Origin of the sequence: Nocardia nepalensis (assembly GCF_048910785.1) — a bacterium.
Taxonomy (GTDB): Bacteria; Actinomycetota; Actinomycetes; order Mycobacteriales; family Mycobacteriaceae; genus Nocardia; species Nocardia nepalensis.
This window is the reverse complement of the sequence record NZ_JBKBET010000003.1, coordinates 53,696-284,381: the sequence shown is the minus strand read 5'-3', so window position 1 is coordinate 284,381 and position 230,686 is coordinate 53,696. Positions and strand designations below refer to the sequence as shown.

Here is a 230,686-nt window from a genome sequence, read left to right as displayed (position 1 = left end):
CACCGCCAGAGCCTCTGTAGTCAAAGGATGCCGTGGGACAAGGGCGATTTACCGACGTCGGCGCCTAGACACCGTGGCGATCTGCTCCGTACTCCGCGGCCGCTGCGTTCCGTCCGAGATGCGCTACTGGACAGTTGATCACGTGGAACTAGTGGCGGAGGCTTCTCGGCCGATGCCGCCACCAGTTCCACCTGATCGGCCGACCCCCTCAGGCGGAGTGGAGGTGGCGGGCGGTGGGGGAGGTTTCGGTGGTCGAGGGGTCCGGATAGGTGCGGAGGAGGCGGTCGGCGGTGCCGGAGGTGGTGACGGTGAACCAGTAGTGCTCGTTCTTGTAGTGGTGGTGGCGGTGGTTGCGCCAAACTGCCCGGTAGAGCGAGCCTTTCGGCTTGTAGTCGGTGTGGATGAGGTAGTGGGTCCACTCGTAGCCGAGGCCGAGCAGGGTGATCATCAGCAGGAAGGTCAGGCCGAGGCCGAGGCGGGGGAAGGCCAGGGTCGCCAGGGCGATCAGGACGACGACAAGTACCGAGAGCGTCTTGGTCGGGATGAAGATCAGCGGGATATTGCGCGGATCCACGTGGTGCTCACGGTGTTTGCGGGCGAGCTCGCTATCGATCGGGATCGGGCCGAGTTGCCGCGGGCGCCAGTGCAACACCGTGACGTGCACGATCCACTCGAAGACCGGGAAGAACGCGAGCATCACCGCGGGCACCAGCGCATCGGTCAATTGCCAGTCGCCAACGATGATTCGGGCGACCAGCGCCGCCACCAGGGTGGTGCCGATCAGCCAGGGCGAGGGGTGCCGAATGAATTCGCGAAAGGCGCCGCCGAGGGTGAGGCCGCGGCGCAGGGGCCGTTCGTCCTGACGGACGCGGGCGCTCGCCGAATCCTTGCTGGATGACTGGGATTTCGTCATGATCGTTCCTTGGTGGAGCTGGTCGGTGCCGTGGCGCACCGGGCGAAAGTTGTTCCGGAACCGCTGCGGGTGATCCGGATTGCCGACGCCGAGCGGCGGCGGCGATGGATGCGGTCAGTGCCCTCCCAATACTTCGATCAGGGCGGTGGTCGCCGGTTCGAGTAGTGCCCGGGCCGTGGTTGCGGCCTGCTTCGGCCGACCCGCCACAACGGCGGCGGCCAGCTCGCGGTAGGCCTCGACATTGCCCACCTCGGCGGACATGATCGGGGCCAGCGCCGCGAGCGCGGGTTCGTAGGCGCCGCGCAGCATGTTGAACATCAGCCGGAAGACGATGGAGTCGGCCGCGTCGACGATGTGATCCCAGAACTCCATCGCATGGCGCTGCTGTGCGATCGGATCCTGTTCGGCGGCAAGCGCTTCGACGGTGCGATCCAAGACCGCGCGCACGGTAGCGGAGTCGGTCTGCCCGAGCCGGATCGCCGCGAGTTCGGCCACCTTGGGTCCGTTGTGCAGCCGTGCCTCCAGAATGCTGCGCGCGACCTTCGGCTCCAGCTCACCGGCCTGGACCAGCAACCGCGGCAGCACCTCCAGCCCGGCCCCGCGCCGATAATCCAGCACGGTCGTCGCATCCCCCTGTCGCACCGCCACCAGCCCGGCCGCCGCCAACCGCTGCAGCGCCTCCCGCACCGCGGGCCGCGAAACTCCCAACGCCTCCGCCAACTGCCGCTCGCTGGGCAGCGTCGCGCCGGGAGCCAACTCCCCACTGAGCACGTCCGCCGCGATCTGCTCGAACACGTCCCCGGACACCGACCGCTTGACCACTGGTTGCAACGCCATGCCCTCACTGTCCTCCAGAAAGGTAAGGAGGTCAAGTGGTCAGACCAGTTCGAACCATGAAATCGCGAGGTCAGTTGCGTCGGACCCGGCGTATGGCGGCTTACAGGGATCAACCGCATCCCGACAGGGGCGCGGGCGGCGGAGGGCGAACTCGATGCCGCCGGACTGCCGCCGGGATTCCGCCTGTCGCGAGGGACTGTGCGAGCGTGAGGTCAGCTGGGCCGGACCCGCGTATGGCGGCAGGGATCAACCGCACTTTGGCAAGGGCGTGGGTGGCCTGTCGCGCGGGACTATGTGAGCGCGAGGTCAGCTGGCTCGAAAACGCGTATGGCGGCAGGGATCAACCGCACTCTGGCAAGGGCGTGCGTGGCCTGTCGCGAGGGACCATGGGATCGCGAGGTCAACTAGGGTCGGACCCGCGTATGGCGGCCAGCCAGATGGTGGTGGCAGCGGCTACCGAAGTTGCCGCCAGGAAGGCGGTGAAACCGCCTGCGGCTACGTAGACCCACATCAGGGCCACGAAGGGGGCGGCGACGGTGGACTGGGCGTCGAGCAGGAGGCGACGACGAAAACGGGCCGAATCCGTTGCGAGGACCAGGGCATCGGGGTCGGGGCGCGAGGGGTTGTCGATCAGGCGGCCCGGCGGTTCGGAGTTGCGAGCCTTCCCGGATGGATAGAAGTGCAGGCTGGCGGTGTCGACGGATCGAGCGGTCACCTCGGCTTCGGTCTCGGTCATGCCGAGCAGTGCGGGATCGAAAAACACCGGCAGCCAGCGGGTTCGGTAGTTCTCGGTGATCTCGAGCCAGCTGCGGCTGACGAGTCGATGCTGTTGCCGGACCCGTTTGATCTCCACGGTGCGTGGTACTTCGCCGTTGGCCCTGCCGGTGCTGCTCGGCTGGTCGCCGCTATCGGCGGCTTCGGCGCGGCGGCTGCTCTGTTGCCCGCTGCCGTCCGCGCGAGGCGGGCGCGCTGGATTGTCGACAGTGCTCGCCAATCCATTCGGCAGGTGGCCCAGCGCCATTGCGAGCTGAAAACCCGTATAGCCCACAATGCCCAGCGCCACCGTCGCCAGGGCCGCGACTTGGTCCAGATTGCCGAACGGCGCCCAGACCAGGCAGACAGCCAGGGCGCCGATCGTCACGGTGACCGGGTAGGCCAGCGGGTGGCCCGGTCCGAATTTCACTTCAGGAAGCCGACTTTGGTGTAGTCGGGGGAGGCGAGGCCGAAGGCGCCGTAGTTGGCGAGGTTATCGCGGACGGCATAGGTGCCCGAGGCCTGCTGCAGCGGCACCGAATAGCCCTCGGCGAAGATCATTTGATCGCATTTGTTCGCCAGTTCGATGGCCTTCGCCGGATCCAGTTCGGCAATGGTCTGCTCGATCAGCGCATTCAGTTCCGCGGATCCGATGCGGGCCTTATTGCTCCCCTGACTGTTCGGGTTGTTCGGGTCATATGCGTAGACCTGAGGCAGCACCCCGAGCGGCAAAACGCCACCACCCCAGCTGAATTGGGCGATGTCGAAGTTCCCCGGATCGATCACATCCTTGAACAAGCCTTGGCCGGGTACGGTTTGGATGGTCAGCTTCACCCCGATCTTCGCCAGGTTCTGCTGCACGATCTGCGCGGTCTGCACCCAGGCCTCCTGCTGGTACATCACATCGCGCAGTTCCAGCTTTCGGCCATCCTTTTCGCGGACATCGCCATTGAGCTTCCACCCGAGCGCGTCGAGCATCCGCGCCGCCTCGGCGGGGTCGTAGGCGATGGGCGCCGAATTGTCCTGGTAGCCCTTCTGGCCCTTCATGTAGATGTGGTTGTTCAGCGGCGTCGGATTTTCGACGACACCGTTCTGGGCGGCGGTCACCAGTGCCTGCCGATCGATTGCCTTCGAAATGGCAATGCGCAGTTGCGGATCCTCGAGCAGGGCGCCCTTGCCGCCATTGAAGGTCAGATGCGACCAACTGGGCTCGGGCGTGCGCCGCACCACCACGTTCTTCGAGTTCCGCGCGCCGGTCACATTCTCGATGCCGGACATATAGGCATAGTCGATCTCGTTGTTCTGGATCCCGGGCAGCACTGCGGAATCGTCGAGCACGCTGAGCGTGATCGTGTCCAGCTTCGGAGTATCGCCCCACCATTTCGGATTGCGGCCCAGCGTGATCCGGTTCTGCGCGCGATCGATGTTGGTGAGCATGAACGGACCCGAGCTGACCGGGAGTGTGTCGTGGTCGGCGTTGCTGAACGCATCCGGGGTGGCGGTGACAGACTTCGGATACAGCGGACTGAATTGACCCTGCCATTCGGCATACGGCTTATTGAAGGTGACGATAGCCTGCCGGTCGTCCTCGCCTCGTTCGACCTTCTCGACCCGGTCGAAGCCGCTGGGTGAGGAGATGAGGAAGCCGGGATCCTTGGTGCTCAGCGCGGCCGCCTCCGATCGCAGGTCCTCCCAGGTGATCGGGGTGCCGTCGGACCATACGGCCTTCGGGTTGATCGTGTAGGTGACCTGCTGGGGGCTGGTATTCGTCAGCTTGATGTCGGTGAAGTAATTGTGATCGACGGTGAGTTCGCCCGCCGCATTGCTCACCCAAGGGGACGGCATCGTCGGATTGATCACCGTGGCCGTGGTGTCGGTGGTGCCGTCGATATGCAGATAGTTGAAGTTCTCCGGGAAGTTGGTGATCGCCAGGCGCAGATTCCCGCCGTCGCGCAACTCGCTGCGATCCTTCTGGTTGATGTCGTTTGTGCTACCGATATCGACCGTGCCCGGGGTGATGCTGTTATCGGAGCAACCGGTCGCGATCAGGCCCAGCGCGACAACAGGGACGGCGAACCGGGCAAAGCGTGCGGAAGTCATTGCGGGAACCCTCACTTCACGAATCCGATCGTGGTGTAGTCCGGCGAAGCCAGACCGAACGCACCGTAGTTGGCCAGCCCCTCACGCACGGCGATGGTGCCGGGCGATTGCGTGATGGGCAGGGAGAAGCCCTCGTCGAAGATCATCTTGTCGCACTGGTTCGCCAGTTGGATGGCCTTCTCGGGATCCAGTTCGGCAATGGTCTGTTCGATCAGCGCGTTCAGTTCCGGCGAACCGATCTTGCCCTTGTTGCTGAGCGGGTGGGCCGGGTTGTAGGCGTAGATCTGCGGCAGTGCGCCGAGCGGGAGAATGCCACCGGTCCAGCTGAACTGGACGATATCGAAGTTGCCCGGGTCGACCACATCCGTGAAAAGACCATTGCCCGGGTAGGTCTGGATGATCAGCTTGACGCCGATCTTCGCCAGATTCTGCTGCGCGATCTGGGCGACCTGGATCCAGAGTTCCTGCTGGTACATCACGTCGCGGATTTCGAGCTTGCGGCCGTCCTTTTCGCGGACGTCGCCGTTGAGCTTCCACCCGAGGTCATCGAGTTCCTTGGCGGCCTGTTCGGGGTTGTAGGCGACCGATGCCGCGTTGTCCTGGTAGCCCTTCTGACCCGCCACGAATATGTGGTTGTTCAGCGGCTTGGGATCGGTCACCACCCCCTGCTGGCTGGCGGTCGCGATGGCCTGCCGATCAATGCCCTTCGAAATGGCCACGCGCAGTTTCGGATCCTCGAGGATCGAGCCGGGGGCACCGTTGAAGGTGAAGTGCGAGAAGCGCGGGGCCGGGGCCCGGCGCACCTTGATCCCGGGTGCGTTCGAGGCCGTCTTCACCTCATCCAGACCGGATACGGTCGCGGCATCCAGTTCGTTGTTCTGCAGGGCGTTGAGCCGGGCCGAATAGTCGAGCACGCTGTAGGTGACCGTATCCAGCTTCGGGGTTTCACCCCACCACTTCGGGTTGCGGCCGAGCACGATTCGCTGCTGTGCCTTGTCGATCGAGGTGATCACGAATGGTCCGGCCGACACCGCGAGACCATTGCGGTCGACGGCATCGAAGGCCTGCGGGGTCGCCGTCGACGCCTTCGGATAGATGATGTCGAACAGTCCCTGCCATTCCGCGTAGTGCTGGCCGAAGGTGACGATCGCCTGCCGATCGTCCGCGCCGCGCTCGACCCGGTCCACCTGGGCATAACCCTGGGTCGCCTTCACCTGGAATGCGTTGTCGCGCCCGCTGAGTGCGTACCACTGCGACCGCAGGTCTTCCCAGGTGATGGGGGTTCCGTCGGTCCAGACGGCCTTGGGGTTGATGGTGTAGACGATCGTCTGGGGGCTGGTATCGGTGAGTTTGACTTCGGTGAAGAAGTTGGTGTCGGTGGTGATCTCGCCCGCCGCATTCGATTTGATGGTTCCGGGCAGCGTCCACGCGACCAGATCGGAGACCTCACCATCGGAGTCGATATGCGACGAATTGAAGGTCGCCGGGAAATTCGTCAGTGCCAGACGCAGATTCCCGCCCTCGCGCAGCTCGCCCCTTTCCTTCGGATTGATGTCATTGGAGCTGGTCAGCGAACTGCTGCTGGTCTCGAGGTCGTTCGACCCACACCCGGACAAGATCAGCGCGATGGCGACGGCGGGTGCCGCGACCCGAATTCCCACCCGGCGCCGCCGGGCGATACGTGCTGTTGTCATTTCACGAATCCGATCTTGGTGTAGTCGTAGGACGCGAGGCCGGGCGAACCGATATTGGCGAGATCGGCGCGGACGCCGAAGCTGCCGTCGCTCTGCATGAGTGGCAGTGAATGACCCTCCTCGAAGACCTTGCGGTCCACCTCATTGGCCAATTCGAGCGCCTTCTTCGGATCCAGCTCCGAGAGGGTGCGATCGATCAGGGCATTGAGCTCCGGTGAGCCGACGCGGGCGTAATTGCCCTGCAGGTCGTTCGGGTCGTAGTAGTACGCCTGTCGAATACTGGCGAACGCGAACGCATCACCCACCCAGATGAACTGGGCGGCGTCGAAATCGCCGGGCTGGATGACATCGGTGAAGTACCCGGCGCCGGGCTTGGTGTCGATGGTCAGCCCAACGCCGATCTTGGCGAGGTTCTGCTGAATGATCTGCGCGATCTGCACCCAGATCGGATCGTTGTACATGACATCGCGGATGACGAGCTTGCGCCCGTCCTTCTCCCGGACGTCGCCGTTGAGTTTCCACCCAGCCGCGTCGAGTTCGCGCGCGGCCGCCGTCGGGTCGAAGCCGAGACTGTTGTCCTGGTAGCCCGCCTGACCCTGCAGGAAAATGTGATTGTTCAGCGGTTTCGGATGCTCGACGAGTCCGTTCTGGATCGCGGTGACGATCGCCTGCCGATCGATGGCCTTCGAAATGGCCACGCGCACCTTGGGATCGGAAAGGATGGACCCCGGTGCGCCGTTGAAGGTGATGTGCCGCCACCGATTACCCGGCGCGCGGCGAACCGCCAGCCCTCCGGTATTTCGCACCGTCTGTACGTCGTCGACGGTGGTCAGCTGCACCAAGTCGAGTTCGTTGTTCTGCAGCGCCGTCGTCCAGGCGGAGTGATCGAGCACGCTGTAGGTGATGGTGTCGAGCTTGGGCTTATTACCCCACCATTTCGGATTGTGGCCCAATACGATTCGGCCCTGCGCTCGGTCCGTGGCGACGACCTGGAACGGTCCGGCGCTGGGTCCCATCGCATTGGCGAGGCTGTTATTGAACGAATCGGGGTCGGCGGTAACCGATTTCGGGAACAGCGAGGCATTGCCCGCGAATTGGCCGCGCCATTCGGCATAGGGACGGCTGAAGGTCAGGACGGCTTGGCGGTCGTCCACACCGCGCTCGACCTTGTCCACGAATTCGAAGCCGTTGGTGATGGCGATCAGGAAGCGCTTGTCCTTGCCGCTGAGCGCGTTCGCCTCGGATCTGATGTCTTCCCAGGTGATCGGATTGCCGTCGGACCACACCGCCTTCGGGTTGATCGTGTAGGTGACCACCTGGGGGTCGGTGCTGGTCAGCGCGATATCGGTGAAGTAGTCCTTATTGATCGACAATTCGCCGGCGGCGTCGGTGGCGAACGAGCGCGGCATCATCGGTCGTTCGATATCGGCTATCTCGCCGTCATTGCCGTCATTGGACAGGGTGTTCCAGTTGGCCGGGTACGACGTTGTCGCGAGGCGCAGATTTCCACCCTCGCGCACGTCGTCCACGCTCTTCGGGTTGATGTCGTTGGTTGTGCCCAGTGTGTCCGACAGCCCCGTCGTCGAATCGGCGCCCGAACCACAGCCCGCCGCGATCAGCCCGAGCGCGACCACCGGTACCGCCCACCGCATCCGGCCGGTTCGGGTTCTCGATGGCATCGCGCTCTCCCTCTATCGGCTGACGATCGGCACCGGGACCGCATCGATCAACGCCCGGGTGTAGTCGTTGGTCGGACGGTCGAAGATCTGCTCGGCGGGCCCGGCCTCGACGATCTTCCCGCGATACATCACCGCGATATCGTGGGCCAGATTGCGGACCACCGAAAGATCGTGCGAGACGAACAGATAGGACAGACCGTGTTCGATCTGCAGGTTGCGCAGCAGGTTCAGCACACCGGCCTGGATCGACACATCCAGCGACGACACCGGTTCGTCGAGGACGAGAATCTCCGGATCCAGCGCCAGCGCGCGGGCGATGCTGATGCGCTGCTTCTGGCCGCCGGAAAAGTCGGCGGGATAGCGGTCGGCGTGTTCGGGCCGCAGACCGACCTGTTCGAGCAGTGCCGGTATCCGCTTGGCGATTTCGGCCCGGGGTCGGCCGTCGATGCGCATGGGTTCGGCGAGCACGTCGAAGATCGGCAGCCGCGGGTCCAGTGCGGCCGTCGGATCTTGGAAGACGATCTGCATCTTCCGGCGGATCTCGCGTTTGCGCGCCGAGTTCAGGGTCGCGATATCGCTGCCCATGATCTCGATGGTGCCCTCTTGCGGCTCGACCAGCTCGAGAATCTGGGTGAGTGTGGTCGATTTTCCCGAACCCGACTCGCCGACCAGCGCCAATGTGCGCCCGGCGCGCACCTCGAAGCTGATGCCGTCGACCGCGCGGACCTCGCCCTTGCGGCGCTTGAACACCACCCCCGAGGTGATCGGATAGGTCTTCACCAGGTCCGAGACCCGCAGCACCACCCGCTCATCGGTCTCGGCCTCGGCGCTCGGCTCCGCAATCTCCTGGCGGTAGGCCGCGAACAGATCGGCGGAGGTGACCTCCGCGGTGCGGATGCAGGCGGCCGAATGGCCGGGGCCGGTCTTCTCCAAGGGCGGTTCGGCGGCGCGGCAGTCATCGATCGAGATCGGGCAGCGCGGCGCGAAGGAGCAGCCCGGCGGCAGCGCGTGCATGGCCGGTGGCGCGCCGACGATCGGGATCAGCGGGCTGCGCGGGGGCCCGTCCATGCGTGGAATGGAGCCGAGCAGACCGACCGTGTACGGCATCCGCGGTGCGGCGAAAAGCTCTGCCGCGGGGGCGGTTTCGACGATCTTCCCGGCGTACATCACCGCCACCCGGTCGGCGAGCGTGGCGGCTATGCCCATGTCGTGGGTGATCATGATGACGCCGGCGCCGGTGATGTCGCGCGCCTTGCGCAGCAGATTCAGGATCTGCTTCTGCACCGTCACGTCGAGTGCGGTGGTCGGCTCGTCACAGATGATCAGCGCGGGATCGTTCGCGATGGCCATGGCGATGACCACACGCTGGCGCATGCCGCCGGAGAATTCGTGCGGAAATGCCTTGGCGCGCAACGCCGGATCCGGAATGCCCACCAGATCCAGCAGCTCCACCGCCCGTGCCGAGGCCTGCTTGCTGGTCATATCGGTATGTGCGAGCAGGGCTTCGGCGACCTGATCGCCGACCCGATACACCGGGGTCAGCGCGGAGAGCGGGTCCTGGAACACCATGCTGATGGAACGTCCACGCAGCTTGGACAATTGGCGATCGCCGAGCCCGAGCAGTTCGCGACCGCGCAACCGGATGGAGCCGTTGATCCGCGCCTGCTCCGGCAGCAGTCCGATCACCGCGAGCGAGGAAACCGATTTACCGGAACCGGATTCGCCGACGATGGCGAGTACTTCACCATCGGAGACGGTGTAGTTCACCCCGCGCACCGCGTCGATGCGGCCCTCCTCGCTGGGGAAGGAGACCCGCAGATCGGTGACCTCCAACAGCGGTGCGGTGGAGCTCTTTTCGATGGCGGCCTTATCCGCTGGGCCCGTCATGCCCCTACCTTCTTTTCCGACCCAGGCTTCTTCCGTGCGCGAGCCCGTTTGGCACTGGGATCGAACGCGTCACGCAATCCGTCACCGACCAGATTCGCCGACAGCACGATGACGATCAGCAGCCCACCGGCGAACATGAACAGCCAGGGGAAGGTGAGCGCCGACGCGGTACCCGAGGCGATGAGCGTGCCGAGCGAGACATCCGGCGACTGCACGCCGAATCCGAGGTAGCTCAAACCGGTTTCGGCCATGATCGACGCACCCACCGACAGCGTGGTGTCGATGATCAGGATCGATGCGATATTCGGCAGGATATGGCTCATGATCACCGTCCTGGTCGGCGCGCCCATATACCGTGCGGCCTTGACGAATTCGCGTTCACGCAGGCTCATGGTCAGACCGCGCACGATGCGCGCGCTGATCATCCAGCCGAAGACGCTCAGCAGCAGGATCAGCAGCAGGATGGAGCCGCTGCCCTTCGTCTTCGGTGCGAACAGCGCGACGATGATGAAGCTCGGCACCACCAGCAGCAGGTCGACCAGCCACATGATGGCCCTATCGGTGAAACCGCCGATGAGTCCGGCGATCGAACCGGTCAGCGCCGCGATGGTGGTGCTGATAATGGCGACGCAGAAGCCGATGATCAGTGACTTCTGCATGCCGCGCAGGGTCTGGGCGAATACGTCGTGGCCGATGGCGTCGGTGCCGAACGGATGCTCGGCCGACGGCGGTTTGCGCAGCGCCGTGCCGTCGAGTTGCTGATAGTCCCAGCTCCAGAAGTACGGCACCACATAGGCGGCCACCACCAGCGTCAGCAGCACGAGCACACCCGCGACGGCGGCCTTATTGCGCAGGAAGCGCCGCAGCACGAGCCTGCGCCGACCCGCGGCGGCGGCGACCTCCGGCGCGCCCTGGACAATGATTTCGGCTTCCGTCATCCCACACGCACCCTGGGGTCGAGGATCGCGTACACGACATCGGACAGCAGGCCCGACACCAGCACCACCAGACCGGCGAATGCCGTCACCGTGACGACAACGTAGAGGTCCTGGGCATTGATCGAGTTGACCAGCCATTCCCCGACGCCGTGCCAGCCGAAGATCTTCTCGGTGAAGGTCGCGCCGGTGATCAAACTGCCGAGGCCGTAGGCGAACAGCGTCGCCATCGGGATCAGCGCGGTCCGCAGGCCGTGCTTGTACAGCGCTTTGTTGCGGGTCAGGCCCTTGGCGCGGGCGGTGCGGATGAAATCGCTTTGCAGCACGTCGAGCATGGCGTTGCGCTGATAGCGGCTGTAACCGGCCATCGCGCCGAGTGCGAGAGTGGCGGTGGGCAGCACCAGATGCTGCAGGCGGTCGACCAATTGCGGGAAGAAGCCGTTGACCTTGTTCGCCGACGTCTCGCCGGTATAGAGGAAGATCTGCGATCCGGTCATCGTATTCACTTCCAGCGCACCGTATTTCAACAAGGTGGCGAGCAGGAACACCGGCGTGCTGAGCACCAGCAGCGAGACGACCGTGGTGAAGTAATCACTGAATTTGTATTGCCGGATCGCCCCGGCCGCGCCGATCAATACCCCGAGCACCGTGCCGACGATCGAACCGATGATCAGCAGCCGCAGACTCACCAGGACCCGGCGCGGCAGCTCCTCGCTGACCGGCTGACCGGCCAGCGTCTCGCCGAAATCACCCTTCGGGATGCCCTTCAGCCAGCTGATATAGCGTTGCGGAATCGGTTCGTTGAGATGCAGCTGTTCGGCCTTGGCATCGATCACCGCCTGCGGCGGACGTGGATTGCGCTGTTCGAGACTGTCCAGCGGCGTGAACGTCAGCGACGCCAGACTGAACGTCAGGAACGAAGCCAGCAGCAACAGCACGACATAATTGAACGCGCGTCGTAGCAGGAAGCCGGTCATCAGTCCTCTGGTCCTACGGCTGGTCCGGGCCAGCATCGAGTATTAGCCCCTGATCATAAGGACGTGCGTGCGACCGTGCGTGACACGCGTGAGATCGGCATGTCCTCTATTCTGTCGAGGCAGGTGCGTCCAGGCTTTTCCGGAGCTCTAAGGGGGTCCGATGAGTTATCCGCAATATGAGCCTTATCCGCCGGTCGCTGTACCGGCGCCCGCGCCCGGCGGCGGCACCGCGATCACCGCCGGAGTGTTGGCCAGCCTCGGCAGTGTGAGCCAATTGCTCGGCGGGGGTATGAGCATCGTGCTCGGCGTCACCGATGTGGTTACCGATCTCGCCGACTACGACTCGACCGGCCTGTTCGCGCAGCACTGGTTCAAGCCCTATTCGGTGGTGACCGGTGTGATCGCGGTGATCGCGGCGATTCTGCTCGGTGTCGGCGCGGTCATGATGTTCGTCAGGAAGCCGCTCGGCAGGGTGCTGGTCGTGGCGGGGTGTGCGGTCGTCGTGATAGCCGGGATCGCGGGGTCCGTGGTGACCCTGCGCTACACCACCTCGGGCGGTGGCGCGGCAACGATCGGCGGTGGTATCAGCGGTCTGATCGGGCTGGTCTTCCCGATCGCCACCGCGATCCTCGCCCTCGTACCGTCGACGACGCGCTGGTTGAACTACGACCCGGCGGCCGCGTACGTACCACCGGTGGCCAGGTACCCGTACCCCGCCGCACCTCCGCCCGGACCAGGGTATTCGCCGGGATCGGCGGTCCAGCAAGGCCCGACGCCCTACCCGCCCGCGCCGCCGGCCTATCCGCAGTACGGTCCCTCGGCTGGGGCACCGGCACCGTATCCGCAGCACGGTCCGTCAGGTGGTGCGCCGGCGCCGTACCCGCAGGCAGGTTCTGCCTATCCGGGAAGTGATCAGGCACCGACGCAGGTCGTGCGCCCGGCGGGCGCACCACCGGACTGGTCGGCAAGTCCCCAGGCAGCGCCGGCATCTCAGCGGCCCGATCTGGTAAAGCCACAGGACGATCTGCGGAAGCCGCAACCCGATCTGGCACAGGCGCAACCCGATGTGTCGAGGCCGCAGCCCGATCTGTCGAAGCCGCAGGAGGGTCCGGCGAAGCCGCAGGAGGGTCCGGCGAAACCACAGGAGGGTCCGGCGAAGCCGCAGGAGGGTCCGGCGAAACCACAGGACGATCCGGCGAAACCGCAGGAGGGTCCGGCGAAACCGCAGGACGATCCGACGGTGCGGATCGAGGACTCCCCATGGCGGCGACCGCCCTCCGAATAATGCGCTGGCGATAGCCGCGACCTGGTCGAGATGGTCTTCCGGCAGGATGGAATGGGTGACGCGCCTGCACCTGCCCAAACCAAAAATGGTTGCCTCCGATGTGGACGGCACCCTCATCGATCGCGAAGAGCGGGTGACCGCGCGAACCAAGGCGGCGGTGGGCGCCCTGATCACCGATGGCGTGCCGTTCGTCCTGGCCACCGGCAGGCCGCCACGCTGGATCGATCCGGTGGTCGAGGGCCTCGGCTATGCGCCGCTGTGCGTCTGCGGCAACGGTGCGGTGATCTACGACAGCGCCGCCGATCGGGTGCTCGCGAGCCGGACCTTGGACGTGGACACCCTGTCCTGGATCGCCGACCTGGCCGAACGCGCGCTACCCGGCTGCGGTCTCGCCGCCGAACGCGTCGGCGCCAGCGCGCACGACGCGGTGACGCCGCAATTCGTGAGCTCGCCGGAATACGAGCACGCCTGGCTCAATCCCGATGACACCGAGGTCTCGCGCATGGAGGTCATCGACGCACCCGCGATCAAGATGCTGGTCCGACTGCGCGGCACCCGCAGCGCCGAGATGCGCGCGGTCCTGACACCGCTGATCGGCGACCGCGCCGATATCACCTACTCGACCGACCACGGCCTGATCGAACTGTCCGCACCCGGCGTCACCAAGGCCTCTGGCCTGGCCATCGTGGCCCAACGCCTCGGCGTCCAACATTCGGCGATCATCGCGTTCGGCGATATGCCCAACGATGTCCCGATGCTGACCATGGTCGGCCACGGCGTCGCGATGGCCAACGCGCATCCGGAAGCGCTCGCCGCCGCGGATGAGGTCACCGCCGCGAACTCCGAAGACGGTGTGGCGCAAGTGCTCGAGCGTTGGTGGGTCTGAGCGCGCCCCATTCGCGGACTGCGCTGTGCACTTTCGCTCGAATGTGGCAGAAAATCGCCAGACTTGGCGGAGAAAGTGCATGCTCAGCGTGGTTCGTACGGAAGTGGGCTCAGCGAGGGCCGTCAGGGCGCAGGCCGAATTCCGGGTCGGCGGCGGGATTCCAGCGCGCGACGATCTCCCGGAGTGCGAGTCCGGCCCAATGCCGTCGGAGCTCGACGCGCGCTGGGCTGATCGAATCCCGGTGAGTAGAAACCGAATCCGGCCGACGGGGCGCGGATGTCGAAGCGGCCCTGGTGGTTCGAGCGTAGGAATGCGCCGAGCCCAGCTGGCCGACGCGATCGTCGGTGCTGGGCTCGGCGTGGGTGGTTTTGGTCAGCCAGCCGGGGCGGGGGCCGGTCCCGGTGCGGTGACCTGGCCGACCGAGTTGCGGCCGACCTGCTGCTGGTAGGTGTCGTTGTAGGTCTTCCAGACGGTGGTGACGATGCCGGTCAGTTGGTTGAGAACCAATGAGCCGTACTGGAAGTCGGAACGCAGTCCGTTCGGCACCGCGTAGCTGTTGCTCAGCGGGAGACCGAGGATGCCAGCGTCGGCGCCGAGGGCCAGGAAGCGGTCCAGGATCGCGCCCATCACCTCGAACACCTGACCATTCGAGCCGGTGTAGACGTATCCGTTGACGAATTTGGCATACTGCTGGCCCTGGGTGGCGGGCAGCGGCTCCGATATCGCCGCGCCGAGCGGACCGTCCGGACCGCCCTTATCGGCCCAGTGCTTCGCGATCGCGTTCTGATTCACCATGCCGAGCAGCTTGGCCGTGAGCGCGGCGAGTGTGGCGATATCGGTCTGCACCGATGGCGCTGTCTGCGACTGCGGCTGTTGCTGCGGTACCGGTGCCTGCGCCAGCTGTTGTTGCGGTTTGCTCGTGGTGCCGGACGAGGCCGATATGCCCGCGGCGATATCGCGGATGCGGTCCATATCGGCGTAGGCGGCGTCACCGGGGCAGCTGGTCTTGCCGACGTCGCGGTGCGCGAACACCACCGGCAGCCGAACCGCCTCACCCTCGGCGTATGAGGTGAATTCGGTGCCCTCGGAGTACATCGTGGTGTAGCCCTTGGGATCGAGACCCGCGATCTTGGACCGCCAGCCGACGAACCGGCCGATCGCGTTCAGCGCCTCCTCCGAGGGCTCCTCGGACTCGTAGTTGCCCATCAGCGCGACGCCCGAGGTGTTCTCGTTGAACCCACCCGCGTGCGCGCCCTGCACCGGACGATCCATTCCGCCGAAGCGGCCCTCGAAGATCTGGCCGTACTTGTCGACCAGCGCGTTGTAGCCGATATCGCACCAGCCCAACGTCTTTGCGTGATACGTGTAGATCGCGCGGACGATGCCAGCGGATTCGGCCGGGGTGTAGTCGTTGCGGCCAGCGGTGTGGTGCACCGTGATGCCGCCGACCTGGTCGTCGTAGGTGGGTTCCTCGCAGCGGATGGATTCGTCAGCGCCCCACTGGGATCGGGTGATGACATTGGGTCCGCCGCCGGGCAGTGCCGCGCCGACATCGTGGAGCGCGCCGTCGATGGCTCCTCGGCCCGGATCGATGAGCACGGCCGTCAGTGCGGTAGGGGTCTGGGCCGGATCATCCGAGCGTGCCGCGGCCGGGGTCGGCTGCATCGGCGCGGCGCCCGCCGCGTCATCCGCGACCGGCGCATGCGGTGCGGCGGCCACGGACGGCTTGCGGGTCACCAGGACCTGCACCGCCTTCGTGCTGCCCACGTAGATCGGTTCGGTGCCGGTGGTGCCGCCCGTCGCCCGATCGTTGCGGCGGGTATCGACGGCTTCGGTGTCGTACCAGGGACCCCAGGTGCCGTCGGACTGGCGGGCCCGGATCATCGCCTTGGTGTTCACCAGATCGCGCGCGGTCAGCGCGACGACGCTGAACGGGGTATCGCGGCTGAGCTCCTTGACCTGCGCGCCGACCTGGCTGAGCAGTTCCGGCGGGACGGCGCCGGGCGCCAATGCGGGTGTGTCCGGGGTGATTCCGGGTTCCAGTTGGCTCGGGTCGGCGATGAAGGCGGCGGCCGCCGAACGACCTCGGGCGGGCTGGGTGGGAGTTGTCTGGCCGGGCGTGGTGTCCTCAGGCAGCGTGGTGCCTTGACCGAGTGTGGCGCCTTGGCTAGGTGTGAAGCCCTGGCCGGGCGTGGTGCCCTGAGTTGTATAAGGGCTCTGACCTGCCGCTATTTGACCGGGAGCTGATTGACTCGGCGTCGTTTGACCCGGGACGGATTGACCCGGGAGGGATTGACCTGGAACCGATTGGCCAGGTGCGCCCTGTCCGGAATTCAGCTTGGGTAGCGGAATTTCCTTCGGTAGCTCTACGCCCGGCGGAAGCGGCAATCCCTGCGGCACCGGAACGGATTCCGGAATCGGCAGCATGCGTAGATCCGAAAGATGCAGATCGGGCAGGTCGAGCCCGGTGAGTTCGCGCAGCGGCAGGGTGAGGTCGGGCACCGTGGTGAGGGCCACCTCGGCCAACTGTGCGGGTATTGCGGCGAGCTCGCTACCGGTGGTCGAACGGTAATCGGTCGAGTCGCTCAGCGTGAAAGTCGCGAGCGGCGCCGCTACCGCAAGTGTGGTGACAACCGGGAGCACGTAGGAACGTTTCGGTTTGCGGTACGGCACGAGCATCTCCAATCAGGTCGAACCGAGCGATCACTCTGCATGAATGTCAGGGTTGCTTCCTGATGCATCAACGATCACACTAGTTCACAACTGTCACATATCTAAACCTCTGGTTGAGGATTATGTGATTGCTCGAATGTAGCTCTCGGATTGCGGCTGGATGGAACGACATGCCGAGCGGTATCGAACCGATCAGGTCCCGGAAAACCGTGGGAGTGAACGGATGCGACGCGAACAGCTGGAATGGCGGATCGCGGGGGGAGAAGAAATGCGGGTGAAAAAGCCGGCGGCACGCATGCGAATTGGCCGCGGACGGATATCGCGAAGCCGGATTTCGATCGGTCCGGTGCTGGTCAGCGGTGGTGCAGCCGTGTTGGCGGGCACCGTGCTCGCGTTCTGGGTCTGGCCGACCGACACCCCGTATCGGCCGCTGGCCGGCTCGGGCCACGGGCGCGGCATGAGTCAGGTCGGCGCGTTCGACAGCGCCCTGGAGGGCTGGGCCGCGGAGCGCATCCTCGACCACTACTACCCGGGGGCGACGCTGGGCAAGGTTTCGGCAACCACCGTCGGTGTGCGACTACTGGCACAGGACAACTCCACGCTGGACGCCTACGCGGACGCCGGGTTACGCGTCGCGGGCCAGTTGCTGGCGCCCGGCCAGGTCGCCCACCTCACCGCCCTACCCGACGGCGGCGCGAACGTGGTCGTCACGGTCGGCTGTGACGGGGAGGTGCTGTGGCAGCGGGCGACCACCGACCCGTGGATCTATCCGGTCAACCCGCGGCCGAACCGTCCCGCCGCCGAGCACCTGACTCTGTGCGGCGGTTCGCGCTATCGCGGTTCGCTCGGCGTCGCGATGGAGAACGGCGAGACGCGCACGGTGAATCGCGTCGATGTGGAGGACTATCTGCTCGGCGTCGTCCCGGCCGAGGTGCAGGCCAACTGGGCCGATAAGGGTGCGACGGAAGCCCTTCGCGCACAAGCGATCGCCGCGCGTTCGTACGCACTGGCCGAACACCGCTACCCCTACGCGCAGACCTGCGACAGCATCGACTGTCAGACCTACCCCGGCACCGCCAAGGAGGATCCGCGCGCGACCCAGGCCATCGCGGCAACCATCGGAACAGTGCTGCTGCGCGACGGGCGAATTCTGCGTTCGGAGTATTCCTCCGCGCCCGACGGCGGGCAACCCGCCGACATCTACGCCTTCGATGTCGGACCGACACCCGCCGAACTCGGCACCCCGGTTGTCGGCGCGGGCACGCCGCCCGTGGACCCGCGCAGGCAGTCCCTCATGGCCGAATCGCCGATCGAGGCCGAATACCGCCGAATCGGCGGCGCGAACAGCGCGGTCGGCCAGCCACTCGGCCCGGAAATGGCCCTTCCCCAAAACGCCGGCACCTACCGCCTTTTCACCAACGGCGTCATCATCGCGACCCCAACCCTCGGCGCCCAGGTCGTCGACTTCACCACCCTCATGCAATTGGTCCCGGATCCACACGGCACCACACCCCACGAGAGCAAGCCGGGCAACTCATTGCCACCCGCGAGCACGATGCCACCAGGCAACGCAGCGCCACCCAAGACCAACGCCTCGCCCGAGAGCGCGGCGCCTCCCGGCAGCAACGTTTCGCCGGACAGTGCCGTCCCCGGAGGCGTGCTCGGACCTCAGGATGCGGTGCCGTCTGCCGGTAGTGCCTTGCCCGAAGGTGCGGTGCCTGAAGGAGCGTCCGAACCGCAAAGTGCGGTGCTGCCCGGCAGCAGTGTCTCGCCGGAGGGGGCGGTGCCCGCAAGTGTGGTCGGACCTCAGGGGGCGGTGCTGCCCGGTAGCAGTGTGTCGTCCGAGGGTGCGGTGCCCGCCGAAGCGTCCGAACCGCAGAGTGCGGTGCTGCCCGGCAGCAGTGTCTCGCCGGAGGGTGCCGTGCCCGCGCGTGTGCCCGGACCTCAGGGTGTGGTGCCGTCTGTCAGCAATGCCTTGCCCGAAGGTGCGGTGCCCGAAGGAGCGTCCGAACCGCAAAGTGCGGTGCTGCGCGGCAGCGGTGTCTCGCTGGAAGGCGCGGTGCCCGCAAGTGTGCTCGGACCTCAGTGTGCGGTGCCGCCCGCCAGCAGTGTCTCGTCAGAAGGTGTGGTGCCCGGCGGAGCGTCCGAACCGCAGAGTGCGGTGCTGCCCGGTAGCAGTGTCTCGCCGGAGGGGGCGGTGCCCGCAAGTGTGGTCGGACCTCAGGGGGCGGTGCTGCTCGGTAGCAGTGTGTCGTCCGAGGGTGTGGGGCCCGGAGGCGCGTTCGAAACCCAGAGTGCGGCGGCCGGAGCTGCGCCCGGTACCGAGAGTGCCACGTCCCCAGGAGGTTTCGGCGTGCCCGGCAATACCCTCGCGCCGACCACCGCGTCGACCCCGACCCCGCCGCCTCGGCCGAACCCCTCCGGTTGACCGACGAGCGAGGAGCTGCCGCCGTACTGAGTTACGTGAGGCTCGAAGGCGTAGCTGCCGCTGAGGGATTGGCGCGTCACTGAATTGGGCTCGGTCGGCCGATCAGGTGGAACTGGTGGCGGCATCGGCCGAGAGAGTGCCGCCGTCAGTTCCACGTGATCACTTGTCCAGTAGTGCATCTCGGGCGGACCGCAGCGGCCGACGATGAAGTTGAACTGCGCCAACGACTTCCGGGGCGCACGTAGGCGCCCCTCACCGTAATGGGCTACATGTGGCGGATGGGTAGCGACAGCGGGTCGAGCGCGCGCTAGGTGCGGGTAGGTAGCCCGAGGACGTGGTGAGCGATGTGGTTGAGGGCGAATTCGTTGCTGACCGGGCCGGAGCGGGACAATCGCGCGTCGAGGTAGATATCGATCAAGCCCTCTCGTTCGTCCCAGGCGGTGGCGCCGAGTACCTGCATGGCATGGTCGGCGGAGTCGAACGCGAGGTCGGCCGCGAGCAGTTTGACGATATCGCTGTCCCCGGCCACGGTGTCGGGGTCGAGGCCAGCGTCGATACGGGCGGCGGTGCGATAGATAACCAGCTGTACCGCCGTGAGCCGCGCGTGCAGGGCGGCGAGGGGATGTGCGATCGCCTGCTCGGCGCCGATGGGGGCCTTGCCGGAAATCGTGCGGTCTTTTGCGTGTGCGATGGCGCGGTTGAGGCCGTAGCTCGCTGTTCCGGCACAGATGGCCGCGGTGAGCACCCGCTCGGCGTGCGTGAACGGCCACATGGTGCGCAGCCCTTGCCCCTCGCCGCCGACGAGCGCATCGGCGGGCACCGTGACGTTGTCGAACTCGAGCTGGAACTGGCGCACACCTTCGCGAAACCGCATCGGGATCTCGGTCACTGTCACACCCGGCGCGTGCGGGTCGACCAGCACCGTCGTGTAACCCGCGCCGGGGTCGCCGAGGTCGGTGCGCCCGAATACGAGCACGCGATCTACGACGTCCAGGCCGGAGGTGATTCGCTTGAGACCGTTGACGACGAAATGATCATCTGCACGACGAATCTCGGTCTCGACGGCGAACATGTTGTGTCCAGCCTGAGGTTCGGTCGCCGCCATGCCCAGATGTGACGATCCGGCGGACACCGCGGCCGTCCAGGCATCGCTCGTCGCCGGTGGGCCTACGGTCTCGATCGCCTGGGCGATCGCGGTGGACAGCACCGGCATCCACAGCACGATGCCTTGTTCGGCGAAGGCCTCGAGGACGATAGCCATCCCGAGCAAGCCGCCGCCGGCCCGTCCCGGCTCGAGGCCGAGACCTGCCCAGCCGTTGTCGCGGAAGACTGCCCACAACTCGGGATGCATTTCGCTGTGATCGATCAGGTGCCGACGGATTTCCACCGCTCGCGAAGCGAACTCGGCCGCTGCGCGACGAGCATCGTCGCGCAGCCGGGCGTGTTCGGGCGCGAGCTCGAAGGGGGCGTGGGCGGTGACAGCAGCGTTCATCGATGGTCCTGGTGCTCTCTGAGTAGGCCGAACATTAGGAGAGTAACACTCTGGAGTAATGCTCGGTAGACGCTGTGCAATCCGGTTGCGGCAGCTCCCGAGCTCGAAGTAGCGGTCAAATCGGTGTCAATCTCGGCAGAGCACTACTCTGTGCACCATGGGAGTTCGCGACCGGGTTCTGCAAGCCGCGCTGGAATGCTTCAGCGAGGAGGGGTACGAACACACGACGATCGCTCGGATTCGGGAGCGTAGCGGCGTATCCAACGGAGCGTTGTTCCATCATTTCTCCAGCAAGGACGCCATCGCGGGCGCGCTGTACGCCGACACCATTCGATCGATCCACGACGGCTACCGGCAGGTACTCGCCACCGGTCCCGGCACGCTGGTGGATGTCGTCGGCGGCTTTATCCGGCATCAATTGCGTTGGATCGAGGCCAATCCCGTTCGTGCGCGATTCCTGTATTCGCAAGGCCGGCTCGACTGGTCGACCGATGACGGCCGACGAGTGCGGTCGATGAACAGCGATGTCGCCGAGGCCTATCGGGAATGGCTGGCTCCGCTCATCGCTCGCGGCGAGGTGCGTGATCTGCCGATGACGGTGATGGTCGCCGTCGTCACCGGCCCCGCGCACGCCCTCGCCGCCCAGTGGCTGGCGGGCCAGCTTCCGGGCTCTGTTGTCGACTATGCCGATGATCTGATCGATGCCGCCGTCGCTGGTCTCGGCGGCACTCCCGCAGCGCCCGGGGAGCGAACCCCCCGTCGCATCGAAGGCCGAGTTCGGGTGCAGTTGCTCGATCCCAACGGCGCCGTCCTTGCCGAGACCGAGGTCGGCACCACACTGAACCCGCTGACCTGATCACACGCGCGGACCGCGGACACATCGAGGCACAAGTGGACATCCGCACTTGCCTTCGTGCGTGCTTCGCCAAACCCGCAGGTCGGCCTCGAACTCCGCGACCGGCTGCGCGGCATGGGCTGCCGACGCAGGCGCCGGATCAGGATGTTGCGGTATCGCCCAGGGATTCGGCTAGCGTCCGGAGCAGGCCGGCGAGCTGAGCTCGGTTCTGCTGGTTCAGTGCGGCCAGGAGGCGCTGCTCGTTTTCCATGTGCAGGGGCAGCAGGTCGTCGATCAGGGTGCGGCCGGTTGGGGTGAGTTGGACTCGGATGGCCCTGCGGTCCTCGGGGCATGGCGCGCGCTCGACCAGGCCCTTGGCGGCCAAGCGGTCGATGCGGTTGGTGATGGCGCCCGAGGTGAGCATGGCGACCTGATTCAGCGCGCCGGCGGTGAGTCCGTTCGCGCCGCCGGAGCGCCGCAGCGTCGCGAGCATGTCGAACTCCCAGAACTCGAGTCCGTGTCCGGCGAAGAACTTCTTCAGGTCCTGTTCCAGCAGGCGGGATAGCCGCTGGATGCGCCCGATCACCGCCATCGGTGACACGTCGACATCCGGCCGCTCCTGGTTCCAGTGCTCGGTGAACAGATCAATCGCGTCGGCCACGGCACTCCTCTCGATAGTGATTATCTTAACATTCATCTACTTGACGGTAAGGCATCCCAGCGAGTAGATATTTCAACGTTGAGATTATCAATGAGGAGCGACCGACATGACAACAACCACCGCCGCGCGTAACTCGTACGCGGGCACCCTGGCGCTCGCCGCACTTGCCCCGATCGCCTGGGGCTCCACCTACGCCGTCACCACGGAATTCCTGCCGCCGGACCGCCCGCTCTTCACCGCGCTGATGCGCGCGCTGCCCGCCGGGCTCGCGCTGCTCGCCATCACCCGGGTCCTGCCGCGCGGAGTCTGGGTCGGGCGTGCCGCCGCACTGGGCGTCCTCAATATCGGCGCGTTCTTCCCGCTGTTGTTCCTGGCCGCGTACCGACTGCCCGGCGGTGTGGCCGGAGTGCTCGGCGCCGTCGCCCCGATGTTCGCACTGGCCTTCGCGACCGTTGTACTCGCCGAAAAGCCCAACGGACGCAAGGTGATCGCGGGTCTGATCGGTGTCTTCGGGGTCGCGCTCGTGGTGTTGCGGGCCAATGCCCAGCTCGACACCGTCGGCATCATCGCCGGACTCGCTGGTGCGGCGTCCATGGCGATGGGAACCGTGCTAACCCAGCGCTGGGGCAGGCCCGAAGGCGTCGGCCCGCTCGCGATCACCGGATGGCAGCTCACCGCGGGCGGCCTGTTCATCGCACCGCTCGCCTTCCTGATCGAGGGTGCGCCGCCCGCGCTCGACGGCTCGGCCATCGGCGGCTACCTGTACCTCGGCGTAATCGGCACCGCGATGGCGTACTTCCTCTGGTTCCGCGGCATCTCCCGGGTGCCCGCCACCTCGGTCGCATTCCTCGGACTGCTCAGCCCGGTCTCGGCGGCGGTGATCGGATGGATCGCACTCGGCCAGGCTTTGAACCCGCTGCAAGTGCTCGGACTCGTCATCGCGCTCGGCGGCACCCTGCTCGGCCAGATGGCCGGCAAGCCGCCGGTCGTTGTGGAGCGGCGCGTGCCGGTGGCGGCTCGTTCGAAAGTCGACGTCGAAATGGGTTGACCTTGACGTAACGTCAACTTGCAAGCTGGTTGCACCGACGAGAAAGAAGGGAGAACAGGTCATGAGAATCGGTAATGGCGAATGGTCCATCCAGGATCTGGCCAAGGCGGCCGGTACCACCAGCCGGACACTGCGCCACTACGGGCAGCTCGGGCTGCTGCCGCCGAGCCGGATCGGCGCCAACGGCTACCGCTTCTACGACCAGGGCTCCCTGGTTCGGCTGCAACGCATCCTGCTGCTCCGCGAACTCGGCCTCGGCCTTCCGGTCATCGCCGAAGTCCTCGCGGGCGAACAGGACACCGCCGCCGCGCTGCGCACGCACCTGGAACTGCTTCGGCAGGAACAGGATCGGATCCGGCGCCAGATCGAGTCGGTGACCATCACGCTGCACAAGACGGAACGAGGTGAACAACTCATGGCAGCAGAGGTTTTCGACGGTTTCGACCACACTCGGTACAAGGATGAGGTGATCGAACGGTGGGGTAAGGACGCCTACGAAAGCGGCGACCGCTGGTGGCGTTCGCTCAGCGAGGCGGATAAGAAGGCGCACTTCCAGGCCCACCTGGATATCGCCGCCGACTACGGCCGGGCGCGCGCGGCCGGTCTCGCCCCCGATAGCGACGAGGTCCAGGCCATCGTCGCGCGGCACTGCGACTACGTGGGTGTCGGTTCCCAGCGCCGCCCATCCTTCGAGTACTTCACCGGACTCGGCGAAATGTACGTCGCCGACCCGCGTTTCGCGGCCAACTACGACGTACACGGCGAAGGCACAACCGAATTCGTGCGCGACGCGATGCGGGCCTACGCCGAGGCCAACCTCCGATAACAACGAGGCAGGGCGTCCGCACCGGCGGGCGCCCTGCCCGCAGTTCGCGGGGCAGCCGAACTGGTTGCACCGCTGGCTCCGCTCATCCTGGCCGCGGCGCCGTCGACCGGGCGCTGGATCGCCGCTGAATCGACATCTCGGCCGAATCCGGTCGGGCGGCCTTAGGATCGAATCGTCCGCAACCAGTGGGAAGGAGCGTCGACGATGCTCTACCGCAGTGGCGATCGGAGGCCGAGCGGTGTGGTCGCGCAGATCGGCGCGGTGCTGGCGGTGCTCTGCGGGTTGGCGAATCTGTTCGGGGGCACGCGGCTCGTGGTCGACTTCGTCGGCGATAGAAGCCGTTTCGACAATTCGCTCGTCATTTTCACGACGCTCGGGGCGGCGCTGCTGGCCTTCGCCCTGATCTTCGGCGGTATCCAGCTCTGGCGTCAGCAGGAGACCGGTCGATACATGTTGATCGTCGCGTCCGGCGTCTCGATCGCGATCGGCATTGTCGGACTTGTTGTTTCGCTGACCGACTATGAATTCGGCCTCGGCGTCCTCTGGTGGTCCACCGCCGAGCAGCCCGCCTGGCTGTCACCGTTGTTCGGCTCGGTCGGCCAGATGAGCGCCCTGATCCAGGAAAACCTGCGGCGCAGCGCGATAGATATCGCCCCGCCCCTGCTCATCTTCCTCTTGGCCGCCAACAGGTACGCCGCCCGCTGGACCGCAGCTCGCCCATCTCGCCGCGCCTGGACCTTCTGACCGCGCTAGTGTCGAGCGAAACCCCCACAGCGCGGTACAGTTTCGCGATCGAAGTGGGAGGGAGATCTCGATGAGTTATCCGTATGGCCAACCGGGCTATGGCTATCCACAACCCGCATACGGCTATCAGCGAGCCAGCGGTGGCACCGCGATCACCGCCGCGGTCATCGCGGTGATCGTCGGACTGCTCGGCCTTGTCGGCGTGGTCATCGGACTGTTCGTCGCGATCGACGAAAACAAAACTGCGCACACACTTCAAAGCCAGGCTCTGGACACGCCGGGGGTACCCGGCTACGTCTTCGGCCTGATCGGACTCGGCGGACTCATCGCATTCCTCTGGCTGCTCGGCGCGATCCTTCTGTTCCGCCGCAGCACGGCGGGCCGGGTGATTCTGATCATCATGTCCTCGCTCAGCCTGATCGGCCCCGTTCTGGGCATTGTCAGCGGCAATCCCATCCCTGCCATTCTGGGCGTCGTCCCGCTGACCATCCTCATCTGCGCCTCGGTCGGTTCCACCGGCCGCTGGATTGCGGAAGGTCGCCAAACGCAGCCGCCGGGACCGCTATACGGCCAGCCCGCGCCATACGGCCAGCCGGTCCAGCCGTATGGGCAACCCGCACCGTATGGTCAGCCCGCGCAGCCATCCGCAACGCCGTACGCGCAACCCGCGCCCTACGGTCAGCCCCCGCAATACCCCCATTACTGACGATCACCTCGCGGTCGAGCAACCGCGGTCGGCCCGGCAACGGCGCGCGCTTGCCCAGCGGCCGAGCACCGCTTCCACGGCTCAATCGCCGTACCCGTTTCAGTGATCCTGGCCCACCGGCTGTTCAGGGGCCTAACCCCGGAGTGCTTGCATCAGTTGGTCTTCGGTGATGGGGGGTACCGGGAGGGGGTGGGCGGCGGCGGCTCGGAGGCCGTCCAAGACCAGGGCCAGATGGCGGCGCCAGGCCTCGGGGGCGATTTTGGCAGTGGCTTCGATGATGCGGGTGTGGGACCAGGTGATGAAGGCGATGTCTTCGAGGACCCAGTCGGGGCGCAGGGCACCGGATTCTTGTGCGCGGGTGACGATTCGACGCATGAGGTCGTGCCCGTATTCCTGGGCGCGGGCGATGGCGGGGCTCGGGGCCCCGCGCAGTGCGAGGTCGCTGAGTAGGCGATCGGCGGCCTGGAGTTCGCAGACCTTTTCGACCAGGTAGGCGAAAGAGTCCCAGGGGTCCTGGATTTCGAGCGCCTCGTTGGCGATGCGGGCGCCGGATTCGATGCGATCTTCGACGGCGGCGGCGATGAGGTCGTCGCGGGTGGGGAAGCGGTTGTAGAGCGTGCCGATGGCGACCCCGGCGCGGGCGGCGATTTCCTTGAGCGGCGCGTCGAGGCCGCGTTCCTCGAAGACCTCGCGGGCGGCGGTGACGAGCGCGTCCCGGTTGCGTTGGGCGTCGCTGCGTAACGGCTTGTCCACGGGCATTCGCCGATCCTACAAATCCGATGCCGGATTTATCTTGAGCATAGGTTCAAGTTAATGCTACCGTCGAAGCTAACTTGAACCACTGCTCAACTTAGTGAGGAAGTATGACAAAGACCATCGCGATATTCGGATTCGGGCCAGGACTCGGCATGGGGACCGGGCGGCGGTTCGGCCGGGAAGGGTTCCGGGTGGCGGTCATCGGCCGGAACCCGGACAAGGCCCGGGGGCATGTCGAGCAGTTGGCGGCCGAGGGTATCGAGGCCGCGGCCTTTCCCGCCGATATCACCGATGAGAAGCAGCTGTACGGCGTGGTCGACGAGATCACCCACAGGTTCGGTCGGATCGACGTCGCGATGCACGGCGCTGCGGGCGATGCGGTCGATCGCATCCCGACCACTCTGGATGTCGACGCCGCCGCCCTGCGCACCCCGCTGGAATTGAAGGTCTACTCACCGATCTGGATGACCCGCGCACTCGCGCCCGCGATGATCGAGCGCGGGGAAGGGGCACTGCTGTTCTCGTCCGGATACTCCGACAGGTATCCGGTCCCGTACCTGTCCAATTTCGGCGTCGCACTCGGCGCGCAGCGCACCTACATTCGCCAGCTCGCGATCGAACTGCAAGGCACCGGCGTCTACGTCGGCCTGCTCAATATCGGCGCGCTTATCGGCAACAGCAAGGCCGAGCGCATGGTGGACGAGCAGCCAGAACTGTTCCCGGCCGGGCTCGAGATCGTCCGCATGACCAATGACGAACTGGGCGAACACTATTGGCGCATGTACACCGCCCGCGACGCCGTCGAATCGGATATCGGCTTTCCGGAGTAGCTCAGAGTCGCCTGTTCGAAGGCCATATCGATCAGGCGCTCGAAGCGGCGACGAGCGCGATCTTCATAGTCTGGACAGACTTATGACGATCGCTCTGGTTAGGAATCGCATGCAACTCCTACATCTCGACCGGTCCGACGACGCCGTCGTCACGCTCACGCTGAATTGGCCGGAGAAGAAGAACGCGCTCTCCATCGCAATGCGCGACGAGGTCAGCGACGCATTGGACGCCCTCGCCACCGACGAGTCGGTGAAGGTCGTCGTCGTCACCGGCGCGGACGGCGTCTTCTCCGCCGGTTTCGACCTGCGCGAATTCGGCTCGACGGATCCGGCTGTGCAGCAGGCACTCTGGCCGTCCAGCGACCGGTTCCACCACACCGTGCTGCGCTTCCCGCTGCCGACCATCGCCGCGGTCGACGGACCCGCGCTCGCCGGCGGATTCGATCTGGCGACGCTCTGCGATATCCGCATCGCCTCGGAGACAGCGGTTTTCGCGCATCCGGAACAGGCCTTCGCCGAGGTGCTCTACCGCCCGCTTGCCGAGCTGGTCGGCGGCGCGGCGGCGCGCTACCTCACCCTCTCGGGTCGTCGCATCGATGCCGTGGAGGCGCTGCGCATCGGCCTGGTCAGCCAGGTCGTCCCCACGGACCAGCTGTCGTCGACGGTCGCGGAACTGGCTCGCGACATCGCCCGCGCACCCCGCGAAGCCCTCATCCGAACCAAGGCGAAGGCTGTCCACCGCACCGCCATCGCCCCCGGAACTCCAACCGTCGCCATGTAAACCGGGCATTCCATGCCGCGGTCGGGCACCTCATGTGCGGGGTGCCCGGCTGCAACAAGCGCCGAGCCGCATCCCGCCGCAGCGCTGTGGTCCCGGTGGATGATTTGCTACACCGCGCACATCGACTGCATGACGCCCGGCCCGGTCCAGCGCTCGTTCACCGTCGACGGCGCGACCGGCAGAGCGTCCCGATGCACCCGCACCGCGGCGATGGTGCCGCGGAAATCGGCGACCCGACGGTCGAAGGCGGCGACCTGTTCGCCCGGAACCGCCGTCCGCAGCGCGGTCGCGGCCGCGGTGACGATGTCGTCGAAGGTCGGCGCACCGGTGACGCACAGCCCGCCCGCATCCTCGACGGCCGTCGTCGCCAGCGAATGCGCGGGGGTCGGGACGACTACCGCCGCGCCGAGTACGGCGAACAGCGCGAGGGCGCCCACCAGCGGGGTGTGGAGATTGCGCATCATCAGGTCTTCCAGGTCGGGCCGCTCGCGCCTGTTGCGGTCGCTCGAAAAGGTCAGCGTTGATGCAGTCGACGAACCATCGCGAGGCCACGAACTGGACGGTCGATCAGTTCGCGTGCATATGCAATAGTCGCTGCATTGCCGCCGCGTATCCGTTTCGGCGAACTTCAGGAGAAATTCGGATGGCATCGCCTCCACTTCGGCCCACCTCGCGACTCCACCCGGACCTCGCGCGGACTTCCGATACGCTGGGCTCCCGTGACCGTCGCATCGTCCCCGGGTAACTCCGCAAACTCCGCCTCACAGTTCGATTTGATCGTCGTCGGCTCCGGATTCTTCGGGCTGACCGTCGCCGAGCGCGCCGCCAATCTGCTCGGCAAACGGGTGTTGGTGATTGATCGTCGCTACCACCTCGGCGGCAACGCCTATTCGGAGCCGGAGCCGCAGACCGGGATCGAGGTGCACAAGTACGGCGCGCACCTGTTCCACACCTCGAACAAGCGCGTGTGGGACTACGTGACCCAGTTCACCGAATTCACCGGCTACCAGCACCGGGTCTTCGCGATGCACAAGGGACAGGCCTACCAGTTCCCGATGGGCCTCGGCCTGATCTCCCAGTTCTTCGGCCGCTACTTCACGCCCGAGGAGGCGCGCAAGCTGATCGCCGAACAGGCCTCGGAGGTCGAGACCAAGGACGCGCAGAACCTCGAGGAGAAGGCGATCTCGCTGATCGGCCGCCCGCTGTACGAGGCGTTCGTCCGCGATTACACCGCCAAGCAGTGGCAGACCGATCCCAAGGAACTGCCCGCGGGCAATATCACCCGGCTGCCCGTGCGCTACAACTTCGACAACCGCTACTTCAACGACACCTACGAGGGTCTGCCGAAAGAGGGCTATACGAAGTGGCTGGAGAATATGGCCGCCTCGGAGCTGATCGAGGTCCGGCTGAACACCGACTGGTTCGACGTGCGCGAGCAGATCCGCGCGGAGAGTCCCGACGCACCGGTCGTCTACACCGGCCCGGTGGATCGCTACTTCGACTACAGCGAGGGTGAACTCGGCTGGCGCACCATCGATTTCGAGACCGAGGTGCTCGAGACCGGTGACTACCAGGGCACCTCGGTGATGAACTACAACGATTCGGACGTGCCGTACACCCGCATTATCGAACCGCGGCACTTCCACCCGGAGCGCGACAGCTACCCGAACGACAAGACGGTCATCATGCGCGAGTACTCCCGCTTCGCGCAGACCGGTGACGAGCCGTACTACCCGATCAACACACCGGAGGACCGGGCGAAACTGCAGGCGTACCGCAGCCTCGCGAAGCAGGAAACCGCAACGGCGAAGGTGGTTTTCGGTGGTCGCCTGGGTACCTACCAGTACCTGGATATGCATATGGCCATCGGCAGCGCGCTGAGCATGTTCGACAATGTCCTCCGGCCGCACCTGGAGTCGGGCGAGCCTCTTTCGGATGAAAGCAACGAATGACCTCCCAATCGATTTTGGAAGACATGACCACCGAAACTCGCGCGAAGTCGCTGCTGCAGCGCATCATCCTGCCCCGGCCGGGTGAACCGCTGGACGTGCGCACCCTCTACGTCGAGGAGTCGCCGACCAACGCCCGGCGCGCGCACGCCACCACCCGCACCTCGCTGTCGATCGGCGCGGAGTCGGAGGTGTCGTTCTGCACCTACTTCAACGCGCTGCCCGCGAGCTACTGGCGGCGCTGGAGCATCCTGAATTCGGTGGTGCTGCGTCTGGAGTTGGCCGGGCACGGCCGCGTGGACGTCTACCGCTCCAAGGCGGACGGCTCGCGAATCCACGTGCAGGGCAAGGAGTTCGCGGTCGCGCCGGGCACCGAATCGGTGCACGTCGAATTCGAGACCGACCTCGGCCCGTTCGAGGACGGCGGCTGGATCTGGTTCGACATCACCACCGACACCGCCGTCACCCTGCTGTCGGGCGGCTGGTACGCGCCGGTCGAGGCGCCCGGTGCGGGCAGCATCGCGGTCGGCATGCCGACCTTCAACCGGCCGACCGATCTGGTGAAGACGCTGGCCGCGCTCGGCTCGGATCCGCTGGTGCTGGAGAAGATCGCCGCCGTCATCGTCGCCGACCAGGGCAATCGCAAGGTGGTCGACGAGCCCGGCTTCACCGAGGCCGCCGCGGTGCTCGGCGACCGGCTCGCCATCCGCGACCAGCCCAACCTCGGCGGCTCCGGCGGCTACAGCCGGGTCATGTACGAGGCGCTGAAGACCACCGACGCCCAGTACATCGTCTACATGGACGACGATATCGAGATCGAACCCGATTCGATCCTGCGCGCGCTGGCCTTCGCCCGCTTCGCCAAGTCGCCCATGCTCGTCGGCGGCCAGATGCTCAACCTGCAGGAGCGCTCACACCTGCACAGCATGGGTGAGGTCGTGGACCGCGGCATCTTCATGTGGACCTCCGCGCCGAATGTCGAATACGACCACGACTTTTCGAAGTACCCGCTCAAGGACCGCGACAACTCCAAGCTGCTGCACCGGCGCATCGACGTCGACTTCAACGGCTGGTGGACCTGTGTGATCCCGCGCCAGGTCGCCGAGGAGATCGGTCAGCCGCTGCCGCTGTTCCTGAAGTGGGACGACGTCGAATACGGCCTGCGCGCCCGCGATCACGGCTACCCGACCGTCACCCTGCCCGGCGCCGCGGTCTGGCATATGGCCTGGAGCGATAAGGACGACGCGATCGACTGGCAGGCGTACTTCCACCTGCGCAACCGCCTGGTGGTCGCATCGCTGCATATGCCGGGCAATGGGCGCGGCATGGTCGTCAACACCGTCAAGGCGACCCTGAAACACCTGCTCTGCCTGGAGTATTCGACGGTCGCCATCCAGAATCTGGCGATCAAGGACTTCCTCGCCGGTCCGGAGCGGCTGTTCCAGCTGCTGCCGAGCGCACTCGGCGCTGTGCACGAAATGCGCAAGCAGTACCCGGATGCGGTCATCCTGCCCTCCTCCACCGAACTGCCGCTGGCCAGCCACATCGGCGTCGGCGCGGTCGGCGAGCCAGCGAATCCGATCGCCAAGGTGGTCCGCCTTGCCAAGGGCGTGGTGCACAACTTCCGTCCGGCGCATGCCGAACACCACGAGCGTCCGCAGCTGAATGTGCCGACGCTGGACGCGCGTTGGTTCCTGCTCTCACAGGTCGACGGCGTCACCGTCACCACTGCGGACGGCCGCGGCGTGGTCTACCGTAAGCGCGATCCGCGCCAGGCCCTCGGCCTGTTCAAGGAGGCCATGCGGCTGCGCAAGGAATTGGCCGCGCGTTTCCCGGAGATGCAGCAGCGCTACCGTGCGGCCCACCCGCGGCTGACGAGCACGGCGGCGTGGGAGAACGTCTTCGGTATCGACACGAAGGATGAGCAGTGAGTCTGGAAGCCCCGGCCGCGGATGACAACACCGCGGTGCACGCACCGAGCGCGAACGGCCACGGCGGCCCGGTATCGGCGATCTCTTCGAGACAGCAGCCGCCCGAGGTCAAGATCATCAACGCCGTCCAGGCCGCCATCGGCACCAAGCCCGAGGTGATCAAGGCCGCCCGCGGCATGTCGCACTTCGGTGAGCACGCGCTCGGCTGGGTCGGCATCGCCGCCGCGGGCTGGCTGGTCGACAAGCCGCGGCGTCGGCAGTGGGCCGGGGTCGCGGTCGGCGCGGTCGGCGCGCACGCCGCATCGATCGTGATCAAGCGCATTGTCCGGCGTCCGCGCCCGAACGATCCATCGGTGCAGGTCAACGTCTCGACGCCGAGCAAGCTGAGCTTTCCGTCCTCACACGCCACTTCCACCACGGCGGCGGCGGTGTTGCTCGGAAGATTGACCGGGCTACCCTTGCCTGCGGTGCTCGTCCCACCGATGTTGCTCTCCCGGGTTGTGCTCGGGGTGCACTATCCCTCCGACGTGCTCGCCGGTTCCGCGCTCGGCGCCGCGTCCGCCGCTGTTGTGCTTGCCGCCGAAAAGAGACTCGATAGTGACCGCACAAGAAAAGACCTTGGTTGACATGAGTGAAGAGCCGACCAGCACCGACCTAGCCGAAGCTGTTGTCAAGGGCCCTCCCAAGACGCTGGCGGGCGGGCTGTTCAAGGCGGTCCGGCCGCGCCAGTGGGTCAAGAACGTGCTGGTGCTCGCCGCGCCGCTGGCCGCGGGTCCGGATACCGCGACCGAACTCGGCGTGCTCGGCCATGTCGGCATCGCCTTCGTGGTCTTCTGCATGGCGGCCTCGGGCATCTACCTGGTCAACGACGCGCTCGACGTGGAGGCCGACCGGGCGCACCCGACCAAGCGGTACCGCCCGATCGCCGCGGGCGTCGTCCCGGTGAATCTGGCCTACCTGCTCTCGGTGGTGCTGCTGTTCGGCTCGATCGCCGGATCGTTCCTGGCCTCCTGGCATCTGGCCGTGGTGATGACCGTCTACATCGGCATCCAGCTGGCCTACTGCTTCGGCCTCAAGCACCAGGCGGTGCTGGACATCTGCATCGTGTCCTCGGGCTTCCTGCTGCGCGCCGTCGCCGGTGGCGCGGCCGCGAATATCGAGCTGTCGCAATGGTTCCTGCTGATCATGGCGTTCGGCTCGCTGTTCATGGCGGCGGGCAAGCGCTATGCGGAGCTGCAGATCGCGTTGAACACCGGTGCCAAGATCCGCAAGTCGCTGGAGTACTACACCCCGACCTACTTGCGCTTCATCTGGACCCTCGCCGCGACGGCGGTGGTGGTGTTCTACGGTCTGTGGGCGTTCCAACAGGACAATCTGAAGCACACCAATTGGTTCGCAATCTCGATGATTCCGTTTACCATCGCAATCCTGCGTTACGCGGTCGACGTCGATGGCGGCGAGGCCGGTGAACCCGAAGAGATCGCACTGGGGGATCGCATCCTCCAGTTCCTCGCAATCGCCTGGATCGGAGCGGTAGGTGTCGCTGTCTATCTCACCTGACGAACTGTTGGTAGAGGGAGTGGCGGGAACAGAACAAGCAACGGAGGAGCCGGCCGAGAGGTCGGCTCGTTCCGGCTTGCGGTCCGCGCGGCTATCCCGAGCCACCTTCGTCGGTGGGATCGCGCTCAGCGTCGCACTATTCTCGGTCGGCGCCTGGCAACGGCGCTGGATCGCCGATGACGGCCTCATCGTGCTGCGCACGGTGCGGAACCTGTTGGCGGGCAACGGGCCGGTCTTCAACGAGGGCGAGCGCGTCGAAACCAACACCAGTACGGCCTGGACCTATCTGGTGTGGTTCTTCAGCTGGCTCACCAAGGCCCGGCTCGAGTACGTCGTGCTCGGTGTCGCGCTGACCGTCTCGATGCTGGCGATCGTGTTCGCCATGCTCGGTTCGGCCCGGCTGTGGGGCGGTACCAAGTCGGCCCTGCTGCTGCCCGCGGGCGTGCTCGTCTACATCGCGGTGCCACCGGCCCGCGACTACGCCACCTCCGGACTGGAGAGCGGTCTGGTCATCTGCTGGCTGGGCCTGCTGTGGTGGCAGCTGATGCGCTGGAGCCAGAGCGAGCGGGTGAAGCTGCCCGCGCTGTTCGGTCTGGTCTTCCTGGCCGGACTCGCGCCGCTGATCCGTCCGGAGATGACCCTGGTCGGTGCGCTGGCGCTGATGATGATCTTCCTTGCCCCGATGCCGGAGTCGCGGCTGCGCCCGATCGTGTTGCGCGGCTTGATCGTTGCCGCGGCCGGGCTGGTGCCGATGTGCTACCAGGTCTGGCGGATGGGCTACTACGGCCTGCCCTATCCGAATACCGCGGTCGCCAAGGACGCGGGCGGGGCCAAGTGGGGTCAGGGCTTCAAATACCTGTGGGACCTGGTCGGTCCGTACTACCTGTGGGTGCCGCTGCTCGTGCTGCTGGCCGCCGGCGTCGTCGCGGCCCGTTCGGCCCGGGTGCAGACCGCGGCTGAGCCCGCGTCGGACGAGCAGCGCCGCTGGACGGTGCGCCGCGTGCGCGAATGGCTGCGCACGCCGAGCGCGGTGGTCACCCTCGTGCTCGGCAGCGGGTTCGTGCTCACCGTCTACGCCCTCCGCGTCGGCGGCGACTTCATGCACGGCCGGATGCTGCTGCCGCAGCTGTTCTGCCTGCTGCTGCCGGTCGCCGTGGTGCCGATCCGGTTGCCCGAGGGCGGCCTGAGCGCGGTGGCTCCCCGGGACTGGTCCTTCGCGGTGATCCTGCTCGCGCTGCTCGGCACCGCGGGGTGGGCGCTGTTCGCGGCCAACACCACGGCCATCAAGACCGGCACCAAGATCAGCGCGTCCGGCATCGTCGACGAGCGCGTCTACTACGTCCTCAATACCGGCCGTGATCACCCCATCCTGGCCGAGGACTACCTGGACTACCCGCGCATCCGGGCCATGGTGAACAACATCGCCGAAACCCCGAATGGCGGTCTGCTGCTGAACTCGCCGTCGTTCATATTCTGGTACGTCGCACCGCCGCCGCAGCCGATTCCCGACGGCGGCGCAGGACATACCGTCTACTTCCTGAACCTCGGTATGACCAGCATGAACGTCCCGCTGGACGTGCGCGTCATCGACCAGATGGGCCTGGCCTATCCGCTGGCCGCGCATACCGACCGGCTCACCGACGGCCGGATCGGGCACGACAAGAGCCTGTATCCGGACTGGGTCGTGGTGGATACCGGCATGGTCGATCGCCATCCGTGGATGCCTTGGTACATGGACGAGAAGTGGGTCACCCAGGCCCGCACCGCGATGACCTGCCCGGACACCGTGGCGCTGAATATCTCCTACCGGGATCCGCTCACCTGGGGGCGTTTCAAGCACAACCTGCTACACGCACTGCACTTCGCGAAGTATCGGATCGATCGCGTACCGAAGTACGAGATCGAGCGGTGCGGACTCGTTGATCCGTTCCCGCAGCCACAGCGCTGACGCTCGCAAGGTGTCGAGACGCGCATCTCCAGTCACACTGGGCCCATGGACCTCCATGGGCCCAGCAGCCTCACTGACCTGCGGCAATAAACGTGTCGCATATCGCTTTATCTCTTTTTGATAACGCCACCACATCGATGAAGCGATAGGGTACGTGAGCACGCCCGCTGGGGCGTCCGATTCCGACATGGCCGCACCGCAGCGGTCAACGTAGAGAAGCGGTCGAGATACGGCCGCATAACGAAAGGCCGAAATCAGATGCGAGGCGTGATCGGGCGAAAGACGCAGAACGGACGTCTGAGAACCAGGAAAGCCGGTTCGTGGTTCAAGCGGTCGGTGCTGATGTCGCTGGCTATCTTGCTGCCGCTCGGGGTGTCAGTAGCAGGTCCGGCGGGCTCCGCGTCGGCGGCGTTCAACCCGGACGCGTTCGACTTCTGGGTCGACTCCAGCATGGGTCCGATCAAGTCGCGGATCTTCCGCGCCGCGGACGGCAACACCGGGCGCGTGGTCTACGCGCTGGACGGCATGCGGGCCCGCGGTGACCTGAACGGCTGGGAGATCGAGACCGAGGTCGCCCGTGAGCTCACCAAGTGGAATATCAACGTCGTCATGCCGGTCGGCGGCCCGTCCAGCTTCTACGCGGACTGGAATGCGCCCGGCAACTTCTTCGGCCTGAGCAGCGGTTCGTCGGGTTCGGCCAACGGCTCTTCCTCCGGTTCCGCGATGACGGGTTCCTCCGGCTGGAACGAGACGCTCGGCAAGTCGAACACCTACAAGTGGGAAACCTTCCTCACCAGCGACCTGCGCAATGCGCTGCGTGACCGCCTCGGCTTCAGCCCGACGCGCAACGGTGTCTTCGGTCTGTCCATGGGCGGCAGCGCCGCGCTCACGCTCTCGGCCTACCACCCGGACCAGTTCGTCTACGCCGGTTCGTATTCGGGCTACCTGAACATCTCCGCGCCGGGCATGCGCGAGGCGCTGCGCGCCGCCATGATCAGCGCGGGCGGCTACAACATCGACGCGATGGCGCCGCCGTGGGGCCCGCAGTGGCTGCGCATGGACCCGTTCGTCTTCGCGCCGCAGCTGATCCGGAACGGCACCAGGCTCTGGGTGGCCGCCGGTAGCGCGCTGCCGGGTCCGGCCGACGCGACCTCGCCGATCGACATCATCCAGGGCACGCCGCTCGAGGCGCTCGCACTGGTGAACACCCGGGCCTTCCAGGTCCGGATGGCGACCCTGGGTGCCCAGAATGTCACCTACAGCTTCCCGTCGGTCGGCATCCACAACTGGCACAACTGGGAGGCCGAGGTCTACCGCATGATTCCGGACCTGTCCGCGAACATCGGTTGATCTAGCCAGACCTGCTCGGAAAACCGCCCGGTGTGTTCGCACACCGGGCGGTTTTTGTTTGCTCGAATCAGTCCGCAAGTGCGGTTGACAACGAATTGGCTGCGGCATGCCTTCGATAGTTGTGGGGTGCTTGACTTTCCAGCAACATAGAGGCACTCGTTAACGATTGATGTACGGAGAGCATGCATACAGGTGGATTGTCCGTTTTGTCCAGGATGATCCGCCTTTATGCCCGATGAGGGGGTCAGTCGAGGTTGCGAGAAATTTGCTGACTGACCGTCCGGACGAAAGGTCGAGTCGAATGCGAAGTGTGCGCTGGAAGCGTGGGCCCGAAAGCTCAGCTAGTTCCTCGAGCCGGGCGACCAATGGTTCCTGGGCGAAGAAATGGGTGCTCGGTGTGACGACGGCCACGCTGTTGCCGCTCGGGATCGCCATTGCGGGCGGCGGCGCCACCGCATCGGCGGGCTTCAATCCGGCGGCCTTCGACTTCTGGGTCGACTCCCCGGTGATGGGCCCGATCAAGACGCGAGTGCTGCGCGCGGCGGACGGCAATACCAACCGCGTGGTCTACGTGCTCGACGGCCAGCGGGCTCCGGAAACCCTCAATGGCTGGGAGATCGAGACCAACGTTCCCGAGACACTGGCGAGTTGGAACATCAATGTGGTCATGCCGGTGGGCGGTATGTCCAGCTTCTACGCCGACTGGAACGCGCCGAGTAACTTCTTCGGCGTCACGCCGGGTGCGGGCGGTTCGTCCACCGGATCCGGTGCGACGGAGGCCTTCATGGCGGGGCCGGGGAAGAGCTATCGCTACGACTGGGAAACGTTCCTGACCGAGCAACTGCGGCCGGCACTGCGGGATCGGCTGGGCTTCAGGTCTACTCGCAATGGTGTGTTCGGTCTGTCGATGGGCGGCAGTGCCGCGCTGACGCTGGCGGCCTATCACCCGGATCAGTTCAGCTTCGCCGGTTCGTTCTCGGGCTACCTCAATATTTCGGCGCCCGGCATGCGCGAAGCCATCCGAACGGCCATGCTCGACGCCGGCGGCTACAACGTGGACTCGATGGCGCCGCCGTGGGGCCCGCAGTGGCTGCGGATGGATCCGTTCGTCTTCGCGCCGCGCTTGATCGAGAACGGCACGCGGGTATGGGTGGCCGCCGGTAGTGCGCTGCCGATGGCCGAGGATCTGAACATCCCGTTCCCGATCGCTGCGGACCGTCTCATCAAGGGCTCGCCGCTCGAGGCTCTCGCCTTGGCGAACACCAGGGCATTCCAGGTCCGCATGATGACGCTGGGAGCGCAGAACGTGGTGTATTCGTTCCCGCCCGCCGGTCTGCACGCGTGGACCAACTGGCAGGACGAGGCCTATCGGATGATTCCGGACATGTCCGCCAACATCGGTTAGTTCGGTACCTCGAACGGACCGCCTGGGCATCAGGCGGTCCGTTTGTTTTGCCCGCCGCCGGTGTATTTGCCAGTTGTTGTCTGGACGCTCGCTGATGAAAGAGTTTCGGGTTCAGTCGCCCGAAGTCGGACTAGTGCGAGCCGAACCGAAATTCCTCCGGATTTCCATCACGATCCGGAATCGCGGAGGCTATTCGCTCAGGCGTGATTCGAGTTTGCTTATAAAAGAGGGGTAACGGCGGGATCTTCTGTGCGCGGGAAGCATCGGTGTCGAGTGCCGATCTCATGCGCGACGGTGACGATCAACGGTGTTCGCGCGGGCGAGGGGTCGGATCGATGCGATCTGGCCTAGTGCACAGAACAGTTGCCGGTTGGTGGCTGTGGCGCTCGGCCGGCGCGGCGCTCGCGTTGACACCGCCGTTCGGCAGCTTCTATTCGGACTGGATCGCACCGAGCGATACCAACGGCCGCAGACCATGCGCGCCTGGGAAACATTCCTGGTCCAGCTTCTGCACTGGGCATTGCCCTACCTCGGCGCTTCAACCCCTACGGCAACGGCGTCTTCGGACTGTCCATGGGCGGCGCCGCGGCGCTCACGCTCGCGGCCTACCACCCGGGCGCATACCGCCACGCCGGTTCGTATGCTGCGGGATCTGAGCTCGGCCCCGGGTGAGCGATTCCCGACTCCCTAGTGACCCCCTAATCTTTGTCCGAAATTCCCGTTCCGACACGACATCTCCGCACGAACGCGCTAAGGTCACCGCACGATCACAGCTTGTGAACGGGCGGAATTCGGCCACTCGATTACCCCGGTCTTGCTAAGACTTCGCACGTCGAATAACCTCCAGCGAGCGCAAGTGTGACCAGATCGTTGTAGCGCCGTCTCTTGTGCCGGAATGTCGGGTACCGGTTCGCATGTGACGCGCGTCTCGTTGGCAGCACGGGTGTTGCCCGGCCCTCGCGGGCTACGGGCGGCACCACAACAGCAGAAAGAGAGCAGGATTCATGCGTTTCGGCAGGGCGGCCGCGCCGAAGAGAACCAAGTCGGGACGGCGAGACAACCCTCGCGGTTGGCGTAGTCGAATTCTGGGTGTCGGTGCCGCTGCGCTAGCGCTGCCGATCGCCGCAGGCATGACGGGCCCGACCGTCGCCATGGCCGCACCGGTCCACGGCCCCGCATTGCGGACGCCGTCGGGCGGCTTCGAGGACCTGATGGTCCCCTCGGTGATGGGTCCGATCAAGGTCCAGGTGCAGTGGGCGGCGCGCGGCGGCGACGCGGCGGTGTATCTGCTCGACGGGCTGCGTGCTCGCGACGACCGCAATGCGTGGTCGTTCGAGACCAACGCCCTCGACCAGTTCAAGAACGACAACATCTCGTTGATCATGCCGGTCGGCGGTCAGTCGAGCTTCTACGCCGACTGGTACGCACCGAGCAACACCAACGGCCAGAAGACCACCTACAAGTGGGAGACCTTCCTGACCAAGGAACTCCCCGACTTCCTCCAGGGCTACGGTGTTTCACGCACCAACAACGCCGTGGTCGGCCTGTCCATGGGTGGTTCGGCCGCGCTGGCGCTGGCCGCCTACCACCGCGACCAGTTCAAGTACGCCGCCTCCTACTCGGGCTACCTGAACATCTCCGCGCCGGGCATGCGTGAGGCGATCCGCGTCGCGATGCTGGACGCGGGCCGCTACAACGTCGACTCGATGGCCGCGCCGTGGAGCTCGCAGTGGCTGCGGATGGACCCGTTCGTCTTCGCCCCGCAGCTGAAGGGTCTGCCGATGTACATCTCGGCGGCCAGCGGTCTGCCGGGCCAGTACGACAAGCCGAATTCCGCTGTCGGTTACTTCAACACCGCCAACGGCATGGCGCTGGAAGCGCTCTCGCTGGTGAACACCCGCGCGTTCCAGTCCCGCCTGGCCTCGCTCGGCATTCCGGCGCAGTTCGACTTCCCGGCCGCGGGTACGCACTCGTGGAAGTACTGGGAGGCCGAGCTGTGGAACTCCCACAACGGCATCCTCGACGCCACCGGCGGCTGGTGATCCAGGGATAGACGCCGAACCGGCGCCGTCTGCTTCCGACTCGGAAGCGGCGGCGCCGGTCCGTTTTTTCGGGGTACCCGTTGCGTTTCGGATCCACTGAATCAGACAGTGCGCTTTGCCGTCCGCGTGTCCTACCCGGAAGCGGGAGTGAACGGGGGTAGGAAACTCATGTGGCAGCAGTTGCATTCGGCAGCGGGGGGCGTAGGCGGCGTGACGGACGTGCGGCCCGCCGGGTCGCGCTGCTCGCCACCGCCGTGGTGATTCCGCTCGCCTCAGGTCTTTCCCCGATTAGCGCACCCGCAAACGCCCAGCCCGCCGCCGCATCGGCCGCGGTCGCGACGGTGCAGCAGGTGGTGTGGCTCACCGATCGGCGGGTCGCGCTGTGGATCAATTCGCCATCGATGGCCGCGCCCGTCCAGGTGCAGCTGCTACTGGCCCGGGACTGGAATACCCGCCCGGACGCCAGATTCCCGGCCTTGTTCATGCTCGATGGGCTGCGCGCCACCGACGATGAGAGCGGCTGGACGCACGAGGCGGGCGCGGTGGATTTCTACGCCGATAAGAACGTCACGGTGGTGCTGCCGGTCGGCGGTCAGTCCAGCTTCTATTCCGACTGGCTGCAGCCGAACAACGGTCACAACTACAAATGGGAAACCTTCCTGACCAAGGAACTTCCACCGCTGCTCGAGAGTCAGTGGCGGACCACGGATATCCGTGGCATGGAAGGCATTTCGATGGGCGGCACGGCCGCGATGTTCCTGGCCGGACGCAATCCGAACTTCGTGAAATACGCGGCGTCCTACTCCGGTGTGTTGACCACGACGACGCTCGGCATGCCGCAGGCGATCCAGTTCGCCATGCGCGATGCGGGCGGATTCGATTCGGCCGCCATGTGGGGGCCGCCGGGCGGCCCGGAATGGGACAACCACGACCCCTACGCGCTGGCGGACAAGCTCAAGGGCGTCAGCCTCTACATCTCCAGCGGCAATGGCTCGACCGGTCCGTTCGACCAGGCCAGCGGAATTCCCGGGGTCAGCACCAACTACGCGGGCATGGGGTTGGAGATCCTCTCCCGGCTCACCTCGCAGAATTTCGTGGCCAAACTGGGCAAGCTATCCATCCCGGCCCAGGTGAACTACCGTCCCTCCGGCACCCATTCGTGGCCGTACTGGGACTTCGAAATGCGCCAGTCCTGGCCGCAGGCCGCCGCGGCGCTCGGCGTCGATCCCAACAAACCGGCGTGCCAGACCGACGGCGCGATCGGCGCGGTCGCGGGCGGCAGCAGTTGGCTCGGCGAATGCGTCACCGGGGAGTATCAGGTGGCCGGCGGTACGGCACAGGACTTCAAGGGCGGCCGGGTCTTCTATTCGCAGGCGGGCGGCGCGCACCCGGTCGGGGGCATGATCGGCGGCGGTTACCAGGCGGCGCTGGGGCCGGGTGGTCCGCTCGGGCTGCCGACCGGCGACGAGCTCGGGCTGCCGGACGGCCGCGGCCGCATGCAGACCTTCCAGAACGGAACGCTCTACTGGACCCCGCGGACCGGCGCCCAGGTGGTGCGCGGCGCGATCCTCGACGAATGGGGCAGGCAGGGCTTCGAGCGCGGTCCGGCCGGATATCCCACCGCACCGGAGGTCAAGACCCCCAATAAGGACGGTGCGGTCCAGTCCTTCGAAAACGGCCCGTTCTACTACAGCGCCAAGACCGGCGTGCACCGGGTGCAGGGGATGATCCTGGGCAAGTACGCCGAATTGGGTTACGAGAACAGTCAACTCGGCTTCCCCGTCGCTGAGGAGGCCCCGCTGAAAGATTTCGGCCGCTTCAGCAAGTTCGAGGGCGGAAATATCTACTGGAGCCCGCTCTCGGGCGCATGGCCGGTGCGTTCGGGCCCGATCATGGATATGTGGTCGGTGGTCGGCTATGAGAACGGCAGGCTCGGGTATCCGATCAGTGACGAGTTCGCCATTCCGGGCGGCACCCAGCAGAATTTCCAGACCGGCTTCATCACCGTGCGCGATGGCAAACCCGAAGTCCACGGAATTTGATTCCAAACGGTCTGTTTTCTGACAAAACCGCAGCCGCCGACCCTTGTGAATGACCTGCGAGCAGTCGCTAGTGGTGGCTTTCCTCTAGCCTGGGTGGCGACCCGACCCCTTAGCGAACAGATCGAGGACACGAATTCATGCATCGGACCCGTGGAAAGGTTATCGGCGTAGTCGTGGGGATCGCCGCTACCGGCTTGCTCGCTGCCTGTGGCAATAACGATTCGACGGCGTCGAACACGCCGACGCTGTCCCACACCACGACGGCAACGTCGCCGACCACCGCCTCGACCGGCGCCGGGGCGACCGGACAGCCGTCGCAGGCTAGCGAGCCCGCCCAGACGCCCGCTGATACGGCGACGCCCGAGCGCCCGCAGCCCGTGCCGACCAACGCCGTCCCGAGCGAGGACACCTCCAAGCTCAGCGATAAGGACAAGAAGTTCCTGGACGCGCTGAAGGCCGCCGGGGTGAGCACCTCGTCGCCGGATATCGCGCTGAGCATCGGCGCCTACGTCTGCCAGGGCGTCGCGGCGAACGCCTCCGATCAGGATCTGATGACCTTCGTCTCGGCGATGGCCGGTTCGGACCCGTCCTTCGATCCGGCGAAGATGCCGGTGGAAAAGGCCGGAAGGATCTACATCGATACGGCTAAGGCGACGTACTGCCAGTGAGTGTGCGTCGCGGTTCGGCGTCCCGCCGGTCCGGTAAACCGGCGGGGTGTCTGCTCTTCATCGGGCTGGTCGTGCTCGTCGTCATCATCGCGGTGGTGCTGTGGTTCGTGCTCGCCGGCCGACTGCGCGCGCCCAAGCCCGGCCCGAAGCCGCCGCCGGCACCGCCGACCTCGCAACCGGCGTGGTGTCCCGATGTGCAGATGATCTCGGTGCCCGGGACCTGGGAATCCAATAGCAACGACGATCCGCACAATCCGACGGCGAATCCGATCTCGCTGATGCTCAACATTTCCGGGCCGGTATCGCAGCAGTTCCCGCAGGGGCGGCTGGATGTCTACACCGTTCCGTACGTCGCACAGTTCTCCAACCCGGTCGCGTTCCCGCCGGACGGCCAGCAGTCCTATAACAACAGCCGCTCCGAGGGCTGGCAGCGCGCGGTCGACATGATGTCGAGCCGGTATCACGACTGTCCGCTGACCACCTATGTGCTCGCCGGGTTCTCCCAGGGCGCGGTGATCGCGGGCGATATCGCCAGCCAGATCGGCGCGGGCAAGGGGCCGGTGCCCGCGGACAAGGTGCTCGGCGTGATGCTGATCGCCGACGGCCGCCGCACCGGTGACAACGGACCGGGCCAGGCCATCCAGATCGGCACGGCGCCCGCGGGTGTCGGCGCGGAAGTCGCGCTCAACGGGCTGAAGGTTCCGGGGATCACGATGACCGGTGCGCGCGCGGGTGGGTTCGGTTCGATCGCCGACCGCACCTACACCATCTGCGCGCCGGGCGACATGATCTGCGATTCGCCGCGAGATGCGTTGAGCCCCCTGAACATCGTGGGCAGCGTGCTCACCCTGGTGCGCGCGGTGGGCAACCCGGTGCACAGTCTGTACAACGGCTACGTGGTCGACGGCGATGGCACGACCGCGACGCAGTGGACGGTGAACTGGGCCAATGGGTTGATCGAAGGTGCGCCGCATCCGGCGCATACTTGACCGCCTCCCCGGGCCTTCTGCCGGTCGCCGGGAGCCTCGACAGTGCCGTCGCGGACCGGCGGTCGAGTGCGAGGGGGCGGCTGGGCGTACCCGACGAGTTACCCATGTGCGCACGAAATCAGTGGTTTTGTTGGTGACCGGTCACATGAAACCCGTTCAATCGGGGTGACAGACATGCAAGCCTCGGCAATCACTCACCACAACGCTGTAAAGTGCGCCTGATGATCGCGACGCAGGCCACTTGTGCCCCCAGAAGCGTGGGCACCAGTGGCCAGCCGTCGCGCCCACATTTCCTTACAGCCAGGAGCATGAGTTCATGACAGAAGCCGCACCGGCCACAACGGCGAGCCGTGAAGCGGATGCTGAGTTGACCGCGCTGGGTACTCCGCTGCGATCGTTCCGCTTCGCGGCGGCGGGCGAGGGAAATAAGCAAGAGGGCGGGGCCCGCAAGTTCATCCAGACGGCGCAGCAGGCCGAGGAGTACGGCTTCGACACCTTCGTCGTGCCGGATCACCTGGGTGACCAGATCGGCCCGATCGCCGCGCTCGGCGCGCTGACCCAGGCCACCGAGCGGATCCGGCTGGGAACCTCGGTGCTGGCCAACGGCTTCCGGCATCCGGTCGTGCTGGCCAAGGATCTCGCCACCATCGATGTGCTGTCCAAGGGCCGCCTCGAGGTGGGCATCGGCGCTGGCTGGAAGCAGGACGAATTCCTCGCCGCCGGCCTGCCGTACGAGTCGCCGGGCGTGCGGCTCGCGAAGTTGGACGAGACGCTGAGCATCCTCGATGTGCTGCTGCGTGGTCAGGAGTGCACCTTCGAGGGCAAGTACTACCAGGTGCACGGCGTCAAGGGCACGCCACGGCCGCGCCAGGGTCCGCGCCCGCCGATCTGTACCGGCGGCGGCGGACCGAAGATGCTGCGCCTGGCCGCCAAGCACGCCGACATCATCTCGGTCGTTCCGGTCACCACCAAGAACGGCAAGGGTCTGCTCTCCGGCATCACCTTGGAGAAGACCATCGAGAAGGTGAACCTGATCAAGGAAGCGGCCGGTGATCGCTTCGCCGATATCGAGCTGAACTGGGCCATCACCGCGATCGTCATTACCGACGATCGGGAGAAGACCGCCGAGATGGCGCTATCGGCGATCGATCGCGGCCTGCACCCGGACCTCGAGGTGGACGTCAAGCTGTCGGTCGAGGACATCCTCGCCTCCCCATATGTGGCGATCGGCACATTCGAGGAGATCGCCGAACAGATCCGTCAGGTGCGACAACTCACATCGATGTCCTACGTCGGTGTTTTCCCCACCCAGATGGACGCGTTCGCGCCCGTGATTCCGCTGCTGCGGGGAGAGTGACCCGGTCTTCTCTGTAACATGACTCTGGTTTGAGAACATCTAGCCGATAGCGGTCTACCGCGCAGACCGCAATAAAATCTGCAGGCTGGCTCTTGCATGTAGAGCACCCGCGGGCGATAGCGAGTCGGGGCCTCACAGGTAACAGCGGCGTTGTCGCCGTCTTGCTGCGTGTGCCTCGGAGGAGATGAAGGAATGGAAGAGACTTTCGACGATTACCTGGATGAGACCGGGAACATCCGTATTCCCGATGATCACACCCTGGTAGACCACGTCGAGAAGCACACCCGCAACGACGCGAATACGCTCGCGTACCGCTACATCGATTACTCGCGTGAGCGTGATGGCGAGGCGCAGGAGCTGACGTGGCGTGAGTTCGGTATTCGGCTGCGCGCGGTGGCCGCTCGACTGCAGCAGGTGACCAACCCGGGTGACCGAGTCGCGATCCTGGCCCCGCAGGGCCTGGATTACGTGATTTCCTTCTTCGCCGCGATCTACGCGGGCGCCATCTCGGTGCCGCTGTTCGACCCGGACGAGCCGGGCCACACCGACCGCCTGCACGCGGTGCTCGGCGACTGTGAACCCTCGGCCATTCTGACCGCGAGCTCCTCCGCGGCCGGTGTGCGCCAGTTCTTCCGCTCGCTGCCCGCCGCCCAGCGTCCGCGCATCATCGCGGTGGACGCGATCCCGGACAGCGTCGGCGAGGGCTGGGTGCGTCCCGATATCGCCATCGATGACATCGCCTACCTGCAGTACACCTCGGGCTCCACCCGCGTCCCGGCCGGTGTCGAGATCACCCACCGGGCGGTCGGCACCAATCTGCTGCAGATGGTCGACGCGATCAACCTGGACTGGAACTCGCGCGGTGTCACCTGGCTGCCGCTGTTCCACGATATGGGCCTGCTCACGGTGATCCTGCCCGCCGTCGGCGGCAAGTACATCACCATCATGTCGCCGAGCGCGTTCGTGCGCCGTCCGTACCGCTGGATCAAGGAACTGGCCGCCCACAACGACGGCGCCGGAACCTTCGCCGCCGCACCGAACTTCGCATTCGAGCACGCCGCCGCGCGTGGTCTGCCGAAGAACGGCGAATCGCTGGATCTGTCGAATGTCATCGGTCTGATCAACGGCAGCGAGCCGGTGACCACCTCGTCGATGAAGAAGTTCAACGACGCGTTCGCCCCGTACGGCCTGCCCAAGACCGCGATCAAGCCCTGCTACGGCATGGCCGAGGCGACCCTGTTCGTCTCCGCGACCAAGGCCGAGGACGAGGCCAAGGTCGTCTATGTCGACCGCCACGAGCTCAACGCGGGTCGCATGGTCAAGGTCGACCGGGGCGCCGAGAACGCCATCGCGCAGGTCTCCTGCGGTTATGTGGCGCTGTCGCAGTGGGCGACCATCGTCGACCCGGAGACCGTCGATTCCGACGGCGGCGGGCACGAACTGGCCGACGGCCAGGTCGGCGAGATCTGGCTGCACGGCAACAATATGGGCATCGGCTACTGGGGTCGCCCGGACGAGACCGCCGCGACCTTCCACAACAAGGTCGCCCATCGCCTGGCCGAGGGCAGCCACGCCGAGGGCACCGCACTCGATTCGAACTGGATGCGCACCGGCGACTACGGCGTCTACTTCGAAGGCGAGCTGTACATCACGGGGCGGGTGAAGGACCTCGTGATCGTCGACGGCCGCAACCACTACCCCCAGGACCTCGAGTTCTCCGCGCAGGAGGCCTCGAAGGCGCTGCGGCCGGGCTTCGTCGCCGCGTTCTCGGTGCCCGCCAACCAGCTGCCCGCCGAGGTATTCGAACAGGGCAGCCATTCGGGCCTGAGCTTCGACGCCGACGACGCCTCCGAACAGCTCGTCATCGTGGGTGAGCGCGGGCCGGGCGCCGGTAAGGCCGATCCGCTGCCGATCGCCGACGCGGTGCGCGCCGCGGTGTCCCAGCGCCACGGTGTGACCGTGCGCGACGTGCTCTTGGTACCCGCCGGGTCGATTCCACGGACCTCCAGCGGCAAGATCGCTCGACGCGCCTGCAAGACTGCTTATCTGGAGGGCACGCTGCGGGGCGGTTACACCCAGCAGGCTTTCCCCGATGCACCGGAAGAGTAATTGTCAGAGGGTGGCGCCGTAGTGGTGCTTGCAGGTCGCTCGAAACGATCAGCAGCGGCTGCTCGCCGGCCGATTCACGAGAATCGGCCGGATCGTCGACGCGCGGCGGGCCCTTCCCACACCAGGCGTCGATTCACGGCGCGCCCGGTACGCAGACAGGTAGCTTGAGGAATTGATGGCTGACAACGAGGGCACGCCCAACCAGACGACCGAGATCGTGCTCGCCGAGACGGACGCGATCGATACCGCGAAACCCGCCGCGACGACGGATATGTCCGTCGCGGAGCTGCGAGAGTGGCTGCGGCGCTGGGTCTCCGACGCGACCGGTCAACCGATCGAGCAGATCACCGTGGACCGGCCGATGGAGGAGTTCGGGCTGGCCTCGCGCGATGCCATCGCCCTCGGCGGTGATATCGAAGAGCTGACCGGTGTGGTGCTGACGGCGACGATCGTCTACCAGCATCCGACCATCGCTTCGCTGGCCGAGGTCGTCATCAATGGTGAGCCGGAGTTGCCGGAGGAGTCGGGTGACGACTCGTTCTACACGGCCGGGTACCAGCCGGGCGAGGCGCACGATATCGCGATCGTCGGCCTGTCCACGCGGCTGCCCGGCGCGGGCGATACCCCCGAGTCGACCTGGGAATTCCTGATCAACCGCGGCGACGCGATCCGGGAGCGGCCTGAGGGGCGGTGGGACGAGTTCACCAGTGAGCCCGCGGTCGCCGCGGCGGTCGCCGAGGGCAATACCCTGGGTGGCTACCTCGACCAAGAGGTCGTCAAGGGCTTCGACGCCGAGTTCTTCGCGATGTCGCCGATCGAGGTCGAACGGGTCGATCCGCAGCAGCGCTTGGCGATGGAGTTGACCTGGGAAGCGTTGGAGCACGCCAGGATCCCGGCGAGTGAGCTCAAGGGTGAGCCGGTCGGTGTGTTCATCGGTTCGTCCAGCAATGAATTCCAGCTGATCGCCGCGCTCGGGCTGGGCACGCCCGATCCTTCTGTGCCCGCCTCGGCCGAGGCGTACGCCATCATGGGCAGCGTTTCCGCCATCATCCCCAACCGGGTGTCCTACTTCTTCGACTTCCGCGGCCCCTCGGTCTCGATCGATACCGCCTGCTCGTCCACGATGGTCGCGGTGCACCAGGCGGTGCGCTCGCTGCGCGACGGCGATGCGAATCTGGCGCTGGCCGGCGGCGTGAATATGCTGCTCTCGCCGATGGCGACGCTCGGCTTCGACCGCAATGGCGGTGTCGCCAAAAACGGCCGGATCAAGGCGTTCTCGTCCGATGCCGACGGTATGGTCCGCTCCGAGGGTGGCGGCATGGTCGTGCTCAAGCGGCTCGCCGACGCCGAGCGCGACGGCGACAAGATCTACGCGGTGATCAAGGGTTCCGCGATCAACAATGACGGCCGATCCAACGGTCTGCTCGCGCCCAACCCGGACGCGCAGGCCGATGTGCTGCGTCGGGCCTACCGGGACGCGGGTATCGCGCCGTCGACGGTCGACTACATCGAGGCGCACGGCACCGGAACCCCGATCGGCGACCCGATCGAGGCCGATGCGCTCGGCCGGGTGGTCGGCCGGGGTCGCGATGACGATAAGCCCGCGCTGCTCGGTTCGGCCAAGTCCAACTTCGGTCACTTGGAGTCCGGCGCGGGTGCGGCCAGCCTGGCCAAGGTGATCATGGCGTTCCAGCACAATGTGCTGCCGCCGAGCATCAACTACGTCGGTCCGAATGCGTACATCCCGTTCGACCAGGCGCATCTGAAGGTCGTAACCGAGCCGACGGAGTTCCCCCGCTACAGCGGCACCGCGACGGTCGGTGTTTCCGGCTTCGGTTTCGGTGGTGCCAACGCGCACCTCGTGCTGCAGGAGTATGTGCCCGCCGCAGCGCTGGTAGCCGCTGAGCCGGTGGCCGTCGAGCCGGTGGCCGCGCAGGTCGACGAAGAGTCGACCGATGTGATCGAGGAAGCCACCGAGATCGTCGAGGCCGCCGAAGTCGTCGCGGCCGAGCCCGAATGGTCGACCGAGCGGGCAGAGCCGCTGCCGGTGATCATCGCGGTATCGGCATACCTGCCCTCGCGCCGTCGGCGTGCCGCCGCGGATCTGGCCGACTGGCTGGAATCCGATGCGGGTCGCGATGTTCCGCTGGCGGATGTGGCTCGGTCGACGGCCAAGCGCAGTCACGCGCGTTCGCGCGGTGTGGTGCTGGCCAAGACGCATGAGGAGGCCGTCGCCGGTCTGCGCGCCATCGCGGCGGGCAAGCCCGGGCCCGGTGTATTCACCGCGGACGCCCCCGCCGCCAATGGCCCGATCTGGGTGCTGTCCGGATTCGGCGCACAGCACCGCAAGATGGGTAAGCAGCTCTACCTGGAGAATTCGATCTTCCGCAAGGCCGTCGATGAGGTCGACGAGCTGGTGCAGGACGAGGCCGGGTATTCGGTGCGCGAGATGATCCTGGACGACGCCCAGGATTACAGCGTCGGCACCTCGCAGGTCGGCATCTTCACCATTCAGATCGGTCTGGCCGCACTGCTGCGCGCGCACGGTGCGGAACCCGATGCCGTCGTTGGTCATTCGATGGGTGAAGTGGCCGGAGCCTATATTTCCGGTGGCCTCGTACTCGAGGACGCGGTGCGCGTGATCTGCGCCCGCTCGCGCCTTATGGGCGAGGGCGAGGCGATGATCAGCGATGACGACGTGCGCAATATGGCGCTGGTCGAGCTGAGCGCCGCCGATGTCGAGGCGATGCTGGTCGACTATCCGGACGTGGAGTGCGCGGTGTACGCGGCGCCGACCAATACCGTGATCGGCGGCCCGCAGGACCAGGTCGCGGCGATCGTGGCGAAGGTCGAGCAGGCGGGCAAGTTCGCCCGCGTGCTGCAGACCCGCGGCGCCGGGCACACCTCGCAGATGGATCCGCTGCTGGGTGAGTTGGCGGCGGAGTTGGCCGGTATCGAGCCGACCAAGCTGCGGACGGGCCTGTACTCGACCGTCAACAAGGAACAGTTCTACCGTCCCGGCAGCGATCCGGTGCACGACGAGGACTACTGGGTCAAGAACATGCGCCACGCGGTGTACTTCACCAATGCGGTGAAGCTCGCGGTGGATACCGGCCACACCACGTTCCTGGAGCTGGCGCCGAATTCCGTTGCGCTGATGCAGGTTCTGGGCACCACGTTCGCGGCCGGTGTGCACGATGCGCAGCTCATCCCGACGCTCAAGCGCAAGGAAGACGAGTCGGCGGGCGTAATCGCCGCGCTGGCCCAGCTCTACGTGCACGGACATCGCGTCGATCTGTCATCGCTGCTGCCCGCCGGCGCGTACGCCGATATTCCGCGTACCGCCTTCCTGCGCAAGCAGTACTGGCCGAAGGCGAAGATGGCCAGCGGCAGCGGCAATGCCCGCGTGCCGGGTGCGCACGTCGCGCTGCCGGACGGTCGGCACGTGTGGGAGGTGCAGGCCTCGGCCGTCACCGATCTCGCGGTGCTGGTGCAAACCGCTGCGGCACAGGTGCTCAGCGATGTCGCGCTCGGCGCTTCGGTCCCGCATGCGGTGCTGCCGGCCACCGGAACGCTGACCACCACGCTGACGCCACATCTCGGTGGCGCGTCGGTGCAGGTGCATGCCCGCGAGGGTGCGAGCTTCCAGTTGCTGTTCGAGGCCGTCGTCACGTCGAGCGCGCCGCTGCCCGAACCCGTTGTCGCCGAGACCGTTCCGACTGGCGAGGTCGCGACCACCGGCGAGGCCGATCTGGAGGTCGTCGAAACCTTCGGTGAGCGTTGGGATCCCGAGGGCACTCAGACCCTGGAGGAGCGGCTGGCGCTGATCGTCGCCGAATCGATGGGGTATGCGGTCGAGGATCTGCCGATGGAGATCCCGCTGATGGAGCTCGGTCTCGACTCGCTGATGGCCATGCGCATCAAGAACCGGGTCGAGTACGAATTCGATATTCCGCAGCTGCAGGTCCAGGCCGTGCGCGATGCCAACCTGAACGAGGTCGGCAAGGTGCTGCACTACGCCATCGAGCACCGCGACGAGGTGCAGGCGATGGCCGATAAGCAGGCCGCCGGCGAGGAGATGGCGGTCGACGGCGGATTCATCGCCGCGGCGCGCGCTGCGGTCGCGGCCGGTCAGGACCCGGCGGCCGTGGTGGCGAATGCCGCTGCCGCCGAAGGGGTTTCGCTGGACGCCGAGAACACCTCGGTGGAGGCTTCGGCCGAGGCCATCGTCGCGCAGGCCGAGACCGCCGCGGGTATCACCGGCGCCGCCGCTGGCACCGCCGCACCGGCCCCGGCGTCACCGGAGCAGGTCGCCGCGGTCGAGGCGAACGAAGCCGCGGTCGAGCGCGCCCTGGATGCCGAGGACACCACCGCGGTGGGCAGGGCCGAGGCCGTTGTCGCCGCGGCTCCCGCCGATGCCGCCGCGATCTTCGGTGCTCAGTCCACGGCCGACGAGGACGATGTGCCGCCGCGCGATGCCGCCGAGCGGTTGACCTTCGCGACCTGGGCGATCGTCACCGGTAAGTCGGCGGGTGGCATCTTCAATACCCTGCCGATCCTGGAAGAAGAGGTCGCCGAGAAGCTGGCGACCCGATTGACCGAGCGGGTCAAGGCAGAGGTCACCGTCGACGATGTGCTCGACTGCGAGACCATCGAGCAACTCGCCGATATCGTGCGTGAACTGCAGGACAGCGGTGCCGATGTGGACGGATTCGTGCGTCCGCTGCGGGCGCGGCCGGATGGCTCGAATGCCGTGCCGGTCTTCGTATTCCACCCGTCGGGCGGCAATACGCTGGTCTACGAACCGCTGCTGAAGCGGCTTCCGGCCGACACCCCGATGTACGGTTTCGAGCGCGTCGAGGGCGATATCGTCGAGCGGGCGCGCCAGTACCTGCCCGAACTCCGCAAGATCCAGGGCAACGGTCCCTACGTGCTGTACGGCTGGTCGCTCGGCGCGGTGTTCGCGCTGCAGGTCGCCCAGTTGCTGCGGGCCGAGGGCGCCGATGTGCGCATCGTCGGCCTGATCGACCTGGCCATCCCGACCGAGGGCGAGGACAACAGCCCCGAGGAGCGGTTGCGTCGCATCGAGCGCTACCAGGTGTTCGCGAAGAAGACCTACGGCGTGGAAGGCGAACTGGATCGCGAACAGCTGGAGACGCTGGCCGCGGCCTCGGATGAGGAACAGTTCAAGATGATCAGCGATCTGATCAAGATCAGCGGCACCAAGATTCCGGGCGGTGTGCTCGAACACCAGCGCACCTCGTGGATCGAAGGACGCCACCTTGCCAAGACCACGCCGAGCCACTACGAGGGCGATGTCGTGCTGTACCTGGCGGATCGCTACCACGACGGCATGATCGAGCTGGAGCCTCGCTACGCGGATCGTCGACCGAATGGTGGTTGGGATGAATACATTCCCAACCTCGAGGTTATTCATATCCCGGGTGACCATCTCCAGATCGTCGACGAGCCGCGGATCGGCAAGATCGGAGCCGACCTCACCGCGAAGCTTGCCGTTATTGCCCCGTAGGGGCGCACCTGATGAGAGGGGCCAAGTGAGCACCACGGCCGAGAAACTCGCCGACCTGCGTAAGAAACTGGAGTTAGCGCAGGAACCGGCGGGTGAAGCGGGGGTGGCGAAGCGGGCCAAGAAGGGAATTCCCAGCGCCCGCGAACGGATCAATATGCTGCTCGATCCGGGTACCTTCGTGGAAATCGGTGCACTGGTGCGCAAGCCGGGTGATCCAACGGCGCTGTACGGCGACGGTGTGGTCACCGGGCACGGCATGGTCGAGGGCAGGCCGGTGGCGGTGTTCTCGCACGATCAGACTGTCTACGGCGGTTCGGTCGGTGAGATGTTCGGCCGCAAGGTGGCTCGCATTCTGGAGTACGCGGCCAAAGTCGGCTGCCCGGTGGTCGGCATCAACGATTCTGGTGGCGCGCGCGTGCAGGAGGCCGTGACCTCGCTGGCCTGGTACGCCGAGCTGGGGTCCCGCGCGGAGCCGCTCTCCGGCATGGTGCCGCAGATTTCGATGATTCTCGGCAAGTGTGCTGGCGGCGCGGTGTACGCCCCGATCAATACCGACGTGGTGGTGGCCACCGAAGAGGCCTACATGTTCGTCACCGGCCCCAATGTGATTCGCGAGGTCACCGGTGAGGATGTCAGCCTCGAGGAACTCGGTGGCGCACACAGCCAAGCGCAGTACGGCAACATCCACCACGTCGCTAAGGATGAGAAGACCGCATTCGAATGGGTGCGCAACTATCTGAGCTTCTTGCCGACGAGCTGTCAGGAACGGCCGCCGGTTGTGAATCCCGGTCTCGAGCCGGAGATCACCGAATCGGATCTGGAACTGAATTCGATTGTGCCGGACTCCGATAACGCCGGGTACGACATGAACGAGATCCTGCTGCGCATATTCGACGACGGTGATTTCCACGAGGTCGGCGCCTCGGCCGGGCGCAATGTCATCACCGGATTCGCGCGGGTGGATGGGCGCAGCGTCGGTGTCGTCGCGAATCAGCCGATGGTGTACGCCGGTGCGCTCGATGCCAGGGCCTCGGATAAGGCCGCGCACTTCGTGCGGATGTGCGACGCATTCGAGATTCCGCTCGTATTCGTCGTGGACACACCGGGATTCCTCCCCGGTGTGGAGCAGGAGAAGATCGGCGTGATCAAGCGCGGCGGCCGCTTCCTGTTCTCCTATGTGGAAGCCACCGTGCCCAAGGTGACCGTGGTGATCCGCAAGTCCTATGGCGGCGGCTACGCGGTGATGGGATCTAAACAGCTTGGTGCGGACGTGAATCTGGCCTGGCCGACCGCGCGGATCGCGGTCATGGGCGCGGAGAGCGCGGTCAGTCTGATCGGGCGCAAGCAGATCGAGGCGGCCCCCGAGGACCAGCGCGCCGCGGTGCGCCAGCAAATGATCGACTTCTACAACGCGACCATGGCAACCCCATGGGTCGCCGCCGAGCGCGGCTATATCGACGCCGTTATCGAACCGTCGACCACTCGCCTCGAACTCCGCCGCGCCCTACACCTGTTGCGGGACAAGAAACTCGCCCGTAGCCCCCGTAAACACCACCTGCTCCCACTCTGACCGGAATCGGGCCGCAACCCAATGGGAAGCGGCCCGATTCTGTTCCGTGGCAGTGCGGGTCAGGCGATGGACGCCGACTCGATGACGACGGGGTCGAGCGGCACATCCTGGTGCATACCCGACGAGCCGGTGGGAACCGCGGCGATCTTGTCCACCACCTCGCTGCCCTCGACAACCTTGCCGAAGACCGTGTAGCCCCAGCCCTGCGGGGTGGGCGCGGAGTGGTTCAGGAAGTCGTTGTCGTTGACATTGACGAAGAACTGCGCGGTGGCCGAGTGCGGATCGTTGGTGCGCGCCATCGCGACGGTGAGCCGGTTGTTCTTCAGGCCGTTATTGGCCTCGTTCTGAATCGGGGCCTGGGTGCCCTTCTGCTGCATTTCGGGGGTGAAGCCACCGCCCTGGATCATGAAGCCGGGGATGACGCGGTGGAAGATGGTGCCGTTGTAATGGCCCGCGTTCACGTAACTCACGAAGTTCGCGACGGTGCCAGGTGCCTTCGCCTCGTCGAGCTCCAGCACGATCGGTCCGTAGTTGGTTGCGAGATTCACCTTTGTCATACCCCATACCTTTCCATTGCGTCGGTTACCGGGCTCCCCCGACTCCCCGACTATTTTGCCGGTTGTGGGTGCCCGATAGCCTAGCGTCGCGAGCCGCCGGTTCAGGTGTAAATCCGGGTTGGCGGTACCCGACGAGTTACCCATGCGCATGCGAAATCAGTTGCCCGGTTTCCGGGCGACGAATGCCGATAGCGTGGGATTTCGTGGCATTTCCAGGGGTTTTGGTGATCCCCGCTGGGAGTCGTCTCAGAGGTTGCTGGGAACGCCACGCAACTTGTGCGCAGCCAGCGCCCGTCGCGACACACGTGCGGATACCATTGCCAACCGTGCCCGACGTCGCTACCGCTGTCTTGACAAAACCGCCCGCCGCGCCGGAAGTCGCAGCGAGTGACTTCCGAACCGCGCGCATCGTCGCGCTGATCACCGGTGTGCTCGGCGCGCTGTTCGCGCTGGCAGCTCCGTTCTTACCGGTGAGCCAGACCACGGCGGCGCTGAACTGGCCGCAGGGTGGCGCACTCAACAGTGTGCAGGCCCCGCTGATGTCGCAGGCGCCGATCGACCTCGATGCCACCATCCCGTGTTCGGCGATCGATCAGCTGCCGAGCTACGGCGGAATGCTGCTGGCCACCGCGCCGCCGCAGGGCGACCGGGCATCGCTCGAGGCGATGTTCGTGCGGGTCTCGGACACCTCGGTGGACGTGGTCGACCGCAATGCCGTGGTCGCCTCCGCCGAGCGCGCGCAAATGGGCGGCTGTAGGTCGATCAGCATCAATTCCGATATCAATCGGACCAGGGCGTCGTTCGACGGCCTGACCACGCTGATCGAGCGACCGGTCGAGGGTGGGGCGCCCGGGGCCACGCAGAAGGTCTCGGTGCCGGTCGAGGGGCAGCTCAACGGTGATCTGCGGCCGCAGGTGGTCGGCGTCTTCACCGATCTGAAGGGCGCGGCGCCCAGCGGGCTGTCTTTGCACATGACCGTGGATACGCGGTTCTCCTCCAGCCCGACCCTGGTCAAGTTGGTCGCGATGATCGCGGCGGTGCTGTGCACGCTGATCGCGCTCGGCGCGCTGGCCAGGCTGGACGGCAGTGACGGGCGCGGGCACCGCCGGTTCCTGCCCGCCAACTGGCTGAAGCCGACCTGGGCGGACGGCGCGGTCGTCGGCACGCTGCTGCTGTGGCATTTCGTCGGCGCCAATACCTCCGATGACGGCTACATCCTGAGCATGGTCCGGGTGGCGCCGCACGCGGGCTATATGGCCAACTACTTCCGCTGGTACGGCGTCCCCGAGGCGCCGTTCGGCTGGTACTACTACGTCATCCAGGCCTTCTCGGAGATCTCCACCGCGAGCCCGTGGGTCCGGCTGCCCGCGCTGTTCTGCGCAATCCTGTGCTGGATGGTGATCAGCCGCGAGGTGGTGCCCCGGCTCGGGCGCGGCGTGCGCAATAGCAAGGTGGCGCTGTGGACCGGTGGACTGGTCTTCCTGGCGTTCTGGCTGCCGTTCGACAACGGCCTGCGGTCCGAGCCGATCGTGGCGCTCGGCGCGCTGCTGACCTGGGTGTCGATCGAGCGGGCCATTGCGACGGGTCGGTTGTTGCCCGCGGCGGTGGCGATTCTGGTGGCCGCGTTCACACTGGCGGCGGCGCCGACCGGTCTGATGTGTGTGGCGGCGCTGCTCGCCGGTATTCGCCCGCTGGTGCGGATCGTGGTGCGGCGGCATCGGCAGTTCGCCGCGCAAGGTGTCGGCAAGTGGGGTTCGACGCTGCCGTTGCTCGCACCCATCGCGGCGGCGGGGCTGCTGGTGCTGATCGTGGTCTACACCGACCAGACCTTCGCCGGTATCCAGGAGGCCAACCGGGTGCGCCAGGTGACCGGGCCGAACCTGGCCTGGTACGAGGATTACCTGCGCTACTACTACCTGTTCGTGGAGACCGTCGACGGTTCGCTGTCGCGCCGGTTCGCCTTCCTGATCATGCTGCTGTGCCTGTTCACCACCATGCTGGTGTTGTTGCGGCGCAGGCAGGTTCCCGGTATCGCCAGCGGTCCGACCTGGCGGCTGATGGGCGTGGTCTTCGGGACCATCTTCTTCATGATGTTCAACCCGACGAAGTGGACCCACCACTTCGGCGCGTACGCGGGCATCGCCGGGTCACTGGCCGCGGTCACCGCGGTGGCGGTCTCGGCAAGTGCGTTGCGGGCCAGGAAGAATCGGGCGATCTTCCTCGCCGGATTGCTCTTCGTGCTGGCGATCGCGTTCTCCGGCATCAACGGATACTGGTATGTGTCCAGCTTCGGCGTGCCGTGGTTCGACAAGCGGATATCGCTGCACGGCTACCAGTCGAACACGCTGATGCTGGTGCTGTTCGGTCTGGCGCTGGCGCTGGTTGCCTGGGCCGCGCTGCGTGAGGACTACACCCGGCCACAGCCCTCGGCGAAGTCGGTGCGCGGCAAGCGGATTCGCAGATTCGCCGCCATCCCGCTGACCGTGGTCGCCGCGCTGATGGTGCTGCTCGAGGTGTCCTCGCTGGTGAAGGGAGCCGTGTCGCAGTATCCGGCGTACTCGCTGGCCCGCTCGAATTTCGATGCGGTCGGCGGGAATTCGTGCGGTCTGGCCAATGACATCCTGGTGGAACCGGATGTGAACAAGGGCAATGGCATGCTGACCCCGATCATCGATCCGGAGAACCCGCCGAAGAACGGTGATCCGCTGGCCGGGGCCGATCCGGTCGGCTTCGACCCGAACGGTGTGCCCGAAAAGCTCAGTGCCGACACCATCGAGGTGAAACCGGGTACCGGCAACACCTCCACCCAGTCGGTCGGTCCGGTGGGTGCGGACGGACAGAACGCGGGCACCGACGGCGGCTACGGCGCGACCGGTGTCAACGGCAGCCGGGCCACCCTGCCCTTCGGCCTCGATCCGGCCAGCACGCCGGTGATGGGCAGCTACCAGCAGGGCGTGCAGCAGCCCGCGCATTTGGTGTCCAGCTGGTACCAGCTGGCGCCGCGCTCGGATGACCATCCGCTGGTGGTCATTTCGGCCGCGGGCCGCATCCTGTCCGTCGACGACACCGGCGATACCAAGTACGGCCAGTCGCTTACCGTCGACTACGGCAAGCACCTGCCCGACGGCAGCGTGCAGATGCTCGGCACCTACCTGCCGCGCGATATCGGCCCGTTCCCGTCGTGGCGCAATCTGCGCGTCCCGCTCGACGAGATCGCGCCCGATGCCGACGCGGTGCGCATCGTCGCCAATGACCCGATTCTGATCGGCGATCAGTGGCTGGCGTTCACCCCGCCGCGGATGCCGAAGTTGGCCTCGCTCAACAGTTTTATCGGCTCCGAGCAGCCGGTGCTGCTGGACTGGGCGGTCGGACTGCAGTTCCCGTGCCAGCGGCCGCTGGACCACAAGAACGGCGTGGCCGAGGTGCCCGGTTACCGGATCCTGCCGGACCGGCCGCTGGCCATCAGCTCGACCAACACCTGGCAGGCCGAGGAATTCGGTGGGCTCCTCGGCTTCTCCCAGATGCTGGCGAAGTCGAGCACCATTCCGACGTATATGAAGAACGACTGGGCGCGGGACTGGGGTTCGCTGGAGCGCTACGACCAGTACTACCCGAACGCGGTTCCGGCGAAGCTGGATACCGGTAAGGCCGACCGTTGGGGATTCTGGTCGCCGGGACAGCTGCGGGTGTTCTAACTCCTACCGACACGGGCCCGTCGAATCGGAACTCCATCGATTCGGCGGGCCTGTTCTATATCTAAATGCGACCGCACGGAATGTTTGTCTTAGTGCGGCGCTGTTCGGCATGCGCGAACTCATTGTCTATTTGTGAGCGTGCCCACTCGATAGCGCGGATGTGCCCCGAAACGCGTGTGGCCTGCATTTACGTGTTCTTGACGGCAAAAGGCCGCCGCAACGGCGATTCGCGCCATTGCGACGGCCGGGTGGTCGGTTGGGTTGGTTGTCGGCGGGGCTCAGACCTTTGTCATACGCAAGCCGAGCTCACGACGGAGGATTTCTTGGGAGGGTTGGCGGGATAACACGCGCAGCACTGCCGGTCGGAGCTCCCGTTGTTCATCCTCGGTGAGCAATCCGACGAGGTCGCGCAGATCCATATCATCGAAGGCCGCGGTCATGATTTAAAGATTACGGTCAACTCCGCCGCTGGGAAGGATTTCGTGGTCAACATTTACGACATGGTCACGCTGGTTCACGGTCGTAACGTGTGCGGGCCGTGAGCACTTCGTCCATACGCTCTTCGGCCCACGTTTTTATGGCGCACATCACAGGTAGCAGGCTGTGGCCGAGCGCGGTGAGTTCGTAGTCGACGCGGACGGGGACCTCGGCGGTGATCCGGCGTTCCAGCAGGCCGTCGCGCTCCAGGGTGCGCAGGGTTCGGGTGAGCATTTTGGGGCTTACGCCCGAGATGATCCGGTTGATCTCCGCATACCGCAGCGGTCCGTTCGCGAGCGCATTGAGCACCAGGCTCACCCATTTGTCGCTGATCCGATCCAGTAGCTGGCGCGTGGGGCATTCCGCCACGTAGGCGTCGTATTGCTGTTTTGCCTGGTTACGGCGTTGCGCTGCCGTTGTTGTCGCCATCGACTTCCCTCGTTACACGTTACGCACCTTGGGGTAACTACTATCCAATGGATAGTAGTGCGTCCTACGTTTGTCGACGAAACGTGTATCCCGACAAGCGATGAGGAATGCCATGCGCGCAGTAGTAGTTCGCCGGACCGGCCCCGAGGCTGTCGCGGAGGTCATCGAGGTGCCGACGCCCGAGCCGGGACCCGGCACGGTCCGGGTGAAAGTCGCTGCGGCAACGGTCAATCCGGTGGATCTCATGGTTCGCAACGGTGTCGGCGGCACGCCCTTCGCCGCCCCGCGCGACCAATGGGGTATCGGTTGGGATGTCGCCGGAGTTATCGACGCCATTGGTTCCGGCGTCGAGGAATTCACCCTGGGCCAGCCTGTGATCGGTATCAGCGACCGACTGGATGTTTCCCTCGCCGCCCAGGCCGATTACGTCATCTTGGCAGCCCAGAACATCGCTCCCGCACCGACTTCCGTCCCGCTGACGGCCGCCGCCACCATCCCGCTCAACGGACTGACCGCAGTCCAAGCCCTCGCCGCCCTCGACCTGACCCCCGCCGACTCGCTGCTCATCACCGGCGCGGCGGGCGCGGTCGGCGGATTCGCCGTCGAACTGGCAGCTGCGCAGGGTATTCGAGTGATCGCCGCCGCCTCGGCTGCCGACGAACCCGGCGTGCGCGCCCTCGGGGCTTCCGATTTCATCCCCCGCGAGGCGGACCTCCCCGACGCCGTGCGAGCCCTCGTCCCCGGCGGCGTAGCCGCGGCCCTCGATGCCGCCGCTCTCGGCCCGCAAACCCTCGCCGCGGTCCGAGCGACCGGCCGCTTCGTCTCCATCAGCGTCCCCGCCACCCCGATCCCCTTGCGCGGCACCAAGGTAACCACCGTCCTGGTCCACGCCGACCGCCCCCAACTCGACGAACTCGTCGCTTTGGTCGACAAGGGCCGACTCACCCTCCGCGTAGCCGAAACCTACCCCTTGGACGCGGTAGCCGCCGCCCACCAGCGCCTCGCAGCAGGTGGTCTCCGCGGCCGCCTCGTCCTCATCCCCTGACTCCCTGAAACGGCCTGGAAGTACGACAACGGCCGCGGCAAGCTCGACGCGCCGAAGTCCGAGCGCAGCATGACCGGCACGTTGGCGCCCGCGCTGAAACGGGCTATCGGGCGCGGATTGGGTCAGACTTCTTCCAGCCGTTGACCGATTGCACGGTGGTGGCGATCGTCGCGGGAGTGGCGGTGGGGGCGTAGGGGGTGAACCTTTCGAGGGAGCCCCAGTCTCGGGTCCAGTTGTGGTCGAGATAGGTGGGGATGGTTTGGGATTTCAGGAGTAGACCGGTCCAGCCGAGGGGGCCGCCGCCGATATCGTCCTGCCAGGCATTGGAGGCGTCAGAGCCGACGCGGTCGGGCAGGATGCGCCAGTTGGGGGCCTCGGCGACGCCGTCGTGGTGGTCGAATGGGCGCTGGCACGGGAAGGCGAGGCCGACGTGCCAGTCGAGCAGGACCGGAGCGGTCTGGCCGACAACGGAATTCAGGGTGGCCAGCTTCGGCAGCCGGGGCGGGGTGACGGCCAGCCACTGCTTCTGGGTGATGTCGTTATCGACCGCGACCAACCGGACCGCGTTCACCCCGGCGGGCAACTTGTCCAGCGGCACACGCAGATTGCGCCAGGACGGGGCGGGCCCGATATCGAGCGGATCGACCGAACCGAGCGTCTGCACCTCGCCGTCCGGTCCGCGGACGCCGTATTCCAGGTGCAGTTCCTGGCCGTAGGTGACCACGCCGTCGGCGTCGACCGAGCGGATCCGGCCCGCCGCGGTAATGGCGAGCACCTGGTAGGCGGGATCATTGCGCATGCTGTCGGTCAGGTCCAGCCGGTACCACTGCGAGGTGAGCTTGGCCTGCTGCTGCTCGCTCTCCTGATAGCTGCCCATGATCGGGGTCCGCGCCGGATCCAGTCCGAATGGCAATGCCACTGTGCTGCTGTTGATTCCGGCCTGCAGGCTGGTACCGCCGCCGGTGCCGGCACCGGTGGTGTTGGTGGTCTTGTTCTTCGAATCCTTGTTCACCGAATTCGCACCACCGGTGACCGTTTCCTCGGCATCGGCGGTGAGGTCGGCGGCCACCCCGTTCGGGGTGAATCCCTTCGATTCCGCGGACAATCCATCGGCGGGGGAGCCGGTGTAGGGGAGCAGCATCGAGTCCGCGGTGTCGGTTTCCACCAGCACCTCGTTGGCGAGCGCGCACGTATTACCGCTCAGCGATTGGAGATTCGACTTCGCGATCGAATACGCCGGGTACTGGGTGACCGCCGCCTTGGCCAGCGAGGCGACCTCGAACAGTACGAGCAGCGCGGCCGCGATCGTCAACGGCGCCGAGGCATAACGCTCGAAACGGCCTGGTGCGTCGGTCTTCTCGCGGTACGGCTCGCGATAGTGCAACCACACCGCGGCCAGCAGCGACACCCCACTGAGTCCGAGGAACAGCGTGGACAGGCCCTTACCCGCGATCAACGGCGCCTTATCCCACCACGGCACACCGTAACTGGACACGTACCACCAGCCATTGGACCCGGTGAAGGTGATCGCCAACAGGAACAGCACCGCCGCCGCGAACAGCGCCCGGTTGCGCGGCGAGCGAATCCCATTGGTGCCCACCGCGACCGCCGCCAGCGCGGCCAGCGACCCGGCCAGCCCGGCGTATACGCCGAAGTGGTGGGTCCATTTGGTCGGCGTGAACATCATCAGCAGCAGCGAGGCGAATACGATCCCGAGAATCCGCACCGACGGCCCACGCGACGTGCCCGGAATCCGCCCCTTCCGCAGCACCTGCAGCACACAGACCAGCAGGCACAGCAGCATGACCAGCACACCGAAGCGCCGCGCCAGCGATCCGTCCGGCGAGAGCATCAACAGCGAATCCCACCGCGTCCGCTCGTCGAACCAGGCCACATTCGGCCCGACGAGTGTGCGCACCCGGGTCGCTTCCATGACCGTCGCCAGCGTCTGATCGGCGAAGACGACCACCAGCACGAGAGTTCCGGCGGCGAGACCGGGTGCCAGCAGTGCGGAATGGCGGAAGAGCGTGGCCAGACGTGAGGTGCTGCGGTCGGTCACCGCGGCCGATTCATCCGCCGCCAACGTGCCCGCGGCATCGCGCGCCCGCCGAATGATGATCTGCAGCACCGGCCGCGACCCCGCGATCAGCGCCGCGACACAGATGAGTCCGGTCGGCCCGGCCGCCAACGAGAATCCGGCGATCAGCACACCGACCGCGGCGGGCAGCAGCCGCCCGGTCGCAATCGCCCGCTCGATCGAGCACCAGGTCAGCAGCGCGCCCGCGGCGATCAGCGGTTCGGGCCGCAACCCGTTGTCATAGGGCAGCCAGAAGGCGAGGAAGACCAGACCGGCCGTCCACAGCGCCACCTTGTGCCTGCGTACCCGAGCGCCCAAGCGCGGCAGCACCTCTCGGCTGATCACCATCCAGCACACGATCCCGGCGGCCAGCGTGGGCAGCCGCATCCACGGGCTGGCGTCGGAGACCTTGGTCATCCAGGCCAGCACCTCGTAGGACCAGCCGAACGGCGCCTCGGGCACCGCGAACCAGCGGTAGTAGTTGGCCATGTACCCGGAATGCTCGGAGGCGCGGGCCATATTCAGGATGTAGCCGTCATCGGAGGTGTTGGCGCCGATGATGTGCCACAGCACCAGGATGCCGAGCACCGCGGCATCGGCCAGGGTGAACCGCCACCAGTGCGCGGGCAGGAAGCGACGGGCCCGTCGGCCGTCGGCATTGTCGAGCAGATGCAGTGCGATCAGTGCGATGACCGTGCAGACCGCGGCGGCGACCATTGCCGCGAGCTTCAGTGCGGACGGCGTCGAGGAGAAGCGCGAGTCGATATCGGCGTGCAGTTTCGCGCCGTCGAGTTTCCCGGCGTCCAGGTCGGTGAAGACGCCGACCACCTGCGGACGGATATCACGGGTGATGGTGTTGCGGAACGGCGTACCGTCCTGGCGTTTCGCACCGGCGAATTCGACTGTGGTCGCGGCCACGGTCGAGTCGATGGTGACGGCCTCGCATCCGGCGATCTCCGCGACCGGCGCGGACAGCAGCGGAATATCGCGCTGCAGCACCGAGAGCGTGCCATCGGCGACCGAGACGATCAGCCCCTTCGCGCTGGCCTTGCCCGAGGCGACCGGAATGGTCGACAGCACCGTGCCCGGCCCGGCGGCGGTGACCACCGAGCACGGCAGCGTCGCATTCAGCCGCAGCGGCACATACGACACCAGCGGCGCCTCGACGCTGGTGCTGCCCGCCTGCGGCCAATCGAGCGCGGCCTGGTCCTGTTTCACCGGCAGCAACGGCGTCAGCAGCGCAAGCACGAATCCGAGGAGCCCGGAGACGAGGGCGATAAGGCGGTTGCGGGTGAACGCCGCAGAAGTTCGGTCCGGTCGCACGAGGGACCATGCTAACCACCCGCGCCGGTGACCCCTGCCACCGAGATGATCCACCGTTCGCAGCACTGGTCAGCGCAGCGGCCGGACGTCCCAGAGCCACACGTCATCGACCTGTCGTGGGGCGGCGCCGAGCAGTTGCGTCATGGTGGAGCGCAGCACCTCGGAGTTCTTGGTCGCGGGCAGCACGACCACATCGGCCTCCCAGAACCGCAGATCATCCGAGGCCTGTGCCCGGGTCTCGGCGTCGATGGGCGGGACGACGCCGGTGTCCTGGGCGCGCACCAGCAGGGCGGTGGTCGGACGGAAGTCCGGTCCGTAGATGCCCTTCTTTTCCGCACCGGTCGGGCCGACGAAGTAGCCTCCGGCGAGCGCGAAATCGAAATTCGCGTCGGCCTGCCAGCGCAAGGCCTGCGCCGCGGGGGGTCGCGGTGGCGGCACCATGACGACCGAGCCGCCACTCACGTACTGCCGGACGGTCCCGTCGGCGAAGAACTCCGGTGTCGGCGCCCGCTCGATCACCGGCAGGACGGTCGGGGTGAGCGGTATCAAGGCCAGGGCGAGCGCCGGGAACCAGGCCAGCGGCCGCCAATCGACCGGTGACTGCCGCCACGACGTGACCGCCCGCTGCGTCGCCAGCGCTAGCACCGCCGCGATGGCCGGTATCGCCGCCATGGTCAGCCTGGTCTCCAGCACGGTATTGAGCAGCGGGATCTTCTCGGCCCACCGCCAGGGCAATTCGATCCCGGTCGACTGCTTGCCGAACATGGCCACCGCACCCAGCGACAGCAGCCCGAAGACCGCGATCACCACAGCCGCGGACCGGACCACCCGGTCACGCCACAGCAGCGCCACCGTCACGACCAGCAACAGCAGCAGCGGCCAGCCGAAATAGGCGTTCTGTTCGGTGTCGTTCATGGACACGTACTGGCCGGGTGCGAACATCCCGCCGAGCGATTCGGCGGGGAATTGCACGATGGCCTTGAGATCGTTGCCCATCGGCCCGTGATCGATCGAGCGATAACTCTGCGGCCCGAAGAACTGCCACCACAGCGGAATCTCGGTGAGCATCACGGTGATCACCGCTGCCAATGCGATGGTCGGGGTGAGGGCGCGCACGACCTGCCAGCCGGTGCGCGGCGCGTGCAGGTAGTACGCGAGGGCGAAAAGTCCGAAGGCGAGCGCGAAGATCAGCAGTGGTTCCTCGCCGAGCGCGATCTGCGTCGCGACCAGCAGGCCGAGCGCGACCGCATCGCGAACCCGCCTGCGCGGCTCGGCATTCTCGGTATCCGTCGCTCGTCGCGCCATCCGGATCAGCAGCAGTGCGATGACCGGAAGCAGCACCAGCAGAACGAAATTCGGGTGCGCGTTGGCATGCGAGATCATCGCGGGCGCGAAACCGCAGAACAGCCCGCCGATCCCGGCGGCCAGCCTGGATTCCACCAACTCCCGCGAGAACAGCCAGTACCAGGCGAAGGCCGTGCAGGCGAGCCCGAGCGTGAGGACGAGCACGAAGGTGACCGTCGGCCCGAACAACAGTGTGACGGGCGTCAACGGCACCCCGACGCCGAACATGGCCGTATTGGCCATCATGTTCACCCCGGCCGGGAAGTTCTGCAGATTCGTGCCGAGCGGATTCTGCAGATGCGCCACCGAATGCGCGGTGACCGCGAAGAACCACTCCCACATGGTCTGGTCCTGACCGCTCTTGATCAGGTATCCGCTGTGTGTATTGCGCCACTGTCCGGACAGCACCGTGACGGCCAATGCCAGATACCCCACCGAAACGACCAGATCACTGCGATCGACCCGGATCCGTCTCCGACTCCGCTCGGCCGTTCGCTGATCCGGTCTAGCCCCGCCAGCCGGTGTCGATCCCCTGGTAACGACGCCTACTGCTGGTGGTGCCTCGACCCGCAAAACAAACTTCTCCCGTAAATGGTCAGATCAGCCGTCCACCGTACCCAAACACCCTGTGCACCGCCTGGCAACGTCCGCGCGCTGCCGTTGGTCAATGGGGGGTTCGGTTGGCCGGTCCCCGGCAAGTTACCCATGTGCTCGAATAATCATGCGTCGAGACGACGAGACAGACCGTCCGCAGCGATAGCGCCGATGAACCCGGCGGGGTCAGCGATTGACCACGACCAGGGTGAACGGGCCGATGTCGGTGGTGGTGAAGTGCGGGTCCGCGAAGAGCTTCTTGGGGAAACTCACGGTGTAGCGCTTCACATTGGGGTCGTTGGGGTAGACGTCCTTGGCCAGGCGCAGGGTGTAGTCGTCGCCGCTGCTGCGGAAGAGGAAGGCGTCCGGTGCCCGCCACGGGCTCTTGCCGAGGGCATCCACCAGCGCGGCGGATGAGTTCAGCTTGCTCCAGGCCTCGATGGTCGCGGCGCGGCCCGCGAAATCGGCGAGCGGGTTCGCGTAGTGCGAGGTGAGCGCCTGGAAACCGTAGTACGGGTAGAAGGACAGGAAGCTGGTGTCGGCGGTGAGTACCACCGAATCCGACCGCGACCTGCCGGTCTGCGCGAGCAGTGCCGCATCGACCTCGCGGTAGAACGCCGCCGCACCCGGAGCCCGCTTATCGGCGCGCTCACCGTTGCCATCGGTATCGGTGTAGGCGGTGGTGATCTCCGGCTTCAGTACCTGGGGGATGTCCTGAGTGAACGTGAGCGCACCGATGACGGCGACCACGACCACGGCGATCCGGAACCCTCTCGACTCGTTCAACGCCCGGTAGGCCTCCCGCGCACCCTCCACGAATCCGAACGCCCCCGCCGCCGCCAGCAGCACCTCGAGCACCGGCGTCAACCGGAACGAGAGCAATGTCGTGCCCGCAGCGGTCGCCGCCATCGACAGCAGGCACCACAAATAGATGGCCACCACGCCGATGCCGAGCGCCTGGGCCCGCCGCGACGATGCCGCTCGCAGCACCAGCCACGCCGTCCCGATCAGGAAGAACGTACCCGTCGGCGAGGACTCCGCCATCGGGAATGGCAACTGCGCCCCACCTTCGGGCAGATAGTGGAACGCCGTCCCCGAACGCGGCATCGTCCCACCGAGCATCTTCAACACGAACGGCAGCCACACGACCAGCGCCACCACACCCGCGACCGCCCCGATCACCACCAGCCGTACCAGCGGTGGCACCGCCGCCCGCCATGCCGAACCCGATCCGCCCGCGCCGCGCCGGGCCCGCACCGCGAGCCCCGCCGAAACCAACCCCATCAGCCCGACCGCAAAGGCCGCGACCGCGAAATACAACGTGTAGAACGAAGCCGCCATCCCGAGAAACAGCCCGGTCCCGATCACCGCCCCCCAGCCGCCGGCCGTTGCGACACTCCTGGTACCGCCCGCCGTCGCGGCGCTGCCTGCCGCACCACTGCCCGCAGCGCCTGCGCCGGCTGATGTGGCGGCGTCTTCCGATGTGGCGGCACCATCGGTCACGGAGGCACCAACTGATGCGGCCCTGCTGCCTGCCGCTCCTTCACCAGTTGACGCCCCAGCACCACTCGATGCCGCAGCGCGAACGAAGGTCAGCTCGAGCGGCCGGTACAGCGCTCCCCACGCGAGGATCAACGCGGGCGGCAGCAGCAGCACGATGACCGCGCTGTAGGCCTCCGGTGCCGCGTATGCCACCGCCACGGCGGTTGTCGCCGCGCTGACTCCGATTGCCCAGTCCGCGCGAATCAGTTTGGACCACAAGACGAACGCGATCACCGCGACCACCGCGAGCGATCCGATCGCGTACGGTTTGAATGCCGCCCAGCCGTCCATGCCGAGCACATTCGCCACGCGGCCGCCGATCCAGAACCATCCGGCCGGGTAGAACGGGGGCAGGTCGGCGTAGGTCATATCGTGCAGGGCCGCGCTGTCGGTCAGCCGGGTCAGATATTCGGTGCGGAACTCCTGATCCACCGATACGCCGAACAGATACAGCTTCGTCGCGGCCAGCGGCATCCCCAGCGTCACCGTGACGAACGTCGAGATCCCGACCCACGACAGCGCTTTCGCCACCCACGGCCACCGCCGCGCCCGCACCAGCCAGATCGCCAGGCCCAACAGCGCCGCGGCCCCGACCTGCCCGACCGTGGTCAACGACCTGGTCACATTGGACGAGTTGAACGCCGGCCACTGCACCATCGAGAACGCCACCAGCCCAACGGTGGCCACAACCACCGCCACCACGGCGGCCAGCAGCGCTTCACCCACCCCGGAGCCGATATGCCGGATCAACAGCGAGCCTCGGCCGCGCTCCGGTGCGGAGTGCTCGGCGCGTTCTGCCGTGACTGTGCTCAACGGAGTGCTCCTTCGACAATGCGACGGCTCGAGGTCGGCTCCGAACTTGCCACGCCGCCCGTCCGCTCGTACGGGCAGGGTGCCGAATACCGCATCGACCGGTCCCGGCGAACCGCGACGATGGTATCCACGGAAATGGCACGGTGGCGTGCGCTGTTGTCGGACTTGCTGTCCCGTCGGCACCGAATCCGCCGGGCGGCCACGGAACCGTGTGTTGCGGATATAGACGAGCCGCACCTGTCCCGCGCAAACGCGTGCGCGGTGGACGAGGTGCGGCTCGGTGAGATCAGATGGGCAGCTTGCGGAAGATCGGGCGCGGAATGTGGCGCAGGATCATCATCACGAAGCGGAAGGTGCCGGGCGCCCAGACGAGTTCCTTGCCCCGCTGCGAGGCCGAAACCGCCAGTGCCGCAATGTCTTCCTTGTTGACGGTGAGCGGAGCCTCTTTGACGTGCGCCGAGAACCTGGTCCGCACCATGCCCGGCCGGATCACCAGCACGCGCGGGCCGTGCGGCCGCAGCGCCTCGCCGAGCCCGAGGTAGAAGCCGTCCAGCCCCGCCTTGGTCGAGCCGTAGACGAAGTTCGAGCGGCGCACCCGCTCACCGGCCACCGAGGACATGGCGATGATCCGCCCGAAGCCCTGCTTCTTCATCTTCTCGCCGACCAGGACACCCACGGAAACCGCCGCGGTGTAATTGATTCCGGCGACCTGCACGGCCTTGCGCTGGTTCTGCCACAGCTCTTCCGGATCGCCGTCCAGTGCGAACGCGACGATGGCGACGTCCACATCGCCCCCGTCCCAGGCGGCGTCGATCACCTTCGGGTGGCTCTCGGTATCGAGCGCGTCGAAGTCGATGACATCGACCTGGGTCGCGCCCGCCGCCTTCATCTCGGCGACGGCGTCCTCGCGCAGCGGATCACCCGGCAGCGCGGCCAGGATGATGCGCGCCGGACTCTTGCGCAGATACTCGGCGCAGATCGCCAAGCCGATCTCCGAGGTCCCGCCGAGCAGCAGGATGGTCTGCGGATTGCCTACGGCATTAATCACTGGAGCTCCAGCCTTCTCGCCATATCGGACATGAAAACGCCTGTGGGATCGACACTTCGGCGGATCTTGATCCACTCGTCGATCCGCGGGTACATCTGGTGGAAGGTCTCCGCGGTGGTGCGCGAATCCTTCGCGGTGTACAGCCGCCCGCCGAACTCCATGACGCGGCGGTCCAACTCGCTCACCAACTCGTTCAGACCCGGCTTGATCGGGAAGTCGACGCAGATGTTCCAGCCCGGCATCGGGAAGCTCAGCGGTGCCGGGTTACCCGGTCCGAACAGCTTGAAAACGTTCAGCGCGGAGTAGTGCCCGGACGCCTGGATATCGATGATGATCCGCTTGAATTCCTCGACCGCCTCGGTCGGCACCACGAACTGGTACTGCAGGAATCCATTGGAACCGTAGCCGCGGTTCCACTCCGCGATCATGTCGAGCGGGTGGTAGAACTGCGTCAGATTCTGCACCTTGCCGGTGTAGTTGCCGCCCATGGCGTAGTACGCCTCGCCGATGGCCTGGAGGGTGAACTTGTTCATCGTCCAGTTCGGGAAGATATCCGGCACCGTCATCAGTTGCGGCGCATCGAATTTCAGCGGCTTCTTGCGCAGGCGCTTGGGCAGTTCGTCGACCTTGGCCAGGCGGCCGCGGGTGATGGTGGCCCGGCCGAGCTTCGGCAGCGGGCTGATCACGTCGAACCACGCGCTCGAGTAGGTGTAGTTCGCCTCGCTGCCGTCGCTGTGCGCCGCGATGGTCTCGTCGAGCGTGGTGGTCTTCACGCCGTCGTTGAGGAAGTACGCCGTCTCGGTCGGCGCCATCTCGATGGTCGCGCGCAGGATGATGCCGGTGAGTCCGTTGCCGCCGACGGTCGCCCAGAACAGCTTGGCATTGCGCTTGGGCGTGATGTGCTGCACCTGCCCATCGGCGGTGAGCAGATCGATCGAGCGCACGTGGTTGCCGAAGCTGCCCTCGCTGTGATGGTTCTTGCCGTGGATATCGGAGGCGATGGCGCCGCCGATCGTCACCTGCCGGGTGCCCGGCAGCACCGGAACCCACAGCCCGAACGGCAGCGCCGCCTTCATGAGCTGGTCCAGGCTCACGCCGCCGTCCACATCGACGATCCGGGTGTCCCGGTCGATCCGGTGGATGTTGTTCAGCGCCGTCATATCGACGACCAGGCCGCCCGCGTTCTGCGCGTGATCGCCATAGGAGCGCCCCAGCCCGCGCGCGATGATGCCGCGACGCAGGTGGGCCGGCTTGGAGTCGTTGTCCTCGGCGACCATGGCGACGGCCTTGGCGATCAGTTCGGGATCGCTCGTCGAGAGCACTTCGGAAGATGTTGGTGCGGTGCGACCCCACCCGGTCAATGTCTTGGTCCGCGTCGGCAGCGTGAAGGTGCCGTCGGCGACATCGCCGGAGTTACCGGTTGTGGTGGCGGTCGGAGCTTTCGTGGACATCGGCATAGAGGCTACATGCATGAGCCGATATCCGGTCGGCGTCGCCGTACTCCCCAGTATGTGAGGTGTGACATCGGTTCCGTCCGGCCGGACAAACGTCCAATCGGTGCTGCGGTCGGCGTGTCCCGCGTCACCGGCGTTACTCTCGTCGGCGTGCAAGCCGAACCCCACCTGCCGCTCCCGGCCGAACTGCCGTTGGTCGACGAGCCGGGCGGAACCGATGTCGACCTGAAGACCCAGATAGTCCGCTTCACCCTCACCGGCGGCCTGTCGGCGATCGTCGACTACGGGATCTACAGCTTCCTGCTGAACCTGATCGGCCTGCCGGTCAGCGTCGCCAAATCGATCAGCTTCATCGCGGGCACCACCACCGCCTACCTGATCAACCGCCGCTGGACCTTCCAAGCCCCGCCGAGCCGCGCCCGCTTCATCGCCGTCGTGGTCCTCTACGCGATCACCTTCGCCGTCCAGGTCGGCATCAACCAGATCCTCTACGCCACCCTCCCCGACGACTGGTGGCGCCAGCCCCTGGCCTTCGTCATCGCCCAGGGCACCGCCACTGTCATCAACTTCGTCGTCCAACGCCTGGTCATCTTCAAAATCCATTAGCCGCTGTCGAGCGGAGTCGCATGGTGGCTCTGACCCCCACGCGCAACCACCATTCGACTCTCCTCGACGCGTAGGTGGTCAGTGGGGTAGTAGTTGGGTTGCTTTGGTGTTGAAGTAGTCGCCGCCCTTGGCACGGATGTTGTCGGTGCCCCAGTCTCGCTGCTCGCGGGCTGCGGGGACCAGATGTGGGATGTGCTTGCGGCAGTGGATGTATGCCTCTTCCACGTCGACGACCACCCAATGTTCGGCGGCTCTCCCCTTGACGTTGTCGGGTAGTTCGGGGACGGTGCGGCGCAGCGCGGTGTCGTCGACGATCCGTGCCGAACCGTTGATGTGCAAGCCGATCAGATCCTGGGCGAAATCGATTAGCAGGATGCCTACGTGTGGGTTCTCCAGGATGTTGCCGAGACTGGCGTGTACGCCGTTGCCGCGGTATTCCGGATAGGCAATCGTGCGCTCGTCGATCACGTGCAGAAAGCCGGCCAGGCCCGCGCGGAAGCTTGCGTCGCATTCGCCGTGCTTGTCCGAGGTGGCGATGAACGCCATATCCATCCGGGCGATGAATTCGATCATCGTTGGATTCAGCCGATCGAGTACTTGATCTTGGTAGAAGCGTTCGGCCCGGTCCTGCGTACCGTACCTGTCCTGCAGTTCGTGCTCACCGTCACTGCCGCAATGTGTACCGGGCATCTGCGCCCCCTCTGGTAGCTGGAATCCGGCACACCGCAACAGGTTCGACGCTGAGCCCGCGACTAAACCGAAATTCCGTCCATTTTAGTCTGGCAACACAGCAAAATCCATGTTGAGAATGCACTGAAACTTTAGTTAGCGCAAGGGTTTCCACAGATTAGCCACAATCCGACCGGCCGGAATATTTAGCCGCGGCCGGTCGGATCGAGCACGGCTCAGGCCGGCGTCAAAGTCACCGGAACGCCATTGAAGACCGCATTCCCGGACGGCACATCCACCACCGAATCATCGGTCAGCACATTGGCATTCACCCCGGCGTGCGCCCGGGCCACCGTCTGCGAACTATCGGTATGACCCCACCCGTGCGGCAGACTCACCACCCCCGGCATGATGGCATCGGTCGGTTCCAGCGGCACCGTCAGCGTCCCCGCGGCAGACTTCACCACGGCGGCATCGCCGAGCCCCAACCGCGCCACATCCGCCGGATTGATATGCAGCGTGCAGGTATTCGACCCGCTGACCAGCGTCGGGATATTGTGCATCCAACTGTTGTTGGATCGCAGTTGGCGCCGTCCGATCAAAACCACATCGGGCGCGGCGTCGGCGAGCTTGGCCCGCATGCGCGCGACATCGTCCAGCAATGGCTGCGGCGCCAATTCCACCTTCTTGGACGCCGTCCGCAGCACGCCCGGCAGTCGTGGCCGCAGCGGGCCGAGATCGACGCCGTGCGGATTGTCCAGCAGCACTCGCAGATTCAGCGTCCCGCCGTTCCACTCGCCGTAGGGCCCGAGCCGCAACATCATGTCGATGCGCTGTTCGGTGCTGTTCGCCCCGATGAGTTCGGGCCGCCGTTCCGATATGCCGGCCTTGTGCAGTGTGCCCGCGATGATCAACTCGTCGACTGCCGCCAAAGGGTCCTGTCCAGTCGAGCCCGAATGCGGCTGACCGGTCAGCGCCGCGCCGAGGCGCGCCAGAACCGCGGCCTCCGAGGGCCGGTCACCGAGCGGTACCAGCGGCGGCGAGTACCGCGTGTAATTGCGGACCGCGAACTGCAGCAGCGCGAAGTCGTAGTGCGGCGACTGCACCGGCCGCGGCGGGGGCAGGATCACGTCGGCGTGGCGTGTGGTCTCGTTCAGGTACCGGTCCACGCTCACCATGAATTCCAGTTCCGCGAATGCCGCGTCCAACCGCGCCCCGCTCGGCGCGGAGAGCACCGGGTTCCCGGCGACGGTGACGAGCGCGCGCACCTGCCCGGCCCCCGGCGTGGTGATCTCATCGGCCAACGTCGCCACCGGCAGCTCGCCCATCGCCTCCGGCAGCCCGCGCACCCGGCTGGCCCAGCGCCCGGTGCGGAACGGCTTGGTGCGATTGATGCCGCCGGCCGCCGCATTCGCGAACATCGCGCCACCGGGTGAGTCCAGATTGCCGGTCAGCACATTGATCACCTCGACCAGCCACTGCGTGACCGTGCCGAATTCGGCTGTGCAGGTACCGATTCGCGCGTAGACCGCCGCGGTCGGCGCGGCCGATAGCTCACGGGCGAGCCGAAGCACCGTCTCGGCGGGTACGCCGGTACGCTCCGCGACCACTTCCGGGGTGAATTCCGCTGCGGCCGCGCGCACCTCGTCCAGTCCGGCCACCTCGACCTTGATATCGGTCAGCTTCTCCGCGAACAGGGTATGCACGATCCCGAACAACAGATATGCATCGCTACCAGGCCGAATGAACAGATGCTCATCGGCGAGCTTCGCGGTGCGGGTCACCCGGGGATCGACTACCACGAACTTGCCGCCACGCTTGCGCAAAGCCTTCAACCGGCCCGGGAAGTCCGGTGCGGTACACAGCGATCCGTTCGACTCGAGCGGATTCGCGCCCAGCATGAGCAGATAGTCGGTGCGATCCAGATCCGGCACCGGCACGGTCAGTGGATCCCCGAACATCAACCCGCTCGCCACCTGTTTGGGCATCTGGTCCGCGGTGCTCGCCGAATACAGATTCTTGGTGCCCAGCGCCCGGATCAGCACGGGCAGATACAGCGCACCGGCCACGGTATGTGCGTTCGGATTGCCGAGATACAGTGCCGCCGATTGATTTCCGTGCTCGGCCACGATCGCCGGGAAGCGCTGCGCGATAAGATCTAATGCCTCGTCCCAGGACGCCGTGCGCCAGGTGTCGGTCGCCCGGTCCCGAATCATCGGTTCGGTCAGCCGATCCGGATCCTGATCCAGATGGCCGAAGCTGGCCCCCTTCGGGCAGATGAATCCCTTGCTGAACGGATCCTCGCGATCACCGCGAACCGAGGTCACCCGGTCTTGTGTGTCGAGCGTGATCTCGAGTCCGCAGACTGCCTCGCACAGCGGGCAGGTCCGCAACAGCGTCCGGGTGTCATCAGTGATCTGGGCCATACGCCTATCATCGCGCGCGATGGATATCCGCGCATGACGAAATCAGAATGACCGGTACGACGCTCCGCCGCCGGTCCGCGACGCCAATCCTGGCGCACCCATAGACCGGCAAAAGACGCGGAGAGGCGGGGGAGCGTACGTCAGCAGGCGACGGTGGTGGCGACGGTCTCGCCGCGACGCGAAAGCGCCGAGCGAACCGCCGCGCCGATCGCGACGACCGGCGGGATCCAGCGAGCCTCACGCGGGGCCACGCCCCAGCAAGCCTCGCCGGTGGTGAGCTGAGTGGGGGGCAGCGGGATGCCGTCGCCGTCGGTGTAGACGGTGGCGCCCGCCTCGCGCAGCGCCTCGAGCGCCATCGTGGCCTTGCGCAAGCCGGTGACGAGGTGGATCTCGCGACGCTCTGCGCCGGGGATCTCGATCACCGGACCGGTCAGGTCGTTCGCGCGCAGGAACCGGCGTACCTCACCGGCCAGCTCACCGCTGATCTCGATGCCCGACAGGTCCTCGTCGGTGATCAGGCAGATTCCGTTGGCCGTTTCAGCGATCGTCCACCCGCGCTGGATGTAGTCCTGCGCCGCGGCAGTCATTTCTGCCGCCGATGCGGAAGTCGGAAACGTGGTGCGCACTGTCTTTCTCCATTCCCCGATAGATCTGGGTCCTGCATACGTGGGGGGTATCGGGACGGGGTGGGCAGAGCGTTACGGGTTGTACAAAAGATCTTGGTTACTGTCGGGTTCGTCTCACCCGGTGCGCGATGGCTATCGCCGAGACACCTATTGGCGGGTGGTGAAATTGGGGGAAGGATCGCGATATGAGTTCAGCATCGCGTAGCGATTCCGTGGGGGGTGGCGGTCGGGCGTCTGGTGGGCCGGATGAGTCCAATGGCGCCGGGGTGCCGGGTTCGGCAGAGCTCGATACCGAATCACGCTGGATCGCTTGGAAAGAGAAGCGATTCGCGCGCGGCTCGGAGGGGCCGGAACCCGCCGAGCCCTTCGAGAGTCCGCGGGCCTGGAGCGCCGAAGCGGCCCGCGGCCTGCTCGACGTGCAGTTCCACCGTCCCGCGACCCGGACACTGCTGCCGCTGGCGTACATGCTCGGCCTGGCCTTCGCGATCGGCATCCCGATCACGCTGACGGTGCTGATGTGGCAGGTCTCGGCGGTTCTCGGGGTGCTGGCCGGTTTGATCGCGGTACCGCTCGGCCTGACCATCGCGGCCGTCGTGCGCCTGCTGCTCGAATTCCTGGAGAACGCGTCCAAGCTGGCGTCCAGGGTCGAGCACATCGCCGATCTCGCCGACGATCTGTTCCAGGCGCTCTCCGATGTCGCCGAGCCGGTCAACCAGCTCTCCGAAGACGTTCGCGCCGTGCAGTTCTGGCGCTTCCGCAAGCGCGGCGAAAGGAAGTAAAACCGGGCTTAATTACCGGATCATCGCCAGCCGGAACCTGTTCGGCTTTGGTGCGCCATTGGCGTACCTGGGACACCCATCGTGACCTGTGTCAGTTTTACTGTGAAACAATGCTGTTCGGGTTTCCGGATATCGCATGCCGATACCCGATCAGGAGAAGCATCGGACCGGCTGGCGCGGGAGGTCAACCGGGTGATTCGGCGCATGGCGCTAGGGGGAAAGCATGGCTTTACCGCAGGGCACGACCGGTTCGACCATGCCCCGCAGGCAGCTCGGACGGCATCTGCGCGATCTGCGCAACCGGGCCAGGATGACCACCAGGATGGCGGCCCAGCAGCTCGAGTGGTCCGAGGCCAAGATCTGGCGCATCGAAACCGGGCAGACCTCGCTGCGCAGTCTGGACGTCGAGGCCATGTGCAAGATCTACGGTGCGCCAACCGATCTCGTCGAACCGTTGACCGCACTGGCCAGGGAGACCAAGGCGCGGGGCTGGTGGACCGGATACGGCGATGTGATCGCCGAGGGTTTCGAGGTGTACATCGGGCTCGAGGAGGCCGCCCGCGCGCTGTCCACCTATGAGAACGAGCTGGTCCCCGGGCTGCTGCAGACCGAGGCCTATGCCCGCGCGCTGCTGCGGTCCGCGCGCCCGGACGCGCCGGAGGCCGAGATCGATCGCCGGGTCCAGTTGCGCATGGCCAGGCAGGCATTGGTCACCCGCAAGGATGCGCCGCTGCAATTGGATGTGGTGATCAGCGAGGCGCTGCTGTGGCGCAGAATCGGTGGTGCCGCGGTGGCCGCCGAGCAGTTGGAGCACCTGCGGCGGATGTGCGATCGGCCGAATGTGCGAATTCAGTTGGTGCCCTCGGATTCCGGCTATCACGACGGCATGGATTCCGGCCGATTCGTGCTGCTGGAATTCGCCGAGGCACAGGGGGAGCTACCAGAGCCTCCGGTGGTTTACCTCGAGGCATTCACCGGTCCGGTGTACCTGGACAAGGAACCCGAAATCGAGCGGTACCGAAAGGCTTTGGCGAGCATCAAGTCGGTCGCGGTGGACGCGCGCACCGGCATCGAAGAAGCGCGCGAGAGTATCTAGTTCCCAGCGCCTACCGCACCGCGAACCTCGCTCGTAAGACGAGCTCCGTGGTGGCCGGGAAGGCGTGGTGGGTGAGTGCTCAGCACTTCTGGCGGTTACCCCAGGTGCGCTCGAGCACCTCGCGATGCGTGGGGAGCGCCGATTCGTAGACCTCGCGCCCCTTTTCGGTGAGACAGACGAAAATCGCACGCCGGTCCTCGGCGCACATGCTGCGCGAGACCAGGCCGTCACGCTCCAACCGCGCGACCGCGCGCGAGAGCGCGCTCTGGCTCAGGTAGATGTCGTTGGCCAGATCGCTCATCCGGTAGTCGCCACACGCGGCGTCGATCAGCCGGTCCAGCGTCTCGAACTCGCTGAGGCCGATATCGTGCTTGCCCTGCAGCTCTTTCTCGAGCGCACAGCTCACGGCGGCGTGCCGGTCGAGCAGCTCACGCCACTCGGCGACCAACCCGGTGGGCGCTGCGTCGCGCCCGATTAATTCTGTTGTCGACGGCTTCGACATGGCCCTATCCTAGTGCTCCGCACCGGCTGATGCAAGCGCATTAAATGTGTTGGCATTTAATGTCGGCGCATGTAATGTTCCGCCCATGACTTCTGCAGCAACCCTTTCGGCCGCGACGGCGACCGATCCGATCAGATGGTCCACCCGTCTCTGGGGCATGCTGATCACCCTCTGCATTGTGTTGTTCCTCGATGGTCTCGACGTCTCGATGATCGGCGTCGCGCTGCCGTCCATCGGCGCCGAACTCGATCTTTCGACCTCTACCCTGCAGTGGTTGGTCAGCGGTTATGTGCTCGGTTACGGCGGCCTGCTGCTGCTCGGCGGGCGCACCGCCGATCTGCTCGGGCGGCGCAAGGTCTTCCTGATCGCGCTCGCCGTCTTCGCGCTCGCCTCGCTGGCCGGCGGTCTGGTCACCACCGGCCCGCTGCTCATCCTGACCCGCTTCGTCAAGGGCCTGGCCGCGGCATTCACCGCCCCGACCGGTCTGTCCATCATCACCACCAACTTCGCCGAGGGCCCGGCCCGCAATAAGGCGCTGTCCATCTACACCGTGTTCGGCGCCGGCGGTTACTCCATGGGTCTGCTGTTCGGCGGTCTGATGACCGGCATCGGCTGGCGCTGGACCTTCCTGCTTCCGGTTCCGATCGCGCTCGCCGCACTCGTCGCGGCCTGGGTGCTGGTACCCAAGGACGAGGCCGCCGAGGAGGGCGGGCACGACATCCTCGGTGCGCTGCTGTCCACCGCGGGCATGCTGTTGCTGGTCTACACCGTGGTCTCCGCACCGGAGGTCGGCTGGGGTTCGGCACGCACCGTCGGTTCGTTCATCGGCGCCGCTGTGCTGTTCGCCGGATTCGTCGCGGTGGAGAAGAAGGTGCGGTACCCGCTGGTGCGCCTCGGCATCCTGCGCAAGGTGACGCTGGTCCGCGCCAGCCTCGCGATCATCGCGGTCGCGGGATCGTATTTCAGCTGGCAGTTCATCGTGACCCTGTACCTGCAGGATTCGCTCGGTTGGTCGCCGCTGAAGCTGGCGATGGCGCTGCTTCCGGTCGGTCTGCTGGTCGTCGCGTCGGCGTTCTTCTCCGATAAGCTCGTCGACCGGTTCGGCACCGGACCGATCATCGCGATCACCATGGTCGTGATGGCCATCGGCTACCTGCTGTTCCTGCGGTTGGACACCACCCCGTCGTATCTGACGATGATCCTGCCCGCGGTACTGCTGATCGGCATCGGCTGGGTCGGCTTCCCCGCCATCAACATTCAGGCGACCAACGGCATCGACGACGACGAGCAGGGCCTGGCGGCCGGTGTGCTGCAGACCTCGATGCAGGTCGGCGCGGCCATCGTGCTCGCGGTGAATACCGCGATCATCTCCTCGGGCGACCACGGCGCGAGCACTCCGTCCGCGATGCTCGACAACTTCCGGCCCGGACTGCAATTCGCCGCCGGTGTCGCCATCGTCGGCGCGCTCATCGCCCTGACCGCATACCTGCCCAGGCGTGCCAAGGCGCGGGCGCAGGAGCCGGAATTGGAGCTCGTCGGCTGAATCCCCTCCGCCGACGGTAAGTCGAACGTCACCGCTTCCCTCCCTCATCGGGGGCGGTGACGTTCGGCGTTTTCACGAGAAGGGCGGTGCGGCGGCGTCCTTGGGGGAGCGGACGTAGGTCAGCGGCCGACCGTCGAGCCCCACCTTCGGCCATTCGATGCCCAGCCGCGGATCGAAAGCGTCGATTTCCCGGTCGAATTCGGGGGAGTACTCGAGTGAACACAGATAGGTGACGGTGGAGTTGTCGGCCAGCGACAGGATCGCGTGGCCGAGCCCCTCGGACAGGAACATCGAGCGCCGGTCGACATCGTCGAGCACCACGCTGTCCCAGTGTCCGTAGGTCGGCGAGCCCGGCCGCAGGTCGACGACCACATCGAGAAACGCACCGCGCACACAGGTCACGTATTTGGCCTGCCCCGGCGGATCCTCGGTGTAGTGGATGCCGCGCAGCACCCCGGCCGCCGAGACCGAGCAGTTGACCTGGCGCAGATCGAACGGCCGACCGGTCACCTTCTCGAATTCCGAGGCCTTGAACGATTCGCAGAACATGCCGCGGTCGTCGCCGAATTGCTGCGGGGTGATCACCCATGCGCCCGGCACAGTGAGTTCACTGAACTGCATCGCTCACCAATCCCGTCCGCGCTCGAGCAGATCGAGCAGATAAGTGCCGTAGCCGGAGCGAACCAGCGGTTCGGCCAGTGCGCACAGCTGTTCGTCGTCGATGAAGCCCTGCCGCCAGGCGACCTCTTCCGGCACACCGATTTTCAGGCCTTGGCGCTGTTCGATGGTGCGCACATAGTTGGCCGCGGCGAGCAGCGAATCGAAGGTGCCGGTGTCCAGCCACGCGGTGCCCCTGGCCAGCACGTCCACGCGCAGCCGATCCTGTTCCAGATAGGCGCGATTGATGTCGGTGATCTCGTATTCGCCACGCGCCGACGGCCGCAGCCCGCGCGCGATCTCCACGACATCGTTGTCATAGAAATACAGACCGGGGATGGCGTAGTTGGACCGCGGCACCTTGGGCTTCTCCTCGATCGAAACCGCTCGGCCCTCGGTGAACTCGACGACGCCGTACGCGGTCGGATCCGAGACCCAATACGCGAAGACCGCGCCGCCGTCGATACCGCGGAAGCGCTCGAGGCTGGTGCCGAGCCCGGGTCCGTGGAAGATATTGTCGCCGAGTACCAATGCGGCGCTGTCGCCGCCGATGTGGTCGGCGCCCAGGACGAAGGCCTTGGCGAGTCCGTCCGGTTCCGGTTGCACCACATAGCTGATCGCTATGCCGAATTGCGAGCCGTCGCCGAGTAGGCGGGCGAACGCCTCGGCGTCCTCGGGCGTGGTGATGACCAGGATGTCCCGGATGCCCGCCAGCATGAGGGTGCACAGCGGGTAGTAGACCATCGGCTTGTCGTAGACCGGGACAAGCTGCTTGCTGACCCCGCGCGTGATCGGATGCAACCGGGATCCCGTGCCACCAGCCAAGATGATTCCGCGCATGGTCACCGAGTCTGCCAGGCCCATCGGGCTCGGCTTCGGCGAGGTTCCGACTTGCCTACAAAATGATCACGGACGTTTGCCGACCCGGCGCGGCGGGCGATAAGTGTTGCGTAGGTCACGTTTCCGTGATGTTCTGAAACATCGCTGTGTCACCCACTGACGGCCCGACCGCGTAGGGCTCCGGAAGGTGGGCGCAGTGGATACGTGTGAGTCAGCGTCGACTCTTACCTGGGTTACCGTTCGGTCGGGCTCGGCGCGCCAGTGGTGAGGTAGGTGCGCGATGTCGGTGACCAGCGTAAGTGAACTGGACCCGCATGAGCCCGGTCTGTTGATGAACCCGGAAGGCCCGAGCGCGCCCGCGCGACTGCTCCTGGCGACCTGCCTCGGCGCCGTGCGTCCGGTGCTGCGCCTGTTTCCGATCAGCCGGGCGACCATCCCATTCGGCGCCGCCGCGATCGACACACTGGCCTGGTTCCGTCCGCAGCCGCGCGGCGTCGATCGGGAACAGGTGGCGCTGAACGGCTTCCGGATGGAGATCCTGCGTCCCTCCGGAGGTTCGCGCGCCCTGCGGCACGGCGCGGTGCTGTACATGCACGGTGGTGGCTTCGCCGTCTGCGGACTCGGCACCCATCGTCCCATCGCGGCCAGCCTGGCCCGGCGCACCGGACTGCCCGTGGTCAATGTCGACTACCGCCAACTGCCTGGGCGCAATATCTCCGAGGCGATCGAGGACTGCCTGACGGCCTACCGCTGGCTGCTGCGGCACGGCGCGGACCCGTCCCGGATCATCTTCGCGGGTGATTCGGCGGGCGGCTTCCTGGCCTTCACCACCGCACTGCGCGCGATCGAGACCGGTCTGCCGTCCCCGGGTGGGCTGGTCGGGCTGAGCCCGCTGCTCGATCTGGACTACGCGGCCAAGCGGGACTACGTGAATGTCGAGCGCGATCCCTACCTTCCACTGTCCGCACTGGAGGCGGTCGTGCGGATCGGCGCCGAGGTGGACGGGGTGCTGGATCCGCTGGTCTCGCCGGTCAACGGCGCCTTGGCGAGTCTGCCGCCGGTGCTGCTGATCACCGCCGAGGACGAGTTCCTGCGTTATGACTGCGAGCTGATGGCCCGCAGGCTGACCGCGGCCGGTGTGCCGAACGCGCTGGAGATCTGGCGCGGTCAGGTGCACGCCTTCATGGCCATTGCCCCCAATCTGCCCGAGAGCAGGATGGCGCTGGCCCGGGTTTCCCGGTTCGTCCGCGCCCGCCTAGAGCAAACACAACAGGCTCGGACGGCTTGACCTGGATCGGCCGGACGAGTCGCGGACCCCGTCCCCTGACTGAGCTTTTCGGCAGCCAGGAGACGGGGTTCACAGCTTGCGCCGCGGGCGGGGAATTTCCGTGTGTCGGTCCGGAGAATTCCCTGAGCTGTGAATATCGGCCGCCATTTAGTTCGGTCGTATTCACCTTCTGTTCATTTTATGGATAGGTGAATTTCTCCCTGACTCCTACTGTGTCAGACAGTTGTGATGGTTCCGTAATGGGGGCCGAACAGCGGAAACCCCGCCAGATGGTGACTGGGCGGGGTTTCCGGCTGATTTTTAGTTGTGTAGAGCCCGCTGTTCGACTTACTTGGCCGGGGCCGGCGCGTTGAACGGCGAGGAGGTGGTGGCGAAGTACTGGATCGCCGCACCGATCGCGACCGGAGCCGTGATGAAGATCTGGCCGGCCAGGGTGCCGAGCGCGCCGATGGCGATGATGCCGGCGATGCAGCCGACCGCGGCGGCCGGGATGAAGGGGCCGAACAGACCGACGATGGTGGCCGAGGCGACCGTCGCACCGGCGATACCGCCGAGGACGCAGCCGACGGCGCCGCCGCCGAGACCGCCGACCAGGGTGCCGATGGTGGCGCCCATGGCGATGGTGTCCTTCATGCGGTTGAAGGCGGCGACCTCACGGTCGTACTGGGACTTGAACGGCGCCTGGTCCTCGTAGGGCAGCGCGACGGGCTTGTAGGTGGCCTTCGCCATGTCGAGCTGCGGGGTCAGGGTGGCGGTGTGGTCGGAGATCTCCGCCGCGACCGGGAATTCGAAATCATCGATGCGAGCCGTGAGCGGGGTGCCCGCGACGGTGGTGCCGTTGGCGGCCTTGATCTTGAGGGCGTTGTCCTCGACGACCAGCGAGCCACCATCGATGGTGATGATGGACTGGGTGTCGGTGGCCTGCGCGGTGAAGTTGATCGGGGCGTCGGCGGACTCCGCCGGAGCCGCGTTGACGGTGCCTGCGGTGATGCCCATGGCGGCGATCAGCAGTGCCGACGTTGCGGCGAATTTCCTCATCAGCATTTTGTTCTGGACCTCGATGTGAAGCGTTCGGAGGGGACTAGACGATCGAAATCTAGACCAGCTAACGCGTGGTGAACCGTTTGTGACCGTTTATTCAAATTTTGTTCACCATCGAGACTCGCGGCTTGGTGGGTTCTTTGAAATGTGTACGCTGACCATGGTTTTTCGCGGGATTCTGAATTATTCGTCTTTCTTTACAGCCGCTTAGCGTGATGAAGCTCACAGATCCGAAACCTGGCCGCGCAGGTAGGTGCGGGAAGCGGCTCCGGCGACAGCACGCCGCCGCAGCGACGTAAGGTCGGGGGGTGCGACTGCTTGTAACCGGCGGGGCCGGGTTCATCGGTGCGAATTTCGTCCAACAGACCGTGGCCGAGCGTCCCGACGCCACCGTAACCGTCCTTGACGCCTTGACCTATGCGGGGAATCGGGCATCGCTCGAGCCGGTGGCCGACCGCATCGATTTCGTGCACGGCGATATCGCCGATCTGGATCTGGTCGACGAACTCGTCAGCGGAGTCGACGCCGTGGTCCACTTCGCCGCCGAATCGCATAACGACAACTCCCTCGCCGAACCCTGGCCGTTCGTGCAGACCAATATTGTCGGCACCTACTCGCTGCTGCAAGCGGTACGCCGCCACGACGTGCGCTACCACCATGTCTCCACCGACGAGGTCTACGGCGATCTCACCCCGGACGGGCCCGCCTTCGACGAGAACACCCCCTACAACCCGTCGAGTCCCTACTCGGCCACCAAGGCCTCGAGCGATCTGCTGGTGCGCGCCTGGACCCGCTCGTTCGGCGTGCGCTCGACAATCTCCAACTGCAGCAACAACTATGGGCCGTACCAGCATGTGGAGAAGTTCATCCCGCGCCAGATCACCAATCTCATCGATGGGGTTCGGCCGCGGCTCTACGGCGCCGGACATCAAGTGCGCGACTGGATCCACGTCGACGACCACAACCGGGCGGTGTGGGACATCCTGGAGCGCGGGCGGATCGGTCAGACCTATTTGATCGGCGCGGACGGCGAACTCGACAACAAGTCGGTGGTGCGGATGATCCTGGAGGCCTTCGACCGCGATCCGGATGACTTCGACCACGTCACCGACCGTGCCGGCCACGACCAGCGCTACGCGATCGATGCGTCGCTGCTGCGCACCGAACTCGGTTGGACACCGAGGTATTCGGACTTCCGTGCCGGACTCGCGGCGACCATCCAGTGGTACCGGGACAACGAATCCTGGTGGCGTCCGGCCAAAGCCACGACCGAGCGGGCCTACGCCGCCGCGGGCGAAACGACGATCAAGGCCTGAGCTCCCCCGAGCCTTTTTGGTCAGCCCCAGACGATCGAGTAGTACTTCCACAGTGCCGCGATCAGCGCGATCAGCGCGGCCACGATGATCGTGATCGCCGGACCCTTGGTCGGGGTCCGGCCGCGGACGTCGGTGAGCCGCAGCGGCATCCAGCGCAGCAGTACCACCAGCGCGACGATCGCCAGCGGCACGAAGTACCGGCCCTGCACGCCGTCGATGATGTAGTAGTCGACCGGCGTGAACGACATGTACAGCGTCACGTAGATCATCGCGACGCTCGCGAGCACGGTCAGCGCGACGATCAGCGTGCGCCGGAAGGTGGCGGTCGCGGTGTTCATCCGATCCGCGATTCCGACGCTCACCGCGAAGGCGAGCAGGCAGGCCAGCATCGAGATGGCGGGGACGTCGATGTAGGCGAAGCCGAGTTCACCGAAGAACTGGCTGAACCACCGCTCGTCGCGCAGCGCGATGCTCTCGCCGAAGACGTTCACGAAATTCACCGGGTCGGTGAGGATTGCGTGCAGCTGATCGCCGGGTCGAACCGAATTCCATTGGTGCTGTGGGCGCATCAGGCCCATGCCGTCGCCGGTCGGTGCGGCGATCTTCATCCAGACCGCGAATGCCGCCGCGCCCAGGGCCGCGAAACCCCATGGGATGAAACGCTTCCAGCGGGAATCACTGCCGAAGGCGAACCGGTTGGCCGGCACCAGCACCACGAGCATGGCGAGCAGCACGTAGGTCGGCTTGCTCACCGGCAGCAGGACAGTCGCCGCCAGCAGTGCGGCGGTCTCGACGCGACCCAGGCCATTACCCAGGAACAGCGCCTTGACCAGCAATGCGGAGACCAGGATGGCCAGCGCGTTGGTCATGGTGTCGGCGGTGATGGTGCCCGCCTGGAAGACCGCGATCGGCAGCACGGCGACGGTGAACGCCAGCCACTGCACCCGATGTGCGCGCAGCGCGTAGAGGCCGAATCCGACGAGGGCGAGGTAGACGGCCAGGCCGGCGAGTCGGGTCATCAGCATCATTACGCCGACGTTGACCCCGAACAGCTCGGCGAGCCGAATGCCAATGGCGGCAGGGATATACGGCACCGGCGAGTAGGCGGCGGTATTGGTGAACCAGACCGGTTCCTCGGTCTTCGATACCGCGGCGTTCTCCATCCGGGCGTAGCTGCCGGGGTCGGCCACCATCGGGTCCGGCTCTTCCGGATTGGTCGTGTAATCGTGCAGCGCGTAGCCCATCAGCACCGTGATGCTGGACGGCACATCACCGCCGTAGGCGATCCCGCGAGCGTCGTGGATCCGCTCGGGGCGGAAGCCGCCGTGCGCGACCTGGTAGGCACGACCGAATTGGGTGATCTCGTCATGGCCCCAGAACGGCGGGGTGATCCAGGCGAACAGACCGCCGAAGACCGCGGCGACGATGGTGAAGGCGATGGTGGCGGCGCCGAAGCGGGCCACGATCCGGCGTCCGAGATCGCGCGCCGGATTGGTTGGGCCCTCGGTTTCCGGTCTGCTCGAATCGCCGTCGGTGGCAGCGGATTCGGCGTCGGTCGCGGGTGGTGGAGTCGAATTGTCCACGGCCGCATTGTTATCCGCGGCCGGTTCCGAGTTCGATTCGGTTGTGGCCCGATCCGCAGAGGTGGTCAACGCCCGGCTCCACCGGTGCGCGCGTCACCGCCGCTGGCGACTGCCTGCTTGTCGTCCGCGTTGACGGCCGAATACCGCAGGTAGACCAACCGGGCGGCCTCGTGCCGGGAGCGCCGGATGCCATCCAGGATCAGGCCGGCGGTCCACGCCAGGCTGCCGAGCAGCAACAGCGTGAAGCCGAGGAACAGCGTCGGGAAACGCGGCACCTCATGGGTGTTGTAGAACTCGACCACGATCGGGATGGTCAGGATGATCGAGACCAGCCAGCTCAGCGTGCCGAACAGTCCGTAGAACGCGACCGGCCGCTCATGTCTGGCCAATCCGATGATCAGCGCCAGGATCTTGAATCCGTCGTGATAGGTGCGCAGCTTGCTCTCACTGCCCGCGGGTCGATCACGGAAGCCGACCGGAACCGCGGTCTGCGGTACCCGCAGGTGCAGCGAATGCACGGTCAGCTCCGTCTCGATCTCGAATTCGCGCGAGACGGCCGGGAAGCTCTTGACGAACCGGCGGGAGAACACCCGGAAGCCGCTGAGCATATCTTCGACGTTCTCGCCGAACACCTTTCCGACGACACCGTTGAGCACCTTGTTACCGGTCTCGTGGCCGGAGCGGTATGCCGATGCGCCCTCATCCTGCTTACGGACGCCGAGCACGTGGTCGTACGGGCCGTCCAGCAGCGTCTTGATCATCAGCGGCGCGGCCGACGCCTCGTAGGTGTCATCGCCGTCGATCATCAAGTAGATATCGGCCTCGATATCGGCGAAGGCGCGGCGTACCACATTGCCCTTGCCCTTGGTGTGTTCGTGGCGCACGATCGCCCCGGCCGCGCGGGCCCGTTCGGCGGTCGCGTCGGTGCTGAGGTTGTCGTAGACGTAGACGACGATTCCCGGCACGGCGGCCTGCAGGTCGGCGACGACCTTGGCGACCGAAGCCTCCTCGTTGTGGCATGGCACCACTGCGGCAATTCGGAGCTCGGTGGAGTCCACCCGGTCAATCCTCGATGTCGGCGGTGAATGGGGAACACCGGGAGGGTACAGGGCTGCGTCTCTTGGTGCTCACTCGGTTCGACGAGCGTACTGGGGTACCTTCGCCAAGTGTCTTACCCGGAGCAGCCCGTGTCATTCTCTGAGCGATCCGGTCCGCCGATGATCGATCCGGAACCACCGGTGCACGAGCCGCTGACCGCGAAGGTGATCGCCGCGCTGCGGCGTGGCGGTGCGTTCCTGGTGGTCGGCGCGATCGGGTTCCTGGTCGACGCGGGCACCTATAACTTGCTGGTGTTCTGGGGCGGCGAGGGCGTGCTGTACCACGCGCCGCTGCCCGCCAAGATCATCGCGATCGCCGTGGCGACCGTGGTGACCTACTTCGGTAACAAGTGGTGGACCTTCGGACACAAGAAATCCGACAATCCCGGGCGCGAGTATCTGTTGTATGCCGTATTCAACGTCGTCGCTATCGGTCTGCAACTGGGTTGTCTGGGCTTCTCCCGCTACGTTCTCGACCTGTCTTCACCGCTGTCGGACAACATCTCCGGCACGCTCATCGGCCAGATCGTCGCGGTGGTTTTCCGCTATTGGGCCTACGACAAATTCGTATTCGTCGGTTCGGCGAATTCATCCGCTAATAACGGGCAACATAGATGATTGATGGTGGCTGGGTCGTTGGACAGGCAGTCCCCGAGTCCGGTTGCTATCCTCGGCCCCGCCGCGAACGGCATCAAGGGGCGTGTCTGTCCCGTCGGCACAAAACGATTTCGAGGACTTCATGGATCAGTCGGCTACCCAGGCCGTGACCGAGACGAATGACCGCCCTTCGACCGCGCCCGCCTCGCTGCGCGCCGATCATCAGGCGCCCGATCGGCTGGTGCTGCAGCGCGGCATCTTCACCGGGCCGTCGGCGAAGGTGAGCGACGAGCTGTATGCCGTCGTCAAGGGCCGCGCGCATCGGGAACGCCTGGAGCTGAGACTGGAGAAGGGCGCCTCCGCCCACACCAATACCTACTTCGGGCGGTTCGCGGCCAGCTACTGGCAGCGCTGGACCACCGTCACCGAGGTGCGGGCGACCATGGTGCTGGACGTGACAAAGAAGGCCCGCGTCCGGGTGGTCGCCTCCGATATCGCCGGGCACCGCCGGATCATCGAGACCGCCGAGGTCGACGCGAGCGGCCCATTGACCTTGACCGCACCGCTGGACCAGTACGTCGACGGCGGCGCACTGTGGCTCGAATTCGACGCCATCGGCGGCGAACTAGGCATCTCCGCGCAGACCTGGACCTCGACCGCGCCCGATCATGTGCGTCCGGTCGCCATCGCGATCTGCACCTTCAACCGGGCCGCGGACTGCGCCGAGACGGTGGCCGCACTGGCCTCCGACGCACCGATTCTCGAGGCCATCGACGCGGTCTATGTGGTGGATCAGGGCACCGATCTGGTGGAGAACCAGCCGCGTTTCCAGCAGACGCTGCCGGTCTTCGGCGACAAGCTGCAGTACATCAGGCAGCCGAATCTCGGTGGGGCGGGTGGCTTTACCCGCGGCCTGTACGAGGTGTCCGCGGTCAACGAGCACGCCGACGTCATCCTGATGGACGATGACATCCTCTGCGAGCCGGAAACGGTATTGCGGCTCAACGCTTTCGCCAATATGACCGTGGAACCGACCCTGGTCGGCGCGCAGATGCTGTTCCTGCTCAACCCGGATTACCTGAACGTCGGCGCCGAGGAAGTGCATCTGCACGAGCTGAAGCACGGCCAGAAGGTGCCGAAGGCGTTGCGCAACACCAGCATGCTGAAGAAGAACCAGGAGCGCCGCGTCGACGCGGGGTACAACGCCTGGTGGACCTGCCTGATCCCGGCCGAGGTGGTCGCCAAGATCGGGCTGCCGGTGCCGATCTTCTTCCAGTGGGACGATGTCGAATACGGCATCCGGGCCCGCGAGAACGGGTTCGTCACGGTCACGCTGCCGAATGCCGCGGTGTGGCATGCCGACTTCTACTGGAAGGACTACGACGACTGGGCGCGCTACTTCAGCACGCGCAACTCGCTCATCGTCGGTTCGCTGCACACCGATCTCGACGGCAAAGCCATTACCCGCCAACTGTTCCGGAGTCTGGCCGAACACCTGGTCGCCATGCAGTACGGCCTGGTGCACACCACGCTGCAGGGCATCGAGGATTTCCTGCAGGGCCCGAAGATCCTGCGCGACGGCGGCATCGCGGCCCTGGCCGCCGCCCGCACCAGCCGCGGCGACTACCCGGAGACCATCAAGCATCCGGCCGCGACCCCGCCGGTCCGTTCGGCCGATATCCAACTGCGCCGCGCCGGTGGCGAACCGAGCCGGGTCACCGCGGTCCTGATCAAGCGGGCCATCGCCCAGTGGACCGGCCGCACCCAGCACGGCCTGATCGGCATCACCCGCGAGGACGCGTACTGGTGGCATGTCGCGCTCTTCGACCACGTGGTGGTCACCGATGCCTCGCAGTCCGGCGTCCGAATCCGGCAGCGCGACAAGGCCCGTGCCCGCGCCCTGCTGATCCGCACCATCCGCGTCCTGCGCCGCCTCCGCCGCGAACTGCCCACCCTCACCCAGCAGTACCGCGCCGCCGTCCCCGAACTGACCAGCCGCGAGAACTGGGAGCGCCTCTACGGCCTCGAGCCGAACTGAGCCGAACATTCGCCGCGCACGACTTGGCCGCGCATTGATTTGCCGGTCATTTCGCGCGCGGCGGGTGAAGACGTGCGCGAAGTTGGCTCAAAGTTCGGCGGGTACGTGACCGCCGACCTTCCTGACACGGGTCGCCTGTGTGCTCAGTGGAGTGCGGCTTCGAATGCGATGTGTGCGCGCTCGTCGAAGAGGACGAAGCGCACTTCCGCTACATTCGTCGCCGCGTTGCGCACCGTCTCGATGGCGATCCGCGCGCCGTCTTCGATCGGCCAGCGGTAGATGCCGGTCGAGATGGCCGGAAAGGCGACGCTACGCGCGCCCAATTCGTCTGCCACCCGCAGGGATTCGTGGTAGCAGGAGGCCAGGAGCGCGGAACGGTCCTCGGTGGCGGACCAGACCGGGCCCACGGTGTGGATGACCCACTGGGCAGACAGACGCCCCGCCGTGGTGGCGACGGCCTTTCCGGTCGGCAGACCCTTGCCGTAGTGCGACGCCCGTAGATCGCGGCAGGCATCGAGAATTTCGGGACCGCCCGCGCGATGGATCGCGCCGTCGACCCCGCCACCGCCGAGCAGCGAGGAATTGGCCGCGTTGACGATCGCGTCCACCGACTGCTTCGTGATATCGCCCCGGACCAAGATGATGGTGACCACGGCATCGACGGTAGCGGCCCGCTCGGCCATAACCGACCGAACGGCCACCCTCGGCCGGATGGCGTGTCGAGGGTGGCCCTCAGTGGCGAACTCAGAGGAACAGGTCGGTGGTCAGTTCGGCGTCGCCGGGGACGACTCGGTACTTGTCGAGGTCGGTGATGCCGTGGGCGGCGAGGACCTCGTCATCGAGGAAGAAGTTGCCGCTGGTCTCCTTCGCGGGGGAGGTGAGGACCAGGTAGGCGGCATCGGCGTAGATGTCGGGGGTGCGGGAGGTGGCGATCATTTCCTCGCCGCCGAGCAGATTCTTGACCGCGGCGGTTGCGATGGTGGTGCGCGGCCACAGCGAGTTGACGGCGATGCCGTCGCCCTTGAGTTCTTCGGCCAAACCCAGTGTGGTGAGCGACATTCCGTACTTGGCGATGGTGTAGCCCAGCGCCATGCCCGCCCATTTCGGGTCCAGGTTGAGCGGCGGGGACAGGGTCAGGATGTGCGGGTTGCGGCCCGCCGCGGCCGATTCGCGCAGCGCGGGAATGCTGAGCTTGGAGAGCAGGAAGCTGCCTCGGCAGTTGATGTCCTGCATCAGGTCATATTTCTTCATGGAGATGGCGTCGGTGGGCGACAGGTCGATCGCCGATGCGTTGTTGACGACGATATCGATGCCGCCGAACCGCTCGACGGTCTGGCGCACGGCCTCGGCGACCGACTCATCGATGCGCACATCGCCGACGAAGGGCAGCACCGTGCCGCCCAAGGCCTCGAGCTCCGCCGCCGCGGTATGGATGGTGCCGGGAAGCTTCGGATGCGGCTGGTCGGTCTTCGCGATCAGGGTGATATTCGCGCCATCGGCAGCGGCCCGCTTGGCGATCTCCAGACCGATGCCGCGGCTGCCGCCCGACATGATCATCGTCGCGCCCGCGAGCGGCTTCGATCCCGGTTCCGTCATGACCTGCTCCTGTCGTCTGTGCCGAGGGTGGGTGCGCCCGCGGCGTGCCGACCCGTTGCGCGACCGGCGAGCAGTCGCCAGCGGGTGTTGTGCACGATAAGCGTAACCCAGGCTCCTATGAAACCAGTTGCATAGGGTGGTCGCGGAAAGGGCGTCGGAACCCGACGCCCTTTCCGCCGCCGTCAGATGCTGGAGGCTCCGGCGATCAACAGAATGTTCAGCAGGATCATCAACGCTGCGAAGCCCCAACTGATGTAGACGAAGACGATGCCGGGCGTCTTCTGCGGAACCGGGCCGATCGCACCGTTGAGGAAGAAGACCGCGGGCGGCTTGTAGTAGAACAGTGCGCCCTGACCTTCCTGAATCGCGGCGGTCGCATTCGCCGGGCCCATATCGAACAGCCAGGGCGTGGTCACCTTCACGTGGTACTGCCCAGGGCCGACCGGAATGTGGTTCTGACCCCATCGGGTATTCGGCACCCGCTGGCCGTTGATCAGGATCTTCGGCTTGGTGATCGCCAACAGGAAGGCGAACCATTCATAGGAGGCGTCCACGGTGATGCCAGGCGGAGCCGGTGCCTGCTGGGGACCCGGTTGCCCGTAGGGCGCCTGTCCGTACGGCTGCTGCCCATAGGGCTGAGCAGGCTGACCATACGGCTGCGGCGCGGGTTGCGGCTGGCCGTACTGCGGCTGCGGAATATGCGGCTGACTGCCGTACTGCGGCTGCGGAATATGCGGCTGGCTGACCGGTGGCTGCCCCGCTGGCGGCGCGTACTGCGGTGGCGCGCCGTAGGGATTCGGCGCGCCCTGCGGCGCCGGCTGACCATACGCGGGCTGCCCGGGCCATTGCCCGGGCTGGCCCTGAGGCGGATACCCGCCGGGGTAACTCATCGGAACCCTCCCGTTTAGCGATTGTGCGTGCCGACCCTACCGTGTTGCTGTCGGATTCGCTGGGCCCGACGGGGTCGGGCAGGCCGCTGTCCGGGCCCGCCGATCCCCGTCGGGCTGCGGCGGATTCAGCGCCGCGAGCTGCGCTCCTGGTAGAACTGCCGCTGCTGCTTGCGAATACCGCGCCACTGCTTCGCGCGTTCGGCCTGCAGCCGCTTATCCGATCGCGCTGCCATCCAGGCGTTTTCCCGTTCGAGCTTGCGGTAGCTGTCGAAACGCCGCTGGGTGAGCGCACCGTTGTCGATGGCTTGCCGTACCGCACAGCCGGGTTCGCCATTGTGCGCGCAGTCGTCGAATCGGCAGTGCGCCGCGAGGGATTCGACATCGCTGAAGGCTTTCTCGATGCCTTCGGCCGCATCCCACAGCCCGATGCCGCGCAGTCCGGGCGTGTCGATGAGTGTGCCGCCGCCGGGTAGCGGCCGCAGCTCCCGATGCACGGTGGTGTGCCTGCCCTTCTTGTCGACCGTGCGGACGGCGTTGGTGGCGAAGGCTTCCTGGCCGAGCAGGGCATTGGCGAGCGTCGACTTCCCGACGCCGGACGGACCGATCAGCGCGACGGTGCCATCGAGCATCGCGGTGAGCACATCGAGCCCGAACCCGCTGTCCGCGCTGACCGCGAGCGCGACGGCGCCGGGTGCGACGGCCTGCACCTCGTCGAGCGGAATATCCAGTGCCGCATCGGCTTTGGTGAGCAGCACGATCGGCTGCGCATTGCTCTCCCAGGCCAGCGCGAGCATCCGCTCGATCCGCCCGAGATCGACATCGCCATCGGCCGCGCTGCAGATCAGCACGGTATCTACGTTCGCGGCGAGCACCTGGCCCTGTGCGCGTCCGTCGACGGCCGAGCGCATGATCGCACCGCGGCGCGGCAGCAGTTGCCGCACATTCAATTCGGCGTCGATGCTCACCCAATCACCGGTGCACAGTCCGCTGATTTCGGAGGAGACAGCCGGCGCAACCGCGGACGGTCCCCGTCCAGGCCAGTTCAAACGTGGGCACCGGGCACGCGCGGGTCCGGTCGGTGTCGCGACATCACATTCGCTGCGATCCATCCGGATCACCCGAGCGGGGACGCACCCATCCTCGATGAGCGAGTCATATTCATTGGCAACGGCTTCGGTCCAGCCGTAAGGGACAAGGAGGTCGTAGTCGACCATGATGGAAGGAGTCCTTCGTCGAGCGCCGAGCCCGACCAGGACTCAGCGAGAGGTGTCCGAGGTGGAAGTCCGTGCGGCAGTGTGCGTTCGCACAGCTGACCCGGGCACGGCAATCCGTGCATTCCTTGTCACGATTTCCACCTCCTCACTCATCTCTCGACGTTGCTCGCCCACCTTGGCACGGCGCGGAAAACCCGCGCAACCTATTTTTCGTCGGGAGTCTTCTCGCCCGGACTCGGCTTGCCGAACTGCTCGTTGCGGCCCAGGCTGCGCAGGTGGAACCATTCGCGCAGACCGGCCGGATCGCGGCGAGTGACGAGGAAGAACCAGGAGAAGCGGATCCATTCCTGGGGGAGCAGCTTGCGCATGCCGGGCTGGGACATCAGATAGCCGCGGTTGCGGTAGGTGAAGTAGCGCTTGACCGGGTCGTCCGGGTATTGGGTGTGCATGCGGCCGCCGAGGATCGGCTTGAATTCGGCGGCGCCGTTGGGATGCAGGTAGGCCGTCTGTAGACAGGTGCCGAAGGGCAATCCGGAGCGGACCAGCCTGCGATGTACCTCGACCTCATCGCCGCGCACGAATAGCCGCAGGTCGGGAACGCCGATCAGGTCGACAGCCTGCGCCGAGATCAGTGCGCCGTTGAAGAGCGAGGCGATGCCGGGCAGGAAATCCTCATCGCCCAGCTCGGAACGTAGCCGCCGCCAGACCACACCCCGGCGCAGCGGGAAGGCCAGACGATCGGGTTCGTCGATATCGCAGACCACCGGCGATACCTCGACCAGGCCGTGGCGGCCCGCGCAATCGAGCAGGGTGGCAAGGACTTCCGAACCGTCGGGGCGGCCGTCGTCGTCGGCCAGCCATACCCAGTCCGCGCCGAGGGTCAGCGCGTGCAGCATGCCGAGCGCGAAACCGCCGGCGCCGCCGAGATTGTGGGCCGAGCCGAGATAGGTGCATTCGAGCGGCTGCTGGGCGACCAGATCCGCGACCTCGGGTTCGTTGCCGTTATCGACCACGATCAGGTGGTCCACCGGGCGGGACTGGGAGGCAAGGACTTTCAGCGATTCCGCGAGCAGTTCGCGGCGCTTGTGGGTGACGACTACGGCGACGATTTTGGCGTCGGGGCCGGTGCCGGCCGGGGTGCGCGCGGCTTCGATCTGTGCGGGGGAAGGGTCCTCGGAGTCGTCGACCAGGTCGTCCGGGGTTTGCGCTGCCCGGTCGTCCGAGAGCTGGGGCGCTTCGTCGTCTACGGGTCGCGGCGCGGGGTCGCTCGATATCGGTGCGTCGGAATCCGGCACGGAGTCGATCGGGGCCTCGCGCCCGGCGTCGATCGGGGCGTGCTGCCCGGTCGGCTCACTCATGCCTGATTCCGCTCCAATTCTCGCTCGGTTCCCATTGTCCGTTCCGCTTCCATTTCCCGCAGCACGGTGGCGACATGATTGCCCGCGTCCGGGCCCTCGTACGCACGCACCACTTCTTCGATACCGCCGCGCAAACGGATCTGCCCGTGGTCGACCCACATGGCGGTATCGCAGAGCTGGGCGAGAAATTCATTGGAATGGCTGGCGAACACCAGGATGCCCGAGCGGGCCACCAGTGATTGCAACCGGATCCGAGCCTTCTTCATGAATTCGGCGTCCACCGCGCCGATGCCCTCGTCGAGCAGCAGGATCTCCGGATCGATGGAGGTCACCACGCCCATCGCGAGCCGCACCCGCATACCCGTGGAATAGGTGCGCAACGGCATGGACAGATATTCGCCGAGTTCGGTGAAATCGGCGATCTCGTCGATCTTCGACAGCATCTGCTTGCGCGTCTGCCCGAGGAAAAGTCCGCGGATGATGATGTTCTCGAAGCCCGAGATCTCCGGATCCATGCCGACGCCGAGGTCGAATACCGGCGCCACCCGGCCGCGGATGCGCGCACTGCCGCGCGAGGGTTCGTAGATTCCCGAAAGCAGCCGCAGCAGCGTCGATTTGCCAGCGCCGTTATGTCCGACCAGGCCGACCCGGTCGCCCTCTTTCAGTGAAAGGGTGATGTCGCGCAGCGCCTCGACCACCACGACGTCGGACTGGTTGCGGCCGATCGCGCCGCCCGCCTTGCCGAGGAACGCCTTTTTCAGCGACCGCGATTTGGCGTCGAAGATCGGGAATTCGACCCACGCCTGGCGGGTTTCGATACTCACATGGTCGGTCATCGGGCCCGATCTCCTATACCCAGTACGGCACGCGCGAACGGTACTGCTTCATGGCGAAGATCGCCACGATCCAGCCGACCACGGTGATGGCGCCAACGATCACCCAGTGATACAGATGCTGATCGTCACCGAGTAGCGGCGCACGGACGATCTCCAGATAGTGGAAGGTCGGGACGATTTCGGCCAGCTTCGCGCGCTCGCTCACCTGACCGCCCTGCGATTGCAGAGCCTTTGTATTCCACATGACCGGAGTCAGCACGAACAGCATGAGGGTGAGGCTGCCGAGGATCGGCGCGATATCGCGGTAGCGGGTGCTGAAGATGCCGAACACGATCGAGACCCACATCGAGTTCAGGAACAGCAGCCCGAGCGCGGGAATGGCGAATATGGCGGTCCAGTGCAGTTTTTCCCAGACGCCGAAGGCGGCGAGCACCACCAGGTAGATCAGCATGTTGTGCGCGAAGAACAGTAGCTGGCGCCAGACCAGGCGATAGACGTGCACACTCAGCGCCGATGGCAGCTGTTTGATCAGCCCCTCGTTGGCGATGAACACCTCAGAGCCCTCGAGAATGCTGGCCTGGATCACATTCCAGACGATGATGCCGACCGCCACATACGGCAGATAGGCCTTGATCGGCTGGTCCAGCAGCGCCGCGTAGAGAATGCCGATCGCGGCGGCCTGCACACCGGTCGCGATGGTGATCCAGAACGGACCGAGCACCGAGCGCCGGTAGCGCTGTTTGATGTCCTGCCAGCCTAGGGACAGCCAGAGCTCGCGCTGGGCGAAGCCGCCGCGGAAGTCGTTGAACGCGCGCCCGAAGGTCTGCGAGTCCGAGACGATCGGCGTTTCGATCACTGGGTCGGTCGGCTGGTCGACCGGTTGCTCATCCGCTGCTGCGGTGTTCTGGTCAGGTCGCACGGCTTCGGAACTCTCGTCGGAACGTGCTTGGCTGGTATCTGAACGCACTGAACTCTCTTCAGGACGATCCGGGCTCTCTTCGGGACGCGCCGTATTCACATCGGAAACCGAGTCGGGGCGAGCGGCAGCGGACGGCACGGTGCTCGACACTACCCTCGTAAATTCCGACCGACCCGGCTGGCACACACGGGCCCGGGCCGCAGACGCTCAGAGATATTGTCCGGAGCCCCCGGTCGCCGGGTTCCCGCGCGGGTCGCTCGCGTGGATGCCGGGCGGCAGCGCGCCCTGACGCATCTGCTCCAACTGCGCCCGCGCCGCCATCTGCTGGGCGAACAGCGCCGTCTGAATGCCGTGGAAAAGCCCCTCCAACCAGCCGACGAGCTGGGCCTGGGCGATGCGCAGTTCGGCATCGGAGGGAATGGCGTCATCGGTGAACGGCAGCGTGAGCCGCTCGAGTTCTTCGCGCAGTTCCGGCGCCAGGCCCTGTTCGAGCTCGCGTACCGAGGATTTGTGGATCTCGCGCAACCGGGTCCGGCTCGCGTCGTCCAGCGGAGCCGCGCGCACCTCTTCCAGCAGCTGCTTGATCATGGTGCCGATGCGCATGACCTTCGCGGGCTGCTCGACCATATCGGCCAGCGACTCCTCGGAGTCGCCCGTATCGTCCGCTTTGTCGGATTTATTGTCGCCGTCGGTGACGACCTGCGCCGTGAAGGGCGTGTCCGAGCCGGACTCCGTCGGGATGGCCAGCGGCCTGCCGTCGGGCCCGATCACGACGATGGATTCGGGGGCTCCGTCCGATTGCGTCATGGTCCCCATCATGTCGCGTCCGCCGCGAACGCGCTAAGTCGGCCGCCTCGGGAGGGCGACTGCCTCGCCCGCGCTCGGCCGAGCGCAGGCTATTGACGGCCTCCGCCCGCCCGCGTCGATCAGGTCACCGGGTCGGTGCCGCGGTCGCGAGGCGGCGTCTATTCTGTTCGGGTCGTGTGGTTCGGATTTGCTGAAAGTCGGTTGCCATGCTGAGTCCCAGTTCACTGCACCCCCGCCTGCCGGCGAGGGGGAACGCGGTTACCCAGGCTCGCCCGCTGCCCTTAGAGTGGCCAACATGACATACGACGTCGCGAGGGTTCGGGGCCTGATACCGTCCCTCGGCGACGGCTGGATCCATCTCGACCCGCAGGCCGGAATGCTGGTCCCGGATTCGGTATCTCGTGCCGTATCAACAGGTTTCCGAACCTCCTCGTTTTCCCATATCGGCCGCAATGGCGCCGCCGTTCGCAGTGCCGCGATTCTGGACGCGGCCCGCGAGGCCGTAGCGGATCTGGTCGGCGGCGATCCGGCGGGCGTCGTGCTCGGACCGGACCGTGCGGTTCTGCTGGCCTGGTTGGCCGAGTCGCTGAGTTCGCGCCTTGGCCTGGGCACCGGGATCGTGCTGTCGCGGTTGGACGATGAGGCCAATGTCGCGCCGTGGTTGCGGATCGCCAATCGCTACGGCGCCCATGTGCGCTGGGCCGAGGTCGAGATCGAGACCTGTGAGATGCCGTCGTGGCAGTTCGAGGAATTGATCGGCCCGACCGCCCGGCTGGTCGCGCTGACCGCCGCCTCGCCGATCGTCGGCTCCGCGCCGGCGGTGCGGACCGCTGCGGATCGGGTGCACGAGGTGGGTGGGCTGCTCGTCGCCGACTGCTTCGGCGCCGCGCCCTATGCCCTCATCGATATCGACGAACTCAATGCCGATGTGGTCGCGTTGAGCGCGCCCGCGTGGGGTGGTCCGCAGATCGGCGCGCTGGTCTTCCGCGATCCGGCCTTCCTGGACCGGATTCCTTCGATGTCGTTGAACCCGTACGCCAAGGGCGCCGAGCGCCTCGAGGTCGGCGGCCATCAGTATGCGCTGCTCGCCGGATTGACCACCTCCATTGATTTCCTCGCTGGCCTCGACGAGCGCGCCAGGGGATCGCGGCGCGAGCGCCTGGAACTCTCCATCACCTCGCTGCAGGACTACCACGATCAACTCTTCGAGCACCTGATGGACGTGCTCGACAAGATCGCCAACCTGACCGTCATCGGCCGCGCCTCCACCCGCATCCCCACTGTCAGCTTCACGATGGCGGGCATGCAGGCCGAGAAGGTCGCCGCCAAACTCGCCGACGCCCGCATCGGCACCCTCAGCGGCGTCCACGGCGGCAGCCGCCTACTCGACGCCCTCGGCGTCAACGACGAAGGCGGCGCGGTAACCGTCGGTTTGGCTCCGTACACAACGAAATTCGAAATCGACCAACTCGGCCGCGCCCTCGCCGCCCTGGAGTGACTAAGCCTCCTTGATGTTGAGGACCACCTTGCCGAAGGTTTCGGAGGAGTCCAGGAGGCGGTGGGCCTCGGGGGCCTCGGTGATGGGGAGTTCGGCGTGGATGACCGGGACGATGGTGCCGTCGGCGATCAGCGGCCAGACGTGGCGGTTCAGGTCGGCGATGATAGTGGCCTTGCTGTTCGCGCCGGTGGTGGGACGGTTGCGGACGTTGTTGGCGTGGATGGTGCCCCATTTCGACAGCAGCGCACCGAGATTCAGCTCGGCGGTGACGCCGCCCTGCATGCCGATCACCACCAGTTGGCCGTGCTGGGCCAGCGCCTCGACATTGCGTGCGAGGTAGGCGGCGCCCATGATGTCGAGGATGATGTCCGCGCCCGGACCGCCAGCGCCGGACTCCTCGGCGCGGATCGCGGCCACGAAATCGTCCTCGCGGTAGTTGATCAGCACGCTCGCGCCCAATTCCCGGCACTGCTTCAGCTTCTCGGTCGAGCCCGCGGTTACCGCGACGCGCGCGCCCTGGCTCACCGCGACTTGAATGGCGTGTGTACCGATTCCGCTGCCGCCGCCGTGGATCAGCACCAGCTGCCCCGCATGCAGTCCGGCGGTCATCGCGAGATTCGACCACACCGTCGCGGCCGCCTCGGGCAGCGCGGCCGCGGCGGCGAGATCGAGCCCGTCGGGCACCGGCAGCACCTGGGTCGCGGCGACCACGACCTTTTCCGCGTACCCGCCGCCGGACAGCAGCGCGCACACCCGATCGCCGACCTGCCAATCCCGCACGCCGTCACCGACTTCGGCGATGACACCCGAACACTCCAACCCCATGACCTCGCTGGCCCCGGCCGGCGGCGGATAGAACCCCTGCCGCTGCAATAGGTCCGCGCGATTGACTCCCGCCGCGGCGACCTCGATCAGCACCTCCCCGTGCCCCGGCGCCGGATCCGCCGCCTCGCCCCACTCCATCACCTCGGGCCCGCCGAACCCGTTCAGCTTGATAGCGCGCACCGCCCCATCCTGCCCCGTCCCCCGCGCGCCCGCACCGCGACCCCGCCAATGCGGCGCGCAGCAACGGAAATATGCCGGACGTGCTCATCGCGCTGGCGCTCGGCGCGAAGGCGGTGCGTACGGGCGGTCGCCGGGCCCCTAGCAGCAACGATCGGGCGTCGGTTCGCTCACTCATCCTTGTCGGGTGCCGACTTCGCCGAGGGAGCGGGTCGCCAGGGTCTGGAAGTTCGTCTGATCGCGCGTCCAAGTGATTCGAGGTGGCGTTTCCCCAGTTCAGGCGGGTTTAGAATAGAACTCGTGCAATCCGAAACGAGCAGTGGCGCGCCCGGCGAGCCGAGATGGCTCTCATCGTCACAGCAACGTGCCTGGCGGGCCTACATGGACGGTAACCAGCGCTTGGCGACAGCGCTCAACCGTCAGCTGCAACGCGATTCCGATCTCACCCTCGCCGAGTACCGGATCCTGGTCCTGCTATCCGAGGCTCCCGACCGCTCACTGCGCATGAGCGAACTGGCCGACGGCGTGCTGTCTTCCCGCAGTCGGCTCACCCACCAGATCCGCCGCCTGGAGTCGCAGCGGATGGTCCGGCGCAACACCTGCCTCGAGGACGGCCGCGGCGTACTCGCCGAACTCACCGATGAGGGCATGCGCCGCCTAGAGGCCGCCGCCCCCGGCCACGTCGAGGCCGTGCGCCGCGGCTTCATCGACCTGATCGACTCACAACAGCTCGAGATCGTCGGCGACGTTTTCACCCGAATAGACCGAGCAAACGACGACAACGGCGACTGACCGACCTCACCACGCCCTACCGATCACCAAGAGCCGCAGCGGGGCAGGTACTCTCGTGGATCTGGAGACGTGGCAGAGCGGCCGAATGCACTCGCCTTGAAAGCGAGCGTCGCGAGAGCGACCGGGGGTTCAAATCCCTCCGTCTCCGCAACAGTTTTCGCCGATTACTCGTCCCATGCCGGTATCGAGGTCTGGTCGATGATGCGGCCGTCGCGTGGGTCCGCGACCGAGCTGGTCCAGTACCTGGACGCCGTCCGGGTACTGACAGTTCCGGCAAGTCAACACCCGAGCGGGTCAGCGCCACGCAAAACGTTACGGCGGCGAACGAGCATTGCGACGCGTGTGCCAACTGCGGACCATAAACAAGTAGAAACCAATCGGTTTCTACAAATGTGTCGAGAACTGGAGATTTACAATGCGTTCCCTCGCCCGCGCGATCATTATCGGCGCGGTTGCATCGTTAGCGATGCTATTCGTGGGCATAGGATTGGCCTCGGCGACGCAGGGCACAGTGTCCTTCAGCAGGGCCGGCACGACGCTCACCGCGAAAGTCCAGGGCGCTGTCAAAGACGACACCTGCTATATGAGGACATACGTCGGAGGCACGAATACGGTGTTGGACTCCTCGGGCACAGGCCTCGGTTCGACCACCTTGACAGGAAACTTCAGTGGGCGACCATCTCAGACATACACCGTGTCAGTCGCCTGCGATGCCAGCGGTCACCTCGGCTCCACGACGGTGAAGTGGGACGGGTGCAACGTGGCTTCGGCCTTGCTACCCGCCGATCAGTGCATGGGGGGCGGTGGAGGTGGCGGTGGGGCCGGAGCTAGCAACACGCGCTCCCTTGCCGAGGTCCTGATTCAAAACCTGCCGTTCCTGGCCCCGTTATTGCAACAAGGCTGAGACTCGGACTCAGGTTCCCACGAAAGCGCGTACCTCCCACCACGACTCGACCCCATAGCGCACCGGCTTTTGTTGCGCTATGGGGTCGAACCAGGAACTCCTCGTTACGATGCGGCGCCGCAGAAGCGATTGAGCTCGTCGGTGTAGGGGTCGAGATCGGTGATGTTCTCATCGATCAGCGCGTCGGCGTAGGCGGTGATGACACGCTTCTCCTCGCCCTGGGCGAGATCAGCCGGGACCCTCAGTCGGTTGGAAAGCGCTGTCGACGTCGCCACGTCCAGGCTCCCGCCGCTCATTGCGACCGCGGTGTTGACCAGCTCGACGGCCCTGGCGCAGGGCGCGGACTGGGCGTGCGCGGGTGCGGCGGGCAGGAGGAGTAACGCGGCAGCTGCTGCCGCAGAGACCGCAGCGGTGTAGGCCGTCGACTTGGCCATGATCATTCCTCCCAGACAGACATACAGAACAGGTCGGGTCGAGCAACTCATGCTCGACCCGGCCTGTAGTTTATATGCGCCCGAAGGGATTCGAACCCCTGAGAACTACGGGCACGCCCAGTACGCCTACCTGGACGGCGCGAAAGCGGCCAGTCAGGCAGGGGATCGTGTACTAACCGGTCAACTGCTCTCGAGCTACCAGATCGCGAACGTCGGCCAGCCGGATGAGGCAGTCCTTCTCGCCCGAACTGCGGTCAAAGGAGCGCTTGGGGCCACTCCCGTGGTCGTCGCGCTACTGACCGAGCGGGTGGCGTGGGCCGCAGCGCGCGCCCGTGACCGTGACGGGGCGATGCGCGCCCTAGATACCGTGGATGACACCTATGAACGTCGGGCAGTTGGTGTCGAGGAACCTGAATGGGTCTATTGGGTGGATCGGTCCGAAATCGGTGTCATGGCAGGGCGATGCTTTGTGGAACTCGGCGATCCGTCCCGCGCCTGGCCATTGCCGCAACGGGCGATCGACAGTGATCCGAAGGATCGGGCACGAGAGGTTGCGCTCTATCAAACTTGGTTGGCCGAGTCGTATGCGCAGAACCGGGGTTTATGTCAGAAGGCCCCTTCCAATGTCCTGGAAGGGGCCTTCTACCTGTGTGCGCCCGAAGGGATTCGAACCCCTAACCTTCTGATCCGTAGTCAGATGCTCTATCCGTTGAGCTACGGGCGCATGCCTGTGTTCAGTTATATGGCCCGGCGAACCGGGGTGTGGCGGAGGCGAGAGGATTTGAACCTCCGGTCCCCGTGAAGGGACAACTCATTAGCAGTGAGTCCCATTCGGCCGCTCTGGCACGCCTCCTGGAGCCTTCTCTTCGAGGGCACCGGTCCTTTCGAACCGCCGAACAGGAAGGTTACAGTAGCCAACGTCCAGATCGCAAAACGCCAGGTAATCACCGAAGATTGCTGTCGAACCAGTCGAAGATCCGGGTCCTGGAATCGATGAGTTCGTCGTCGCCGGATCGATCGGCGCGGTGGTCCAGGCCGGGGTAGGTCACGACCAGGCTGGCGACCGCCGCGCGGGCGGTGGCATCGCGGAGTTGGTCGACGTGCTGCGGCGGGGTGTCGGGATCGTCGGCGCCGAAGAGGCCGAGCCAGGGCGCCTGCAGATTCGGGGCCGCGCGGATGAGGGCATCGGCTTGGTCGCTGAGCGGTTCGACGATGCCGGACGCGGCGACACTGACCGCGGCGCCGACGGGGCGGTTGGTCGCGACGAGGAAGGCCGCGGTGCCCGCGTGGTCGAAGCCGAGCACGCCGATGCAGTCCGGGAAGACGCCGCGGCGGGTGAGCCAGTCGAAGCAGGCGTCGAAGTCGTCGAAGAGTTCGTCGCCGAATACCTCGTTCGCGGGTTCGCCGTTCACGCGATGGAACAGGTTGGGCGCGACCACCGTCCAGCCCTCGGTCGCCAGGGCCTTCATGAGTTCCAGCAATGGCCCGGTGAACTCCCGGGATTCGTGCAGCACCACGATGCCGCCGCGCGCGTTGCCCTCCGGCTCGGCCACCGTGATGGGCACCTGGATATTGGCGGTCCGGCGCTGATCGTCGGTCGATGGTTGAGGCTCCGAACCGGAAATGATTTCGTCGCGACTACGTAGCGGCGCAATATCGTCGTAAATGCCCGACATGGAACTAGGGTAGTTGTACCTGCTGATCTTCGCGAGAAATTGCACGTGAGCGGCCCTGACACCCAGAATTTCCGGTACCCGGCATATGGTTGAAGCGTGACAGCGCACATCCGGCCGGACCTCGATTCGATCCCGGCGTACGTCCCCGGCCGCAACCATCCCGGCGCGGTCAAGCTCGCCAGCAACGAGACCACCTTCGGTCCGCTTCCGGCCGCCGCGAAGGCGATCGTCGAGGCCGCCGAACTGGCGAACCGCTATCCGGATAATCAGGTCACCGAACTGCGCGCGGCCATCGCGGACTTCCTCGGCGTCTCTGCGGCGAACGTCGCGGTCGGCTGCGGCAGCGTCGCACTGTGTCAGGAACTGGTGCAGATCACCTGTGACGCACCGACCGACGAGGTGCTATTCGCCTGGCGCTCGTTCGAGGCCTATCCGATCGTCACCCAGGTCGGCAATGCGACCGCCGTGCAGGTGCCGCTCACCCCGGAGCATGTGCACGATCTGGATGCGATGGCGGCCGCGGTCACCGAGCGCACCAAACTGATCTTCGTCTGCAATCCGAACAATCCGACCGGCACGGCGGTCGGTGCGGCCGAGCTGGTCAGGTTCCTGGACGCGGTTCCTGAGCACGTGCTCATCGTGTTGGACGAGGCCTACTTCGAGTACATGCGGCTGACTCCCGAGCAGCGCCCGAACGGTGTGGAGCTCGGGCGGAATCGGCCCAATGTCGTTGTGCTGCGGACGTTCTCCAAGGCGTACGGCCTGGCCGGACTCCGCGCGGGCTATGCGGTCGGCGATCCGGCGGTGATCACGGCGCTGATGAAGGTGCACATCCCGTTCAGCGTGAACCGGGTCGCGCAGGCCGCCGCGATCGCCTCGCTGGAGGCGCGGCACGAACTGCTCGACCGCACCGAGAATCTCGTCGTCGAACGCGATCGCGTGCGCGACGCACTGCTCGCGGCGGGCTACGAGGTGCCGCCGAGCGAGTCGAACTTCCTGTGGCTGCCACTTGCCGAGCGCAGCGCCGAATACGGCACGGCGAGCGCGGAGGCGGGCGTATTGCTGCGGCCGTACGGCACCGACGGCGTCCGGGTGACCACCGGTGACCCGCATGAGAACGAGCAGTTCCTGCGGTTCGCGACCGATCCGGATGTGTTGGCGCGCTTCGGAATCAGCTAGCCGCCGAGGCTCAGTTGGCGGCTCAGACCTAGCTGGCGGCGGCTCAGACTCAGTTAGCCGCCGAGATTCAGCTAGCGGCTCAGACTCAGTTGGCGGCCCAGACTTATCTGGCGGCCCAGACCTAGCTGGCCGCCGAGATTCAGTTGGTCGCCGAGATTCAGTTGGTCGCCGAGATTCAGTTGGTCGCCGAGGCTTAGCTGGTCGCCGAGATTCAGTTGGTCGCTGAGACTCAGCTGGCCGCTGAGACTTAGTTGGCGGCCCAGATTCAGCTGGCGGCTCAGACTCAGCTGGCGCCCGAAGCTCAGCTGGCGGCCGAAACTCGGCTGGAGGATCGGACTCTAAAGACCGAGCGCGTGCGAGATCGTCGGCCACGACTGGCCCAACTCGTCGGCCCAGTAGGGCCACGAGTGGGTTCCGGTCGGGCGGAAGTTGGCGGTCACCGGAATTCCGAGCGCGGTGAGGCGGTCGGTCAGCCGGCGGGTGCAGATATTGGTCGCGGCCTCCAGCGGACCGCCGAAACCGATGGTGCTGACCACGTCCGGGTTGTTCGGGGTGTCGTACTTGCCGGGTAGGCCGCTGCCGACCGACAGGTAGATTGTCTTGCCGCGCAACGCTTCCGCGTGCAGCAGCACGTCATGGTCGAGCCAGGCGGTATCGCGCTGATCGCCGAACATATTGTCCGGGACGCCGCCGTAGGTCGCCACTACCGCGCGGGCTTGGGCCTGCCCGAGATCAGTTCCCATGGAGAAGCAGCCGCTGTGCCCGGCCACCGCCGTGTACAGCGTCGGATGCCGGAAGGTCAGCATCATCGCCGCCTCGGCGCCCATGGAGACGCCCATGACGGCATTGCGTCCATTGCCGTTGAACTTCGCGTCGATCAGCGGCGGTAGTTCGCGCGTCAGGAAGGTCTCCCACATGTTGGTGCCGAGCACCGGGTCCGGGCGCTTCCAGTCGGTGTAGAAACTGGCCGGGCCGCCGACCGTCAGCACCACATTGACGTCTTTGTCTTCGAAGAATTTGTCCGCGTGCCCGAGCTCGGTCCAGTTATTGCTCTCCGACTCGGCGCTGCGCCCGTCGAGCATGTACACGGTGGGCCGTGGATGTTTCTGCTCGCGCGGCAACAGCACCTGCACCTCGACGGCGCGGCTCATCGAGGGTGAGTTCACCCACACCCGCAGCCACCGGTCGTTGATGGGCACGATGTGGTCGATCGAGGGGCGCGTCACGCCGGGGACGGTCGGCGCCGCGGCATCCGGACCGTCCGCCGATCCGGTATTCGGCCGCGGGCCGTCGCCGGGGGCGGCTAGTCCCTGCGGCGCGTCGAACATCGCCGCACCGGCAATCAGTGCGACGCTCACGATCGCGCTGGAGACCCAACGCCGCACCTCGCGCCGAGACAGCATGCCGCCCATCCTGCCAGAAATGCGACGGCAGGCTCGCCAGCCATGGATGTGCCGGTCGGCATGTGATCCGTGCCACTGCTGTGTGCGAGTCGCACTGCCAGCGGCGTTCCACTCCGATGAAGTGCCGCGACGGCACCTGTCACCACGAAAAGTCCGACCACGATTGCCGAGATCACCCACATCCAGATTCCCGATCCACGTGAGGATCCCGGATTCGACATCGAGCTGTCGGCGCAGATCTCCTGCCCGCCGAGCAGCCATGCCGCCGGCGAGAGTCCGCTGATCGCCAGATTGCTTGTGGACCAGCCGAACCGCCCGCGCGAGCAGCTGGTTCAGCCGGCCATGGATGTCCAAATCACGCTCGAACTGCGCCTCATCGAAATCACCCTGGCGCATGCGACAGAAGACATGCCAAATGCCCAGCAGGGATACCGGATTCAGCAGGCCGATGACGATCGGTGTTCGCAATCAGCTTCATCGATCGCGCCGATGTGGTCGCGAACCGATCGAATAATCGCACTGCGGCAGCAACATACAGGTCGGTTGGATTTCGGCAGATCGGCAAACAGTTTGCTGCGCCGCGTGTCGAGCACGCGTCGGCAGATTCCGAACAGGCAATACGTCGAATTCAGGCACACGGCCAGCACACCGGTTCTACGCTGCTGTACGAGCGTTTTCAGGCGTGATTGGGACGAGCATGATCGTTGACAGCAAACCGCGGCAACCAGGTCACGCTGCTGTGCGCGCGAACGGCAACCCGATAGCCTGCTCTACGCCGTTTTTCATTCAGCCCGCCGTTCCCGGGGCCTCCGCAACGCAGAAGCTAACTCGCGGACCTCCCGTGCCGCCCGGTGTCAGCTGCGCTCCGCGCGCGAAATTCTCTGCTCGATCGATGCCTGTCTGTGTAACCGCAGTACCTGATGCCCGACCGGAGAAATACCGTGAACCAAGCGTTACCTGTTTTATCGCTCGAAAGCGCCGCTGACACAAAGCCTTTCGGTCTAGATCTAAAAAGGCGAATGCGCGAATGCGATGAGTTCTTCCGACTGCCCGAACTCGAGCACCTGTCCCCGCAACGCCGCCGCACCGCGTTGGAACAGCTCCAACAAACCGGCAGCTACGTGCAGACCGCCGAGGAGATCCTCATCGGCGCCAAGCTCGCGTGGCGCAACCACGCCCGCTGCGTCGGGCGAAAACACTGGCGATCACTGAAATTGCTCGACGCACGGCGGGTGCGCTCGGCCCGCGACCTCGCCGAGGTCTGCTGGCAGCACCTGCATATGGCGACCAACGGCGGCGCCATTCAATCGATGGTCACCGTCGGACCACCGCGCCAGGCCGACGGCCGCGAATTCCGCATCGTCAGCCCACAACTCATCCGCTACGCGGGCTACCGCAACGGCGATGGGACGGTTACCGGCGATCCCGCCAATATCACCATCACCGAATTCGCCATGAAACTCGGCTGGCGCGGCGCGCGCACCCCCTTCGACATCCTGCCGGTGCTCATCAGCACGCCGGACGAGCCGATCCGCTGGTTCGAGGTCCCACCCGAGCTGGCCCGCGAGGTCGAACTGGAACATCCCGAATTCGACTGGTTCGCCGGCCTCGGCCTGAAATGGCATGCGCTGCCTGCTGTTTCGAATATGAACCTGGAGATCGGCGGCATCACCTACCCGTTCGCGCCGTTCAACGGCTGGTATATGGGCGCCGAGATCGGCGCGCGCAACCTCAGCGACGCCACCCGCTACAACATGCTGCCGCTCATCGCCGAAATGATGTGCCTGGACACCAGGAGTGAGCGCTCACTGTGGCGGGATCGGGCGCTGATCGAACTGAATCGCGCGGTGCTGTACAGCTATCGGAAGTCGGGGGTGTACATCGTCGACCACCACACCGTGGCCAAACAGTTCTGCGACCACGTCAACCGGGAGCAGGCCGCGGGCCGCAAATGCCCGACGGACTGGAGTTGGGTCAACCCGCCGATCTCCTCCGGTCTGACCCCGACCTTCCACCGCTACTACGACGAACCCGAGCCGGACCTGCGGCCGAATTTCGTGCGCCGGGAATTCGGCGGCGAGGGCGAGATCTGATCCGCGTTCGCCAGCGCAGCGCTCGTCGGTGGGCGAGAATGAGGCCATGGAACGGCGCTCCATGGCCTCGAAATGGGAAAGCTTCGGCGCGCATCTCGAAGGTGCGCCGGGTCGTCTGCCGGTCGCGGTGCGGCGGTCGATTCGGGCGCGGGCCGATGGCTCTGCCGGAGATGGTGGCTCGGCCCCGGCCGATGAGAGTCGGGGTGATGCGGCCCGAAGTGCCGCGCCCCCCGATGATCTCGCCGCCTTCGTCGACCTGGTCGCCGAACGTTCGTATCGGATCACCGAGAAGAACATCACGATGCTCTCCGAAGCTGGTCGCAGCGACGACGAGATCTTCGAGGCGGCGATCGTCGCTGCCTACGGCGCCGCCGACCGAAGGTTGCGGGCTGCCCGCCGCTGCTGGGAAGGTCGCTGAAATGTGGCTCGACGCGGTCGAATCCGACCAAGAACTCCCGGCCCGCATCATGTTCGCGGGCATGGAGCGATTCGGCCGCACCGAGGTCCCCGCAGTCCTGAAGGTGCTCTTCTACCGCCACCGATACTTCGGCACCCCACTGTCCGACCTCATCCAGGACGCCATGCGCGGCCCGTCCTTCTGGAGCATCGCCGAACGCGAAATCTTCGCAACCCGGGCATCGCAATCCAATGAATGCCCGTTCTGCGACACCGCACACCGCGGCATCGCGGGCGCCTATATCGCCACCGATCTGGTCGACGAAGCCTTGGTCGACGGCGACAACTCACCCCTTCGCCCCGAAGCCCGAGCCATGCTCGAATTCGTCGGCAAGATGGTCCGCGACCCCGACGGCCTGACCCCCGGCGACGCCGACAAGATTCGTCAGGCGGGCGTCACCGCCGAGGCTTTCGACGAAGCCGTCTGGGTCGCAACATTTTTCAACGTGATCAACCGGGTGATGAACACCGTCGGCGCCGAGGCACTGGAAGACCACCAGGCCCGCGTCGGCGCCCGCTTCATCAAGGCCTTCGGCTACCGAACTCCGCTCCCGATCCGCTTGCTCTCCCGTGGCGCGTGAGGCTCATCGGTCTGCAGCGGGCATCGTCTGATTCCGGTGCTCGGATGTTCGTGACAAAAGTCTGACGAGGCGGCCGGGTTGGGCGAAAGTTTGCCGACCTGGCCGCAGAATCGGGGGCATGACCTCCGAAGACCATGGAATGGGTTGGTTGTTGCACCGATGCTCGGGGTGGTGCTGACATGCGGGTGCTGCTGACCGGGGCGGCCGGATTCATCGGTTCGCGGGTGCATCGGGCGCTGAACGATGCCGGACATGAGGTGGTGGCTGTCGATCTGATGTTGGCGGCCGCACATGGGGTCGGTGCCGAAGCGCCGCAGGACGTGCGGGTGCTCGATGTGCGGGATCCGGATGCGTTGGATTCGGTGTTGCGCGGGGTCGATGTGGTTTGTCATCAGGCCGCGGTGGTGGGGGCGGGGGTCAGTGCGCAGGATGCGCCCGCGTATGCCAGTCATAACGACCTGGGGACCGCGGTTTTGTTGGCGGCGATGGATCGGGCGGGGTGTCGGCGGTTGGTGTTGGCTTCTTCGATGGTGGTTTATGGGGAGGGGCGGTATCGGGGCGGGCGGCCCGGGGCCGTCGATGTCGGGGTACGGAGGCGGGGGGATCTCGAGAATGGGATGTTCGAGCATCGGGATCCGGATTCCGGTGAGGTGCTGAGTTGGGACGCGGTACCCGAGAGTGCGCCGTTGCGGCCGCGGAGTCTTTATGCGGCGGCGAAGGTGGCGCAGGAGCATTACGCGGCCGCGTGGGCTGCGGTTACCGATTCCGGGGTGACCGCGCTGCGCTATCACAATGTCTATGGTCCCGATATGCCGAGGGACACACCATATTCCGGTGTTGCGGCAATCTTCCGGTCGGCACTGGAAGCAGGGGAATCGCCGCAAGTATTCGAGGATGGCAGGCAGGCAAGGGATTTCGTGCATGTCGGCGATATCGCGGCGGCGAATCTCGCGGCGGTCGAGCATGCGCATGCCGGGTTCCTGCCGCTCAATATCGCTTCGGGACGGCCGATCACCATAGGCGCGGTCGCGACCGCGTTGGCGGCGGCGCGTGGTGGGCCCGAACCGGTCATCACCGGGCGTTACCGCCCCGGCGATGTGCGGCATATTGTCGCCAGTCCCGAACAGGCACAACGCATTCTGGGGTTCGCGGCCCGGGTGGATCCACTCGATGGTCTCGCCGAGTTCGCGTTCGCGCCGCTGCGCGCGGTCGCCGGCGCCGGTGCGCCGCTGATGTAGTCAGTTTCCGCTGAGGGGTAGTCGAACTTCGAACCGGCAGCCCTGGTCTCGGTTCTCGGCGGTGATATCGCCGTGGTGGGCTTCGACCAGGCCGGCGGCGATCGCCAGACCCATACCGCTCCCGGAAGACACTCCGTCGGAGGCGACGGGGGAGCGGGCGGCGGTGCCGCGATAGGCGACCTCGAAGATGCGCGGCAGGTCGGCCTCCGCGATGCCCGGTCCGGTGTCGTCGACCCGCGCCCAGGCCCGGCCGTCGGCGGTGCCGGCGGAGATCGCCACCTGGCCGCCTGGCGGTGTGTGTGCGATGGCATTGGAGACGAGGTTGGTCAGTACCCGGCCGAGGGCTCGGTCGCTGGCCGCGACGACGATTTCGGAATCGGGTTGTTCGGCGCGCAGTAGGACCTTGGCGCGTTCGGCATTCGGGCGGTTGGCCGCGAGCACCTCATCGATGAGTTCGCGCAGATCGACCGGCTCCAGTTCCAACCGCAATGCGCCCGCGTTGATCTTCGACATCTCGAAGAGATCATCGACCATGACCGAGAGCCGATCCGTTTCGCGCACGATCTGTTCGGCGTAGCGGGCCACGTCGGCGGTACCGGTGAGCACGCCGTCGGAAAGTCCCTCTGCCATGGCGCGAATGCCCGCCAGCGGGGTGCGCAGGTCGTGGCTCACCCAGGCGACGAGTTCGCGGCGGGAGCGTTCGGCCATGCGTTCCTGTTCACGGATCTGCTTCTCCCAGACCGTCTTTCGGGCCTGTTCGCGACCGAGCAGCAGGGCGGCGGGCACGGTGACCGCCGCGACCACCGCGAGGACGACCGCGGTGCGCTCGAGTTCGTCGGTGAACATCAAACCGCTGACCCCGATGATGCCCGCGAGCGTGGACAGGGTCGGGATCAATACCAGCACAGCCATGCTGGTGGTCAGGGAGCGATTGCTGGTGGCGCGCAGGATCACCGCGCCGACGCCGACGATCGGAAGCGAACACGCCAGCGCGTAGCCGATCAGTTGGAGGGTGTCCTCAGGCATTGGATTCTCCATTCCGGCCCCAGATGTAGCCGCGGCCCCACACCGTCTCGATCCGGTGCCGTTGACCGAGTTTCGCGCGCAACCGCTTGATATGCACCGTGACAGTGGACAAGTCGCCGAAGTCCCAGCCCCACACCTTGGCCAGCAGTTCCTCCCGGCTGAACACCTGGTGTGGATGGCGCAGCAGGAAGACGAGCAGATCGAATTCGCGCGCGGTCAGATCGACCGGTACGCCGTCCACCAGCGCCGACTGCGAATCCGGCCGCACCTCGACGGCGCCATCGCGCAGCACCTGCGAGTCCGCCGGCCGCGTCGTCTGCGAACGCCGCAGCACCGAGGCGACCCGCAGCGCGAGCTCGCGTGCGCTGAACGGCTTGGTGACGTAATCGTCGGCGCCCGCCTCCAGGCCGAGCACCCGATCGTCCTCGTCGCCCAGTGCGGTGAGGAGGATGATCGGGGTGTCCGGACGTGGGCCGGAGCGCACCGCGCGGCAGATTTCGATGCCGTCCGGGGCGGGCATCATGACATCGAGGACGGCCAGTTCGACGGCGTCCGCGGCGGGGCCGTTGAGTTGCGCCAAGGTCGAGGGACCGTCCGCGGTTTCCACGACCGTCAGCCCATCGCGTTCGAGATAGCGCCGCACCACGTCACGGACCAATGGGTCGTCGTCTGCGATCAGAATGCTCATGGGTTACCAATTCGTCAGGATCGTGTGGGCGAGTACCAGGGTGCCGAGCGCCTGCACGAACAGCCAGACTCGGGCGGTGGACCGCGGCAGAAACGCGGTCGCGGCCAGCAGCCAGACGTCGAACGGCAGCCAGATGCGCTCGGTCTCCGCCTTGCTGAGGCCACTGAGGTCTGCCACCAATATTGCGCACAATCCCGCCGCCACCAAGAGCGCGGTCGGATCGAAGGGCAGACGCAGCTGAGAGAGCGCGCGCGGTAGACCGGCGGCGGTGGCCAGGCCGACGGCGCAGACGGTCGCGGCGAGGTTCGCCCACACCCAGTACGCATAGGGTCGCTCGGCGGCGATGCCCTGGTAGTAGCGCTCGACCACCAGGTGGTAGCCGTCGAGCCACCAGAAGCCGGCCAGAGTGAAGGCCGCCGCGACGAGTAATGCGCCGAGGAGTGCGGGCAGCAGCGGCCGGGCGGTTCGGCCCGCGATCAGGACCGTCACGGCGGGTACGGCCATGATCACGAGGCCGTAGCTGAGGTAGCTGCCGAGGGCGAAGAGGGCGCCGGAAGCGATGGCGATCCACCAGCGTCGCGGCTGCCGGACGGCGATTGCCAGCAGCGCGACCGCCCATGCCGTGACGCCAGCGAACATGGCATCCGCCGAGACCGCGATCCATATCGCGGCGGGCGCTATCGTCAAGAACGGCAGGGCCTTTCGGGCCCGATCCTCGGCATCGAGCGCCCGCAGGGTGAGCGCGACCGCGACGATCGCGCTGCTGCCGATGAGCAGGCAGGCCAGTCCCGCCCAGGCCCCGCCGCCCAGGCCGATGCGATCGAGCAGGACGAAGAACAGCAGTGCGCCGGGCGGATGCCCGGACACATGCGTGGTCCACGAATCCGGTTGGAAATCCAGAATGCGGCCGGAGAAACCGCGCAGCATCGCCGGGATATCGCGAACGCCGGGCACTTCGTGCAGATACTCGTGGTAGGTGGTGAGCCGTCCGGCGAATCCGCGCTGCCAGCCGTCGATCATCGCCAAGGCGAATGCCCAGGTCACGGCGGTCAGCCAGGATACGGTCAGCAGGCGTCGCCAGGGCAGCCGTTCGGCCAGCGCGGGACCGAACCGGATGAGGAGTATCGCGATCGCGATGGCCGGTATCGAGCCCCAGCCGACGTGGCGCAACCAGCTGCCGAAGATGGGGGCGGTGCCGGCGTAGAGTCTGCCGCGCCACTGTTCGCTGGCAATTCGCGGAACAACGAACGCTGTCAGGGTCAGCGCGGCGGCGATACCGGCGCCGACCAATTCGCCGCGTATCCGGCCGCGTGGGCGCGCCGCGACCTCCGTCATGTCATGCACGAATTCACGATAGGGCGACAGCGCGCAGAAAACCGGTGCTCGAGCGGTTTCACGAACCGACGTCACTGTTTCGTCACCAGTTTCGCGGCCTCGATTCGGACTGGTTGGCCTAGCGTCGAAAAGGTGACCGAGACCCTCCACAACCCGGACGGCGTGACCGTTGTCATCCCGTGCCGAGACGAAGCTGAAGCTTTGCCAGCAGTGCTAGCCGCCATCCCGGCCGGGTTCCATGCGCTGGTCGTGGACAATGGCTCGACCGATGCCACGGCCGATGTGGCGCGCCGGTGCGGCGCTGCCGTGGTATCCGAAACGCAACCCGGGTACGGGGCTGCCGTGCAGGCTGGAATCGCCTCCGCCAGCACGGATTTGCTTGCCTTCCTGGACGGCGACGGGTCGATGGACCCGGGTGAGCTGCCATCGTTGGTCGATTTGGTGCGTGCGGGTGCGGATCTAGCCGTCGGACGACGCAAACCGGTGCGCCGGGGCGTATGGCCGTGGCATGCGCGGCTCGGCAATCTGGTCATCGCCGGGCGACTGCGCCGCCGATACGGGCTGCCCGTGCACGATATCGGCGCGATGCGGGTGGCCCGCCGCACTTCGCTGCTGGCCCTCGGCCCGCTGCACAGCCGCTCCGGCTATCCACTCCAATTGCTGATCGGTGCGGCGGGGGCGGGGTGGCGAGTGGTCGAGCGCGATATCGCGTATCGGCCACGGGCAGGCGGTGTTTCGAAGGTATCCGGATCGTGGCTCGGCACTCTGCGGGCCACTCGAGACTTCTTGGCGGTGTTGCGATGAATTACTGTCGCCCGTCGCCCGTGGCGGCGACACTGCTCGTGCTGGCCAAGGCGCCGATTCCCGGACTTGCCAAAACTCGTCTGACGCCGCCGCTTTCGCCGCGCGACGCGGCGCGAGTCGCCGCGGCATCGCTGCTGGACACGCTCGAGTCGATGTCGCGCAGTCCCGTCGCGCACCATATCGTCGCCTTGACCGGCGAGCTTTCCGACGCCGAGTGTGGCGATGAAGTCGCGAGTGCGCTGAGCGATTTCGAAGTAATTCCGCAGCGCGGTGCATCGTTCGGTGAGCGCCTGGCCAATGCCCACGCCGATGCCGCGCGGTACGGAATGCCGGTCCTGCAGATCGGCATGGACACACCGCAGATCGGCCCGGAAGTACTGACCTGGGCCGCACGCGAGCTCGTCCTGCGCGAAGATGCGCTGCTCGGTCCGGCCGACGACGGTGGTTGGTGGGCGCTCGGGCTGCCGATGCCGCAGCCGGCTCGCACGCTGGTCGAGGTCCCGATGTCGACCGATCGGACCGGTGAACTCACCCGAGATGCCATGCTGCGCTGCGATCTCCGGGTGCGCTCGCTGCCGCGCTACAACGATGTCGACACCTTCGCCGATGCCGTGGCCGTGGCCGCCGAATCCGATGGGCGGTTCGCCCGGCTGGTCCAGCAACTACACCGCTCCGTACTGGCGTCCCGATGATCGACATCTTCGATCTGGCGCTGGCGGGCGAGGACTGCTGGGTGTGTGATGCGGACGGGCGCCGGCATCCACTGCGGACCCGGCGCTGGTTGGGCTTCGACGAGGCCGACCGCCAAGCCGATACGGCGCTGACCTGCTGCTGCGACGGTCCCACGGTGGATCTGGGATGTGGCCCAGGACGGCTGGTTTCGGCACTGCTGCGGCGCGGGGTCATCGCACTCGGCGTCGATATCTCGCCGATGGCCGTGGCGGCCACCAGATTTCGCGGTGCACCGGCATTGCAGCGCGACCTGTTCGGGCCGCTGCCCGGAGCGGGCCGCTGGTCCTACGCGATTCTGGCGGACGGCAATATCGGCATCGGTGGCGATCCGGTGCGGATGCTCACCCGCGCGGGTGACCTGTTGGCCCGCGATGGGATCGCGGTGGTCGAATTCGCCCGTCCCGGTACCGGTGTGGTGTCGCATCCGATTCGGTTGGAGACGAGAACGCGGGTGGGGGAATGGTTTCCGTGGGCGCGGGTCGGGGTGGACCGCGCGGAAGACCTGGCTGCCGCGGCCGGGTTCCGGGTGCTGACCGCTGTGGAGGTGTCCGGGAGGCATATCGCCTGGTTGCAGTGGGAAGGGTCACGATCTGTGGGCGTCATGACGAGGAGTAGTTGGTAGCTGTGATCACGAATCGCTCGACAACCGCACGTGGACCAGAAGTCGCCAGTCGTGTGGGCATCGCCCTTGGCACCGCAATCCTGCTCTGCTTCGTAACCGGCCTACTGAGTCACTGGATCCAACATCCGCCGAGCTGGTTCTGGTGGCCGGCCCATCCCGTCTGGCTGTACCGGGTCACGCAAGGCACCCACGTGATAGCGGGTGTCGCCGCTATCCCATTGCTACTGGTGAAGCTGTGGGCGGTGTACCCCAGGCTATTTCAACGCCCGATCATCGGTTCGCCATTGCGCATACTCGAACGCGGCTCCATCGCCGTCCTCGTCGGCGCAACGATCTTCCAACTGTCCACCGGCCTGTTGAATATCGCTCAGTACTACCCATGGAAATTCTTCTTCCCCACCGCCCACTACGCCATGGCCTACATCGCCATCGGGGCACTCGCTGTCCATTTGGCTGTAAAGCTCCCCGTCATCCGCGACGCGCTACAAAGCCCGCTGACCGACACCAAAGTCGAATCCCCAACCGATTTCGTTGATTCCCCGGCTGAATCCAGTGCCCACGCGAAGACCGAGACTCAGGCGCAGGCCAGGTCCGATACCGGGGCTCAGGCGGCGGCCAAGGGCGAAGATGCGCTCGGAGCCGAGACTGTGCTCCGAGGCGGCGCGACCAAAGAAATAGCATCCCGACCTCATGTTTCGCGTCGCGCGGTGCTGACCGGCGCGGGGATTGCCGCGGTAGCCGCGGGTTTGGCCGTTGCCGGGCAGACGATTCCGTTCCTGCGGTGGGCTGCGGTGCTCGCGCCGCGCAGTGGGCACGGGCCGCAGGGGGTTCCGGTCAATCGGTCGGCCGCTGCGGCGGGTGTTGCTGATCGTGCTCGCGATCCGGGGTATCGGTTGACGGTCACGGTGGGTGATAAGAAGCGCCAATTCAGCAGGGAGGAACTGCTTTCCCTGCCGCAGACGCGGGCCAGTTTGCCGATTGCCTGCGTCGAAGGCTGGAGTGCGGGCGCCGACTGGTCGGGCGTTCGCCTGTTGGATCTGTTCGCGGCGGTCGGGGACTATCCAGGGGGTGATGTTCGATTCCGCTCTTTGGAGCAGACCGGTATCTATGGCAGTTCCATTCTCCCGCAACGTCATGTCGTCGATTCGAGCACGCTGGTCGCCCTGACCATCAATGGCGAAATCCTCGATCTCGACCACGGTTACCCGTGCCGCCTCATTGCCCCCAACCGGCCCGGTGTCCTGCAAACCAAGTGGCTGTCCGAAATCGAGGTTCTGTCATGATCGCGGCTCGCATCGCGCTGCTCCTTATCGGGCTCTGGCTGGGCTGGTACGGCATCAGCGCCTTATTCGATCTGCCCCCAATGGATCTCGCCTCGATCGCGATCTGGTTCGCGGGCGGCATCCTGGTCCACGATGCGATCTTCGCCCCCGTCTGCGCCGCCTTCGGACTCACCGGCCGGCACCTCCTCCCACCTACCTGGTGGGCGGTCACCGCCTGCGGCGCCATCTGCTCGGTCGCCCTGGTGCTGATCGCCCTCCCGGTTCTGGAGCGTCGCAATGCCATGGCCAGCAACCCGACCGTCCTGGACCGCAACTATCCCCTCGGCCTGACGATTGCCCTGATCACGGTGTGGTCCTTGGTCCTCATCGCCCACATCGTGACGAACCGGTCTGGCCACAACGACGCTGAGCGCACGCCTCGCAGTCTCATTTCCAGGACGGAAGAGTAGGCAGCGCCCCACTCAGGTCCGCCCCTTCGGATCGCCCGAGAAGCCAGGCGAGCACACCCGGGGCAGAACCGGTGATCGTGTGATCGGGGGCTCCTTCGCCAACGGTGGCGGTGAAGTCGGTATCGGTCGTGCGGACTTCGAACGCGGGTACTGGATCAGATGCGGCGGCAATGGCTTTGGTCAGATCCGCGGCGGCCCGGGGCAATAGCCTGGCGACGAATTCGCTCGGCCAGTCGGCAGGTTGGTAGTCGGCGCCCAGGTCGACATGATGGATCTCCACCTCCTGCAGCCGCATCCAGATGACCTCGGTCGCCGGAATCGGCCGGCCCTGCCGAGTGCGCACGGTCGCCGTCCACGCCTCCGCAGGCGTGGTCTGGGCCAGTGCGAGCCAGCGGTTCGCCGCGGCTTCGTTATCGGCCAACTGCTCGGCGAGCGGACGCGGCGCACCCGCCTCGATATCCGCGTTCCGGATGAACATGCTTGCGTACTGCGGTGTTTCGATTCCGGTGCGCGCCCACAGCAACAGGTTGACCAGGCTGTCGGCATTGCGCGCCAGATGGGCGAGCAGGTGGCCGCGGGTCCAGCCCGGCAGCAGCGTCGGCACGGTCACGTCGTCATCGAGCCCGCGAATGGTGTCGAGCAGGCGGTTGGTCGCCTCGGCGACGGTTTCGAGCTGAACGGTGGTTTCCGGAGCGTCGCTGGTCACCAGACCGACACTAGCGATCCGAGCCTCGCCCCGCCGGGCTAATTCCTATTCGCCGACGATCGCGTCGGCCTCGATTTCCACCAGTAGTGCGGGCGTGATCAGCGCTTTTATTTCGTACATCGACGCGGCCGGACGGATATCGCCGAATACCTCGGCGTGCGCCTCGGCGACCTCGGGCCAGCGGGAGATATCGGTGACGAAGATGCGCGTGCGAACGACATCGGCCAGGCTCGCACCCGCGTCGGTGAGCGCGGTGGCGATGCGGCGCAGGGTTTCCCGGGTCTGTTCGCCGATATCGTCACCGCCGACCGCATGGCCGCCGGGCAGCGCGGCGGTGGTGCCGCTGACGGCGACCGTCTTGCCGATGCGCACCGCCCGGGAGTAGCCGACGATATCCTCGAACTCCGAACCCGAAGCGATATTCACACGATCACTCATGGCGACAGCATGACACCAACTGGTCACTTGACCGTAGGCCTTTTGTCGGACGCACACGGTAAGCAGACACCCGTGAAAGCGCACCCCCGTATCACCGCCGTCGCCGTTCTCTGTGTCGGCGTGCTGGCCGCAGGCTGCTCGTCCTCGGACGGTAAGGCCGATTTCACCGTGGTCGCGGATCAGCCGCTGGTGATCTCCCTGGACGACCTGCTGGCCGCAACGGGTGGCACCGCCGCCGTGACGATCGCCGATCCGGAACACGGCTCGCTTACCCGCCGCCTCGACGGCGCGCTCGTCTACCAGCCCAAGGCGGGCTATACCGGCACGGACGAGTTGAAGGTCACCACCACCGACGCGGTTCGCCTGTACACCACCGACATTCCGCCGCTCGGCGAATTCGGTGGCACCACCGTGCAGGCGAGCGGTTACGGCTCAGCGTGGACACCGGTGCCCGGCGCGCCAGGTGAGTTCTACGGCCTCACCGATCGCGGTCCCAACGTGGACGGTCCCGGGAAGAACGAGAAGCTCACGCCGACACCGGGCTTCGTGCCCCAAATCGGCCGTTTCAAGCTGGTCGGCAATCGCGCGGTCCTGCAATCCAGGATCGAGCTGCACACCGCCAACGGCACCCCCTTCAACGGTCAGGTGGATATCGCGGCCAGCACCGGCGAGACCATCAAGGACCTCGCCGGAAATGTCTTACCGCCCACCGACCACGGCCTCGACCCCGAAGGCCTGGTCGCACTGGCCGATGGCACCTTCTGGGTCTCCGACGAATACGGCCCGTTCCTGGTGCATTTCGACGCCAAGGGCACGGAGCTCGAGCGTTTGGGCCCGGGATCCGGGCTGCCCAAGGAGCTTTCACTGCGCACGCCGAACCAGGGCATGGAGGGCCTGACCGTCACCCCGGACGGCGGCACCCTCGTCGGTGTCGTGCAGAGCGGCCTGAAAACCCCGGGCTTGGACGGTTCGGCCAAGGAGGTGCCGATCACCCGCATCGTCACCGTCGACCTGAAGACCAAGTCGGTCAAGGAATTCGTACTGCCGCTGCAGGATCCCAAGAGCACCAAGGTCGCCGACTCCGAGATCACCGCGCTCAGCGCCACCACCTTCCTGGTCGACGAGCGCGATGGCAACCTGCCCCCGAAGGCCGACAAGAAACTGTGGACCATCGATATCGCCGGCGCCACCGATATCGGCCCGGAGTCGAAGGTCGCGGGCGCGCAATACGATCCGGAACGCGGCGGTCTCCAGATCGACGGCAAGGCGCTGGAGACGCTGGTCGGCACGGTCTCGACGAATGACGGGGTCGCGGCGCTGAAGAAGGCGGGCATCACGCCCGTCGCCAAGACCGCGAAGCTGGACTTCACCGCACTGATCACCGGTCTGAACGCGGACGGCAAGTTCTACGGCCACGACAAGATCGAGGGCATCGCCACCCTGGACGGCGGCAAGACCCTCTACATCGCCAACGACAGCGACTTCGGCCTCGCCGCCAGCAAGGGCGACCAGCCGCCCTTCGGCCTGAAGCCCAAGACGCTGCCCAACGGTCTGCAGGACACCGGCGAAATCCTCGAGATCGACACCACCGAACTGCCCGCGAAACTCGACTCACACACCGTCCGCATCAAGGTCGGCTAGCCGGAATCGCCTTCGACCCACTCGCGGCCTTCCAGAATCACCGCCGCCGCCAACGTGATCAGCCACAGCGACATCGATCCGACCTGGATCCGCTGGGCGATCCCGAGCGCGTAATTACCGGTCAGGTTGTCGGCGACCAACATCCATATGGTCGCCGAGGACCCGATCACCAGCACCACCAAACCGGCCTCGCGCAGGATCCGCCAGCGGTGATACCGGAAGGCGGCCACGCTGAACGCGAAGGTCGCGATGGCGATCGAAGTGACCGCGATGGTGCTGGTCAGCGCGTGCGGCTGGTGCAACTGCGGGAACAGTTCGCTGCCACCGCCGCCGCATTCGGCGTTGTTCTCCGGAGTGCAATCGCGCAGCGGCAGCAGCACGTCGCCGATGGTCGCGGCGCCGAAGCAGAACAGCGCGACCCAGCCGATGGTGGTGAATCTGCGGCGCGGAAATAACAGCAGCCCGGCGATCGCCGTCGGCATCAGCAGCAGGCCGACGATCTTGTCGGCGGTCGCGAACACCTCTCGATGCGGCTTGCCCTCGGCATCGAGCTCACTGAGGAACGAGTTGACCGGATCGACGTCGATCTTGAGCACGAACTCCAGCAGCCAGGACGAATAGCAGAGTCCGCCGATCGCGATCGCCGCCGCGATGAGCCCGCAGGCCACCAGGACATGTCGTTCGGCGAGCCTCCGGCGATCAATCACTGGACCATTCTCCGCCTCCTCACTGGTCCGGTGATCAACAGTAGGTCAGTGTGTCCTAACAGGCAGCTCTTTCGCACACCTCACTACCAACTAGAGCACAGGGTTCTGCCAGGTCCGTTCGCGATGCTGGGAACAGGTAAGGAGGTTCCCATGATCGGATTCGCAACGGCCGTCGCCGGATTGATGGTGCTGACGGTGATGGCGGCGTCGGGGTACCTGGCCGCGCACGCCCCGCGCACGCTCGTTCGGGTGCGGCGACACCGCTAGCGACTGCTTGCAGGTCGCTCGAAAGGGTCAGCTAGCGACTGCTTGCAGGTCGCTCGAAAGGGTCAGCTAGCGACTGCTTGCCGGTCGCTCGAAAGGGTCGGCTAGCTCCGCTCGGCCAGTACCGCCTGGACTCGATCCGCCGCCGCAGCGGCATTCTCGTGTTCCCACACCCGGATCACCCGCCACCCCGCGGCGGCCAGTGCGGCATCGGTGGCCCGGTCACGGGCCACATTCCCGCTCAATTTGTCCGCCCACCACTGCGAATTGCTCTTCGGATCGGTCGCGTGCAGCGGACAGCGATGCCAGAAACACCCGTCGACATAGACCGCGACGCGCAGCCGCGGAAACACCAGATCCGCCCGCCGCCGCTGCCCGCGCAGTGGTGCCCGATCGACGAAGTAGCGCAACCCGCGCCGGTGCAATTCCCGGCGCAGCGCGAGTTCGGGTCGGGTTCCGGCGCGCCGCTGGCGCGCCATGCGCGCACTGGTGGCGGCGTCGGTGGGTGGACGCCGATCCGGGTTCATGACGAGCCGAACCTCATGCCGCCCAGCCGCCCATCCGATCGAGATGACCCTCCACATCGGCCAGAAATCCGGGCGGGAACCGTAGATTGCCCATTCCGGTGCGGCGCAGGAATCCGGCCGTCGCGCGGGCGGAGAGCAGCCGCGAATCGGTGAGGAAGTGGTGCAGATCCTCATACGGTTCGTGCACCGGCCATGTCGACACCGGCACCCGATAGGCCGCACCGCCCCGGCCCCATGCGGCGACCGGCCAGGGCCGTCCGGGCGGCAGCGGCTCGTCGCCGGGAATCGGATCGAGCGGTTCGGCCAGCCGGGCGCCGACCCAGGACGCCATCCGCACACTCACCGCATTGCCGATCAGCTTCCACCGGTGTCCGTGCCGGATCCCGGGCACCGAGGTCGCCGGTTCGGTCCAGTCCGCGTCGAAACCCTGCAGCCGCTCACCGTCGACGATGCCCGGCGTGACGATTTCGCCAGAGGGCAGCCGCACCGCGGGCGGACTCGCGATGCCCAGTGCCGAACCGCCCTTGAGCGTCGGGATCGCGTTCACCGCCCAGCCCAACCCGCGCACCCCCTCGGTCCAGTAGAAGCCGCACGGATCCTGTTGCGGGTCACCGAGATCGAGCGATCCGGCGTCATCACCGAACAGCACCCGGCGCGGATCCTCGGTGCGCGAAGCCAGCATCAGCACCCGCTGACGGCGCTGCGGCAACCCGAACGCCCGCGCGTCGACCACCCGGTATGCCCAGGTGTAGCCGAGCTCCTCCAGTGCGGCGGTGATATGCCGCATGGCCGCACCGCGACCCAGCTGCAGCATGAACGGCACATTCTCGATCAACAGCCAGCGCGGCCCGCGCTGTCGGCGCACCAGCCGGAACACCTCGTCCACCAGACCGGAGCGTTGTCCGGTGATGCCCGCGGTGCGCCCGGCCTGCGACAGGTCCTGGCAGGGAAAACCGGCGGCGACCAGTTCGGTGCCGGCTGGCAGCGCGCGCAATCGCGTGATATCGGCGTGCAATGGAATTCCGGGAAAGCGCGCCGCGAGCACCGCCTGCGCACCGGGATCGATCTCGCAGAGCAGCTCGGTATGCCAGCCATGGCCGCCGAGGCCGAGCTCCAGCCCGCCGATACCGGCGAACAGCCCGACCATCCGCCCGCCCGTCACAGTCTTCCCTTCTCACGGTTGCTCGCGGATCGCTCGGAACCACCAGCGCTGCGTATCCGCTCAGCAGGTTACTCGAGAAGTGAATGCGACGACCGGCGACGGCCACGGTAGTGTGTCGTGCATCCGATCCGACCGGACGCTTGTTGCGCACGGTCGAATCTCGTTTGCACGGCCGCTCGACGGCAGGAGACATTCTCCTAGCTCCCGCTCCTGCCGACCTCCGGCGCTCCAGCGTCGATTCGCAGTTCCCGGTTTATCCCAAAGTGTGACGCCAGGAAAGTGAGCGAAATGCAGATTCCGTCTACTAAGAACGGGAACTACCCCAATGTTGTCGTGACCAGTCTGGCGGCGACCACCTCGATCGCCGGTGACGTCGACTCCACTTGGAAGGGGCTGCTCAACGGTGAGAGCGGCATCGATGTGCTCGACGACAGCTTCATCGAGCAGTTCGAACTACCGGTGCGCATCGGCGGACATCTGAAGGTCAAGCCATCGGATAACCTCACCCGGCAGGAGACGCACCAGCTGTCCTACGTGGAACAGATGGCCGTGGTGCTCGGTCGTGAGGTCTGGCGCAACGCGGGAAGTCCTGAGGTGGACAAGAATCGGCTCGGGGTCGCCATCGGCACCGGACTCGGCGGCGGCGAATACATCACCTTCGCGCGGGACCGGCTGCAGAACGGCGGCTACCGCAAGGTGTCGCCGCTGACCGTGCAGCGCATCATGCCGAACGGCCCGGCCGCCTGCGTCGGCATGGAAATCGGCGCACGCGCGGGCGTGGTCACCCCGGTCTCGGCCTGCTCATCGGGCTCGGAGGCGATCGCCAATGCCTGGCAGATGATCGTCATGGGCGATGCCGACATGGTGGTCACCGGCGGCGTGGAGGGCTCCATTCAGGCGGTGCCTATCGCGGCGTTCACCATGATGCGCGCGATGAGCACCCGCAACGAGGACCCCAGGGCCGCCTCGCGACCGTTCGACAAGGACCGCGACGGTTTCGTCTTCGGTGAGGCGGGCGCGATGATGATCATCGAGACCGAGGAGCATGCGAAGGCGCGCGGCGCGACCATCCATGCCCGATTGCTGGGCGCCGGAATCACCTCTGACGCTTTCCATCTGGTCGCACCCGATCTCGAGGGCAAGGGCGCGGCGCGGGCGATGACCAGGGCCATGCAGAAGGCCGGAATCTCCAAGCGCGACGTCACCCATGTGAACGCGCACGCGACCGCGACCCCGATCGGCGATACCGCCGAGGCGCAGGCCATCAATGCCGCCGTGGGCGACCATGTTTCGGTCTACGCGCCGAAATCCGCACTGGGCCACTCGATCGGCGCGGTCGGCGCACTCGAATCGGTGCTGACGGTGCTCTCGGTGCGTGACGGCATCGTTCCGCCGACGCTGAATCTGGACAATCAGGATCCGGAAATCGAGCTCGACGTGGTCAAGGGCCAGGCCCGACCCGGACGAATCGACTACGCCGTGAACAACTCGTTCGGTTTCGGCGGACACAACGTCGCGATTGCCTTCGGGCGGTATTGAGCCCGCTCGGGAAGGCGCACCTGCTAGCCTTCCCGACGCTTCGTAATCGACCTGTGTTCGGTGTATTCGCACGGCCCGAGTGCCTGCGTTGGCAAAAGGATAAGGCGATGATCGACGAGACGTTCGACGACTATTTGGACGATCAGGGCAATATCAATATCCGTGACGACCGGACCCTGATCGACTTCGTCGACAAGCACAGCGCGGAGAACGGCGACGAGCTCGCCTACCGCTACATCGACTACTCGCGGGAACGCGATGGCGAGTATGTCGAGTTGACCTGGCATGAATTCGGCGTGCGGCTGCGTGCCGTCGCGGCCCGGTTGCAGCAGGTGACGCGTCCGGGCGATCGGGTGGCGGTCCTGGCCCCGCAGGGGCTGGACTATGTCGTCTCGATCTTCGCGGCGGTCTACGCGGGCAATATCGCTGTCCCGCTGTTCGATCCGGAGGAGCAGGGCCATACCGATCGCCTGCACGCGGTGCTCAACGACTGCGCGCCAGCGGCCATTCTGACCGTCGGCTCGGCCGCGGCGGGTGTGCGGAAATTCTTCCGGCACCTCCCGGCGGCGCAGCGTCCGCGCATCATCGCCGTCGACGCGATTCCGAATAGCGTCGGATCGACCTGGGTACGGCCGAAGATCAATATCGATAGCGTCGCCTACCTGCAGTACACCTCGGGATCCACCCGGACCCCGGCCGGTGTCGAGATCACCCACCGCGCGGTTGGCACCAATCTGTTGCAGATGATCGATGCCATCGGCGTGCAAGAGAATTCACGCGGCGTCACCTGGTTGCCGCTATTCCACGATATGGGTCTGCTGTCCGTGATCCTGCCGACCATCGGCGGTGGATTCATTACGATCATGTCGCCGAGCGCGTTCGTGCGGCGGCCGTACCGCTGGATCAAGGAATTGGCCGCCGCCTCCGACGGCGCCGGAACATTCGCGGCCGCACCGAATTTCGCATACGAGCACGCCGCGGCCCGCGGTAAGCCGAAAGCCGGTGAGGAACTCGACCTTTCGAATGTAATCGGGTTGATCAACGGCAGTGAGCCGGTGTCGGTGTCGTCGATGCAGAAGTTCAACGAGGCCTTCGCGCCGTACGGTCTGCCAAAGACCGCGCTGAAGCCCTGCTACGGCATGGCGGAGGCGACATTGTTCGTCTCGGCGACCAAGGCCGAGGATGAGGCGAAGGTCGTCTATGTGGATCGCAATGAACTCAGCGCGGGCCGCATGGTCGAAGTGCCCAAGGGCACCGAGAATTCGATCGCGCAGGTGTCCTGCGGTTATGTCGCGCTATCGCAGTGGGCGGTGATCGTCGATCCGGAGACCGGTATCGAGCGCGAAAACGGCGAGGTCGGCGAAATCTGGTTGCACGGCGACAATATGGGCATCGGATATTGGGGTCGGCCGGAGGAGACCGAGGCGACCTTCCACAACAGGCTCGCGCGGCGACTACCGGAGGGCAGTCACGCGCAGGGCACCGACTCGGACGCGAAGTGGATGCGCACCGGCGACTACGGCGTCTACCTCGACGGCGAGTTGTACATCACCGGGCGGGTGAAGGATCTGGTGATCGTCGACGGGCGCAATCACTATCCGCAGGATCTGGAGTTCTCGGCACAGGAATCCAGCGATGCACTGCGGCCCGGATTCGTCGCGGCGTTCTCCGTGCCCGCGAATCAGCTGCCCGCGTTGGTTTTCGAGCAGGGCAGCCGTTCCGGCCTCACCTTCGACGCCGATGACACCTCGGAGCAGTTGGTCATCGTGGCCGAGCGCGGCACCGGTGCGGCGAAACTGGATCCGGAGCCGATCGCCGATATCGTGCGCGTCGCCATCGCACAGCGCCACGGCGTGACCGTGCGCGACCTGCTGCTGGTCCCGGCCGGTTCGATTCCGCGCACCTCCAGCGGCAAGATCGCCCGACGGGCCTGTCGCGCCGCGTATTTGGAGGGCACGCTGCGCGGCGGTTATCAGCAGCAGGATTTCCCGGACGCTGCGGCGGAGCGGGGGCGAGCGACCCGCTGATCGACGAATGCGTCGGTACAATCGAATTGGTGGATATCGGCGCCCGGGATCCGGGCGCCGATGTCGTCTGCGGGCGGTGTGACCCTGGGGTCGGGGTGTTGCCGGGGGGTTCTTGACCTCGAGGTTACTCGAGGTTGTTGGCTGTTGGCGTGGCGGAAAATCGGTTGGCCGATCTCGAGACTGATGCCACGCTGGAATGTCGGACCCCGGTGCGAACATCACCGGAAGGTCCGCTCGCGACATCAGCCAATCCACGCAGACCACGAGGGGGAGCTTTGTCCGTCACGCTCGATACGCCGAAGGCCGATACGGAGGTCGATAGACCCGAGCGTCCGGCCGCCGCGGCGTCGGGTCGCCTGCATTCACTACGCCGATTCCTGCCGTACCTGCGGCCGCATCTGGCCGCGCTACTCGGCGCGACCGGGCTTGCGGCGACCGCCGCCTTGACGGCGATCGTGATCCCGCTGGTCATCGCGCGGATCATCGACGGTCCGATCCAGCAGCGCGATTTCGCGGGTGTCGTGGTTCCGGTGCTGGTGGTGCTGCTGCTCGGTCTGGTGGAGGCGTTCGGTGTATGGGGACGTCGGTGGCTAATCGCGAGGCCGGCGGCTCAGTTCGAGATCGCCATGCGCGCCAAGATCTTCCGCAAGTTGCAGACGTTGTCGATCGGACGCCACGATGCCTGGGAGTCCGGCCAGTTGCTGTCGCGCGCGGTCGACGATATGGGCACGATGAAGCGATTCGTCGCGTTCGCGGGGCCGTTCCTGATCATCCACTGCGTCGTGATTCCGGTCGGTCTGCTGGTGCTGCTCGCGCTGAGCTGGCGGATCGGGCTGATCTTCGCGATCGTGGCGCTGCCGCTGACCTACGTCTGCCTGCGGTTCGAGCGCCGCTACGGGGTCGCCTCGCGGCGCTCGCAGGATCAGTCCGGCGATCTGGCCACCACCGCCGAGGAGTCGGCGCAGGGCATCCGGGTGCTGAAGGCATTCGGTCGCGGCGCGTTCTTCGGCGGGCGGTTCACCGCGCAGTCGCGCGAACTGCAACAGACCGAACTACTCAAGGTGCGGCTGGACGCCACGCTGTGGTCGGCGATGGTGAGTCTGCCGCAGCTGGCCATCGCCTTCGCGCTCGGCTACGGCGGATACGCCGTCGCGCACGGCACCATGACGCTCGGCACCCTGGTCGCGGGCATTACGCTGGCGACCTTCCTGCAGTGGCCGATCATCTGGACCGGCTTCCTGCTCGCCGAGTGGAACGACGCGCGCACCGCGGCGGATCGGTTCTGGGAGATCATCGACACCCCGGTCGATATCACCGATCCAGCCGATCCGGTCGAACTGCCGGAACGGATCGTCGGCGAATTGGCGCTGCACGGTGTGCGTTTCGCCTTTCCGGAGGCGAAGGGTGAGGTACTGCACGATATTTCGCTGAAGGTGCGTCCCGGCGAGACGGTGGCGCTGGTCGGTGCGACCGGTAGCGGAAAGACGGCGCTGCTCAACCTGATTCCGCGGCTCTACGACGTGACCGGCGGCGCCATCACCATCGACGGCATCGATATCGCATCGATGCGGGTCGCCGACCTGCGTTCGCTGGTCTCGGTGGCGTTCGAGGAGCCGGTGCTCTTCTCGGCGAGTGTGCGGGAGAACGTCGCGCTCGGCGATCCGGAGGCCGGCGACGACGATGTGTGGCGCGCGCTCGATGTCGCCCAGGCCACCGATTTCGTGAACGACCTGCCATGGGGCCTGGACACCAGGATCGGCGAGCAGGGGCTGAGCCTGTCCGGCGGTCAGCGCCAGCGGCTGGCCCTGGCCCGCGCGGTGCTCGCTCGCGACAGCGCGGGGGAGCGGACCCGCATCATGGTGCTCGACGACCCGCTCTCCGCACTCGATGTGGAGACCGAGGAGCGCGTGCAGGAACGGCTGCGCACGGTGCTGGCCGGGGCCACCACTCTGCTTGTGGCGCACCGCCCTTCGACCGCGGCACTGGCCGACCGGGTGGCGCTGCTCGCCGACGGCCGGATCATCGCCGAGGGCGCGCACGATCAACTACTGAAAACCAGCAGTCGCTACCGCGAACTGATGGGAGGTCAAGCATGACCACGACCGAAACCGCTGTCCCCGCCGATGACTCGGCCGACCGCGACGAGGTCGCCGACTGGCGCGGCATCGCCAACGAGGACAAGGAGGTGACCGAGACCGGAAATCTGGTGCTGGCCGGTCGATCCCGGCGGCTACTGCTGAGCCTGGTTCGGCCCTACCGCAAGCTCGCGATCCTGGCCATGGTGCTGATCGTGCTCGATAACGCCGCGATGGTCTCCGCGCCGCTGTTCGTCGCACACGGGCTCGATACCGGCATCGCCGAGGGGGTCGAGGGGAACTGGGTGCCCTTGGCGCTCACCGTCGTCGGCTATCTGGGTGCGATCGGGCTCGGTGTCTGCACCACCTTCGTGTTCCTGCGAATCTCCGGAAAGCTCAGCCAGAGCGTGCTCTTCGACCTGCGGGTCCGGCTGTTCGGGCATATGCAGCGGCTCAGCGTGGCGTTCCATGAGAAGTACACCTCCGGCAAGGTGGTCGCGCGGCTGACCGGTGATATCGAGACGCTGCAGCAGCTGCTGGAGAGTGCGCTGAATCAGGCACTGAGCGCGATCCTTTCGGTGCTGACCATCGCGGTGCTGCTGATCTACCTCGATCAGACGCTCGCCGCGATCGTGCTGCTCGGCTTCGTGCCATTGGCGCTGGTCACCCGCTGGGCGCAGCGCAGGCAGCGGGCCGGGTACCGGCGCACCCGCGGGGCAATCGCGAAAGTCGTTGTGCAGTTCGTGGAGTCGATGGGCGGCATGCGCGCGGTGCAGGCCTTCCAGCGCGAGGCCCGCAACGAATCGGTGCTGGCCACCGAGGACGCCGAATACTTCCAGGCGACCACCAGCGCCATGCGCGGCATGGGCGACTACGCCGGACTCACCCGCCTGCTCGGCAATCTGACCACCGTGGTCGTCATCGTGGTCGGCGCCTGGCAGGTGATCCACGGCAACCTCGCCGTGGGCGTCCTCGCGGCATACCTGTTGTACCTCAACGACTTCTACGGCCCCCTCGACGAACTGGCCCAGGTATTCAACGCCTACCAGTCCGCGGCCGCCGCCCTGGAAAAGATCTCCGGCGTCCTCGAGGAGGAGCCCTCGGTCGAGGAACCGAAGGCCCCGATCGCGTTGGCCAAGGCAACCGGCGCGGTGCGGATGGACCACGTGTGGTTCGGCTACGGATCACCCACCGATGGCGAGGCGCCGTCCGATACGCCCGGTCGGGCGCGCCCGGTGCTGCCGGAGTTCTCGCTGGAGATTCCGGCCGGACAGGTGATCGCGCTGGTCGGTGCGACCGGTGCGGGCAAGTCCACCTTGGCCAAGCTGCTGACCCGGTTCTATGACCCGTCCGGCGGCACGGTGAGTTTGGACGGCATCGACCTGCGGCGGTTGTCCGATGTGGATCTGCGACGCAATGTCGTGATGGTCACCCAGGAGTCGTATCTGTTCTCCGGGTCGGTGGCCGACAATATCCGGCTCGGGCGGCCGGAGGCCAGCGATGCGGAGGTGATCGCGGCGGCGCGCGCGGTCGGGCTGTACGACTTCGTCACCGCACTGCCGGAGGGGTTCGACACCGACGTGCGCAAGCGCGGTGGGCGATTGTCGGCGGGCCAGCGTCAGCTGGTCGCGTTCGCCAGGGTGTTCCTGGCCGATCCGGCGGTGATCGTGCTCGACGAGGCGACCTCGAGCCTGGACATTCCCAGCGAGCGGCAGATCCAGCGGGCACTGGAGACGGTGCTGCGCGATCGCACCGCCATGATCATCGCGCATCGGCTGTCCACGGTCGCGATCGCCGACCGGGTCCTGGTGCTGGAGTCCGGCCGGATCGTCGAGGACGGGGCGCCCAGCGAGCTCATCGCGGGCGCCGGACGGTTCGCCAGCCTGCACGCCGCGTGGCGCGAGTCGCTGGTGTGATGCGGGGGTGTTGCGCGCGTCGCTTACCGTAGATATGTGACGAATCCAGCTCTCGGCCCCGACAGCCAACCGGAGGCATCCCGGTGGCCGACGATCCTCACGTGGCGCGCGCACAACGCGTCGCGGATGGAGTCCGTCCGCGTCACCCTCAACGGCAACCGCATCCGCGCCGCCGGTCGCATGATCGGCGGCGAATGCGCGGAACACCCCGCCTTCAGCGCCTCCTACGACCTGGTCACCGACGAGAACGGCGTCACCAAACGACTATCCCTGCGCAGCACCACCGCCGCCGGGGAACGCCAGGCCTCGATCGCCAGGGACGAGGAGAACTACTGGCTCGTCGACGCGGGCGGCGGCCACGTCCGCTCCACCTTCGCGGGCGCCCTGGACGTCGACGTCGTCCTCAGCCCGTTCTTCAACACCCTCCCCATCCGCCGCTTCGGACTCCAGAACGCCGTCGACGACATCCAGGTCCCGGTCGTCTACGTCCGCCTACCCGATCTCCTCGTCCAGGAAGCCAGCCTCACCTACAGCAGCGGCGCCACCGGCATCAGCGTGCTGTCCCCCGTCTCCAGCGCCACCGTCACCGTCGACGCCGACGGCTTCCTCCTCGACTACCCGGGCCTCGCCGAACGCATCTGACCACCCGGATCCCGCCGGCGTCCGCGCACCGTTGCCCGCGCCGCACACAGATTCGCCGGGCGAATTCGTGGGTCGCGGGCAAAGTTGCGTGCCTGAGAAGTTGTCCGGGAGTGGCCACCGCAGCCTTGTGAGGAGAGCACACCGCCGCGTCGACTCGAACACGCGGATGCCCTGGCCAATTGTCGTCGCTGGGCGGATATCTGCGGCGTGATCAGCGCTGCGCGGTTCATAGTGCGCGCGGGCGCAGTAGCGCCTCGATGAGATCGACAGATGTGCCTCATGGCCCCGATAGCGTCGCCGCGATCACTCCAGCTTGGTGATCACCCCGCCGCGCTGGCCTGCCTCGCGCAAAGCTTCCAGCCAGTTGTGGTCGCCGGGGTGGATGTCGGTGATTTCCCAGCGCTGTGTGGTTTCGTAGCGTTCGCGGGCGTCGTGTCCGGCTTCGACGAGGTCGACCAAGGTGTCCGCGTCGCGGAGGCTGTCGCGGGCGGCGCTCAGTACGGTGAGCGTTTCCTCCAGTACGTCCAGCAGGGCTGCGGCATTGGGTTCGCAGATGGCGCGGACGAGGTCAGGGGCGGTGGCGGCCACGCGGGTGCCGTCCCGGAACGAGCCCGCGGCCAAGCCGAGCGCCAGGTCGCCGCCCGCCGCGCCGGACACCGCAAGCGCCTCCGCCAGCACATGCGGCAGATGCGAGATCCGGGCCACCGCCCGGTCGTGCTCGTCCGCCACCACCGGGGTGACCACCGCGCCGCAGGACAGCGCCAGCCGCACCACCCGGCGCCACGGCTCGGGGCGGGTGCCCGCATCCACCCCGACCGCCCATACCGCATCCCGGAACAGGCCGGGATCGGTGGCCGCCCAACCGGATTCGGAGGTACCGGCCATCGGATGCCCGCCGACGTAACGGGCCGCGAGCCCATGCCGCTGCACCGCCTCGGCCACCGGCGCCTTGACGCTCACCACATCGGTGAGCGAGCAGCCCGGCGCGATTCGCGCCACCTCGGCGAGGATGTGGTCCACCGCGGGCATCGGCACCGCGACGACGATCAGCGCATCGGCATCGGCGGCCCGGGTCAGCGCCCCGAGCAGATCCTGCGTGACATCGAATCCGTCGGCGCTCGCGGCCCGTGCACCATCCTCTGACCTGTTGTAACCCCAGGCGTCATAGCCGGCGCCGACGGCGGCGCGCAGCAGTGAACCGCCGATCAAGCCCGTCCCGAGGACACACACCGGTGCTTTCTGGTCAGGAGTCATCGGAACAGATTCGCATACGACTTCAACATTTCGGCTCGAGCCGACTACCGTTGCGGCATGGCAGCACAGCGCTCGGGCACGAACAAGGCTGCGTCGGATGATTACGACGACGTGGAAGGGTTCGCAGTGGCGGTTGTCCGCGAAGAAGGACAATGGCGGTGTAGTCCGTTGAGTCAGGCCGCGCTCACCGATTTGTCCGCGGCGGAAACAGAACTCAAGGCATTGCGCAGTTCCGGTGCGGTGTTCGGATTGCTCGATATCGATGACGAGTTCTTCATCGTGCTCCGGCCCGCGCCGAGCGGCACCCGGATGCTGGTCTCGGATGCGACGGCCGCGATCGATTACGACATCGCCGCCGACGTCCTCGAGGCCCTCAATATCGAAATTCCCGACATCGACCCGGACGAAATCGACGATATCGAGCCCTGGGAAGAGGGCGACCTCGGCGTCCTCGCCGATCTCGGCCTGCCCGAACCCGTGCTCAGCGTGATCCTCGCCGAAACCGACCTGTATCCGGATGAGCAACTCGGCATGATCGCCCAGCGGCTCGGCTTCGCCAACGAACTCTCGGCGGTGCTGGACAAGCTGCCCCGCTGACGTGGGTCTGCTCACCGACGGACTCTCCGACACCGACATGGTCCGTGCCGCGATCGCCGCCGCAGCCGATGCGGGCGCTCGCGACGTACCGGTCGGTGCCGTCGTCTTCGATGCGACCGGACGCGAACTCGCCCGCGCGGCCAATGCCAGGGAGGCCCTCGGTGACCCGACCGCGCACGCGGAGATCCTCGCGCTGCGCCGCGCCGCCGCGGTAGTCGGCGACGGCTGGCGTCTGGAGGACACCACGCTCGCGGTCACCCTGGAGCCCTGCACTATGTGCGCGGGCGCCTTGGTACTCGCCCGCGTCGGCCGCTTGGTCTTCGGCGCCTGGGAACCGAAAACCGGTGCCGTCGGCTCACTATGGGACGTAGTCCGCGACCGCCGCCTCAACCACCGCCCGGAAGTCCGCGGCGGCGTGCTGGAAGCCGAATGCGCGGCACTGCTGGACGAATTCTTCCGCGCCCAACGCTGAGCCGACGCCCGCGCCTTCCGCGTGCCAGCACCCGCCGAAAACCGCCCCTCGCACCCCCTCTACAGGCGATTTAGCGTTCCGCCCCCGGTCCGGTATGGTTGTCGGCGGTGGCGTGTCCGAGCGGCCTAAGGAGCACGCCTCGAAAGCGTGTGAGGGGTAACCCCCCTCCGAGGGTTCAAATCCCTCCGCCACCGCCAAAGCCCCTCACTTGTTCACGCAGGTGAGGGGCTTTTTTTCTGCTCCGCAGAACGGTTGATCAGCGGCTGTGCCCACATCTTGCCGACACTCTGCCGTACGTCTTGTCCACGGCAACCGCTCGACGCGGGCCGAGCCGCTGTGAATGCGCAGGACGACGGGGGACACATGGCGCTCAGTGAGCTTGCGCGGGTTCCGCGATCGCCTGCGCGGCCAGCACTTCAGGCGCGGGGCCTGGTCGCGAACACCTCGTATATCTCGGTTCCGATCAAACGGGGATCCTGCTGGATTTGCGCCGCTATTCCATGCCGATCGAACAGCTCGCGGACTTCTCGCAGGCGGCCATCGAGGTCGTGGACCTCGGCGACGACGGCGTGAATGCGGCGCCAGTCCGCGTCGGTGATGCCGCGCAGGACGTCCAACTCCGCCCGCTCGACATCGACTTTGAGCAAGCCGATCTCCCGGTCGCGGCAATATTCGTCGAGTATCGCCGAGACCGTGGTGACCTCGACCTCCAAGGGCACGCCGTCGTGCAGCCCGGTGGTGATGAGCGCGATGGCCTTGTCGTCCAGGCCGCAGTTGCGCAGATAGATCCGAGTGGCCTCGTCGTCCGCCTCGCGGTCGGCGAAGAAACCGGAGTTCGCCGTGGCGCGCGGATACCAGGTGAACGGCCGGGTGCCCGGCGTCGCGCCGACCGCGATCTGCAGGGCGATCCCGCCCGGGACATGCGCTGCGATGTTGCGGTCCAGGCAACGAAAGGTCATCGGCACGGGCTCGACGGCGATGACCTGGATCCCGGGGCAGGTGTCGGCGAACATCATCGCGGTCAGGCCGATATTCGCGCCGATGTCGAGAGCGATGTCGCCGGGGCGAAGACTTTCGGCGGCCCGCCGGTAGAACCCGCGTGCCGAGGACGTCTCGCCCCACAACATGCGGGCCTCGGCCGGACTGGTGCAGGTCACCGTTCTGCCGTCGTCGAGACGCAGTTGCTGCAAATCGGTCAGCATCGTTGCATGAACCTTTCCAGGACAGGGCCGACGATGGCCAGCGCATGCGGATGGCTCATCTCCAGGTGGCGGGCGTCGACGACGACGTTGTGCACCTCGCCGCTGACGTAGGGCCGCCAGGTGTGGACGAGCCCGTCGTGGTCCGGGTGGTCTTTCCCGGCGGTGAAGAACACCAGGTCGCCGTCGAAGACGTGCGGCCGGTGCGCGGCGGAGATTTCGCTCGCGGTCCGGAAGCTGTGCATCAGCCGATCGGTCTGTTCGGCGGTGAACAGGCCCGTCGCGACCACCTGGTCGCGGATGACGTTCCAGGCTCGTTCATGACTGCTCGCCTCCACCTCGTCGCCGAGGTCGAACAGTTCTCGCCAGCCGCCGAGCAGATCGGCGATCAGCTGTCCCGGTGCGCGCTGGTCGGTGCGAGCCGGTTGCTGCGGTGCCTCGGCGGCGCAGTCGAGCAGGGCCAGCATGCCGACCCGGTCACCGTCGCGCTGCAGCCGGACCGCCATGGCGTGCGCGATCTGTCCGCCCAATGACCAGCCGAGCAGGTGGTACGGACCTGTCGGTTGCGCGCGGCGAATCTCGGCCACATAGCGGTCGGCCAGTTCTTCGACGGACTGCGAATCCGGTTCGCCGGCCACGACGTGCGGATCCTGCAACCCGAACACCGGGCGATCCGGATGCAGATGTCCGACGAGGCCGCCATAGAACCACGCCAGACCGCCCGCCGGATGCACGGCGAAGACCGCCGGTCCGGATCCGCTCGCGCGCAATGGAAGCAAGACCTTCAGCCCGGAGTTGCCTTCCGCGTCGTCGGCCCGGCGCGCCAGGGCCTTCGGCGTCGCATCCTCGAACATCCAGGGCAACTCGATCGTCACCCCGCGAGCGCTCAACTCGGTCACCGCCATGGTGGCCAGCAGCGAATTGCCGCCCAAATCGAAGAACCCATCGGTCACCCCGACCCGCGGGGCTCCCAGGACCTGCGCGTACACGTCGCTGATCACCTTCTCGGTGTGCGTGCGCGGGGCGACGAACCGCTGGACCGCTCCTTCGAAATCAGGCGCGGGCAACGCTTTCCGATCGAGCTTGCCGTTGACCGTCAGCGGCAGATCGGGCAGGACCATGATCACCGACGGCACCATGTAACTGGTCAGCACTTCGGCGGCGGCCGCCCGGACCTGGCCCGGATCGATCCGCTGCCCGTCGCCGCCCACGACGTAGCCGATCAGCTGATCCACCTCGCGCTCGTGGCGGTGCACCGCAACCGCGGCCCGCGACACCGCCGGATGCCGCAGCAGCGCTGACTCCACCTCACCCAGCTCGATCCGGTACCCACGCAACTGCACCTGTGCGTCGGCCCGGCCGGCGTAGGTCAATTCGAGCCCGCCGGCGGTCTTGCGCCAGCGCCCGACATCGCCGGTGCGATACAACCGGCCGCCGAGCGGATCGAACGGGTTCGCCATGAAGCGGCTCGCCGTCGACGCGGGCGCCCGCAGGTAGCCGCGTGCGAGTTGCCGTCCGGCGACATAGATTTCGCCGCGTACCCCGATCGGCACCGGCTGCAGCCGGTCGTCGAGCACATACACCCGCAACCCCGGCAGCGGTGCGCCGATCCCGGCGGCGCCCGCACCGTCGACCTCGGCGAAGGTCACGTGGACGGTCGTCTCGGTGATCCCGTACATATTGATCAATCGCGGCGATCCGGGTTGGTGCGCGGCGAACCAGCCGGTCAACCGTGTCGCATCCAAGGCCTCGCCGCCGAAGACGACATACCGCAACGCGAGATCGCCGCAGCTGCACCCGGATTCGCGGTACCCCCGCTCGGCTTCGACGAATCCGTAGAACGCCGAAGGCGTTTGGCTCAGTACCGTGACGCGTTCGCGCGCCACCAGTTCCACCAACGCCTCCGGCGACCGGGAGGTGTTGTAGTCGACCACGACCACCCGACCGCCGCTCAGCAGCGCGCCCCACATCTCCCACACCGCGAAATCGAAGGCGTAGGAATGGAACAGCGTCCACACGTCGTCGGCGCGGAGGTCGAATCGCTCGGCGGCATGGGTGAACAGGGTGACGGCTTCGCGGTGGCTGACGGCCACGCCCTTCGGGGTGCCCGTGGACCCGGAGGTGTAGATCGCGTAGGCGAGGTTGTCCGGCCGCGCGGCCGCGGGCATCGGATAGTCCGGCGGCACGTCCCTGGATTCTTCGATCAGGACCGTCGGCGCCGCGTATTCCGGTACGTCCGTTGCGATGTCGGCCGAGGTCAGCACGGCGGCCGGACGCGCGTCGTCGAGGATGAAGCGCAACCGTTGCGGCGGGTTCGCCATATCCAGCGGCAGATATCCCGCGCCCGCGCGCACCACCGCGAGCAGCCCGACGACCAGATCGACCGAACGCGGCAATGCCACCGCCACCAGGGTTTCCGGGCCCACACCGTGCTCGGCGAGCCGAATCGCGAGCTCGGTCGCGCGCCGATCGAGCTCGGCATAGCTAAGCCGCGAGACACCGTCGGTGACCGCGATCGCATCGGGCTGGGCCGAGACCCGGGCGGCGAACAGCTCGGCCAGGGTCACCTCGGCGACCGCGCCGCCGTCGACGCCGGCGGCATCGAGCACTTCGCGCCGCTGGTCGGGGTCCACGATGTCGATATCGCCCACGGCGACAGCCGGATTCGCGGTCCCCTGCTCCAGGATTCGGGTGAACGCGCGCGCGAAGCGAGACATCGTCTGCTCGACGAACAGATCGGCGGCGAAGGTCAAGCGGCCGAGCATGCCGTTCGGCGCGCCCGCCGTGTCGAACTGTTCGACGAGCTTCACATTCAGATCCGCGCGGGCCTGGTCGAAGCCTCCTTCGACCGGCTCGACGGTGAGCCCCGCCAGCTCCAACGCGGCCGCGCTGAGATCCTGGACGTCGAGGGTCACCTGATACAGCGGCACGTGCGCGGTCGACCGGCGCGGATTCAGCGCCTCCACGACCTCCTCGAACGGCACGTCGGCATGCGCGAGCGCGGCCAGATCCGTCTCGCGGGTGGCGGCGAGCAACTCGGCGAACGGTTGCTGGGACGACACCCGCGACCGCAACACCAGCGTGTTGACGAACATGCCGATCAGATCGTCGAGTTCGCGATCGCCACGACCGGCCACCGGGGTCCCGACCGCCACGTCGTCCACACCGGCCAGCCGGGCCAGCAGTACGGTCAGCGCGGTGTGCAGGACCATGAACACCGTGGCGTTGGCCGCGCGGGCGAGGGCGTCGATGCGGGCGTGCAATTCGGCGGGCAGCTCGAAATCGACGGTGCTGCCGCGCAGTGACGCCACCGGCGGCCGCGGCAGATCGGTCGGCAGCTCGAGCAGTTCGGGCAGCCCGGCGAGGGTGTCGGTCCAGAATCGCAGCTGCCGGGAGACCAGCGAATCCGGATCGTGCTCGTCACCGAGCACCTCGCGCTGCCACAAGGCGTAGTCGGCGTACTGGATCGGCAGCGGTGGCCAGTTCGGTTGTGTCCCTTGCCGGCTCGCCTCGTACGCCAGTGCCACATCCCGGGCGAGCGGCATCATCGACTGTCCGTCGGCGCAGATGTGGTGCACGCAGATCACCAGCAGGTGATCGCGGTCGCCGAGGGCGAACAATTCGGCTCGCATCGGCGGTGCCTGGGTCACATCGAAGCCCGCGGAGACCACCGCCGCCGCCCGCTCGAGCGCCTGCTGTTCGTTCACCCGGATCGGGGTCAGCGCCGGCGCCACCTCATCGACGTCGACGGTGACCTGGCAGGGCATCGCGTTGATCATCGGGAATTTGGTGCGCAGCGACTCGTGCCGGTCGATGACCAGCGCGCACGCCCGCCGCAGCGCAGGGACATCGAGTTCGCCGCGCAGCCGGATCACCAGCGGAATGTTGTAGCCGCCGACCGAGGTGTCGAACTGGTTGAGGAACCACATCCGCTGCTGGGCCGGGGACAGCGGCACCAGCGCCGGACGGGTGCGCGGTGTCAGCGGCACCGTGAGCTGTCGCTCGGCCGTGGTGAGATGCGCGGCCAGGTCGGCGACGGTCGGTGCGTCGAACAGGTCTCGGATACCGAGGCTCACCCCGAATGCCTTGCGCAATCGCGCGACCGCCCGCGTCGCCGACAGCGAATTGCCACCGAGGTCGAAGAAACTGTCCGTCGCGCCCACCGCGTCGATGCCCAGGACCTCGCCGAAGATATCCGCGATGCGCTGTTCGGTCTCGGTGCGCGGCGCGATCCGTTCCTGTTCGTCCGGGAACTGCGGCGCGGGTAGCGCCGCCCGATCGAGCTTGCCGGTCGCGGTGAGCGGGAGTTCGGCGAGCGGCATGAGCAGATCGGGCACCATGTGCGCGGGCAGGTGCCGCCGGGCCGCGGCCTTGACGGCGCTCGGATCGATGCGGCCGTCGCCGACCAGATAGCCGATGAGCCGGCCGGTGCCGCGCACATCGGTGTGCAGCACGACCACCGCGTGGTCGACGCCGGGATGTTCGGACAGCACGGTTTCGATCTCGCCGAGTTCGATGCGTTGACCGCGGATCTTGACCTGGAAATCGCGGCGGCCGAGATACTCCACGGCGTGGTCGGCGGTCCAGCGGGCCAGATCGCCGGTGCGGTACATGCGCGCGCCGGGGGCGCCGAACGGATTCGCCACGAAGGACCCGGCGGTGGCGCCGGACCGGTGCACATACCCGCGGGCCAGCTGGCTGCCCGCGAGGTACAACTCGCCCACCGCCCCGACCGGCACCGGCCGCAGCCACGGATCGAGGACGACGGCCTCGACACCGCGAATCGGTCCACCGATCGTCACCACATCACCGGGCAGCAACGCACCGCTGATCCCGGCCAGAATCGTGGTTTCGGTCGGTCCGTATCCGTTCAACAACAGCCTGCCCGGCGACCACACCGAGACCAACTCCGGTGTCACCGCCTCGCCGCCGGCCATCAGCACGCGCAACGAATCCATCCCGGCCGGCGCCATGGTGGCCAGCACACTCGGGGTCAGGAACGCATGCGAAACCTGTTGCGTGCGAATCAGTTCCGCCAACTCGACACCGGCGAACGCGTCCGGTTCCGCCACCACCAGCAATGCGCCGCTGGTGTGCGCGAGCAGAATGTCCAGCAGCGTCACATCGAAACCAGGACCCGAGGCGTGCAGCACCCGCGAGCTGGTGTCCACACCGAATCGGTCGCGCACGACCGCGGCGAAATTCGCCAGCCCCGCGTGCGTGACCTCGACGCCCTTCGGGACTCCGGTGGACCCCGAGGTGTAGATCACATACGCCGCGTCCTGGATCCGCGGCGTCCGCGGGCGCTCGGCGTCGGTAATGGTCGCCGCGGACTTCGCCCCGATGGCGGCCTCGGTGTCCGGATCGTCGAGGACCAGCGCGCGCACCGGGTCGGGAAGCAGATCCCGGGTCGCCGCGACGGTGAGCGCGACCCGCACACCGGAGTCGGTGACCATATATGCCACGCGCTCGGCCGGATTGCGCGGATCGATCGGCACGAACGCCGCACCCGTTTTGGTCACCGCCCACAGACCCGTCACGAACTCCGCCGACCGCCCCAGCGCCAGCGCGACCTGATCACCGGGGCCGACGCCCCACTCGACCAACTGCCGCGCCAGCCGGTTCGACCGGGCGTCCAACTCGGCATAGGACATCGTGCGCCGACCCGAAACCAGCGCTGCCGCATCGGGATTCACTTCCACGCCGGCAGCGAGCAACTCGGCCACCAGCTGCGGCGCCACCGGAGGGCCACCCGTCGCGGGCACCAACTCCCGCCGCTCGGCCGCGGACAGCAGATCCACCGAATCGAGCCGCGCGTACGGATCGGTCGTGATCGCGCGCAGCACGATGTCGAGCCGGGCGGCGAGACCGGATGCCGTCTCGTCGTCGATGTGGTCCGGCTGATAGCGCAGGCGGACGTGCAGCGTGTCGGTGTGGTGGGCCTGCACGGTGATCGGGTAGTGCGCGGCGTCGCGGCCGTCCGCCGCGATCACCCGCATCCCGTCGATGTCGGCTTCACCAAGTCCGCTGCTGTCGACGGGGTAGGACTCGAACACGACGAGGGTGTCGAACATGGCGACGACGCCCACGGCCGCCAGGATCTGCGGCAGCTCGAGGTAGTGATGGTCGAGCAGCCGGGCATTGTCGGCCTGCAGGCGCGTCAGCGTGTCGGCGATGGTCCGGTCCCGGCGCACGTCGGCGGCGACCGGAATCGTATTGATGAACAGACCGATCATCGACTCGACTCCGGGGACGTCGGCGGGTCGGCCGGACACCGTGCTGCCGAACACCACGGTCTCGGTCCCGAGCTGGTTGCTCAGCACCACCGCCCAGGCGAACTGCACGATCGTCGACATCGTGACCCCGTGTGCGCGGGCGAAGTCCACCAACTCCGCTGTCGTATCGCGATCGAGACCGATCGTCAGATCGATCGGGATGGTCGCGGTCGTCCCGGTGTGCGCACCGGCGATCAGCGTCGGCTCGGTGATATCGCGCAGCGCGTCTCGCCACACCTCGACGCTTGCGGTGCGGTCACGGCGTTCGAGCCATTCCAGATAGTCGCGGTAGGACGCGGCAGCGGGCAGCGACTGCGGCTGTGCGTCCGCGGCGTACAACCCGATGAGCTCACGCCACAGCAGCGGCAACGACCAGCCGTCGAGCAGCAGGTGATGCGCGGTCACCAGCAGCCGGAACTCGTGCGGTCCCACCGCGACCAGCAGGAATCGCAGCAGTGGCGGATCGGCCGGATCGAATCCGGTCGCCCGCTCCGCCTCGATCACCTCGTTCAACTCGGCTGTATCGCCGGACAGCGTGATGCTGCGCCAAGGGACGGCGACGTCGGTTGGAATCACCTGCACCGCAACGCCTTGCGCGGTGCGTGTGAAGGCGGCCCGCAAGTTGGGGTGGCGGGCGAGCAGGGTCTGCGCGGCGCGCTCCAGCCGGTTCTCGTCGACCACGCCGGTCAGGGTGAGCGCCGATTGCGCGAGGTAGACATCGAGCCCGCCCGCGGCGATCTCGGCGTGGAACAGCAGCCCCGCCTGTAGCGGCGCCAACGGCCACACCTCGCTCAGCGGTCCGTACCGGTCGGCGAACTCGTCCAGATCGCGTTGGGTGAGATCGACGAGCGGAACGTCGGCCAGCGACAGCCCCCAGTCCTGGTTCGCGAGTACCACGATCGCGGTCAGCGCATCGACCCATTCGTCGGCGAGTTCGGCCACCTCGTCGTGGTCGAGCAGCCGCGAGGCGTAGCCGAGATAGGCCGAGAGCCGCGGTCCGGCCGCGGCGTCGACGATGTTCACATCGATCGTGAGAACCGCCGCCGCCGGCATATCCGGATCGAAGGCGGCCCGGCGGTCGAAGGGTTCGTCGGTGGGCACCCACGGCAGATCCGACAGTGCCGCGAGATCGACGCCCACCCGACCGAGATAGTTGACACTGATCTGCGGCTCGGGCAGTGCGGCGAGCCGGTCGGCCGTTTCGGGGTTCAGATGGCGCAGCAGGCCGTAGCCGATGCCCTTGTCCGGGATGGCGCGCAGCTGGTCCTTGACCGATTTCACCGCCGCGCGCAGGTCCGCCGGATCGATGCCGCTCAGATCGAGCGCAGCCGGATAGCGGGTGGTGAACCAGCCGACGGTTCGGGAGATGTCGGCCCCCGCGGCGATCTGCTCCTCGCGGCCGTGCCCTTCCAGCATGACCTTCATGCCCGCGTGCGCGTCGCCGCGACGCCCACGCCAGCGCGTCAGCGCCACGGTGAGCGCGGCCAGCAGCACATCCTCGACGCTGCCGCGCACGGCGTGGGCCACCTCATCGAGCAACGAGGTCACCTCGGCCGGGAGCGATACGGTCAGCTCACGCACCGTCGCCTGGGTGTCCCGCGCGGGATCCAGCTCCGCCCGCCCGAGCAGCGGATCCGGTGCCGAACCGATCCGCTGCCACAGCTCGACTTCCCCGGCGCGCTCGCCCGCCGCGGCGATCAACGCGTGCGCCCACCGACGCATGGAGGTGCCCGGTGCGGCCAGCTCGACCGCCCGGCCGTGGGTGATCTGCTCCCAAGCAGTCACGAAGTCCGGCACCAGGATTCGCCACGACACCGCGTCGACGGCCAAGTGATGGATCACGATCAGGGCCCGACCCTCGGCGTCCACACCGGATTCGGGCAGCAGGCACACGACATGCACCAGCCGATCCGCCGCCGGATCGAGCCGGTCGTAGGCCGCGGCGGACGCCGCTTCCACCACGGCGGTGAAACCGGCGCTGCCCGGAGTCTCCCCGGCGCCGAAGGTCCGCACGGAGACCGAACCGGTGGCGTCGGTGGCGCTCGGCGCCAACACCTCCCAGCGGTGCCCGTCGAGCCGCGAGCGCAGCACGTCGTGGTGTTCGACGATCGCCCGCACGGTGGCAACCACATCGTCGACGCGCGCGTCACGCGGCAAACGCACCAGCATCGACTGCGCGAACCGAGCAGGCGCCCCGAGTCGCTCGACGAACCAGGACACGATCGGCGTGCACGGAATCTCGCCCACACCGGCGCTGGGCAGCTCGGCGAGCGTCGCCCGTTCGGCGGCCCGCGCGACCTGCGCCAGCCCGCGAACCGTCTTGTGCTCGAAGATGTCTCGGGCCGTCACGGCGACCCCCGCCGACTTCAGGCGGGCGGCCAGCTGAATCGACATGATGGAGTCGCCGCCGAGCGCGAAGAAGGAGGTCGTCGCGCCCACCGTGGTGACGCCGAGGACGTCGGCGAAGGCGGCGGCGATGGTGCGTTCCAGGTCGGTCGATGCCGTGACGGCGGCGTCTTCGGTGGTCTGGAAAACAGGCTCCGGCAACGCTTCTCGATCGAGTTTGCCGGTCGAGGTGAGCGGCAGGTGGTCGAGTACCGTGATCGTCGCCGGCACCATGTGTGCGGGCAGGGCGGCGGCCACGTGATCGAGCACCGCGTCCGGTTCGACGACCATTGCGGGTTCGGCCGTGACGTACGCGGCGAGCACCGGACGCCCGGCGGGGCTTCGGCGACTCACGGTGACCGCGGTCGCGACCGCCGGATGGGTCAGCAGCGCGGCGTCGATCTCGCCCAGCTCGACGCGCTGGCCGCGAATCTTGATCTGGAAATCGACGCGGCCGACGTACTGTAGCGTGCCCTGCTCGGTCCAGCGGACGATATCGCCGGTGCGATACATCCGCGAACCCCGCGGACCGTACGGGTTCGCCACAAACGAACGTGCGGTTGTCCCAGGACGATTCAGATAACCGCGGGCCAGCGCCGCCCCGGAGAAGTACAGCTCCCCCGGCACGCCGATCGGCACCGGCCGCAGCCGGCCGTCCAGCACCACCGCCTCGGCGCCGCGGATCGGTCCGCCGATGGTGAGGACCGCACCGGGCCGCACCGGGTCGCTGATCGTGATCACGATCGTCGTCTCGGTCGGGCCGTAGATGTGATGCAGCCGCCGCCCGGCCGACCAGGCGGCGATCAGATCCTCCGCCACCTTTTCGCCGCCGACCGCCAGCATCCGCAGCGAATCCACCTCGCCGGGCGACATCGTCGCCAGCACACTCGGTGTCAGGAACGCATGTGTCACCTGGTGGGTCCGGATCAGTTCGGCCAGATCCGCGCCGCCGAGCACCTCGGGCGGCGAGATCACCAACGCCGCGCCGGCCGCATGCGCCATCAGGGCTTCGAGCAGCACCGCGTCGAACGCGGGTGCCGCGGCTTGCAGCACGCGCGAGGTGGCCTCGACCCGGTAACGCTCACGCTGCTCGGCCGCGAAGGCCGCCAGCCCCTCATGGGTGACCACCACGCCCTTCGGCGTGCCGGTCGAACCCGACGTGTAGATCACATATGCCGCATCCTGAAGCCGAAGGGCGCGTGGGCGATTCGCGTCCGATATGGCATGGCTGGGACGCGCGGCGATCTCGGCGGCTGTGTGCGGGTCGTCGAATACCAGCCAGCGCAGGCCCTCTGGCAGGGACGCCCGCGCGGCCGCGACCGTGACGCCGATCTCGGCACCGGAATCGTGCAGCAGATAGGCGATCCGCTCCGGCGGATAACGCAGGTCCACCGGCACGAACGTGGCCCCGGTCTTCATGATCGCCCACATGGCGATGTGATAGTCGGCCGAGCGCGGCACGACCAGCGCGGCGCACATCCCCGGCCCCGCACCCCAGGAAAGCAGCTGCGCCGCAAGCTGATCGGCGCGCGCGTCGAGCTCGCCGTAGCTGAGGGCGCGGGCGCCGTCGATCAGGGCGATCGCCTCGGGAGTCGTTGCCACGGCCGAGGCCAGCAGATCGGGCAGCAGACGCGGCGCGGGGGCGTCGCCGCCGCGCGCCGGGAGCAGCCGTTGGGCCTCCTCGACTCCGATCAGCGGGATGTCACCCACCGGCCGGGTCGGATCCGCGACGACCGCGTCGAGGACGCGGCGCAACCGCTCGGCCAGCGCTGCCGCCGACGATTCCACGAAAAGATCTGTCGCATAGATGATTTCACCCTCGATCCCGGCCGGTCGAGCACCGTCGAGGCGTTCGGTCAGCAACACCATGAGATCGGTCTTGGCCTGGGCGACACCGGGATCGAGCAGTTCGACATCGACCTCGGGCAGCTGGAACCCGGTCGCGGCGGTGCTCTGCAACCCGAACAGCACCTGATACAGCGGCGTATACGCCGTCGACCGGGGCCGGTCGAGCGCGTCGACCAACCGCTCGTAGGGCAGATCCGCATGCGCGAGCGCCTCGAGGTCGATGCCGCGCACCTCGGCAACGAGTTGCCGGAACGACCGGTCGTCGCGGACCGGCGTGCGCAGCACCACGGTGTTGACGAACATGCCGACGAGATCCTCCAGTGCCGGGATGCCCCGGCCCGCGACCGGCGTACCGACCGACACGTCATCGGTGTGCGCGGTGCGCGCCAGCGCGATCGCCAGCGCGGCGTGCAGCACCACGAAGACGGTGACGCCCTCGCGACGGGCCAGCCGCACGACCTCATCGTGCAGCCGCTGCGGAATGCCGAAGCGGACACTGCCGCCGACCATCGACATGGTCGCGGGCCGAGGGTGATCGGTCGGCAGGTCGAGCAGCTCCGGGGCGTCGGCGAGAGTGTCGGTCCAATAGGGGATCTGCTGCGCGATCATCGACGACGGATCGTCCTCGGCGCCGAGAACCTCCCGCTGCCACATCGCATAGTCGGCGTACTGGACCTGCAGTGGCTTCCATTGCGGCGCTGTGCCGTTCAGCCGTGCACGGTAGGCGGCGAACACATCGCGCGCCAACGGCGCCATCGACGCGCCGTCGGCGGCGATGTGATGCACGACCAACACCAGAACATGCGCGTCGGGGCCGGTCCGATACAGCCGCGCTCGCATGGGCACCGTGTGCGCGACATCGAAGCCCGTCTCGACGATCTGCCGTATCCGCTCGCCCAGCACGGCCTCGTCGGCGACCGGCTCCGGATCCAGTGCCGAGTCGTCGATCACGGTCGCCGCATCCCGCACGACCTGGCACGGCTCGCCGCCGACCGTGGGATACACCGTCCGCAACGGCTCGTGCCGAGCCACCACGTCGCCGAACGCCGCCCGCAGCGCCGCGACGTCGAGCGCGCCGGTCAACCGGGCCGCGAAGCTGATGTTGTAGGCCGCGGAGGCGGTGTCGAACTGGTTGATGAACCACAGCCGGCGTTGCGCCGTCGCGAGCGGGATCGCCGCCGGGCGCGGCCGCGGCGCGAGCGGGATCAGCGCCGCCCGCGTCCGCTGGGCCAGCCGTGCCGCCAATCCGGCGATCGTCGGCTCCTCGAAAATATCGCGGATGCCGACTACGACGCCGAGCGCCGTCTCGGCGCGGGCGGCGATCCGGGCGGCCGACAGGGAGTCGACACCGATCTCGAACAGGTTCGCCCGCACGCTAACCCGCTCGCTACCGGTGACCGCGGCGACGATATCGGCCAGTGCCACTTCGCGATCGGTGCGAGCCGGGACGAATTCCTCGCGGTCGTCGAACCTCGGCTGCGGCAAGGCGGCGCGGTCGAGTTTGCCGTTCGAGCTGAGCGGCATGGCGTCGAGCACCTCGACGCGAGCCGGCACCAGATATGACGGCAGCATGTGCGAAAGCTGTTCGCGGATCGTGCGCCCATCGGTCACCGCCGCGGGCACCAGCGTCACGTAGGCGACGATGCGTTCCGAGGTCGCGACGGCGACCGCGCGAGCGACCTCCGGCAGCGCGCAGGCCGCCGCTTCGATATCGCCCGGCTCCACCCGCTGACCGCGCACCTTCACCTGGAAGTCGCTGCGGCCCAGGAATTCCTGTTCACCGCCGCGCGTCCACCGCACCAGGTCACCCGTGCGATACATCCGCTCCCCAGGCGCCCCGAACGGGTGCGCGACGAAGGCAGCGCAGGTGAGGTCGGGGCGAGCGTGATATCCGCGCGCCACCTGCACACCCGAGACGTACAGATCGCCGACGACACCGACCGGCACCGGTCGCAGCCGCTTGTCGAGCACATAGACCCGCATGCCCGCCACGGGCGCGCCGATCGGGACCGTCGCCGGGGTCCGCGCACCCGGCAGGCAGCGCGCAGCCGTGACCACCTCCGCCTCCGCCGGGCCGTACCAGTTCACCACCTCGGCCTCGGGGAATATGCGCGCCGCGGCGTCCACCGTGTGCTGCGCGAGCGCCTCACCGGCGACGAAAAGCCTTCGGATGGAGGGCAATTCGGTATCGCCGACGGATTCGAGCAGGACGTCGAGCATCGACGGCACGAAGTGCGCGGTGCTGATCTCGCGGCCGGCGATCAGGCCGGCGAGGTAGCTCGGGTCCCGGTGCCCGTCGGGTTCGGCCACCACGATGTGCGCGCCGATCTGCAACGGCCAGAACAACTCCCACACGGCGATGTCGAAGGTGATCGGCGTTTTGTGCAGCACCGCATCGGACGCGGCGTGCGGCCACTGCCGCTGCGCCCACGCCAGTTGACTCATGGTCGCGGCGTGGGTCAGGGACACGCCCTTGGGAACGCCGGTGGAGCCGGAGGTGAACAGCACGTAGGCCACGTGCTGCGGCCGCAGCGGCGCGCGCCGTTCCGCATCGATGATCGGGGCGCCGGACAGCTCGGCCACCTCCACTCGATCGATGCGAACGGAATCGAATCCCGCGGGCAGCCCGTCGTCATCCGCTGAGGTGGTGAGCACCAGCAGCGGACGTGCCGCGCCCAGCACATCGGCGATGCGCGCACTCGGTTGGTCCGGGTCGATCGGCAGGAAGGCGGCACCCGCCTCGACCACCGCATACAGCGCGGTGACAAGCTCGATCGAGCGCCGAACAGCCACCGCCACCACGGTTTCCGGCCGTGCGCCGCGGGAGATGAGCCACCTGGCCAACCGGTTGACGCGGGCGGCGAACTCCCGGTAGGTCAGCGCCGCGCCGTCCGCAAGCCCGATCGCCGGGGCATCCGGGGTGCGTTCGACCTGGTCGGCGAAGGCCTCCGCCAGGGTCCGGCCCACCGAGACGGGGCCGCCGGTGTCGTTCCAGCGCTCGAGCACCAGCTGCCGCTCGCCGGCATCGAGCACATCGATATCGCCGATCGGCGCGTCGGCGTCGGTCGTGACACCGTCGAGCAGGCGCACGAACCGATCGGCGAAACGCTGCGCGGAGTCGGCGTCGAACAGATCGGTGGCGTAGGTCAGGCGCAGCGTCATGCCGGTCGGCTCGTTGTCGGGCCCGTGGTCCTCGGTCATCATGAGCAGCAGGTCATAGATCGCGGCACTGTCGCCCGGATCGATGGTCTCGATGGTGAGACCGGGAAGTTCCACGTGCGCCCGCACCATGTTCTGGTAGGCGAGCATCACCTGGAACAACGGCGTATGCGCCGTCGACCGCGCCGGATTCAGCGCCTCCACCAGCTGCTCGAACGGCACGGTGGCATGGTCGAAGGCCTCGATATCATTGTGCCGCACCGCATCCAGCAGGCCGGTGAAGGTCTGCTCGAGCGTGACGCGGGTGCGCAGCACCAAGGTGTTGACGAACATTCCGACGAGGTTGTCGAGCTCCCGGTGGCCGCGGCCCGCGTGCGGCACGCCGATCGTGATGTCGTCGCTGCTGGACAGCCGCGACAGCAGCACCGCGAGCGCGGCGTGCACCACCATGAACGTCGTGGCCCTGGCTCGCTGGGCCAATGCCTCCACCCGGCCCTGCAGCTCGGCCGGAATCTCCACCTGCAGCACCGCGCCGTGGTGAGTCTGCTCGATCGGGCGCGGTCGATCGGTCGGCAGCTCGAGCAGTTCCGGGATGCCCGCCAGTCGGGTTCGCCAGTAGGCGATATCGCGGGACACGGGCGAGTCCGGGGCGTCGGGCGAGCCGAGCACCTCGCGCTGCCACAGGGCGTAATCGGCGAATTGGACGCTGAGCGGGGCCCAATCCGGAAGGTTTCCACTGGTCCGCGCCCGATAGGCGGTCACGATATCGGCGGCAAGCGGTGCCACCGAATAGCCGTCGCAACTGATGTGGTGCGCGGCCACCGCGACCACCCAGGCCGTATCCGACAGCTGATACAGCGCTACTCGCAGCGGCACGCCCTTCGACACATCGAACCCGGTATTCGAGAACGCGGCCAGCCGGCGGGCCAGCTCGTGCTCCTCGATCCGCTGCGGGGTGAGGTCCCAGCCCGCGACGACATCGGCCGCGTCCGACACCACCTGCGTGGGCGTGCCGTCGATCGCCGGATACCTGGTCCGCAAGCTCTCATGCCGGGCGACGACGTCCCCGACGGCCCCCGCGAGCGCCTCGACGTCGAGCACGCCGTCGAGCCGAATCGCCAGCGGCACAACGTAACCGGGCGAGGCCGGATCGAACTGGTTGATGAACCACATCCGGGCCTGCGCCGTCGACAACGGCAGGTGCTCCGGTCTCGGCTGCGGCGTCGGGGCGGGTAGGCCGGGCACCCCGCGCAGCTGTGCGATGCGTTCGGCCAACTCGGCGACGGTCGGGGCCTCGAAGATCATTCGCACCGGGACGGTCGCGTCCACCACGGCCCCGATCCGGCTCAGCGCGCGGGTGGCGATCAGCGAATTCCCGCCCAGGTCGAAGAAGTCGTCGTCGGCGCCGACCGTGGGCAGGCCGAGCAGCTCGGCGAAGACCTCGGCCACGGCCTGCTCCACCAGCCCGCGCGGTGCCCGGTAGTCGGCCTCATGGTCGCTCGGCTCCGGTTCGGGCAGGGCCCGGTAGTCGACCTTGCCGTTGGCCGTCAGTGGCACGGCGTCGATCCGGACGATCGCCGACGGCACCATGTAGGCCGGCAGCCGCTCCAGCAGGAAAAGTCGAATCTGCTTGGCGTCCAAGGCGTCCTGGGTGACGACGTAGGCGACCAGGCGTTGTTCGTCCCGGCCGGGGTGGTGCACCCGGGCGACGGCCGCGCTCACCTGGTCGTGCGCGAGCAGGGCGGCCTCGATATCGCCCAGTTCGATCCGCAGTCCGCGAACCTTCACCTGGTCGTCGGCGCGGCCGACGTAGCGCAGGGTGCCGCGCTTATCCCAGTGAACCAGGTCGCCGGTGCGATAGAGGCGGGTTCCGTGCGTGCCGTCGAACGGGTCGGCGATGAACGTCGCCGCCGTCAGACCCGGGCGGTGGTGGTATCCGCGGGCCAGCTGGATGCCGCCGAGATACAGCTCACCGGTCACCCCCGACGGCACCGGATGCAGTCGCGAATCCAGCACGTGCACAATCACATTCGGCTCGGGTACGCCGATCGGCACCGCGGCGCCGTCGACCCCGTCGACGTGGTACGCGGTGACGCTGACCGCGGCCTCGGTCGGCCCGTACAGGTTGTCGATGCGCGCATTGCTGACATCGCGGAATCGCCGGACGGTTTCGGCCGGCAGCGTTTCGCCGATGCACAGCACCCACCGCAGATCCGGGAATTCGCGGCCGACGGCCGTCTCCTGGAACACCGACAGCAGCGATGGCACGAAATCGGCCGTCGTCACATGATGTTCGGCGATCAGCCGGGCAACCGCGGGCGGATCCCCGCTCCCGTCGGGACCCGCGACAACCAACGTAGCGCCGGACATCAACGGGCAGAACAACTCCCAGACCGACAGGTCGAAGGTGACCGGCGTCCGCAACAGCATGACATCGTCGCCGAGGTGGTAGTGCTCACGCATCCAGCGCAGCTGATTGACCACCGCGGCATGCGGTACCGCCACTCCCTTCGGTACCCCGGTCGAACCGGAGGTATAGATGACATAGGCCAGATGCTCCGGAAGCAGCGGCCCGAGCCGATCGGCGTCGGTCACCGGCGATGGATCCTGGTGCTCGGTGTCGAGTTCCGCGAGCGTCCATGCCGGCACGTGGTCGGGCAGATTCGTGTCGTCGCCGGGACGGGTGAGCACCGCCATCGGCTGCGCGGCGCTCAGCACGGCGCGTACGCGATCGCGCGGATGGTCCTGGTCCAGGGGCAGATAGGCCGCGCCGGCCGCGTGGATGGCATACAGCGTGGTCAGCAGGTCGACCGAGCGCCGCATCGATACGGCCACAATGGTTTCCGGGCCCACCCCGCGTCCGATCAACGCGCGGGCCAGCGCGTTCACCCGCGCCGCGAATTCGCGGTAGCGCAGCCGCGTGCCGTCTTCGGCGTCGAGCACCGCGGTGCTGTCCGGCGTCGCCGCGACCTGGGCGGCGAACATGTCCGCGACCGTTGCCGACGGCAGTGGGATCGTCCCCCCGGTCTCGCGCACGGCCAGTTCGCGTGCTTCCTGCGCGGTCAGCAGCTCGACGTCGCCGACCGGCTGGGCGGGATCGGCGACCATCGCCCGCAGCAGCAGCACGAATCGATCGAACATGGAGGTGATCGTCGCCTCGTCGAAAAGGTCTGTCGCGTAGCCGAATTCGACGGCCATCGCGCCCGGTTCACCGTCGCGCGCCGCGGTGTCGACGAGGTTGAGATGCAGATCGTATTTGGCCACACTCGGATCGGCGGCCCGCGCCGACACCGTCAGGCCCTCGAATTCCACGGTGGGAATCTCGATGTTGTGGAACGAGAATCCCACCTGTGTCAACGGCGCGTGTGCCGTCGTGCGGGGCGGATTGAGCACCTCGACCATCCGCTCGAACGGAATGTCGGCGTGGTCGAAGGCGGCCAGATCGGTCGCCCGCACCTGCTCCAGGATCCGCAGGAAGGACGCGCCGGGCTCGATATGGGTGCGCAGCACCAGAGTGTTGACGAACATGCCGATCAGGCGCTCTAGTCCCGGTTCGCCGCGACCGGCGATCGGTGTGCCGACCGCGATGTCGCCGGTTCCGGAAAGCCGGGCCAGCAGTGCGGCATACGCGGCGTGCAGCACCATGAAGACCGTCACGTCGTGGCGGCGGGCCAGCGCGATGATGTCGCGACCGAGGTCGGCGGGCAGCATCGCCGACACCGTCGCACCGCGGAACGATTGCCGGGCCGGGCGCGGGCGATCGGTGGGCAGGTCGAGCACTTCGGGCAGGTCGGCGAGTTCCGTTCGCCAATACTCGAGCTGAGTGGCGGCGGGGGAGTTCGACTCGTCCTCGGCGCCGAGCCGTTTCCGTTGCCACAGTGCGTAATCGACGTACTGCACGGGCAACGGCGGCCACTGGGGTGCCTGCTGCCGCGTGCGGGCGTTGTAGGCGGTCACCAGGTCCGCGGCCAGCGGGGCGATCGAGGACCCGTCGAAGCTGATGTGATGGACGATCAGCACCAGGGTGTGCTGCTCGCGGGCACTGCGCAGCAACGTGACTCGGAACGGCGCCTCGCGGGTGACGTCGAATCCGGCCGTGGCGGCCGCGGCGACGTGCGCCTCGACGTCGTCCGCCGCCACCTCGATCGGGTCCAGTGCGGGCAGTGCCGCCCGGGCCGGCACGATCAGCTGGTGTGGTCCAGTGTCGCTGTCCGGATAGACGGTGCGCAGCGCCTCGTGGCGGTCGAGCACATCGGCGATCGCCGCGCGCAGGGCGGCCACGTCGAGTGGTCCCGACATGCCCACGACGAGCGCGATGTTGTAAAGCGCCGAGCTCGTGTCGAACTGATTGAGGAACCACATCCGGGTCTGGGCGGGGGAGAGCGGAATCTGTGCCGGCCGCTCCTGCGCAACCAGCGGCTCCCGCCCGGGTGCCTCGATGGCCTTCAGCGTCTGCGCGAATGCCGCCAGGGTCGGCGCGTCGAAGACGGTGTGCAGCGGAACATCGACGCCGAATACGGCGCTCAGCCGTGCCGCCAACCGCGTCGCCGAGAGCGAGTTGCCGCCGAGGTCGAAGAAGTTGTCGAGCATGCCGAGGCGATCGATGCCCAGCACAGCGCCGCACACATCGGCGACGATCTGCTCGGCCGCATCGCGCGGTGCGACGAATTCGGTCTCGGCGGCGAACACCGGCGCGGGCAATGCCGCGCGATCGGCCTTGCCCACCGAGGTGAGCGGCAGCGCGTCGAGCACTGTCACCGCGTCCGGAACCATATGTGATGGCAGGCGTTGCGCGGCGTGGGCCCGCAATTCCGCGGCGTCGACGGCATCGATCGCCGGCGTGACGTAGGCGGCGAGTCTCGGTCCGCTCTCCGTCGCCACACTGACCACTACTGCCGCCGCCACGGTGGGATGCTCGGCGAGAACGGCTTCGATTTCGCCGAGCTCGATGCGCTGGCCGCGGATCTTCACCTGGAAGTCGGTGCGCCCGATGTATTCCAGGGTGTGCTCGGGCGTCCAGCGGGCGAGGTCGCCGGTGCGGTACATGCGGGCACCCGGCGTGCCGAAGGGATCGGCGAGGAACGACGATGCGGTATCCGCGGGCCGGTCGAGGTAGCCGCGGGCGAGGTGAATGCCGCAGATGTACAGCTGTCCGGTCACCCCGACCGGCACCGGCTGCAGATTCTCGTCCAGTACCAGGGCCTCGACACCGCGAATCGGGCCACCGATCGTGACGCGGGCATCGGCGCGCAGCGGGTCGCTGATCGCGACCATGATCGTGGTCTCGGTCGGCCCGTAGCCATTGAACAACCGACGGCCCGGACTCCACACCGCGGACGTTTCCGCCGACACCGCCTCGCCACCGGCCACCAGATCCTGCAAGGAGCCCGCACCGTCGGGCGACATGGTCGCGAGCACGCTCGGCGTGATGAACGCATGCGAAACCCGCTGTGTACGAATCAATTCCGCCAACCGGTCGCTGGCGAAGACATCCGGCGGCGACACCACGAGCGCGGCACCGTTCGGATGTGCCATCAGCAGCTCCAGGGCCAGTGCGTCGAAGCCAGGAGCCGCCACCTGCAACACCCGTGCGGAACTGTCGATCCGATAGCGTTCTCGCTGTTCGGCGGCGAAATTCGCCAAGCCCGCGTGCGTCACGGTGACGCCCTTCGGCTCGCCCGTCGACCCCGAGGTGTACACCACGTACGCCGAGTTCGAGACCCGGCAGGGCCGGATCCGATCGGTATCGGTCACCGCGGCCGGGGATCGCGAGCCGATGCGGACCTCGGTGCCCGGATCGTCGAGCAGCAGCCGCGGTACCGAGGGCGGCAGCAGGTCTCGGGTGGCTTGCACCGTCAGCGCCACCCGGGCCTGCCCGACCATGAGCGCGACCCGCTCGGCGGGATTGCGCGGATCAACCGGGACGAATGCCGCACCGGCCTTCGCCGTCGCCCATATCCCCACCACGAGTTCCACCGACCGCCCCAGCACCAGCGCGACCTGGTCGTCCGGACCCGTTTCGCACTCGATCAACAACCGAGCGAGCCGATTCGACCAGACATCCAACTCTCCGTACGACACCGTGCGTTGCGCGGACACGATCGCCACGGCGTCCGGATTCTCGACCGTCAGCAACTCCGCCAGCACCCGCGCCGGCTCGGCAGGGCCGCCGGACGCGGGCACCAGCGCGGCGCGCTCACTCGCCGACAGCACATCGACCACACCGATGCGCTGCTGCGGATTCGACACGACCGATGCGAGGATCCGATTCAGCCGCCCGGCGAAATCCTCGACCGTCGTCCGATCGAACATGTCCGTGGCGTAGTTGATCCGCAGGCCGAGATCGCCTGCCGCGCTGGTGTTCTCGGCGACGGTGACAATGAGATCGACCTTCGCCGGTTGCGGTCCCGGATCCAGCACCTCGACGGTGAGTTCGGACAGCTCCAGGCTCGGGCTGTCCATGTTCTCGAAGGCGAGGTATACCGGGCACAGCGGGTCGTGCGCCGCCGACGGCATCGCATCGACCACCTCCACGACGCGTTCGTACGGCAGGTCGCTATGGGCGAAGGCATCGAGATCGATGTCTTTGACCCGGGTCAGAAACTCGGCGAACGATTCGTCGCCGCGCACCTGGGTGCGCAGTGGCACCGTGTTGACGAACATGCCGATCAGCGGTTCCAGCGCGCGCTCGCCGCGGCCTGCGACCGGCGTCCCGATGGTGATGTCCGCCGAGCCCGACAGCCGGGCGAGCAGGACGGCCACCGCGGCGTGCACGACCATGAAGCTGGTGACGTTCGCCGCATGAGCCACCCGCTCGATCCCGGCGCGTGTCCCGGCCGGGATCACGGTGTCGACGACGTCGGCGAGCATGGACCGGCGAGCCGGGCGCCGGCGGTCGGCCGGCAGTTCCAGCAGCCGCGTCATTCCCGCCAATTGCGCTGTCCAATAACGCAATTGGTCTGCCGCGAGCGAGTCCGGATCGTTTTCGTCGCCGAGCACGCTGCGATGCCAGATGCTGTAGTCGGCATACTGCAGGCTCAGCGGTTGCCAGTCCGGCGCATGCCCCTGCGACCGCGCTCGGTAGGCGGCCGCGAAATCGGCCGCGAGCGGTGGCAGCGACGATCCGTCGCAGCAGATGTGATGCAGGACGACGACCAAGACGTGCCGTCGATGGTCGGCGGATGCGAGCAGCGCGACCCGGATCGGCGGACGTCGGCGCACATCGGTGCCGGTCGTGGCCAACTCACGGATTCGGTGCTCGAGCTCGTCGGGATCGGTGGGATGCGGGGTCGGATCGAGATCGGCGGCGACCTGCTCGGCGGGCAGAATCACCTGCGTCCCTTGACCATTCACGGCCCGGTAGACGGTGCGCAGGGATTCGTGTCGTTGCAGCAGGTCGGTCAGCGCCGAACGCAGCGCCGTGGCGTCGAGGTGTCCGGTCAGCTGCAGCACCAGTGGAATGTTGTAGGCCGCCGAGGTCGGATCGGCCTGATTGAGCAGCCAGATCCGGTTCTGTGCCGGTGCCAACGGGATGGGCTCGACGCGCGGCTGTGCCCGCAGGGCGGGGCGGCTGGAGAGTTGCCCGGCGTCGATATGGGCGGCGAGTCGGGCGACGGTCGGCGCGCCGAACAGGTCGCGCACCGACACGTCACAGCGGGTCAGCCCGGCGATCCGCACCGCGGCGCTGGTCGCGGTGAGCGAATTGCCGCCCAGTTCGAAGAAGTCGTCCAGCACACCGACCCGCTCGATACTGAGAACCTCGGCGAAGACGTCGGCGATGGTCTCCTCGACGACGGTGCTCGGCGCGACGTACACCGCGGCCGAATCGATGGCCGGCTCGGGCAGCGCCCGATAATCCACTTTGCCGTTGACGGTCAATGGCAACGCCGACAAAACGACGATGTGTGCCGGGACCATGTACTCCGGCAGCAGCGACGCGACGTGCGCGCGCAGCGCCTCGGATCCGCAGACCGCGCCGTCGGCTGGCACGACATAGGCGACCAGCCGGGCCGCTTCGGTCCCCGGCAGATGCACGATGACCACCGCCGCGGCGACCGCACTGTGGCTCAACAGCGCGCCGCGGATCTCGTCCAGCTCGATCCGATACCCGCGCAGCTGCACCTGCTTGTCGGCGCGCCCGCGATATTCCAACTCGCCCTTGGCGTTTCGGCGAGCGACGTCGCCGCTGCGATACAGACGCGTGCCGGGCGGGCCGAACGGATCGGCGACGAAGCGCCCCGCGGTCATTCCGGGGCGGTCGAGATAGCCGCGGGCCAGTTGGCCGCCAGCGACGTAGATCTGGCCCCAGGCTCCCAGCGGCACCGGGCGCAAGTGCTCGTCCAGGATGTAGACGCGCAACCCCGGCAGCGGCCGCCCGATCGTGCTCGGCGCACCCGGCACGGCCATGTCCGGTGTCAGCTCCAGATAGGTGACGAAGACGGTGGTTTCGGTGATGCCGTAGCTGTTGGCCAGCACGGGCAGGTTCGGATTGTGCCGGTACCAGGTCGCCAAACCGGCCGGATCGAGCGCCTCGCCGGAGAGAACGACCACCCGCAGCGCAAGCTCACCGTCGGGCTCGCCCGCATCCGCATAGCGCCCTCGGGCGCTCACGAATTGATCGAAGGCCGAGGGTGTTTGGCTGAAGACGCTCACCCGCTCGCGCGTCACCAGCCGCACCACGTCGTCGGGCGAACGCGTGGTGGGGCCGTCCACCACGACCACACGACCGCCGGTGACCAGCGCGCCGAAAATCTCCCACACCGAATAGTCGAACGCGAACGAATGGAACAGCGTCCAGACGTCGTCGGCGCGGATTCCGATCTCGGCACAGGCGTTCGTCAGGTAGGTGGCCACCGCGCGATGGGTGATCGGCACGCCTTTCGGCCGCCCCGTCGATCCGGAGGTGTAGATGACGTAGGCGATGTTGTCGGGGCGCAGCGGGCGCGTGCGATCGGCATCGGTGATCGGATGCGCGATCTCGACTTCCCGGTCGTCGTCGAACAGCACCACTCGGCCCGGGTCGCCGGGCACCCGATCGCGCAGACCTCGTTTCGTCACGACCGCGACCGGATCTGCGTCGTTCAGCACATAGTCGAGTCGATCGACCGGGTGCGCCAGATCCAGCGGCAGATATCCGGCGCCCGACTTCAATACGGCCAGCGCCACGACGATCAGATCGGCATCGCGCGGCATCGCGATGGCCACCAGCGTTTCCGGCCCCGCGCCGCGGGCGATGAGCGTGCGGGCGAACCGGTTCGAACGCTCGTCCAGCTCGTGGTAGGTGAGGGCGGTCGTGCCCGCGGTGACCGCGACCGCGGACGGGGTGGCCGCGGCCTGCCGGGTCAGCATGTCGACGAGCGTCGCGGTGGGCGCCACGCCGTCGCGGCCGGCGAGTTCGCCGAGGATGCGCTGCTCCTCCGCGGGGTCGGCGAGCGGGATGTCGAGCACGCGGGTGTCGACGGGCGCGGCGATCATGCGCTGCAGGAAGTCGACGAATCGACTGGTGTGCACGTCGAGTTCGTCCTGGCTGTACAGATTGGCGTTGCCGTGCAATTCGATGAGCAGCGGCGCGTCGGCCCCGGAGCGGTACAGGTTCAGCTGCATATCGTCCAGCGCTCCGGAGGTCAGAGCGCGGTAGTGGCCCACCGCCGAACCGAGGCGAATCTCGGAATCGAAGAACAGGATGTTGACGATCGGGCCGAACGAGGTCGCGGCCGGGTCCAACGCGTCGGAATCGCGGCGCAGGTCCTCGAACCGGTAGAGCTGATGCCGCATCGCCAGGACGAGCTCGGATACCGATGCGCGAATCAGCTCTTCCACGGTGGTCGTCGCGTCCACGGCGAATCGGATCGGCACCATATTCGCCAACATCGCGGCGGCCTTGCGCAGGCGCATCGTCACCCGTCCGGTCACCGTCAGCGACAAGACGACGTCGTCGGTGTCGGTCATGCGGGCGAGGAACGCGGCGAAGGCGGCTCCGAGCACCTGTGCCGGCGAGGCGTGCACATCCTCGGCGAAGCGGTCGAGCCCCGCGGTCAGCCGCGACGGCAGTCGCCGACCGGCGAAGCGGTCGTCCTCGCTCCATTTGGCGGTGCGACCGGACAGACTCGTCGTCGGCGGCAGATCGGCTACCTTGTCGAGCCAGTACGCCTTGTCGTTGACGAATCGGGGGCCAGCGCGATACTCCTGCTCCGCCGCGATGATGTCGGCCAACCGGGCCGCCACCAGCGGGGCGGGCGGCCTGCCCTCCAGCAGCGCGTTGTAGTGCTCGGCTATCCGGTTCAGGACGTTGAACGCGCCATAACCATCGATCACCAGGTGATGGGCGCGCGCGTACCACAGATACCGGTCCGCGCCGAGCCGAATCAGCCGCGTCGCGGCGAGTCGGTCCCGGGCCAGATCGACGGCCTTGCTGTTGTAGTCCCGGCGCATCCATGCCATCGCCGCGGCGTACGGATCGTCCTCGGCGCTGAGATCCAGCAGCGGTTCGTCGTAGACGATGCTGCGATCGACGAATTGATAGGGATGACCGCCGGATTCGACCACACGGACCACGAGCGACTCGGTCTCGTGGCCGGCGTCGTTGATCGCCTTGATGAACGCGGGGTAGTCTATCGGTCCCTCGATCTCGACGTAGTGCGCGATATTAACGTTCGGGCCGCCCGGTAGGTTGTTCGCGAGCCACATTCCGTATTGCGCCCTCGAAAGCGGAATCAATTCCGAATCTCGGTCGGCAGACGTGGCTGAATTCGGACTCATCGTCTAACCTTTCCTCGAATTCCGGGACACGAGGGCAGCGCACAACAAAGTCCCGCCCGTGCCGGCATTTCCCGAACGTGCATTTGTGGCTTACCGATGTACTTACATACACTTCACCAACGTTGTGAATGGCAGCACGAACACCCGGCCGCTCCCCGATGGAAGCGGCCTTCAGGCGTCGGCCACCATAGGTATTTCGACCCCCTGTCCCCCGACCCGGTCGAGCAACTGTGCAACAAATTCGTCATGACGGCGGCACGTCGATGTGCCGCCGCAAGCGCGTTACGGTCCGGCGACCCCCGCTCGCATAGGAGTCGCCGCGGACTCGCCGGACGTGTATTACCACGCACGTTATGTCCGGATTCAAATGAGTTTTGCGTTGTCGAAGTGGCCGACCCGCGCCCCGCCTCGGTTCGGATCACCCCAAAGTTGGCCCGGGCCGGGCGGTTGTCGCTTCGAACATTATTATGCCCCTTCGTTCGGTCGAAAAGACAACATGCTCACAACATCCCACGCCGGTACTGCACGTAGGCACCTCCTGCGACCGCGGTATATGGAAACCCGCTGGCTGCATCCATTTAATGCTACTGACTACCGGCTTTGATGTCTCGTACTCCACGCGAATCGATGAGTTCGACGCGTGTCGGCGCGCTGTGATCGGGCGCGACAGGAACACAGGCGCGCCCGCTGCCCGAAGCCGGAGAAATCGCGCGGATGTAATTCGGCTGTCGCTTACCGGTGAGACGGTGATTTCGGTGCAGCCACGGCGAGAAAAGCGTTTGCGTTACTGCGTGTCGTTCCCCGTGTCGTCCTCCGGTTGTTTGCGACTGCCGACTCGGGCACCCGCAACTCGAAGATCGGAGGCCGCCGTGGCCGCACCAGGGAAGGTCCGGGCGCATGCGGGCCACACCAGATAAATCGTGAACTGACCAGGCGACGCGCCCAGGCGCAGGCCGACGACGACGCGCTGAGCAGGGGGTCCGGTGAGGCGCACATGTGCTGAAGATCGTGCGGCGTGATCGGTTGCACCACCCATGAACGTGACGGCTTCGGCGTCGAGTCGGTTGGCTCGGGCCTTCAGACTGGGCAACGGGGGTCGTCCCCACGCCTACGGCAAACCATGGTGAAAGTGTGAAAACTACCGAATAACAGCTGGCCGACAAATGTGGGTAGACGTGAAAACCCGTCAGGGTGACCGATCCCGCGCGCACACGGCACCTGAGCCGAACAGTTTGTTACCACTCGCTAGTGGCGAACATCTGGAGGGAAGTTCTCACAGCGCCGTGTGGATAACGACATGTGGGCACTCTCGGGTGTCGAAACGGAGCGCGATAAAATCGCTCGCAGGGTGCGGAATTCGTGAGGCGGAAGCAGAAACATGAAATCGAGAATTTCCCGACGATCGCAACGCAAGCGGATGAGTGATCGGAGGTCGGGAGGCACTCCGGTTATCCGATAGCGGTGTCGCTTCGGTGCAGCTACGGAAAACCCATTACCTGGCGGTCGGTTCTTCGATGGGCTCCCATCGCTGGTAGCTCGTGCCGAGTGTGGCAATGCTGTCGGTGCTGTCCCGCTGTTCAGCAGACTCGTACAGCCGGGGCCGACAAACCGCAGGATTCGATGACGAATTCGACAAATAATACCGGTCGATGCCCGTTTCTGGATATGGATGGGAGTGGGTTGAATGCTGCTCCGGCATGGCATCTGGAGAATACGCCCTGAAAGCGATAGGGGGTGGCGGATATTTCGAATCCCTCCGCCACCGCCGAAGCCCTTCACCTGCTAGCTCGGGTGAGCGGCTTTTTTATGCAACAAAACGCAGCACCGCCGGCAGCGCCTGGGCAATGTATCGAGCGCTGCGAGATTCTGGCCGCTGGGTCGAGAGCATTTCCCTGACGCCCAACGCAATAGTTCGACCGTCGCCATATTCGAGCTCGACAATACGGCCGACAATTGGCGCAGGCCCTCCACTCACGTCGGAATGCCGTTCGGTGGGTGGGCTTTTGCCCATTCAGCCCAGCCGCCCAGGGCCTCGGTCAGGCGGATGCCGGCCTCGGCCGCGATGCGGATGGATTGGGTTTGCGGTTCGGTGCCGTAGTCACCGCGGTCTTTGGCGGCGGCGATTTCGCGGTAGAAGGCGGCGAGGTCGCGGTAGAAGGCGGCCTCGCGGTCGAGGTGCTCGGCGAGTTGTTCGGGCGTCATCAGCCAGAAGAACACCGATCGCAGCAGGGGTTCCAGCCGGAACGTGTGGTCTACCTCGACCTCGGCCAGCCAGCGGCGTACCTCGGTCAGTCCCGCATCGGTGATCCGGTATTCCTTGCGCCCGCGCGGCCCCTCGGACTCGGCGGCAATGAGCCCATCGTCCTGCAGTTTGCGCAACTCGCCGTAGATCTGGGGATGTTTGGCCGGCCACACGGAACCGAGCAGATCCTCGAAGCGACGGCTGAGGTCCCAGCCGCTGGCGGGTTCCTCGGCCAGCAGTCCGAGCAGGGCGTGCCTCAGTGACATGCGTTCTCACCGCCCAGATCATGTACCCATCTACATGTAAGTGTTGACATGTAAGGCCGAGCATGTAAGTCTGTGTGCACCTGTTCAAGGTAACATGTCATTCTGAACGTGTGGAGGAATCATGCCCAAGAACGTACGGGGCAGCGTCTTCATTACCGGAGCCACCGGCGGAATCGGTGCGGCCGCCACCAGTCTGCTCGTCCGTCAGGGTTATACGGTCTTCGCCGGTATCCACTCCGATAATGGTGCTGATCTGACGGCATCGGGGGCCAAGGTCATAGCGATCGACGTGACCGATCCCGACAGCGTGGCCGCGGCGGCCGATCGGGTCGCGTCCGAGGTGGGCGAGGCGGGATTGCGCGCGGTGATCAACAACGCCGGGATCATCGTGCAGGGACCGCTCGAGCTGGTACCGCCCGACCAGCTTCGACATCAATTCGCGGTCAACACCTTCGGCCCTGCCTACGTCACGCAGGCATTTCTGCCGCTGCTGCGAGCGGGCGGCGGCCGGGTGATCAATATCAGTGCGCCGACCGCGAGGCTGACCATGCCGTTCCTGGCTCCGCTGTCGGCGAGCAAGGCCGCCTTATCGTCGATGTCGAATGCGCTTCGGCTCGAATTGGCGGCTTGGCGGATACCGGTGGTGGTGATCGAGCCGAGTGGCACGCGTACCGAGATCTTCACCAAGGCAGATCGGTCCGCGCAGGCCGCGCTCACTGCAACGGATCCGGAACGAACTCGGCTGTACGAGCGTCAGCTCGCCGCGGTCGCCAAGGCATCGGCGGCGATGAAGCTGGACCCGGTGGATTCGGTCGCGAAGGTGGTGGCCGCGTCGGTTTCGGCGCGCGCGCCGAAACGGCGGTACTCGGTGGGCGGCGGCGCTCGTGCCGCGGGTCTGCTCACCCACCTCCCGGCCGGGCTACGCGAGCGAATTCTCGTCGCCGCCAGTGGACTCGGTGCCGCGGCTCGCGCGGACGGTGCGCGGTGAGCACGCGGACGATCGTATTCGTCGGCGCGACATCGGGGATCGGACGCCACGCCGCACAGCGGCTGGCGACTGCCGGACACCGGCTCGTACTGATCGGGCGGGATCCACAGCGGGTGCACGATCTGCGCGCGGCGCTGCCGAATGCCACGGTGATCGCCGCCGACGTCGCCACGAAGTCTGGAATCGACACTGCCGCAGTGCAAATAGCCGAATCGGTCGACCGGGTGGACACCCTGGTCAACAACGCGGGCGTCATGCTGCAACGGCGAACTGTCACCGCGGAGGGGATCGAACAGAACCTCGCCGTGCATCACCTCGCCCCGTACTCGATGACGAGCGCGTTGCTGCCGTTGCTGCGGCGGGGTGGCGGGCGCGTCGTCAACGTGAATTCCGAGGGGCATCGATCCGCACTGCTGCGCTCCGACCCCATCGACATCGATTTCGACGACCTCGGCAGTGCGCACGATTACCACGTGTTCGTCGCCTACAGTCGCAGCAAGCTCGCCGGTCTACTGTTCAGCTACGAACTGCAGCGACGCCACCCTGAGCTCGAGGTCGTCGCGGTTCACCCCGGCATGATCCGCAGTGATCTCGTCCGAGGCTTCTCCGGCTTGCGCTTGGCCGCGGTGCGAGCCGCGTCGCTGGTGCTGTCCATGCCCACAGCACGCGGTGCGGATCCGATCGTCCACTTGGCCACCGAACCCGAGGTCAGGCGCGGCGCCTACTACAACCGATTCGCACCGCAAACCTCGTCCCCGGCCTCTCGGGATCTCGGCACCGCACGACGACTGTGGGAGATCACCGAGCAGTTGCGCGGCACGTTCTCCCCGGCCGACCCGCCGGGAGGTCGGTCATGATCAGCGCCGAGATGATCCACGGGTCACCGAGCATCATCGGTCGCGAGGGCGCCTTGCTACTGCAGGACCAGGGCACCGTCGCCGACGACATCGTGGGCGGCGAGTGGTTCGTGGTGCCGGAATCCGGCTTATCCGCCACCGCGGGAGTTCCTGGGTAAATGGTCGGCGGGCGGGTATACGACGACTGAGCGAGTGCGGCAAGGGTGCGGTGCGATGATCCGCCGCAGACGAACCGCGCGGGAGTGATGCGCGAGAGTCACATGTACGGTCCCTATTTCCGATTCGGCAGTCTGCTGGTACTGATCTGGCTGGTTATCGGCGTTGTCGCCGCGGGGCAGCGGCACTATTTCGATAGCGGCCCGGTCAACTGCGCTGGGTTCGGCACGATCGCGGTGACGGTGATCGCCGGACCGCTCAACTATATGGGTGTGAATCCGAAGATCGCGGACTGCAAAGTGCCGCAACCCAGTCAGTAGCGACTGAGGGCTGAGTCACGGGGGTTCGGCCACCCTCGGAACTCAGGGCGTGCTCTGCCGGGCGGCGACATGCCGTGCGGTCGGGCGCGCCCACTCGCGTGCCGGATATGTGCCGAATGACCGAATGCCGGCCGGGTGCGATGCGATAATTCGCCGAACAACCAACCGCGTGCGCGCGATCCGCGGGAGAGATATGGGCGAGATGAAACTTGGCAGCGTGCTGATCGTGATCTGGTTGGTCATCGGCGTTGTCGCGGCCGGACAGCGCCACTATTTCGACAGCGGTCCGATCAACTGTGCCGGATTCGGCACGATCGCCCTCACCGTTCTCGCCGGGCCGCTCAACTACATGGGCGTGAATCCGAAGATCGCCGACTGCAACGTCCCGCAACCGAGTCCTTAGACGGGGACCTCCGCCCGAAAAGTAGGTGTCCCGATTAAACGGGTCGGATTCCCGAAAACGGTGCCTACCGTGCCGATCGAGGTGATCCGCACAAGCGCTCATCGGACAGAAGAGTGATCGTCTGGCATGCGGGTACCCCGCGTGGTACGCGAGTGCGAAAGGAAGCGATGACTATGCGCGAGCGTGTGACCAGCCCGAGGCCAGCGCATGCCGCTGGCACGCGACTTCTAGGACTCCTTTTCATGGCCTGGCTGATGGTCGGCGTAATCGCCGCGGGTCAGCGCCACTACCTCGAAACCGCCCCGATCAACTGCGCGGGCTTCGGCACCATCGCCGTGACGGCGCTGGCCGGTCCGCTGAATTACATGGGTGTGAACCCGAAGGTCGCCGAATGCAACCTTCCCGAGCCTAGCCAGTAATAGCCGGGCTCCCACTGGAATTCGGTCAACGGATCCGAATTCCAGTGGAAGCGCGATGAATTCGAAGCTCAATCGCCCCGCACCGGCTGCCCGCGCGGCCCGTGTGAAACGCACTCGGCCCCGCACCCGAAACCGGGTGCGGGGCCGAGGAAGTCGGCTCCGATCAGCTGACGCCGACCGGCACCTGCACCGTCTCCGCGGACCGCTGCTGCAGCTCACGCAGCTTCGCGCCCTCGACGTCGATATCCGGCAGGATCCGGTCCAGCCACTTCGGAATCCACCAGGACCACTTGCCCATCAGCACCAGCAGCGACGGGATCACGACCATCCGGACGATGAACGCGTCGATCAGCACGCCCGCCGCCAGCGCGAAGCCGAACGACTTCGCCGTGACATCGGATTCCAGCAGGAACGAGCCGAACACCGAGATCATGATGACCGCGGCCGAGGTGACGACCCGGGCGCCGTGGTGATAACCGGCGACCATCGCATCCTTCGGCGACTTGCCGTTGACGAATTCCTCGCGCATCCGGGTCACCAGGAACACCTGGTAATCCATGGCCAGGCCGAACACCAGGCCGATGAGCATGATAGGCAGGAAGCTGACCAGCGGATGCGGATCCTCGATCAGACCCAGCTTGCCCTGCTGGAAGATCAGCACCGTGGCGCCGAAGGTGGCCGCCATGGACAGCAGGAACCCGAGCGCCGCGGTGAGCGGCACCAGGATCGAGCGGAATACCAGGATCAGCAGCAGGAATGCGGCACCGGCCACAATCGCCAGGTAGGGCACGATCTTGCTCAGCAGCACGTGGTCGACATCGGCGAAGATCGCCGTGGTGCCGGTGATGCCGTATTCGATGCCGAACTCGGACTGCATCTGCGCCTCGGCGTCGCGGGCGTCACTGACCAGATCCTTGGTGGCCTGGTTGTTCGGACCCGACTTCGGCACGCCGTCGAGCAGCGCGCCCGCCTTGTCCTCACCACTCCACTTGGGCTCGGTCACGTAGTCCATGCCCGAATAGGACGCGAGCTTGGACCGCAGCGCGTCGACCGCGGCCTCGCGGCGCTCGGCGGGCACCTTGGTGAGGTCGACCGCGACGTTCAGCACACCATTGCTGCCCTCACCGAAGCCCGCGGTGCGCAGCTCGTAGGCCTTGCGCACGGTGGAGGTCTTCGGCTGGCTGTCGTCACCGGGCAGACCCAGGTTCAGGCCAGCGGCGGGCGCGGCGAGCAGGCCGAGCACGACCACGCTGAGCAGCAGGGTCACCGCGGGCGCCCGGCCGATCAGGCGGGCGAAGCGCATGCCGTTGGTGACGGACTTGTCGTCCTCGGGATCGTGCTGGGCGATGAGCGGCAGCTTCGGCTTGAACAGGAACCGGCCGAACGCACCGAGCAGCGCTGGCATCAGCGTGATGGCGGTGAGCACCGCGAACGCGGCGGCGATCGCGCCACCCAGGCCCATGAACGTCATGAACTGCACGCCGACGATGCTGAGGCCGCCGAGCGCGATGATGACGGTTAGACCGGCGAAGACCACCGCGGAACCCGCCGTGCCGAGCGCGGTACCGGCCGCCTCTTCCGGCGAATCCTGCACTGCCAGTTCATGTTTGTACCGCGACACGATGAACAGCGCGTAGTCGATCGAAAGGGCGATGCCGATCATGGACGCGAGGAAGGTCGTGAAGCTGGGCACCTCGATGATCGCGGTACCGAGGAAGATCAGCGAGGTGGCCGCGCCGAGGCCGACGATCGCGGTGACGATCGGCACGAAGGCGGCCACGATGGCGCCGAACGCGATGATCATGACGATGAGCGCGATGCCCATGCCGATCTGCTCGGACTTACCGCTTGGTCCCTCGTTCTTCTGCGCGATCGAGCCGCTCATCTCCACCTGGAGACCGGCGTTGCGTGCGTCGCTCGCGACGTCGTAGGCCGCTGCGCGCTGCTCGTCGGTGACGTCGGTGAACTTCTTGATGGTGAACGGGACGCTGAAGAAGGCGACCGAATCGGGAGCGGTCTTGTTCAGCACGTTCAGCGGTGCGCCACTGCACTTGGACGGATCGGGGCTGGTGATGCATCCCGACTTCTCCGCGGCCTCAATGGGATTCATCACCGGCTTGCTGTGGTCGACGATGTCGAGCGTGCCGAGTTTCGCGATGAACGCCTCCACCGCCGCGCGGTTCGCCGGATCGGTCAGCTTCTGACCTTCGGGCGCGGCGATGACATAGGTGCCGGTGACGGCGTCGAATTTGAAGGCGTCGGAGGCACCGGGAAAGTGCTTGTCGAGAATGTCGTTGGCACGGGCGGACGGCAGCTCCGGCATGCTGAAGTCATTGGTCATCGGCTCCTTCAGCTGCGCGCCGAGGCCGCCGAGCAGCAGGAACAGGACAAGCCAGACCGGAAGCACTATCCATTTTCTTCGGAAAGCGAACTTTCCCCATCTGTACAGATAAACGGACACGAGAAGTTCTCCTAGCGAACCTTTTCGAGCGACCTGTAGGCAGGCGCTACGGATGGCTGAGTACGTGCTGATTCATGGCACGTAGACAACACTTGCGGGGTTGCCCTGCTAGTGCCCCGCCTCCAATTGACGCTTTCTGCCTACCGTGCGGTAGGTAGAATACCTAGGAGCTAAGCGGAGGTACAACCTCAATTCTGGCGGCAACGTTAGCTCAGCGTAGAAGCGATGAGAGGATCATCCCATGACCGTTCGTGACGCGGGCGACGCCGTTGTCGCAGGTGGCGGCACAAAAATGGCAATTCGCGACGCCGCGGTGAAGCTGTTCGGCGCCAAGGGATTCGAGCAGACGAGCCTGCGCGAGGTCGCGGATGCGGTAGGAATCACAAAGGCTTCGCTCTACTATCACTACGCCTCGAAGTTCGATCTACTCCTTGCGATCATCGATCCGATCATCGACCACATGCGCGCGGTGATCGAGGATATCGATGCGGTCCCGCATGACGCCGAAGGGGTGCGCGCCATTCTGCGCACCTATTTGCGCGGCATGATTCGCCACCGCGACGCCGGCGCGCTGTGTGTCCGCGACACCGTCGCGATCATCAATGTGATGGCCGACCGGTATCCGGACCTCCTGGACTCCACCCGGGTGCTGCGCGAATGGCTCGCCGGACCCGACGCCGACGACGTGGCCAAGCTCCGCGCCAGTGCGGCCCTGGAGGTTCTCGGGGTGGCGCTGCTGTCCACCGAACTCGTGCCCGGCGTCGAGGATTCCGTGGTGGAACGCACACTGCTGGACGCGGCCACCTGTGTGCTGACCGGCTGCCACACCGCGTAGATTCGTTGCACACCTAATACGCCAGGGAGTCGCAGCTGTGCACATCACCGCGAGGGTCGACTACGCGGTGCGGACCTTGTTGGAAATCGCACGCGCACCACAGGCCGACAAAGCCGTGATCGGTGCGACCGCTGTCCAGGTCGCGCCGGTAGTGAAGGCCGAGGCGATTTCGACCGCACAGCACATCCCGCCCAAGGTGCTCGAGACCGTACTCGCCGAATTGCGCAGAGCCGATCTGGTGACCAGTAGGCGCGGCCCGGACGGCGGCTACTGGCTGGCCCGCCCGGCCGCGCGGATCTCCATCGCCGATGTGATCCGCGCGATCGAGGGCCCGCTGGCCTCGGTGCGCGGTGAGCGTCCGGAGGATGTGCGGTATCCGGGCGCGGCCGAACCGTTGCAGCGGGTGTGGATCGCGCTGCGGGTGAATATCCGTGCGGTACTGGAGAATGTGTCCATCGACGACATCGCGCAGAACCGGCTTCCGGGCTTCGTCGAGACGCTGACCGCGGATCCCGGTGCCTGGGCGCGGCGATAATTCGAATGGAGTCACGCAGGCGGAAGGACTCGCGGGAAGTCACTGTTCTCCGCGGCCGGTGATCGGCCCGAATTCAGGGCATCGGTGCTGGTCAGGAAACCGCGCGACGGATATCACGGTTTCCCGGTAGCCTCCTTTTCATCATGCTGATCAGACTGCTTCGCACCTATCTCGCGCCCTACCGGGCGCAACTGGCGGGGGTCGTCGGCCTACAACTGATCGCCGTCATCGCGATGCTGTACCTGCCGACCTTGAATGCCGACCTGATCGATAACGGCGTCACCAAGGGCGATCTCGGCTACATCTGGACCACCGGTCTGTTGATGCTCGCGGTCACCGGTGTGCAGATCATCGCGTCCGCCTGCTCGGTCTACCTCGGCGCGCAGGCCGCCATGGGTGCGGGCCGGGATCTGCGCGGGGCCGTGCTGCACCGGGTCGGCACCTTCTCCGCCCGCGAGGTCGGCATGTTCGGCGCACCGTCGCTGATCACCCGCAATACCAACGACATTCAGCAGGTTCAGCTGCTCATCGTGATGTCGGCGACCATCCTGGTGATGGCGCCGATCATGTGTGTGGGCGGCATCTTCATGTCATTGCGCGAGGACCTCGGGCTGTCCTGGCTGCTGCTCATCGCGGTGCCCGCGCTGGCCATCTCGATGGGCGCCATCGTCGCCAAGATGGTGCCGGGCTTCCGCGCTATGCAGCACCGGATCGACGAGGTCAATCGCGTACTGCGCGAGCAGATCACCGGCATCCGGGTGGTGCGCGCATTCGTGCGCGAGCGCCAGGAGACCTGGCGCTTCGGGGTGGCCAACTCCGAACTCACCGACAGCGCACTGCGGGTCGGTCGGTTGATGGCGCTGATGTTCCCGCTGGTGATGCTGATCAGCAATGTCACCGCGGTCGCGGTGATCTGGTTCGGCGGGCATCTGATCAACGACGGCCAGATGCAGATCGGCTCGCTCACCGCGATGCTGTCCTACATCATGCAGATCCTGATGGCCGTCATGATGGCCTCGTTCCTGGCCATGATGGCGCCGCGCGCGGCCGTCTCGGCCGACCGGATCGGTGAGGTGCTCGATACCGAGACCTCGGTGGCGCCGCCGCGGCTACCGCAGCCGTTCAAGGGCGATCCGGCGCTGGTCGATCTGCAATTCGCCGAATTCGCCTTTCCCGGTGCGGACAAGCCGGTGCTCTCGGCCATCCGGTTCCAGGTTGAGCCGGGCACCACCACGGCCATCGTCGGATCCACCGGCGCGGGCAAGACCACGCTGCTCAACCTGATTCCCCGGCTCATCGATGTGACCGACGGGGCGATCTACGTCGGCGGCACCGATGTCCGCCATATCGAACTCGAACTACTGCGCGAACAGATCGGCCTGGTACCGCAGAAGGCGTACCTGTTCTCCGGAACCGTGGCGAGCAACCTGCGCTACGGCAATCCGAATGCGACCGATGAGGAACTGTGGCGATGTCTGGAAATCGCCCAGGCCGCCGACTTCGTGCGCAATATGCCGCAGGGCCTGGAAACTCCGGTCGCGCAAGGCGGCACCACCGTTTCCGGCGGGCAGCGTCAGCGGCTGGCCATCGCTCGGGCGCTGGTGAAAAAGCCCCGGGTGTACCTGTTCGACGACTCGTTCTCCGCACTGGACGTCGCCACCGATGCCCGACTACGCGAGGCATTGCGACCGGAGACCAGGGCTGCCTCGGTGATCATTGTGGCGCAACGGGTTACCACCATCCGCGATGCCGATCAGATCGTGGTGCTCGAGGACGGCGCGATGGCCGGGATCGGCACCCATGAGCAATTGATGCGCGATTGCGCGGAGTACCAGGAAATCGTCGCCTCGCAGCTCGGCGCCGAGGAGGTCGCGGGAGTCGCCCTCGCCAAGCGCATCGGATCGCTGCCCGATCCGACCGGGGACGGGTATCGCACCCGGCAGGAGGAGAGCCGATGAGACCCGGAGCGGTGAACCCCGGTGCGCCGGATGCGAAGGCGAAGTCTTTCGGTCCGTCGCTGAAGCGGCTGTTGCGCAGGTTGGCGCCCGAGCGCGGGTATGTCGGTGCGATCGTCGGGCTGGCGATCGTCTCGGTGGTGCTGAATACGCTCGGCCCGTACATCCTCGGCAAGGCCACCAATCTGGTCTTCGACGGTGTGGTCGGCCGACAGCTGCCCAGCGGCATCACCAAGGAAGAGGCGATCCAGCGCCTGCGGGCCTCGGGCAACAACACCTTCGCCGACATGCTCGGCGCGATGGATGTCACCCCGGGTGTGGGTGTGGACTTCGGCGCGGTCGGCCGGATTCTGATGCTGGTGTTGCTGCTCTATATCGGCGCCTCGGTCTTCAGCTGGCTGCAATCGTTCCTGCTCAATATCGTCATCAACCGCACGGTGAAGCGGCTGCGCAGCGACGTCGAGGACAAGATCCACCGACTTCCATTGCGCTACTTCGATTCCACGCCGCGTGGTGACCTGCTCAGCCGCGTCACCAACGATGTCGACAATGTCTCGCAGAGCCTGCAGCAGACCATGAGTCAGCTGCTGCTGTCGGTCTTCTCGGTGCTCGGCATCCTGATCATGATGTTCTGGATCTCGCCGCTGCTCGCGATGATCGCCCTGCTCACCGTGCCCGCCGCCATCGTGGTCACCGCGCAGATCGCCAAGCGCTCCAAGCCGCACTTCGTCAACCAGTGGAAGTACACCGGCATGGTGAACGCCCAGGTCGAGGAGGCCTTCACCGGGCACGAGGTGGTGACCTCATTCGGCCGCAACCGCGAGGTCGGCCAGGAATTCGATAAGCGCAATAACGATCTCTACGAGTCGAGCTTCAAGGCGCAGTTCATCTCCGGGCTGATCATGCCCGCCATCATGTTCCTCGGGAATGTGAACTTCGTGCTGGTGGCGCTGGTCGGCGGCCTGCGGGTGGCGACCGGCAATCTGTCGCTCGGCGAGGTGCAGGCCTTCATCCAGTACTCCCGGCAGTTCAGCCAGCCGCTGACCCAGATCGGCGCCATGGCCAACCTGCTGCAATCCGGTGTCGCCTCGGCCGAGCGGATCTTCGAGATCCTCGACGCCGAGGAACAGTCGCCGGATCCGGTCATGGAGAACACCCGTCCGGTCGATCGGGGCCGGGTCGAATTCGAGGCGGTCTCGTTCCGGTACGAACCGGAGACGCCGGTCATCGAGCGGTTGTCGCTGGTCGCCGAGCCGGGTCACGTGGTCGCCATCGTCGGCCCGACCGGTGCGGGCAAGACCACGCTGGTCAATCTGCTGCTGCGCTTCTATGAACTCGACGCGGGCACCATCACCATCGACGGCGTGGATATCACCGAGATCACCCGCGATCACCTGCGGTCCAGGATCGGCATGGTGCTACAGGACACCTGGCTGTTCAAGGGCACCATCCGGGAGAACATCGCCTACGGCAATCCGAATGCGAGCGAGGCGGATATCCTCGACGCCGCTCGGGCCGCCTACGTCGACCGTTTCGTACACGCGCTGCCGCACGGCTACGACACGATCATCGACGAGGAGGGTTCGGGTGTCAGCGCGGGCGAGAAGCAGCTGATCACCATTGCCCGCGCCTTCCTGGCGAAGCCGTCCATCCTGGTCCTCGATGAGGCGACCAGTTCGGTCGACACCCGCACCGAGGCGCTGGTCCAGCACGCGACCGCGGCCCTGCGCCGCGACCGCACCAGCTTCGTGATCGCGCACCGCCTGTCCACCATCCGCGACGCCGACCTGATCGTCGTCATGGAGGCGGGCCGCATCGTCGAACACGGCACCCACGAGCGTTTGCTGGAGGAGCGCGGCGCCTACTACCGCCTCTACAACGCCCAGTTCGCCGCGGCCGCCGCGGACGCCTGAAATCCCGGGGCCGCAATCGAGGGGAGTCGAATGGTTGTTCCGCGAGATCGGTGAGCAACCATTCGACTACGCTCGAATGCCGCGGGCGGAGTGGGCCTGAGAGTATGGACAACGTGTCAGATCCCGCATCGTTCTCGTTCGCCGTCAGGTCCCGTCTCGAGGGGCGGCACGGGCGGTCGGGGGTGATCGCGACGCCGCATGGTGAGATCGCGACTCCGGCGTTCATTCCGGTCGGTACGAAGGCCACCGTGAAGGCGGTGTTGCCGGAGACCATGAAGGAACTCGGCGCTCAGGCGTTGCTGGCCAATGCCTACCACCTCTATCTGCAGCCGGGTTCGGACATCGTGGACGAGGCCGGTGGGCTGAGCAAGTTCATGAACTGGCCGGGCCCGACCTTCACCGACAGCGGCGGCTTCCAGGTGATGTCGCTCGGCGTCGGCTTCAAGAAGGTGCTGGCCATGGAGGCGGTCGACGTGCGCAGCGACGATGTGATCGCCGCGGGCAAGGAGCGCCTGGCGATCGTCGACGACGACGGCGTCACCTTCCGCTCCCATCTGGACGGCTCGAAACACCGGTTCACGCCGGAGGTTTCGATGGGCATCCAGCATCGGCTCGGCGCGGACATCATGTTCGCCTTCGACGAGCTGACCACCCTGCTCAATACCCGTGCCTACCAAGAGAAATCGCTACAGCGCACGCACGAATGGGCGCAGCGCTGCATCGACGAGCACGAACGGCTGACCGCCGCGCGCACGCATCGCCCGTATCAGGCGCTGTTCGCGGTGATCCAGGGCGCACAGTACGAAGACCTGCGCCGCAAGGCATGCCGGGAGCTGGAATCGATCCGGGGCAGCGCCGGAACGAGTTTCGACGGTTACGGCATCGGCGGCGCGCTGGAGAAGCACAACCTCGGCGCCATCGTCGGCTGGTGCTGTGACGAACTGCCCGAGGACAAGCCGCGGCATATGCTCGGCATCAGCGAGCCGGAGGACGTTTTCGTCGCGGTGGAGAACGGCGCGGACACCTTCGACTGCGTGAACCCGTCCCGGGTCGCGCGCAATGCGGCCATCTATGTCGCCGAAGGCAGATTCAATATCAATACCGCCCGATTCCGCCGCGATTTCACCCCGATCGACGACACCTGCGACTGCTACACCTGCGCCAACTACACCCGCGCCTACATCCACCACCTGTTCAAGGCCAAGGAGATGTTGGCCTCGACGTTGTGCACGATCCACAACGAGCGCTACACGATCCGGCTCGTCGACCGGATCCGCGAGAGCATCGAGGGCGGTTACTTCGACGAATACAAGGCCGAAACGCTGGGCCGCTGGAAAGGGCGCATCCGGACCCCGTAGGTCCGAATGCGCACAACGGTTTTCAGCTCAACAGTGCGGTAGTTTCGCGGGGCGCGTAGCTCGGCTCGTGCTTCTTCAGGAAGCCGATTACCCGGTAGGTGATCGGCAGCACGATGACCTCGGCGAGCGTCTTCCAGATGAAGCCGACGATCACGTAGTTCACGAACTGTCCCCAGCTATCGATGCCGATGGCGGTGGCCGCGATCGAGCAGAAGATCAGCGTGTCACCGAATTCGCCGACGACTGTGGAGCCGATCAAACGGGCCCACAGATGCTTTTCCTTGGTCTTCTCCTTGATCAGCACCAGCGCCGCGGAGTTGAGCATCTCGCCGACGAAGTATCCGGACAGTCCGGCGGCGACCAGCTGCGGGGTGGTGCCGATGACGGACCGGAAGGCTTCCTGATTGTCGTAGAAGGTCGCGGCGGGCATCTCGATGGCGATCTGGAAGCAGACGACCGCCAGCAGCAGAATGGCGAAACCGTAGTAGATGGCCCGGCGGGCTGCCTTGAAGCCGTAAACCTCGCTGAGGACGTCGCCGATGATGTAGGCGAGGGGGAACAGGAACCATGCGCCATCGGTGGAGATCGGCAGGATCTCGATGGGCCCGAGTTTCACCGAATGATCGGTGAAGAACTGGACGCCCTTGGTGGCGCAGATATTGGAGATGATCAGCGTCGCGGTGAACAGTGCGACGACGGGCGTGTAGTAGCCCCGCGCGGCGACGGCGAATGCCGCGTGGGCCGCCGCGGGGCCCCCAGATCCTGGGTGTTCTTCAACTGTTTTGGACTCACTCACGCGCTTCATCCAACCAGGTTGTGGAATAGGCTGTAGCAATGACGAATCCCGGCGATTCCGACGAGTGGTGGAAGCAGTACGGCGGCGAAGGCGTGTCGCCGGAAGCTGGCGGCCAGGGGTCGGTACCGCAGTATCCGGCAGCCCAACCGCCCGGATCGGTTCCGCAGTACCCTTCGGCGCCGCAGTACCCGCAGCAGCCAGCCCAGCAGCCGCAGTATCCGAGCTACCCGCAGCAGCCGGTCGCCGGTGGGCAGCAGCCGTACCCGCAGACCCCGGCCTACCCGAACGCGTATCAGCCGTACGGATATTCGCAGCAGCCGCAGGGGAACAACGGGCTCGCGATCGGTTCACTGATCGCCTCGATAATCGGGCTGTGCAGTTGCGGTATCGGCGCGATCGTCGGAATCATCCTCGGTGTCATCGCGCTGAATCAGATCAAGGAGAGCGGCCAGCAAGGCCGCGGTATGGCCCTGGCCGGAATCTGGATCGGCGCTGTTGCCATCGTGCTCTGGATCGCCTATATCGTGCTCGACGTCGCGCTGACAGCGACGAAGTAGCCGCTTTCGAAAAACATCAGGGGCGCTCCCGTTTTCGGGAGCGCCCCTGAGCTTTTATCCAGGGTCTGCGACCTGATCAGGCCTTGACGACCTGGGTGCCGCCAGCGAACTTATCGTGCCAGCCCTGCTTGTTCGGGTCCTGCTCGATGGTGACCGCGATGTAGATCGCCATGCCGAGCGCGGCCAGCTGGCCCAGGCACGGAATGATATTGGCGACCAGGTAGAGGTTGCGCTTGAGCGAAACCTCCGGGGTGATCTTGGCGGCGCCACCGGGGGCGACGACGCGCAGGCCGAGGATCTTCTTGCCCAGCGTGGTGCCCATATTGGTCTCCATCAGCACGAAGTATGCGATGGGGCCGCCGACGACCACGATGAAGCCGAGAATCGAGCCGATGATTCCGACCTTCGACAGGATGAGATCGATGATGTAGGCCGGGATCAGGACGATCAGCATGTCGATGAACCTGGCGCCGAACCGGGGCAGCAGCTCACCCGGCTGGCCCGCACCGAAGCCCTGCTGGCCGTATTCACCGTACTGCTGCGGGTAGGGCTGCTGGCCGTAGGAATCCTGCGGCTGCTGCCCGTATTGGGGCTGTTGTCCGTATTGCGGCTGCTGCCCGTACTGGGGCTGCTGGCCGTACTGCGGCGGCTGCTGCCCGTACTGGGGCTGGCCGCCCTGCGGGTACTGCTGGCCGCCCTGCGGGTACTGCTGCCCATACGGCTGCCCGCCTTGCGGATACTGGTTGGGGTCGTACCCACCGCTTGTCATATATGTGTCCTCGTCAGTGATCAGTAGATCGGTCGATTGCGTACGTTACGGACATCGCGCGGGTTGCAACAACCCATTCTCGTCGAGTGCCCAAGGTTCCTTGGGCAGATTGGCCGGGTCGAATCCGATGAGCAGCTCGGCGGGCGGCACCGGCGGATAGCCCAGTGAACAGGCCAGCGCCGCCGCCACCCGATCGGGTGTGTTGCCGAGAGCGAGTTGGTCGGCGAGTGTTACCGCGCCGTCTCGTTTGGCCAGCCGCTTTCCTTCCTTGTTCAAAACCAGCGGCACGTGTGCGTAGCACGGAACCGGGAGGTCGAGCAGGGTCGTGAGATAGGCCTGGCGCGGTGTCGACGGCAGCAGGTCATCGCCGCGGACCACCTGGTCGATGCCCTGTTCGGCATCGTCCACGACGACGGCCAGGTTGTAGGCCGGAATGCCGTCGCCGCGCCGCAGCACCACATCGTCGACCGGGCCGCGGTAGCGCCCGTGCAATTCGTCGACGATCTCGAATTCGCCGGCTTGCGCGCGCAAGCGCAGCGCGGGCGGGCGGCCGTCGGCGCGATGTGCGGCCCGCTGCGCCTCGGTCAGGTTCCGGCAGGTGCCCGGGTAGTGGCCGAGAGGGCCGTGCGGTGCGGTGGCGGCCTGCTGGATTTCCCTTCGGGTGCAATAGCACTCGTAGGTGAGTCCGGCGGCGGTGAGCCGATCGATGGCCGCCGCGTAGTGCGCCAGCCGGTCGCTTTGCCGGACGACGGGACCATCCCAGTCCAATCCGATCGCGGCGAGATCCGCCAGCTGGCGTTGTTCGGCCCCGGGCCGCACCCGATCCAGATCATCGATCCGGATCAGGAAGCGTCGTCCGGTCGACCGCGCGAACAACCAGGCCAGCACGGCCGTGCGCAGATTTCCGACGTGCAGATCGCCGGATGGGCTCGGCGCGTACCGGCCTGCCGGAGTTCGGGAGGTTGCGGGCACGGTTGCCATCGTAGGGGCTGCGGCCCCCGATCACCGGATCCGCAGGTGCGGCCTGAGCCGGTCTTCGGGAATCGGTGTTCCGTTGTCCAGCGCGGCCAACAGCGTCTCGGCGTGCGCGATCAGACCGGCGCGGTCGATTCCGTACGGCACCGGGGTGCTCGAATCCGGTGCGAAGGCGCGCAGCCGCGTCACCGCGCGGGTGAGCAGCGTGCGCGCGCCCTTCGGATTCTCCCGCTGGATGTGCGTGAGCCCGACCGCATATTGGGCGAGCCCCTGCCACAGCATCCTTTCGGCGAACGGCCCGTTCTTCCACGCGGCCTCGAGTACCTCGTGCGCGTTGAATGCCAGACCGTCATCGAGCAGTTGCTGAGCGAACGAAAGAGTTTGCTGGGGTGGCAGATTCAGGTCGTCCGGAATTCGCGGCACCCCCACGCTGCCGACCGGTAGCGGCCGCCCGAACCGGTCGCGTGGGCGGGGATTACGGGCGCGACCTGCCTCGTCGCGGGGACGTTCGACCATGCAGCCCATCATCCACGGCAGTTGCCGGGGTCGTCCACGCGATCGGGTCGACCCCGATTTATTGACGGATCACGGAGCAATCACATCCGCAAAAAGTTTGCTGTCCAGCAAACATGGGAATGAATATCGTCTGCCGGCAATGGCTCCGCAACTTTTTCACATTCGCAAGATTGGCAAATGCGATGACTGAATGGGCAAGAGATCGGCAAATTCTCGTTGAACCTGCTACTGTTTATCGCGCGGGGGCGACCCCGCGAGGATAAATCGCCTAGAAGTGCAGTGCGATCACGACGCACCGTGAAAGTCGCGCGCTTTGGCAAGGCGCACCGCGGGATTCGGCGTTCCGCGCCGGATGCCGGTGCTAGTTAGAACGATGTCAGAAGAAAATTCTCGTTCTCGACGCAGCAAAGGAGCTAGTGCCGTGGAGGTTGACTTGACGGGAGCTGTGTGGCGCAAGAGCACGCACAGTGGCCCCGACGGGAACTGCGTGGAAGTCGCTTTTCTCGGTGACGGCAATGTGGCGGTCCGCGACACCAAGGACAACGGCTATGGTCCGTTGTTGGCGTTCACGCCAGGCGAGTGGGACGTATTCCTAACGGGAGTGTCACAGGGGGAGTTCGGACGCGCCTGACAACAGTCACGTCTGAACCGATCAGCACGGGCCCCGGGTCGGCACGGACTCGGGGCCTTCGCGAGTCGCCAGTAGCTCTCTCAGTGGGCCTGGCCGTTGCCGCCGTGGCCGTCGGTCTGCTGCTCTTGGGCGCGGCGTAGAACGGCGAGCTGCTTGCGCTCTTCCTCATGCTCGTCCGCCCGGTGGCGCTGGGACTCCTGCCATGGATCGGGCCGGAAGAATCCGCCGATGCCCGGCTTGCCTGCCGACCCCAGCTTGTTCATCTTCTTCGGCACCGTCGCGCCCTGGTATTCCAAGGGGATCGGATGACCATGCTCGTCGACCGGACCGAGCGGCTGGTGGATCTCGATGTACTCACCGTGCGGCATCCGCCTGATGATGCCCGTCTCGATGCCGTGCTCCAGCACCGCGCGGTCGCTGCGCTGCAGGCCAAGGCAGATGCGGTAGGCGGCGAAGTAGGCCAGCGCCGGCAGGGTCAGAATGCCGATCCGGCCGACCCAGGTGGTCGCGTTCAGCGAGACGTCGAATTTGTAGGCGATGATGTCGTTTACGCAGGACAGCGTCAGCACCACGTAGAAGGTGATCGCCATCGCGCCGATCGCGGTGCGGACCGGCACGTCACGCGGTCGCTGCAGCAGGTTGTGGTGCGCGGTGTCCTTGGTCAGGCGCCGTTCGATCCACGGATAGGCGATCAGCACCGTGAACACCAGGCCCATGATCAGCGCCCCCCAGAACGGTGCGGGCACGGTATAGCGGCCCGGATACAGCTCCCAGGGCGGGATCAGGCGCATCATGCCGTCGGTCCACATCATGTAGAAGTCCGGCTGGGTGCCCGCCGATACCTTGGCCGGGCTGTACGGGCCGAAGGCCCAGATCGGGTTGATCTGCAGCAGGCCGCCCAGCAGTGCGACGACACCGAGCGTGAAGGCGAAGAACGCGCCCTGATCCAGCGAGAACACCGGCACAATGCGGGTGCCGATCACATTGCGTTCGGTGCGGCCCGGACCCGGGAACTGGGTGTGCTTCTGATACCAGACCAGCGCGATATGCGCGGCGATCAGCGCGAGCATGATGCCCGGGAACAGCAGCACGTGCGCGATGAACAGGCGCGGAATGATGATGTTGCCCGGATAGTCGCCGCCGAACATCAGCCAGTGCATCCAGGTGCCGATGACCGGAATGCCGAGCGTGATGGACGAGAACGCCGCCCGCAGGCCGGTGCCGGAGAGCAGGTCGTCCGGCAGCGAGTAGCCGAAGTACCCCTCGAACATGGCCAGGATCAGCAGCAGCGAGCCGAGCACCCAGTTCGCCTCGCGCGGCTTGCGGAACGCGCCGGTGAAGAAGATCCGGAACAGGTGCACGATGATGGAGGCCGCGAAAAGCAGTGCGGCCCAATGGTGGACCTGGCGCACGAACAGACCGCCGCGGACCTCGAAGGAGATGTTCAGCGACGTCTCGTAGGCGCGGGTCATGGACACCCCGCGCAGCGGCTGGTAGGCGCCGTTGTAGGTGACCTCGGCCATTGATGGGTCGAAGTACAGCGTCAGATAGGTGCCGGAAAGCACCAGGATGATGAAGCTGTAGAGCGCGATCTCGCCGAGAAGGAACGACCAGTGAGTCGGGAAGACCTTGTTGATCGACCGCTTGATGAACCTGGCAGCCTGATATCGCTCGTCGAAGGAATGGGCTTGTTCGCCCACCTTGCGACCTACGTCAATAGCCATAGCCGACACCCCCGCCCTGGGTGAGTGGTGGTATGAGTTCTACTACAGACGGTAGCAGGGGATCGGGTCGGAATCGATAGCTTTCCCGAAGGCAATGTGGAACGAGACCAATGCGAAACAAGATCAATCAGTTCTTGCCGGTGCTGACCGCCGCCCCCGGTAACCGGTGTCATATCGTCGACTCGTGAGTACGTTGGCAGCCCAGGACGCCACGATGTACTGGCTGTCGAGCCGCACTCGTAATGACCTGTTCTTGCTCTATTGCTTCGACGATTCGGGATGTCTCGGCGCGGAACTGCGCGAGTTCGTCGCGCGGCGCAGTGCGCGCATTGCCGATCTGCGCGTCCGGCTGCGCGAGCTGCCGGGAGATCTGGACTATCCGTCATGGGTTCGGTGCGATTTCCGTGCCGAGCAATTTGTGGAACATTTCCTTTCGGAAGCGAATTGGCCGGGTGTGTGCACAGCACTCGGCAAACTGCTCGGTACCGGTGTGGACGCGACGGAGCGGCCGTGGCGGTTGCACGTCTTCCGCGGTATCGAAGGCGCGCCGCGGGGCGGGCCGGGACTCGCCATGGTGGTGGTGCTGCAGCTATCGCATGCGCTGGCCGACGGGCGGCGCGGGGCCGAGATCGCCAGGGCGCTGTTCGCCGAGTCCGATCCGATCGAGCCGGTTGCCACGGCGCGTGCTTCGGTTGGCGGGGTGGCACGTGTCGGTCGACGGATCGGTACTGCGGCAATGGAATTGGTGCCGGTGGATCCCGTACCTGTGCGTTCGGCGCTGGCGCTGCTGCGGATGCCGTTGCAGTTCTCGCGCACGGTGGTCCTGGGCTACCAGGCCTTCCGGGCCCAGCGGGAGCTGGCCGAATTGACCACTGCGGGAAAGATTCCGGGGCCGGGCCCCGGGTTCACGCCGAGTCTGGTGAACCGGTCGGACGCGGTCGATGGCGATTCGGCCGATCGGCAATCGGAGGTCCATCAGGTGCGGATGATCGTCTGCGATGCCGCGCGGATGCGGATTCGGGATCGCACCGTCACCGTGGTCGCGCTGACCGCTGTCTCGATCGCGCTCGAACGCTATCTGGCGGCGCGGGGTGAGCAGGTGGACCGGCTCGGAGCTCAGGTGCCGATGGCGTTGTCCGACAACCGGATAGGGGCGCACAACAACTACCGCAGCCTCGGCGTCGATCTGTTCATCGATGAACCGGATCCACTGGCCCGCGCGGACAAGATCGCCGCGGCGCTCGCCGATCGCCGCATCCGCGCCCGCCACCCACTGCTGACCGCACAGGACCGTGTCACCGCCGTCACCCCCGCGCCACTGCTGCGCCGCGACGTCGACCGCTACCCGATCGACACCGTCCCCGACTCGATCGCGGGACACACCGTGGTCTCGAGCGTCCACCGCGGGCCCGCCGACCTGCGGTTCGGCGGCGCACGCGTCCGCTTCACCGGCGGTTTTCCGGCGATCGGCTCGGTCATGCACCTGACCCACGGTGTCCACGGCCTCGGTGACACCGTCACGGTCTCGGTGCACGCCGACACTGCCGCGCTGCCGGATATCGACGACTACACCGAACTGTTGCGCACCGCGCTGAACGAGGTATTCATCTGTGCCGCCGGAGAACTGGGGACTTCAGCCGGGTGATTCGGCGCAGGCGGACGCCGTAGTTCTACTCACGGCGCCCCGGCGTCGACATGTTCGAATGTATTGGACGCCTCGAACTTCGGGCGCACCGATGCGCAGACAGTCGCGGCGGCAACCGAGTAGGGGGAACCACCACAATGACGACACCATCCAGCACGCGGCAATCCGGCTCCACGTCGCCCGGCCAGTGGATCGCGCGGCTCATCGCCATTGTGGTGCTGATCCCGCTGCGACTGGTGTGGGAGGGCATCAAACTTCTCGGCCGCAGCACCACCGCCGCACTGACCTACCTCTGGGATCATCTGCTCGACCCGATCTGCCGACTCGTCCGGCATTGGCTACTCCGCCCCGCCTGGGCCTTCGTCAAGGACTTCCTCTGGGGCTGGGTCCTGCACCACGTCCTCTGGGGCCTGGTCCTCACCCCCGTGGCCGCCTTCGCCCTCGACTACTTCCTGCGCCCGCTGCGCCGCGCCATCGAGGCCTTCCTATGGCGCCGAATCCTGCGCCTCACCCTGAACTGGCTCACGCGCAACATCGTGCTGCCGATCGCCGGCGTCATCCTGCGAATGCTGTATCTGGCGGGCAAATACCTGATCGCCTGGCCGCTCTACCAACTCTGGCGCTGGATCCTGCACCCTCTGTGGCGCCTGCTCCGCGCCGCCGCGACCTACGGCTGGCACGTCGCGACCATCATCGTGGGCGTACTCGTAGTAACCCCCTGCCGTGCGATCTACCGCACAATCCTGCGCCCGATCCTCGCGGCCCTGGCCGCCGCCTGGCGCACCACCATCGTCCGCCCCACCCGCTGGACCTACCTGAATGTCATTCAGCCCATGAACAAATGGGCCACCGACCTCATGAGCACGGTCTTCGGCAACTGAGCCGTTGCCCTGCCGACAAAAACAGCAGGTCAGGTTCGCGTACACGAACCTGACCTGCTGTCTGTGGCGGAGGATAGGGGATTTGAACCCGTCCATTTCCGCAGGAAAGTCCTGCGACCAGCGAAACTCGGTGCAATTCAGCTTGATTCAGCGCTACTGACAACGCAAACGTTAGGCTCAGGTGTTGACGCGGTCAACGTCCATTCCGAGTCATTTGGACCGGGCGCTGATCAGTGTCTGGCTGGGTCTGCCCGTCGGTCGTACCTCGGACTGCTCACGAAGTGAGGAGCGTTGTTGCCGTCGAACGTTGCCAGTAGAGGCGGAATCCGCGCTGCGTCAGGAGCCATGCGCCTGCAAGCCCCTGGGCAAGTGACTCATCGTCTCCGACTACACGTCGAAATCTCTTGCCATCTTCGGTTTCGATGACCTCCGCTGGTGCCAGAAGCTGCGGCCAGCCCAGCCCGTGTGCGTATCCCGAGTTAACTCGCCACTGGTGGTTGAGGGCGGCGCCTGAGCCTAAGTCCTCGGGGTCGGTGTATCGCGCGGCGTAGTCGACGATGTCGGTGTCGTCCGGGATCTTCTCGCAGTCCTTGCCCCTCCCCACCCTGAACTCCAGTTTGTCTCGGGCGATCTCTTTCACCTCGTCGACCAGTGCCTGAGCTTCGGCCAAATACGCAGCCTTGGTCTCGGGGGTGTGCTTCTTGCCCAAACTGCTGCTCATCAGCTTTTCGCAGTCATACCGAAGATATCGGAAGTCCTCGTAGGCGACCCAGAGTGCATGTTTCTGCCGGACCTTCTGTTCATCGGAACCGAGTATCCAAACTGCTCGCGCGCCTGCGAACAGCGCTGCCCTGGCAAGCGTGAACTGGGCTATAGGACGGACTCCCGAATGAGTGATGCTGTCACTCAACATGTCTAGATGGTCGGTAGCCGACATGAGGCTCTGCCAGGCCATCTGACTCACCGACCACTTCGAGCACAGTTTGTCATCGTCAAACAACTGGCTGCCGAGGGCGGGACTGTTCGGTTGCCCTATCCAGTCCATCCACTTGGGAAGGTCTACCTCCAGGTTCTCCATGCGGCCTCGCCATTGCGGATCGAGCTCGCGCCATCTATTCATCAGCGCAACCTAGCGCGACGGCAGAGGAATCAATGTCCCAGCGCGCCGGGGCGCCGAAGAACCCGCGGACTTGGCTCGGCTACGTGTCGGGCCGAGCAAACGCGCGCCCAGCGGCATAGAGGGGACATCCAGGTAAGTCCGGAGTGTCTGGGCTCGGGCGAGTGTGACCACCGACGTCCAGATGGGCCGGTTGATTAGTTACTGGGTGGTTGTGGTCGCCATAGCGTCTCGACGACGGGTCGTTCGGGGTGTCGAACCAGTTCGATCAACGCCCAGACCTGGGCGAAGGTGAATGTCGAATGTTCGACAACGAACTCGCGGTTGGCACCGCGGTAGGTGGCGCCGGCCAACTGGAGAAGGTCGAAGATTCTGTCGAAATCCTCCACGTGTGAGGCTTGGATATCGAATCGCTGCGCTGACTGGTTCGAGTTCCTTCTTGGCGCACTTTCTTCGGCTGGCGGCCGGAGCGGTGCCGCAGTCTCCCAGCGGATCTCGTATTCACGCCCCAGCACCTCTCGGACGGCCGCATGTAGCACCTCCATGTGTGTCGGCTTGATGAGGCGCTGCCTCAACGGTGCGTGTTCATGGGCCAATACGACGGTATTGTCTTCCAACCGGGCGATCCATACCCCCACCAGCAACGCATAGACTGTGCCGCCACCGAGCTGACGGGCCTTCTCTCGGATCGCTGGCCACAGCCCCTCGATCTCACCAGCGGTGTTGCCGGATGGGGTCGGTGCGGTCAACAGTCGTGTTGGTGCGTTCGGTTGTGGGCTTCGGTTGCGTGCGTTCTCGACCGCTTGGAGCCGTCGACGTTCGCGGTCCTGCTCTTCTGTCAGTTGCTTACTCAGTTCCGCAGGGATCTCGATCCCGTGGGGCGTCAAAGTCATGTCGGACAGCGAGAATTCGTAAGGGAGGAGTTCGTCTCCGGTACATGGCGGCAGGTGTTGTACGCGTTGGTTGAGGTCGTGGGCGGCGATGGGCTGGTGTGGATGCGGCGCGCCGACCATCAGCGTGATGTTGCTCTTCCAGGGATCGAGCATCCATAACTGTTGTGGGTGCTCGGTGTCGCTGAGGATTACCCACGGAACTGGGCTGTCCGGGTGCCATATCCATACGTCAACTACACCGCTGGTCTGGTAGTCGCGATGCCGACTGGTCCATGCTGCGTCGGTCTGTGGAGAGCTCTGTGCCTCAAGAGCGACTTCGTCGCCGTTGGCGAATGTGACCCGGACATCGGAGCGTCGCTCGCGGTTCGGTAGCCACACTTCACTGCGGACGTCGACGACATCCGCTTGGTTCCGAGCCCAGACCGCGAGGGACTCTTTGCTCGCCAGATGCCACTCCGACTCCGGTTCATGCTGTCCACCGCTAGGTCCATGGCCCGCTGGGTGCGCGAAGTGTGGCCGCCGGACACCGCCGATACGGCCCTTCACTATCACCGGCACTTCGCTGCCTGGCGCGGCACCTATACCCGCATAGCACAGAGCGCACAGCAGCGTCTGGTCCCCGCGATAGCTCTTGTGCCGCAACTCGTTCATGCGCGGATCGGCGGCATCGGTTGGGGCACAGAGGTATTGCTGTCGCACCACGTCTAGCGCGACTGTGAGGTTGTTGGAAGAACGCACCTCGGGACACCCTTCTCGGAATAGGCGGAGGCTCTTCCCGGCAGGGAAAGCCCTTGCGCGACCGCGCTATTCGACTTAAGGAGATGTCTAGGTCCGGCTAAGGTAGGTTATGGGAGAGCTCGTTCGCTCAGGAAGTATGTCAGTTGTATTGAGCGCCGGGAAGATCAAGTTTCACGAGTTCAGTTGCTACTACATGCGGCCTGTTCTGATGCTACGACGGCTCCGCCTCGATGTCGACTGCCCACTCCTTCAGCAGTACGGTGCGCAGCTGGGGCGGGTTGGTGTCCGGTAGAGCTGCTGCCGGGATTGAAAGGTGTGAAACAGCGGACAACCAAATAGCCGTGGGACCTATGTGGGCGTCAGGGGCGTCGAACGATGCATGGACTCCGTGGAACGTGAGGCGCTGCGCGCGATGGGTGTGGATCCGGATGATCCGGACGTACAGGCCAGCCAGCAGCGGGTTGCGGATCTTCTCAGATGCTGGGGTATATGGCTTCGCAATTGGCCGGGAAGTCCTGGAACTGCCTGACGGCAAGAGTAGGTGCTCCTCGCGCTACGTGGTATTTGAACTCTCGCGAGCCCGGTAAGCCCGAACTCGGCAGGTGATCGAGCAGTATTTGGCGGGTCTGCCCACCCGCTGCGGCACGACGATTCTCCTGCAACCGGGGCGCGCGCACGGGTGGGGCTCTCGTCGCGCCGCTGGTTGTGTCAATGCGGGATCGTCTCGCTGGCCGGTCAATACGGGATTACAGCCCTCGCGCTTGACGTACGCCTGCTTCGCGCGTGGGTCGTGCCACAATCGACGGCACACTCCGGTGTCGTCGGCGACGTCGTAGGCAAGGTAGCCGAGTTCGGCTAGCTCCGCTTCCGTCAGCCCGCGCTCCGGGTGATAGGTGCTGTTTGTGAATGCCCCACCGATACAACGGATTCGGAAGCATGGGTGCTCGGCTGATGCGCCGCAGCGCAGGCACTCGTGTCCAAGCTCGCCGTAGAAGCCGCGCCACGGTCCATGGACCGCCGGGGAGTCGCCGATAACGACGACCTCGTGATCGGACTCGTCACGCGGTATCGGGATCAGATCTCCGGTGTCGGACCGAACCCAGTCGATATGTATCAGGTACGGGAATCGCAAGCGGAGCTGGCGCCATGCGTCGACTGGTCGGACTGGATCGGTCAGTGTCGCACACACGTAGTCTAGCGAGCCTTCATGTGCGGACAGTTCCAGAAGAGAGCCGCCGACCAACTTCGTACCCGACGGAACTGGCAGCGGGTACGGGTCCGCAGTGAGTAGCCCATCGGGACCGAGATCCACGACGCACACTGACTTAGGTGGGTCGAAATCGACTGTCTTGGGGCGGTTCTTGTACACGTAGGGGAGTGGCGATCCGGAGTATCGGACGGCCGGTGACACGGCGTGCGGCCAATGCAGGTCTCCGAGGGCAACGTAGTCGATGCCGTCGAAGACATCGACGGGGACCGTTGACGGGCTGCCGCCTGTCTGAAGTCGAGCAATCCCGCGGGCAGACGGATCCGCGACCGGAGCGTGCGCGATGACCACAGATCGAGCGCCCGGTCGCGACTCTAGATCGCGGCGGACGCGTGCCATCGCCGCCCGCCAATAGTCGGCGTACGGGTGACCTGGCGGCACTCCGAGTTCCTTCCGAGCAAAGTGCAAGCACGGAATTCCGTAGAACGCGATCGGTCCATATTGGTCCTCGATCAGCACCGGATGCCCAATTCCAGCGGTCGATGTCAACAAGTGCAGTCCACCGTAGGTGGTGAACATCGCCCCTGCTCCCAACCTCACCGCTGAGTCGTGGTTCCCGGCCGTGACGATCACATGAGCGCCTCCGGCAACGATCCGCTCGAACGCGGCTTGGACCACAGTGATTTCGGCCTCCGACGGATTCTCTTTGTCGTAGACGTCACCACTGACAATCACCACGCTCGCGCTGAGTTCTGCAGTGAGCTCGGCGATCTCCGCGAGCATCTGCTCCTGGGCTGCGAGTAGCGGGATCTCATCCGCTACGAACCCGATATGCCAGTCCGAACTGTGCAGGATCCGCATGAAAGGCACGATAGGCTGGGGCACCGACAACTCTTGTCTGCCTTGGAATTTGCGCCTGCTCATGGCGGCGCCCGGTCAGTTGGTACCACTGGACAGCCGCAGATCTGGCCGGCCACGGTGAGGGGCTTACTCGGGCGCAATCAAAGCGACGAGCACTCCCATCGACCGTCCTCGGGGACAACCGACAAGAGGCGGTAGCTCGTCTGTATGCCTCCCTCCGACGCGCGGTACATCGATGAGCCGATGAGTGCTCTGACCTTTCGGCCGAGCAGTGGTGGGATGTGCGGAAGCGCGGACTCGATGACCGAGCCGAAGATATCGCTGTCGCCGGGATCGTCAGGACTGGTGAGATAGAACTTTCGGCGGACCGTCTTGCTGGCATCGAGAATGCCTGTGCTCGTGATGGTTTCTTTTGAAAGGGGCTCGTCCAGTAGCGGTGAGTTGAGCAGTGCGAGTGCGTGCTCGCGGGACACCAATGAACGGTCCTTGCCGAGTGAGGACTGGACTTCGATCCCCAGCGACCGGTTCGTCTCGGCCACCACCGAGATCACTAACCCGATCGCTGTTCGCAAGGTGCTCGGCAGCGACAGCAATGCTTCCACCGTCAGCCAGTCCTCTCCGCTGCAAGGGAGCGACTGGGACAACTCCAACGCCGCCCGCACGCTCGACGCGGCATCGGTCTCCGGAGGATGGCTCGCCGCTCGGGGCTCGGGCGGGAGCCCGAAAACCATCATGTGGGGAGTCATCACCAGCCGAGTGAGCTCGGGTATGAGGGACTGGTCGAGGTCGTGAGTCGTGCGGGTGATGTGTGGGGAGATCTGGTGGTGGGCGAATAGCCCGGTGGCGTTGGTCAGCGCAAGGGCGATTCTCTGTGCGTCTCGAGGTGAGACACCGTCGTCGGAGTCCACGATCAGCCGCGGGTGAGTTTCGGGGAAGTATTGAGCTTCGGCGGCCCACAGTGAGGATCTGAGCAATTCATCGACCAGACTGCTGCCTCGGTGGCGCGCCATGGCTTGCCGGAAAGGGGTGTTCTCTACCATGGCAGCTCCACGAACCCACGGTCGGCGAGCGCGGCCTCCTCCTCATCGTGTCCGGCGGCCCACCCACGTAGCCAGTGCTCTTTGTCGGTGTCTGTGCCCAGGTACGCGGCGATGTGAAAGCCGACAGGGTGGATGGCGCCGAGGTATGAGCTCGTGCGTGCGTCCCCGCCGATGACCACATCGCTCATCGTGAACAGTCGTCTCAAGCGACTACGCCTTTCCCCCGTCAGCAACTCCAACTCGGCCAGGTTCGCGGGAAACACGGCCAGCGTTAACGCCGGATCCCGCCCTGCCCCCGGCTGTCCGTCGCGGGTGACGAAGGAGCCGTCGAGCCAGAGATGTCCCCTGGTCATGAATTCCCGCAGTTGACCCAGGTATGCCTGCAACCCGTAGAAAACCACCTGACGCGTATCGGAGTGCTGCGCGTCGATCACGAGCCTCTCATGAACCTCCGCCAAACTTGCTGGCCAGCAACCCGACGGTAGAAGGCCGTCGGCGGTCCATCTCGGCAGACCCATGCTTCCCCTCCCTGCTCGTTTCAGCCCTCGCGGGCGGGCTCCCCCTTGCTCTCCGGCACGATCATCTGCCGCCCACCGTCCAGCAGATCTTGAATCCACGGGCTGGGCTGGTAGGCACCGGAGTCCGCATGATCAGGCTGAGTGTGCGACAACGTTGCACCCCCTGCAACGTGGTGTGGATCACTGAGGGTTCGCTGCTGTTTGGCTTCAGCGTAGACCGCCAAATCGTTTGCCTGGCGGGCAATCTCACGGCAATCATCAGGGGAGAGCAGGCGGAGTCGCTGGCTGATCTCGGCCACGTCGGGGTATGCGTCGCGATAGCCAGAATCGATCAACGCCGCGTCCATGACAAGCCAGTACGGGTACTGTGCCTCGCGCGCTATCCCGTCGAGGATGCGTTTGTCGGGGAGTTGCCGGAGGGGTCGGGCTGCCCAGGTGTAGAGGGTTTGCGGGGTACTGCCGACCCGCCGGGCGAACTCCGCTTTCTTCACCCCCCAGCGGTCGAGATGGTTCTGCACGATCCGTAGCAACTCGCTCATGATCGCTCTCCGTTCCGGCGTCGTAGGTTGCGCGACGCTTCGCTTCCACTGACCTGCACACCAATTCGGTTGGTCAGCTGGCCAACTTTTTATCCACCAGGCATCGCAACGCCTCGCCGAAGAATACGCAGGCTGTGAGGTATTTACCAATCGCTGACTTACGTTTTCGTCCACCTGCTGTGCGCGCAGACCGCGCGGCCTCTTTGAAATCAGCGCGTCTACCTGGCACGATCGGTCGCATTCGAACATAGGTCCGCCGGGGCGGGAAGGATCACGATGCGTTTGACATCAGGGGAGACACTTCGGGCGCTGATGCGCCAAAGAGGCGACACCATGGACTCTTTGGGCAGGAAAGCTGGATGTTCGCGGAGCTTCATCGGGCAGCTCTGCAAGGAAGATAAACGCAGCTGCACCCCCGAGCTGGCCGCGCGCATCGCGGAGGCTCTCGCGGTGCCTACGGATCTTCTTTTCGTGTCCAGGGAACACACAGTCAGCGATATTTATGCACGCAATCTGAGTGGGGCAGCGTGAGCGCGCTGACCGATACCGAAGATGAGGGTCGCCCAGCGGTCCAGGTAGAGCTGACGTTCACCGTCGCCGAGGGCGCGGCGATCCTCAAGCAGACCGAGAGCTGGTACCTGGGCAAGCTGCGCAGCGGCGAGCTGCCTGGTCACAAGGCTGGCCGCAAGCGGTATCTGACCGAGTCCGACATCAAGCAAGCGCAGGTGCTGACTGCCGTGCCCGCGGGTGTACCCGTCGCTTTGCCGCCCGTGCCAGCTTTCCGTCGCCGGAAGCGACCTCCTCGGCGCGCGTGAGCGTCCGAACAAGCTCCCTCGGTTCGGGCCGCGCCGACCCGTGCCGGGGGCGTGCGTCCTGGGAGAGGCCACGCGAGTCCCTCAGAGCTTGCGCTCCCAGGACGCACATCGCATCGAACAACATTGTGGGAGAACAGATGTCGAACGAAGAACATGGTGGTCGCCATCATCACGACCGCCCGCACGCGGTGCCGGTCACCGATCTGCAGGCGCGACTGCGCCGCGAAAACGCCGACACAGATCCAGAGCCGTCGAACCGGCCGTCCGAGAACACCGATTACGACTACGACGACGGGGGGTCGGCGGCATGAAGGCCAATGAGGATCTGCGGCAAGTGGCCGACTTGCTGGAAGCGGCGACGATCGGCTCGGTGCGACTGGCACTGGCACAGTCGCCGCGAGGGCCGCAGCGCCACGGCAGCCTGCCCGAGAATCTCGATGCCGCGGCCGGAGTGCTCGATCGGCACCGGCACCTGCAGGAAGCATCGATGGCGATCACCTTGGTGAACGCGATCTATGAATCCGAGGCAGCCAAGCTCACCCTGCTCACTCTGGCCGCGAACCCCGACAGTGAGCGCACCGAGGGCCCGTCGATGGTCGAGCAGGTCGGCACTATCGCGCGACATCTGCTGTCGAATCCCGTCGGCACCGACCTGCACCAGCTCGGCCGAGATCTAGCCGCCATCGCTGAGGGCAACCGATGAGCTACGACGACTGGCACGCTCGCGCCGAATGCCGCAGTGTGCATCCGGAAGTCTTCTTTCCCATCTCACACACCAGGCCGGGTTCTCGGCCGATTCCGGCCGACCGGGAGACCCCACGCCGAATCTGTGCGGGCTGCCCGGTACGGCTCAACTGCGCCCGGCTCGGCCTGGCCACTCTCAAACGAGGGTGGAAACACGGCGTCTATGCGGGCATCGACCTCGAAGACCGTGACGCGCGCAGCAAGCTGCTCGACGTGATCGACCTGCTGGCGCCTACCCCAGCGGCTGGTCGCGAGGCTGGAGGTACTCGCTCGCGGCCGGACCGACAGGGCGCGGCGCGGTGAGCGCCGCGGAGTCGCTGGTTTCCGCGTCGGCGGCCCGCGAGCTGACCGGCCGGATTCGCGCAGGCGTGGACGCGGTGTGGGAGTTGATCATGCGCGCCTTCACCACCCGAGTCTGGATCGTCTTGGGCTACGACTCCTGGGACGAGTACTGCGCCAAGGAGTTCGACACCACTCGGTTGCGGCTGCCGCGCGAGCAGCGCCGCGAGGTCGTGGCCTCGATGCACGAGATCGGCATGTCCACCCGTGCCATCGCCTCCGCGCTGCGATCGAGCACCCGCACCGTCAGCACCGACCTGGGGCAGGTGTCTTCCCGGACCACACCTGGCGCCACCGTGACCGGCCTCGACGGCAAGTCCTACCCAGCGGTGCTCGCCAAACCGGCACTTGCCAGCTCGCCGGCCGATCCCGGCCCCGAGACCAGTACCTCCTCCACAGCGCCGCCGCCGTCGCCAAGCTCCGACGCGGCGGAACCAGCACCCGCCTCACTTCCACGCGCTCGCCGCAACCCGCTGCCGGACTCGTTCTGGTCCGCCGCTCGCGAGCTCCGCAAAAACGTCGAACGACTCCAACGGCTCTGCGGCGACGACCGCTTCGAGGGCTATGCCGCCCAGCTCGGCACCCGACATCACAGCGATCTCATCCGAGCCCGTGACGCCGTCCAAACCGTCATTGATCTTCTGCCGCAACCCGATACAGAAGGAAAGCCATGAGTATGCACTTGGTGGCCACAGCACCCGATTCCAGCGAAAACGCCCTGCCCGAGCTGAAGATGGTCGACGCTGACCTCGCCACCCGGTGGCTGGCACGCAACTACAAGAACCGTCCCATCCGTGCCGCGCGGGTCGAACAATACTTCGCCGACATGGTCGGCGGCCGTTGGCGATTCAACGGCGACACGATCAAATTCGGTGTCGACGGCCGGCTCCTCGACGGCCAACATCGGCTGAAAGCCCTGGAGCTGACGAAGGGCAGCGGAGTCGTGTTGCCGATGCTGGTGGTGCGCGGACTGGCCAGCGACTCACAGATCACCATGGACCAAGGCGCCAAACGCACGCCAGGCGACCAGCTGTCGTTGTCAGGACTCTCGCGCCGCAACACCACGCTGGTCGCCGCCACATTGCGTGTCTACATCGCCTGGATGGAAGACGGGCTCTTCGGCGACCGGGTGCGCACCGCAATTTCAGCGACCCGGGTGGTCGAGTTCGCCGATGCCTATCCCGAAATCGTCTGCAGCGCAGAGGATCTCGCCGGTGTCGCGGTGCGCATCAAGTGCCGCCCCGCCGTGGCCTGTGCCCTGGGGGTTCGTCTGTCCGAGATCGATCCTGCCGCGGCCGCCGAGTTCCTGACGATGCTCGACTCCGGCGCGGGACTGGTCACGGGTTCGCCGATCCTGGCGTTACGCGAGCGTCTCGACAACATCCGTGCCACCAAGATCCGCACTTCCGATCGTGAGGTCCTCGGCTTGGGAGTGGCCGCGTGGAACCTGTGGCGTGACAACCGCTCGGTCTCCAAACTCCAACGGCCCAAGGGGGGTTGGACTCGCGAGAACTTCCCACAGCCTCGCTGAGACAACCCGCCCCAATCGAACTGGAGACAGACGTGACCTTGACCACCATCGCGCCGAACCAGCCGAGCGCCAGTAATCGCAGCGCGCACAAGACCACCGACGAGCAGATCGCCAGGTTCGTCAGTCCCGCAAGCGATTTGCCCCACAAGGCTTCTCCCGCACACGCGCCTACCCGAACGAGGGTGCAAGCCAGGAACCGTACCGGCATCTCTATTGCACACCAGAAGCTGACGCCGATCGCCGATGGCCGCCAGCTCACCGGCTTCGACCAGCGCTATCCCGGTATGGCTTGTCAGCTTGGGCGGCGGCGCATCAGTCCTAAAGAGCCGATGCGCCTCAAGGCGCACCTGTTGACGGATCCTGCCCGACCAGCTAACGGAGCATCCGCCAGCGATGCCACCGAATCAGCGCCACCCGCGGACGAAGGCATCGATGGTGATGAATGAGATCAAGATCGGGTCGTTGTTCTCCGGCGCCGGAACCCTCGATCTCGCTGCGTTGCAGCTGTTTCCGGGATCGCGGCTGGTCTGGCACTGCGACAACGATCCTGCTGCCAGCCGGGTTCTGGCCCACCATTGGCCGCAGGTGCCCAACCTGGGCGATATCACCGAAGCCCGTTGGCGTGACGTAGAACCCGTCGACGTTCTCGTCGGCGGGTTTCCCTGCCAGGACGTCTCTCTCGCCGGGCATCTCGCCGGCCTCGGCAAGGGAACACGGTCCGGGCTCTGGTCCTACATGGCCGAGGCAATCGTGGCACTCGAACCTCGACATGTGCTCATCGAGAATGTCGAAGGAATATTGAGTGCCTACGCCCTACGCGCAATGGAATCCCCGCCGGATGCTGTGGGAAGCCACCGAGATCGATCTAGTGTCCGAGCTGCCGGTGCCGTTCTCGGCGCGCTGGCCACGCTCGGGTTCGATGCGGAATGGACGAGCTTACGTGCGTCCGCCGTCGGAGCCTGCCACCGGCGAAGCCGAATCTTCATCCTCGCCCACGCTGCTACCCACTCCGATGTCACGAGACCACAAAGGCAAGGCCAACCCGCCCGGCCGGACCCGACAGGGCAGACCGCGCACCCGAGGCGACGACACGCTGCCCGACGCGGTGGATCGGATGTGAGGTTGCTGCCGACGCCCTCGGTATCCGATGGCACCGGCGGACACCTCTCACGCTCGGGTGCTCGGATCGGAGAGCTGTTACTCGGCGGCATCGCTCGCGCGCACGCCGAGGGTGCCCTGCTGCCCACGCCCCGCGCCAGCGACGGCGCGAAAGGCTCACCACGCCAACGGGGATCCGGCGGCGACTTCATGCTCCCCTCGGCGATCTACGCACTCACCCACGACCCGCATGGGCTCGGTGTCGCCGGGACCGGCAGCGAGCACCGGTCGGGGTCCGAGGCCAGCAGGTGGGGCATCTACGCGGACGCGATCGCCCGGCAGGAGGCACTGACTCGTCCAGCGCCGCCGCCCGCCGAGCCCAATCGTGACGGAAACCCGCGCCTGTCACCAGGTTTCGCGGAGTGGATGATGATGATGCCCCCGCGGTGGGTCACCGATCCCGCGATCGGGCTCTCGCGCGTGCAGCAGCTGCGGGTCATCGGCAACAGCGTCGTCGTGCCGTGCGCAGTCACCGCATTTCAGCAGCTGCGTGCCCGCCAGCCACTGGAGGACGTCGCATGAGCGTCCTGCGCTACGCCGACGGCACCGTCGTGCCCGAGGGCGAGCTCGAAACGATCGCGCACGCATTCGGTTTCTCCTCGGCCCGGCGCTGGATCGAATTCCACGCTGCTGCGGACCGGCGGCGAGACGCTCGGGAGAGGAACGCGGCGTGAACATCGCCTTCGTCCGTGCGGTGCGAACGCCGCGATTTCTGCTTCCCGCTCGACACCGAAAGGAGAAGCCTCCGTGGCTCGCGAGTTCGCGAAACTCTTTCTGAGCATCAACGGCGACGTCGACTTCGAATCGCTGACCGCCGACGCGCAAATGTTCTACACCCGAGTGCTGCTCGCCGAGCCCACCCTGTCCTACTGCGGGATCGCCGACTGGCGCCCGAACAGACTCGTGAGCAGAGCCATCGACCTCACACTGCCCAGGATCCTCACCGCCGCAGCCGAACTCGAAGCGCGCCGCTACATCCTGGTCGACGTCGCCACCGAAGAGGTGTTGGTCCGATCGCTGATCCGCCGCGACCATCTCTTGCGCAACCCGAAGATGGCCGCCGCTGTCACCACGGCCTACTACGCTGCCGCCTCACGGACCCTGCGGGCGGCGATCGTCACCGAGATCCAACGCGTACGCCGCGAGCATCCCGAATACAGCTCGTGGAGCCACAAAGATTCCGGCGAGCGACTCACCCAACTGCTGAGAATGCCCAATCTCGATGCGGTCGGCTACACCAACACAATTCAGGTTCCCGACACCAATACCGAACCGAACTCGAATACCAATCCGATCACCAATACCGACCCGGTCCACAACACCGATCCCGAACCGGTCACCGACACCGTTTCCGGCCTCAGCGATGAACACCAATCGAATAGCCAATCGAGATCGGCCCCGATTCCCAGCACCCACACCCCACACCCGGCACCCTCTAGTGGTGGTGACGTAACTACGGAAGCTCACTTGGCACCCGCGGACAGTCAGCCGCCGCCACGGCGCTGCCCGCACCACCGCAACGAACTCTCGCCACCGCCGTGTCGCGCCTGCGGCGAGGCCCGCAGAGCACGCGAGGCATGGGAGCGTACCCACGCCAACGACATTCGCGCCTCCGTCCGCGCCGACCGCGACGCCGCCAACGAGTGCGGAATGTGCGACGGGCGATGGCGCAACCCGCCACCGGAACTGCTGGCACTTCACCCGGACCCGCCGGTCGTCCGATGCGACCACCGCACCCCGACCAGCCTCGACCACTGGCACACCAGCGAGGACCGCCGTGGCTGAGCACACCCGCGTCGACACCGTCGACCCGCTACGCCCCGGACTCCACGCTCCGACCCTCGACGAGGAGACATCCTGATGACCCCCAATCCCCGCCGACCGCTGCTGGCGCTGGACCACGACGGCCCGACCGTGCACGTGATCACCAGCGGACAAGGTGCCACCTACCAGATCGTGCGCGTCTTCACCGACCCCATCGAGGCCGGGATCTTCCTGGTCGGCCACAACGCGCGCCCGGAAAACGACCAAGCCCGCGTCGAGGAATGGGCGATCACCCGAACCGCGCCCGAACAGATCATGTGGTGGCGGATTCGCTGGGACCACGAAACCGAAACCATCGAGGCACCAGAACAATTCGCGCAGTGGGCCGACGAGCTGTCGCTCCTCAACGCCGAACCATGCACCTGGCGCACCAAGACCGGCGACATCGTCGCGCTGTCCACCGACCCCGCCCGCGCCACCGCCGCCCTCATCGCGGAGATAACTCGCCCCGCGCCGGAACCAGAACCGAGGGCATCGTGAGCCTCTACCACCGCGACGAGGCCACCACCCTGCATCTCGGTGACGCACTCGACGTACTGCGCGAGATGCCCGAGGGCAGTGTCGACTGTGTGGTGACCTCGCCTCCGTACTGGGGGTTACGCGACTACGGCGTGCCCGGCCAGTACGGGCAGGAGGTGACACCCGAGCAATACGTCGGCACGTTACGGACGGTGTTCGCCGAGGTCCGCCGCGTCCTCACCCTCGACGGCACCTGCTGGCTCAACCTCGGCGACACCTACCTCGCCAAGAGCCTCGTCGGCATCCCATGGCAGGTGGCGCTCGCGCTCGGCCGCGACGGCTGGATCCGCCGCAACGCCGTGGTCTGGCACAAGACCAACGCCATGCCCTCCAGCGCCTCGGATCGCCTGTCCTCCCGCTACGAGCTGATCTTTCTCCTCACCCGTTCCCAGCGGTACTGGTTCGACCTCGACGCGATCCGCAAGCCCTACACCGGCGACCGATCCGCGTCGCGGCGCTCCCGCAGCGGCCGCACCACCAAACCCACCTCCATCGCCTCGCCATGGAACGCCCAGACCAACCTCGCCGCCGACGGAGCCCGCCACACCGCCGCACATCCGGCCGGCGGCAACCCCGGCGACCTCTGGGAACAAGCCAACCAGCCGTTCGCCGAAGCGCACTTCGCCGTCATGGCCACCACCATCGCAGAACGCTGCGTCCGGGCAGGCTGCCCGCCATTCCGCTGCCGTACCTGCGGGCATGCACCGAAACGGCTGCCCGCCAAGCACGAGAAGATCTCCGAGCTGGCAGAGAAGTGGACCACATGCGGGCACAACGGCTTTCGACGCGGCGTAGTGCTGGACCCGTTCTCCGGCTCCGGCACCAGCGGCCTCGCCGCCCACCGTCACGGCCGCGCCTACATCGGCATCGACCTCAACCGCGCCTACCTCGACCTGTCCCTGCGGACCCGGCTCCGCCAAGGCGTGGTCGACCTCGGGGCCGCCTCGTGACACACGAAGAGCCGATCCACGAATGCCGCCAAGCCACTCGCTGTAAGTCCCGAGTCCGCGACGACGACGGGCACTGGCACGGCGGAGGCGTCGAACGCGCCGACACCCTCTGCCGAGGCTGCGAGCAGGGCGCCTTCGAGGCGATCCGTCAGCTTCATGACGACTGGCTTTTGCTCGAAGCCGCGAAACTCCAACCGCCGCCCAAGGACCGGGCCCCGAAAGTCACCCACACGGCGCTGTACTCGGTACCGATCCGCCTCGACATCGACACCGTCCAATCTGCTATCGAGGACGACACCCTCACCTGGGCCATCACCCTCACCCGCGGTGAGCCAGTGCCGACTTCCCGTAACCTGTGCGTGCACCGATGCGTATCGACCCTGTCCGCCAACCTCGGCACCCTGGTCGATCTCCCACGTCGGCAGCGCTGGCGCATGACGCCATTGGCCGAAGGCGGCGACGAGCCACAACGCCGCGACCTCGACGGCGTCGACGCAGTGCTCGGGCTCGCCACCCTGCACCACCGGACGCGAGAGGTGCTCGGCCTCAACGAAACCCGCATCTGGCTGCCGGACCCATGCCACGTGTGCGGGGTCAAGGCGCTCACCTCCTCACCGGACCAAGAGACAGTCACCTGCCAGGCGTGCCGGACTGTGTGGGCAAAGGAGGAATTCGCCCGACTCAACGGTGTCGGCGTACTTGACCGGGAGCGAACATCGTGACCGGCGACCGGTGGCCCTTCCCCGGTGACACACCGTTGCAGCGCGCACGCAAGGTCGCGGGCTCGTACCGCGCTGCCCTGCATGCAATCGACCCAGGTCGATGCACCGAACTCGACCGGCGTGCCATCGAACTAGGTCAAGGCTGGGTCGCACCGCTGGAGCTACCGGCACACCTGGTCGAGCACGCTCTTGAGGCTGAATTGTCCGCCACCGACATAGAACACTTCTGGCGTATCCCCGCGTCCACTATTCGCACATGGGCGCACCGTGGACTTATCTCTAGCCGACCAGGACATAAGTACCTCGTGCGTGAGGTGCTCGCCAGATACTCGCATGCCAGGAAGGACACAAGGAGCCATCCTGACATTCAACCTCGGAATCACAGCGACTAGTCGCCTTTATCAACCGGCCAACACGCTCCAGCCGGGCACCTCGTTCTGACGATCTAGGCCATCAGCGGAGATGTGACGCGGCGGTGCGGGCTGGCGCATGGAATACAGCTGCTAGGAGGCTAGTAATTTGCGGCAATGTATCCATATGCACGATCGAAGAGTTCGCCGGTCGGCGGAAGTGAGTACTCTTTGAGTATCAATCGGAGCTGTCGTCTTACCTCTCTATCGCCAGGTTGACTTTTTTGCCATCCTGTATAGCGGGTCTGGAGGACTAGCGAGTCGATCTTCTCGATAATATTACCCAGAATCTGAGGGGCAAAGTCCGGCTTGTACTCCAAGAAGATTTGAGTCAATGCGCCGAGCCGACCGTTCGGCAGCAAGCTTACGTCGTCGAGTATGCCAGCGCTTTCGGCGCGCTCCGCGGTAGTCACGTCTCTCGCTAGCCAAAGAATTCGTTTCAGATACTCGACGCTTTGATTCGCATCGGCAATCTGCATTCTTCGGAGTTGGTCAAGGCGCTCCGACAAACTAAAGTAGACCGGGTGCGGATTCGCGGATAGCTTTCGTGACAGTCGCTGGGCAATCGTGTTCAGGACATCCGCTGCCGTCAATTCACCGCTTTCGTCGCCAGAATCAATATCGAAGCCAAGTTGTTGGATCGCATGAACCGTCCCAACATCGAGCACGACCTCTTCCAGGCCGGTGGCGTCAATGGTTACGTTGCCGATATGCACCGAGATCAGTGCTTGAGTTTTGGCGCCGAGCCTAAGCCAGAGTAGCTTGTCGGACACTCGGGACGGCTGTATCGATGTGTAAATCTTGGCCAGCCATCGATAATCGGATTCGTATGGCTTCAACTCACTTGCGGGCCACAGGAATTCAAATAAACCTTGAGCCGTAATGAACTCGCGTGCAAATGCCTCGCGCTGCCTTGTTGTGCGCAGTCGCTCTTGAGCATCCTGCAATGCTTCGAAGCCATCCTGCTCGCGATCGATACCGTCGAAACGCGTCAACGCTGCAGCGATCATTGAGGCCAATTCGCGATAAAGTTCGTCAACGTCGACGAGAGGCTTCTTTCGGGCCTTGTATGCTGTCGTCAGCGCTTTTGCGATTTCCTTGCCAAGCCCAACGTAGTCGACGACCAGCCCATGCAGCTTCTCCTGGCCGGTATACGGATTCGTCCAGCGCCGATTTGGGCGTGTAATTGCTTGGAAGAGTGTGTGCGCCCGCAAGGGTTTGTCGAGGTAGAGAACACCTTCTGCGGGAGCATCGAAGCCGGTAAGGAGCTTAGCTGTGACTATAAGGATTTTGAGTGGGTCATTCACATCACAAAACCGTTTACGGATTTCCGATTCCCCTTCGCGGTCACGGTCGAAGGCGTACCATTCCTCGGGGTCCGGATCGTCTTTATCGCTCTTGCACGTCATTACGACTGTGCATTCTTCACCGTCGCCGAGCAGGGCGCTGATGGCATCATAATACGCGATACACATCGCTCGGTCGTAAGCAACGACCTGCGCCTTAAGCCCAAGCGGCGCAATCTTCGACCTGTAATGCTCGACTATATCGTTCGCGACTGCTTGTATCCGTTTCGGTGAAGCCCATAGTGAAGCCGCAGTACCCGCTTGGCGGGTCAGTACAGCCTGTTCCTCGTCAGTGAGGCCTTCCTGGGCGGCAAGCTCCGCATACGCTCGGTCCAACTCTTCGGACTCGATATGATAATCGACGAGTCGAGTCTCTACATGAACAGGTAGTGTTGCACCATCAGCAATTGAGCGCTCGACTGTATAGCGGCTTAAAACGTGTCCAGGGTCATCAGGATGGCCGAAATTGTTCCACGTATCCCGGCTCTTATCGTTGATGGGAGTTCCGGTGAGTCCAATCCGGGTGGCGTTCGGGAGGGCCGTGCGGAGATCCTCTCCTAGCCGCCCATCCTGCGTCCGGTGCGCCTCGTCGACAAAAACCACGATATTTGACCGATTTGACAGCAGGCCAGCGTTCGCAAACCGAAAGACCGTGGTAACAATAACTCCACGCTGGTCGTCTGTGAGCATTTTCCGAAGCTTCCGCGCCGAATCTGCAAGGGATAGATCGGCGAGTCCGACGGCGCGAAAGTCTTGAAACAGCTGGTCTAGCAAATCGACACGGTCGAGAACAATAAGGATGGTCGGCGCATCCAGATTGCTACTTTGAAGCCGCAGCTTGGCTGCAGCGAATGCCATCAGAAGCGTCTTGCCTGAGCCTTGATGGTGCCACACAAGTCCCTGATTCCGTTCAGGGTCGAGAGCACGGTCAACTATGCTGCCCACGGCCTCAACCTGCGGATATCGTGGGATGATCTTCACGGTTGCAACCCCGTCGGCGATTGCCCGCCGCTGAAAGAAGGTGTACGTCCGCAGGATCTCCAGCAACAGTTCCGGCAATAAGAGAAGTTCGGCGGAACGGATCGCAGCAGCAAGGCTGGGCTCCCGAAGAGGCTCTTCGGTTGTCGACCATGGGAGCCAATGTTCGGGCAATTGCCCGATAGCGCCATACCGAAATTCCTTGCCATCGCAAGCGAATGACAGCACGTTCGGAACGAAGAATGCTGCCGTGCGGATCTCGTACAAGCGATGGATATCAAGTGCACCGTTAAGCCAGGAAATAGATTCGTCAAACGGCGTCTTAGCTTCGCCGACGATGATTGGGAATCCGTTCACCCACAGCACAAGGTCATACCGCCGGGTATCCGCTCCGACGAAAACCACTTCATCAGAGACTATGCGCGAGTTCGACCTCGGATTATCAAAGTCTATCAACCGGATGGATACCGCACGGCGCGTACCAACGAACCTGTGGGTTATCTGACCTTTAAGCCAGTCCAGCATCTTGCTGTTCGAACCGAGTAAACCGTCCTCGCCCACTGATAGGATCACGGCTCGTAGTTTGGGGATAATTTCGTCGACTCGCCGTGGGTCTCTTTTAATCAGCGGGTTGAGGCGAATGAGTGCATCGCGAACATGCTCCTCAAGTAGTACCGATGTTGGCAGTCGCTGCAGATCGGTCCCTCGAATGTGCTCCCAACCGAGGTCATCGGACGTAAGTCGGGCCAGCAAAGCTGCTTGTACCGTTGAAGCCTCTGACATTTTCCCCATTTTGTCTCGCTCAACTCAGTATTGTGTCGTAAGAATCTGGTATCTTGTGTAGCCCGTCGAGGAGGTTTTCGATCGCCGCTTGCCGTGCTTCGGTCGCCGTCGTAACCACGGATCGATCAGACGATTCTACAGCTTGGAGACTGTCCAGTAGATCGCACCACTGACGCTGTTCTTCAGCTGTGAACACAGGTACAGGTACCGCGGCAAGACGCTGCGAACCGATGTGCTTGATGTTGGTCCCTGATGCTATCGAGGAGAGCAACCCTGATTTGTGCGCCCAGCGTGCCCAGTGGTACAGAAATTCAGCGTTGTACCCATGTGGTTGGGCGCGGAGTCGGATCAAAGTATTCTGAAAACAGACTGGACTGGGCAGCTCATCGTGCCAAACCGCGGATGCGCCTACCTGCTGCTCCGACGCGGACCCCTCCGATATCAACACATCGCCGTATTCAAGCGTGAACACGGCTTTTGCTGACGGCGAGAAGTTCATGGCGAGGACATCGCTGAGATCGAGACGACCGTCTTTGACGTTGGCTGAGCGCAGATACGGCGTCATGTGCTCACCATCTTGATGCTTGGGTGACCTCTGCCGGCCAATCGTGACTTCGGCAACAGTATCGAGCCGTACGGTTCTGCGGTCGGGCGCGCGGAAGCACTTCGTCCTCATCGCCTGAAGCGCAGCGCTAGCCGCGACGGCGGCAGCAGTGCTGGTCTTCACGTAGCTGTCGAAGCTGGTGATCAGGTCAACGATCCGTCGCTGGTGGCTCAGATCGGGCAACGGAATCGGCACGGTCAGCAACTGACTGGGCGATACGCGCTTTCGACGTTGGACAGAGCCGATTGCGCGAGTCTCCAGTTCGCCCCAAAACGTCGGCCGTTGGCAAATCAACGACATGTACTCGGGCAGCAGTTGCGCGGTGTCGATATCGAAGGTCGGAAACTCAGGCGAGACGACATAGCCGTCGAACTCCGGGCCGACCACCGTAATGGGGCCCTCCGATGCGGTGAGCTTTCGCATGACGATGCGGTCGCTCCGTAGGACGTGCAGCCGGGCGTACGACGTGGCAGACGCGTCCACCATGCCTCGGTCGAATAGACCTTTCCCCGCGTTGTACACGCCCGCAAAACGGTACTTCTGCCCGTCGGTTACGGCGACGGTCTCGATCTTGAGGCGCGCAACAGTCGCAAGCGGAATCTTCCGCCATCCCTTACTCATATCCAGCCGCCTTGAGGCGCTTCTCGAGCTGCAACTCAGCCTGACGCAGGTCAGCTTGACTCTGCCGCAATTTGGTAAGCGTCGCCGCAACGTCACCGAATTCTTCCGGAACCGAATTGAGATAGCGGCCCAAGCTCAAATCCCAACTAGTGTGGTCAATATCCGCAAGGCTTACCCAGCGTGTGCGAACAGACCCGTCGGGTGAATCCTCGCCGGTCCGATAGCTGTTCGCGATGAGATCAATATCGCTCGCGCTAATGGTGTTGCGCGTCCTGCTCTTAGTGAAAGAGCTGGCTCCGTCGACGAACAACACTTGTTTTTCGCGCTGTGGAGATTTCTTGAGCTGAAAGATCATAAGACAAGCGGGGATGGTTGTCGAGTAGAACAAGTTTTGGGGCAGTCCGATAACCGCCTCCAAGAGGTCTGCCTCCACCAGCCGCGCGCGAATGTCTGACTCGGCTTCTCGGAACAGGGCGCCATGAGACATCACAACGCCAACCCTGCCAGACTTCTTTGTCATTGACGCAATCATGTGCTGGATGAAAGCGAAATCGCCGTTAGCTTTGGGAGGTGTGCCGAAAACCGGGCGGGACCAGATGTCGTTAACCCACTCCTCTGCGCCCCAGTTTTTCAGAGAGAAGGGAGGATTCGCTATGACCACATCGAACTTTTCGAGCCGCCCATGCGCATCTAGGAAACGGGGTTCTCGCAGCGTATCGCCACGCTTGATCTGAAAGTCCTCAATATCGTGCATGTACAAGTTCATGCGAGCGATTGCCGCCGTCGTGAGGTTGACCTCTTGGCCGTAGAGCCGCAAGGTACGTGGGTCACCACCACTCGCTCGGACTTCGTTGACTGCCTCGACCAGCATGCCTGCCGATCCGCACGCCGGGTCATAGATTCGTTCTCCAGGCTTGGGTTCAAGCACACGGGTCAGAAGTCTCACAACCGGTGGTGGGGTGAAGAACTCTCCAGCCTTCTTGCCGGACGCCTCAGCGAATTCCCGGAGCAGATACTCGTACGCCGCCCCGAGCATATCGCCGGGTACAGATTCAGGGTCCAGATTGATTGCCTGGAAAGAATTGAGGAGGTTCCGGAGAGCATGCTCGGGGAGGCGTTCCTTGTTCCCCCAAGCTACATCTCCGAAGATGCCAGCAAGCGTTGTGGGGTTGGCTTCCTGAATGCGGTCTAAAGCTGTCTGGAGCGCCACGCCGAGGTTCACATCTGCCCTGAGTACGTCACGCCAGTGACATCCTGTAGGGATCTCGAACCTGTAGTTTTCCGGAAGCGATGCAAGATTCTCATCATTGTCGAAATCGCGTAGCGCCCTGGCTCGCTCGAAATCCCACGTATCCGAGATTCGCTTAAAGAACAGAACCGGGAATACATATGCCTTGAAGTCGGCGTGCTCAACTGGACCCCGGAGGCTGTTCGCTGCAGCCCACAAACGGGTCTCAAGTTCTGGCAGTGTCAACGACACGTACGACTCCAATCACAGTGAGTTCCCGAAGCCTCTCCTCGGACGCCCCAATCTATGTGGACAGGCGGCCCCCAGTCCGCAGGGCCCACCTTTCTGGGTGTCGTGTCCGAGGTCGTCCCGTTGGCTCGCTCTGTCTTACGAGACAGGCGGTCGATGAGGCAGGAGCTCGGGGATGGAGAAGGGATCGGCTGAACCGATGGCCTTCGATGGTGAGACCTTCGGCCGTTCAGCGACTCTCGATTGTCATCGCGTACTGGAACAGGATCATGCGTCTGTGCCGACAACCGTGCAGTCCCTTCCCGTAGGTGCGGTACCGAGCCTCGCTATGGTGCTTCCGGCGAGCAAGCTCGGGAGAGATTGTTGAGAGCCTACAGCGGACATCTGACAAGTCTTGCTCGATCGCCTCGGGTGCCCACGGCTATCGACATGAGCAGCCAAGTCGTGTCCGGCACTACTCACTGCTCTGCTTGACATCCACCGCGCGTCTCAGGGACGCTGGAAGTGCAAGTGGTACACCTGTACCTAAATGGCCCTGATTCAACCCTCCGGATCGGGGTCTTTGCTGTTCACGGAGGGTTCGAGCGCCCGAAAGTGCGCACCTTCCCGCTGAACTCGCCCGGCTGTCCGCCGCCGCTTTGCGCTGTGGACAGTTCGATGTGCCGTTGGCGCAGTTGTCGAGGGCTGGACGTCGTTCGGCGAGCAGGTAATTCCACTACACCCGAAGGACTGAACCATGCCTGTATTCCTGCAGCTCATCCTCTGGTTGATCGCCGTCGGCCAGCTGGCCAGCGGTTCTGCCGGTCTCCCGACCGGTAGCTGAGAACTGACCTCGAGATCGGTGACGACGGACCCGCGCCAGACGCACAGGTGGCGGGCCATCGTCGCCGACCTCCGAGCCCGCAACTTGCCGTGCTGGCGGTGTGGGCAGCCCATCGACTACGAAGCACCCAGGTTCGCGCCGGAAGGCTTCGAGGCCGATCACTTCTATCCGGTCAGCACCCACCCGCACCTGGCCCTGGACCCGGCGAACGCGCGAGCAAGTCATCTGCGCTGCAACCGGTCTCGCGGCAACACCGCTCCAGCGCCTGGGGAGTGGGTGCGGTCGGACTTCTGACAGCGACTCGTGGGTAGCGAAGAAGACGGGAGGGGCGGGTGGAAAGTTGACGAGGATCGGCTCCTCGATTCCCCGGGCACTGGGCAATCTCCCCCCGCGGGCATACCCCCATCGCGCGAGACGCTTCGGACTTCCAGCGGCCGGCGAGGTGGACGGGTGAGTCGCCCGGTCACCGCGATCCGCTTCGACACCCTGGCCGTGAATCTGCTGGCCACCTTCGAGGGCAACCCCCGCCGAGGCAACGTCGACGCGATCGCGCAATCCCTCGACGCCACCGGCCAGTACCGGCCAGTTGTGGTCAATGAAGGCACTCTCACCGGCCGGGCGATGGAGGTGCTCGCGGGCAACCACACTCTGCTCGCTGCGCGCCAGCTCGGCTGGGCGGAGCTGGCTGTCGGGATCATCGACGTCGACGAGCAGACCGCGCGGCGCATCGTCGCCGCCGACAACCGCACTGCAGACCTCGGCGACTACGACCACACCGCGCTGTTCGAACTCCTCGACGGCCTCGACGACCTCGCCGGAACCGGCTACAGCACCGAGGATTTCGACAAGCTCGTCGCCGAGATCATCCCGCGCGAGACCCACACCGACCCCGACGACCTCCCCGAGCTCCCCGAGGATCCGGTCAGCGTCCCCGGCGATATCTGGCAGCTCGGGCCGCACCGACTCGTGGTCGGCGATGCCACTGACTTCGCTGCGGTCGAAGCGCTTATGGATGGCGAGCAGGCTGACTGCGTGTGGACCGACCCGCCGTACGGCGTCGACTACGTCGGCAAAACCAAGGACGCCCTGCGGATCCAGGGAGACGCCGCCGGTGATCTCGACGACCTGCTCGGCGGCGCGTTCGCCTCGATGGTCGCGGTCGCCCGGCCCGGCGCACCGGTCTACGTCGCGCACGCGGACTCTGAACGCCTCCGGTTCGAGACGGCGCTGCGCCAAGCCGGAGTGCTTGTCCGCCAGAACCTGGTGTGGGTGAAGAACACGATCGTCATGGGCCGGTCGGACTACCACTACCGCCACGAGCCGATCTTGTACGGGTTCGTCCCCGGCGGGGAAGGGCGGTTGGGGCGAGGCGGGGACCGCTGGCACGGAGACAACGCCCAGGCGACGGTGTTCGAGTTCGACAAGCCCTCGGCCAACCGCGACCACCCGACCATGAAGCCGGTCGCCCTAATCGAGGCGATGCTGGACAACTCGCTGCGGCCAGGTGGCCGGGTCTTGGATTTGTTCGGCGGGAGCGGGTCTACTCTCATCGCCGCGCACCAGCACGGTTCAGCCGCCCGGCTCATCGAGCTGGACCCGCGTTACGCCGACGTCATCTGCCGCCGCTTCCAGGAACACGTACGGGTCCTCCCGATCCGCAACGACGGCGAGGCCGTGGATTTCACGGCCTCGCGGGAGTGAACTCGATCGGGCGGCTAGTCAGAAGTCGGTGACCATGGCGATCTGTTCCAGGGTTGGAGCTGGGATTGCCTCGATCTCGTCGAGAGTGCACAGGTCGAATTCGCCGTCCGCCCAGCGGATTTCAGCGAGGCCGTGATGGGCGAATCCGTCCGGGTCGATCGCCGGGCAGGCGATGACCTTGCCGACGGTGGTGTCGACGCCTGTCGCGCCGAGCCAGTAGACCAGCGTGCCGGGGCTCATGCCCGCCGCCTCTGGTTCTCGATGGCCGAGGCGACGGCGGTGTCGACCCACTCGGCGAATTCCGTCGCCTGCTCGGGCAGCAGTGTCAAGATTACGTCGTTGCCATTGATGGCGTCGTAGACCGCGATCCGGACGGTGCCGCCGCGTACGTCGACCAGGGCGTGGCCCCAGTCGTCCACCGTGACGCCCTCCCAGTCCATCCAGTCGCCCGCCTCGGGGTCCGGCTCGTCGTTGAACTCGACCTCCAGCTCCTCTTTGCGTCGGTCTTCGGTCATCGTGGTGCGCCCCTCCTGGTGTCGGTACGTCACCATGAACGCTCTGATCGCGAGCGAAGTCAAGCGCCGAATAGCGCCGTAATATGTTGCTGCACAACGTATTACGTAGCTATGGTGTGATCGCTTCCGGATCGCGACCGGAAGATGGACCCGCCGTCGACGGGCGGCGGGGTGGAGCTTGGTGGGACCGGCCAGGTGGTTCGGTTTCCGAGTTCGACTCTCGGACTCCACACGACTGCGGGCCGTGGTGTGCGAGCCGTGTGGCCCGGTTGTCTACTCGCCGGATTCCAGGCGGCGTCCGCGCACACCTGGCGCGACAGAGGCCGGATGTACGGCTTCGGTCGGGTGGGTTGTCTTGTAGTGCGGGCTGTTCGGGTCTTCGCTGCGGTCATAGGGTTTGACATAGAAGACCCGCTGATTGAAGCCCCGCCATTCGGTCGTGCGCCAGCTTCCTTGGGTGCTGTAGCCCACCAATCGCCCGACGTACCAGGCGGGTCGCCGTACCGGCTTTGTGGCCCGGCTGTACCAACCCTCCCGCACGTACGCGTAGCGGTTCGGGTCATCGAGCCAGACGACGGCGTCTTCGTTGAGCAGCGACAATTCCCGACCAGTGCATCCTTCGGCTTCCAGCGCGAACAACGCACTCATTCGAGCGGCGACCTTTGTGAGCGTGTCCAGGTCCACTCGAAAGAACTCTCGTCTCCTGTGGACGCGGGTGGCTCTGAGTTCCTCGTGAAGGTATCGCTCGGCACGGTGGATGTCTGGCACAGCGATCGCGAGAGCCACTTCGAACGGGGTCGGGACACCGCTGGAGCTGGACAACCCGGCGGCCCGTTCTTCTGGGGTCTGGCCGGTCCGTCCGATCTTCAGCAGTCCTGGCATGCAGATGTTGCTGCACCCATAAACGAAACCCGGTATTGCGGAACGTTTTCCCATCCTCGGCCCTTCTGGTCACCCCGCAGTGAGAGCAGTGACGCTACATCGTGACCACGACAACTTCAGGCCTCGCTGGGAGGTGGTGAACATGGCGACGAAAGACGTTGCGGCACAACAGGCGTTGCAACTGCGTAAGGCTGGAGTGGCTTACCCGAAGATCGCTGAGCAACTCGGTGTCAGTGATGCCGACGCCTACGACATGGTGACCGCCGCGCTGCATGTCCACGATGAAGCACCTGAGACCCGCGTCCGCCTGGATCTCGAACGATTGGACTCGATGCTGCTGGGCCTGTGGAAGCGCATCGGCCAGGGCGATCCCAAGGCCGTCGAGCAGGGCCTGGAGGTGATGCGGTTGCGTGCCGACATGCTCGCCGATCGCACGGCCCCAGGTGACGGCAGTGGGGTCGGGGATTACCTGGAGTCGGTGAAAGCCGCTGCGCGGGAGAACAAGCAGAGTTCGGCGACGCGGCTGCGGGCGGTGGAGTCCTGATGGCGCGCTCGTTGCCGGAGTCGGTCGCGGCCGCGGTCGAGGAAATGACCTGGCTGACCCCAGCCGATCAGGCGGCGGTTGATCTGGCGTTGCGCTACGCGGTGCAGATCGAAGCCGGTATCAGCCGAGGTGGCCAAGACGCGACCAAGGCCCTGTACCTGGGTCCGCATTTGCTGCGGGCGCTGGCGGAGCTGGGCGGCACTCCCGGAGGCCGGCGAGCGTTCGGTGACGGCAGCGGCGACGGCCCGGAATCCACCTTGACCAGGTTGCGGCGCGAGTTTGGACACTCCGCGTAGAGGCTGTGAACAGCCACGCATCTTCACCGCACCGCTGCGGGAACTGACGCCGGAGACGACCCACGGCTTCTCGGTGATTGCTTTCGCCGAGGAGACCCTGGGGATCGGGCTGTTGCCGTGGCAGAAGTGGCTGTTCATCCACGCCCTCGAGCTACGCCCCGACGGGCTCTACCGGTTCCGGACGGTATTGGTGCTCATAGCCCGTCAGAACGGCAAGACGCTGTGCATGCTGATCCTGGCGCTGTGGCACATCTACGTGCGCGGCTCGCGCACCGTGATCGGCACCGCTCAGGACCTGGCCAACGCCGAGAAGGCGTGGGGCGAAGCGGTCGAAATCGCCCAGGCCGTACCGGATCTCGCGATCGGAATCCGGCACGTGGTCAAGGTCAACGGCAAGAAGTCGCTGAAACTGCATGCGGGCGAACAGTATCGGGTCGCTGCCGCGTCGCGCCGTGGCGCCCGCGGTTTCTCCGGTGATCTCGTGCTGCTCGACGAACTGCGTGAGCACCAGTCCTGGGATGCGTGGGGCGCCTCGACCAAGACCACCTTGGCCCGGCCACATGCTCAGGTGTGGGGCTTTTCCAACGCCGGTGACTCGCTGTCGGTGGTGCTGCGCTACCTGCGGGCGCTGGCCCACCAGGTACTCCGCTGGCCCGACGGAGACGCCGATGCCAGCGCGCTCGAACTCGTCGCCGACGACCTCGATGAACCCGACGAAGACGATTCACTGGCGCTGTTCGAGTGGTCGGCACCGCCGAGCGCGGATCGCCGCGACCGCGACGCGTGGGCGCAGGCCAACCCGTCGCTGGGTTACACGATCACCGAGCGCGCGATCGCCGCCGCCCTGCGCACCGACCCACCGGCGGTGTTCTCCGTCGAGGTGCTGTGCCGGTGGCTCGAATCAGCCACCGCCGGACCCTTCGGCGACGGCGCGTGGGCGGCAAGCCTGGACGCTGGCTCGCGCATCGCCGAAGGATCGCGGCGGGTGGTCGGTGTGGACGTGTCGTGGAACCGGTCGAGCACCTACATCGCGCTGGCAGGGTTGCGCGCCGACGGCCGCGCACACGTGGAGATCACCGCCGACCGCGCCGGAACCGACTGGGTCCTCGACTGGCTACTGCAACGCCGCGACCGGATCCAGGCCGTGGTGCTGCAGGCCAACGGCGCACCGGTATCGAGCCTGCTCGACACGCTGACCGCCGCCGGACTTCCCGTAATCGCCTGGGCCGGGCCGGATCTCGGGCGCGCGACCGGGCAAGCGTTCGACCTGATCGACAACAAACGCCTGCGCCATCTTCCGCACCCCGGACTCGACCTGGCCGCGACCACGGCAGCGATTCGCGCGGCCGGAGACGCCTGGGTGATCGACCGCAAACGCTCACCCAGTGACGCCGCGCCCCTGGTCGCCGCGATCGCGGCGTTGTGGGCGCTGCTCTCACCGGATGACCCGGCCCCGCAGATCCATGACTGGCCCGAGGAATTATGGGAGGAAACCAGCGGATGAGAGCCAAAACCGTGCTGTTGCTCGATATTTCGGGCACAGCGGCGATATTGGGCGGACTGTGGCTGTTGAGGCCCGCTCTCGTTGTCATCGGCGCGGGAGCGGTCTGCCTCATCGCAGCGGCCTTGATCGACCGGCGGATCGATCGCTCGTGAGCCTACTGTCGCGGATCTTCGGTGCCGGAGTCGAAACACGGGCACTCACCGAGCTGTCCTCGATCCCCTCGAACTGGGCGGGTATCTCCGAATCCGGGGTCACGGTCTCCGAACGCACCGCACTGCAGCACCTCACGGTGTATGCGTGCGTGCGGCTGGTCGCCGACGCGGTCGCTTCCCTGCCGTTGGATGCCTACCGAAGTCGCGGGAAGGTACGTGAGGAGATCTCGCCCGCACCATCGTGGGTACGGCGTCCGGATCCGCGCTGGACCCGCTTCGAGTGGCTGTTCCAGGTGGTATGTTCACTGGCGTTGCGCGGCAACGCCTACCTGCACATCACCGCCCGCGATCTGAGCCAGTTCCCGACCGTGCTCGAACCGCTGCACCCCGACGAAGTGATCCTGCACGGCGTCGACACCCGAGGCATCCCCACGGGCGGAAGGATCAGCTACTCCTTTCTCGGGCAACCGATCCCCGCCGCCGACATCGTGCACCTGCGCCGCTTCGTGCTGCCGGGCAGCCTGATCGGGCTCTCGCCTATCGAGCAGGCACGCCAGAGCATCGGACTCGGGCTGGCCGCCGAACGGTTCGGGGCACGCTGGTTCGGCCAATCAGCCAACCCGTCCAGCGTGCTAGAGACAGACCAACCTCTCTCCGCTGACGCGGTGACCCACCTGCAGAAGCAGTGGATCTCCTCCCATGGCGGACGCCGCCACCCGGCGGTGCTCTCGGGTGGGGTGAAGTGGCGGCCGATCTCGATCACCCCGGAAGAGTCGCAGTTCCTGGAGACCAGGAAGTTTCAGCGCGCCGAGATCGCGATGCTCTACGGTGTCCCGCCGCACATGATCGGCGACACCGAGAAATCGACCAGCTGGGGCTCGGGAATCGAGCAGCAGTCCATCGGTTTCGCCACCTTCACCCTGCGACCGTGGCTGACCTGCATCGAGGACGCCCTCTCAGACCTGTTGCCCCGCGGGCAGCTCGCCAAGTTCAACGTCGGCGGGCTGCTGCGCGGAGACCAGCGCGCCCGCTACGACGCCTACGCCTCCGCGCGCAACGCCGGATGGATGAGCGTCAACGAGATCCGCGCGCTCGAAGACCTGCCACCGATCCCCGGCGGCGACTCCTACATCCAGCCCCTCAACTACGGGCCGCTCGGCACGGACCCCACCAGCTCTGATGAGCCGACACCCCAGGAGGACCCGAGTGGACCGCTCGACGAAGCTGCGTGACTCCCGCGAGATCCGTTCCTACGCAGCCCATCACGTCCAGCTACGCAGCCGCGACGACGAACTCACGCTGCGTGGCTACGCCAGCATCTTCGACACCCCGTATGAGATGTACGGCGGACCCGAGGCCGGCGGATGGACAGAGACCGTCGACCCCGCCGCCTTCGACATCACCCTGCGCGAACGCCCCGACCTGCACCTGCTCATCAACCACGACGGAATGCCCCTCGCCAGAACGAAATCCGGCACGTTGCGCCTGGCGGCCGACCGGCAGGGCCTGGCCGTGGAAGCCGACCTCGACCGCCGCGACCCCGATGTCGTACGCCTGGAAACGAAGATGAGCCGAGGCGACATGGACGAGATGAGCTTCGCGTTCCGCGTCAAGAACGATGCCTGGAACCGCGAACAAACCACCCGCCGCATCACCGAGATCAGCCTGCACAAAGGCGATGTCAGCGTCGTGAACTTCGGCGCGAACCCCGCCACCTCGGCCAGCCTGCGCGGACTCCTCGACGCACTGGCCGACGTCGAGGTGGATGATGCCCTGCTGGCCGAGGCCCGATCCGTCGGCGCGGACCGCATCGGCTCGGCCCACGAACTGCTGGGCCGACTGCGCGGCGCACTCCGCCCGAAGCGCCCCGACACGCTACGCGTCGCGGCGCTCATCGCCCTCGGCGAGGGCACCGACCTGAAGTAGTCCACACCCGTTCACGGCTTTATCCCCAACTACCACAACGTGTTTCCCGAGTCCTGGCACTGGATCGGGGGCTTTCAAGCCCTGGCACTGGGCGGAAATGGCCTGGCACTGGCCGCCATTCACCCCTATCCCGATTCCAGCAAAGGACACCTCATCATGGATGAGCGGCTCAACAGGCTCGCCGCGCTGCGTGAGCAAGCAGGCGAAGCCCGCACCTCACTGCTCGCGGCGCGCACCACTCTGCTCGCCTCCGCCGCCGACGAAGGACGCGAAGACCTCACCGAGGACGAAGACCGCGCCTTCCGCGAACTGACCGACCAGATCCGCACCGCCGACGCCGAGATCACCGGCTGCGACGAACGCATCGCCGAACTCAACGAGGAGATCGAGCGGGCCCGCGCGATCGACGAAGGCGCGGTCGCGCTGCGCCGTGCCCAGACACGAGTGCAGGTCACCGAGCAGCCAGCGACTTACGTCCGCGGCAACGGCCACTCCTACCTCCAAGACCTGATCCGATTCTCGTTCCGGATGGACGCCGACGGCACCGCCGAGGAACGCCTGCGCAATCACGGCGAGGACGTGACCCGTTCCCCGGAGTACCGCGACCTGAACCGGGTCGAGGGCTCCGGCGGGTTCTTCGTGCCGCCCATCTGGCTGATGAACCAGTTCATCGACCTCGCTCGCGCCGGACGCGCGGTCGCCAACCTCGCCGAATCAGATGTGCTGCCACCGGGAACCGACTCGATCAACATCCCCAAGGTCGCCACCGGCACCGCGACCGAACCCCAGACCGCCGACAACGCCCAGATCGCTGACACCGACCTGACCGACACCTACGTCTCCGCGCCGGTGCGCACCGTGGCCGGTCAACAGGACATCGCCGTCCAGCTCCTGGATCAGAGCCCGATCAACTTCGACCAGGTGATCTTCTCCGACCTGATCGCCGACTACGCGGCCAAGCTCGACATCCAGGTGATCGGCGGGTCCGGCACCGCCGGACAGGTGCTCGGTATCCGGCGCACCGCGGGCATCACCACCATCACCGCCGCCCCGACGGTGCGCTCGGTCTACGGCGCGATCGCCGATGCGATCCAGCGCGTGCATACCAAGCGATTTCAGCCGCCCTCGGTGATCGTGATGCACCCGCGCCGGTGGGGCTGGCTGCTCTCTCGCCTGGACGACACCCAGCGTCCGTTGGTTCTGCCGCAGCAGAACTCGCCGCAGAACGCGCTGGCCACCTTGGGTGCGGTCGCCGCCGAACAGATCGTCGGCAACCTGCACGGCCTGCCGGTGGTCACCGACCCGAACCTGCCCACCAACCTCGGCGTCAAGGCCGACGAGGACGTCATCCTCGTGATGCGCGCCTCGGACCTACGCCTCTACGAATCCGGGATCCGCACAAGGGTCTTCCCGTCACCGCGTTCAGCGACATTGACCACGCGGTTGCAGGTCTACGGATACATGGCCTTCACCGCCGCGCGCTACCCGCAGTCGATCGTCGAGATCGGCGGGCTCACCCCGCCCGACTTCGGCGGCTGACATCTCTTGTGGGGACCTGGCCCCGAATGGCGGCACGCCATTCGGGGACAACAGGTTTCACCCGTGCCAGCCCTGAGCAAGGCCCTCAGACCCCCCTACCGAAAGGGAGGAGTGCCGATGTGGCACATCACGATCACCGTCGACGGTGATCCGTTCACCGAGATCAGGAGCATGTTCATGGCAAATCAGGACAAGATCGACGCCCTCGCCGCGCAGCTGCGCAAGGCCAAGGCCGAGATCGTCGCCGAGATCGCCCGCCTCAAGGACCAGATCGACAACGGCAGCGGCGCACTCGATTTCACCGCTCTCGACGGTCTGGTCGCCGACCTGGACGGCCTCAACCCCGACGCGCCGACCGGCGAGCTGGGCGAGGAAGAGCCCGGCACTGGCGAGCCTGCCTGACCCACCGTGCCCCTTTCGCTCCGGCCCGTCGCATCGGGTCGGAGCGAAAAGGTCCACGGCCACTCACTTATCCCCAGCGAGGAGGACAACTTCGTGAGAAGCCGAGACGTCGAGGCCGACTACCTCCGCGCCTACCTCGAGCAATACACCCGCGCCCGCCAGGCAGGCAGGACCGAGGAAGCCGGGCGGATCGCGCAGGTACTGCGCAATCGGTTCGACCACGACGTGGATGCGAAGTCCTCGCAGCCAGATACCGGAGCAGACTCCACTGCGGTGCCTCGCCGGCCTCGGGCGCCGAAGACGAAGGCGACTCTCGTGCCGGCCCCCGAGACGGCCGTCCACGATTGAGATGACCGACGCGGGCTCGCCTACCCCGGCTGCGGCCCCGGCCGGGTCGATCCCGCCGCTGGCCGATGAGACAGCGCTCACCGACTACGAAAACGGGAGCCCCGCACTGGCATTGGCGATCGCCAACGCTCTGGTGCGTGACTGGTGTGGCTGGCACATCGCCCCGACCCTCACCGAGACACTGATCCTGGACGGGTCCGGTGATCGGGTGCAGATGGTGCCGACGCTGCGCCTGCTCGATCTGCACTCGGTCACCGAGAATGACCGCCCGATCGACCTCACCAAGGTCCGGTGGTCACAGACCGGACACTTGCGCCGCATGATCGCCTGGACGACCCGCGAGCGCGGCATTCGGATCCAGATCACTCACGGATGGGCCACGCCTCCACCGGTACTCGTCGGCGTCGTACTCGGAATCGCCAAGCGCGCCAAGGACACTCCAGCTTCTGCGGTGCGCACCCGCACCGCAGGACCGTTCAGCGAACAACTCACCGTCAGCGCGGACGGCTCGATCGGCGGAGTGGCGCTGACCGGAGCCGAACGCGACCTGCTCGCCAACTACCGCATCGTCCCGATCGCATGAACCTTCCACTGCGCCACACCCTGAGCCACCACCGCCACCACGACGGAGCCACAGACTCCCACGGCAACCCCGTCTCGCTCTACACCCCGCCCCTGGACGAACCCGGTATCGCGGTACGCGTCTACGGATGGGGCCCGGCCCGTTCCAGCGAACCCGACCTCGACTCACACACGCGAGTGATCACCGAGGTCGAGGTGTACGCGCCCCCTCAATTCCAGCCCGCCCCAGCCGATCTCATCGATCTGCCGTCCAGACCCGCCGGTCGTTTCGAGGTGATCGGCGTCGCCGCCGACGCCAACCACGGCCCATTCGGCTGGACGCCGGGCAACGTCATCACGCTGCGAAAGGTGGACGGATAATGCCCAAGCCGAAGATCCAGTGGGAACCCAACGGCTTCTACAACCTGCGCCGCGCATCCGGCGTGGTCGGCGATGTCGAAGCTCGCGGCCGACGCGTGAAAGCAGCCGCGGGCGAGGGCTTCGAGATGACCTCCCGCCAAGGCGCACGCCACCCCCAAGGACGCTGGCGGGTCACCATCTTCCCCCGCACGATCAAAGCGGCCCGCCGCAACGCCAAAGACAACACACTGGTCAAAGCGCTCAACGCGGGACGCAGCCGATGACCGAACTCGTCGTATACCCAGCGATCGAAGCCCTCGTCGTCGCCTACCTGGCCGCACAGCTGGCCGCGCGAAAGGATCCGGCCGTGGTCGCGACGAAAGTTCCCAACCCCCGCCCGGACCGGCTCGTACGCGTCAGCGCCGCCGGTGGCGGAGACGACCGGCTCATCCTCGCCTCCCGCATGGTGATCATCGAATGCTGGGACAGCCGCGAGCCCGAAGCCGCCCACCTGGCCGAGCTCTGCCACGCCCTGCTGCTGAGCGCGCCCCGCGACCCCGCAGAGCCACGGATCCGCGCCGCCGCCACGGTCGGTGCCCCGGTCAACCATCCCGACCCCGACACCCGTCACCCGCGCTATCAGGCCACCGTCTCCCTCGACGTGCGCGGCCAACTCACCTGACCCTCTCCCACCGCGACGAACCGCTCGGCACGGCCACGCGGTACCGACCAAGGAGCTATTCGATGCTGTCCTATTCCGCACTCCACCGATGCCGCACCAAGCGGCTGCGTCGCCCTCCTCGGCTGCGGTCGGTCCGGCTCGGCGATATGCGAGTCACCTACGTTCCCGACGGCGCGGTCCGGCTGCGCCCGCGCGGCTGGCTGCCCGAGACCACCGACACCGACTGGGCCACCCACGCCGACCACCTCGACCCGCACGGCAACCTGGTCGCGGGTATCGGCGGACTCCTGGTCGAGCACCGCGAGCGCCGACTACTGCTCGACGCGGGCGTCGGACCCACCTCGGTACCCGACGACCCTGCCAATCCGCTGACCGCAGCCCTGCACGGGGGCGCATTGCTCGACAACCTCACCCGCCTGGGCTGCGCTCCCGCCCAGCTCGACGCGGTGGCCGTCACCCACATGCACATCGACCACCTCGGCTGGGCCTTCCGTCCAGAGTTCGCCCGCACCCGGCTACTGATCGCCGACGCCGAGTGGGCATGGTGGAACACCCTGACCCCGCAACAGTTCGAGGAGATGCTCGAACGCATGGCGCCCTGGGCCAAGGGAAAGCTGCACCTGCCCGAACTGCTCGCCGCTCTGGCACCGCGCGTGGAAACCTTTGCCGCGGACCAGCAGATCGCCCCGAGCATCACCTCGGTCGCGATGGGCGGGCACACCGCCGGGCACACCGCGTTCGAACTCACCAGCGGCCGGCATCGGATGCTCGCCTTCGGCGACGCCATGCACTCACCGCTGCAGGTCCAGAATCCGCAGTGGCGCTGCGCCGCAGACCTCGACCCCGCCGGGGCCGTGCTGCACCGGCAACGACTGGTCGACACACTCGCCGCCTCCGGCGAGCTCGCCTTCGGAATCCATTTCGCCGACGTGCCATTCGGTCGAGTCCGTCGCCGTCGCGACGGCACCACCGCCTGGCAGCCGGTGGGCTGAGATCCAGAGCCCGCTATTCCGATTGCTGCACATCCCTTTCGAGCAGGCCCGGTCCGCCTTTGTGCCTGAAAGGGGCCACCTCCTATGGCAAGCACGGTTGCCAATATCTACGCGGCCATGCCGCGCGCTACCGGCTCGCTGCTGCGCGCACCGCTGGGCACCACCGGTCCGAGCAGCGCCACCAGCGATCTGGACTCCGCGTTCGTCGATCACGGCTACATCGGTGAAGACGGCTACACCCTCGCCGAGTCGCGTGACGTCGACAAGAAGAAAGCCTTCGGCGGCTCGACGGTCAAGATCCTGCAGACCGACTACACCCTCACAGTGCAGTTCGCGTTCCTCGAATCCATCAATGCGCTCGTCCTGCGCGCGGTGTACGGCGACGACAACGTCACCGTGACCGGTAACTCGATCGCGGTGCGGCACAACAAGCGTCAGCTGCCGCATTCGAGTTGGGTCATCGACACCCTCGACTCCGATGTCGCGCTGCGCCGGATCTGGATCCCCGACGGGCAGATCAGCACCGTCGACGACGTGCAGATCGTGCACACCGAAACCATCGCCTACACCGTCACCGTCGAATGCTTCGAAGACGCCGACGGCACCCCGCTGTATGAGTGGGTCCACAAGGGCCGCCCGCCCAGCCAATGGACCGTCACGCTCTCGGCCACCGCGGGCACCTTCCTGCTCTCGGTCGACGGAAAGCCCACCACCACTATCGCTTTCGACGCCACCAACGCGGCGGTGCGCTCGGCGCTCGCGGCGCTGGCCGGGGTCGGCACCGACGGCGTCACCGTGACCGGCCCGGCCGGAGGCCCCTACCAGATCACCCTCTCGGGCGGCGGCACCTTGACCGGCAACGGCACCGGACTCACCGGCACCGGCACCGGCACCAAGCTCACCGTCACCCGCGCCTGATCGACCGTGCGAACCCGCGCAGGCCGCCAGTGCGAAGCACCGATGGCCGGCGGGACACGAGACAGCTCCTACAGAACGGAAAGTCAGTGACCGATTCTGACCGCACCCGGCTGAACCGAGCCCAGTTCCTACGCCTGACAGGTGCAGCCGTCAGCGTCGCGGCAGTGAGCGGGCTGGTCGCCGCGTGCACGACACCGCCGCGACCACACCCACGAACCGAACGCGTCCTGCTCGACCGGGTCCGCGGTTACACCTGCACCGCCAGTGGAGTCCACCGGTTCTCCGGCTTGCTGATCGACGCGAACGGGCGAGTGGAAGCACTCGATCCCGCCGCGACGGCAGGCGCACGACGCATCGACGGACACGGCAGGGTGTGTCTGCCCGGCTTCCACGACGCCCACGCTCACCTATGGAGTTTCGGCGCTGCCGCGACCCAGATCGACCTCGCCGGGGTGCGGTCGATCGACGACGCACTCCAGATCATCGCCACCTACGCCCGCGAACACCGGGACCGGCCATGGCTGCTGGGGCGAGGATGGAACGACGTCGGCTGGGGCAGACTGCCGAGCGCGACCGTCCTCGACCAGGTGGTCACAGATCGTCCGGTCTGGCTGTTGCGTGTGGACAGCCATGCGGGAGTGGCCAATACGGCTGCGCTGCGGCTGGCCGGGATCACCGTCTCGACGCCGGATCCCGTCGGTGGGCAGATCATCCGCGATCACGACGGACGCCCCAACGGCGTGCTGGTCGACGCCGCCAAAAAGCTGATCGAACAACACATCCCGGCTCCGAGCCTGCTCGACTACGAAGATCAGCTGCTCGCCGCCCAGCACAGACTCAACGCAGTTGGGCTCACCTCGATCAGCGAGGCGTCCACCGCTCCCGATCAGATCGCGCCGCTCTTCGACCTCGCCAGCACCGGACGAATGACGTTGCGTATCAACGCATTCCTCAATTGGGATGCATTCACCAGATTCGGCAAACACGCCCGAACCGACTCGGTCGCCGATGACATGCTGCGAGTCCGCACGGTCAAATTGCTCGCAGACGGTGCCCTCGGCTCCCACGGGGCGGCGCTGATCGACCCATACACCGACCGGCCCACAAGCCGGGGACTGCCGCAGTTCGAGCCCGCCGAACTAACTTCTCGCGTTCGCCAGATCGTGGACGCGGGCTACCAGAGCGCGATCCACGCCATCGGGGACCACGCCAACCGCATGGCCCTCGACGCCTACACCGACGTGCTGGCTTCGGCGCGAGGACCACGATTGCGGCACCGAATTGAGCACGCGCAGGTCCTCTCGCTCTCGGACCTGCCGCGTTCGGCGCAGCTGGGTCTGATCGCCTCGATGCAGCCCAGCCATGCCACCGACGACATGGGCATGGCCGAGGCCCGCCTCGGCGCAGCACGTCTCTCCGGCGCCTACGCATGGCGGTCGCTACTCGATCAGGGAACGATCATCGCGGCGGGCAGCGACTTCCCGGTGTCCTCGCACAATCCATGGGATGGCATCCACGCCGCTGTGACCCGCACCGACCGCGACGGGCAGCCCGCGGGCGGCTGGCACCGCGAGCAGGCGATGACCGTCGCCGAAGCCTTGCGCGCCTACACCCTCGACGCCGCCTACGCCGCTCACCAAGACCGCGTCCTGGGATCGCTCACCCCCGGCAAGCACGCCGACTTCGTGCTCACCGATTCCGACCCGTTCTCGCCGCAGAAACCGCTGTGGCAGACCGAAATACTCCAAACCTGGGTTGGCGGCCGACGCATCGGCGAATACGGCCAACTCTGAGATCGGCGACCCCTGCACCCCCCAAGCCTCATTCCCATCAACAAAACTCGCTGCAGGCGCTGCCCGCCCCGAGAAGGTCGGGGCGCACCCGCCAGCCTGTGGCTCCCCGATCCCGTCCGGCGAGGTTCATTCATCCTCTGGACCGGGCCTGCCCTCGCCGGGCGGGCACCGAAAGGCCCAGTCCACCAATCGAAACCGAAGGAAGGTCCGGTCCACCGTGATGGAGAAGTTCACATACACGAGCGCGGGTGGCAAGACGATCTCGCTACCGAAGATGGAGAACATCCCCTTCGGGCTGATCCGCAAGCTGCGCAAGGAAACCGACACCGAGCAGTTCTTCGCACTCATCGAAGGCGTCGCCGCCGCAAAGGATCTCGCGGTGATCGACGCGATGACCCAAGCCCAGGTGCGTGAGCTGATGAACGCCTGGCAGAAAGACTCCGGTATCGAGCTGGGGGAATCCTCGGACTCCTGAGCCTGGTCGAACAGCACCAGGACGCGGTGGAAGCCGACCTCATCCGCACCGGTGTCCGGCTGCGCGACGTCGGCTCGGAGTCCTTCACCTGGCACGACCTGCTCGTGCTGGTCCGCCAGTCCCCACGCGAGTCCTCGCTCATGGCCGTCATGCACCCCGAAGTCACCCGATGGGGACAAGGCGAGCTCCTGCTCGCCGAGCTGATCGACCTCGCGAGCTTGCTGCTGTGGGCCAAGACCAAAGACGGCGCGAAAAACCGCAACCGGCCCCGCCCCTACCCACGCCCCGGCGTCGAGGACCCCGGCTCCCGCCGCGTCAACGGACATGCGGTCCCGATGAACGAAGTCCGAGACCGACTGCACGCCATACGAACCCAGAGCCAGGGGAGGTGATCAGGTCATGACCACCGCCGGAGTGAACCTGGCCACCGGCTATGTGTCACTGGTCCCGGAGACCTCCAAAGTCGCCCCCGGAGTCGAGGGCGCATTCGTCCAAGCCCAAGGCAGCGCCGACAAGGCCGGACGCTCGCTCGGCTCCCGGTTCGCCTCGGGCTTCGGCGCGGTGTTCAAAACCGCGGTCACCGCCGGAGGGATCGGCGCGGCCCTGTTCGGCGGCACCGCACTCAAGTCCGGCTTGGACCGGCTGACCACGATCCAGAACGCCACCACCTCGCTGACCACCATCATGGGCGACGCCACCCAGGCCGGGCAGTTGATGGACCAGATCAAGAAGACGGTCAACGGGACACCGTTCAACCTGGACCAGTTTGCCACCGTCGGCAAAAACCTTGTGGCGATGAACGTTCCGGCGGCCAAAGTCCCCGGATATCTGACCGCGATCGGCGAGGCCGCCGCCGCGTCCGGCAAGGGCGCCGACGGCGTCGAGCAGGTCTCGGCAGCATTCGGGAAGATGGCCGCCACCGGCAAGGTGTCGCTGGATCAGGTGTGGTCGGTCGCCGAAGCCGGTGTCCCCGCGCTGGCGATCCTGGCCAACGGGTTCGGTGTCACCACCGCCCAGATGCAGAAGATGATCTCCAAGGGCGCGGTGCCCGCCGACAAGGCGATGGACATCCTCGCCAAGGGAATCATGGAAGGCTCCGACGGAGCCGCCGGAGCGACGAAAGCCTACGCGGGCACCATGGCCGGGCTGCGCCAAACCCTCTCCGGCGCCTCCGGCGGCTTCAAGGCCGCGATGGCGCGCTTCGGAGCCGGAATCCTCGCTCCCTGGCTACCGGTCGCCACCACCACCCTGACCGGGCTCGCCGGGGGACTGGACACCCTCACCCCGAAGATCCAGGCGTTCTCCCAGCGGCTGGCCGACTCCCAAGCGGTCGAGAAGTTCACCGGTTGGATGACCAACCTGCCCGCGACGATCGAACGAGTCACCAATTCGATCGGCGAATTCGACTTTTCGAAGCTCACCACCGGATTCACCACGGTCACCGACTCGCTGACCAAGATCGGCGAAGCCGGTGGGGCAGGCAAGGACAGCGGGTTCCTGTCCAGCCTCACCTCCGGGCTGGCCGGCCTGGGCGGCGCGCTGGGCAACCTCGGCGTCGACACCATCACCGTGCTCACCGCCGCCCTCGGTTCGATGAGCGACATCCTCGGCGTTCTGGCCGACCACACCGGCCTTGTCACCCCACTGCTGATCGGGCTGGCCGCCGCCTACGCCGCCTCGCAAACCGCGCAGACCGCCTACCAGATCGCCAAAGTCGTTCAGACACCGGCGATGTTCGCCCAGATCGTCGTACAGCGACAGCTCACCGGCGCGCTGGCTCAGCACACCGCCGCGCTGACGGCCAATACCGCCGCCACCGGCGTCAACACCGGAGTGCAGAACACCCAGACCGCGACCACACTGCGCGCGAAAGTCGCGGCGCTGGCCTCGGCGGCGGCCTCACGCGTCGCCGCCGCCGCACAGTGCCTGTGGAACGCGGCGCTCTCGGGCAACCCGATCGTGCTGATCATCGCCGCGATCGCCGCCCTGGTCGCCGGGCTGGTGTGGTTCTTCACCCAGACCGACACCGGCCGCGCGATCTGGGAAACCGTTTGGGGCGCAATACAATCCGCGATCGCCGTCGCCTGGTCGTATATCAAACCGATCTGGGACGGATTCCTCGACGCGCTGGGCTGGGTCGGAGACAAGCTGCTGTGGCTCTGGTCGGAAGTCGTCTCACCTGTGTTCGGGTTCATCGGCTCGCTGATCGGCACGTGGTGGTCGGGAGTGCAGGTCTACTTCGCCGCCTGGAAGACCGCGCTCGGCGCGGCCGGAGACGTTGTCTCCTGGTGGTGGTCCTCGGTGGTCTCACCGGTATTCGGGTTCATCGGCTCTTTGATCTCGGCCTGGTGGTCGACCGTGCAAGTCGTCTTCGCCGGATGGAAGGCCGCCCTCGGCGCGGCCGGAGACGTCGTGTCCTGGCTCTGGTCTTCGGTGGTCTCACCGGTGTTCGGGTTCATCGGCGACCTGATCTCCTCGATCTGGACCGGCACCATACAACCCGCCTGGACGGCGTTCACCACCGCCATCGACGTGCTGGGAACCGTGTTCTCCGCGATGTGGACCGAACACATCAAGCCAGCCTGGGAAGGATTCCAGGCCGGATTCCAAACCGGCTGGGAGCTGATCAAATCCGCGATCGATACCGGCAAGAAATGGTTCGAGGATCTCCGCGACACCGTCGAACGTGTCGTCGGCAAGATCGCCGAATACTGGGACCGGGTCAAAGGCATCGTCGGCAAGGTCACCGACGTAGCGGGCCGAATCGGCACGGCGGTCACCAGCGTCATCCCTGGGCTCGCCGCAGGCGGATCGGTCGCCGGGCCCGGTGGCCCGACCTCCGACAGCGTCGTCGCGCGCCTGTCCGCGGGCGAGCATGTAGTCACCGCCCGCGAGGTCTCCGCCGTCGGAGGCCAACCCGCGATGTATCGGCTGCGCGCGGCGATGCGCTCGGGCGCACTACGGTTCGCCGCCGGAGGCGCGGTCCCGCGCGGCATCCGCGACGCGCTGGCCGCCGCGCGTGCGGTCAGCGGAAATCCCTACGACTGGGGCGGATTCGGCCCCGACCGCTTCGACTGCAGCGGGTTCATCGGGTTCCTCCAACGCGTCGCGATGGGCATGGCCGACCCGGCGGTACGCCTCTACACCACCCTCGACCTGCTGGCGGGACGGCTCGCGGGCCTGAAGGTCGGCTTCGGCCCGGCCGGCACTTTGTTCCAGGTCGGCGCGAATGCCGACCACATGGCCGCCACCATCAACGGCCAACCCGCCGAAGCCGGTGGCTCCCACGGCACCTCACGCTTGGGATCACCAGCGGTCGGCGCATCCGACCCCCAGTTCACCCATGCTTTCCACCTGCCGAACGAGCTGATCGCTGGCTGGGCCGAAGGAGCCAGCAGCACCGGCACGACGGGGAAGAACGGCAAGAAGAAGGAATGGACCGACGCCGACCAGACGAACCTGGAGTCGGCGCAGGTCTCGGTCGAACAGGCCAAGCAGCGCCGCGACAAGGTCTACGCCGACGAGGACAAGTCCGACGCCGATCGCCGCCAAGCCGACCTGGCCGTGGAGAAGGCCGAGCAGAAGGTCCTCGGGCTGCAGCAGCGCAAGGACGACGCCGCGTCCGGGAAAGCGGATGGACCCGCACCGCAGGCTCCGGCACTGGAGCGCAAGTTCAGCGAGGACGAGCTGGCCCGTATCGACGCCCAAGCGGCCGTCGATTCGGCCAACACCCGCCGCAACGAGGTCTACGCCGATCCCGAGGCCAGCGCAGGCGATCGGCTCAAGGCCGATGCCGAGCTCTCACGGGCACAGAGCAAGCTCGACGAGCTGGGCAACTCCGACAGCAAGATCCAAGGCCGGGTCCGAGACTTCGTCACCGACGCCGCCGGGATCGCCTTCGACGCCTTCCTACAACAGTTGCCGTTCGGGCTCGGCGAAACCCGCTGGTGGACCATCGATTACGCGCCGCTGATCGCTGCCGGGCAGAGCGCCGCGCAGAAGGCGAGCGAGGCGATCGGGCCACTGCCGTCGTTCTCTCCGGAGGCGATCGCCGCCCAGCTCGGCTACACCCCGGTCGCGGGCCAACCGCCCCCTGAGTGGTGGGACAAGCTGCGGCCCCGAGTCTTCGACAGTGGCGGCTGGCTGATGCCCGGCGAAACCGCCATCAACCTCTCGCGCCGTCCGGAGCCGGTGCTGTCTAGTCCAGGCCAGCTGCAGGCGTTCATGGGCGGATTCGCCGCCGAGCCCGCACTGGATGCCAGCGTCCGCATCGAGAACCTCACCACCGGGATGAGCGCGGCGGAGTTCCGCCGTGAATGGGCGCTGATGCAACTCGACCAGCGTCAGCGCGCCAAGACCTGGCAGGGCCGATGATCACACCACCGCCCGACACCCGCATCGTCATCGAGGGACCAGGCGCGCAACGGTTCACCGTCGCCGGGCCGGGCATGGGCGATCACGGAGTGGTGTTGGCCGATACCGACTCCGGCACCGAATTCGACGCGATGTTCGAGACCGCGACCACCACGATCTGGAACGCCACCGCCTACCAGATCGGCGCAGACTTCGGCGGCCTGCGCGAGGAGAAGTTCGACTTCTCCCTCGCCTTCCATGTTCTCGGCACACCGCAGCTGCCGTGGCGCAACGCCGATTCGGCCTTCCGGCAAGCCTTTTCGTTCCGCCGCGACTCACTGGTCCGCGTCCAGATCGGCGACACCGCGCGCCGCCTGCCGGTGCGCCTCGGCGCCAAACCGCGGGTCAAGATCGTCGGCGACCCGAACGCCCACGACTACGGCCTGGTCCTCGTGCCACTGATCGGGGCATACCCCCGCTGGCTCGAAGACGACGCCACCTCCAGCTTCATCACCACCACCGACACCACCAGCGGCGGTGTTGAGACCGGGTGGGTCACCGTCGCCAACCCGCTGCCTATCGACTACGAGATCTGGCCGCGCTGGGTTTTCCAGGGCACCGCCGGGATCGTGTGGACGATCCCGGACTTCTCCTGGGGCAGCGACGAATTCGACCGCGCCGAGATCGACGCCGACCGCAAGATCGTCATGCCGCCGCTGCTGGCCGGTGAGCACATCGTCATCGACACCGACCGGATGGCGCGCAACGGCCAAGCCAATTCGAGCTTGGACACCGAGTTCTACGCGCGCATGGGCGGCAAGCGGTTCGTCTACCCGCTGCCCGGGCGCACTCCCGCGACGCGGATCCCGGTGTCGGTGACCGGAGCGCCGATCGGTGCCGGAATCCAAGTGCGCTGCCCGCGGCCGTGGCCGCGTCCTTGGGGTGGACTGGATTGAGCGCGACCGTCGAAACCATCGATTTCGATAAGGTTTTCGACGACATCGTCGCGCGCCTCAAGCGCGAGACCGATCGCCGGATCCGGCCTCCTCTGATGCGGATCTGGGACGGCAACTGGGTCTTGCGCGGGGAGATCCACAACGAGATCTCGGCGAAGTTCTCCGCGATCGAAAACGACACCGGCATAGGCACTGTCGAGCTGCCCGCGACCTATTACCTCGCGCGGTGGATGACCAACCACGACGCCCGAACCACCAAGAACATCTTCATCACCGTCGACCGCGACGGGGCGCGGTGGAGCGGCATGCTCGACGACCTCGAGCAGGACCGCGACGAGCACGGTCAGCGCATCATCCGGGCGACGTTCAAGCACGACACCGAGCATTTACGCCACATCCTCGCCTACTGTAACCCGTTCACCCCACCGGAATTTCAGTTCCCCAAGACCTGGGCGTGCGTATCGGGGGAGACCCTCGTGCAGGTCTGCGAGGGCGATCAGATCGTCGAACGCCCGATCCGGGGGCTCGCCGGGCGCCCGTGCCAGGTCGTGGTCGACGGGCGCATCCACCACTCGCCGACCGGGTCGTGGAGCAACGGCATCAAGCCGGTCTATCGGCTCACCACCGCCACCGGCAAGAGCATCGAACTCACCGGCGACCACAAGGTCCTCACCCCCGACGGATTTATACCCGCCGAAGACATCGGCGTCGGCGGCTGGGTCATGGCCGACCACCAGGTCCCCGAACAGGTCACCGCCTTCGAATCCATCGGCAAGACAGAGGTTTTCGACATCGCGGTCGCCGATGTGCATCGTTTCGTGGCCAACGGGATCACCGTCCACAACTGCTTCGGGCCCGCCCGGTGGAGTTTGCTGCTGACCCTGTTCCTGAACCTGCTCCGGCTCGAAGGACGACTGTGGACACTTCCGGCGGGTGATCCGCTGGACCCGCGCTCGTGGCTGAACCTTGACACCTCGACCTGGTCACAGGTAGTCAAACCGCTCTCGATCCTCGATGACCGCTCCCAGTTCGCGGTCGTGCACAGCCGCTTCAAGACCATGTACGAGGTCAGCGCGCGCATCGTCGCCGACGCGCAACTGACCTGGGCGCCACGACGCTGGCTCACCGGCGATCCGCCACCGTGGCCCGGAGCCCGCGTGCGCCACGGCACACTCGTATGGGACCTCGTCGATTCCTCGGGCTGGGACACCGAAACCTCCTTCGCCGGAAACCTTTTCGACGGGCTGGTGCGTGCGGTCACCCGCATTGGCTCCGACGGCATGGTCGAAACCGTCGAGGAAATCAAGGATCCGACTTTCCCCGAGGAATACTCCCGACCGGGCTGGAAGGGAACCGTCCCGCGAGCACCAGGCATCATCCTGCGCGACGGCGACCGAACCGGTGTGGTGTCCAACAACTTTCACTGGAAACCCGCCACCGACGTCGGCTTCGTCACGGGAGGGCACAGCGCACCTGGCGTGAACGAGATGCTGGGGGCGGCGGTGAACCTCCTGGGCGATCTCGTATCGCTGTCCTTGCTGCTACCCCCTCTAGGGGGCACGGCCTCAGAAATCCTGAAACCGCTGTTCACCGATGTTTTCGGGGCGTTCCAGAAGCGCGGCGACCCGGTCCGTGAACGCACGCTCGGCTGGTCGAAATATCACGAAATCTTCTGTGCCGGAGCAGATCGCGCCTACACCCTCAATGCTCTCATCGCCTTGCGAACCGGCCGGTGGCGGACCCGCGAGCAGACCACCCACACGGTCAAGGTCCTCGACGGCTACGACAACCTGCGCATCGGCCAGAACGGGCACGGCAACGCCTGGCTGGGCACACGCATCGGCACCACGGTGCGCGACTGGGGAAAACCGGGACGGGTCTATGTCGACCGGATCACCGAAATCGTCCTGGCCTGGGACCGCACCACCACTCCGGCCTGGGACATCACCGTCGGCGCACGAGAGCCCGACGACCCACTGCTGAAAGGCTTGGAAATGCTCGATGAACTCGCCGGCCTCGCCCGAGATCTGGGAGTGCTGTGAACACGCTCTGGCGTATCGAAGACATCGACCCCGACGACCCAGAGCAAAGATTTCTGCCTGCGCTGCAATGCATTCCGATCATCGGACGTACTCCGATCGTGTTCGTCGAACCGCTGGCCCGCGCCATCTCCAAACACCTCACCGAGGCCGGATGCCCGCCGATGGATCCGGCGTTGGCGACCAAGAAGTTCCAGCGTCCGTATCGCGGCGAGCAGCACTCACTCAACGGCGCGGGCCAGTGGGTCGACATCGACGTCTCCGATCCTGAACCGGTCGTCATCCAGGACCCGGCGACGATGACCGTCCGCGAACGCGAAGCCCAGGTCGAGCGGCTGCGCTATCTCGGCTACCGGATCAACGAACCCGAACCCGAGACGCCGACCGCCCATGTCATCGACACCCTCGACACCCCACCCCGATTCGACCCGAGCGCGCACTCGGTCACCGAAGTCAACGCCTACCTACGCGAACTCGACGACCCCATCGAACACCGCCGCGTCATCCACGCCGAACGAAACAACAAGGCCCGCAACGGAATCCTGAAGAGGTTCGGATGAACAGATACTGGCCGCTCGAACGCGGCCACAAAGTCACCTCCTACTTCGGTCCCCGCGAAGGCGGCTGGCACTGGGGCGTCGATTTCGGCTGGCCCGGTGGCAGCGCCGGACGACCCGTCTACGCCATGGCGAGCGGGCGAGTCGACCGCGCCGGATCCGCGAGCGGATTCGGGCACTGGGTGTGCCTGGACCACGACAGCGCCAACGGCGGCGGCTACACCGTCTACGGACACGTAGTCCCCGAAGTCGCTATCGGCCAGCGCGTCGAAGCCGGTCAACGCATCGCCCACATCGACCCGGACCCCGACACCAACGGCGGCGTGCCCCCACACGTCCATGTCGAAGTCCACGAATTCCTCTGGGTGCCACCAGGTCCGGGACGGCTCGAACCCCTGCTGTGGCTAGGCGCGGCCACCTACCCGAACGAAAGGCCAACCATGTCAACACTGTTCGGCATCGACGTATCCAACCATCAACGGGACTTCGACTTCGGCGCGGCACGGCGCGAAGGCTTCGCCTTCGCAACCCACAAGATCTCCGAAGGCACCTGGCGCGATCCATGCTGGCCGCTGGCCCGCGACGAAATGAACATCCACTTCCCCGACACCTGGGGCGGCTACGTGTTCTGCAAGGTCGGTACCGACCCCGACCGCGAGGCCGACACCGCCCTCGCGCACTCCGGGGGCGCCTGCCGCCTGCAAATCGACTACGAAGACCTTGACGCCGACGGCAGCATCGACGACCTCTGGGCACGGATCACCGCACTCACCGCCCGCGGCTTCGAGCTGCTACCCATCTACCTCCCGCGCTGGTACTGGTCCTCACGCATGGGCTCGCCATCGCTGACCGGCCTGCCGGTCGGGATCTGGAACAGCCACTACGTGACCGGCGACGGCTACGCCGCCGATCTCTACCCCGGCGACGCCCACCGCGGCTGGGAGCCGATGGGCGGCCAGCGCATCGACATCCTCCAGTTCTCCTCCACCGCTCGCGTCGCCGGACAACTCATCGACGTCAACGCCATACGCGGGGGCGAACCTGCCCTCGACGCCCTCTTCGGAAAGGACCTAGACATGACCCCCGACCAGGAACGCAAGCTCGACGAAATCCACCGCGAACTCACCCAGCTCTACCCCTCCCGCTCGCACTACCGCAACTCCGACGAGCCCGTCGACACGATGGCCGGATACCTGCTCAACGTCGACGGCCGCGTCCACGAATCCTCGATCGACCTACCCGCCGCGCTGGAACAGCTGCAGCAGAGCATCGACGACCTACCCGGCAAAATCGCCACTGCACTACGGGAGATCAAGCCGTGACCGCCCGCCCGCCGAGGCTTCCCGAGCCCGCGCTGGTGCGCTCGGTGTTGGTCACGATCACCGCGATCGCTGCCTATGCGGTCAACCGTGAGATCGACAGCACGTGGATCGAACCCGTCCTGACTCTCTACACGCTGCTCGCGCCAGCGATCGCGGGTCTACTGATCCGGCCTGCGGTCACCGCTAATCGCGCGGTGAGCACACGATCACGACAGCCCGACGGCCCGCCGCCGGAAGATCCGCAGCCCCAGTAGCGCAACTAGGCGATGACCGCCTCCGTGCGCAGCGGCATTGAAAGCTGGATCAGAAGAACTCGTCGTCTGGTGATGTGGAGTCGTTGTGTTCCTCGACGAAGCGCAATGTGCTGTCCCACCAGCTTTCCCATCGGCTGCCGTGGGAGAGCGCCAGAATCACCGACCCCGGCCGAAGGCGATCACTCGTCACGCCTTTCAGTGCGACCGCTTCGATGAAGGCGATTTCCGTGGCTGCGGTGAGGACCCCCTGCTGATCTGCGTCGCGCCATGCGCGCAAAGCGTCGATCGGCGAGAATTCGGCCAAGGCCACAGCTGGGGGTCTCAGGACGTTGAGGACGATCGGCAGCACATCCAGGAACAGGTTGTCGAGATCCTTGCCCGTGTCCGTCTCCAAGTAGAACAGTGTCAGGCCGACCGATGGAAGCAACGGTGTCATCCATCGCCTTCGGGCAACGAGGTCGGCGAGCGCGGACGTCGTGCTCTCGACGAAGTTCGCGGACTGGCCGGCCGCCTGCGGTAGCGGTCCGAGGCCGACGGCAAGCCCGTAGTCGAGCAGCGTGTGCAACGCGTCGCCGGTCGTCTGCCACGCCCAACGGTCGCGGCGCTGCTCAACGGCGTACGCGAGCACAACCTGTGACGAAAATTGGTCCGTCGCAGCAAGGTTCGTCATCTGGTAGCGCATGCGCTGCCGGACTTCGTCGCGGAGAGTGAACTCGGCGATCGTGTCCGGGTCGGTGGTAATGGCTGACCACCACCCAGGCTCATAATCGTCGTCGATATCGAGATCGCCGTGACGATCCAGTTCCCAGTTCGCATACTCGACACCCCAGCGGGTGCCGAAGTCGTGCATGCGGCATATCCCTGCTCGCACCTGAGCAACGGTCTGCGCGGTCACCGAGATCAGCGGCTGGTCGTCGGCAGTGTGACGGTGGGCGAAGAGCATTTTCACCTGCCGGTCGTCGTTGTAGACGATCGGAGGTCCCTTCATACCGCCGAGCTCGTCCAGCAGGTACTTGCAGAGCTTGTCGATCCGCGGGCTGTTCGGGTTCGTCGTCCGAAAAGCTATGTCCAGAGCCAGATCAGCGCGCGGTCGTGGCCACCGCGCACCGTAGTCGCCATCGAGGCGATGCCACGTGGCAGCGCCTTCGAGCAACAGCTCGCGGAGCTCTCGT

General features: G+C 66.0%; 186 protein-coding genes, 4 tRNA genes and 2 pseudogenes (1 of these 192 only partly in view). 115 read left to right on the top strand and 77 right to left on the bottom strand.

The window, feature by feature from the left end:
- Positions 1 to 208: 208 nt before the first annotated feature.
- The 9 genes from ACHQ4I_RS01775 to ACHQ4I_RS01735 form a co-directional block, all read right to left on the bottom strand.
- Positions 209 to 913 (bottom strand): sterol desaturase family protein, encoded by a 705-nt coding sequence (locus ACHQ4I_RS01775; protein WP_420769864.1) that lies wholly within the window; start codon positions 911 to 913, stop codon positions 209 to 211.
- A 114-nt stretch (positions 914 to 1,027) separates the two neighbouring features.
- Positions 1,028 to 1,750 (bottom strand): FadR/GntR family transcriptional regulator, encoded by a 723-nt coding sequence (locus tag ACHQ4I_RS01770; RefSeq protein ID WP_420769863.1) that lies wholly within the window; start codon positions 1,748 to 1,750, stop codon positions 1,028 to 1,030.
- Between the two features lie 400 nt (positions 1,751 to 2,150).
- Positions 2,151 to 2,933: a hypothetical protein gene (locus ACHQ4I_RS01765; RefSeq protein ID WP_420769862.1), complete on the bottom strand. Its 783-nt coding sequence runs from the start codon at positions 2,931 to 2,933 to the stop codon at positions 2,151 to 2,153.
- Positions 2,930 to 4,603, bottom strand: coding sequence for an ABC transporter family substrate-binding protein (locus tag ACHQ4I_RS01760; RefSeq protein WP_420769861.1), 1,674 nt, complete (start codon positions 4,601 to 4,603; stop codon positions 2,930 to 2,932). The genes ACHQ4I_RS01765 and ACHQ4I_RS01760 overlap by 4 nt, the downstream gene beginning before the upstream one ends.
- Positions 4,604 to 4,614: 11 nt before the next feature.
- Positions 4,615 to 6,297: an ABC transporter family substrate-binding protein gene (locus ACHQ4I_RS01755; protein WP_420769860.1), complete on the bottom strand. Its 1,683-nt coding sequence runs from the start codon at positions 6,295 to 6,297 to the stop codon at positions 4,615 to 4,617.
- A complete protein-coding gene (locus ACHQ4I_RS01750; RefSeq protein WP_420769859.1) occupies positions 6,294 to 7,976 on the bottom strand; it encodes an ABC transporter family substrate-binding protein in 1,683 nt (560 codons plus the stop codon). Before ACHQ4I_RS01750 ends, ACHQ4I_RS01755 begins: the two co-directional genes overlap by 4 nt.
- A gap of 12 nt (positions 7,977 to 7,988) precedes the next feature.
- Positions 7,989 to 9,863 carry an ABC transporter ATP-binding protein gene (locus ACHQ4I_RS01745; RefSeq protein ID WP_420769858.1) on the bottom strand — a complete coding sequence of 625 codons (1,875 nt, stop codon included), beginning with the start codon at positions 9,861 to 9,863 and terminating at the stop codon, positions 7,989 to 7,991.
- On the bottom strand, positions 9,860 to 10,801 hold the full coding sequence (locus tag ACHQ4I_RS01740) for an ABC transporter permease (RefSeq protein WP_420769857.1): 942 nt from the start codon (positions 10,799 to 10,801) through the stop codon (positions 9,860 to 9,862). Before ACHQ4I_RS01740 ends, ACHQ4I_RS01745 begins: the two co-directional genes overlap by 4 nt.
- Complete coding sequence (locus ACHQ4I_RS01735; protein WP_420769856.1) at positions 10,798 to 11,775, bottom strand: ABC transporter permease; 978 nt, start codon at positions 11,773 to 11,775, stop codon at positions 10,798 to 10,800. Before ACHQ4I_RS01735 ends, ACHQ4I_RS01740 begins: the two co-directional genes overlap by 4 nt.
- A 160-nt stretch (positions 11,776 to 11,935) precedes the next feature.
- On the opposite strand from ACHQ4I_RS01735, the gene ACHQ4I_RS01730 reads away from it, so the two are divergent.
- Both ACHQ4I_RS01730 and ACHQ4I_RS01725 read left to right on the top strand, forming a co-directional pair.
- On the top strand, positions 11,936 to 13,060 hold the full coding sequence (locus ACHQ4I_RS01730) for a hypothetical protein (protein WP_420769855.1): 1,125 nt from the start codon (positions 11,936 to 11,938) through the stop codon (positions 13,058 to 13,060).
- Positions 13,061 to 13,106: 46 nt separating this feature from the next.
- Positions 13,107 to 13,946: an HAD family hydrolase gene (locus ACHQ4I_RS01725; protein WP_420769854.1), complete on the top strand. Its 840-nt coding sequence runs from the start codon at positions 13,107 to 13,109 to the stop codon at positions 13,944 to 13,946.
- Between the two features lie 372 nt (positions 13,947 to 14,318).
- On the opposite strand, the gene ACHQ4I_RS01720 is transcribed toward ACHQ4I_RS01725, so the two are convergent.
- Complete coding sequence (locus tag ACHQ4I_RS01720) at positions 14,319 to 16,625, bottom strand: N-acetylmuramoyl-L-alanine amidase (protein WP_420769853.1); 2,307 nt, start codon at positions 16,623 to 16,625, stop codon at positions 14,319 to 14,321.
- A 217-nt stretch (positions 16,626 to 16,842) separates the two neighbouring features.
- On the opposite strand from ACHQ4I_RS01720, the gene ACHQ4I_RS01715 reads away from it, so the two are divergent.
- Positions 16,843 to 19,047 (top strand): SpoIID/LytB domain-containing protein, encoded by a 2,205-nt coding sequence (locus ACHQ4I_RS01715; RefSeq protein WP_420769852.1) that lies wholly within the window; start codon positions 16,843 to 16,845, stop codon positions 19,045 to 19,047.
- 307 nt (positions 19,048 to 19,354) lie between these two features.
- On the opposite strand, the gene ACHQ4I_RS01710 is transcribed toward ACHQ4I_RS01715, so the two are convergent.
- On the bottom strand, positions 19,355 to 20,539 hold the full coding sequence (locus tag ACHQ4I_RS01710; protein ID WP_420769851.1) for an acyl-CoA dehydrogenase family protein: 1,185 nt from the start codon (positions 20,537 to 20,539) through the stop codon (positions 19,355 to 19,357).
- A 157-nt stretch (positions 20,540 to 20,696) separates the two neighbouring features.
- On the opposite strand from ACHQ4I_RS01710, the gene ACHQ4I_RS01705 reads away from it, so the two are divergent.
- On the top strand, positions 20,697 to 21,395 hold the full coding sequence (locus ACHQ4I_RS01705) for a TetR/AcrR family transcriptional regulator (protein ID WP_420769850.1): 699 nt from the start codon (positions 20,697 to 20,699) through the stop codon (positions 21,393 to 21,395).
- Between the two features lie 139 nt (positions 21,396 to 21,534).
- On the opposite strand, the gene ACHQ4I_RS01700 is transcribed toward ACHQ4I_RS01705, so the two are convergent.
- Positions 21,535 to 22,071, bottom strand: coding sequence for a MarR family winged helix-turn-helix transcriptional regulator (locus ACHQ4I_RS01700; protein WP_420769849.1), 537 nt, complete (start codon positions 22,069 to 22,071; stop codon positions 21,535 to 21,537).
- 70 nt (positions 22,072 to 22,141) lie between these two features.
- Here ACHQ4I_RS01700 and ACHQ4I_RS01695 point away from each other — a divergent pair, with 70 nt between their 5' ends.
- From ACHQ4I_RS01695 to ACHQ4I_RS01680, 4 genes are all read left to right on the top strand, one after another.
- Positions 22,142 to 23,083, top strand: a complete 942-nt coding sequence (locus ACHQ4I_RS01695; protein ID WP_420769848.1) for an EamA family transporter — start codon at positions 22,142 to 22,144, stop codon at positions 23,081 to 23,083.
- A 61-nt stretch (positions 23,084 to 23,144) separates the two neighbouring features.
- The gene (locus ACHQ4I_RS01690; RefSeq protein ID WP_420769847.1) at positions 23,145 to 23,909 is read left to right on the top strand and encodes a MerR family transcriptional regulator; all 765 of its coding nucleotides are present in this window, start codon (positions 23,145 to 23,147) and stop codon (positions 23,907 to 23,909) included.
- A 204-nt stretch (positions 23,910 to 24,113) separates the two neighbouring features.
- Positions 24,114 to 24,653 carry a hypothetical protein gene (locus ACHQ4I_RS01685; protein WP_420769846.1) on the top strand — a complete coding sequence of 180 codons (540 nt, stop codon included), beginning with the start codon at positions 24,114 to 24,116 and terminating at the stop codon, positions 24,651 to 24,653.
- Positions 24,654 to 24,723: 70 nt separating this feature from the next.
- Positions 24,724 to 25,359 carry a hypothetical protein gene (locus tag ACHQ4I_RS01680; protein ID WP_420769845.1) on the top strand — a complete coding sequence of 212 codons (636 nt, stop codon included), beginning with the start codon at positions 24,724 to 24,726 and terminating at the stop codon, positions 25,357 to 25,359.
- Positions 25,360 to 25,491: 132 nt separating this feature from the next.
- Here the strand turns inward: ACHQ4I_RS01680 and ACHQ4I_RS01675 are convergent, their stop codons facing one another.
- A complete protein-coding gene (locus ACHQ4I_RS01675; protein ID WP_420769844.1) occupies positions 25,492 to 26,118 on the bottom strand; it encodes a TetR/AcrR family transcriptional regulator in 627 nt (208 codons plus the stop codon).
- Positions 26,119 to 26,222: 104 nt separating this feature from the next.
- Here ACHQ4I_RS01675 and ACHQ4I_RS01670 point away from each other — a divergent pair, with 104 nt between their 5' ends.
- Together ACHQ4I_RS01670 and ACHQ4I_RS01665 are read left to right on the top strand one after the other, a co-directional pair.
- On the top strand, positions 26,223 to 26,945 hold the full coding sequence (locus ACHQ4I_RS01670) for an SDR family NAD(P)-dependent oxidoreductase (protein WP_420769843.1): 723 nt from the start codon (positions 26,223 to 26,225) through the stop codon (positions 26,943 to 26,945).
- Between the two features lie 109 nt (positions 26,946 to 27,054).
- The gene (locus ACHQ4I_RS01665) at positions 27,055 to 27,726 is read left to right on the top strand and encodes an enoyl-CoA hydratase/isomerase family protein (protein ID WP_420769842.1); all 672 of its coding nucleotides are present in this window, start codon (positions 27,055 to 27,057) and stop codon (positions 27,724 to 27,726) included.
- A gap of 107 nt (positions 27,727 to 27,833) precedes the next feature.
- Here the strand turns inward: ACHQ4I_RS01665 and ACHQ4I_RS01660 are convergent, their stop codons facing one another.
- Positions 27,834 to 28,190, bottom strand: a complete 357-nt coding sequence (locus tag ACHQ4I_RS01660) for a hypothetical protein (protein ID WP_420769841.1) — start codon at positions 28,188 to 28,190, stop codon at positions 27,834 to 27,836.
- Between the two features lie 255 nt (positions 28,191 to 28,445).
- On the opposite strand from ACHQ4I_RS01660, the gene glf reads away from it, so the two are divergent.
- The 16 genes from glf to ACHQ4I_RS01580 all read left to right on the top strand — a co-directional run bounded on the left by glf (position 28,446) and on the right by ACHQ4I_RS01580 (position 54,176).
- Positions 28,446 to 29,678: a UDP-galactopyranose mutase gene (gene glf, locus ACHQ4I_RS01655; protein ID WP_420769840.1), complete on the top strand. Its 1,233-nt coding sequence runs from the start codon at positions 28,446 to 28,448 to the stop codon at positions 29,676 to 29,678.
- The gene (locus ACHQ4I_RS01650) at positions 29,675 to 31,606 is read left to right on the top strand and encodes a glycosyltransferase (protein WP_420769839.1); all 1,932 of its coding nucleotides are present in this window, start codon (positions 29,675 to 29,677) and stop codon (positions 31,604 to 31,606) included. The genes glf and ACHQ4I_RS01650 overlap by 4 nt, the downstream gene beginning before the upstream one ends.
- Before the next feature lie 80 nt (positions 31,607 to 31,686).
- Positions 31,687 to 32,232 carry a phosphatase PAP2 family protein gene (locus ACHQ4I_RS01645; protein WP_420770165.1) on the top strand — a complete coding sequence of 182 codons (546 nt, stop codon included), beginning with the start codon at positions 31,687 to 31,689 and terminating at the stop codon, positions 32,230 to 32,232.
- Position 32,233: 1 nt separating this feature from the next.
- Positions 32,234 to 33,166 (top strand): decaprenyl-phosphate phosphoribosyltransferase, encoded by a 933-nt coding sequence (locus tag ACHQ4I_RS01640; RefSeq protein WP_420769838.1) that lies wholly within the window; start codon positions 32,234 to 32,236, stop codon positions 33,164 to 33,166.
- Positions 33,167 to 33,173: 7 nt separating this feature from the next.
- Positions 33,174 to 35,114 carry an arabinofuranosyltransferase AftB family protein gene (locus ACHQ4I_RS01635; protein WP_420770164.1) on the top strand — a complete coding sequence of 647 codons (1,941 nt, stop codon included), beginning with the start codon at positions 33,174 to 33,176 and terminating at the stop codon, positions 35,112 to 35,114.
- A gap of 342 nt (positions 35,115 to 35,456) precedes the next feature.
- Positions 35,457 to 36,464 carry an alpha/beta hydrolase gene (locus tag ACHQ4I_RS01630; protein WP_420769837.1) on the top strand — a complete coding sequence of 336 codons (1,008 nt, stop codon included), beginning with the start codon at positions 35,457 to 35,459 and terminating at the stop codon, positions 36,462 to 36,464.
- 301 nt (positions 36,465 to 36,765) lie between these two features.
- Positions 36,766 to 37,869: an alpha/beta hydrolase gene (locus ACHQ4I_RS01625; RefSeq protein WP_420769836.1), complete on the top strand. Its 1,104-nt coding sequence runs from the start codon at positions 36,766 to 36,768 to the stop codon at positions 37,867 to 37,869.
- A gap of 573 nt (positions 37,870 to 38,442) precedes the next feature.
- Positions 38,443 to 38,541 (top strand): hypothetical protein, encoded by a 99-nt coding sequence (locus tag ACHQ4I_RS01620; RefSeq protein WP_420769835.1) that lies wholly within the window; start codon positions 38,443 to 38,445, stop codon positions 38,539 to 38,541.
- 332 nt (positions 38,542 to 38,873) lie between these two features.
- On the top strand, positions 38,874 to 39,911 hold the full coding sequence (locus tag ACHQ4I_RS01615; protein WP_420769834.1) for an alpha/beta hydrolase: 1,038 nt from the start codon (positions 38,874 to 38,876) through the stop codon (positions 39,909 to 39,911).
- A 170-nt stretch (positions 39,912 to 40,081) separates the two neighbouring features.
- Entirely contained in the window at positions 40,082 to 41,953 is a 1,872-nt protein-coding gene (locus tag ACHQ4I_RS01610) for an alpha/beta hydrolase-fold protein (RefSeq protein ID WP_420769833.1), read from the top strand.
- A gap of 137 nt (positions 41,954 to 42,090) precedes the next feature.
- Complete coding sequence (locus tag ACHQ4I_RS01605; RefSeq protein WP_420769832.1) at positions 42,091 to 42,621, top strand: DUF732 domain-containing protein; 531 nt, start codon at positions 42,091 to 42,093, stop codon at positions 42,619 to 42,621.
- Positions 42,618 to 43,610 carry a cutinase family protein gene (locus ACHQ4I_RS01600; RefSeq protein ID WP_420769831.1) on the top strand — a complete coding sequence of 331 codons (993 nt, stop codon included), beginning with the start codon at positions 42,618 to 42,620 and terminating at the stop codon, positions 43,608 to 43,610. Before ACHQ4I_RS01605 ends, ACHQ4I_RS01600 begins: the two co-directional genes overlap by 4 nt.
- Before the next feature lie 316 nt (positions 43,611 to 43,926).
- Positions 43,927 to 44,967: an LLM class F420-dependent oxidoreductase gene (locus ACHQ4I_RS01595; RefSeq protein ID WP_420769830.1), complete on the top strand. Its 1,041-nt coding sequence runs from the start codon at positions 43,927 to 43,929 to the stop codon at positions 44,965 to 44,967.
- Positions 44,968 to 45,159: 192 nt separating this feature from the next.
- On the top strand, positions 45,160 to 47,076 hold the full coding sequence (fadD32, locus tag ACHQ4I_RS01590; RefSeq protein WP_420769829.1) for a long-chain-fatty-acid--AMP ligase FadD32: 1,917 nt from the start codon (positions 45,160 to 45,162) through the stop codon (positions 47,074 to 47,076).
- 175 nt (positions 47,077 to 47,251) lie between these two features.
- The gene (gene pks13, locus ACHQ4I_RS01585; protein ID WP_420769828.1) at positions 47,252 to 52,606 is read left to right on the top strand and encodes a polyketide synthase Pks13; all 5,355 of its coding nucleotides are present in this window, start codon (positions 47,252 to 47,254) and stop codon (positions 52,604 to 52,606) included.
- Positions 52,607 to 52,631: 25 nt separating this feature from the next.
- A complete protein-coding gene (locus ACHQ4I_RS01580; RefSeq protein ID WP_420769827.1) occupies positions 52,632 to 54,176 on the top strand; it encodes an acyl-CoA carboxylase subunit beta in 1,545 nt (514 codons plus the stop codon).
- A 59-nt stretch (positions 54,177 to 54,235) separates the two neighbouring features.
- Here ACHQ4I_RS01580 and ACHQ4I_RS01575 read toward each other — a convergent pair whose 3' ends face one another.
- Positions 54,236 to 54,733, bottom strand: a complete 498-nt coding sequence (locus tag ACHQ4I_RS01575; RefSeq protein ID WP_420769826.1) for a peptidylprolyl isomerase — start codon at positions 54,731 to 54,733, stop codon at positions 54,236 to 54,238.
- Between the two features lie 326 nt (positions 54,734 to 55,059).
- Between ACHQ4I_RS01575 and ACHQ4I_RS01570 the strand changes: the two genes are divergently transcribed.
- The gene (locus tag ACHQ4I_RS01570) at positions 55,060 to 58,428 is read left to right on the top strand and encodes an arabinosyltransferase domain-containing protein (RefSeq protein WP_420769825.1); all 3,369 of its coding nucleotides are present in this window, start codon (positions 55,060 to 55,062) and stop codon (positions 58,426 to 58,428) included.
- 278 nt (positions 58,429 to 58,706) lie between these two features.
- Here ACHQ4I_RS01570 and ACHQ4I_RS01565 read toward each other — a convergent pair whose 3' ends face one another.
- Entirely contained in the window at positions 58,707 to 58,868 is a 162-nt protein-coding gene (locus tag ACHQ4I_RS01565) for a hypothetical protein (RefSeq protein ID WP_420769824.1), read from the bottom strand.
- 64 nt (positions 58,869 to 58,932) lie between these two features.
- Complete coding sequence (locus ACHQ4I_RS01560; RefSeq protein WP_420769823.1) at positions 58,933 to 59,334, bottom strand: winged helix-turn-helix transcriptional regulator; 402 nt, start codon at positions 59,332 to 59,334, stop codon at positions 58,933 to 58,935.
- A 112-nt stretch (positions 59,335 to 59,446) separates the two neighbouring features.
- Here ACHQ4I_RS01560 and ACHQ4I_RS01555 point away from each other — a divergent pair, with 112 nt between their 5' ends.
- Positions 59,447 to 60,379: an NADP-dependent oxidoreductase gene (locus ACHQ4I_RS01555; protein WP_420769822.1), complete on the top strand. Its 933-nt coding sequence runs from the start codon at positions 59,447 to 59,449 to the stop codon at positions 60,377 to 60,379.
- Positions 60,380 to 60,482: 103 nt separating this feature from the next.
- On the opposite strand, the gene ACHQ4I_RS01550 is transcribed toward ACHQ4I_RS01555, so the two are convergent.
- The 5 genes from ACHQ4I_RS01550 to ACHQ4I_RS01530 form a co-directional block, all read right to left on the bottom strand.
- Positions 60,483 to 63,779, bottom strand: coding sequence for an arabinosyltransferase domain-containing protein (locus tag ACHQ4I_RS01550; RefSeq protein WP_420769821.1), 3,297 nt, complete (start codon positions 63,777 to 63,779; stop codon positions 60,483 to 60,485).
- A 69-nt stretch (positions 63,780 to 63,848) separates the two neighbouring features.
- Positions 63,849 to 65,558, bottom strand: a complete 1,710-nt coding sequence (locus ACHQ4I_RS01545) for a glycosyl transferase (protein WP_420769820.1) — start codon at positions 65,556 to 65,558, stop codon at positions 63,849 to 63,851.
- A 345-nt stretch (positions 65,559 to 65,903) separates the two neighbouring features.
- Complete coding sequence (locus ACHQ4I_RS01540) at positions 65,904 to 68,009, bottom strand: arabinofuranosyltransferase (protein WP_420770163.1); 2,106 nt, start codon at positions 68,007 to 68,009, stop codon at positions 65,904 to 65,906.
- Between the two features lie 349 nt (positions 68,010 to 68,358).
- Entirely contained in the window at positions 68,359 to 69,120 is a 762-nt protein-coding gene (locus ACHQ4I_RS01535) for a decaprenylphospho-beta-D-erythro-pentofuranosid-2-ulose 2-reductase (protein WP_420769819.1), read from the bottom strand.
- Entirely contained in the window at positions 69,117 to 70,571 is a 1,455-nt protein-coding gene (locus ACHQ4I_RS01530; protein ID WP_420769818.1) for a decaprenylphosphoryl-beta-D-ribose oxidase, read from the bottom strand. The genes ACHQ4I_RS01535 and ACHQ4I_RS01530 overlap by 4 nt, the downstream gene beginning before the upstream one ends.
- A gap of 153 nt (positions 70,572 to 70,724) precedes the next feature.
- On the opposite strand from ACHQ4I_RS01530, the gene ACHQ4I_RS01525 reads away from it, so the two are divergent.
- Positions 70,725 to 71,180: a GtrA family protein gene (locus tag ACHQ4I_RS01525; RefSeq protein ID WP_420769817.1), complete on the top strand. Its 456-nt coding sequence runs from the start codon at positions 70,725 to 70,727 to the stop codon at positions 71,178 to 71,180.
- 78 nt (positions 71,181 to 71,258) lie between these two features.
- On the opposite strand, the gene ACHQ4I_RS01520 is transcribed toward ACHQ4I_RS01525, so the two are convergent.
- The 3 genes from ACHQ4I_RS01520 to ACHQ4I_RS01510 all read right to left on the bottom strand — a co-directional run bounded on the left by ACHQ4I_RS01520 (position 71,259) and on the right by ACHQ4I_RS01510 (position 74,901).
- On the bottom strand, positions 71,259 to 71,870 hold the full coding sequence (locus ACHQ4I_RS01520) for a pyridoxamine 5'-phosphate oxidase family protein (protein ID WP_420769816.1): 612 nt from the start codon (positions 71,868 to 71,870) through the stop codon (positions 71,259 to 71,261).
- Positions 71,871 to 72,085: 215 nt separating this feature from the next.
- Positions 72,086 to 74,275: a molybdopterin-dependent oxidoreductase gene (locus tag ACHQ4I_RS01515; protein WP_420769815.1), complete on the bottom strand. Its 2,190-nt coding sequence runs from the start codon at positions 74,273 to 74,275 to the stop codon at positions 72,086 to 72,088.
- 140 nt (positions 74,276 to 74,415) lie between these two features.
- Entirely contained in the window at positions 74,416 to 74,901 is a 486-nt protein-coding gene (locus tag ACHQ4I_RS01510) for a hypothetical protein (RefSeq protein WP_420769814.1), read from the bottom strand.
- Between the two features lie 185 nt (positions 74,902 to 75,086).
- On the opposite strand from ACHQ4I_RS01510, the gene ACHQ4I_RS01505 reads away from it, so the two are divergent.
- Together ACHQ4I_RS01505 and ACHQ4I_RS01500 are read left to right on the top strand one after the other, a co-directional pair.
- Positions 75,087 to 75,680 (top strand): DUF4282 domain-containing protein, encoded by a 594-nt coding sequence (locus ACHQ4I_RS01505; protein ID WP_420769813.1) that lies wholly within the window; start codon positions 75,087 to 75,089, stop codon positions 75,678 to 75,680.
- A 223-nt stretch (positions 75,681 to 75,903) separates the two neighbouring features.
- Complete coding sequence (locus ACHQ4I_RS01500) at positions 75,904 to 76,776, top strand: helix-turn-helix domain-containing protein (RefSeq protein ID WP_420769812.1); 873 nt, start codon at positions 75,904 to 75,906, stop codon at positions 76,774 to 76,776.
- 79 nt (positions 76,777 to 76,855) lie between these two features.
- Here ACHQ4I_RS01500 and ACHQ4I_RS01495 read toward each other — a convergent pair whose 3' ends face one another.
- A complete protein-coding gene (locus tag ACHQ4I_RS01495) occupies positions 76,856 to 77,278 on the bottom strand; it encodes a MarR family winged helix-turn-helix transcriptional regulator (protein ID WP_420769811.1) in 423 nt (140 codons plus the stop codon).
- Positions 77,279 to 77,363: 85 nt separating this feature from the next.
- On the opposite strand from ACHQ4I_RS01495, the gene ACHQ4I_RS01490 reads away from it, so the two are divergent.
- A complete protein-coding gene (locus tag ACHQ4I_RS01490; RefSeq protein WP_420769810.1) occupies positions 77,364 to 78,821 on the top strand; it encodes an MFS transporter in 1,458 nt (485 codons plus the stop codon).
- A 72-nt stretch (positions 78,822 to 78,893) separates the two neighbouring features.
- On the opposite strand, the gene ACHQ4I_RS01485 is transcribed toward ACHQ4I_RS01490, so the two are convergent.
- Together ACHQ4I_RS01485 and rfbA are read right to left on the bottom strand one after the other, a co-directional pair.
- Positions 78,894 to 79,442 (bottom strand): dTDP-4-dehydrorhamnose 3,5-epimerase family protein, encoded by a 549-nt coding sequence (locus ACHQ4I_RS01485; RefSeq protein WP_420769809.1) that lies wholly within the window; start codon positions 79,440 to 79,442, stop codon positions 78,894 to 78,896.
- A gap of 3 nt (positions 79,443 to 79,445) precedes the next feature.
- On the bottom strand, positions 79,446 to 80,318 hold the full coding sequence (rfbA, locus tag ACHQ4I_RS01480) for a glucose-1-phosphate thymidylyltransferase RfbA (protein WP_420769808.1): 873 nt from the start codon (positions 80,316 to 80,318) through the stop codon (positions 79,446 to 79,448).
- A 286-nt stretch (positions 80,319 to 80,604) separates the two neighbouring features.
- On the opposite strand from rfbA, the gene ACHQ4I_RS01475 reads away from it, so the two are divergent.
- Entirely contained in the window at positions 80,605 to 81,606 is a 1,002-nt protein-coding gene (locus ACHQ4I_RS01475; RefSeq protein ID WP_420769807.1) for an alpha/beta hydrolase, read from the top strand.
- A 327-nt stretch (positions 81,607 to 81,933) separates the two neighbouring features.
- Here the strand turns inward: ACHQ4I_RS01475 and ACHQ4I_RS01470 are convergent, their stop codons facing one another.
- Positions 81,934 to 82,650, bottom strand: coding sequence for a DUF8020 domain-containing protein (locus tag ACHQ4I_RS01470; protein ID WP_420769806.1), 717 nt, complete (start codon positions 82,648 to 82,650; stop codon positions 81,934 to 81,936).
- 305 nt (positions 82,651 to 82,955) lie between these two features.
- Here ACHQ4I_RS01470 and rfbB point away from each other — a divergent pair, with 305 nt between their 5' ends.
- On the top strand, positions 82,956 to 83,963 hold the full coding sequence (rfbB, locus tag ACHQ4I_RS01465) for a dTDP-glucose 4,6-dehydratase (RefSeq protein WP_420769805.1): 1,008 nt from the start codon (positions 82,956 to 82,958) through the stop codon (positions 83,961 to 83,963).
- Between the two features lie 20 nt (positions 83,964 to 83,983).
- Here rfbB and ACHQ4I_RS01460 read toward each other — a convergent pair whose 3' ends face one another.
- Positions 83,984 to 85,546, bottom strand: a complete 1,563-nt coding sequence (locus ACHQ4I_RS01460; protein ID WP_420769804.1) for a DUF2142 domain-containing protein — start codon at positions 85,544 to 85,546, stop codon at positions 83,984 to 83,986.
- 65 nt (positions 85,547 to 85,611) lie between these two features.
- On the bottom strand, positions 85,612 to 86,604 hold the full coding sequence (locus tag ACHQ4I_RS01455) for a glycosyltransferase (protein ID WP_420769803.1): 993 nt from the start codon (positions 86,602 to 86,604) through the stop codon (positions 85,612 to 85,614).
- A gap of 159 nt (positions 86,605 to 86,763) precedes the next feature.
- Here ACHQ4I_RS01455 and ACHQ4I_RS01450 point away from each other — a divergent pair, with 159 nt between their 5' ends.
- Positions 86,764 to 87,261 (top strand): GtrA family protein, encoded by a 498-nt coding sequence (locus ACHQ4I_RS01450; protein ID WP_420769802.1) that lies wholly within the window; start codon positions 86,764 to 86,766, stop codon positions 87,259 to 87,261.
- 121 nt (positions 87,262 to 87,382) lie between these two features.
- Positions 87,383 to 89,278: a glycosyltransferase gene (locus ACHQ4I_RS01445; protein WP_420769801.1), complete on the top strand. Its 1,896-nt coding sequence runs from the start codon at positions 87,383 to 87,385 to the stop codon at positions 89,276 to 89,278.
- A gap of 143 nt (positions 89,279 to 89,421) precedes the next feature.
- Here ACHQ4I_RS01445 and ACHQ4I_RS01440 read toward each other — a convergent pair whose 3' ends face one another.
- From ACHQ4I_RS01440 to ACHQ4I_RS01405, 8 genes are all read right to left on the bottom strand, one after another.
- A complete protein-coding gene (locus ACHQ4I_RS01440; RefSeq protein ID WP_420769800.1) occupies positions 89,422 to 89,931 on the bottom strand; it encodes an O-acetyl-ADP-ribose deacetylase in 510 nt (169 codons plus the stop codon).
- Between the two features lie 91 nt (positions 89,932 to 90,022).
- Positions 90,023 to 90,874, bottom strand: coding sequence for an SDR family oxidoreductase (locus ACHQ4I_RS01435; RefSeq protein WP_420769799.1), 852 nt, complete (start codon positions 90,872 to 90,874; stop codon positions 90,023 to 90,025).
- Positions 90,875 to 91,056: 182 nt separating this feature from the next.
- Positions 91,057 to 91,764: a hypothetical protein gene (locus ACHQ4I_RS01430; RefSeq protein WP_420769798.1), complete on the bottom strand. Its 708-nt coding sequence runs from the start codon at positions 91,762 to 91,764 to the stop codon at positions 91,057 to 91,059.
- Positions 91,765 to 91,889: 125 nt separating this feature from the next.
- Entirely contained in the window at positions 91,890 to 92,978 is a 1,089-nt protein-coding gene (gene rsgA / locus ACHQ4I_RS01425) for a ribosome small subunit-dependent GTPase A (protein ID WP_420769797.1), read from the bottom strand.
- A gap of 203 nt (positions 92,979 to 93,181) precedes the next feature.
- Complete coding sequence (gene glfT1 / locus ACHQ4I_RS01420; RefSeq protein ID WP_420770162.1) at positions 93,182 to 94,132, bottom strand: galactofuranosyltransferase GlfT1; 951 nt, start codon at positions 94,130 to 94,132, stop codon at positions 93,182 to 93,184.
- A 200-nt stretch (positions 94,133 to 94,332) separates the two neighbouring features.
- A complete protein-coding gene (gene wzt, locus ACHQ4I_RS01415; RefSeq protein ID WP_420769796.1) occupies positions 94,333 to 95,172 on the bottom strand; it encodes a galactan export ABC transporter ATP-binding subunit Wzt/RfbE in 840 nt (279 codons plus the stop codon).
- 13 nt (positions 95,173 to 95,185) lie between these two features.
- Entirely contained in the window at positions 95,186 to 96,028 is an 843-nt protein-coding gene (gene wzm, locus ACHQ4I_RS01410; RefSeq protein WP_420770161.1) for a galactan export ABC transporter permease subunit Wzm/RfbD, read from the bottom strand.
- Between the two features lie 270 nt (positions 96,029 to 96,298).
- A complete protein-coding gene (locus ACHQ4I_RS01405; RefSeq protein WP_420769795.1) occupies positions 96,299 to 96,898 on the bottom strand; it encodes a bacterial proteasome activator family protein in 600 nt (199 codons plus the stop codon).
- A 295-nt stretch (positions 96,899 to 97,193) separates the two neighbouring features.
- Here ACHQ4I_RS01405 and ACHQ4I_RS01400 point away from each other — a divergent pair, with 295 nt between their 5' ends.
- The gene (locus ACHQ4I_RS01400; RefSeq protein ID WP_420769794.1) at positions 97,194 to 98,396 is read left to right on the top strand and encodes a cysteine desulfurase-like protein; all 1,203 of its coding nucleotides are present in this window, start codon (positions 97,194 to 97,196) and stop codon (positions 98,394 to 98,396) included.
- On the opposite strand, the gene ACHQ4I_RS01395 is transcribed toward ACHQ4I_RS01400, so the two are convergent.
- Positions 98,397 to 99,401 carry an NAD(P)H-quinone oxidoreductase gene (locus ACHQ4I_RS01395; RefSeq protein ID WP_420769793.1) on the bottom strand — a complete coding sequence of 335 codons (1,005 nt, stop codon included), beginning with the start codon at positions 99,399 to 99,401 and terminating at the stop codon, positions 98,397 to 98,399.
- 378 nt (positions 99,402 to 99,779) lie between these two features.
- Between ACHQ4I_RS01395 and ACHQ4I_RS01390 the strand changes: the two genes are divergently transcribed.
- A complete protein-coding gene (locus tag ACHQ4I_RS01390; RefSeq protein WP_420770160.1) occupies positions 99,780 to 100,190 on the top strand; it encodes a MarR family winged helix-turn-helix transcriptional regulator in 411 nt (136 codons plus the stop codon).
- A gap of 63 nt (positions 100,191 to 100,253) precedes the next feature.
- A tRNA-Ser gene (locus ACHQ4I_RS01385) sits at positions 100,254 to 100,338 on the top strand.
- A gap of 860 nt (positions 100,339 to 101,198) precedes the next feature.
- On the opposite strand, the gene ACHQ4I_RS01380 is transcribed toward ACHQ4I_RS01385, so the two are convergent.
- From ACHQ4I_RS01380 to ACHQ4I_RS01365, 4 genes are all read right to left on the bottom strand, one after another.
- Positions 101,199 to 101,528 (bottom strand): hypothetical protein, encoded by a 330-nt coding sequence (locus ACHQ4I_RS01380; protein ID WP_420769792.1) that lies wholly within the window; start codon positions 101,526 to 101,528, stop codon positions 101,199 to 101,201.
- Between the two features lie 651 nt (positions 101,529 to 102,179).
- A tRNA-Arg gene (locus tag ACHQ4I_RS01375) sits at positions 102,180 to 102,252 on the bottom strand.
- A gap of 39 nt (positions 102,253 to 102,291) precedes the next feature.
- A tRNA-Ser gene (locus ACHQ4I_RS01370) sits at positions 102,292 to 102,381 on the bottom strand.
- Between the two features lie 91 nt (positions 102,382 to 102,472).
- A complete protein-coding gene (locus tag ACHQ4I_RS01365) occupies positions 102,473 to 103,204 on the bottom strand; it encodes a dienelactone hydrolase family protein (protein ID WP_420769791.1) in 732 nt (243 codons plus the stop codon).
- A 96-nt stretch (positions 103,205 to 103,300) separates the two neighbouring features.
- Between ACHQ4I_RS01365 and hisC the strand changes: the two genes are divergently transcribed.
- Positions 103,301 to 104,383, top strand: coding sequence for a histidinol-phosphate transaminase (hisC, locus tag ACHQ4I_RS01360; RefSeq protein ID WP_420769790.1), 1,083 nt, complete (start codon positions 103,301 to 103,303; stop codon positions 104,381 to 104,383).
- Positions 104,384 to 104,721: 338 nt separating this feature from the next.
- On the opposite strand, the gene ACHQ4I_RS01355 is transcribed toward hisC, so the two are convergent.
- Positions 104,722 to 105,786: an alpha/beta hydrolase gene (locus ACHQ4I_RS01355; protein WP_420769789.1), complete on the bottom strand. Its 1,065-nt coding sequence runs from the start codon at positions 105,784 to 105,786 to the stop codon at positions 104,722 to 104,724.
- 297 nt (positions 105,787 to 106,083) lie between these two features.
- Between ACHQ4I_RS01355 and ACHQ4I_RS01350 the strand changes: the two genes are divergently transcribed.
- The 5 genes from ACHQ4I_RS01350 to ACHQ4I_RS01330 all read left to right on the top strand — a co-directional run bounded on the left by ACHQ4I_RS01350 (position 106,084) and on the right by ACHQ4I_RS01330 (position 110,154).
- On the top strand, positions 106,084 to 106,494 hold the full coding sequence (locus ACHQ4I_RS01350; RefSeq protein WP_420769788.1) for a hypothetical protein: 411 nt from the start codon (positions 106,084 to 106,086) through the stop codon (positions 106,492 to 106,494).
- Positions 106,495 to 106,805: 311 nt separating this feature from the next.
- On the top strand, positions 106,806 to 107,879 hold the full coding sequence (locus ACHQ4I_RS01345; protein ID WP_420770159.1) for a nitric oxide synthase oxygenase: 1,074 nt from the start codon (positions 106,806 to 106,808) through the stop codon (positions 107,877 to 107,879).
- A gap of 46 nt (positions 107,880 to 107,925) precedes the next feature.
- Positions 107,926 to 108,297 (top strand): hypothetical protein, encoded by a 372-nt coding sequence (locus ACHQ4I_RS01340; RefSeq protein ID WP_420769787.1) that lies wholly within the window; start codon positions 107,926 to 107,928, stop codon positions 108,295 to 108,297.
- A 1-nt stretch (position 108,298) separates the two neighbouring features.
- Positions 108,299 to 108,916, top strand: a complete 618-nt coding sequence (locus tag ACHQ4I_RS01335) for a carboxymuconolactone decarboxylase family protein (RefSeq protein WP_420769786.1) — start codon at positions 108,299 to 108,301, stop codon at positions 108,914 to 108,916.
- A 179-nt stretch (positions 108,917 to 109,095) separates the two neighbouring features.
- A complete protein-coding gene (locus tag ACHQ4I_RS01330) occupies positions 109,096 to 110,154 on the top strand; it encodes an NAD-dependent epimerase/dehydratase family protein (protein ID WP_420769785.1) in 1,059 nt (352 codons plus the stop codon).
- On the opposite strand, the gene ACHQ4I_RS01325 is transcribed toward ACHQ4I_RS01330, so the two are convergent.
- The 3 genes from ACHQ4I_RS01325 to ACHQ4I_RS01315 are packed head-to-tail and all read right to left on the bottom strand — an operon-like array spanning position 110,155 to position 113,203.
- A complete protein-coding gene (locus tag ACHQ4I_RS01325) occupies positions 110,155 to 111,180 on the bottom strand; it encodes a sensor histidine kinase (protein ID WP_420769784.1) in 1,026 nt (341 codons plus the stop codon).
- Entirely contained in the window at positions 111,173 to 111,868 is a 696-nt protein-coding gene (locus ACHQ4I_RS01320) for a response regulator transcription factor (RefSeq protein ID WP_420769783.1), read from the bottom strand. The genes ACHQ4I_RS01325 and ACHQ4I_RS01320 overlap by 8 nt, the downstream gene beginning before the upstream one ends.
- A 3-nt stretch (positions 111,869 to 111,871) precedes the next feature.
- The gene (locus ACHQ4I_RS01315; protein WP_420770158.1) at positions 111,872 to 113,203 is read right to left on the bottom strand and encodes a hypothetical protein; all 1,332 of its coding nucleotides are present in this window, start codon (positions 113,201 to 113,203) and stop codon (positions 111,872 to 111,874) included.
- A 132-nt stretch (positions 113,204 to 113,335) separates the two neighbouring features.
- Between ACHQ4I_RS01315 and ACHQ4I_RS01310 the strand changes: the two genes are divergently transcribed.
- From ACHQ4I_RS01310 to ACHQ4I_RS01290, 5 genes are read left to right on the top strand one after another with little or no spacing between them, the layout of a single operon-like run.
- Positions 113,336 to 114,007 (top strand): glycosyltransferase family 2 protein, encoded by a 672-nt coding sequence (locus ACHQ4I_RS01310; protein WP_420769782.1) that lies wholly within the window; start codon positions 113,336 to 113,338, stop codon positions 114,005 to 114,007.
- Positions 114,004 to 114,699 carry a TIGR04282 family arsenosugar biosynthesis glycosyltransferase gene (locus tag ACHQ4I_RS01305; protein ID WP_420769781.1) on the top strand — a complete coding sequence of 232 codons (696 nt, stop codon included), beginning with the start codon at positions 114,004 to 114,006 and terminating at the stop codon, positions 114,697 to 114,699. The genes ACHQ4I_RS01310 and ACHQ4I_RS01305 overlap by 4 nt, the downstream gene beginning before the upstream one ends.
- Positions 114,696 to 115,361, top strand: coding sequence for a methyltransferase domain-containing protein (locus tag ACHQ4I_RS01300; RefSeq protein ID WP_420769780.1), 666 nt, complete (start codon positions 114,696 to 114,698; stop codon positions 115,359 to 115,361). The genes ACHQ4I_RS01305 and ACHQ4I_RS01300 overlap by 4 nt, the downstream gene beginning before the upstream one ends.
- A gap of 53 nt (positions 115,362 to 115,414) precedes the next feature.
- Positions 115,415 to 116,644: a molybdopterin-dependent oxidoreductase gene (locus ACHQ4I_RS01295; RefSeq protein WP_420769779.1), complete on the top strand. Its 1,230-nt coding sequence runs from the start codon at positions 115,415 to 115,417 to the stop codon at positions 116,642 to 116,644.
- Positions 116,641 to 117,093: a hypothetical protein gene (locus ACHQ4I_RS01290; RefSeq protein ID WP_420769778.1), complete on the top strand. Its 453-nt coding sequence runs from the start codon at positions 116,641 to 116,643 to the stop codon at positions 117,091 to 117,093. Before ACHQ4I_RS01295 ends, ACHQ4I_RS01290 begins: the two co-directional genes overlap by 4 nt.
- Here ACHQ4I_RS01290 and ACHQ4I_RS01285 read toward each other — a convergent pair.
- A complete protein-coding gene (locus ACHQ4I_RS01285) occupies positions 117,071 to 117,799 on the bottom strand; it encodes a maleylpyruvate isomerase family mycothiol-dependent enzyme (protein ID WP_420769777.1) in 729 nt (242 codons plus the stop codon). The two genes, ACHQ4I_RS01290 and ACHQ4I_RS01285, sit on opposite strands and share 23 nt — an antisense overlap.
- A gap of 45 nt (positions 117,800 to 117,844) precedes the next feature.
- Entirely contained in the window at positions 117,845 to 118,237 is a 393-nt protein-coding gene (locus ACHQ4I_RS01280; protein ID WP_420769776.1) for a RidA family protein, read from the bottom strand.
- 72 nt (positions 118,238 to 118,309) lie between these two features.
- Here ACHQ4I_RS01280 and ACHQ4I_RS01275 point away from each other — a divergent pair, with 72 nt between their 5' ends.
- Positions 118,310 to 119,878: an esterase-like activity of phytase family protein gene (locus ACHQ4I_RS01275; RefSeq protein ID WP_420769775.1), complete on the top strand. Its 1,569-nt coding sequence runs from the start codon at positions 118,310 to 118,312 to the stop codon at positions 119,876 to 119,878.
- On the opposite strand, the gene ACHQ4I_RS01270 is transcribed toward ACHQ4I_RS01275, so the two are convergent.
- From ACHQ4I_RS01270 to ACHQ4I_RS01260, 3 genes are all read right to left on the bottom strand, one after another.
- A complete protein-coding gene (locus tag ACHQ4I_RS01270) occupies positions 119,875 to 120,585 on the bottom strand; it encodes a DUF998 domain-containing protein (RefSeq protein ID WP_420769774.1) in 711 nt (236 codons plus the stop codon). The genes ACHQ4I_RS01275 and ACHQ4I_RS01270 overlap by 4 nt on opposite strands.
- A gap of 368 nt (positions 120,586 to 120,953) precedes the next feature.
- Complete coding sequence (locus ACHQ4I_RS01265) at positions 120,954 to 121,376, bottom strand: very short patch repair endonuclease (RefSeq protein ID WP_420769773.1); 423 nt, start codon at positions 121,374 to 121,376, stop codon at positions 120,954 to 120,956.
- 13 nt (positions 121,377 to 121,389) lie between these two features.
- Entirely contained in the window at positions 121,390 to 122,523 is a 1,134-nt protein-coding gene (locus ACHQ4I_RS01260; RefSeq protein ID WP_420770157.1) for a DNA cytosine methyltransferase, read from the bottom strand.
- A gap of 303 nt (positions 122,524 to 122,826) precedes the next feature.
- Here ACHQ4I_RS01260 and ACHQ4I_RS01255 point away from each other — a divergent pair, with 303 nt between their 5' ends.
- The 5 genes from ACHQ4I_RS01255 (at position 122,827) to ACHQ4I_RS01235 (ending at position 130,737) form a co-directional block, all read left to right on the top strand.
- Positions 122,827 to 124,077 carry a KasA/KasB family beta-ketoacyl-ACP synthase gene (locus ACHQ4I_RS01255; RefSeq protein ID WP_420769772.1) on the top strand — a complete coding sequence of 417 codons (1,251 nt, stop codon included), beginning with the start codon at positions 122,827 to 122,829 and terminating at the stop codon, positions 124,075 to 124,077.
- Between the two features lie 107 nt (positions 124,078 to 124,184).
- Positions 124,185 to 126,104, top strand: a complete 1,920-nt coding sequence (gene fadD32 / locus ACHQ4I_RS01250) for a long-chain-fatty-acid--AMP ligase FadD32 (RefSeq protein ID WP_420769771.1) — start codon at positions 124,185 to 124,187, stop codon at positions 126,102 to 126,104.
- 275 nt (positions 126,105 to 126,379) lie between these two features.
- Positions 126,380 to 128,200 (top strand): ABC transporter ATP-binding protein, encoded by a 1,821-nt coding sequence (locus ACHQ4I_RS01245; RefSeq protein ID WP_420769770.1) that lies wholly within the window; start codon positions 126,380 to 126,382, stop codon positions 128,198 to 128,200.
- Positions 128,197 to 130,095, top strand: coding sequence for an ABC transporter ATP-binding protein (locus ACHQ4I_RS01240; RefSeq protein WP_420769769.1), 1,899 nt, complete (start codon positions 128,197 to 128,199; stop codon positions 130,093 to 130,095). The genes ACHQ4I_RS01245 and ACHQ4I_RS01240 overlap by 4 nt, the downstream gene beginning before the upstream one ends.
- 36 nt (positions 130,096 to 130,131) lie before the next feature.
- Positions 130,132 to 130,737: a putative glycolipid-binding domain-containing protein gene (locus ACHQ4I_RS01235; RefSeq protein WP_420769768.1), complete on the top strand. Its 606-nt coding sequence runs from the start codon at positions 130,132 to 130,134 to the stop codon at positions 130,735 to 130,737.
- Between the two features lie 303 nt (positions 130,738 to 131,040).
- Here ACHQ4I_RS01235 and ACHQ4I_RS01230 read toward each other — a convergent pair whose 3' ends face one another.
- Positions 131,041 to 131,991: a prephenate dehydrogenase gene (locus tag ACHQ4I_RS01230; protein ID WP_420769767.1), complete on the bottom strand. Its 951-nt coding sequence runs from the start codon at positions 131,989 to 131,991 to the stop codon at positions 131,041 to 131,043.
- A gap of 57 nt (positions 131,992 to 132,048) precedes the next feature.
- On the opposite strand from ACHQ4I_RS01230, the gene ACHQ4I_RS01225 reads away from it, so the two are divergent.
- The 3 genes from ACHQ4I_RS01225 to ACHQ4I_RS01215 all read left to right on the top strand — a co-directional run bounded on the left by ACHQ4I_RS01225 (position 132,049) and on the right by ACHQ4I_RS01215 (position 133,257).
- Complete coding sequence (locus ACHQ4I_RS01225) at positions 132,049 to 132,588, top strand: tRNA adenosine deaminase-associated protein (RefSeq protein ID WP_420769766.1); 540 nt, start codon at positions 132,049 to 132,051, stop codon at positions 132,586 to 132,588.
- A gap of 37 nt (positions 132,589 to 132,625) precedes the next feature.
- Positions 132,626 to 133,060 (top strand): nucleoside deaminase, encoded by a 435-nt coding sequence (locus ACHQ4I_RS01220; protein ID WP_420770156.1) that lies wholly within the window; start codon positions 132,626 to 132,628, stop codon positions 133,058 to 133,060.
- Positions 133,061 to 133,166: 106 nt separating this feature from the next.
- A tRNA-Ser gene (locus tag ACHQ4I_RS01215) sits at positions 133,167 to 133,257 on the top strand.
- 219 nt (positions 133,258 to 133,476) lie between these two features.
- Here the strand turns inward: ACHQ4I_RS01215 and ACHQ4I_RS01210 are convergent.
- The 3 genes from ACHQ4I_RS01210 to ACHQ4I_RS01200 form a co-directional block, all read right to left on the bottom strand.
- A complete protein-coding gene (locus ACHQ4I_RS01210; RefSeq protein ID WP_420769765.1) occupies positions 133,477 to 134,262 on the bottom strand; it encodes an FkbM family methyltransferase in 786 nt (261 codons plus the stop codon).
- Positions 134,256 to 158,684, bottom strand: a complete 24,429-nt coding sequence (locus ACHQ4I_RS01205) for a non-ribosomal peptide synthetase (protein ID WP_420769764.1) — start codon at positions 158,682 to 158,684, stop codon at positions 134,256 to 134,258. Before ACHQ4I_RS01205 ends, ACHQ4I_RS01210 begins: the two co-directional genes overlap by 7 nt.
- Before the next feature lie 1,971 nt (positions 158,685 to 160,655).
- Entirely contained in the window at positions 160,656 to 161,192 is a 537-nt protein-coding gene (locus tag ACHQ4I_RS01200; protein ID WP_420769763.1) for a helix-turn-helix transcriptional regulator, read from the bottom strand.
- A gap of 121 nt (positions 161,193 to 161,313) precedes the next feature.
- On the opposite strand from ACHQ4I_RS01200, the gene ACHQ4I_RS01195 reads away from it, so the two are divergent.
- The 6 genes from ACHQ4I_RS01195 (at position 161,314) to ACHQ4I_RS01170 (ending at position 164,335) form a co-directional block, all read left to right on the top strand.
- On the top strand, positions 161,314 to 162,180 hold the full coding sequence (locus tag ACHQ4I_RS01195) for an SDR family NAD(P)-dependent oxidoreductase (protein WP_420769762.1): 867 nt from the start codon (positions 161,314 to 161,316) through the stop codon (positions 162,178 to 162,180).
- A complete protein-coding gene (locus tag ACHQ4I_RS01190; RefSeq protein ID WP_420769761.1) occupies positions 162,177 to 163,037 on the top strand; it encodes an SDR family NAD(P)-dependent oxidoreductase in 861 nt (286 codons plus the stop codon). Before ACHQ4I_RS01195 ends, ACHQ4I_RS01190 begins: the two co-directional genes overlap by 4 nt.
- A complete protein-coding gene (locus tag ACHQ4I_RS01185; RefSeq protein WP_420769760.1) occupies positions 163,034 to 163,195 on the top strand; it encodes a hypothetical protein in 162 nt (53 codons plus the stop codon). The genes ACHQ4I_RS01190 and ACHQ4I_RS01185 overlap by 4 nt, the downstream gene beginning before the upstream one ends.
- 87 nt (positions 163,196 to 163,282) lie before the next feature.
- Positions 163,283 to 163,513, top strand: coding sequence for a hypothetical protein (locus ACHQ4I_RS01180; RefSeq protein ID WP_420769759.1), 231 nt, complete (start codon positions 163,283 to 163,285; stop codon positions 163,511 to 163,513).
- Between the two features lie 202 nt (positions 163,514 to 163,715).
- The gene (locus ACHQ4I_RS01175) at positions 163,716 to 163,916 is read left to right on the top strand and encodes a hypothetical protein (RefSeq protein WP_157110184.1); all 201 of its coding nucleotides are present in this window, start codon (positions 163,716 to 163,718) and stop codon (positions 163,914 to 163,916) included.
- A 242-nt stretch (positions 163,917 to 164,158) separates the two neighbouring features.
- Entirely contained in the window at positions 164,159 to 164,335 is a 177-nt protein-coding gene (locus tag ACHQ4I_RS01170; RefSeq protein WP_420769758.1) for a hypothetical protein, read from the top strand.
- A gap of 163 nt (positions 164,336 to 164,498) precedes the next feature.
- Here ACHQ4I_RS01170 and ACHQ4I_RS01165 read toward each other — a convergent pair whose 3' ends face one another.
- Positions 164,499 to 166,796, bottom strand: coding sequence for an MMPL family transporter (locus ACHQ4I_RS01165; RefSeq protein ID WP_420769757.1), 2,298 nt, complete (start codon positions 166,794 to 166,796; stop codon positions 164,499 to 164,501).
- A gap of 241 nt (positions 166,797 to 167,037) precedes the next feature.
- Between ACHQ4I_RS01165 and ACHQ4I_RS01160 the strand changes: the two genes are divergently transcribed.
- The 5 genes from ACHQ4I_RS01160 to tgt all read left to right on the top strand — a co-directional run bounded on the left by ACHQ4I_RS01160 (position 167,038) and on the right by tgt (position 173,392).
- Entirely contained in the window at positions 167,038 to 167,631 is a 594-nt protein-coding gene (locus ACHQ4I_RS01160) for a TetR/AcrR family transcriptional regulator (protein ID WP_420769756.1), read from the top strand.
- Between the two features lie 37 nt (positions 167,632 to 167,668).
- Positions 167,669 to 168,166 carry an RrF2 family transcriptional regulator gene (locus ACHQ4I_RS01155; protein WP_420769755.1) on the top strand — a complete coding sequence of 166 codons (498 nt, stop codon included), beginning with the start codon at positions 167,669 to 167,671 and terminating at the stop codon, positions 168,164 to 168,166.
- 143 nt (positions 168,167 to 168,309) lie between these two features.
- The gene (locus ACHQ4I_RS01150; protein ID WP_420769754.1) at positions 168,310 to 170,124 is read left to right on the top strand and encodes an ABC transporter ATP-binding protein; all 1,815 of its coding nucleotides are present in this window, start codon (positions 168,310 to 168,312) and stop codon (positions 170,122 to 170,124) included.
- Positions 170,121 to 172,034 (top strand): ABC transporter ATP-binding protein, encoded by a 1,914-nt coding sequence (locus tag ACHQ4I_RS01145; protein ID WP_420769753.1) that lies wholly within the window; start codon positions 170,121 to 170,123, stop codon positions 172,032 to 172,034. Before ACHQ4I_RS01150 ends, ACHQ4I_RS01145 begins: the two co-directional genes overlap by 4 nt.
- Before the next feature lie 104 nt (positions 172,035 to 172,138).
- Positions 172,139 to 173,392, top strand: a complete 1,254-nt coding sequence (gene tgt / locus ACHQ4I_RS01140; RefSeq protein WP_420769752.1) for a tRNA guanosine(34) transglycosylase Tgt — start codon at positions 172,139 to 172,141, stop codon at positions 173,390 to 173,392.
- A gap of 22 nt (positions 173,393 to 173,414) precedes the next feature.
- Here the strand turns inward: tgt and ACHQ4I_RS01135 are convergent, their stop codons facing one another.
- Complete coding sequence (locus ACHQ4I_RS01135; RefSeq protein WP_420769751.1) at positions 173,415 to 174,197, bottom strand: queuosine precursor transporter; 783 nt, start codon at positions 174,195 to 174,197, stop codon at positions 173,415 to 173,417.
- Between the two features lie 29 nt (positions 174,198 to 174,226).
- Between ACHQ4I_RS01135 and ACHQ4I_RS01130 the strand changes: the two genes are divergently transcribed.
- A complete protein-coding gene (locus ACHQ4I_RS01130) occupies positions 174,227 to 174,745 on the top strand; it encodes a DUF4190 domain-containing protein (protein WP_420769750.1) in 519 nt (172 codons plus the stop codon).
- A gap of 76 nt (positions 174,746 to 174,821) precedes the next feature.
- On the opposite strand, the gene ACHQ4I_RS01125 is transcribed toward ACHQ4I_RS01130, so the two are convergent.
- From ACHQ4I_RS01125 to ACHQ4I_RS01115, 3 genes are read right to left on the bottom strand one after another with little or no spacing between them, the layout of a single operon-like run.
- Positions 174,822 to 175,514, bottom strand: coding sequence for an RDD family protein (locus tag ACHQ4I_RS01125; RefSeq protein ID WP_420769749.1), 693 nt, complete (start codon positions 175,512 to 175,514; stop codon positions 174,822 to 174,824).
- A gap of 45 nt (positions 175,515 to 175,559) precedes the next feature.
- Complete coding sequence (gene gluQRS, locus ACHQ4I_RS01120) at positions 175,560 to 176,495, bottom strand: tRNA glutamyl-Q(34) synthetase GluQRS (RefSeq protein ID WP_420769748.1); 936 nt, start codon at positions 176,493 to 176,495, stop codon at positions 175,560 to 175,562.
- Between the two features lie 21 nt (positions 176,496 to 176,516).
- A complete protein-coding gene (locus tag ACHQ4I_RS01115; RefSeq protein ID WP_420769747.1) occupies positions 176,517 to 177,005 on the bottom strand; it encodes a DUF309 domain-containing protein in 489 nt (162 codons plus the stop codon).
- A 421-nt stretch (positions 177,006 to 177,426) separates the two neighbouring features.
- On the opposite strand from ACHQ4I_RS01115, the gene ACHQ4I_RS01110 reads away from it, so the two are divergent.
- Positions 177,427 to 177,636, top strand: coding sequence for a DUF397 domain-containing protein (locus ACHQ4I_RS01110; protein WP_420769746.1), 210 nt, complete (start codon positions 177,427 to 177,429; stop codon positions 177,634 to 177,636).
- 80 nt (positions 177,637 to 177,716) lie between these two features.
- Here ACHQ4I_RS01110 and qcrB read toward each other — a convergent pair whose 3' ends face one another.
- Positions 177,717 to 179,360 (bottom strand): cytochrome bc1 complex cytochrome b subunit, encoded by a 1,644-nt coding sequence (gene qcrB / locus ACHQ4I_RS01105; RefSeq protein WP_420769745.1) that lies wholly within the window; start codon positions 179,358 to 179,360, stop codon positions 177,717 to 177,719.
- A 184-nt stretch (positions 179,361 to 179,544) separates the two neighbouring features.
- Here qcrB and ACHQ4I_RS01100 point away from each other — a divergent pair, with 184 nt between their 5' ends.
- The gene (locus ACHQ4I_RS01100) at positions 179,545 to 181,005 is read left to right on the top strand and encodes a WS/DGAT domain-containing protein (protein WP_420769744.1); all 1,461 of its coding nucleotides are present in this window, start codon (positions 179,545 to 179,547) and stop codon (positions 181,003 to 181,005) included.
- 137 nt (positions 181,006 to 181,142) lie between these two features.
- A complete protein-coding gene (locus ACHQ4I_RS01095; RefSeq protein ID WP_420769743.1) occupies positions 181,143 to 181,886 on the top strand; it encodes a hypothetical protein in 744 nt (247 codons plus the stop codon).
- A gap of 274 nt (positions 181,887 to 182,160) precedes the next feature.
- Here ACHQ4I_RS01095 and ACHQ4I_RS01090 read toward each other — a convergent pair whose 3' ends face one another.
- The 6 genes from ACHQ4I_RS01090 to ACHQ4I_RS01065 all read right to left on the bottom strand — a co-directional run bounded on the left by ACHQ4I_RS01090 (position 182,161) and on the right by ACHQ4I_RS01065 (position 188,799).
- Positions 182,161 to 183,006 (bottom strand): hypothetical protein, encoded by an 846-nt coding sequence (locus ACHQ4I_RS01090; RefSeq protein ID WP_420769742.1) that lies wholly within the window; start codon positions 183,004 to 183,006, stop codon positions 182,161 to 182,163.
- 194 nt (positions 183,007 to 183,200) lie between these two features.
- Positions 183,201 to 184,634, bottom strand: coding sequence for a competence protein CoiA family protein (locus tag ACHQ4I_RS01085; protein WP_420769741.1), 1,434 nt, complete (start codon positions 184,632 to 184,634; stop codon positions 183,201 to 183,203).
- Positions 184,635 to 185,187: 553 nt separating this feature from the next.
- Complete coding sequence (sbcD, locus tag ACHQ4I_RS01080; RefSeq protein ID WP_420769740.1) at positions 185,188 to 186,702, bottom strand: exonuclease subunit SbcD; 1,515 nt, start codon at positions 186,700 to 186,702, stop codon at positions 185,188 to 185,190.
- A gap of 140 nt (positions 186,703 to 186,842) precedes the next feature.
- Positions 186,843 to 187,742, bottom strand: coding sequence for a hypothetical protein (locus ACHQ4I_RS01075; protein WP_420769739.1), 900 nt, complete (start codon positions 187,740 to 187,742; stop codon positions 186,843 to 186,845).
- Positions 187,736 to 188,260: a DUF6932 family protein gene (locus ACHQ4I_RS01070; protein WP_420769738.1), complete on the bottom strand. Its 525-nt coding sequence runs from the start codon at positions 188,258 to 188,260 to the stop codon at positions 187,736 to 187,738. The genes ACHQ4I_RS01075 and ACHQ4I_RS01070 overlap by 7 nt, the downstream gene beginning before the upstream one ends.
- A gap of 20 nt (positions 188,261 to 188,280) precedes the next feature.
- Positions 188,281 to 188,799 (bottom strand): hypothetical protein, encoded by a 519-nt coding sequence (locus ACHQ4I_RS01065; protein ID WP_420769737.1) that lies wholly within the window; start codon positions 188,797 to 188,799, stop codon positions 188,281 to 188,283.
- A gap of 276 nt (positions 188,800 to 189,075) precedes the next feature.
- Here ACHQ4I_RS01065 and ACHQ4I_RS01060 point away from each other — a divergent pair, with 276 nt between their 5' ends.
- The 15 genes and pseudogenes from ACHQ4I_RS01060 to ACHQ4I_RS00990 all read left to right on the top strand — a co-directional run bounded on the left by ACHQ4I_RS01060 (position 189,076) and on the right by ACHQ4I_RS00990 (position 197,401).
- Positions 189,076 to 189,330, top strand: coding sequence for a helix-turn-helix domain-containing protein (locus ACHQ4I_RS01060; protein ID WP_420769736.1), 255 nt, complete (start codon positions 189,076 to 189,078; stop codon positions 189,328 to 189,330).
- Positions 189,327 to 189,614: a helix-turn-helix domain-containing protein gene (locus tag ACHQ4I_RS01055; RefSeq protein WP_420769735.1), complete on the top strand. Its 288-nt coding sequence runs from the start codon at positions 189,327 to 189,329 to the stop codon at positions 189,612 to 189,614. The genes ACHQ4I_RS01060 and ACHQ4I_RS01055 overlap by 4 nt, the downstream gene beginning before the upstream one ends.
- A gap of 137 nt (positions 189,615 to 189,751) precedes the next feature.
- Positions 189,752 to 189,925, top strand: a complete 174-nt coding sequence (locus ACHQ4I_RS01050) for a hypothetical protein (RefSeq protein WP_420769734.1) — start codon at positions 189,752 to 189,754, stop codon at positions 189,923 to 189,925.
- Positions 189,922 to 190,317 (top strand): hypothetical protein, encoded by a 396-nt coding sequence (locus ACHQ4I_RS01045; RefSeq protein ID WP_420769733.1) that lies wholly within the window; start codon positions 189,922 to 189,924, stop codon positions 190,315 to 190,317. The genes ACHQ4I_RS01050 and ACHQ4I_RS01045 overlap by 4 nt, the downstream gene beginning before the upstream one ends.
- Positions 190,314 to 190,661, top strand: coding sequence for a WhiB family transcriptional regulator (locus ACHQ4I_RS01040; RefSeq protein WP_420769732.1), 348 nt, complete (start codon positions 190,314 to 190,316; stop codon positions 190,659 to 190,661). The genes ACHQ4I_RS01045 and ACHQ4I_RS01040 overlap by 4 nt, the downstream gene beginning before the upstream one ends.
- A complete protein-coding gene (locus tag ACHQ4I_RS01035) occupies positions 190,658 to 191,371 on the top strand; it encodes a hypothetical protein (RefSeq protein WP_420769731.1) in 714 nt (237 codons plus the stop codon). Before ACHQ4I_RS01040 ends, ACHQ4I_RS01035 begins: the two co-directional genes overlap by 4 nt.
- On the top strand, positions 191,368 to 192,228 hold the full coding sequence (locus tag ACHQ4I_RS01030) for a hypothetical protein (protein ID WP_420769730.1): 861 nt from the start codon (positions 191,368 to 191,370) through the stop codon (positions 192,226 to 192,228). The genes ACHQ4I_RS01035 and ACHQ4I_RS01030 overlap by 4 nt, the downstream gene beginning before the upstream one ends.
- A gap of 32 nt (positions 192,229 to 192,260) precedes the next feature.
- Positions 192,261 to 192,674 carry a hypothetical protein gene (locus tag ACHQ4I_RS01025; protein WP_420769729.1) on the top strand — a complete coding sequence of 138 codons (414 nt, stop codon included), beginning with the start codon at positions 192,261 to 192,263 and terminating at the stop codon, positions 192,672 to 192,674.
- Positions 192,622 to 193,173, top strand: a pseudogene (locus ACHQ4I_RS01020) (DNA cytosine methyltransferase); the annotation flags it as partial. The gene ACHQ4I_RS01025 and the pseudogene ACHQ4I_RS01020, both read left to right, overlap by 53 nt.
- Before the next feature lie 171 nt (positions 193,174 to 193,344).
- Positions 193,345 to 193,908, top strand: coding sequence for a hypothetical protein (locus ACHQ4I_RS01015; protein ID WP_420770192.1), 564 nt, complete (start codon positions 193,345 to 193,347; stop codon positions 193,906 to 193,908).
- A complete protein-coding gene (locus ACHQ4I_RS01010) occupies positions 193,905 to 194,060 on the top strand; it encodes a hypothetical protein (protein ID WP_420769728.1) in 156 nt (51 codons plus the stop codon). Before ACHQ4I_RS01015 ends, ACHQ4I_RS01010 begins: the two co-directional genes overlap by 4 nt.
- A 73-nt stretch (positions 194,061 to 194,133) precedes the next feature.
- Positions 194,134 to 195,171 (top strand): hypothetical protein, encoded by a 1,038-nt coding sequence (locus ACHQ4I_RS01005; RefSeq protein ID WP_420769727.1) that lies wholly within the window; start codon positions 194,134 to 194,136, stop codon positions 195,169 to 195,171.
- 75 nt (positions 195,172 to 195,246) lie between these two features.
- The gene (locus tag ACHQ4I_RS01000; RefSeq protein ID WP_420769726.1) at positions 195,247 to 195,690 is read left to right on the top strand and encodes a hypothetical protein; all 444 of its coding nucleotides are present in this window, start codon (positions 195,247 to 195,249) and stop codon (positions 195,688 to 195,690) included.
- Positions 195,684 to 196,679, top strand: a complete 996-nt coding sequence (locus ACHQ4I_RS00995; protein WP_420770155.1) for a DNA-methyltransferase — start codon at positions 195,684 to 195,686, stop codon at positions 196,677 to 196,679. The genes ACHQ4I_RS01000 and ACHQ4I_RS00995 overlap by 7 nt, the downstream gene beginning before the upstream one ends.
- Positions 196,676 to 197,401: a hypothetical protein gene (locus ACHQ4I_RS00990; protein WP_420769725.1), complete on the top strand. Its 726-nt coding sequence runs from the start codon at positions 196,676 to 196,678 to the stop codon at positions 197,399 to 197,401. The genes ACHQ4I_RS00995 and ACHQ4I_RS00990 overlap by 4 nt, the downstream gene beginning before the upstream one ends.
- Before the next feature lie 511 nt (positions 197,402 to 197,912).
- Here ACHQ4I_RS00990 and ACHQ4I_RS00985 read toward each other — a convergent pair.
- The 3 genes from ACHQ4I_RS00985 to ACHQ4I_RS00975 are packed head-to-tail and all read right to left on the bottom strand — an operon-like array spanning position 197,913 to position 203,623.
- Entirely contained in the window at positions 197,913 to 200,918 is a 3,006-nt protein-coding gene (locus tag ACHQ4I_RS00985; protein ID WP_420769724.1) for a type I restriction endonuclease subunit R, read from the bottom strand.
- A gap of 19 nt (positions 200,919 to 200,937) precedes the next feature.
- Positions 200,938 to 202,143, bottom strand: coding sequence for a restriction endonuclease subunit S (locus ACHQ4I_RS00980; protein WP_420769723.1), 1,206 nt, complete (start codon positions 202,141 to 202,143; stop codon positions 200,938 to 200,940).
- On the bottom strand, positions 202,136 to 203,623 hold the full coding sequence (locus ACHQ4I_RS00975) for a type I restriction-modification system subunit M (RefSeq protein ID WP_420769722.1): 1,488 nt from the start codon (positions 203,621 to 203,623) through the stop codon (positions 202,136 to 202,138). Before ACHQ4I_RS00975 ends, ACHQ4I_RS00980 begins: the two co-directional genes overlap by 8 nt.
- 838 nt (positions 203,624 to 204,461) lie before the next feature.
- On the opposite strand from ACHQ4I_RS00975, the gene ACHQ4I_RS00970 reads away from it, so the two are divergent.
- Together ACHQ4I_RS00970 and ACHQ4I_RS00965 are read left to right on the top strand one after the other, a co-directional pair.
- Positions 204,462 to 204,737, top strand: a complete 276-nt coding sequence (locus ACHQ4I_RS00970; protein ID WP_420769721.1) for an HNH endonuclease — start codon at positions 204,462 to 204,464, stop codon at positions 204,735 to 204,737.
- Positions 204,738 to 204,893: 156 nt separating this feature from the next.
- Positions 204,894 to 206,144 carry a DNA modification methylase gene (locus tag ACHQ4I_RS00965; protein WP_420769720.1) on the top strand — a complete coding sequence of 417 codons (1,251 nt, stop codon included), beginning with the start codon at positions 204,894 to 204,896 and terminating at the stop codon, positions 206,142 to 206,144.
- Between the two features lie 18 nt (positions 206,145 to 206,162).
- Here ACHQ4I_RS00965 and ACHQ4I_RS00960 read toward each other — a convergent pair whose 3' ends face one another.
- The 4 genes and pseudogenes from ACHQ4I_RS00960 to ACHQ4I_RS00945 all read right to left on the bottom strand — a co-directional run.
- The gene (locus ACHQ4I_RS00960) at positions 206,163 to 206,384 is read right to left on the bottom strand and encodes a hypothetical protein (protein ID WP_420769719.1); all 222 of its coding nucleotides are present in this window, start codon (positions 206,382 to 206,384) and stop codon (positions 206,163 to 206,165) included.
- Positions 206,381 to 206,659 carry a hypothetical protein gene (locus tag ACHQ4I_RS00955; protein ID WP_420769718.1) on the bottom strand — a complete coding sequence of 93 codons (279 nt, stop codon included), beginning with the start codon at positions 206,657 to 206,659 and terminating at the stop codon, positions 206,381 to 206,383. Before ACHQ4I_RS00955 ends, ACHQ4I_RS00960 begins: the two co-directional genes overlap by 4 nt.
- Before the next feature lie 273 nt (positions 206,660 to 206,932).
- Complete coding sequence (locus ACHQ4I_RS00950) at positions 206,933 to 207,307, bottom strand: DUF6009 family protein (RefSeq protein ID WP_420770154.1); 375 nt, start codon at positions 207,305 to 207,307, stop codon at positions 206,933 to 206,935.
- A gap of 9 nt (positions 207,308 to 207,316) precedes the next feature.
- A pseudogene (locus ACHQ4I_RS00945) lies at positions 207,317 to 207,595 on the bottom strand (GIY-YIG nuclease family protein); the annotation flags it as partial.
- An 88-nt stretch (positions 207,596 to 207,683) separates the two neighbouring features.
- Between ACHQ4I_RS00945 and ACHQ4I_RS00940 the strand changes: the two are divergent.
- The 24 genes from ACHQ4I_RS00940 (at position 207,684) to ACHQ4I_RS00825 (ending at position 229,514) form a co-directional block, all read left to right on the top strand.
- Positions 207,684 to 208,085: a hypothetical protein gene (locus tag ACHQ4I_RS00940; protein WP_420769717.1), complete on the top strand. Its 402-nt coding sequence runs from the start codon at positions 207,684 to 207,686 to the stop codon at positions 208,083 to 208,085.
- Positions 208,085 to 208,381, top strand: a complete 297-nt coding sequence (locus ACHQ4I_RS00935; protein WP_420769716.1) for a terminase small subunit — start codon at positions 208,085 to 208,087, stop codon at positions 208,379 to 208,381. The genes ACHQ4I_RS00940 and ACHQ4I_RS00935 overlap by 1 nt, the downstream gene beginning before the upstream one ends.
- Positions 208,365 to 209,885 carry a terminase large subunit domain-containing protein gene (locus ACHQ4I_RS00930; RefSeq protein ID WP_420769715.1) on the top strand — a complete coding sequence of 507 codons (1,521 nt, stop codon included), beginning with the start codon at positions 208,365 to 208,367 and terminating at the stop codon, positions 209,883 to 209,885. The genes ACHQ4I_RS00935 and ACHQ4I_RS00930 overlap by 17 nt, the downstream gene beginning before the upstream one ends.
- Positions 209,882 to 210,037, top strand: a complete 156-nt coding sequence (locus ACHQ4I_RS00925) for a hypothetical protein (protein WP_420769714.1) — start codon at positions 209,882 to 209,884, stop codon at positions 210,035 to 210,037. The genes ACHQ4I_RS00930 and ACHQ4I_RS00925 overlap by 4 nt, the downstream gene beginning before the upstream one ends.
- On the top strand, positions 210,034 to 211,269 hold the full coding sequence (locus tag ACHQ4I_RS00920) for a phage portal protein (RefSeq protein ID WP_420769713.1): 1,236 nt from the start codon (positions 210,034 to 210,036) through the stop codon (positions 211,267 to 211,269). The genes ACHQ4I_RS00925 and ACHQ4I_RS00920 overlap by 4 nt, the downstream gene beginning before the upstream one ends.
- Complete coding sequence (locus ACHQ4I_RS00915) at positions 211,244 to 211,963, top strand: HK97 family phage prohead protease (protein ID WP_420769712.1); 720 nt, start codon at positions 211,244 to 211,246, stop codon at positions 211,961 to 211,963. The genes ACHQ4I_RS00920 and ACHQ4I_RS00915 overlap by 26 nt, the downstream gene beginning before the upstream one ends.
- A 39-nt stretch (positions 211,964 to 212,002) precedes the next feature.
- A complete protein-coding gene (locus ACHQ4I_RS00910) occupies positions 212,003 to 213,502 on the top strand; it encodes a phage major capsid protein (RefSeq protein ID WP_420769711.1) in 1,500 nt (499 codons plus the stop codon).
- 117 nt (positions 213,503 to 213,619) lie between these two features.
- Positions 213,620 to 213,904 (top strand): hypothetical protein, encoded by a 285-nt coding sequence (locus tag ACHQ4I_RS00905; RefSeq protein ID WP_420769710.1) that lies wholly within the window; start codon positions 213,620 to 213,622, stop codon positions 213,902 to 213,904.
- Positions 213,905 to 213,997: 93 nt separating this feature from the next.
- Entirely contained in the window at positions 213,998 to 214,252 is a 255-nt protein-coding gene (locus ACHQ4I_RS00900; protein ID WP_420769709.1) for a hypothetical protein, read from the top strand.
- A 1-nt stretch (position 214,253) separates the two neighbouring features.
- Positions 214,254 to 214,835, top strand: a complete 582-nt coding sequence (locus ACHQ4I_RS00895) for a hypothetical protein (RefSeq protein ID WP_420769708.1) — start codon at positions 214,254 to 214,256, stop codon at positions 214,833 to 214,835.
- Positions 214,832 to 215,194: a hypothetical protein gene (locus tag ACHQ4I_RS00890; protein ID WP_420769707.1), complete on the top strand. Its 363-nt coding sequence runs from the start codon at positions 214,832 to 214,834 to the stop codon at positions 215,192 to 215,194. Before ACHQ4I_RS00895 ends, ACHQ4I_RS00890 begins: the two co-directional genes overlap by 4 nt.
- Positions 215,194 to 215,457 (top strand): hypothetical protein, encoded by a 264-nt coding sequence (locus ACHQ4I_RS00885; protein ID WP_420769706.1) that lies wholly within the window; start codon positions 215,194 to 215,196, stop codon positions 215,455 to 215,457. Before ACHQ4I_RS00890 ends, ACHQ4I_RS00885 begins: the two co-directional genes overlap by 1 nt.
- Entirely contained in the window at positions 215,454 to 215,855 is a 402-nt protein-coding gene (locus tag ACHQ4I_RS00880) for a hypothetical protein (protein ID WP_420769705.1), read from the top strand. Before ACHQ4I_RS00885 ends, ACHQ4I_RS00880 begins: the two co-directional genes overlap by 4 nt.
- 62 nt (positions 215,856 to 215,917) lie before the next feature.
- Positions 215,918 to 216,847, top strand: a complete 930-nt coding sequence (locus ACHQ4I_RS00875; protein WP_420769704.1) for an MBL fold metallo-hydrolase — start codon at positions 215,918 to 215,920, stop codon at positions 216,845 to 216,847.
- An 84-nt stretch (positions 216,848 to 216,931) separates the two neighbouring features.
- Entirely contained in the window at positions 216,932 to 217,765 is an 834-nt protein-coding gene (locus tag ACHQ4I_RS00870; RefSeq protein ID WP_420769703.1) for a phage tail tube protein, read from the top strand.
- A gap of 86 nt (positions 217,766 to 217,851) precedes the next feature.
- The gene (locus tag ACHQ4I_RS00865; RefSeq protein WP_420769702.1) at positions 217,852 to 219,558 is read left to right on the top strand and encodes an amidohydrolase; all 1,707 of its coding nucleotides are present in this window, start codon (positions 217,852 to 217,854) and stop codon (positions 219,556 to 219,558) included.
- 220 nt (positions 219,559 to 219,778) lie between these two features.
- A complete protein-coding gene (locus ACHQ4I_RS00860; RefSeq protein ID WP_420769701.1) occupies positions 219,779 to 220,033 on the top strand; it encodes a hypothetical protein in 255 nt (84 codons plus the stop codon).
- A 26-nt stretch (positions 220,034 to 220,059) separates the two neighbouring features.
- Positions 220,060 to 220,425: a DUF5361 domain-containing protein gene (locus tag ACHQ4I_RS00855; RefSeq protein WP_420769700.1), complete on the top strand. Its 366-nt coding sequence runs from the start codon at positions 220,060 to 220,062 to the stop codon at positions 220,423 to 220,425.
- A 7-nt stretch (positions 220,426 to 220,432) separates the two neighbouring features.
- Positions 220,433 to 224,407, top strand: a complete 3,975-nt coding sequence (locus ACHQ4I_RS00850) for a tape measure protein (RefSeq protein WP_420769699.1) — start codon at positions 220,433 to 220,435, stop codon at positions 224,405 to 224,407.
- On the top strand, positions 224,404 to 225,342 hold the full coding sequence (locus ACHQ4I_RS00845) for a phage tail protein (RefSeq protein ID WP_420769698.1): 939 nt from the start codon (positions 224,404 to 224,406) through the stop codon (positions 225,340 to 225,342). The genes ACHQ4I_RS00850 and ACHQ4I_RS00845 overlap by 4 nt, the downstream gene beginning before the upstream one ends.
- A complete protein-coding gene (locus ACHQ4I_RS00840) occupies positions 225,339 to 227,384 on the top strand; it encodes a Gp37-like protein (RefSeq protein ID WP_420769697.1) in 2,046 nt (681 codons plus the stop codon). The genes ACHQ4I_RS00845 and ACHQ4I_RS00840 overlap by 4 nt, the downstream gene beginning before the upstream one ends.
- Positions 227,381 to 227,941 carry a phage gene 29 protein family protein gene (locus tag ACHQ4I_RS00835; RefSeq protein ID WP_420769696.1) on the top strand — a complete coding sequence of 187 codons (561 nt, stop codon included), beginning with the start codon at positions 227,381 to 227,383 and terminating at the stop codon, positions 227,939 to 227,941. Before ACHQ4I_RS00840 ends, ACHQ4I_RS00835 begins: the two co-directional genes overlap by 4 nt.
- Positions 227,938 to 229,260, top strand: a complete 1,323-nt coding sequence (locus ACHQ4I_RS00830) for a peptidoglycan DD-metalloendopeptidase family protein (protein WP_420769695.1) — start codon at positions 227,938 to 227,940, stop codon at positions 229,258 to 229,260. The genes ACHQ4I_RS00835 and ACHQ4I_RS00830 overlap by 4 nt, the downstream gene beginning before the upstream one ends.
- Complete coding sequence (locus tag ACHQ4I_RS00825; RefSeq protein ID WP_420769694.1) at positions 229,257 to 229,514, top strand: hypothetical protein; 258 nt, start codon at positions 229,257 to 229,259, stop codon at positions 229,512 to 229,514. The genes ACHQ4I_RS00830 and ACHQ4I_RS00825 overlap by 4 nt, the downstream gene beginning before the upstream one ends.
- 49 nt (positions 229,515 to 229,563) lie before the next feature.
- Here ACHQ4I_RS00825 and ACHQ4I_RS00820 read toward each other — a convergent pair whose 3' ends face one another.
- On the bottom strand, positions 229,564 to 230,686 hold the 3' portion of the coding sequence (locus ACHQ4I_RS00820) for a RusA family crossover junction endodeoxyribonuclease (RefSeq protein WP_420769693.1). 131 nt of this gene lie beyond the right edge of the window; 1,123 of the gene's 1,254 nt are visible here — the last part of the coding sequence; the start codon falls outside the window, past its right edge; the stop codon is at positions 229,564 to 229,566.

Bases quoted from the DNA above. Each gene is read 5' to 3' on its own strand.
- ACHQ4I_RS01775 (WP_420769864.1), bottom strand. From the start codon at position 913: ATGACGAAATCCCAGTCATCCAGCAAGGATTCGGCGAGCGCCCGCGTC.
- ACHQ4I_RS01770 (WP_420769863.1), bottom strand. From the start codon at position 1,750: ATGGCGTTGCAACCAGTGGTCAAGCGGTCGGTGTCCGGGGACGTGTTC.
- ACHQ4I_RS01760 (WP_420769861.1), bottom strand. From the start codon at position 4,603: ATGACTTCCGCACGCTTTGCCCGGTTCGCCGTCCCTGTTGTCGCGCTG.
- ACHQ4I_RS01755 (WP_420769860.1), bottom strand. From the start codon at position 6,297: ATGACAACAGCACGTATCGCCCGGCGGCGCCGGGTGGGAATTCGGGTC.
- ACHQ4I_RS01750 (WP_420769859.1), bottom strand. From the start codon at position 7,976: ATGCCATCGAGAACCCGAACCGGCCGGATGCGGTGGGCGGTACCGGTG.
- ACHQ4I_RS01745 (WP_420769858.1), bottom strand. From the start codon at position 9,863: ATGACGGGCCCAGCGGATAAGGCCGCCATCGAAAAGAGCTCCACCGCA.
- ACHQ4I_RS01740 (WP_420769857.1), bottom strand. From the start codon at position 10,801: ATGACGGAAGCCGAAATCATTGTCCAGGGCGCGCCGGAGGTCGCCGCC.
- ACHQ4I_RS01735 (WP_420769856.1), bottom strand. From the start codon at position 11,775: ATGACCGGCTTCCTGCTACGACGCGCGTTCAATTATGTCGTGCTGTTG.
- ACHQ4I_RS01730 (WP_420769855.1), top strand. From the start codon at position 11,936: ATGAGTTATCCGCAATATGAGCCTTATCCGCCGGTCGCTGTACCGGCG.
- ACHQ4I_RS01725 (WP_420769854.1), top strand. From the start codon at position 13,107: ATGGAATGGGTGACGCGCCTGCACCTGCCCAAACCAAAAATGGTTGCC.
- ACHQ4I_RS01720 (WP_420769853.1), bottom strand. From the start codon at position 16,625: ATGCTCGTGCCGTACCGCAAACCGAAACGTTCCTACGTGCTCCCGGTT.
- ACHQ4I_RS01715 (WP_420769852.1), top strand. From the start codon at position 16,843: ATGCGACGCGAACAGCTGGAATGGCGGATCGCGGGGGGAGAAGAAATG.
- ACHQ4I_RS01710 (WP_420769851.1), bottom strand. From the start codon at position 20,539: ATGAACGCTGCTGTCACCGCCCACGCCCCCTTCGAGCTCGCGCCCGAA.
- ACHQ4I_RS01705 (WP_420769850.1), top strand. From the start codon at position 20,697: ATGGGAGTTCGCGACCGGGTTCTGCAAGCCGCGCTGGAATGCTTCAGC.
- ACHQ4I_RS01700 (WP_420769849.1), bottom strand. From the start codon at position 22,071: ATGAATGTTAAGATAATCACTATCGAGAGGAGTGCCGTGGCCGACGCG.
- ACHQ4I_RS01695 (WP_420769848.1), top strand. From the start codon at position 22,142: ATGACAACAACCACCGCCGCGCGTAACTCGTACGCGGGCACCCTGGCG.
- ACHQ4I_RS01690 (WP_420769847.1), top strand. From the start codon at position 23,145: ATGAGAATCGGTAATGGCGAATGGTCCATCCAGGATCTGGCCAAGGCG.
- ACHQ4I_RS01685 (WP_420769846.1), top strand. From the start codon at position 24,114: ATGCTCTACCGCAGTGGCGATCGGAGGCCGAGCGGTGTGGTCGCGCAG.
- ACHQ4I_RS01680 (WP_420769845.1), top strand. From the start codon at position 24,724: ATGAGTTATCCGTATGGCCAACCGGGCTATGGCTATCCACAACCCGCA.
- ACHQ4I_RS01675 (WP_420769844.1), bottom strand. From the start codon at position 26,118: ATGCCCGTGGACAAGCCGTTACGCAGCGACGCCCAACGCAACCGGGAC.
- ACHQ4I_RS01670 (WP_420769843.1), top strand. From the start codon at position 26,223: ATGACAAAGACCATCGCGATATTCGGATTCGGGCCAGGACTCGGCATG.
- ACHQ4I_RS01665 (WP_420769842.1), top strand. From the start codon at position 27,055: ATGCAACTCCTACATCTCGACCGGTCCGACGACGCCGTCGTCACGCTC.
- ACHQ4I_RS01660 (WP_420769841.1), bottom strand. From the start codon at position 28,190: ATGATGCGCAATCTCCACACCCCGCTGGTGGGCGCCCTCGCGCTGTTC.
- ACHQ4I_RS01650 (WP_420769839.1), top strand. From the start codon at position 29,675: ATGACCTCCCAATCGATTTTGGAAGACATGACCACCGAAACTCGCGCG.
- ACHQ4I_RS01640 (WP_420769838.1), top strand. From the start codon at position 32,234: ATGAGTGAAGAGCCGACCAGCACCGACCTAGCCGAAGCTGTTGTCAAG.
- ACHQ4I_RS01630 (WP_420769837.1), top strand. From the start codon at position 35,457: ATGTCGCTGGCTATCTTGCTGCCGCTCGGGGTGTCAGTAGCAGGTCCG.
- ACHQ4I_RS01625 (WP_420769836.1), top strand. From the start codon at position 36,766: ATGCGAAGTGTGCGCTGGAAGCGTGGGCCCGAAAGCTCAGCTAGTTCC.
- ACHQ4I_RS01620 (WP_420769835.1), top strand. From the start codon at position 38,443: ATGGGCGGCGCCGCGGCGCTCACGCTCGCGGCCTACCACCCGGGCGCA.
- ACHQ4I_RS01615 (WP_420769834.1), top strand. From the start codon at position 38,874: ATGCGTTTCGGCAGGGCGGCCGCGCCGAAGAGAACCAAGTCGGGACGG.
- ACHQ4I_RS01605 (WP_420769832.1), top strand. From the start codon at position 42,091: ATGCATCGGACCCGTGGAAAGGTTATCGGCGTAGTCGTGGGGATCGCC.
- ACHQ4I_RS01595 (WP_420769830.1), top strand. From the start codon at position 43,927: ATGACAGAAGCCGCACCGGCCACAACGGCGAGCCGTGAAGCGGATGCT.
- fadD32 (WP_420769829.1), top strand. From the start codon at position 45,160: ATGGAAGAGACTTTCGACGATTACCTGGATGAGACCGGGAACATCCGT.
- pks13 (WP_420769828.1), top strand. From the start codon at position 47,252: ATGGCTGACAACGAGGGCACGCCCAACCAGACGACCGAGATCGTGCTC.
- ACHQ4I_RS01575 (WP_420769826.1), bottom strand. From the start codon at position 54,733: ATGACAAAGGTGAATCTCGCAACCAACTACGGACCGATCGTGCTGGAG.
- ACHQ4I_RS01565 (WP_420769824.1), bottom strand. From the start codon at position 58,868: ATGACCGCGGCCTTCGATGATATGGATCTGCGCGACCTCGTCGGATTG.
- ACHQ4I_RS01560 (WP_420769823.1), bottom strand. From the start codon at position 59,334: ATGGCGACAACAACGGCAGCGCAACGCCGTAACCAGGCAAAACAGCAA.
- ACHQ4I_RS01555 (WP_420769822.1), top strand. From the start codon at position 59,447: ATGCGCGCAGTAGTAGTTCGCCGGACCGGCCCCGAGGCTGTCGCGGAG.
- ACHQ4I_RS01530 (WP_420769818.1), bottom strand. From the start codon at position 70,571: ATGTCCACGAAAGCTCCGACCGCCACCACAACCGGTAACTCCGGCGAT.
- ACHQ4I_RS01520 (WP_420769816.1), bottom strand. From the start codon at position 71,870: ATGCCCGGTACACATTGCGGCAGTGACGGTGAGCACGAACTGCAGGAC.
- ACHQ4I_RS01515 (WP_420769815.1), bottom strand. From the start codon at position 74,275: ATGGCCCAGATCACTGATGACACCCGGACGCTGTTGCGGACCTGCCCG.
- ACHQ4I_RS01505 (WP_420769813.1), top strand. From the start codon at position 75,087: ATGAGTTCAGCATCGCGTAGCGATTCCGTGGGGGGTGGCGGTCGGGCG.
- ACHQ4I_RS01500 (WP_420769812.1), top strand. From the start codon at position 75,904: ATGGCTTTACCGCAGGGCACGACCGGTTCGACCATGCCCCGCAGGCAG.
- ACHQ4I_RS01495 (WP_420769811.1), bottom strand. From the start codon at position 77,278: ATGTCGAAGCCGTCGACAACAGAATTAATCGGGCGCGACGCAGCGCCC.
- ACHQ4I_RS01490 (WP_420769810.1), top strand. From the start codon at position 77,364: ATGACTTCTGCAGCAACCCTTTCGGCCGCGACGGCGACCGATCCGATC.
- ACHQ4I_RS01485 (WP_420769809.1), bottom strand. From the start codon at position 79,442: ATGCAGTTCAGTGAACTCACTGTGCCGGGCGCATGGGTGATCACCCCG.
- rfbA (WP_420769808.1), bottom strand. From the start codon at position 80,318: ATGCGCGGAATCATCTTGGCTGGTGGCACGGGATCCCGGTTGCATCCG.
- ACHQ4I_RS01470 (WP_420769806.1), bottom strand. From the start codon at position 82,650: ATGCTGATGAGGAAATTCGCCGCAACGTCGGCACTGCTGATCGCCGCC.
- ACHQ4I_RS01450 (WP_420769802.1), top strand. From the start codon at position 86,764: ATGATCGATCCGGAACCACCGGTGCACGAGCCGCTGACCGCGAAGGTG.
- ACHQ4I_RS01445 (WP_420769801.1), top strand. From the start codon at position 87,383: ATGGATCAGTCGGCTACCCAGGCCGTGACCGAGACGAATGACCGCCCT.
- ACHQ4I_RS01435 (WP_420769799.1), bottom strand. From the start codon at position 90,874: ATGACGGAACCGGGATCGAAGCCGCTCGCGGGCGCGACGATGATCATG.
- ACHQ4I_RS01430 (WP_420769798.1), bottom strand. From the start codon at position 91,764: ATGAGTTACCCCGGCGGGTATCCGCCTCAGGGCCAGCCCGGGCAATGG.
- rsgA (WP_420769797.1), bottom strand. From the start codon at position 92,978: ATGGTCGACTACGACCTCCTTGTCCCTTACGGCTGGACCGAAGCCGTT.
- wzt (WP_420769796.1), bottom strand. From the start codon at position 95,172: ATGACCGACCATGTGAGTATCGAAACCCGCCAGGCGTGGGTCGAATTC.
- ACHQ4I_RS01405 (WP_420769795.1), bottom strand. From the start codon at position 96,898: ATGACGCAATCGGACGGAGCCCCCGAATCCATCGTCGTGATCGGGCCC.
- ACHQ4I_RS01400 (WP_420769794.1), top strand. From the start codon at position 97,194: ATGACATACGACGTCGCGAGGGTTCGGGGCCTGATACCGTCCCTCGGC.
- ACHQ4I_RS01390 (WP_420770160.1), top strand. From the start codon at position 99,780: ATGGACGGTAACCAGCGCTTGGCGACAGCGCTCAACCGTCAGCTGCAA.
- ACHQ4I_RS01380 (WP_420769792.1), bottom strand. From the start codon at position 101,528: ATGGCCAAGTCGACGGCCTACACCGCTGCGGTCTCTGCGGCAGCAGCT.
- ACHQ4I_RS01365 (WP_420769791.1), bottom strand. From the start codon at position 103,204: ATGTCGGGCATTTACGACGATATTGCGCCGCTACGTAGTCGCGACGAA.
- ACHQ4I_RS01355 (WP_420769789.1), bottom strand. From the start codon at position 105,786: ATGCTGTCTCGGCGCGAGGTGCGGCGTTGGGTCTCCAGCGCGATCGTG.
- ACHQ4I_RS01345 (WP_420770159.1), top strand. From the start codon at position 106,806: ATGCGCGAATGCGATGAGTTCTTCCGACTGCCCGAACTCGAGCACCTG.
- ACHQ4I_RS01340 (WP_420769787.1), top strand. From the start codon at position 107,926: ATGGAACGGCGCTCCATGGCCTCGAAATGGGAAAGCTTCGGCGCGCAT.
- ACHQ4I_RS01335 (WP_420769786.1), top strand. From the start codon at position 108,299: ATGTGGCTCGACGCGGTCGAATCCGACCAAGAACTCCCGGCCCGCATC.
- ACHQ4I_RS01330 (WP_420769785.1), top strand. From the start codon at position 109,096: ATGCGGGTGCTGCTGACCGGGGCGGCCGGATTCATCGGTTCGCGGGTG.
- ACHQ4I_RS01325 (WP_420769784.1), bottom strand. From the start codon at position 111,180: ATGCCTGAGGACACCCTCCAACTGATCGGCTACGCGCTGGCGTGTTCG.
- ACHQ4I_RS01320 (WP_420769783.1), bottom strand. From the start codon at position 111,868: ATGAGCATTCTGATCGCAGACGACGACCCATTGGTCCGTGACGTGGTG.
- ACHQ4I_RS01315 (WP_420770158.1), bottom strand. From the start codon at position 113,203: ATGACGGAGGTCGCGGCGCGCCCACGCGGCCGGATACGCGGCGAATTG.
- ACHQ4I_RS01305 (WP_420769781.1), top strand. From the start codon at position 114,004: ATGAATTACTGTCGCCCGTCGCCCGTGGCGGCGACACTGCTCGTGCTG.
- ACHQ4I_RS01300 (WP_420769780.1), top strand. From the start codon at position 114,696: ATGATCGACATCTTCGATCTGGCGCTGGCGGGCGAGGACTGCTGGGTG.
- ACHQ4I_RS01290 (WP_420769778.1), top strand. From the start codon at position 116,641: ATGATCGCGGCTCGCATCGCGCTGCTCCTTATCGGGCTCTGGCTGGGC.
- ACHQ4I_RS01280 (WP_420769776.1), bottom strand. From the start codon at position 118,237: ATGAGTGATCGTGTGAATATCGCTTCGGGTTCGGAGTTCGAGGATATC.
- ACHQ4I_RS01265 (WP_420769773.1), bottom strand. From the start codon at position 121,376: ATGAACCCGGATCGGCGTCCACCCACCGACGCCGCCACCAGTGCGCGC.
- ACHQ4I_RS01260 (WP_420770157.1), bottom strand. From the start codon at position 122,523: ATGGTCGGGCTGTTCGCCGGTATCGGCGGGCTGGAGCTCGGCCTCGGC.
- ACHQ4I_RS01255 (WP_420769772.1), top strand. From the start codon at position 122,827: ATGCAGATTCCGTCTACTAAGAACGGGAACTACCCCAATGTTGTCGTG.
- fadD32 (WP_420769771.1), top strand. From the start codon at position 124,185: ATGATCGACGAGACGTTCGACGACTATTTGGACGATCAGGGCAATATC.
- ACHQ4I_RS01240 (WP_420769769.1), top strand. From the start codon at position 128,197: ATGACCACGACCGAAACCGCTGTCCCCGCCGATGACTCGGCCGACCGC.
- ACHQ4I_RS01230 (WP_420769767.1), bottom strand. From the start codon at position 131,991: ATGACTCCTGACCAGAAAGCACCGGTGTGTGTCCTCGGGACGGGCTTG.
- ACHQ4I_RS01225 (WP_420769766.1), top strand. From the start codon at position 132,049: ATGGCAGCACAGCGCTCGGGCACGAACAAGGCTGCGTCGGATGATTAC.
- ACHQ4I_RS01220 (WP_420770156.1), top strand. From the start codon at position 132,626: ATGGTCCGTGCCGCGATCGCCGCCGCAGCCGATGCGGGCGCTCGCGAC.
- ACHQ4I_RS01210 (WP_420769765.1), bottom strand. From the start codon at position 134,262: ATGCTGACCGATTTGCAGCAACTGCGTCTCGACGACGGCAGAACGGTG.
- ACHQ4I_RS01205 (WP_420769764.1), bottom strand. From the start codon at position 158,684: ATGAGTCCGAATTCAGCCACGTCTGCCGACCGAGATTCGGAATTGATT.
- ACHQ4I_RS01200 (WP_420769763.1), bottom strand. From the start codon at position 161,192: ATGTCACTGAGGCACGCCCTGCTCGGACTGCTGGCCGAGGAACCCGCC.
- ACHQ4I_RS01195 (WP_420769762.1), top strand. From the start codon at position 161,314: ATGCCCAAGAACGTACGGGGCAGCGTCTTCATTACCGGAGCCACCGGC.
- ACHQ4I_RS01185 (WP_420769760.1), top strand. From the start codon at position 163,034: ATGATCAGCGCCGAGATGATCCACGGGTCACCGAGCATCATCGGTCGC.
- ACHQ4I_RS01180 (WP_420769759.1), top strand. From the start codon at position 163,283: ATGCGCGAGAGTCACATGTACGGTCCCTATTTCCGATTCGGCAGTCTG.
- ACHQ4I_RS01175 (WP_157110184.1), top strand. From the start codon at position 163,716: ATGAAACTTGGCAGCGTGCTGATCGTGATCTGGTTGGTCATCGGCGTT.
- ACHQ4I_RS01170 (WP_420769758.1), top strand. From the start codon at position 164,159: ATGGCCTGGCTGATGGTCGGCGTAATCGCCGCGGGTCAGCGCCACTAC.
- ACHQ4I_RS01160 (WP_420769756.1), top strand. From the start codon at position 167,038: ATGACCGTTCGTGACGCGGGCGACGCCGTTGTCGCAGGTGGCGGCACA.
- ACHQ4I_RS01150 (WP_420769754.1), top strand. From the start codon at position 168,310: ATGCTGATCAGACTGCTTCGCACCTATCTCGCGCCCTACCGGGCGCAA.
- ACHQ4I_RS01145 (WP_420769753.1), top strand. From the start codon at position 170,121: ATGAGACCCGGAGCGGTGAACCCCGGTGCGCCGGATGCGAAGGCGAAG.
- tgt (WP_420769752.1), top strand. From the start codon at position 172,139: ATGGACAACGTGTCAGATCCCGCATCGTTCTCGTTCGCCGTCAGGTCC.
- ACHQ4I_RS01135 (WP_420769751.1), bottom strand. From the start codon at position 174,197: ATGAAGCGCGTGAGTGAGTCCAAAACAGTTGAAGAACACCCAGGATCT.
- ACHQ4I_RS01130 (WP_420769750.1), top strand. From the start codon at position 174,227: ATGACGAATCCCGGCGATTCCGACGAGTGGTGGAAGCAGTACGGCGGC.
- ACHQ4I_RS01125 (WP_420769749.1), bottom strand. From the start codon at position 175,514: ATGACAAGCGGTGGGTACGACCCCAACCAGTATCCGCAAGGCGGGCAG.
- gluQRS (WP_420769748.1), bottom strand. From the start codon at position 176,495: ATGGCAACCGTGCCCGCAACCTCCCGAACTCCGGCAGGCCGGTACGCG.
- ACHQ4I_RS01115 (WP_420769747.1), bottom strand. From the start codon at position 177,005: ATGGTCGAACGTCCCCGCGACGAGGCAGGTCGCGCCCGTAATCCCCGC.
- qcrB (WP_420769745.1), bottom strand. From the start codon at position 179,360: ATGGCTATTGACGTAGGTCGCAAGGTGGGCGAACAAGCCCATTCCTTC.
- ACHQ4I_RS01095 (WP_420769743.1), top strand. From the start codon at position 181,143: ATGACGACACCATCCAGCACGCGGCAATCCGGCTCCACGTCGCCCGGC.
- ACHQ4I_RS01090 (WP_420769742.1), bottom strand. From the start codon at position 183,006: ATGAATAGATGGCGCGAGCTCGATCCGCAATGGCGAGGCCGCATGGAG.
- sbcD (WP_420769740.1), bottom strand. From the start codon at position 186,702: ATGCGGATCCTGCACAGTTCGGACTGGCATATCGGGTTCGTAGCGGAT.
- ACHQ4I_RS01075 (WP_420769739.1), bottom strand. From the start codon at position 187,742: ATGGTAGAGAACACCCCTTTCCGGCAAGCCATGGCGCGCCACCGAGGC.
- ACHQ4I_RS01070 (WP_420769738.1), bottom strand. From the start codon at position 188,260: ATGGGTCTGCCGAGATGGACCGCCGACGGCCTTCTACCGTCGGGTTGC.
- ACHQ4I_RS01065 (WP_420769737.1), bottom strand. From the start codon at position 188,799: ATGAGCGAGTTGCTACGGATCGTGCAGAACCATCTCGACCGCTGGGGG.
- ACHQ4I_RS01060 (WP_420769736.1), top strand. From the start codon at position 189,076: ATGCGTTTGACATCAGGGGAGACACTTCGGGCGCTGATGCGCCAAAGA.
- ACHQ4I_RS01050 (WP_420769734.1), top strand. From the start codon at position 189,752: ATGTCGAACGAAGAACATGGTGGTCGCCATCATCACGACCGCCCGCAC.
- ACHQ4I_RS01045 (WP_420769733.1), top strand. From the start codon at position 189,922: ATGAAGGCCAATGAGGATCTGCGGCAAGTGGCCGACTTGCTGGAAGCG.
- ACHQ4I_RS01040 (WP_420769732.1), top strand. From the start codon at position 190,314: ATGAGCTACGACGACTGGCACGCTCGCGCCGAATGCCGCAGTGTGCAT.
- ACHQ4I_RS01030 (WP_420769730.1), top strand. From the start codon at position 191,368: ATGAGTATGCACTTGGTGGCCACAGCACCCGATTCCAGCGAAAACGCC.
- ACHQ4I_RS01010 (WP_420769728.1), top strand. From the start codon at position 193,905: ATGAGCGTCCTGCGCTACGCCGACGGCACCGTCGTGCCCGAGGGCGAG.
- ACHQ4I_RS01000 (WP_420769726.1), top strand. From the start codon at position 195,247: ATGACCCCCAATCCCCGCCGACCGCTGCTGGCGCTGGACCACGACGGC.
- ACHQ4I_RS00985 (WP_420769724.1), bottom strand. From the start codon at position 200,918: ATGTCAGAGGCTTCAACGGTACAAGCAGCTTTGCTGGCCCGACTTACG.
- ACHQ4I_RS00980 (WP_420769723.1), bottom strand. From the start codon at position 202,143: ATGAGTAAGGGATGGCGGAAGATTCCGCTTGCGACTGTTGCGCGCCTC.
- ACHQ4I_RS00960 (WP_420769719.1), bottom strand. From the start codon at position 206,384: ATGAGCCCCGGCACGCTGGTCTACTGGCTCGGCGCGACAGGCGTCGAC.
- ACHQ4I_RS00955 (WP_420769718.1), bottom strand. From the start codon at position 206,659: ATGACCGAAGACCGACGCAAAGAGGAGCTGGAGGTCGAGTTCAACGAC.
- ACHQ4I_RS00950 (WP_420770154.1), bottom strand. From the start codon at position 207,307: ATGAGTGCGTTGTTCGCGCTGGAAGCCGAAGGATGCACTGGTCGGGAA.
- ACHQ4I_RS00940 (WP_420769717.1), top strand. From the start codon at position 207,684: ATGGCGACGAAAGACGTTGCGGCACAACAGGCGTTGCAACTGCGTAAG.
- ACHQ4I_RS00935 (WP_420769716.1), top strand. From the start codon at position 208,085: ATGGCGCGCTCGTTGCCGGAGTCGGTCGCGGCCGCGGTCGAGGAAATG.
- ACHQ4I_RS00925 (WP_420769714.1), top strand. From the start codon at position 209,882: ATGAGAGCCAAAACCGTGCTGTTGCTCGATATTTCGGGCACAGCGGCG.
- ACHQ4I_RS00905 (WP_420769710.1), top strand. From the start codon at position 213,620: ATGTGGCACATCACGATCACCGTCGACGGTGATCCGTTCACCGAGATC.
- ACHQ4I_RS00895 (WP_420769708.1), top strand. From the start codon at position 214,254: ATGACCGACGCGGGCTCGCCTACCCCGGCTGCGGCCCCGGCCGGGTCG.
- ACHQ4I_RS00890 (WP_420769707.1), top strand. From the start codon at position 214,832: ATGAACCTTCCACTGCGCCACACCCTGAGCCACCACCGCCACCACGAC.
- ACHQ4I_RS00885 (WP_420769706.1), top strand. From the start codon at position 215,194: ATGCCCAAGCCGAAGATCCAGTGGGAACCCAACGGCTTCTACAACCTG.
- ACHQ4I_RS00880 (WP_420769705.1), top strand. From the start codon at position 215,454: ATGACCGAACTCGTCGTATACCCAGCGATCGAAGCCCTCGTCGTCGCC.
- ACHQ4I_RS00875 (WP_420769704.1), top strand. From the start codon at position 215,918: ATGCTGTCCTATTCCGCACTCCACCGATGCCGCACCAAGCGGCTGCGT.
- ACHQ4I_RS00870 (WP_420769703.1), top strand. From the start codon at position 216,932: ATGGCAAGCACGGTTGCCAATATCTACGCGGCCATGCCGCGCGCTACC.
- ACHQ4I_RS00860 (WP_420769701.1), top strand. From the start codon at position 219,779: ATGGAGAAGTTCACATACACGAGCGCGGGTGGCAAGACGATCTCGCTA.
- ACHQ4I_RS00850 (WP_420769699.1), top strand. From the start codon at position 220,433: ATGACCACCGCCGGAGTGAACCTGGCCACCGGCTATGTGTCACTGGTC.
- ACHQ4I_RS00845 (WP_420769698.1), top strand. From the start codon at position 224,404: ATGATCACACCACCGCCCGACACCCGCATCGTCATCGAGGGACCAGGC.
- ACHQ4I_RS00830 (WP_420769695.1), top strand. From the start codon at position 227,938: ATGAACAGATACTGGCCGCTCGAACGCGGCCACAAAGTCACCTCCTAC.